This window comes from Dryocola boscaweniae (genome assembly GCF_025215095.1).
Classification (GTDB): Bacteria; Pseudomonadota; Gammaproteobacteria; order Enterobacterales; family Enterobacteriaceae; genus Dryocola; species Dryocola boscaweniae.
This window is the reverse complement of sequence record NZ_JALHAP010000077.1, coordinates 1-230686: the sequence shown is the minus strand read 5'-3', so window position 1 is coordinate 230686 and position 230686 is coordinate 1. Positions and strand designations below refer to the sequence as shown.

Below are 230686 nucleotides of genomic sequence, written 5' to 3'. Positions count from 1 at the left end.
GCGCGGACATACCTGAAAGGATCGCCAGCGCCAGTTTAGGGCCAACGCCGTTGACTTTGATAAGCTCGCGGAACAGGGTGCGCTCCTGTTTATTATTAAAACCGTACAACAGTTGGGCGTCTTCGCGCACCACAAACTGGGTAAAGACTACCGCTTCTTTGCCGGTTTCCGGCAGTTCGTAGAAACAGGTCATCGGCATATGGACTTCATACCCTACGCCACCCACTTCCATTAATACCAGCGGCGGCTGTTTTTCCAGGATGATGCCTCTGAGTCGACCAATCACGTTGTGCTCCTGCGTTTAGCGGTTGTGCCAAAAATTGCGCTTATCATATAAAAAAGGCTGGATACATATCCAGCCTTATCTTCCTGTTCAGCCAGGGTTATTTTAGTCGGCCCCTCGCCAGATTGAGTCTTGAGTCGCTCATCTGCATTGAGTTTTGCGTGACGTGGCAGTGCGTGATGGCGATCGCCAGCGCATCCGCCGCATCCGCCTGCGGGTTGGCTGAGAGTTTCAGCAGCGTGCGCACCATGTGCTGCACCTGGCTTTTCTCAGCGCTCCCGATTCCGACCACCGTCTGTTTAACCTGACGGGCAGCATATTCAAACACCGGCAGCTCGTGGTTGACCGCCGCAACGATCGCAGCACCTCGCGCCTGGCCGAGCTTGAGTGCAGAGTCGGCATTCTTCGCCATAAATACGGATTCGATGGCGAAAAAATCCGGCTGAAACTGGGTAATGATTTCGCTCACCCCCGCGTAGATAAGCTTCAGACGCGAGGGTAAGTCGGTCACCTGAGTACGGATGCAGCCGCTACCGAGGTAGCTTAACTGACGCCCCGTCTGACGGATGACGCCATAACCTGTGACACGTGATCCCGGGTCGATACCGAGAATAATCGCCATTACAGGGTAGCCGCCACCTCGTCGGAGATCTCACCGTTGTGATAAACCTCCTGCACGTCATCGCAATCTTCCAACATGTCGATAAGGCGCATCAGTTTTGGCGCGGTTTCCGCATCCATATCCGCTTTGGTGGATGGGATCATAGAAACTTCCGCTTCATCGGCTTTCAGACCGGCGGCTTCCAGCGCGTCGCGCACGGCGCCCATCTCTTCCCAGGCGGTGAACACGTCGATTGCGCCGTCTTCGTATGCAACAACGTCATCGGCGCCCGCTTCCAGGGCCGCTTCCATCACGGTGTCTTCATCCTTGCCCGGCGCATAGGAGATAACGCCTTTTTTGGTGAACAGATAGGCTACGGAGCCGTCGGTTCCCAGGTTGCCGCCGCATTTATTGAACGCGTGGCGCACTTCCGCCACGGTACGGTTACGGTTATCACTCAGGCATTCAACCATCACGGCTGAACCGCCAGGACCGTAACCTTCATAAATGATGGTTTCCATGTTCGCGTCTTCATCGCCGCCCACGCCGCGCGCAATCGCACGGTTTAAGGTGTCGCGCGTCATGTTGTTGGATAACGCTTTATCGATAGCGGCACGCAGACGCGGGTTAGAGCCCGGATCGCCGCCGCCCAGACGGGCAGCCGTGACCAGCTCACGGATGATTTTAGTGAAAATTTTACCGCGCTTGGCATCCTGTGCCGCTTTGCGGTGTTTCGTGTTGGCCCACTTACTATGACCTGCCATAACAATCTCCAAAAGCGCCTTTTTCAGGCGGCATCAATTACAAACTCTTCAATCGCCTGCCGATTGCTCCATGATTTAGTCATGGCCGCCGCCTCTTTGGCGTCGGCCCAAACCCAGGCCAGATGTTCGGTAATGGTTATCTGGCGTTCATGAGGCAGCGCAAGGCAGAACCAATATTCTGTATTGCGCGTAATGCCCGGCGCGTAGCGATGACGCAAATGTGCAAAAATCTCAAACTCAACACAACGCTGACAGTCGACTAAGGCCAGTTGCTCGTAAGCAGCATCAATAGCGACCTCTTCCTTTACTTCGCGAAGTGCAGCATGCAGCGCGCTTTCACCTTCTTCCACACTGCCGGTAACCGACTGCCAGAAATCCGGATCGTCGCGCCGCTGTAACATCAGCACCCGTCCGGTATCCTGCGCGAAAATCACTACCAGTACCGAGACGGGACGCTTAAAGGCCATCTTATTCTTTCTCAGCCTTTTTAATCACCGCCACGCCCAGTTCAGCCAGGGCCTGCGGGTTCGCGAAGCTTGGCGCCTCGGTCATCAGACAAGCTGCCGCGGTGGTTTTCGGGAAGGCGATAACATCACGGATGTTATCGGTTCCGGTCAGCAGCATGGTCAGGCGATCCAGACCAAACGCCAGGCCCGCGTGCGGAGGCGTGCCGTACTTCAGGGCGTCCAACAGGAAGCCGAACTTCTCACGCTGGTCTTCTTCATTAATGCCCAGAATGCCGAACACGATCTGCTGCATCTGTCCGTTGTGAATACGAACGGAACCGCCGCCCACTTCATAACCGTTAATAACCATATCGTAGGCGTTGGCCACGGCTGCTTCCGGGTCCGCTGCCAGTTGCTCAGGCGTCATATCTTTTGGCGCGGTGAACGGGTGGTGCATCGCGGTCAGGCCGCCTTCGCCGTCGTCTTCAAACATTGGGAAGTCGACAACCCACAGCGGCGCCCAGGCGCTTTCGTTGGTGATTTTTAGATCCTTGCCAATTTTCAGACGCAGCGCGCCGAGCGCATCAGCAACAACTTTCTTGTTGTCTGCGCCGAAGAAGATCATGTCGCCATCTTGCGCGCCGGTGCGGGCAAGAATTTCTTCCACGATTTCGGCATTCAGGAACTTAGCCACCGGGCTTGTAATGCCTTCGATGCCCGCAGCGCGTTCGTTCACTTTGATGTACGCCAGCCCTTTCGCGCCGTAAATCTCAATGAACTTGCCGTACTCGTCAATCTGTTTGCGGCTGATCTGTGCGCCACCTGGCACACGCAGCGCAGCCACGCGACCTTTGGCATCGTTAGCCGGGCCGGAGAAAACTTTAAACTCTACGTCTTTTACCAGATCGGCCACGTCCACCAGCTCCATCGGGTTACGCAGGTCTGGCTTATCGGAACCGTAGCGACGCTCGGCTTCTGCAAAAGTCATTACCGGGAAATCGCCAAGGTCGATGTTTTGCACATTCAGCCACAAATCGCGAACCAGCTTTTCCATCACTTCGCGCACCTGAGGGGCGGTCATGAAGGAGGTTTCTACGTCGATCTGGGTAAATTCAGGCTGACGGTCAGCACGCAGGTCTTCGTCACGGAAGCATTTAACAATTTGATAGTAGCGATCGAAACCGGACATCATCAGCAACTGTTTGAACAACTGCGGGGACTGCGGCAGCGCGTAAAATTTGCCTTTATGCACGCGCGAAGGCACCAGGTAATCACGCGCGCCTTCCGGCGTTGCTTTGGTCAGCATTGGGGTTTCGATATCGAGGAAACCGTGGTCATCCATAAAGCGACGCACGAAGCTTGTGATTTTGGCGCGGGTTTTCAGGCGATTCGCCATTTCCGGACGACGCAGATCCAGGTAGCGGTACTTCAGACGCGCTTCTTCGGTGTTAACGTGATTTGAGTCGAGCGGCAGTGATTCTGAACGGTTGATGATGGTCAAATCGGTAGCGAACACTTCCACTTCACCGGTAGCCATATCTTTGTTGACGTTTTTCTCGTCACGGGCACGCACGATACCGGTGATTTGAATGCAGAACTCATTACGCAGTTCAGAGGCAAGCTGGAACGCGTCCTGACGGTCCGGGTCGAAAAACACCTGCACGATGCCTTCGCGATCGCGCATATCAATAAAGATAAGGCTACCGAGGTCACGACGACGATTGACCCAACCACACAGCGTTACTTGTTGTCCCACATGGGATTGATTGAGCTGCCCGCAATATACTGTACGCATGAGATATCCCTTAAATTAGCCGCGCGCTGTTTGTTACCCGCAACTCAGGCAACACATTGGCCGCTATTTTTTGTCTGTCATACTGGATGAAAAAAGGGGGCTATTATACTGGAAATAATGCCCGGCGATAAGCCCGATGCGACTGACTGACGCGTTTCAAAGCGCCTTGTTTCGTCAAAACTCACAAAAATTAACAAAAAGAGTAAACTGTGCAACCCCTGTTCCGTCGTAAGGTATTCGCCGCTAACCTATTTTGAACCGGAGTCACCTATGTTTGAACTGAACGCTTCTCGCACCGCGCTGGTCGTTATCGATCTGCAAGAAGGTATCCTGCCGTTTGCCGGCGGGCCTCATTCCGCGCCGGATGTCGTGGCACGCGCAGCTAAGCTTGCAGAAAAATTCCGCGCCAAGGGCTCACCTGTGGCGATGGTTCGCGTGGGCTGGTCAAAAGATTTTGCTGAAGCGCTAAAACAGCCTGTCGATGCGCAAACCGCGGCTCACGCGCTGCCTGAAAACTGGTGGCAGTATCCGGCAGCGCTTGGCAAACAAGACGGCGACATCGAAGTCACTAAACGTCAGTGGGGCGCGTTTTACGGCACCGACCTTGAGCTACAGCTTCGCCGCCGCGGCATTGATACCATCGTGCTGTGCGGAATCTCTACAAACATCGGCGTGGAATCCACGGCCCGCAACGCCTGGGAAATGGGTTTCAATCTGGTGATTGCCGAAGATGCCTGCAGCGCGGCAAGCAGCGAACAGCATCAGGGCAGCATGACGCATATTTTCCCGCGTATTGCTCGCGTGCGCAGCACCGAGGAGATTCTCTCCGCATTATGATTTACCTAGGCCTTCCACAATGGTCGCATCCTAAATGGGTGCGCCTGGGCATCACCTCTCTTGAGGATTACGCTCGCCACTTTAACTGCGTGGAAGGCAATACAACGCTGTACGCTGTTCCCGGCGCTGAAACGGTGCTGCGCTGGCGCGAAATGACCGACGATGATTTTCGTTTCTGCTTTAAATTCCCGGCGACGATTTCTCACAACGCAGCGCTGCGTCAGTGCGACGATCTTACCGCTGATTTTTTGTCCCGCATGTCGCCGCTCGCCAACCGCATTGGGCAATACTGGCTGCAGCTTCCCGCCTCGTTCGGGCCAGAAAACTTGCCGGCTCTGTGGAATTTTCTCGATACGTTACCGAAGGATTTTACCTACGGCGTTGAAGTGCGACACCCGTCCTTTTTCAATAAAAGCGCTGATGAACAGGCGTTCAACCGCGGCCTACATGAACGCGGCGTGAATCGCGCGATCCTTGACAGCCGTCCGGTTCACAGTGCGATACCGGACAGCGAAGCCATCCGCAAGGCGCAGAGTAAAAAGCCTAAATTGCCCGTTCACGCATTGGTTACCGCAGAAAATCCGCTGGTGCGGTTTATCGGCAGTAATGACATGCAGCAAAACCTGACCATGTTCGACGTGTGGCTGAAAACGCTGGTGAAATGGGAAGAAAAAAGCACGCCTTACCTCTTTTTGCATACGCCCGATATTGGCCAGGCGCCCGAAATTGTTCATACGCTGTGGCCTGGCCTGCAACAGGCTTTCCCTGATTTGGGCGATGAACCCGCCATCCCGCAGCAAAATTCTCTTTTTTAGGGATAGCGACAGCCCGGCGTTTGCACTGCTATCATAGCGCCCGTGCTGTAACTGTCTCTAAGGAAGTGGGTATGGTAAGCGCGCTCTACGCCGTGCTGGGTGCAATACTGCTGATTAAATTTTCTTTCGATGTTGTTCGTATGCGTCTGCAATACCGCGTCTCTTATGGCGACGGTGGTTTTACCGAACTTCAGAGCGCTATTCGTATTCACGGCAACGCGGTGGAATACATTCCCATCGCCCTGCTGCTGCTATTGCTGATGGAGATGAACGGCGCTGAAACCTGGATGGTGCATGTCTGCGGCATTTTGCTGATTGCCGGCCGCCTGATGCATTATTACGGTTTCCATCACCGCTTGATCCGCTGGCGCCGCTCCGGCATGAGCGCCACCTGGTGCTCGCTGTTGCTAATGGTGCTGGCTAATCTTTGGTATATGCCGTGGGAGTTGGTTTTCTCGCTGCATTAACGCAAAATACGCCCCTTTCGAATTTCCGGATTTAACGTTATGTCTGACCGCGATACGCTGTTTTCCGCCCCTATCGACAAACTGGGCGACTGGACCTTTGATGAACGCGTGGCTGAAGTGTTCCCCGATATGATCCAGCGCTCGGTGCCAGGTTACTCCAATATCATCTCGATGATTGGCATGCTGGCCGAGCGCTTTGTGATGCCGGGCAGTCAGGTTTATGACCTGGGCTGCTCGCTGGGCGCGGCAACGCTTTCGGTGCGTCGTAACATCCAGCATGACGGCTGCAAAATCATCGCCGTCGATAACTCGCCAGCCATGGTTGAGCGCTGCCGCCGCCATATCAATGCGTTTAAAGCCCAGACCCCGGTCGAGGTGATTGAAGGCGATATCCGCGATATCGTCATCGAAAATGCGTCTATGGTGGTGTTGAACTTCACGCTGCAATTTCTTGAGCCGGACGACCGCAAGCTGCTGCTGGAGAAAATCTACAAAGGACTAAATCCTGGCGGCGCGCTGGTGTTGTCAGAGAAGTTCAGTTTTGAAGATACTGAAGTGGGCGAGCTGTTATTCAACATGCACCATGACTTCAAACGCGCTAACGGTTACAGCGAACTGGAAATCAGCCAGAAGCGCAGCATGCTTGAAAACGTCATGCTCACCGACTCCGTTGAAACCCATAAAAAACGCCTGAAACAAGCCGGTTTTGACCATGCAGAACTGTGGTTCCAGTGTTTTAACTTCGGCTCATTAGTCGCCCTGAAATCAGGAACCCCTGCATGATCGACTTTGGTAATTTTTATCAGCTAATCGCCAAAAGCCCTCTCGCTCCGTGGCTGGAAACGCTGCCTGCGCAAATCGCCACCTGGCAGCGCGAAAATCTGCACGGGCAGTTCAAGCACTGGTACAACACCGTGGAGTACCTTCCAGAGCTCACGCCGTATCGTCTTGATCTGCTGCACAGCGTTACCGCCGAATCGCAGGCGCCGCTAAGCGAAGGCCAACGCCTTGGCATTGAAAAGCTTCTGCGCAACCTGATGCCGTGGCGCAAAGGGCCCTATTCGCTTTACGGCGTGAATATCGATACGGAATGGCGTTCCGACCTGAAATGGGATCGCGTACTGCCGCATATTTCTCCGCTTGCCGGGCGCACCATCCTGGACGTGGGCTGCGGCAGTGGCTATCACCTGTGGCGCATGATTGGCGCAGGTGCGCATCTGGCGGTAGGTATCGACCCGATGCAGTTATTCGTCTGCCAGTTTGAAGCCGTGCGCAAACTGCTTGGCAACGATCGGCGCGCTCACGTGCTGCCATTGGGCATTGAGCAACTCCCGGAGCTGAACGTATTTGATACCGTTTTCTCGATGGGCGTGCTTTATCACCGCCGCTCGCCGCTTGACCATCTTTATCAGTTAAAAAGCCAGTTGGCTAAAGAAGGTGAGCTGGTGCTGGAAACGCTGGTTGTGGAAGGCGATGAAAATACCGTTCTGGTTCCGGGGGAACGTTACGCGCAGATGCGCAATGTGTATTACATTCCGTCCGCGTTGGCGCTGAAGAACTGGCTGGAGAAATGTGGTTTTGTGGACGTGCGTATCGTCGACCACTGCTACACCACAAGTGAAGAGCAACGCCGCACCAGTTGGCTGACAACAGAATCGCTGGCTGATTTCCTCGACCCGAACGACAGTACGAAAACTATCGAAGGCTACCCTGCCCCTCTGCGCGCCGTATTGGTGGCTCGCAAACCCTGAATATCAATGCCAGCTATAAAGGCCGCAATCGCGCTGAGAGATCCCCACAAAATCAGCGCTAATAAACCAGCACCATACTTCGGTAGGTTCTGGCGAGGTGGCTGAGAACGGTATCCAGTACCGTTCGTGTGAAAATTAGCGGAGAGTGTCGCAGGATATTCTCCGCTAACGTCAGATACGAGATAACCCGTCGTGACTTAACAGTGTTGGCCTGATATCTCAGATGTAATGCTTTATTTTCAGCGTGATAACCCATCAGCCACAGCACTATTGTACTCAGTGTTGCCAGCAGGCTCAGTACCAGCATACGTCCCGCTGAGCGACTGTAACTGGCGCGAAGTCCGAACCCAAAACGTTCACTTTTTTCGTCCCTGAAGTTCTGCTCTGTTTGCATTCGCCGGCTGTATAACTCCATGATTTCTCGTGGCTTATCGTTTGTACTACTGAAGAGCAGCTACGGCCCTTTTGCTGCTGACCGCGCGTCTTTTATTTGTGAGGGTCTGATAATACCTGTCGTCTGAAACCAGTGTTCACCTTTTCTGTCGAGACGCAGATGAATATTTCCCCTGACCCGGCCGACAAAATCCCAGCCGAGTGATTTGATATGCCGGAACCACGCATTCTGGAAGCCTGTATCCGTAACAATGATGACTCTGGACTTCGGATTGACATCTTTGGCCAGTTCATCAAGGAATACCTTTTGTATCATCGTGTTATGTTGCTTTCCTGACGAAACAACCTTACTTAATAATGGAATGGAACGACCATCACAAAGCAGACTGGCACGGAGCATGTGGTTCTCCTGTGAAGGGTAGCCGCTTCAGTCAACAACAATGACACACAGTGATAACTGTCGCGTCAGCATTGAAATAATATTTTTAAATCATGGGGATATTGTTTTGAAGCGATTTATTCCCCAGAAGGCGATCAACGCGTTTGATCTTATTTTTAACCTGAGCACGCCCCGGCAAAAAACGTCCGATACTGGTCAGCGTCAGTGATGCACCATTGAGCAATGCTGCTATTGCATCAAGCAGAGCATTCTGTCGGTATTTGTGAAACGGCGCTAAGGCATTCTGGAAGAAGTTCTGACATATTTTACGAGCAGGCATAGAGGTGATCTCGTTGAATTGGTTGCACAATCAGTAGATCGCAAAACTCTATGCCTGTCTTTTTTCACCCGTTCATTACTGGGGATTCCTCAGCGCAATCGCGGCCTTTTGTTTTTATGCTCCAGCCTAACCCGGAGACCTGCTTAAGGGCATCAAGAACTTTACTAATCCATAGCCAGCGGAGTTATTGATCATAAAATGTAAATTTCCGCCTTTAGGCCAATTAGGATTATTCTTAAAACCATCAGAATAACCCGTTGTTAAAGCAAGGAGGTTTCTTATTTAAAAGCACTGATTATTTAAATAACGTTAAGCAAGTAAAGATATTGTTAGCCACATGTTCACAAGAAAGTTCCTAAAGCGCCCTCTGGCGAATAAAAATAACATCCCCTTGTTAATTTTTAATAATTTTACTTAACGGATATTTTATTCATTTATGCTTCACTAAAATGAATTGTTGCATATTATCTATTTTTGCTTAATATTGAACACGCATTTCATATGCAAATTAAAGATACCGTTAGAATAAACATACTTTATCGCGAAATTAATTTAGCGTTATAAAATAGATTAGAAATCAAACATCCCACGACGGAACGAAATCTCGTTAACAAGGAAGAGCTGCCGGTAGACATGTTTTGTCTCAATATAGCGTCACGTCTGTCCAGCAGGGGATACAAGTTAATGAAGAGATTATAAATGAAATCACAGTTTCGTATTATGGCATTAATGTTATCCACATTAGCATCTGGCGCAGCTATTTCTGGAGCATCGGGCGTTAACGTCAATCCCGGTTCTGATGCCGGTACGCAAAGCACTGGCGGCCAGGTCCAGTTCACCGGTTCAATCACCGATACCTCCTGCAACATTGATACGGAAAGTGCCAACCAGACGGTCGACTTAGGTAAATGGTCAAGCAGCTATTTTGGCGCCGCCGGCACCGAAACAACGAAAACCCCTTTCCATATTAAAGTTCAGGACTGCCCTGACTCCGTCACTAGCGTTGCCGTACTCTTCGACGGTAATCACGACGCAACGGATAAAAATATGCTGGCTATCGACTCGGGCGCAAATGCCGCGACCGGCGTAGCGATCGAGCTTTATGAAGCCAGCCGCAATCAAAAAATCAATCTTGGATCGGTCACTGAAGAATATCCAATTAACGCCGGCAGTACCGGCAACGACGGAACAGCTGACCTCACCTTCTATGCTGATTATCGCTCCACGGCTGATGACGTAACCGTGGGTGACGCTAATGGCGTAGCAAACTTCAATATGGTTTACAACTAAGTCGTTAATGAGCAGGGGTTCACCTGCTCACTTCTCCTGTAATATTTATCCAGCGGCCAGGTATTTATGAATCGTTTTATCGCGAGCATTGCTATTCTATTTTCTTGCTTATCCTGCATGGCGCATGCAGGAATAATAATGGGTGGCACAAGAGTTATTTATCATGCAAGCGATCGGGAAGCATCACTCTCGGTGACTAACGCTGATACCCATACTCCTTATTTAGTGCAGTCATGGGTGGAGAATGATGCGGCAAGCAAAGGAGAACGCGCCCCGTTTGTGGTAACGCCACCGCTGTTTCGCCTCGATCCCGAGCAAAAAAACCTTTTGCGAATTAATTTCACCGGTGCGCAGCTGCCGTACGATCGAGAGTCAGTGTTTTGGTTGAATGTGAAAAGTATTTCGCCATCACAAAAAGGTAACAGCAATAAGCTGCAGGTTAATATTAAATCAAAGTTTAAGATTTTTTATCGCCCTACTGGACTGGCGGGCGATCCGGCGACGGCCTGGCAAAATCTGCAGTTCCATATCAGCGGCAAGCGCTTAATTGCCAGCAATCCAACGGCCTATTTTATTTCCTTCTATTCAATAAGCGTTGCGGGTAAGGAGATTGATGAGCCCGGAATGATTGCTCCGCTGGCCAGTAAAGAGTGGCCGATCGAGAGCTCAGGCCAGGTGAAATGGCGCGCTATTAATGACTTCGGCGGCATCACCGACTACGCGCAGCGTTGAGCTACTTTGAACCTAACTCGTCCGGCGATGCACCTGTGAAAAAACAGACGTTAATAAACTCACACGGGTATTCACTGCTGCATACCCCTTCTCCAGGCACCGCTCTCCTGCTGGCCACTATGCCAACCGCTCTTATGCTGATGAGCCACAGCAGGCTGGCGCTGGCCGATGATTACTTTGACCCCGCGGCGCTGGAGTTTTCCGACCGTCAGCAAAAAACGGCGGACCTACACTATTTCTCAAAAGCGGGCGGACAACAGCCCGGTGCCTACCAGGTTAGCGTAGTGGTTAACGATCAACAGGTCAGCCAACAAACCGTTGAGTTTACGGAGGATGACGGGATATTAAAACCCGTATTGACGCCCGCTCAACTGGCTGAATTCGGCGTAAACGTCAGCGCGTTTTCATCTTTTAACCAGCTCCATGAAGGCGAGTCCTTTACCCGCATCGAGCGCTATATTCCTGATGCGAGCAGTAAATTCGATTTTATCGGGCAGCGCCTTGTCCTGAGCATTCCGCAGGCGGCAATGAACGTACAAAGCCGCGGGTATGTCGATCCAGCCCGCTGGGATGATGGTATTGCGGCCGCGTTTGTTAACTACAGCCTCACGGGGTCGCAAACTCATCAGCAGGAAGGCGTGATAAATTCGAACTATTTAAATTTACGCAGCGGCATCAACCTCGGCGGCTGGCGTTTACGCAATATTTCCTCGCTGATGTACGATAAGCATAGCCGCTGGCAATCGCAAAGCACCTATCTGCAGCACGATATTAAAAGCCTGCGCAGCCTGTTTCGCGCTGGCGATACCTATACTACCGGCGACGTATTCGACAGCATCCAGTTTCGCGGCGTCCAGCTGATGTCCGAAGATGAGATGCTTCCGGACAGCCAGCGCGGCTTTGCTCCCGTGATCCGCGGCATGGCGCACAGCAATGCTAAAGTCACGGTTTCTCAGCACGGCTATGTCATCTATGAAACCTACGTGGCCCCCGGCGCATTTGCGTTAAAAGATCTCTATCCTACGGCTCAAAGTGGCGATCTGGAGGTGAAAATCACCGAGAGTAACGGCTCGGTAAGGACCTTTACCCAACCCTTCTCCGCCGTTCCTTTCATGCTGCGTGAGGGACGCAGCAAATTCAGCGTCAGCGCCGGCCGCTATCGTTCAGGCCTCAACCAGTCGCGCACGCCGCAGTTCGTGCAGTCAACGCTGTTTTACGGCCTTCCCGCATCGTTTACCGCCTCCGGCGGCGCACAGCTCGCCCAGCAGTATCAGGCTTACGCCCTCGGTATTAGCCGCGGATTTGGAGAGCTGGGTTCACTTGGTTCGGACGTCACGTTTTCAACGACAAGCTCACCTTCCGGTAAACGCTATATCGGGCGCTCAGTACGCGCGCAGTACCAAAAAGATTTTAATCTGACGGGCACCTCTATAAGCCTTGCCAGCTACCGCTACTCCTCCAGCGGTTATTATGACTTTAGTGAGGCGGTCGCGCTGGAGGGCGATAATAGCTTGGTAGACAACAAGAGAAGCCGGGAAGAGTTTTCAGTCAGCCAGTCGCTCGGCGGCTGGGGCAGCCTTTCCGCCTCGATTTATTCGCAGGAATACTGGCATTCACAGGGACATGACGAAACTCTACATATTGGCCTCTATAGCGGCTGGAAAGGAATATCCTGCGGTCTTGGCTACTACTACACGAAATCGTCGACAAAAAATGAAGCGGATCGCTCCCTGTCTCTTAACGTCAACATCCCGCTGGGTCAATGGCTGTCTGAAAACTCCGTCAGCTATAACATGACTTCCGACAATACCGGCCATACTTCCCAGCAGGTATCGCTTTATGGCTCGCTGCTGGAGAACCATAACCTTTATTATAACGTGCAGCAGGGCTATGGAAATAAAGGCCAGGGTGCAAACAGCGGCGTGGGCTTTGATTATCATGGCGGCTACGGCACCACCCAGCTCGGTTATCGATACGATAACCGCAACAAACAGCTGACCTGGGGTGCTTCGGGGTCGATTGTCGCTCATGCACACGGCGTCACGTTCGGACAGACTACCAGCGACAGCTTTGCCATCGTGCGTGCGCCCGGCGCGTCGCATGTCGCTATTCAAAACGGCAGCAACATCCATACCGATTCGCGCGGTTACGCCGTGGTTCCGGCACTGACGAACTGGCGCAAAAATGACATCACTCTGGATACCAGCACCATGGATGGAGAAACGGATGTTGAACTGGAAAGCCAAACGGTAATTCCCGGCGGCGGGGCGGTGGTATTAGCAAATTATCAAACGCATATTGGTTACCGGGTGCTGTTTGCTCTGCGTGACAACAACGGCCCGCTACCCTTCGGTGCCAGCGCGCATCTTATTGCACAAAGTGAGGATGACGGAAAGCCCGCCAGCGGCATGGTAGCCGACCGGGGTGAAGTCTATCTGAGCGGGATCCCTGACGAAGGCACTATCGAAGCAAGCTGGGACGAGCAGAACGTCACACGCAGGTGCGTTACGCATTTCAGCATTCCTCCTGCGCAGCAGCATAACCAGATCAAAACCGTCGACGGCATTTGCCTCTAAAGGATAAGCATGAAAAGTCTCATTCGTCTCGGATGCATTTTGCTTCTGGCGGGGTGTTACAGCCAAAGCAGCCTTGCGGAAAATTGTAACGCCAGCGCAGGGCAAACGACCATTAATACGCAAAACATAACCTACCTGCCCACGCTGCCGGTTAATAGCCAAATGACAAGCCAGATGCCGGATAACGGCGGCGGGGTGCACTTTAGCTGTGATTTACAGATGCCCACAGCAGGCTGGAAACGGATTGTCTATCAGCAGATGGACACCTCTGGTGCGGGCACAGTCATCAACGGACACCATGTTTATGCGACGAAGCTTGAAGGGATCGGTTATTCACTTGGGTTTCAGTGCAACGGTGGAAGTATTCGATACATAGATGGCTCCAGCGCTCCCGCCGGAAACGAGTCCACCACCGTTTGCGACAGCTCGCAGCTGCCCGGTATGCTTACGCAGCGCGAACTTACCGTGAAAATGTATATCACCTTTTTTAAAACGGCTGATGTAACGCTGGCAGGCGGAAACCATGAAAACGTCGACGCGCAGCCGCAGGTTGGCAAACTTTTTATCGAGCAGCAGGCGGCCGGAACGGAAGGAACGATAGTCAGCTCGCCGACAATCATCGATCTTGCAGCGCTCAACGTCGACATTGGTTCCAGCGGCAGCTGTCAGGTCACCACATCCAGCATTAACGTCGGCCTTGGCACGGTAAATAAAGCCGAATTTAAGGGGGTAAACACTGTTGCCGGCAGCCTTCAGTCCTTCGCCATACCCATCTTTTGCTCTATCCCTACGGACGTGAAAATTGGCTTCTTCGGCGTCAGCGCTGACCCGGCCCTCTCTGATACGCTAGCCCTGAACCAGGATGCGCAGGCGGCTAAAGGCGTGGGCATCAGGCTTAGCTATGGCAATAACGCCGCGCCTGCGCCCGCTGCCGGTACCGCCGTAAAGCTAAACGAAGCCAGTAACCTTCCCGTGCTGAAGCACATCACTGCCAGCAGCGCAGGCAGTGCCGAAAAGATTAATTTTGCAGCCCAGTACGTGCAAACCGGCGAGACGATATCCCCGGGCAAGGCCAACGGCATAGCGACATTTACGCTGATTTATAATTAGCGGCGATGCACAGGCTGCCGGGGAGGTTTGCAGAAGCATTTAGCTCGGAGCCTTACGCAGCAGTCTCATTCATCCCTGCTGTCGCAGGCCCCCCAAAATACATAAAAAAAGCCCCGGTAAAGCACCGGGGCCTGGTACGAGCAAACATCACATTGGGCGACATGATGCGCGGTTAAAAACTTTTAGCGGTCAGGCTGCCGTTTTTGCGGCAACCAACACGGCTTTCATTGCCGCCACCACGTCGCCATCAACGCAGTAGCGATTAAACTCATCAGCTTCGGCATCCGCACTCATCGAAACCCCCGCCTTGCGGTAACGCATCACCGAAGCAACGTTCTGGCCTGCGGAGCTGTGCACCTCATCAATCCCTTGTTCCACGAACTTTTGCAGGTTGCTCAAACGCACCCCAGAGCCTGCCATAATGATTGGAGCACGGGAATGCTGTTTTAGTTCCCTAAGCAGTGAAAGTCCTGATTCAGCGCTCTGCTGCTGGCCGGACGTAAGGATGCGCGCAACGCCCAAATCCGTTAGCTGTTCCAGCGCCTGAGTCGGGTTGTGGCACATATCGAAAGCGCGATGGAAGGTAACGGCCATGCCGCGGCTTGCATCCATCACTTGCTTCATACGTTCAACATCAACATGCCCTTCTTCATCCAGCATGCCGATAACCAGGCCCGGATAGCCCAGCTCACGCACGAAGGCGATATCTTCGAGCATGGCGGCGAACTCACGCTCGGTGTAGCAAAAATCGCCGCCGCGAGGGCGAATAATGGGGTGTACGGGAATCGAAACTAGCTGTTTTACCTTTCGCAGCACGCCTGCTGAAGGCGTTAACCCGCCTTCTTTAGGCGCCGCGCATAACTCAATGCGGTCCGCTCCGGCCTGTTCAGCCGTCAGGGCACAATCGATGCCATAACAGCATATTTCCAGCTTAGCCATTGATTACTCCTTAAAAAAACTTCTGCTATGCGGTTGTCTCATTGGGTCAGAATGATAACCTGAAACGATGTTCACAAAAGGGTAACTTATCATGGCATTCAATTTCGACGAAGGGATCGACCGGCGTCACAGCGACAGCGTGAAGTGGAATAAATATGGTAACGACGTGCTACCGATGTGGGTGGCCGATATGGATTTCCGTTCGCCGCCCTGCATTCTGGATGCCATCCATAAGCGCGTGGAACACGGCGTTTTCGGCTACGGCGACAGGCCCCATGCGTTAATCGACGTGGTGGTCGAGCGCATGGCCAGCCGCTATCAGTGGCAAATAAAACCAGAATGGATTGTTATCCTTCCCGGTATTGTCGCCGGGCTGAACCTCACCGTTCGGGCCTTTACCGAAACAGCCGAGACGACTATCGCGCCAACGCCGGTCTACCCGCCCTTTAAAAAATCCTCCGCCTTCGCACAACGTTCGCAGATTAACGCCCCGCTTCGGCTCGATAAGGGCCGCTGGATAATGGATTTACCGTCGCTTGCGCCTTCACTCACCGGCAAAGAGAAATTGCTGATGCTGTGCAATCCGCAAAACCCCGGCGGCACGGTTTATCGCCGCGAAGAACTTGAGCAGCAGTTGGCCTTCGCTCAGCGCCATGATTTGATCGTCTGCTCCGATGAAATTCATTGTGATCTGGTGCTTGAACCCGGCGTAAAACATATTCCGTTTGCCACGTTAAGCGCGGACGCTGAGCAGCGTTCCATCACGCTGATTTCACCGTCCAAAACGTTCAATATTGCAGGCCTTGGCGCTTCAGTCGCTATTATTCCCAACCCGGAATTGCGCAAGCGCTTTAACCGAACGCGCGACGGCATTGTACCGAACGTGGACGTGCTGGCATTAACCGCAGCAACCGCCGCCTGGCGTGATGGCGAGCCGTGGTTACAGGAACTGCTGGCGTATTTACGTCGCAACCGCGACAGGCTGGTCAGCGCCGTCAATCACATTGAGGGACTGAAAATGACCTCTCCGGAAGCGACCTATCTGGGATGGGTAGACGCAAGCCGGTTGGCGGTTGATAACCCAACGTTATTCTTCCAGAAAGCCGGACTGGGCTTCTCGCCCGGGGCTGATTTTGGCGAAGCAAAATTCGTGCGGATAAACTTTGGTTGCACGACGGCAACGCTTGAAGAAGCAATCAAAAGAATGTCGGCGGCGGTTAACGCTCTGTAAGCGCGTCCCGCCGCGCGAAATTATTCCTGCTCGCTGGCAACGATCTCTTCAATACTCCACGGATGGAATTTGACAGTAACTTTCCCGTCGGTAACCGCAAGCGTTGGATTCGGCAAACGCTCGCGCTCCCCTTTCGGCGAGCTGGTCTTGACGGAAATTCCCGTCTGCCGCAAACCGGCATCGGACATTAAATCCAGCGCGCGGGCATTCAGCGTTTGCGGGTCGCCCGGCAGCACAATTTCAACATGCTCCCAGCCTTCGTGCGGATAGCGTTTCTCGCCCGGCCACGGCAGCTCGACAATGGTAAATTTCCAGTGCTCAACGCAGACAGGTTCGTCGAGGCGGAACAGGCAAATAGGCCGATCGTTGATGATATTTTCCGACAGCAGCGTCCCACATTTTTCAAAGCCGTTACGCCAGCGCTCCGCCGTAGCATTCTGATGACAGCGCAATGAAATGTGATCGGCGTCAAGGGACGCAAACTCCAGATCCAGGCGCGTGGCAAGTTCCGTTAACGCTTTTGTAAATCGCGGAAGATCCGCTGAAATATCATTCAGTTCTTCAATTGTCTGCCAGTTAGCCATGACGTCGTCCTTTAAGGTAGCGAAGGGGGGCTAATCTACCTTTTTCCGGCAGCCTCACCAACACCCCTTATGCGCTGAAATGGATGAATGGTTATTCACTATACCGTTGATAATAGTTCAGGGCGCGCAGGGCAAGGCTTTTGCTGACGAAGGCGGATAAATAAAGTTATACTTACGCCCTTATTTTATCCCCCACGATACGGCTGCGGTAACGACACGGCAGCCCTTAGCAAAATGTAAGGTATCCCGGTGAATATTCAGGCTCTTCTCTCAGATAAAGTCCGTCAGGCCATGGTTGCCGCAGGTGCGCCTGCGGATTGCGAACCGCAGGTTCGTCAGTCAGCCAAAGTCCAGTTCGGCGACTATCAGGCCAATGGCGTGATGTCCGTTGCCAGGTCCCTGGGCAAGCCGCCGCGACAAGTCGCAGAGTCCGTTATCGCTAATCTGGATCTGACCGGGATCGCAAGCAAAGTTGAAATCGCAGGCCCAGGCTTTATCAATATCTTCCTTGACCCGCAATTCCTCGCTAACAGCGTCGATGCGGCCGTCGCCTCCGACCGCGTCGGCGTGAATGCCGTTGCGCCACAAACCATTGTCGTCGATTACTCCGCGCCAAACGTGGCAAAAGAGATGCACGTCGGCCACATCCGCTCGACGATTATTGGCGATGCGGCGGTGCGTACCCTGGAATTCCTCGGCCATAAAGTTATTCGCGCAAACCACGTGGGCGACTGGGGCACGCAGTTCGGCATGCTGATTGCGTATCTTGAAAAACAGCAGCAGGAAAACGCCGGTGAAATGGCGCTGGCCGACCTGGAAGAATTCTATCGCGCGGCGAAGAAACACTACGACGAAGACGAAGCCTTTGCGGAACGCGCGCGCGGTTACGTGGTGAAGCTGCAGGGCGGCGATGAATACTGCCGTGAAATGTGGCGCAAGCTTGTCGACATCACCATGGCTCAGAACCAAAAAACCTATGACCGACTCAACGTTACGCTGACCCGTGACGACGTGATGGGTGAAAGCCTTTATAACCCAATGCTGCCGGGCATCGTGGCGGATCTGAAAGAAAAAGGTCTGGCGGTGGAAAGCGAAGGCGCAACCGTGGTCTTCCTGGACGAGTTCAAGAATAAAGATGGCGACCCGATGGGCGTTATCATCCAGAAAAAAGACGGCGGCTACCTTTACACCACCACCGACATCGCCTGCGCAAAATACCGTTATGAAACGCTGCATGCGGACCGCGTGCTCTACTTCATCGATTCCCGTCAGCACCAGCACCTGATGCAGGCGTGGACCATCGTGCGTAAGGCTGGCTACGTGCCGGATTCCGTTCCGCTGGAACACCAGATGTTCGGCATGATGTTAGGTAAAGACGGCAAGCCGTTTAAAACCCGCTCTGGCGGTACCGTAAAACTGACCGATCTGCTGGATGAGGCAATGGAGCGCGCGCGCAACCTGGTCGCGGCGAAAAATCCGGATATGCCTGCCGCCGAGCTGGAAGCTCTGGCAAACGCGGTCGGCATTGGCGCCGTGAAATACGCCGATCTGTCTAAAAGCCGTACTACGGATTACATCTTCGACTGGGACAACATGCTGGCCTTCGAAGGCAACACCGCGCCGTACATGCAGTACGCCTATACCCGCGTGCTTTCCGTGTTCCGTAAAGCCAATGTGAATGAAGCCGAACTGCTGAAAGCGCCGGTCGTTATTACCGAAGACCGTGAAGCGCAGCTTGCCGCGCGCCTGCTGCAGTTCGAAGAAACGCTGAACGTTGTCGCCCGCGACGGCACGCCGCACGTGATGTGCTCTTACCTGTACGATCTGGCGGGCCTGTTCTCCAGCTTCTACGAACACTGCCCTATTCTTACCGCAGATTCTGAGCAAGCCCGCGACAGCCGTCTGAAGTTGGCCCTGCTGACGGCGAAAACCCTGAAGCTGGGTCTGGATACGCTGGGTATCGAAACTGTAGAACGTATGTAACAGCAAAAGACCCGCCGTCCTTAACGAACGCGCGGGTCTTTTTATTTCTGGCGAATAATTCCACGCGCCGAACGCGTCCAGAAACTGTCAAAAAGTCCCATCACCGGATAATCGCTTTCCATTATTTTCAAAGCCTGTTTCACTTCTTCTAATGCCAGCGACTGGTGATAAAGCATATCGTAAAAGGTATGAATCAAATCCTGCTGGTATTTTTCCAGGGCGAGAAAAGTTTTCGACGTCGCGTTGATGCCCGCAGGCACCGCACGATTCCCCTTTGCTATCACAAAAGGCGGAACATCCTGTACTACGGCGGACCGATCGACGATGCGGGCCCCGACGCCCAGCACGCAAAACTGATGAATGGCGCACATAAAACCAATCCGGGCTTCGTCATCCAGCTCAACGTGTCCCGCCAGCCCGCTATTATCGCCTATCTGCGTGCCATTCCCGACAACGCAGTCATGGCCGATGTGAACGCTGTCAAGGAAAAGGTTGTCGTTACCGATAAGGGTGGCGCTACGTCCCTGAACCGTACCGCGATGAAAAGTAGCATTTTTCCCGATCTGATTTCGATCGCCAATCACCAGGGTGGTCGGTTCGTTTGCGTACTTAAGATCCTGATTCACTTCGCCAATGGAAGAGTACTGGCCGAAAGTATTGTCACGGCCAATGGTTGTCAGACCGTTGATAACTGAATGGGAGCCGATAGCGGTTCCCTCACCGATAACAACGCCCGCCGCAATCACGCAGAAAGGGCCAATGGTGACATGCGCGCCAATAATGGCACCGGCTTCCACCAGGCTGCTGGCGGCTATCCGGGCTAAGGAAGAAATGGACATCGGGTGATCCTGAAAAGGTACAAAAAGAAGAGGTAATAACCAGGAAGGGGCTTATCGAATCGAACAAGCATATTGAAATACCGGCACGATTACGCCTTATATATTTTCTTTATTTTTTGAACTTAACCGGGAAGGCCGGATGTCGGGTGGCGCTCACGCTTACCCGACCTACGGGCTGGTATCGTTGGATAATTTATGTCGGGTGACGCTTCGCTTACCCGACCTACGGGATCGTGATGGGATGAGCGTTTTGTAGGGTGGATAAGCGAAAGCGCCATCCACCGCTACGTTTACAGATAAATACGCAGATATTCGCCCAGACAAAGAATCGCCATCGCCTGGCCGTAAGGCATGGAAGTCAACGGGATCTGGCGATAGAAATCCAGGTTGCCGCCCATCCCGGTACCGAAGGAAACCTGTAACAGCTCGCCTTGTGGCGAGATATTTTTCACAATGCCCTTCATCGCCTTTTCAGCCACGTCTTTATAATCCTGGCTGATATAGCGCTTACGAATGCCTTTCAGAATGCCATACGCAAAGCCTGCGGTTGCCGAGGCTTCCAGATAAGAATGCGGATCGTCTAGCAACGTATGCCACAGACCGCTGTCATCCTGGCAGCGGGCAAGCGCCGCCACCTGATTTTCCAGCACCTGAACCAAATAACGGCGCACCGCGTTGTTTTCCGGCAAATCCACCAGCTCCAGAAAATCAGGGATCACAATGGTCAGCCAACTGTTGCCGCGGGCCCAGCGGGCGTTAGCAAAGTTATGATTGCCTTCATAACTCCAGCCGTGAAACCACAGCCCGGTTTCTCTGTCCATTAGGTTTTGTACGTGCAGCAGGAACTGGTAGGTCGCCTCTTCCACGTATTCCGGGCGATTGAGCAGCTTGCCAATTTTTGCCAGCGGCAGCACCGTCATCATCAGCGTGTCATCCCACATTTGCTGATGGTTTTCTTCCGCCAGGGTAATGTGCTGCATGCCGCCGTGCCGGGTTCGCGGCATTTCATACATCGCCCACTCGGCCCAACTCTCCAGCCACGGCAGATAAGCAGGATCGCGCGTTTCTTCGTAGCGATAAGCAAGCGTCAGGAACGGCGCCATAGTGTTAACGTTTTTGGTGGTCGCCCCTTCTGCGAAACGATCGGCAAACCAGCCGTCGATAATCTCGCGCATCTTCCCATCGCCCGTCTGGCGATAATACTGATACATGCCGTACAGCCCGACGCCGTGAGTCCACTCCCAGCCCGCCCAGCCTTTGGTATCTATGACGCGGCCATCGTCCAGGCGCAGCAGGAACTGGCCGGTCTCATCTTTAATATTGATAAGGTTATCCGTCACCTTATGGATCAGGTTCTTCAGTTCATCCCGGGCGATGAAGCGCTCCGGCTGGCGCAGTTTTGGGCTGTGCCTGACGGGGTAAATAATCATTAGCTTAACCTCTGAGTAGCGTTCGAATTTGAGTTCATGGCTGCGGCCTGTTTCAGGGTCGGCGCGGCGGGTTTGTGGTGGTTGAGGTAACCAATATTGTTGTTACCCCAGAGATTTTCATACGGCATCCCCGCCAGCATTTCGACGGTTGCGCGGGCTTGCGGGGTGATGTCTTCCGGCACCGCGCGATTGGCGACGCGCATTTTCGCCGTCTCTTCACGCAGCACGCTGTGCGTTTGCAGATTGAGTTTAAAGCGCAGGGAAATCAGGAACCCGCAGGCCAGCACGCCAACCGTGCCGAAGCTCAGAATCATTAAAATGGTATGGCTGACCGCCGCAGGCTGGGTCGCCTGGCCGGACACAAAACCGGAAAGCTGCATTACGATGCCCACCAGCATGACCGCGCCGGCCTGAGAAGCTTTACGCGTCAGCGTCATAATGCCCGCAAAGATCCCTTCCCGACGTTGCCCGGTAATCACTTCATCCACGTCAGCGATATAGGTATAAGTATTCCACGGCACATAGTTAATGCCGCCACGGCCCAGGCCCGCAATTGCGGAAACCAGCAGCAACAGCGAGAACACATCGCTTAAGCCTGCGTAATACAGCAGGGCGTAAGAGATGGAGCTCAGGCCGAACAGCACGACGACCATGCGATACGACGGCGCCGGGCCATATTTGATGCACAGCGGGATCATGCCGATAACGGCGATAAACTGCAGAATGGCCATGGTGCCCAGCAGGTTAGAGGCAACAGACGCGCTCTGCATCAGCACGAACACCACGTAATAGGTAAAGACGGCGTTGAAGACGTCCTGCGCGATATAACCGCCCAGATACATGCCCAGATGCTGGCGGAAGATTTTAATACGCAGCGTGGAGGTCAGCTCAACGTTCAGGCGCTTCATGCTCTGGGCGAAAGTCAGCGTTTTCTTCTCTTCCTCAGCGCGCAGCGCGGCTTCCGTCCACTCAGCGCGCGGACGCTCCCAGGTGAAGAACCACACCATTGTCAACACGATGGCGCACAGGGTCGCAAACACCAGGCTTGCGTAGAAGAAAGAAACCGCGTTGTCTTTCCCGAAGTGATTCAGCAGGATGCCCGGCAGGAAAGCCGCCAGAATAGCCGAAAGCTGCGCCATCGAAATTCGCGCGCCTGAGAATTTGGTTTTCTTTTTGAAATCATCGGTCATCTCCGGCACCAACGTTTCGTAAGGCACCAGAATCATGGTGTAAACCACATCAAAAATCAGGTAGGTCACCAGGTAATACCAGTAGCTCATCTCCCCAACCCACATAAAGCTGTAGCTGAAGACCAAAGGTATACCGAGCAGAATAAAGAACTTACGGCGACCAAAGCGTTTACCCGCCCAGGTGGAGCCGAAGTTATCGGTTAAATAGCCCATCAGCGGGCTGACCACGGCGTCAAGCACCCTCGCCATCGCGAAGATGAAGGTTGCCTCGATAGGCGTAAGCCCGCAGAAGGTAGTATAAAAATAGAGCAGCCAGGCCGCGGTCAAGGCTGTCGTCCCGGCCCCCAGGAAGTCGCCTGCTCCGTAGGAGAGATAATTTACAAGACCAATTTTACGTTTTTTCATTGCCGTCCACCCCGTTGCTTTTGTTATGGGAGATTGCAAGTCACGGCCCCAGGCGGGCCTGCGAGAAATCTTTCACGGCTAAAGTAAAAGTAAGGGGCGCGAGAAACCTTTTCGTTTTTGCCACCTCTTTGCAGATGCTGGCAAAATTACAAAGAGTGTCGGCATCCGCGTCCCGTTTATAAAACATGGGTTTATTTTTATCAAAAGAGAGGACTGAAAATGAGATGTGAAGACAAAAATGCCGCAACGAATGTGCGGCATTAATGATGAATAGCGAGCGGCGCTTTAACGGTAGTTCACAATCACCTGATTGCTCTGCACGCGCAGCGGGGGAAAAAGTTTCCCGCCGCCGGGGACTTCCCAGACAAACCGCAGCGGCTCCCCGGCTGCCACATTGGTTAAGCCACGCGTGGTTCCGCTCTGCCCTTCGATGGGCACGCAGCGCGTGACCGAACAAAGCCTGACAAGCAGGCCGCCCGGCGTCGGGCCGTTCAATTCATAACGCCAGGCGACAAGCGTCATCGTCCCGCTAACGGGTTGTGAGGGTGCCAGCGCCCGCGAGGAAGCAGCGACGCCGCGGTTGCTGAGCGTAGCCCCCATGCCGCTTGCCTGCCAACTGCCTTCGCCGGCGGCCTGGGCGAATACGGGCAACAGCAAAAGCGCCAACAGCGAACGCATTATTTCGCTCCTATGGTCGCGGTCATGCGGATGTTGCGGTTGTCGGAAAGCTCAAGGCTTGAAAGCACAACCAGTTGCGGCAGGCTGCGGCGCAGGAAGCGAGCCAGCAGCGGGCGCAGCGCATGGTTAACCAGCAGCACCGGCGGCGCGCCCAGCATCTCCTGACGGTGTAAAGCCTCCTGGCTTTGCTCCAGCAACCGGTCCGCAAGGCCAGGCTCCAGCCCGCTGCCGCCTTGTAGAGCTTGCAGCAACAGACGTTCCAGCGCGGTATCCAGGCCGATAACCTGCACTTCGCCAGTGCCGGGGAACCAAAGCTGGGTGATGGCGCGGCCTAAGGCTACGCGCACCACGGCGGTTAATTCATGAGGATCGCTTTGTATCGGCGCATGTTCGGCCAGCGTTTCCAGAATCGTTCGCATATCGCGAATCGGGACTTTCTCGGCGAGCAGATTCTGCAGCACCTTATGCAGCGTGGTCAGCGTGACGACGGCTGGCACCAGATCTTCCGTCAGTTTCGGCATCTCCTGGCTTACGCGGTCAAGTAGCTGCTGCGCTTCCTGACGGCCAAAGAGTTCAGGCGCGAACTGCCCAATCAGGTGGTTCAGGTGGGTCGCGACAACCGTACTTGCCTCAACGACGGTAAAGCCCTGGATCTGCGCCTGCTCTTTGAGCGCGCTTTCAATCCAGGTCGCCGCCAGACCAAAGGCCGGGTCAATCGTCGACTCGCCAGGCAAAGTTCCCGCCGCAGTGCCCGGATTAATCGCCAGCCAGCGCCCCGGATAAGCGTCACCGGCGCCGATTTCCACGCCCTTCATCAGAATGCGGTAGCGCGCCGGCGGCAGGTCCATATTGTCGCGAATATGCACCACCGGGGGCAGGAAGCCCATATCCTGCGCGAACTTCTTACGAATACTGCGGATACGTCCGAGCAGCTCGCCGTCCTGCTGGAAATCCACCATCGGGATCAGGCGATAGCCCACTTCCATCCCCAGCGAATCTTCAAGCTGGACATCGTTCCAGGTTGCTTCCACGGCCTGCGGATTTTCCTGCATTTTTACCGGGGGCGGCGCTACTGGAGCGGTCATCTGACGTCCGCGCATCCACCAGGCCAGGCCCAGAAGCGCTGCGGTAAACAGCAGGAACACAAAGTTTGGCATGCCCGGCACCATGCCGAGCAAACCCAGCACGGCTGCGCTTAACAGCATTACGCGTGGGTTGTTAAACAGTTGGGTAACCATCTGCTCGCCGACGTCCTGATCGGTCGCCACGCGGGTCACGATAACGCCCGCCGCGGTGGAGATAACCAGCGCCGGGATCTGTGCGACCAGGCCATCGCCGATAGTCAACAGCGTGTAGCTTTCCGCCGCAGCGCCCACGGCCATATCATGCTGCAGCACGCCGACCAGCAGGCCGCCTACTACGTTAATCGCCATGATCATAAGCCCCGCCACGGCATCGCCGCGCACGAACTTACTCGCCCCGTCCATCGAACCGTAGAAATCCGCCTCCTGGGTGACTTCGGAACGGCGCTTTTTCGCTTCGTCTTCGCCAATCAATCCGGCGTTCAGATCCGCGTCAATCGCCATCTGTTTGCCCGGCATCCCGTCAAGCACAAAGCGCGCGCCAACTTCTGCGATACGCCCTGCACCTTTGGTGATAACCATAAAGTTGATGATCACGAGGATGATAAACACCACGATACCGATGGCGAAGTTGCCGCCCACAAGGAAGTGACCGAAGGCTTCAACCACGCGCCCCGCAGCGCCCGCACCGGTATGGCCTTCCATCAGGATGATACGCGTTGACGCCACGTTCAGCGCAAGGCGCAGAAGCGTGGTAAACAGCAGAATGGTCGGGAATGCGGCGAACTCCAGCGTTTTCTGGGTGAACATCGCCACCAGCAGCACCATGATCGACAGCGCGATGTTAAAGGTGAACAGCAAATCCAGCACAAACGCGGGCAGCGGAAGCACCATCATCGACAGGATCAGCAGGATAAGTATCGGCCCGGCAAGAATTTGCCATTGCCCGGATTTCATACTGGCAGGCAGACGCAATATAGCGAGCAGATTAGCCATCGGTGTCCTTCTCATTCGCAAAGTCCAGTGCTTCTGGCACCGGTAGATTTTCAGGTTTTTTCGGGATTAAGCCGCCCGCCACGCGCCAGCGACGCAGTTGCCAGACCCACGCCAGCACTTCCGCAACCGCAGAGTAAAGCTGCCCCGGGATTTGCTGGCCTATTTCGGCGTGCCGATAAAGCGCACGGGCAAGGGGCGGTGCTTCAAGCACCGGAATACGGTTTTCATTGCCAATTTCACGAATGCGCAACGCGACAAGGCCGGCGCCTTTAGCCAGCACCCTCGGCGCACTCATTTTTTTCTCGTCATACTGCAGCGCCACCGAATAGTGCGTCGGGTTGGTGACGATAACGTCCGCTTTCGGCACATCGGCCATCATGCGGCGGCGCGCAATCGCACGTTGCTGCTGGCGGATACGCCCCTTCACATGCGGGTCGCCCTCCTGCTGCTTATATTCGTCGCGGATATCCTGGCGACTCATACGTAACTTTTTAATATTGCTAAAAATCTGGAAGAACACGTCGAATCCCACCATCGGGATCAGGCCCATCACAATCAGCAAACCGCAGGCCGCCACCATATCCAGCGCATGGCGCAGCGCGGCAACGGGAGGTTCACTCATCAGCCGCATCATATCCGGCCAGTTGTGCCACAAATACCAGGCGGTTACCGACCCTACAAGCGTGGCTTTCAGGAAAGCCTTCAAAAGCTCAGCGCCCGCCTGCGCTGAGAATAATCGCGCGAGACCCGGAATAGGATTTAGCTTACTGAATTTAAAAGAGATGGATTTACCGCTAAACAGCAGCCCGCCCAGTAACATTGGCGCGGCAATCGCCACAATCACCAGCCCGCCCATCAGCGGCAACAGCGCCCAGACGGCTTGCTTAATGAGCAAACTTATCTGATTCACAATCAGACGCGGGTCGTTAATGATGTTGTGATCGAAATGCAAACCGGCGGACAGCATAGCGGCAAGCTGGCGCGCCAGCGGTTCGCCGCCCATCCAGATGATGCTCAGGCCAGCCAGCACCATCAGCAAAGAGGTTAATTCGCGGGAACGAGGGATCTGCCCGTCCTCACGCGCTTTTTCAAGTCGGTGGGGCGTGGGGGCTTCTGTTTTTTCCTGGTCGCTCTCTTCAGACACCGCATCAGTCTCGTGGCCGCAATTTCTACGACAGCATGCCAGAGCCGTGAACGGCTAATGGGGGGAAAATAAGGGGATTTGTATGTTTGTTTTGACGTTAAAACAAAGGCACCCTCTTTTGCAATGCAAAAGAGGGTGATGAGGATTCGCAGGGCGGATAACGCAAGCGTCTTCCACCGCCCAATTAAAACCCTAAGCTGTCCAACAGATCGTCAACCTGATCCTGGCTTGCGACCACGCCTGCGGCGGTAGCGTCCATTTGCGGACCGTTGAGCAGACCTTCGTTAACTCGCTTAGCGCGCGCGTCCGGCTCCGGCATGTTCTCCAGCAGCACCATTAACAACTGGCGCTCAATCTCCTGGATGACATCCATCATGCGCTTGATAACCTGACCGGTCAGATCCTGGAAGTCCTGAGCCATCATGATTTCCAGCAGTTGCGCGTTGGTGAAGCTGGTGTGTTCCGGCACGCCCGAAAGATAATTACGGGTATCGGTCACCAGCTCTTTCGCATCACTTAACTCAATAGGATTTTCGAACCAGGCGTCCCAGCGTCCGGTTAGCGCTTTCGCGCCGGACTCCAGTTTGTTCTGGTGCGGCTGAGAAAGCTCGACGCAGTTCAGCGCGCGTTCGGCGGCCTGCGCGGTCATCTGCACTACGTAGTCCAGACGATCGCGGGCGTCAGGAATCGCTTCCGCCGCTTCGGCAATCGCCTGATCCAGACCGAGCTCGCGCAGGCTGTCGCGCAGCATACGGGTCAGGCTGCCAATGCGCGCAATGATATCGGTTGGCGACTGATGTAACTCCATCGCCGGGTTTGTCGATGAGTGCATATGCCCCTCCTTACATGCCAAGCTTTTCGAAGATTTTGCCCAGCTTCTCTTCAAGTGTCGCGGCGGTAAACGGCTTCACAACGTAACCGCTGGCCCCTGCCTGTGCTGCTGCGATGATGTTCTCTTTTTTCGCTTCCGCAGTAACCATCAGTACCGGCATGGCGGCCATTGCGCCATTTGCACGAATGGTTTTCAGCAGCTCAAGACCGTCCATGTTAGGCATGTTCCAGTCGGAGATAACAAAACCAAAACCGCCAGCCTGCAGCTTGTTCAGCGCATCCACGCCATCTTCCGCTTCTTCTACGTTGTTAAAACCCAGCTCTTTAAGCAGGTTACGTACGATGCGACGCATGGTAGAAAAATCGTCCACCACCAAAAACTTAAGCTCTTTGTCTGCCATAAAATTCGGGCTCCTTTATTAAATGCGTATTGCCTGTCCGGCACTAATTTTCGCCAGCATTTGCTGGCTTATCTGGCTTAAATCGACCACTTCGCTGACGCCACCGCTATTGATGGCCTCACGCGGCATGCCGAACACCACACAACTTGCTTCATTTTGGGCCAGAGTCCAGGCTCCGGCCTGGTGCATCGCCAGCATTCCGGCGGCACCGTCATTACCCATTCCGGTGAGGATCACGCCCACGGCATTACGCCCGGCAAATTTCGCCACCGAATGGAACAGCACATCCACGGCCGGGCGATGCCGGTTCACGGGCGGGCCGTCATGTAATTTGATTTGATAGTTTGCGCCGCTGCGCGACAGCTCCATGTGTTTATCACCGGGCGCAATATAGGCGTGTCCGGGCAATACACGCTCGCCGTCTTCTGCTTCTTTCACCGCAATCTGGCACAGCTTATTCAGACGCTCGGCAAAAGAGCGCGTAAAACCTGGCGGCATATGCTGCGTTATCAACAACGCCGGGCTTGAAAGCGGCAGCGGCTGCAGCACGTGACGAATCGCTTCCGTACCGCCGGTAGACGCTCCGATGGCAATCAGCTTTTCGGAGCTCAGCAACGGGCCTGCTTTTAGCTGAGCGGGAGCCGCCGTGGGGGCGCGCGCTGCCAGTTTCGCTTTCGCCGCGGTACGGACTTTTTCGGCGATCGTTTCGCTGTAAGCGAACATGCCTTCACGAATGCCCAACTGCGGTTTGGTGACGAAATCTATCGCCCCCAGTTCCAGCGCGCGTAACGTTACCTCCGAGCCTTTCCCCGTAAGGGATGACACCATCACTACCGGCATCGGACGCAGACGCATCAGTTTTTCGAGGAAGTCGAGGCCGTCCATGCGCGGCATCTCCACATCAAGCGTAAGGACGTCCGGATTAAACTTTTTAATCAGATCGCGGGCGACCAGCGGGTCCGGCGCTGTGGCAACCATTTCCATGTCGCTGTGACTGTTAATAATTTCTGTCATGATCTGGCGCATCAGGGCGGAGTCATCAACGGACAGCACTCTTATTTTTGTCATGATCTTTCCTTACTCAGCCCATAGACCGTCTGACCACGCAGCCAGAACTCACGACTGAGGTTACTGAAATTCTCTGAATGTCCGGCAAACAGCAATCCGCCAGGTTTTAACAAAGGCACAAAGCGGCCTAAAATGTCCTGCTGTGTCGTCTTGTCGAAATAAATCATGACGTTGCGACAAAAAATAGCGTCAAAAGGACCCGGCACCGGCGCCTGTTTATCCAGCAGGTTAATGGTCGCGAATTCAATGTGGCTAGCCAGTTCGTTTCTGACCCGCACCAGCCCTTCGTGCGGGCCGGTTCCACGCATGAAATAGCGCTGCATTTGCTGGGGAGAGAGCGTTTTCAGCTCTTCCTGGCGATAAACGCCGCTTTGCGCCTTCTCTAACACCTGGGTGTCGATGTCGCTTGCAAACACTTTCCAGCGACCCGGCGCCATCCCTAACACATCGGCGAGCGTGATAGCGATGGAGTACGGCTCTTCGCCTGTGGAAGCCGCGGCGCTCCAGATGCGATATTCGCCGTTGCGCTTGCGAGCATGATCGGCAAGCACCGGGAAGTGATGCCCTTCGCGGAAAAATGCCGTCAGGTTAGTGGTCAGCGAGTTCACGAACGCCTGCCACTCCGCGCTGTTGGCATTCGACTCCAGCATGCCCAGATAACGCCCAAAATCATCCAGGCCTAAAGTGCGCAGGCGGCGAACCAGGCGGTTGTAAACCATGTCCCGCTTGTGGTCTGCCAGCACAATCCCGGCGCGTTGGTAGATCAATTGACATATCCGACGAAAATGCGTGTCGGACAGCGGTAGACGCTGTGTCATCTGTAACATTAATGACGTTTGTCCTAAGGACTGGGGTGATGTCATAGCGCCTTCTCAGTCACAATCAGGGGGTGGCCAGCACCCCGGAGGTTTCGATTTCCCCGGTTTCACGTTGGTTATCAACGTTTGCCAGATTAAACACAGAGACTACACCGGTTAAGTGTTCAGCCTGGTTGGCCAGCGCTTCGGTTGCGGCTGCCGCTTCTTCTACTAAGGCGGCGTTTTGCTGCGTAACCTGATCCATCTGGCTTACTGCCTGAGCGACCTGCTCAATTCCCCGGCGCTGTTCGTCCGACGCCGAAGCAATTTCTCCCATAATGTCGTTCACCTGCGTCACCGAGCGCACGATTTCAGCCATGGTAGTGGCTGAGGTATCCACAAGCAGCGAACCCTGCTGTACGCGTTCAACCGACTCTTCGATCAGCACTTTGATCTCTTTTGCCGCCTGAGCGCTGCGTTGCGCCAGATTACGTACTTCGCCCGCTACCACCGCAAATCCGCGGCCCTGCTCGCCTGCGCGTGCGGCCTCAACGGCGGCGTTCAGCGCCAGGATATTCGTCTGGAAGGCAATGCCGTCGATTACGCTTGTGATATCGCCGATCTTCTGCGAACTTCCGGCGATGTCATGCATGGTGCGAGCCACGTTTGCGGCCTGCTGCCCCCCCTGCTTCGCCGTATCTGCGGCGCTGCGAGAAAGCTGTGCCGCCTGGCGAGCATTATCGGCGTTCTGCCCGACGGTAGCCGTCAACTGCTCCATGCTGGCGGCGGTTTCAGCAAGCGAAGCCGCCTGCTGTTCGGTACGCGCAGACAGGTCGTTATTGCCCGCCGCAATTTCGGCAATGCCGGTATGCATGGCGCTGCTGCCGGCCCGCACTTCGCTCACCGTTCCTTTCAGCGAGTCCTGCATATTCTTCAGGCTGTGGAAAATCTCAGAGATTTCGTTACGCCCGTAAACCGCAATCGGCTTCGCCAGATCGCCTGCGGCAATGCGGTCAAAGTGATTACGCACAATCGCCAGCGGCCGCACGATCATCTTGCGCGACCAGGCGAGCGAGCCCAGCAGCATCAGGATGGCGATCACCGTCACGCTGCCGAAAATCACCGCGGAAATATGGTAGTTTTTCTGACTGTCGCCGCTGGCCTCGGCCACGATATCGTTGATGCTTTGCTGCCAGGCGTTAAAGTTAGCGTCAAAAATATCCTGCGATTTTTGCACCGGCGCGCTCAGGAAATCGGAAAGCTGATTGCTCTCAAGCCAGGTGGACTGGTGCTGCAAATCATCGCGATAGGTGGCGTAACTTTGCTTAGTCGACGCCATCATCTCCTCGCCTTCTTTACTGGTCGGCGGGATTTCCAGAAACTGGTTGAACAGCATGTCGGCCTGCTTCAGGCTGCCACGCGCGTTCGCCATCAGACGCTTAATATCTTCCGGCGGGTAGCTCAACGCGGTTAGCGTACCGGCACGGCTTAAGGCGGTGCTGGCCTGCAACAGGGCCGCACGGCTTTGGGTTAACGTATCGCGCTGTTGATTACTAACCTCGACCATCCTGAGATTTTGAAAATCGTCACGAAAAGCCCAGAAGGACAAACCATTACTGCCAATCTGCAGCAGGCCGCAGAGGATCAAAATTAAAAACAGACTGGTCGAAATTCGGATACGGTTTAACATCAAAGCTTCCCTCGACCGGCACGTCTGCCGGCATTTATTAGTGGTCAGAAATGGTGATTAGAATGTTTCCCAGTTATCGTCCCCGCCAGCGACTGCCGGTTTACGCGGGGATAAAGTCGTAGCGCTGGCTGTCGCGGCAACAGGTGCGGCGGTAATACGTTGAACCCCTTCGGCTTTTAGTCGGAAAGCCGCAACGGACTGAGTAAGCAGGCTGGCCTGCTCTTCGAGCGCCGCCGCGGCAGAAGCGGATTCCTCAACCAACGAGGCGTTCTGCTGGGTAACGCGATCCATTTCTGAAACGGCGAGCGCAACCTGGTCGATACCGCGGCTTTGCTCGTCGGAGGCAGAAGCGATTTCGCCCATGATGTCGGTTACGCGGGTTACGGCGTTGACGATATCGCTCATGGTTTCCCCGGCGCTTTCTACCAGCACGGAACCGGTATCTACGCGGGAAACGGAATCTTCAATGAGGGATTTGATTTCTTTGGCGGCCTGCGCGCTGCGTTGCGCAAGGTTGCGCACCTCGCCTGCCACGACGGCAAACCCGCGCCCTTGTTCCCCGGCGCGCGCGGCTTCTACCGCAGCGTTAAGGGCGAGGATGTTCGTCTGGAAGGCGATGCCGTCGATAACGCTTGTGATATCAGCGATTTTCTTCGAAGAACCGGCGATTTCATGCATGGTCTTCACCACGCCATCAACAACTTTTCCGCCGCGTGATGCCGTTTCGGAGGCGCTTAATGCCAGTTGCGAAGCCTGACGAGCATTTTCGGCATTCTGCTTAACGGTGGCGGTAAGCTGCTCCATGCTGGCTGCGGTTTCTTCAAGCGAAGCGGCCTGCTGTTCGGTGCGCGATGAGAGATCGTTATTGCCCGCCGCAATTTCGGTGGCCCCGCTGTAAATCGCATCTGAACCTTCGCGCACGCTGCCTACGGTCACGATTAGCTCCTGCTGCATATGCTGGACGCTGGCCGTCAGCTCGCTGATTTCGTTACGCCCTTGCGAAAGGATGGTCTGCGTCAGGTTGCCGTTGGCAATTTCACGGATATGGCCGATAACGACGGCAAGAGGTTTCAGGAGAATATTGCGGATCCCGAACCACACCAGCACGATGACCGCAGCAAGGGCTAAAGCAAGGCCGCCCATCTGCCATTTGGCAAAGCTGTAATCGTCATTGCTGGTCAGATAAGACTGTTCGTAGATATGTTCGTTAAGCGCAAGGTAGCGCTGAAAAGCTTTCTCAAGCGCGTTTTGTAAGCCCTGCGTGGGCTGTGCGAAATAGGCATCCAGGTTGCCGTTTTCCAGAAAGCCGATGAGCTCGCTCAGCGCCTGATGATAATTCTGGTAGTCATTATCAACGCTTTTCACTACCCCTTCCATTTCCGCAGAGATAGCCGGCACCTGCCTGAAGGCTGCGTAATGTTTGACTGACTGGGCAAGCGTCGCTTTGGCGCTGTTGAGTAAATCAGCTTTGGCCGCGCTCTGACCGTTGCTGGCGTCGAGTAACGAACGGGCTGAAGAGCGGCTGAGGTTGATGCGCGTTTGCAGCATCAGATCCCAGGCATAATGCAGCTCGGATTGTTGAACGCGCAACTCACGGGTAACCCTGGAGTTGTCGTTATTATCTTTTAAAGCGTTAAAAAACATTCCGCCCGACGTGAGCTGCAGCAGCGCAAACACTACCAGCACCATCATCAGCATGGTGACAACGCGAATACGGTTCAACATATAACACCCTATGAATGACTTGTTATCGATGTTATCGGCATCCACCTGGGGAACTTTACGTGAAATTAGGATGCGTCTTATGCCGCTCTCCCCTCGCCTTCTTAACAAAAACAATAAAAAGTAAAAAAATGTTGTAACCGCTGGCGCTTTGCTTCAGTTTATTGCCGGTGCATTTGTTGGACAATTATAAAAATTACATATCCATCAATAAGTTAAAAAATTGTTAACCATAATCATGATGAGGGTTATTACGTAAGTGGCAAGTTCAAATAAACTCACGCTGTTCATTATCTTATTTATGATCGCGGGGATTCTAAGCGGGGCGGCAATTCACGAATATGCCGCCGCCGACACCATCAAAAGCTACGCCGACAACATCACGCTGTTCACCGATATCTTTCTTCGCTTGATCAAAATGGTTATCGCCCCGCTGGTGTTCAGCACGCTGACCGTCGGCATTATGAAAATGGGCGAAACCTCCACCATCGGCCGCATCGGCGGGAAAGCGATGGTGTGGTTTGTTTCATCCTCGGTGCTGTCCATTCTGGTGGGGTTGTTTATCGTCACCCTGCAACATCCGGGCGCCGGCATGAACCTGGAAGCGCCGGTCGGTGACGTGCAGACCGGGCTTGCGGTTAGCGGCATGTCGCTGAAAGGCTTTATTTCCCACACCATTCCGACCAGCATTGCCGGAGCGATGTCCGATAACGAAATTCTGCAAATCGTGGTGTTTTCGATGTTCTTCGGCATTGCCGGCGCGTCCCTTGGCGAGAAGTTTAATGCCCCGCTGGTTGCAGCACTTGATGTGGTTTCGCACATTATGCTGAAGGTCACGGGCTATGTGATGTATGTCGCGCCGCTGGCCATTTTCGCCGCCATCTCCTCGGTGATCGCTACGCAGGGTCTGGGTATTCTGCTCAACTACGCGTCGTTTATCGGCGGGTATTATTTAGCCATCGTCCTGACCTGTATGGTGCTGATTAGCGTCGGCTATATGGTGCTCAAGCGCGATATCTTCCGCCTGCTGGCAATGTTAAAAGATCCGGTGCTCGTAGCCTTTACCACCAGTTCCTCCGAAGCCGCCTACCCTAAAACACTCGATCAGCTCACCCGCTTTGGCTGCTCACGCAACATCGCCTCGTTTGTGCTGCCGATTGGCTATTCGTTCAACCTGGTCGGGTCGATGGTGTACTGCTCGTTTGCCTCGATGTTTATCGCCCAGGCATACAATATTCACCTCTCCTTCCCGGAAATCGTGGTGCTGATGCTCACCCTGATGCTGGCTTCCAAAGGCATCGCCGGGGTGCCGCGTTCAGCGTTAGTGGTGCTTGCGGCGACCATTCCGAGCTTCAATATTCCTGTGGCGGGGATTTTATTGCTGATGGGCATCGACCATTTCCTGGATATGGGACGTTCTGCCATTAACGTGCTGGGCAACGGCGTGGCAACAGCCATGCTGTCGAAAAACGAAGGCTTGCTGGAGGAAACTACTGCGGTTGGGGATGAGATCGAGGCTTGATAGCTAAAGTTAAAGGCGGATGGCGCAAGCTTATCCGCCCTACGAAAATTTGTAGCGTGGGTAAACGATCAAGCGATCGGCAATTTGTCGGGTGGATGAACGAAGCCATCCACCGCATAAAGAGTGCTTAAGCCACGCGGCTGGTCGCCACATCCACCAGCGCCATTTCTTCGCTGTTCAGCAGCTTCTCGATATTCACCAGAATCAGCATACGTTCGCCAAGCGCGCCGAGGCCGGTCAGGTATTCGGTAGAGAGCGTGACGGCGAATTCCGGCGCCGGGCGAATCTGCTCGGCGGTGAGCGACAGCACGTCAGAAACGCCGTCCACCACAATACCTACCACGCGCTGCCCCAGATTCAGTACGATAACCACGGTGTTTTCGTTGTACTCAACGTCGCTCTGATCGAACTTCACGCGCAGATCGAGGATCGGCACAATCACGCCGCGCAGGTTGGTTACGCCTTTGATAAACGGCGGCGTGTTGGCAATACGAGTGACCTGGTCGTAGCCACGGATTTCCTGCACTTTCAGGATGTCGATGCCGTACTCTTCGTCACCGAGAGTAAACACCAGGAACTCCTGTCCTGATGGCTCCCCGGTCAATTTTGTCACATTGGTTAATCCGGTCATTTTGGTACCTATTTTTAATCTTCAGGAAAGGGCGGCAGTGCCGGCCAGACGTTGTTCACGGTTTAAATTTTGCAGCGCGGAAACATCCACGATCAGCGCAACGCTACCGTCCCCAAGAATGGTGGCGGCAGAAATTCCCGGCACTTTGCGATAGTTACTTTCGAGATTTTTCACTACCACCTGGTGCTGGCCAATTAATTGATCGACCAGCAGCGCATAGCGGCGTCCCGCGCTTTGCAGGATAACGACGATGCCCTGAGTCGCTTCGGTTTTCGCCCCGTCCACATCAAAGAGTTTCCACAGTTCGACCAGCGGCAGATATTCCCCGCGCACTTCAAGCACGCGCTCGCCGCCCGCCAGCGGATGCAGATCGTCATCCTTCGGCTGCAGGGATTCCATCACCGCGTTGAGCGGCAGGATGAACACTTCATCTGCGACTTTAACGGACATGCCGTCAAGAATGGCAAGCGTCAGCGGCAGCAAAATACGAATGGTGGTGCCGGTGCCAGCTTTGGACTGGATCTCAACGTGGCCGCCCATCTCCTGGATATTTCGTTTCACCACGTCCATGCCAACGCCGCGGCCTGAAACATCGGTGACCTGCTCAGCGGTAGAGAAGCCCGGCGCAAAGATCAGCATACCGACTTCATCGTCAGACATGTTTTCGTTGACCGCCATTCCCTGCGAAAGCGCTTTCGCAAGAATTCGTTCACGGTTAAGACCGGCGCCGTCGTCAATCACTTCGATGCAGATGTTGCCGCCCTGGTGTTCAGCCGATAGCGTCAGATTGCCCACTTCGGATTTACCGGCAGCGCGACGTTTTTCCGGCGACTCAATGCCGTGATCGAGGCTGTTACGCACCAGGTGCGTTAGCGGATCGATAATGCGTTCGATAAGACTTTTGTCCAGTTCGGTGGAGCTGCCCAGCAGCGTCAGTTCCACCTGCTTGTTCAGCTTACCGGCCAGATCGCGCACCAGGCGTGGGAAACGACTGAATACATACTCCATCGGCATCATGCGAATCGACATCACCGATTCCTGCAAATCACGTGCGTTACGTTGCAGTTGTCCCATGCTGGTGATCAGCTCGCCGTGGTTCACCGGGTCCAGTTCGTTAGAGCGCTGGGCCAGCATCGACTGGGTGATAACCAGCTCACCCACCAGGTTTATCAACTGGTCGACTTTTTCTACCGCCACGCGAATGCTTGTGGATTCGGCTACGCGCGCCGCTGGTTTCTCAGCGCGAGCAACAGGCTTCGCCGCCGCAGTTGCCACTTCGGCCACTGCGTCAGGTTTTGCTGCGACCACCGCCGGAACCGTTTCTTCCACGACTTCCACAACGGCAGCGCTTGCTGCCAGCGGCAGGAATTCAATCTGCTCCGGCTCGATCACAAAGCACAGCACGGCGGTGATGTCATCGGCGCTGACGCTGGTTTCAAGCGTGGCGGTAACCGAACCCTCGCCCTTTTCGATATCGCTGAGCGTGCCGAGATTCGCCAGCTCTTCGAGAAGCAGATCGCGTTCGCTCTCTTTAAGCCCGCTGATGGCGACGCGCAGTTTGCCGTCGTTTGCGGCGGCCCCGGCTTTAGCCGGCGCCTGTGTTTCAACGACGGTCAGTTTAGCGGGCCCGGCTGGCGCTTCGCCTTTGGCTTCAAGCGCCAACTGGCGCAGCGCTTTACAGATATAGTCGAAGCTCTGCGCGTCAGGTTCCGTTGAGCTTTTATAGGCATCCAGCTGTTCTTGCATAATATCTTTGGTTTCCAAAAACAGGTTGATAATGTCGGTGTTAAGTTGCATTTCGCCGCGCCGGGCCTCGTCGAGCAGGTTCTCCATTAAATGGGTGGTTTCCTGCAATACGGAGAAGCCGAACGTGCCGGCGCCCCCTTTTATCGAGTGGGCTGCGCGAAATATGGCGTTCAGTTGCTCTGAATCTGGCGCTTCGGGAACCAGGTCCAGCAGGTGTTGTTCCATATCGGCCAATAGCTCGTCGGCCTCGTCAAAAAATGTCTGGTAAAAATCGCTGATATCCATACTCACGCTATCACCTCGTACCTGGTTGTGGCGGTAAAGTGGACTGCGCCGGAGCCACGGCGGCAGGTTCTTTCAGAGTGCTTAACGGCTGATTGTCGCTCTCTGCGTTTTCATGCACGATGGCTTGTTCGGCTTGTTTATTCAGCACCAGCAAGCTGATGCGTCGGTTTATTGCGTCTTCCGGCCCGCGGTCGGTCAGGCGCATCGTGGAGGCCATGCCCACCACGCGCAGCACTTTTCCGTCAGTCAATCCGCCGTACATCAGCTCGCGACGTGAAGCGTTCGCGCGGTCAGCGGAAAGCTCCCAGTTGCTGTAGCCGCGTTCGCCCATGGCATACGGCAGGTCATCGGTGTGGCCGGAGAGGCTAATTTTGTTTGGAATATCATTGAGCAGCGGCGCGATGCTGCGCAGGATATCGCGCATGTAAGGTTCGACTTCCGCGCTGCCGTTTTTAAACATCGGGCGGTTCTGGCTGTCGATAATCTGAATGCGCAACCCTTCCTGAACCAGGTCAATCTGCAAATGAGGACGCAGCGCCCGCAGTTTCGGGTCCGCTTCGATTAGCTGATCGAGCTGGTCGCGCAGGCGTTTGAGGCGGCTGGTTTCCATGCGTTTTTTCAGCTCGTCAATGTCCGGATTTTTTTTCACTTCGCCCTGCTGCTGGGTCACGTCGTCGCCGCCGCCGGGAATCGGGCTTGAGCTGTCGGCGATACGTTGCCCGCCGGTTATCGCGGCGCTAAGCGGGGTTTTAAAGTAATCGGCAATCTGCGCCAGCTCTTTGGGGCTGGAGATGGAAATCAGCCACATCACCAGGAAGAAAGCCATCATGGCGGTCATAAAATCCGCGTAGGCAATTTTCCAGGATCCACCGTGGTGTCCGCCACCGTGGCCTTTGTGCTTGCGTCGTCTTACGACAACAATGGGATGGGCCTGATTCTTCATACTTCTTCTTCCGTAGCGCGCGCCTGTGCATTTGGCGAGCGGACGGCACGAACGTGTTCTTCAAGCTCGACAAAAGACGGACGCTCGCTGGAGTAAAGCGTTTTACGACCAAACTCTACGGCGATTGGCGGCGCGTAGCCGTTGAGGCTTGAAAGCAGCGTCACCTTGACGCACTGCATCATCTTGGTCGTTTCAGCGCTTTTTTGGCGCAGCACGGTCGCCAGCGGCGAAATAAAACCGTAGGCCAGCAGGATGCCGAGGAACGTTCCCACCATCGCATGCGCGATCAATCCACCGAGCTCAGCCGCCGGTCTGTCGGCCGATGCCAGGGCATGTACAACCCCCATTACCGCAGCGACAATACCGAATGCCGGCAGCGAGTCGCCCATTAATGCGAGGCTATTTGCCGGTATTTCCGTTTCGCTTTCATGGGTTTCAATTTCTTCATCCATCAGCGCTTCAATTTCGAAAGTATTCATATTTCCGCTGATGATCAGGCGCAAATAATCAACGATAAAATCAAGCATTACGGCGTCGGCTAAAATACGCGGATAGCTGGCAAATATTTCACTTTCTTTAGGATTTTCAATATCGCGTTCAAGCGAAAACATCCCCTGCTGGCGAGACTTCGCCATCAAACGATAAAGCAACGCCATGAGATCCATATACATGCTTTTGGTGTATTTCGAGCGGCGAAATAGCAGCGGCAGAGCTTTAAGCGTGCTCTTAATGGCCTTGCCATTGTTACCCACGATAAATGCACCGATACCCGCGCCACCGATGATGACAAATTCTGCAGGTTGATAGAGCGCGCCCAGGTGGCCGCCGGTCATCATATAGCCGCCGAATACTGTCCCGAGTACGACCAGGTAACCTATTAATATCAGCACGAGTCAGTCCTTCTGCTGTAGTGTGTGGCGAGGACTTACAGGAGAGCGGCTTTGGCTCCCGGTACAGGGCAAAAAAAAGCAGCGGTAATTGCTTACCGCTGCTGGAGTGCTCGTACACACAGGGCCTTGTTACATGGCCTGTTCTACCTGTTCATCCAGCAGTTGTGGAATAATATCGGCAGTATTTGTAGAAAGTTTACGTCTTTTTACCGCTCGTGATGGCGGCTGGCACAAACTGCAGGCGAAGCTGCCCACAGGCTGATGAGCATGGGTAATAAAATTGCCGCCGCAGCAGTTGCAGCGGCTTAACTGGAGCATCCCGCTTTCGACAAATCGCACCAGCGTCCAGGCGCGAGTCAGCGCCAGAAGCGGGCCTTCAGGCTGTGAAGGACATTGTTCCAGATACAAACGGTAAGCTTTGATCACGGCGTCGACACCGCGGCATTGTCCGCTACGCAGGAGGAATTGCCATGCGTTGCAGAACATCGATGCGTGGATGTTTTGCTCCCAGGTCATAAACCAATCCGTGGAAAAAGGCAGCATTCCTTTTGGCGGTGGACTGCCGCGAAGCTCTTTATAAAGCTTTATCAAACGACCGCGGCTGAGCTGCGTTTCGCTTTCGAGCATCTGTAGTCTGGCGCCAAGAGTAATAAGCTCCATCGCTAACTGAATGTCGCGTGCTTCCTGGACAATGCTTTTCTCGCTCATTTTGTTACGCCCTTTTTTTCTTCGGTGCCTCGTCGCTGACTGACACCTCATTTAATAAGCGGGTGGATAACAAAATACCCGTATGAATTTGCTGTAAATCATCCACACGCGAGTCTTGCGTTAAACGGTTAATAGTCTGGTTGTCATTAAAACGGAACTGACAAATCAACTGATTGGTCTCCGCTAATTTCACCATTTGCGGCAGCGTTAATTCTCTTAAGGTGTTCGCCATATCTTCGGCAACCCCTAAACGAAACATAGCCGAAGCTTTATCCTGACTAATAAGTCTTTGCGCAAGCAATAAATAGGACAAATTAATGTCGTAAATATGTTTTAGCAACTCGGATGTATGCATTTTTCCCATCCCGAATAACCAACTATTATTGTATGCGGTTGAACCCGCACCCCGTGATGTCGCCGGGCAAACCCGGTAAAAAAAGTGAAACAATCGTTACGGCCAAAAATGCATTAGTTGATGTTGCGTTCCGCCAGCGGCACCGTTATGTAAGGTCACAGCCGCTTCTTTGTCAGATCGCTTAACGTCTTTCTCAATTTTCTTACAAAAAACTAAGATTTTTCCTAATTCGTGCGAACTCTACTCGTAGCACATAGCACATACAATGCAGCCAACTGCGATTTTAGAATTTATGTGACGCAGATCACAAAAATTCATCATTTGTAACGAGCAAAACCATCAGCCAGGCTTTTCAATTGAGTGTTTTTTAGTCAAATCAGGAATTTCCTGTTACCCGAGCGGGGAATAGCTTCACTTTTGAACAACAAGCCTATGACTTTTCAAACATTTCGCTGCGCTTTATAAATCGCAAACTGTTAGGTGGATCACACCCCAGGTTTACATAACAGCGTAACCTTTTATTAATCATGCAGTTACATTAAGTGAATTTTGAATTTTAACCTTTAATGACCATTGCATATGCGCTAGTTTCGTCGCGAAACTATCCCATTTTGGCATTAAAAATAATTCTAAAGTTTGATGGCTTATTCGCCCTTTTCTGCTACGGATTTGTGTTGCAAATTCATTACATAAGAATAACTGAACTATTTTCATGAGCAGTCTCACATTTCTTATGGTTACCATCGTTGCGTAAATGTTAAAACTAGAGTAAGAGGTTTGTTAGCAGTGCGCCCATTGCGTTACAGGAGGAAGGCATGAGTTACACCCATGTATTGGTTGCTGTCGCCGTAACACCGGAAAGCCATCGATTAGTACAAAAGGCCGTTTCCATCGTTAAACCCGTAAATGGGCGTATCACATTGATAACACTGGCTTCCGATCCGGAAATTTATAATCAGCTCGCCGCGCCGATGATGGAAAACCTGCGCGAACTGATGTTAGAAGAGACGCATCTTTTCCTGGAGGAACTGGCAAATAAGGCGGGTTATCCCATTGCAAATACGGTGATCGCAACGGGTGAGCTCAGCGAACATATTCTTTCGGTGTGTGAGAAACAGGATGTGGATTTGGTGGTCTGCGGTAACCACAATCAGAGCTTTTTCAGCAAAGCGATTTGTTCTGCAAAAGCGGTGGTTGCGTCGAGCAAAATTGATGTGCTGCTGGTGCCGCTTGTCTGAGAAAAAACGGGGACGATTGCACTCGCCCCACGGAATGCACAACTAAAAGGCGGACAGCTTGAGCGCCGTCCGCTTTTTATATCATCATGCTAATTTTGGGAAAGTCGCCACTTTCTGCTGTAAATGAGACGCATCGCTACGCGGCGTTACCTGCTTTAGATCGTCCACAAACCTCTCCTGCCAGCGGTTAATGTCGTTACGACAAATCACTTCCATCATTTCGCTATGGCGTGAAATTCGCTCCGCTAACGGCATGGTTAATGCCCTGTCGAGCGCGCTCGCAACGTCATCTCTATCATAAGGATTAACAATTAGTGCGGAGGTCAATTCATTAGCCGCACCGGCGAATTTTGACAAAACCAGCACCCCTGGGTTTGCCGGGTCCTGGGCTGCAACGTATTCTTTTGCCACCAGATTCATGCCGTCGCGCAGCGGTGTAACCAGACCGACTTCGGCATAGCGAAAGACCTTCATCAGCAGTTTGCGGTCAAAATGCTGGTTGAGGTAATAGAGCGGCGTCCAGCCCAGTTGGCCGTATTTGCCGTTGATGCGCCCGGCTTCAGTCTCAAGCTGGTGGCGGATATCCTGATAGGCCTGCACGTCTCCCCTTGAGGTTGGCGCAATCTGGGTGTAACGAATTTTGCCGTGATGCTGCGGGTAGTTTTCCAGCAGCGCTTCAAAGGCCAGGAATCGCTCCGGCAGGCCTTTGGAATAATCGAGACGCTCAACTGAGAATATGTTCTTTATATTGCCCAGTTCCGCCTTGAGCTGCACCAGTTTCGGCGGCAACGGTCCTTTGGCGTTCTGCGCAATCTCTTCAGGCTCAATACCAATCGGGTAGACTTCTGTCCGGAACGATTTGCCGAAGGCCTGGTGCTGGTGCTTACCTTTGCTTTCAAGGCGCGTCAGGCTCGCCACGCAGTCGAGGAACGCCAGGCGATCGTTTTCAGTCTGGAACCCCAGCAGGTCGTAATCGCACAGCGCTTCAATCAGCTCTTCGTGCGGCGGCAGCGCGTTAAACACTTCCGGCGTCGGGAAAGGGATGTGTAAGAAAAAGCCGATGCGATTATGCAGCCCCTGCTTGCGGCATTCGGAAGCAAAAGGCAGCAGATGGTAATCGTGTATCCACAGAATATCGTCTTTCTCTACCAGCGGTTTGAGCTTATTTGCCAGCAGCTCGTTTACCCGCGCGTACCCTTCCCAGGACTCACGCTGGAAATCGACCAAATCAAGGCGATAGTGGAAAGCGGGCCACAGGACCGCGTTAGAAAACTGCAGGTAATATTGTTCGTAATCTTCCTCACACAGATTAAAGGAAGCCCATGTAATGTTGCCGCGTTTGACCTTTTTTAGCGGCGCATCGGCATTGCCGATCTCCCCGCTCCAGCCAAACCATAATCCGCCCGCTGCTTTCAGCGCGCCCAGAATGCCAACGGCCAACCCGCCAGCTCCCGCTTTCTTATCATCTGGTGGTGCGATGCGATTAGAGACTACCACTAAGCGACTCATAATCTTCTCCCCGTAAAGTTTCTGTCTTTTGTTGTTCTTCTATATGGTGTGTAAGTTTGCCCAGCCAGTGGTAAACCATCCTGACATTGGCAAGGCGATATGTTGCAAGGGTTTCTCCCGCGCCGACTTTGACCGTTACTCCTCCCAGAGCATTGACCTGCTTAAAACCGGCTTCATCGGTAAGATCGTCACCGATAAAGACCGGCGTACGGCCCAGAAACGGCGCTTCCTGCATAAAGGCGCGAATAGCGGCACCTTTGTTGATGCCCAGCGGTTTGAGCTCGACGACACACTTCCCTGGCTGCAAAGCCAGTTCCGGATAGCGTTCGGTCAGCGTTTGCGCCAACAGCATGATTGCCTCTTCTGCTTCCGGCGCCTGCCGGTAGTGAAGCGCAAAGGCCATGCCTTTGGCTTCAAGTTCGGTACCCGGCAAAGCCGCCAGAGCCACAGAGAGTTCCTCATGCAGCGTTTTAACCAAGGGTGCCGGCAGCGTCACGATATGGGTTTTATCATTGATATCGCGGCGCTCCGCCCCATGAACCCCGGCAAGAGGAAAATGGAATGGCGTGGCCAGCTTATCGAGCTCGGCCATGGAACGCCCTGAGATCAACGCCAGTGCCCCATCACTCATCACGGACATTTTTTGCAACAGCGTACGTACCGCTGCCGGTATATAGACCTGGTCCGGGTGCGGTTTGATTTCTGCCAGAGTACCATCGAGGTCAAAGAAAAAGGCAAGATTGCCGGAAAGTAAAGGCGGTACAGATACGACTTCAGCCACCTGTGGCTCCTCCTTAAAGGGATAAAAATTGTCACCGATCCGGTAACTTAAAATTAAAATTAGCCATGTAAGTATAGACAGGGTGACAGGTGTCGCAATTTTATAAGAGAAATCGCCAGCCCTTGTGGGGGCTGGCGTTGCGATTAGGAATCATCTGAAGTTGCGATGCGGAAAGATTAAACCGTACGTTTGGCCTTCTGTTTGTAGCGGTCGAATATCACCGCCGCCAGCAGGATCATACCGCGCACTACGTACTGCGAGAACGGAGAAATATTTAGCAGGTTCATGGCGTTTTCCACCGTCCCCAGAATCAGAATACCCGCCACCACGTAAGAGATTTTGCCAATCCCGCCTTTGAGCGAAACGCCGCCCAGTACGCAGGCTGAAATGACAATCAGCTCATAGCCGATCGAGGTCATCGGCTGTCCGCTGGTCATGCGCGAAGCGAGGATAATGCCCGCCGCTGCGGAGACCAGGCCCGACAGCACAAAGATAATGATTTTGGTCCGCACTACGGGCACGCCCGCAAGCCGCGCCGCCTCTTCATTCCCGCCAATCGCCAGCGTGTTTCGCCCAAAAGTCGTTTTATTGAGCAGGAAACCAAAAATTATCAGACAGCCCACCGTCAGCCAGATCGGCGCAGGCAGGCCGAGCCAGTTGGCGTAGCCAAGCGTAAAGAAACGCTCGTCTTCGATGCCCACCGCTTTACCGTCAGAGATGATATAAGCCAGGCCGCGCACAATTTGCATGGTGGCGAGGGTGGTTATCAGCGCGTTAATTTTCAGCCGGGCGATAACAAAACCGTTTATCAGACCGCTTAGCACCCCAAGCAGCAACCCTGCCGCAACGCCAATCCACAGGCTTTCGGTCATGTTAATGACCACCGCCGTCGTCACGCCCGCGCAGGCGATAACCGACGCCACGGAGAGATCGAAATCACCGGAAGCCAGGCAGAACAGCATGCCGCAGGCCACCATGCCGGACATCGAAATCGCAAGTCCCAGCCCCTTCATATTGATAAAGGAAGAGAAGTTCGGCACGAAAATGGCGCAGCCGATAAACAGCACCGCAAATACCACCAGCATGCCGTAGTTATCCCAGATGCGCCCAAGGCTTACAGATGACTTGCTTGCGCCGCCGGATGCCGTGCCCGTACCGTCGGATTTAGTTAATGAAGACATTTTGTTCCCCTTACTCATGCTGCACTCGCACTGGTTTTAGGCATCGCCAGACTCAGCGCCTGCTGCTCGCTGGCCTCGCCATGCAACAACTCGCCGGCAATTTCACCTTCGCGCATAACAATGATGCGGTCCGCAAGGCCCAGGACTTCGGGCAAATCGCTCGACGCAAATAGCACCGCCACGCCCTGAGCGGCCAGGGCGTAAATTACGTTGTAGATTTCATGCTTCGCGCCCACGTCGATGCCGCGCGTAGGTTCATCAAGCAGGCAAACCTTCATCTCTTCGGACAACCAGCGGCCCAGAATGGCCTTTTGCTGATTGCCGCCTGAGAGATTCATAATTAGCTGCCCGGCAGACGGCGTTTTGATATTCAGCGAACGGATATGGGAGGCGGCGTTTTCGCTTTCCCACAGGTTATTAATCAGGCAGCCCGCGCTGATATGCTTACGGCGCGCGCTGATGTTGATGTTGTCCCGTACCGAATGCACAGGGATGATGCCGTCGGCCTTGCGGTCTTCCGGGCAAAGCATCATCCCGGCGCGAATGGCATCGCCGGGTTTCTTGATGGCGATGGCTTCGCCGTCAATCCACACCTGTCCGCCCGTAATGCGCGTTCCGCCGAATAACCCTTTCATGAGTTCGCTACGCCCGGCGCCCACCAGACCAAACAGCCCAACGATTTCGCCGCGGCGCACGTTAAGGGAAACTGGCGTGCGCACGCCTGGCGCTTTCACCTCATCCAGCCGTAGCCGTTCCGGGCCATGCTCGCGAGGCTGCCAGCCATAAATATCGCCCAAATCGCGACCGACCATCGCCTGCACCAGCGAATCGTGATTCACCTGCTGCATGTCATCAAACGTGCGCACGTAGCGTCCGTCTTTGAACACGGTAATCGCATCGCTCAGCGCAAAGATTTCCTCCATGCGGTGCGAAACATAAATAATCACCCGCCCTTCCGCGCGCAGTTCGCGAATAACGCGGAAAAGGTTGTCAATTTCACGGCGTGAAAGAGAGCTGGTTGGCTCATCAAAGGCGATAACTTTGGCGTTACGCGCAAGCGCCTTGGCAATTTCCACCATCTGCCACTGGCCGATAGAAAGATATTTAAGCGGCGTCTGAGGATCGATATCCAGACCCAGGTGTTCAAGCTGGAGCCGCGCTTCGTAATTGAGCAGTGAGCGGTTCACGATACCGGCCTTATGCGGGATCTGGCCGAGATAAATATTCTCGGCAACCGACATTTCCGGCACCAGATGCAGTTCCTGATAGATTATCGCCACGCCTGCGTTGAGCGCCGCAGTGGTATCGCTAAAAACCACCTCTTCGCCGCGCAGAATGATACTGCCCTGGCTTGGGGCATAGTTTCCGCTGAGGATCTTCAGCAGCGTGGATTTACCGGCGCCGTTTTCTCCCATCAACGCGTGTACCTGCCCGGCATAACAGTCAAAGCTGATATCCTGAAGCGCTTTCACGCCGGGGAAGGTTTTGCCTATGCCACGAAAGGAAAGATACGGTGTTTGTTGTTGCATGATTGACCCTTTACCTGATGTCGGATGGCGCTATGCTTATCCGACCTGCATCCCGACCTGCGTAATGCGGATATTTTGTAGGGTGGATAAGCGTAGCGCCATCCACCGCCACCTCCGGCCATCCGCCCTTACTTACCGCCCAAACCTTTTTTAGCCAGCTCTTCTTTGAAGTTATCGCGGGTGATCAGCACCACGTCGGTTACTTCGGTGAATTTCGGCGGCTCGGCATCTTTAGTTACCCAGTTGTAGAGCATTTCGCTGCTCTTATAACCGTGTACGTCCGGGCTTGGCAGCAGGGAACCGTAGAAACCGGTGGCCTGCGCTTTTGACAGCTCGCTCACCGCGTCCACGCCGTTAATGCCCACGCCAATCACGTCCGGCGCTTTAAAGCCCTGGCCTTCGGTGGCGCGCACGCCGCCCAGCACGGTGTTGTCATTCATGCCGACAATCAGCCAGTGTTTCACTTCAGGATGCTGAACCAGCATGGAGTTGGCGGCGTCAAACGCGCCGGGGATATCGTTAGATTTGGTTGGCACTTTGTAGATCTGTTTTTCCGGGAAGCCCACGGCTTTCAGCGCTTCCATCGAACCAGAAGTACGGCGACGCGCCGTATCAAGTTCATCGGCGGTTATCGCCATGACGGCCGAGTCTTTTACATCCCAGCCGCGTTTTTGCATCTCTTTATACAGCTCCTGTCCCTGACGCTCGCCGATTTTGGTCGCGGCCATCATCACCAGCGGCACGGTTTCCATCGGCTTGCCTTTCGCGGTGACAAACTGGTCATCTACCGCAATGACTTTCATGTCGTAGCTTTTTGCTTTGGCGATAATCGCTGAACCCAGTTTTGGGTCCGGGGTGCAAATCACGAAACCTTTAGCGCCGCTGGCGGCCAGGCTGTCAATGGCGTTAAGGGTCTTTTCGCCGTCCGGCACGGCAATTTTAATCACTTCAAAGCCAAGATCTTTCCCGGCTTTATCAGCAAATTTCCATTCAGTCTGGAACCAGGGTTCTTCGGGCTGTTTTACCAGGAAACCTAATTTCATGGTCTCAGCGATAGCGGATTGTGACATAACCGCTGCGAAGCCGATGGCTGCCAGCGTTTTAGTAAATTTGTGCATGCGTACTCCAGATCGATTTTTTTATTCGTAAGGTAAGGTCGATTTAAAACAAGCTTTTAGCATCGGCGGTTTTTGCAACCTGAGCTGGAGATAGTTTTAGCGGGAAATTAATAATCCATAGGAGAGCAAAATCACACGGCAGAATTACAGTAAGGTCGTGCATAGATTCAGCAATTTAAGCCATAAAAAGGGAGGGTTATGTATGATGAATTAATTACAGATAAGCAGAATCGTCCATAAGGTTAGCCAGCGCGTCCCTGCGGCCTGGCTGCAGCTACCACAGCGTATTTATGCCTTCGCGGCTTCCCGTTACCGGGTCCTTGCCAGGCCGAGGAACTTTGGCGATATTTTCTTTCACTTCAGCAAGCTGCCCCGGCTGGTCAAGGTATTTATCCGGTGAAAATCCGTCGGGATAGGCCCCCACGCACATGAAATCTTCCGAAGCCTCAATTTGTTTGTGCCCTACGCCTGCGGGAATCAGCACCGCATCGCCGCGAGAAATATCGACGACTGGCCCGGCTTCGCCGCCAAACTGAATCTTCGCGCTGCCAGCGAAAACGCCCAGCGCTTCGTGCGTATTAGAGTGAAAGTGCGTGTAGGTAAAAACGGGATAGCGCCAGCGCGGCGGCCAGCCATTGCGGGCAAAAAGATGTTCAAAAGCTTCGGCGAGGTTTTCTTCGTGGGAGACATGATGATAAAGCACAAGCGGCAGCGCACTGTTTGGCACGCCGCCGCTCGCCTGGTTTAGAGCCAGAGTTTCCAGTTCAGTCGCCATTTCTTTCTCCTCGGTAAATGAGTAAGTATAGAAACGACTGACATAAACAGCCTATTCATCACCAGGGATAATAAATATGCTCTGCGTGATCGCGTGCCGAGGCTTCATCTCCTTCAAGGCGGGCCGCAACGGTCAGGGCAAAATCAAAAACTTTCCCTAAGCCTTTGCCGCTGATTAAATTTCCGTCCTCAACCACATCAGCATCGACATACTCGCCGTCCGTGACCTGCCGCCACAAATCGCCGGAGCAAACATAGCGGCGGCCTTTTAGCAGCCCGTTGCCGCCCAGCACCCGCGCCGCGGCGGAGCATATCGGGCAGATAAACTTACCCAGTTCGTCATGGCGGCGAACAAACTCGACGACGCTGGCGCTTTGGGCGAGAAACACGCTGCCTTCGGGCCCGCCGGGCAACACAACGGCGTCGAAAGTGGCGTCAAAGCTCTCACTCAGCATGGCATCAGCCACCATCGGGATAGCGTGATAGCTCACTACCGCGCGGGTATCCACGCAGGACAGGGTTTGAACGTTAATCTTCAGCCGACGCAAAATATCAATGGTAACAATGGCTTCCGCTTCTTCAAAACCGGGCGCCAGTAACACGGCAACGCTTGACATGGCCGCTCTCCTTTGCTCAAAAAATTACCAGTAGGGATACCAGACCTGGCGTAAACGCGCCAGCGCTTCGAGGTAGAAATAGTCGCCCCAGCTACAGCACTGATCGACCCCTTTACCGCTCGCCATATGGTAAACCGAGTGTTTGAGCAGCCCTTCGGTTGGCTCGTCGTCGCCTGCCAGATAATTTTCGGTGAGCGATGACACAATGCGCAGCGCCATCTCTTCATAGTGGGCGCGATGTTCGTCCAGAGTCGGCAGCGCTTTTACCAGCTCCAGCAGGCCGCAGGCCGCGATGGCTGCCGCTGAGCTATCACGAACCGCATCGGTTCCCAGCAGCGCCAGATCCCAGTGGCAGACATCGTCTTCCGGCAGGCGATTGATAAAATAATGCGCGAGGCTGCGCGACAGCTCCACCATGTTTTTATCGCCGGTATGTAAATAGCTGAGCAGGAAGCCGTAAATTCCCCACGCCTGCCCGCGCGACCAGCACGACGTGTCGCTGTACCCCTGATGCGTATTGCCAAAGCGCGGCTCGCCGGTTTTCACATCCATATAAAAGGTGTGATAAGTCGAAGCATCCTCACGGACGATATAGTTCGCCGCCTGTTCCGCATGCGCGGTTGCCGCTTGCGCATAGCGCTGGTCGCCCGTTTGCTCGCTTGCCCAGTACAGCAGCGGCAGGTTCATATTGCAGTCGATGATCATCCTGCCCTGCTGTTCCGGGTCGTTCAAATCGCCCCAGGCCTGGATAATTTTCGCCACCGGGTTAAAGCGTTCCATCAGTGTTTCTGCCGCCAGTAGCGCAGATTTGCGCGCGGCTTCGTTTCCTGTCAGCCGCCATGCGCTCACGCAGGAGAGCGAGTACAGGAAACCGAGATCGTGCGTCGCGGTATCAATACGTTTTTCGATGCGCTCCGCAAACGACGGCAAGTAGCGTTCGGCTGCGGCGCGGTATTTCCCATCGCCCGTCATTTCCCATGCCAGCCATAGCTGGCCCGGCCAGAAGCTGGTTGTCCACTCCACGTTTTCGGTGCGCGGCCAGATACCGTTTTCACAGGCTTCGCCGGGGAATCTGTCGCCAAAGGCGACGATGTTTTTATCAAGCTTGCGCGTGACGCGAGCCAGCGCTTCATCAAGCCTGCGGCGAAGCTGTAGCCTGTCGATCTGATGCAGTTCAATGGGGCGCAGGGCTTCGGTAATTACTGTTCTGGTCATAACAACTCCTGAATTAGTGTTTGGCCGGTTCAACCGGGGCGGCGCCCAGCGTTGGGGAAAAGTTTCGGGACTCGTCGCGTTTCGACTGGCAGCGCGAGAGAGTGAAAGCGGAAATTAAGGTAAACAGCAGCGCGCAACAGCCCATCATCAGGTAGGTATGCTCAAAGCCGATTTTGTCGTAGAGGTAGCCTGCCGGAGGGGCTACCACCACTGAGCCGACATAAATCATCGCCTGGTAGCCCAGCAGGTACATAGTGGCGTTGATTTTCTTGTGGAAATGTTCGGCGATGTATTTGAAGACGGAGATCAGCAGCAGCGAGATTTCGATGCCGTAAAGCGGCTTAATAATCGAAATAATGACCGGGTCGGTGGTAAGGCCGGAGGCAATCAGGCGAGCCCCTACCACACAGCCGCACAGCAGCAGCCCCCGTTTTGCGCCGTAGTGGTTAACCAGCAGCGGGATAAACATCATCATGACGAACTCGGTGCCGGACTGCACGGTGCTGAGGTAGCCATACCAGGCGTTGCCCTGCTCTTTGGTATCAAAGAATGAGACGAAGTAGCGCGGGAACTGCTGCTCGGCGACAAACATCATCCAGGCCACGCCCGCGACATACAGGCTGAACATCCAGAATTTGCGGTTTTTCAGCAGCATCAGCACGTCGGCAAAGACGATTTTGTTTGCTGAAATAACGTTGTTATTACGTAGCCGATCGTCGCCAATCTTCAGGCTAATCAGCACCAGCAGCATCAACACGGAGGTCGCGCTGCTGACGAGGAAGTTCGCCAGCGGGGTGAAGTTAAACAGCAGTCCGGAAACCGAGGCGGCCATGGCCCAGCCGAGCGATCCCCACATCCGGATGCGGCCAAACTCCAGCCCGTATAAGCGGCTGAAACGGTCGGCGTAGGATTCGGATGCGGCAACGCCTGCATACCAGCCAAGGCTGAGATAAAGCGCCCCGATGATAATGCCCACCGTGGTATGGCTTAACAGCAGCGGTTGATAAACGGTGACGAAGAACGGCGCCATCAGGGCCGATACGGCGCAGACAAAATAGAGCAGCCATTTGCTCATGCCGATTTTGTCCATGATGTAGCCGTAAACCGGTTTTAAGATAACGGCGAACACGCCGTTAATGGCAAATACGCTGCCGATGGTGATGCTGTCGAGGCCAACCTTTTGGCTGAGCCACAGGGCGTAAAGTCCGAAGCTCGACGACCAGGTAAAGAAGTAAAGGAAGATAAAACTGCTCATTTTTATCTGCGCGGTGCGCACGGGCGTTGAAGTCGTCATACGGATATCTCCGGCAAATCAGTCAGGGTCAGGCGTTTTTCATGGTTAGCCGTCACGAGGCGTACAACGTCATCGCGGATGATGGCCTGCGGGCAAAGCTGCGCGTTGAAGTCTGCCGACTCTCCCGCCCAGACGGCGCTTATCAGCAGATCTTTTCCTGCCGTTAGTTCTCCGCGCAGCAGCGGAACAGCCGCACGTTCGGCAAACAAAACATTGCTGTTTGGCGGCGTTAAGAGCTCTTCGCCGCGACGAGAGTGGGGACTGAGACAGAAAATGGCGCTGATATCTGAAGCTGTGGTGAGCTGGCAACTGCCCGGCCCGGTTTCGACCAGGGGGTGCGGACGATTAGGCTGGCTAAAGCCGCCCTCTGCCGTATCAAGATTTCGCGCTGAATGAATGTGATGCACGCGCACCTGCCAGTCGCCGAGCGGCAGCAGCCAGGTATCAATAGTCACGTCATGCCAGGGCTGCCAGCGACTGTAAATCATGCCGTCCGCCGTCTTAACACAGGCGCAGTCGCGTCGCCCGCGCCAGTAATTATCCTTTTCGGACAGCAGTAACATTGAATCCGCAGCGGCGTGCGAAAGCCCGTAGCGGCCGCGCTCGACGGTAAATCCAAAGCGGGTTGAATAGGCAAACTTGCAGTATTTGGCTTCGGTATTGACGAAGTTATTCAGCTCAAGCTGGCCGGAAGTGAGCATCCATAAATGACCGGGTTGGCGCACCAGAATCTGATCGGCCTGCGGAATGCTGTGCTCTGCGTTAAGCGCCGGCAGCGATAATTCCTGCGCCTGCCAGAACGGATCGCTATCGTTAAGCGCCAGCACCAGCATGGTTTTCAGTCCCCAGTAGGGGGAACCCGGCGCGTTGTAATCTTCCGCCATGATCAGGTTCGGGTAGCTATACCCCACGCTTAACACGCCGTCCCTGTCGAACAGCGGCTGCTTCATCCACCAGCGTAAATGCCGCAGCACGATCCCTTTGACGACCCCTGGCGAATACACCTCTAAACCTGCGAAAGCAGCCGCGCTCCAGAATGCCGCCTGGGCAAAGCGGTAAGTCAGGCTGCGGCCAAAGGGAACGGCAGCGCCGTCCTCAGCGAAGAAGTGGATAAAGTCAGCGGCGAAAAGCGTTGCCCGGCGGCGTAGTTCAGCGCAGCGTCCCGGGTCTGCTTTCTCCATCAGCTTCGCGTAAATCAGCCCGTAGAAGTGAAAGCCCATGGAAATATAGTAATCACGCGGACGACCCGGCCCGTCGGAATACCAGCCTTCGCCAAGATAATAGTGTTCCATGGCGGCAAAATGCTTTTCCAGCGCCTGCGGATGGGTGGCCATACCGGCCTTGTGGAAACCAACCTGCACCAGGATCGGGAAGAAATGCCAGTTATTGTCCGGAATCGCCTGGCTTTCGCTCTGTTTTAGCCAGCGCCAGAGATGAGTTTTTTCCTGCTCGTTGAAATGCGCCAGCACCGTTTCATGAGCCAGCGCCAGCAGTAAACCATAGGCGGCCATTTCCACAATGCGCTGATCGTACGGGTCGACTTCTCCCCAGTAATCCGCATGCTGGGGGTTGGTGCCGTTTTTTATCGCCTGAATATAAAAAGAAAACTGTTCCGGCTCACTTCCACCGGCAAGTAAAGGCGTGACGCCCCACAGCAGCCGCGAGAAAGTTTCCATATTCGCCACCCGCTGCCCGTAATGCGCCGTGAAGTTGGCGAGATCCACCCGGCTGGCGTCTTTTTTAAAAAATGGCGTTACGGCATTCAATAATTCATTAATCAGTTGCCGGATATCATTTCGGGACCGCAAAGGATTGGCCAGCGTAATATTTTCAGGTTGCAAGATGTCCTCCCGTCAATAACGAGAATCAGATAAGTTATTGTTATTGGGCTCTTCTACAGAGATGTCGGTGACGTCGGGGCAAAGAGTAGCCGCTTTTAAATCCTGCACCGAGTGAGCAGGCTCACATTTTTAAACCGCCATTTCATTTTTACTGGATTTTTTGTTGCGCGGCGGTAATAAATTGCAAACCGTGGCGTAAAAATTTAAATCTATTGTCTTGAGGAAAAATGAGCGAACCCCAATTGCTTGAGCGAATCACCCTCGACAGCCGGGTTATTTCCTTCAACCGCATGTGGTCGACTAGCGCGGCTTACTATCACTGGCATCAATGTGTGGAGCTGCTCTATATCTCGAAAGGCTACGGTATTGTGGTGGTGGATAATCAGCCTTACACCGCCCGCCCCGGACGTTTGTTCATCTTTCCGCCGTTTCGTCTGCATAAAGTACACGTAGATGACAGTGAGAAAAATCAGTACCACCGCACCACCATGCATATTGAACAATCCGTGGTAGAAAGCGCGCTGAATGGCTTTCCTCGCCAGCAGGGCCAGTTTGCTGCGCTTGCGGCAAGCAACGTTCCCGCGCAGGTTTATGATTTAAGCGAGCGGGCGGAATTTATGGAAACGATCCTGGTCCAGTTTGATAGCCTTGATGCCAGCAGTCAGATGTCCGCCAGCGAAGTCGCCTTTCTGGTGATGCAAATCATGGCCTTTTTACCCGCCCAGCCGCAGCCTTTCGTACCTAAACCGCAGACGGTTGCCTCGCGTATTATGAACTGGGTGGAAAATCACTATTCCGAGAAATTCTCGCTGGACGAGCTGGCCTGCGCCATAGGACTTTCGCGCAGCTATACCTCAAGAGTGTTCCGCCAGCAGACAGGGGGCAGCATTCATGAATATCTGCTTACGCGACGAATAAAACGCAGTTGCGATCTGCTGCGCACCACCGCAAACAGCATCGATGAGATTGCACTGGCGGTAGGCTTCAGCGAAGTGACGTATTTTATTACCTGTTTTAAAAAGATGATGCACCAGACGCCGCTGCAGTACAGAAAGGCGAGCCGTCAGCGTTTCCCTGTTTAGTGTCTGAATCATTTCTTCTTAAAGCGGCGAAAGCTTAAATTTATTTAAAATTGATGCAGAGCAAATAATCTCTATTTCAGCGAATGTCGAGAATAAGAGAAATATATCCCTGCGTTAACTTCCTGCAAGAATACCCTTGCGAAATTCACCGCGACGTCGATTAATAAATTATTCCGAAACCTGAAAAGATGTAAGAAAGGGTAAAACGGTAAATTTAAGAGTTTGCTGCATACCTTAAAAGAGGTATTCTTTTTACAAGCTCCGATTTACCTTAAATTCTGGGTATTGTTCAGGAAGAACAGCGGCTTACTACTCTGTCGTTATTCATATAACACGCGTTTTATTTCGCACGTGTATGTTTATTCAGTCGAACAGATAAGGAGATTATTATGGCGGTCCCGGGAATGGTTCAGAAACTTAACGAACAAATGAACGGTGGATTTTATACATCAAATCTTTATCTCCAGCTTAGCGCATGGTGCGTTGAAAAAAATTTAATCGGCACGGCGGCATTTTTGCGTCACCAGGCACAAAGTAACGTCACACAAATGATGCGCGTATTTAATTTTATGAAACAGGCTGGCGGCAATCCCATTGTTGGTGAAATAGAAACGCCGCAAAGCAAATGCGACTCGCTTGAAGCCTTGTTCCAGCAAACTCTTGCCGATCATCAGCAGCGTAGCAAAACCCTGACTCAGCTTACGGATGAAGCTAAGGCCCTGAACGATTACAGAACGCTGTTCTTTTTGCAGTCCGTACAAAGCGAGCAGCAGCAGGACGGCTTGCTGCTCAATACTCTCCTTGATGAAGTACGTAACGCGCGCAAAGCCGGCCTGTGCATGGCGCAGACCGACCAGCACCTGACTAACCTGGTCTGCCACCAGCAGCACTGAGCAATGTATTTTCCGGGTAGTGCTTACCCGGCTCGCGCCGGGTTTTTTATTGTTGGATGTTTGACGTTAAAGACGGAACTGATTTACCGCAACGGCCAGATCGCTTGCCTGGCCGGTAAGCGCTGCGGAAGCCGAGGTGGACTCCTCCACCAGCGCCGCATTCTGCTGCACCATTGTATCAAGCTGCACCACCGCTATATTTATTTCGGCGATGCCTTTCATTTGTTCGTCCGCCGCCTGGTTAATCTCAGCCATGATAGTGGTCACCGATGAAACGCTGCTGACGATTTCCTGCATCGTGTCGCCGGTTTGATGCACCTGTTTTGCCCCCGACGACACGCTAGCCACCGTGGTATTAATCAGCATTCTGATCTCTTTGGCCGCCTCTGCGCTGCGGCTTGCCAGGTTGCGGACTTCGTTTGCGACGACGGCAAAACCTCGACCCTGCTCACCTGCGCGAGCGGCCTCCACCGAGGCGTTAAGCGCAAGAATATTGGTCTGAAAAGCGATACCGTCGATGACGCCAATGATATTGCCAATTTTCTCCGACGCCGCTTCAATGGCATTCATGGTCTGAATCACATCACGTACCGATGCACCGCCGCGTTGCGCAACCTGGGCGGCTGACAGCACCGCCGAATTCGCCTCGCGAGAGGCGCTGGCAGAGAGCGCCACGGTAGAGGAGATTTGCTCAAGCGCTGCGGAGGTTTGCTGCAAACTTGCGGCAGCGGACTCCGTGCGGGATGAAAGGTCGATATTCCCGGCGGCAATCTCTTGCGAGGCAATGCGCACTGATTCGCTGCTGCTGCGAATGGATTTCATCACTACCGCGAGCTTGTCCACAAAACGGTTAAACGCACTGGCAATTTGCGCCACCTCGTCTTTGCCGTCCACTTTAAGGCGCCGGGTTAAATCCTCCGTGCCATCGGCGATAGAATCCATGGCTTCGCGCACGCGAATCAGCGGGCCGATGCTGCGTCTTGTAATCAGCGTGACGATAAGAGCAGCAAGCGCAATCAGCACAAACAGCGATGCCGTTGACGTCCACAGTAACGAACGCATGCTTGCGGTGGCTTCCGCTTTATCCATAGCCACGACGATAAACCACGAGGTGCCCTTTACCGGCATAGCGATCATAAAGGTCGCGCGTCCCGCGATATCAGCCTGAACAGGTATTCTGGACTGCAGCAATTGCGCAAGGTTAAGGCCTGGCGCGATTTCAGAAAGCGGTTTTAGCGTCAGCGATTCGTCTGCATGCGCGATAATTGTGCCGTCAGCGTCCATCAGCATGCCGAAACTGTCTTCAGTAGGATGAATGGCGCGCACATTGGCAATCACCGCGTCCATATTAATGTCCCCTTCCACTACGCCCAGCAACTGGCCGTTATCAATGCGCGGCGCCGCTACGGTGACAATCAGTTTACGCGTCGTGACATCAAGATAAGGATTGGTCACCACCGCTTTTTTAGCTTCCACGGCCTGGATATACCACGGGCGCGAAGTGGGATCGTAACCCGGTGGGATCCCTGACGGATCGGACGAGATATCCCTTTTATCCGGATAACCTATATCCACATTCATAAAATTGCCGGAGGCGGCAATCTGCGTTAATAGCGGCACAGGATCGGCATCGGTAACGTGCGGCACAAGAGAGGCGATTTGCGACACTTTAGTTTCAATCCACTGATCCACCGTCGCGGTGTGGCTTGCGGCAAGCGAAGTGAGCGTGTTGTTGATGGATTTCGTGTTAGCTGAGTTGCTAATCAAATAATTAATAAAGGTATTTACGGATAATGCACATACCACAATTAAGACAGTGGCGATCAAAATTCTGCTGCGAATGGAGTTAAACATGCTTTGCCTTCCGGGTTAATTACTCATTCACGGTAATTAACGGCCAGCCCCAAAATAACTTTAATTATTTACGCCAGAAAAACAGAAAATAAAACATTATAGATCATATATTTAGACGAGATAATTATATAGAAACCCTTGTGGAAATAATCAGCGCCAGAATATTTTTAAGGTGCTGTTTTATAAAGTTCTGATGTTATTCCCTGCTCTATTTCGGGAATGTATCGGGAAGATTTCAGGATTGGCTATTCAGGACAGGTGAATAATTAAAATCCGCCAACGCGCAGGCGCCTGCACAATGGCAAGCGCAGCGCCAGCCTGCACATTGTTAACAAAATGTTATATCCATCTGTTTTTATTATGTTTTAACAAATCAGATCTGTGTCTCAATGAGTAACCTTACAATTTGCAATGCTTTGCGCATTAGAAAATTTTAAGGAATTACCATGATAGCCTTTGAATTCATCGTCATCATTTTATGTCTGCTGGTTGGTACCCGCTTTGGCGGGATGGGGCTGGGGTTAATCAGCGGTATCGGACTGTTTATTTTAACCTTTATCTTTGGTCTCGAACCGGGCAAGCCACCGGTTGACGTGATGCTTACCATCCTCGCCGTTATCGGCTGCGCCGCCACGCTGCAAACGGCGGGCGGCCTGAACGTAATGATGCAGTTTGCCGAGCGCCTGCTGCGTAAACATCCTCAACACATCACCCTGCTCGCCCCCTTCACCACATGGACGCTCACTTTTCTGTGCGGTACCGGGCATGTGGTCTACACCATGTTCCCGATTATTAGCGATATCGCGCTGAAAAAAGGCATCCGCCCGGAACGCCCGATGGCCGTGGCTTCTATCGCTTCGCAGATGGCGATCACCGCGTCTCCTGTTTCCGTCGCCGTGGTTTCGCTGGTCTCTATTCTGGCGGCGGGCCATGGGATTGGACGAGCGTGGGGCATCCTTGAAATTCTTTCAGTCTCCGTTCCCGCGTCGCTCTTTGGCGTGCTGATTGCCGCGCTCTGGAGTCTGCGTCGCGGTAAAGATCTGGCAGACGACCCGGAGTTTCAGGCAAAAATTGCCGACCCAAAACAGCGCGAATATATCTATGGCAGCAGCGAAACGTTGATGAACCAGACCTTTCCAAAACAGGCTTATTGGTCAACGTGGATTTTCTTCGCCGGGATTCTGGTGGTGGTTTTGCTGGGCGCGATGCCGCAGATGCGTCCCGCCTTTGAGGTGAAAGGCGCCATGGCACCGCTGTCAATGAATCTGGTTATCCAGATGATGATGCTGATTGCCGGCGCGGTAATGCTTGTCGTGTGTAAGGTGAACGCGACGGCTATCTCAAATGGCGCGGTATTTAAAGCCGGGATGGTGGCGATTTTCTCTGTCTTCGGCGTGGCGTGGATGAGCGATACGTTTTTCCAGGCGCACCTTGAAGAGCTGAAAATGGCGTTGCAGGGCGTGGTGCAAAGCCATCCGTGGACTTATGCCATCGTACTGTTCCTGGTATCAAAACTGGTTAACAGCCAGGCTGCAGCCCTGACGGCGGTCGCCCCGATGGGCCTGATGCTGGGCGTAGAGCCCAAAATGCTGATTGCTTTCTTCCCCGCATCCTACGGGTACTTTGTGCTGCCGACCTACCCAAGCGACCTGGCCTGTATTGGGTTCGACCGCTCCGGCACTACGCGTATCGGCAAGTTCATTATCAACCACAGCTTTATCCTGCCGGGTTTAATCGGCGTGAGCTGCGCCTGCGTGGCGAGTTACCTGCTGGTAATGACGTTATTTTAATGGCCGATAACGGCGGGTGGCGCAAGCGCCATCCGCCATACCGCTACTGAATTAATGCGCGTCTTTTTGCGGCGTGAACTTCAGTTCGATCAGCGCAATGGCTTTCTGAATCGCACGGCGTGTCACCGGGTCAGCCGCGGCAGGATGAGTTGCGAAATCAATCGTCTTTAGCTGGTTAGCCATTTTTTCACGCACCTCAACCGGGGCGATAACATCAATCACATCCAGAATTTGCTTAATCACCAGTTGGCAGGCGACCACGTCGGAAACCAGTTCCCGATCGGCAGATAATTGTTCAGACATTTTTCTCTCCTGTTTCATATTGCGCGCCATAGTACATGCGCCATGAATCACGAGGCAACAATCCATTCCGGAAGCCATCTCGTAAATCATTCAACGGGAAAAACCTGCCAACAGGCGATACGGGCATCAACGAGCAAAGTGAAGCGTGAACGCATTTTTGCCCAGGCTGGTAATGTTCGATTCACCTCGCAGAATCTTATTCCCGTAGCGGCATCAAGAATATCCATTCATTAAATGAATGGAATAAGAAAATGGAACCGCGATCTCATTAAAGACATTGCTTTACGTCAGATTACAAAATCGGTGACCGCCATCACAATCATTCATCCTGTATCACTTTATAAGAACTCATCTTCTAAAAAATATAAAACATGGGTTCAAAAATATGGCAATAAAAAGCGGAATACCCGGACACGAACGGCCGGTGCTGTTGCGACATCAATTAGCTTACGGGGGCGGCAACCTGCTGGGAAGCGGCGCGCTGGCCATCAGCGGCGCATGGTTACTCTATTTTTACACCACATTTTGCGGGCTGACGCTTCTTGAAGCGTCGTTTATCTTCTCCGTCGCCAGCATCATTGATGCCATCAGCAATCCGCTGATGGGGTATTTAACCGATAACTTTGGCAATACCAAACTTGGGCAGCGCTTTGGCCGTCGCCGTTTCTTCCTGATGATCGGTATTCCGTTGATGATGTTCTACCCGCTGCTGTGGGTGGAAGGTTTTGGCTTTTGGTATTACCTGTGCACCTACGCCATTTTTGAGATTATCTATACCTCGGTGATGGTGCCTTACGAAACGCTGGCGACAGAAATGACCAGCGATTTCACCCTGCGTTCTAAGCTAACGGGCTATAAAGCCATTTTCGGCAAGCTGGCCAACTTCCTCGCAGCTTTTATTCCGGGGCAATTTATCCTGCTTTACGGCAAAGATTCCGCCCAGCCATTCTTCCTGACGGGCATTACCTATGGCGTTATTCTGTGTGTCGCCATCGCCTGTCTTTATTTCTCCTCCTGGGAGCATGCCCGTCCGAAGGAAATGGTGCATAAAGCGAAAACAACGCTTCTCAAAACCCTGACAGGCCTTGCCGCCGATATGCGCTCCACTTTCCATTTACGCGTATTCCGTAAACATTTAGGCATGTACCTGTGTGGCTTCGGCGCCGAATGGCTGTTCGCTTCCATCTTCACCTACTTCGTGATTTTCGTGCTGCAACACGATCCGGCGATGGTTGCGGGGCTTAATAGCCTGAATTCGATTCTGCAGTTAATTTCGACCGCGGTGTTTATCGGCATCTGCGTGAAAAAGGGCTTTAGCAAACCGTACATTATGGCGCTGGGCATCGTTATTTTCTCGGTGGTTTGCTACACCTCGCTGTACTTCTTCCACCTGCCGGTGCACATCGCCACTGTTCTTATGTTCGGCATCACTATTCTGTTTGGTCTGGGAACAGGCGGCGTTTATTACATTCCGTGGACGGTTTACACCTTCCTTGCGGATGTGGATGAAGTCTTTACCGGCCGTCGTCGCGAGGGAATTTATGCGGGCGCGATGACTTTCTCAGGCAAAATTCTGCGCTCAATTATCGTCTTCACTATGGGCTCTATCCTCAGCTTCTACGGCTTCCAGTCCAGGGCGCACGTGCAGTCGGAAAGCGCGGTTAATGCGATTGCGATTGTCTTCTGCGTGGGCGTGGTGATTCTGGCGCTGGCGGCGGTAGTATTCAGCACACAAATGAAGCTGGATCGCAAAGCGCATATGATTGTGCTTGAAGAAGTTGCGCGTATCAAAGCAGGCGGCAGGCTTGAAGATATCAAACCGGAAGTGCGGGTGGTTATCGAAAATCTGGTCGGTCACCGCTACGAAGAGTGCTGGGGAAACAGCAAGCTGTTTAAAGACTCGAACGAGGAAACCGTGGTTCGTGAAGCTGTTTCGCATTCATGATGCTGAATTGCAGATACAAAAAACCTGCCTCGGCAGGTTTTTTTATCGTCAAACTTTCTTAGAACATCGCGCCTGGCGGTACGTCTTTGAATGTTTTGCAGTAGTTTTCGAACATACTTTTCAGGATCTTGCGCAGTTTCATAATGTACTCCGATTTTTATTTGTACAGGTGTTGCTCGTTATGCGACCTATAATATGACTTCCATCACATAAATCAATCATTTTGTGATGCATATCACATATATCAGGTGTGGTTTTTACAAGCTGTTCACATAAAACCAATTGCAAATCCAGCACTTAACTGATTATCTGTTTCGGTAATTTTTTAAAACATTATTTTAATTTCGAGCGGCAACCATGTCTGACAACCTCTCTTTTGCACAAAAACGTGGTATTTCACTTACCGCGCTGCTGGTCGCTGGCGCATTTTTTATGGAATTTCTCGACGGAACGGTTATCGCCACCGCTCTGCCGGAAATGGCGCGCACTTTTGGCGTGGACGCCGTGGACCTGAATATAGGCATGAGCGCCTATCTGCTTACGCTTGCGGTGCTTATTCCCGCCAGCGGCTGGATAGCCGACCGTTTTGGCGCGCGTAAGGTCTTTACCCTGGCGCTGGGTATTTTCACCGTCGCCTCCGTGCTTTGCGGCCTCGCCAACAGCCTTGAACAATTTGTTGCGATGCGTGTTTTACAGGGCATTGGCGGCGCGTTGATGGTGCCGGTAGGTCGCCTTGCGGTATTAAGGACGACGCCGAAACACCAGTTGATTACCGCCATAGCGACATTGACCTGGCCTGCCCTGGTCGCCCCTATCATCGGGCCGCCGCTGGGCGGCTTTATCACCAGCTATGCTTCATGGCGCTGGATTTTTTACATTAATCTTCCGCTCGGTCTGGCGGCGATGGCGCTGGCCTGGCGGCTAATTCCGGATGTTCATGATGACGAGCGCCGCCCGTTTGACGGCATCGGGTTCGTCAGTACCGCAATCGCCATGATTTGCCTTGTCTACGGACTGGAGATGCTGGGCGAAACCAGCATCAACGCAGCCGCCACGGCAGCTTTACTGACGGCGGGAGCGGCGGCGCTGTGGTTTTCACTCCGGCATTTCAAACGCGCAGCCCATCCGATGATTCGACTGGATGCTTTGAAGGTGCAAACTTTCGGCGTCACAATGTATGGCGGCTCTCTTTTTCGCACCTCAATCAGCGCCGTGCCGTTTTTGCTGCCGCTGTTGTTTCAGGTGGGATTCGGCATGGATGCGTTTCACTCCGGGCTACTGGTGCTCGCGGTATTTGCAGGCAACCTGACGATGAAACCCGGTACTACGCCGCTTATCCGCGCGCTTGGTTTTAAAAAACTACTGATCATTAACGGACTGCTGAACGTGGCCGCCCTGCTCGCCTGCGCCTTCCTTACGCCGCATACGGCGATGTGGCTGACCGTTGTTATTCTGTTTCTTGGCGGCCTGTTCCGTTCGATGCAGTTCACCGGCATCAGCACGCTGGCTTTTGCGGATATTCCCGCCGGGCAAATGAGCTATGCCAATACGCTGTTCAGCACGGCGACGCAGCTTTCCGTTGGGCTGGGCATTACGCTTGGCGCTATTGGCATCAGGCTGGGAGAGAAAATCAGCGGGTGGCTGGGTCTGAGTACGGTGCCCGGTATCAGCATTAAAATCTCGTTTGTGCTGATTACGCTTATCTGTCTGATCGGGCTGTTTGATTTACTGCGTCTGCCGCGCACGGCGGGCAGTTCAGTTTCGAATAAGAAGTGATGCAAAGAAGGGAATAACACAAAAACGGCCAGCAAATGCTGGCCGTTTTATTGCTAATTAAGCAAGGATTTCGCGAACGAACGCTTCAATCTCTTTGTTCTGGCAGTTTTCGAAGAAACACTTCTGGAAACGCTCGCCGGAAACGGCTGTTTGCACCAGTTCGCGATCGATTGCGCGCAGCGTATCAAGGTAGTTCTCTTTCACCACGGCCGCTTTGACCTGGTTCAGGATGCCTGCGTTACGAACCTGCGGCTCTTTACGCTCAACCGGGTAGCCTTCGCCTTTACGGCCGGTGAAAGCTTTTTCGAAGATGTAACGTACGTTCAGCTCAGCGCCCCAGCCAAAGCCTTTGGCGAAAGGCAGCGACAGCGCGTTGCCGTTGTTAATCTGCGAGAAAAGAAACGCGTCAGCAGGATCGATGCAGTAGCCGCAAACAACGCCCGGGTGAATGTTCAGGGACATCAGCGCGCCCTGGCCCGTACCGCAACCCGTCACCACAAAATCAACCGCTTTTGCGTTCAGCAAAATGCTGGCCATAATGCCCAGGTGGATGTAGGTCAGATGGTGATCCTGCTCATCGCTCATGCCAACGTTATAAACCGGATACTCTTTTTCAGCCGCAACCGCCTGCAACTCTTTAAGGATGATGGCGTTTTTGCCTGCCTGACTGTTTTCCATCATCAGTGCAATTTTCATTCTTTCGTCTCCTGATTGGGTCACGGACATTTTCAGGGTGAAAAGCCGTGATAAGTAGTCGTGGTGAACTGCCTGTATGCGCTAACCATACTATCTGGCAAACATACTTTCAAATTTAATGAAAAATTGTTTTAAAAAATTAAGATGCGCTCACATTTCTACGCTTCTTCGCCGGAGTGAGTAGAAGGGTTTGTGGCTAAACAGGCGATACGCGAGCGTCACAAGTTGTCTGGCAGAAAGACAAAGGCGAATGTCCCCTTCTCTTAAAGGCTAAAATTTGTCTTAGGGATTCGTTTTGGCGTGATTTTAAATGAAATTTTTTGGCTTTATGCTGCGGAAGATTTTCAGCATTTAAGACGTGCTACCATGCAAAAAAGTGCCAGCCGAGGCTTACTATCATGCAGCGTTCATCTCTATTTATTGCCGTCCTTTTATTGAGTGGTTGCACCTTCAATAAAACCCCTGAACCCGTTAAAAGCAGCGAAGTCGCAGGCGTAGTGCGTCTTGGATTCGATCTCGCTCCGCTGCAAAAAGCGAAGGTCGATACTTTTATCGCGCAGTCCACCGCCAGCCATCAATGCCAGCAGTGGGGCTATATCGCCGCCTTCCCGTATGGCGAACCGATAAAAACCTGCAGCCTGAGCAGCGGCGCTTTGTGTTTAAATCAGAAAGTGACTCTCGAATACCAGTGCCGCGGTATCGGCATGGAAAAATATCTTCGGGATCAACTGGTGGTGCAGTAATTTTTTAAAGGATGCTAACAGGTGAATAATGACATTTTATAAAGCCGCGACAGCAGGCCTGATCGCCCTTGCGCTTGCGGGTTGCGTACAGCCGGCGTCTGTAAAGAACGCGGCTACGGGCATTTGCCCGACAGAAAATACGATGACGCAAACCACGCTTTATTTTGGCCTGAGCCGTCCGGCAGGCGCGGATATTACGGCGAAAGAGTGGCAAATTTTTATCGATAATGACGTCACGCCGCGTTTTCGCGATGGGTTAACGACATTTGATGCCAAAGGACAATGGCTCGGTAACGACGGGAAGCTGGCGCGGGAGCAAAGCAAAGCGCTGATGCTGATTCACTCTAGCGGCAAAGAGAGCGAGTCAAAAATCGAAGCGCTGCGCGACATTTATAAATCACGCTTCGCTCAGGATTCTGTGATGCGTGTCGACCAACCTGTTTGCGTTCAGTTCTAAAAAAGGCGGGAAAACCCGCCGTTTTTTACTTCAGAGAACCAGCCCGGCAAAGGCCGCCGAGAGTAAGCTCACCAGCGTGGCCCCGTAAACCAGACGCAGACCAAAGCGCGAAACCGCATTTCCCTGCTGTTCGTTCAGGCCCTTAATCGCCCCCGCCACAATACCGATAGATGCAAAGTTAGCAAAAGAAACCAGGAAAACGGAAAGGATACCCAGACCGCGCGGCGTCAGCCCCGACATAACCTTTTGCAGCTCAATCATGGCGACAAATTCGTTCGCCACAAGCTTGGTCGCCATAATCCCCGCCGCCTGCAGGGCGTCCTGCTGTGGAATACCCACCAGCCACGCAAACGGATAGAAGACATAGCCAAGCAACTGCTGGAAGCTTAACCCGAAAATAACGGAGAACAGCGCGTTCAGGGCGCTGATAAGCGCGATAAAACCAATCAGCATCGCCAGAATAATCATCGCGACTTTAAAACCCGCAAGAATGTACTCGCCCAGCATTTCAAAGAAGCTTTGCGCTTCGTGCAGCTTTTCAAGCTTCACTTCCGGTTCATCTTCCTGTCCGCGCGGATTAATCACCGACAAAATGATAAAGGTGCTGAATACGTTTAGCACTAAAGCCGCAACGACATATTTCGGCTCAAGCATTGTCATGTAAGCCCCGACGATGGAGAGCGAAACCGTGGACATTGCGGTGGCGGCCATTGTAAACATGCGGCGCGAGCTGAGATCGCCCAGGATCTGTTTGTAGGCGATAAAGTTTTCCGACTGCCCAAGGATAAGCGAGCTTATCGCATTAAAGGACTCCAGCTTGCCCATGCCATTCACCTTCGACAGCAGCGTGCCGACAATGCGAATGACCCAGGGAAGAATGCGCAAATGCTGCAAAATGCCGATAAGCGCGGAGATAAATATTATCGGACACAGCACGCCAAGGAAGATAAAAGCCAGACCCTGTTTGCTCATGCCGCCAAAGACAAAGTCGCTGCCCTGAGCGGCAAACGTCAGTAAATGGCCGAAGAATCCGGACACGCCATTAATAACGAACAGGCCGCTGTCGGAGTGCAGAAAGAAGAACGCCAGGGCCGCCTCAATGACGATGAGCTGAATCAAATAACGCAGACGAATGGTTTTGCGATCGAAACTGACCAGCCAGGCAAGGGCCAGAATCACGATGAGTGCGAGAAGAAAGTGAAGAATATTCATGAGACTTATAATTTTGAAAAAACGTATTTAGCCACAGCGCCGACGGCAGGTAAATGCCACCGTTAAGATTATTTATGCATATGATTTTCCAATCTCTTCATAGGCTTAGTACGAGCAAGGGCAAGTTTATGTGCTTTTTACATTCGCATAAGAAAAACCGCGCCGCTAAAAATATTATTTTTTAGCTAAAAGAGAATGAATGTTAATAGCATTATTCAGGCTTGCTGATAAAAAAGAATAATATTAGCAACCATTCTCATTACAATAAATTAATTAACAATCTATTTGCATTATCGAAATTAAAAAAATAGAGTAGCGCCTCTGTCGGATCGCAATTAAATGGAGCGCGCTATGTTGAAAACAGAAATGGTCGAAAAACTTAACGAACAAATGAACCTTGAGCTGTATTCTTCTTTGCTTTATCAGCAGATGAGCGCATGGTGCAGCTACCATAGCTTTGAAGGCGCGGCCGCCTTCCTGCGCCGCCACGCTCAGGAAGAGATGGAGCATATGCAACGCCTGTTTGCCTATCTGGCCGACACCGGAAATATGCCGCGCATTAACGCCGTACCAACGCCATTTAACGAATATTCATCACTGGACGCTTTATTTAAAGCGACTTATGAACACGAGCAGTTAATTACCAGCAAGATTAACGAACTGGCTCACGCGGCGATGACTTCACAGGATTATCCAACCTTTAATTTCCTGCAGTGGTATGTTGCCGAGCAGCATGAAGAAGAGAAACTGTTTAAATCCGTGCTGGATAAACTTAGCCTGGTCGGTAAAAGCGGTGAAGGCCTCTATTTCGTGGACAAAGAGCTTTCCACGCTGGATACCCAGGCCTGATTTGCAGCGATAAAGATTAAATCAAGCCGAAGCGCTTTTGCGCTTCGGCCTGTTTTTACTGCTAATGCAGATTTGAGTGCTGCTTGTTCTGCCAGTAAGCAAACACGCTCAGTGCGGCAGGTTTTATCTCTTCAATGCTGTCGATGAACACTTCATGCGACAAAGCATCAAGCTCATCAAACTTCTCTTCCAGCCCGTGCAGGGCAATAGGCTTAAGCATCGCAAGCAGTTCTTCAGGCAGCGGCTCGACATCCCACAGCATCACGCCACGCATATAACCAAAGCACCACTCTTCCACGATGGTGAACTCCTGCTCTTCAACAATGCTGGTGCCGAATAAAGGTTCGTACTGTTCCGGATAGCCGCTCAGGCGTTCCGCAATATCGTTTACATGTTTGAAAGTAAGCTCAACGAATTTTTTTAGCTCGTCCTCAGACTCCCACAGGGGCTGGTCTCCCTCCCCGCCCCAGAATGCCGCAAACGTCGCTTCCGGCCCCACCTCTTTTGGCCCGGAGAGAATGGCGGTCAGCATGCCGTCCATTTCTGCGACATCCATAATAGAACGCTCGGTGGCGTGCCTGAGCAGCACCTCATCAAGCCATTCAATCTCTTCTTCTGTTAATGGTCCCTGGTTCATCATCTGGACTCCTGTAGTGAAGGGTTTTCACGCGAGCTTGTCGGTGAGTATTAGAAATAGTAGGAAAGATCGCTGGAAAGGGATATTACAGGCAATAAAAAACCACCCGAAGGTGGTTTACACGACACTGCTTATCATTGATTTTATTCTTATTTTCCCATGGTGCCCGGGGCGGGACTTGAACCCGCACAGCCATAAGCCGAGGGATTTTAAATCCCTTGTGTCTACCGATTTCACCACCCGGGCTCGGGAAGAAAGTGGAGGCGCGTTCCGGAGTCGAACCGGACTAGACGGATTTGCAATCCGCTACATAACCGCTTTGCTAACGCGCCAAAACTTTTTGCCTTTGCAGGCTATAACAGATGAACTCTGCTACATAAATCTGGAGCGGGAAACGAGACTCGAACTCGCGACCCCGACCTTGGCAAGGTCGTGCTCTACCAACTGAGCTATTCCCGCAAATATGTACAAGTGAAGTTGGTTGCTAATCACTTGATTTTATTATCATCCGACAAGCCATGCTGCCGTTCGATGCGTTGCATTCTACTTAGATGACGCAATGAGTCAATGAAATTTTCCTGCACCGCGTTTCGTTTGCTGAATTTTGCGCCGCTTAGATCACGGTTCGAGCAAATCACCGCGTGCGGCGGCTAAATATTGGAACATGGACCAGAAAGTTAATACCGCGGCAATAAAGAACAGACCGATGCCGGTGTACTCAATCCACATGTTCGGACGCCACAGCATGCCAATTAAAGCCAGCATCTGCGCCATGGTCTTGGTTTTACCGATCCACGACACCGCAACGCTGCTGCGCTTGCCGATTTCCGCCATCCATTCGCGCAGCGCAGAGATAATAATTTCGCGGGCAATCATGGTCGCGGCCGGAAGGGTGACCCACCAGGCGTGATAGTGTTCGACCACCAGCACCAGCGCTACGACGACCATCACTTTATCCGCTACGGGATCGAGGAACGCCCCAAATCGGGTGCTTTGATTCCAGCGGCGGGCGAGAAAACCATCAAACCAGTCTGTAATGGCTGCCAGCCAGAAGATAAAAGCACAAAGGAACGGCGCCCAGATGAACGGCAGATAAAAAGCCAGCACAAAGAATGGGATAAGGAAGACACGAAACAGAGTAAGCAACGTTGGGATATTAAATTGCATAGTGCCGGATAACTGTCTGTCGTAAGTGGGAATTGTCCCTATGTTGCTACAGCGGCCTCAATGTTTCAACGAGTAGTAGATCTTTTCTGCCAGCTGCTGCGAGATACCTGGCACTTTTGCGATTTCTTCCGCGGTTGCGTTCATTAACGGTTGCAATCCGCCCATATACTTCAACAACATCTGACGACGTTTTGGCCCGATGCCTGCAATGGTTTCCAGCGAGCTGGTGTTTTTCACTTTGGCGCGTTTTTTCCGGTGGCCGCTGATGGCGTGATCGTGCGAATCATCGCGGATATGCTGAATAACATGCAGCGCCGGAGAATCCGGCGGCAAAGAGAAGCCTTCCCCTTCCGGTTCAAAGAAAAGTGTCTCAAGGCCCGCCTTGCGGTCCGTGCCTTTGGCCACGCCCAACAACAGCGGATGATTTTTATCCCAGGGCACGTCCAGTTCAGCAAACACCGTTTTGGCCTGGCTGAGTTGCCCTTTTCCGCCATCGATCAAAATGACGTCCGGAATTTTACTTTCTTCAATGGCTTTACCATAGCGGCGGCGCAGGACCTGATTCATCGCCGCATAATCATCCCCAGGCGTGATACCAGCGATATTATAGCGCCGGTATTCCGCACGCACCGGACCGTTTGCATCAAACACAACGCATGAGGCCACGGTCTGCTCGCCCATGGTGTGGCTGATGTCGAAACACTCCATGCGTTTAATTTCCGGCAGCTTCAGCACCTCCGCCAGCGCCCTGAGACGTTGATGGATGGTGGATTGCTGAGAAAGACGGGTGACCAGCGCCGTGGCGGCATTGGTGCGCGCAAGCTTGAGATAGCGAGCGCGATCGCCGCGTGGTTTGCTCTGGACGTTAATACGCCGTCCGGCCATCTCGGAAAGCGAATCGGCCAGCAGCGTTTTGTCCGGTAACGTGAAGTCGAGCAGAATTTCTCCCGGCAGGGTTCGCATCTGGCTGCCCTGCAGGTAAAACTGACCGACAAACGTCTCGACCACTTCCGCAAGTTCGGTGCCGCCGGGCACTTTCGGGAAATAGCTGCGGCTGCCAAGCACTTTGCCCTGGCGGATAAACAGCACGTGCACGCATGCCATACCGCTGTCGAATGCTACCCCGATAACGTCCAGATCGTCGCCGGTATTGGAAACAAACTGCTTTTCTGTAATGCGTCGCACGGCCTGAATCTGATCGCGGATACGCGCTGCGGCTTCAAACTCAAGGTTTTTACTCGCCTGCTCCATGCGTTCGATAAGCTGCGTCAGCACCTGGTCGTCTTTGCCCGAGAGGAAAAGACGGACATATTCAACCTGCTGCGCATAATCCTCTTCACTAACTAACCCAGCCACGCACGGCCCGAGGCAGCGCCCAATCTGATATTGCAGACACGGACGGGAACGATTGCGATAAACGTTGTTTTCGCACTGGCGGATGGGGAAAACTTTTTGCAGCAGCGCGAGGGTTTCTCTTACGGCATAACCGTTAGGAAACGGCCCAAAGTATTCGCCTTTGGCATGTTTGGCGCCACGGTGCAGGGCAAGACGCGGATGGGTATCGCCGCTGAGAAAGATAAACGGGTAGGACTTATCATCGCGCAGCAGGACGTTGTAGCGCGGCTGATACAGTTTAATGTAGTTGTGTTCGAGCAGCAGCGCTTCGGTTTCAGTGTGGGTGACGGTGACATCAATATGATGAATAAGCGCTACCAGCGCTTGGGTTTTTCGGCTCGACAGATTGCTTCTGAAATAGCTTGCCAGCCGCTTTTTTAAATCTTTGGCTTTGCCGACATAAATAACCGTACTGCTGGCGTCGTACATACGATAAACGCCAGGTTTGCTGGTAACGGTTTTGAGGAAGGCCTGAGGATCGAAGGTTTCACTCACTACTGATTAACGTCTCCGCGTTGAAGAGCCCATGACGAATTGCCAGATGCGTCAGCTCAACATCGCCGCTGATATTAAGTTTACTAAACATGCGATAGCGGTAACTGTTGACCGTTTTCGGGCTCAGATTAAGCTGCTCAGAGATCTCATTGACCTTCTGGCCTTTGGTGATCATCAGCATAATCTGTAATTCGCGCTCAGACAAACTGGCAAACGGCGTTTCCGTTTTTTCCGGTTCAATCTGGCTTAGCGCCATCTGCTGGGCGATATCTGAAGCGATATATCGCTGGCCGGCATTCACTGAACGAATAGCGTTAACCACATCCTGGGGAGCAGCGCCTTTGCTCAGATAGCCAGAAGCGCCCGCCTGCATAACTTTCGCCGGCAGCGGGTTTTCCGTATGGATGGTGAGCATGATGACTTTAATGTCTGAAGAGTAACGTACGATTTTACGTGTGGCTTCAAGACCGCCGATGCCGGGCATATTCATGTCCATTAAAACCACATCGACCGGGTGAGCACGGCACCATTTCACGGCATCCTCACCGCAATTTGCTTCACCAGATATCTTGATCCCTTTGATATCTTCAAGAATGCGACGTATCCCTGCGCGCACCAGTTCGTGGTCATCAACAAGAAGAACGTTGATCAAAGGATAACTCTCCAGAAAAGGGATAACGCTGCTAAAAATTCAGGTGCTTATATTAACGGTTTTTTCAGGAACTTTAAAATGCAAAGAATGGAGAAAGCGGGATTACTCGCAATTTTCGGAAATATAATTTTACAGTGTTCAGCGCAAAGAACGCCGCCGGAAAAGCGGTTTACAAAGTGAAGCAAAATGCGGCGAGTGGTTAAAAAATCCAATAAATAGCAGATATAAAAGGATTACCGTCGCCCGCAATCTTACTTTTTATTAACCTTTAATAAACGAATCATAAACATCCCCACGATAAGCCACGGAATTATGCTTATTATTGCTTTACAGACGGCCGGTAAAAGAAAGCACAAACGCGCGTAAAATCTGAAGATGTACGTAACCACTAATAAAATGGTCAACCCGTATGCTATACTCCGCCGCCTTACAAAACCGTTGCGCCGAATGACGGTGTACTAACCGAGACTTGAGGAAAATAAATGAGCACTCCTGATTTTTCCACCGCTGACAACAGTAGCGAACTGGCTATTGAAGTCACCTGCCTGAAAGCGATGTTAACCCAGATGCTCAAAGCGATGGGCCAGGTTGACGCAGGTAAGGCTATTATGAAAATGGAAAAGCAAGTCGCTCAGATGGATGACGCGGCGCACGCTGAAGTGTTTAGCAATACCGTTAAGCAAATTAAACAAGCTTACTGTCAGTAACCGGCAGGCAACGGCGGAATGAATTTGTTTTCATCCGCCGTTTTATCGTCTGGCACGCAGAACGGCAACTCGCTCAGATTATCCCCATCGCTGCCGCATAACAGGCAATCTGCGTTTTATTGGGCGCGTTAAATTTCTTCTGCATATTTTTCTGATGAAAATTAACGGTATTTTCAGATATCGATAAAATGATGGCGATTTCCGCCGACGTTTTCCCCTCCCCCGTCCACTGCAAAATTTCCAGTTCGCGTTTGCTGAGCTTCATCGTCATAGCGTCAACGGAAGGATCTTCCAGCCGTGCAAGCGTCATCAGGCTCAGTTCGGCAAGATATTGCAGACGAGCGTTCAGCTCATCATCAGGCAATAATTTTCCTTTTAGCGATGAACGCGACACCGACAGCAGCCCCGCAGCTCTTGAAGGTGACATAACGCATTGCGTGATGCCCCGCCGCAGGCCGTGATCCCGCGCCGCATCCCAGAACTCTGGCGTACCGGCAAAAAGTTCGTCATTCCACGGCAGGTAGCCACGCATGAAATTTATCGGCTTTAGCACCGGGTCGATCGCAAAATAATTCTCGGCCTGGTAATGGTCAAGCCAGGCCTGTGGATAGGACGAAATCACCGTGGTTTTGGGGCGGGTAAAAGGCACGGGGTGGCGAACGCAGAACGCAAAATAGTCAAATTCTAACGACTGAGTATGTTGGTGAATCGTTGTGGTTATTTCACAGGCTTCGGTAATAGACTGGAAAGTATTAAGCGTTTCCCGTCGCCAGCTAAAAAAGTCGCAATCCGGCATTGTGTCTGGCGTATCTCCTGAAACCTAATCATTCAAAAATTGAATGTGCAACGCTAACACATTTAATAAACATATTTATAAGAGTTATCGACCGACGGGTTTGTTTCTTTAAGTAAAGATTAAAATTACTCTTTTTGTGCGCAGAAAGTTATCGATACAGCATTTTGTGCCTGGGTTATGCAGCGCATTAATATCGCTATTTGTGTGGGTGTTTGAATTTTATCCCTGGTTTTCTCCTTGCGAAGAAAACCAGGTTCGGACGTTACTGCGTCAGAAATTTCTCCAGAAACTGCTTAGTACGCGGTTGCTGAGGATTTGCAAACAGCTCGCGGGCCGGGCCTTGCTCCACGATACGCCCCTGATCCATAAAGATCGCCCTGTCCGCCACATCGCGCGCAAAGCTCATTTCATGGGTAACAATAACCATCGTGCGCTTTTCCTGCGCCAACTGGCGAATGGTGCTTAGCACTTCGCCCACCAGCTCGGGATCCAGCGCCGAGGTGGGTTCATCAAACAGAATAACCTCCGGGCGCATCGCCAGCGCGCGCGCAATGGCCACGCGCTGCTGTTGTCCGCCGGAAAGGCGCCGCGGATAGCTGGTTTCTTTGCCGGTCAGCCCGACTTTTGCCAGCAGCTCACGTGCGCGCTCCGTCGCCTCTTCCTTTGGCTCACCTTTTACGATGACCGGACCTTCAATAATATTTTCCAGCACCGTGCGATGCGGAAACAGATTAAAGCTCTGGAAGACAAAACCTACATGCTGGCGCAGTTCGCGCACGCGGTTTTTCTGTTTACTCAGGGAAACCGCGGCATCAATAGTGATATCGCCAACCTGAATAGTTCCGGACTCAGGCTGTTCCAGCAAATTAATGCAGCGCAGCAGCGTGGTTTTACCGGAACCGCTTGGCCCGATGATCGCCACTACTTCACCGGGTTTCACTTCCAGATCGATACCGTGCAGCACCGTCTGACCGTGGAATTTTTTCACCAGTTGTTTTACGTCGATGGCACTCATTTTGGCTCCCTGTCCTGGCGGTTTAGCTGATTTTCGAAGTAGTTTTGCAGGGCAGAAAGCACCGTTGCCATTACCCAGTAAATCAACGAAGCGGCGAGATACATGGTGAACACTTCAAGCGTGCGCGAGGTGATGAGCTGCGCCTGGCGGAACAGTTCGGGCACCTGAATGGTCGCCGCAAGGGAAGTGTCTTTTACCAGACTAATGAAACTGTTGCTAAGCGGAGGCAAAGCCACGCGAGCTGCCTGAGGCAGGATGGCGCGACGCAGAGTTTGCCAGGGCGTCATACCAATGCTTGCCGCCGCTTCCCACTGCCCTTTCTCGATAGAAGAGATGGCCGCACGCAGCGTTTCAGAAGCATAGGCCGCGGTATTGAGCGACAGCCCAATCATGGCCGCCGGAATCGGGTCCAGCTCGATGCCGAACTGTGGCAGACCGTAATAAATCATAAAGAGCTGTGCTATCAGCGGCGTACCACGAAAGATCGACACGTAAAAACGCGACAGCAGAGAAAAAGGCAAAAACGGCGACAGGCGCATCAGCGCCAGCAAAAATCCGAGGATTAAACCGAAGAACATGCCGCCAATACTAAGCTGCAGCGTGAACACGGCGCCCTTGAGCAGATACGGCGCCGAATCCAGCACCAGTTGTAGGCTTTCTTGCATACTTAAATTACACCCTGTCTGTTTCTTATTATGAGTTACACATGCGGATGGTAAGCGAACAGCGCGGGCGCCCCACCGGTATGCACAAAGATTATCGGCCCTTCGTCTTTAAAGCGTTTTTGCGCCACGCCGTCAATCAATCCCGCCATCGCTTTGCCGGTGTAAACCGGGTCAAGCAAAATTCCTTCAAGCCGCGCCAGCAGTTTAATGGCCTCCAGCCCCTCTTCGTTCGGCGTGCCGTAGCCTGGAGCAAAATAGTCATCCCAAAGGTGGATGGGGGCGGATGCGGTCAAATCTAACGAATGCGCCACGGCCTTTTGCAAAGCTTCCACTTTTGGCAACTGTTGAGCGATGGTGCGGGAAACCGTGACGCCGATAAGGTCAACATCCGGCATAACCTGCTCAAGCCCGACGGCCAGCCCCGCGTGCGTTCCCGCACTGCCGGAAGCCACAACAACGGATGAAACGTTCACCGCCCCTTCGCACTGCTGGGCAATTTCCAGCGCGCTTTCAACATAACCAAGCGCGCCAAGGGCATTCGAACCGCCAACCGGGATCACATAAGGCCGAAACCCCTGCGCTTCAAGCCGCGTGGCGATATCCTCAAGCTGCTGGTCGGGCGCGTGCAGCGCATCGCACATTTCGATTTCAGCATCAAAGAGATCGAGCAGCAGTCGGTTGCCGTTAGTAAGGTAGTTGTCTGCACGGGTCGCAATAGGATTTTCAAGCAGGGCCACGCATTTAAGGCCGAGCTTTGCCGCAACGGCTGCGGTCTGGCGAACGTGGTTTGACTGAATTGCACCGGCCGTCACTAGCATGTCGGCCCCTTCGCGCAACGCGTCGGCCGCCAGAAATTCCAGTTTGCGCAGCTTATTGCCGCCCATCGCCAAAGGCGTTGTGTCGTCACGTTTGATGTAAATTTCGCGACCAAGGTAATCAGAAAAACGCGGCAGATACTCAAGCGGCGTAGGGCCGCCGATAAATTCCAGACGCGGAAAACGTGTCAGGTTATGCAGTGACATGAGCTACTCCATTAAAACCGGTATGAAAATTTCACATCCCTTCATTATGTACCAGCACGGATAATTCCCGACCATTACACATAAAAAAAGGTGCTGTTATAAGCACCTTTCAGAGATATCCATCGGTTATTTGGTTACGTCAGCGCCAAACCATTTTTCGGACAGTTTTGCCAGCGAGCCGTCTTTTTGCATGTCAGCAATGGCTTTGTTCACCGCATCAACCAAATCTTCGTTGCCTTTACGAATCGCAACGCCCGCTTCCTGACGGGAGAACGGTTCGCCCGCTACGGCCAGGGTATCTTTGGTTTTCTTCACCAGGTCGAGAGCGGCAAGTCGGTCAACCAGAATGGCGTCGATACGGCCAACGCGCAGATCCTGATATTTCGTTGGGTCATCGTCATAAGTACGAATGTCTACGCCCTGCACGTTTTCACGCAGCCACTGTTCGTAATTGGTGCCCAGACCCACGCCGACTTTTTTCCCTTTCAGGGAATCCGGCCCGGTAATGCTGCCTTCGTTGCCTTTTTTCACCAGCGCCTGGATACCGGAAACGGTATACGGCGTTGAGAAGTCATATTTCTTCTTACGCTCGTCCGAGATGGTGACCTGATTAATCACCACATCAATACGTTTGGAATCCAGCGAAGCCAGCATGCCGTCCCATTTGGTCGGTTTCAGCGCCGCTTTGACGCCGAGGTGCTGCGAGAGCTGCTCGGCGAACTCAACCTCAAAACCGGTTAATTTGCCGTCGTCGCCCTGGAAACTGAACGGAGGATATGTTCCTTCCAGACCCACCAACAAGGTGCCGCGCTCTTTGACTTTATTGAGTAAATTTTCCGCAGCGAAGGTTTTTACGCTTGCTCCGGCAACCAGTGCCACCGCCAGTACGCCCATCAGCGCCTGACGTCCCACTATTGCTAATTTCATAGTTACCCCAGCTATCAATAATTTGTTGTAGTGTAGCGACTTAGCTTTGAGCGTCAAAACCAGTCCGCTACAACTTATTCCATATTAATATATATCGGAAGTGATATGACTTTCCTGGTATGAGGCGGACGCCTCCAGGAGCTGTACCTGAAACTGCCAGTATTTACGCAGCGCGATACGGTAGTTATTGGTGCTGGTTTGTGGAAGCCAGGCATCCAGCGTGTCGTCAAGAAGGCTTTGCAAGGAAGAAGGCGCAGGAATGTTCTGCTCAGAAAGATGATTGCCCAGGCGACGCAGGCGAACAACATACTCACGAATGGTGCCATGGCTCATCTCGGTTTGCTCGAACAAATACTGCTTAAAACCGATAATATCAAAATAATTGCCCTGTTCTTTGCAGTGCAGGTCGCCGCAAAAACGGCACAGCGCCATCCACTCCTGCTTTTCCACCTGCCAGGCGGCATCATCAATGAGCGTATCAAGTTGCGCGATGGTCGTTTTATTCACGATTTCACCACGGCAGGTAAGCGTAATGCGATCTAAAAGCTTGCCGCAATGCGCGCAGTGGGTCTGTGTGTGCTTGAAATCTTTAAGGTAGCGGCTTAGAGGCCGTCTTTTTGGTTGCTGCACCGTCATGATAATTTCCAGGTGGTGAGATAATCGTGCGGCACTCCCTACAACTTACCCAGCTTGGTGCGTAAGCGTTTTATCGCCTGGCTATGCAACTGACTCACCCGAGACTCCCCCACTTCCAGAACGGCGCCAATCTCCTTGAGATTCAGCTCTTCCTGATAGTACAGCGTCAACACCAGTTGCTCGCGTTCCGGTAGCGCTTCAATCGCATCCATCACGCGGCTACGCAAATTACTCTCCAGCAAATGCTGCAGAGGATTCGCCTGCTGGTGCTCCTCGGTGACCAGTTCGATACTGTCGCCATGCTCTTCACGCCACTCGTCATAAGAGAAAAGTTGGCTGTTGTTGGTGTCGAGCAACATCTGGCGGTATTCGTCGAGCGGGATATCCAGTCTTGCGGCCACCTCAGTTTCGGTGGCGTTGCGTCCCAGCTCTTGCTCCAGTTGACCAATCGCTTGCGCGACACCGCGTGCGTTACGCCTGACGCTGCGCGGCACCCAGTCACGGCTGCGCAACTCATCAAGCATCGCCCCACGAATGCGCTGCACCGCGTAGGTAGTAAATGCCGTTCCTTGCAGGGCATCATAGCGATCGACTGCATTCAATAATCCGATGCCACCCGCCTGTAGCAGATCGTCAAGCTCCACACTCGCCGGCAGACGAACCTGCAGGCGCAACGCTTCGTGACGCACCAGCGGAACATAACGCTGCCACAGCGAGTGTTTATCCATCACACCTTCAGAGGTATACAGTGAATTCACGATAAACAGCCCTGCGTTAGTTGAGTTATCGGCATGATTATCCGATTCTGGAGGGGTTTTAATCGTCAGAATAGTGGACTAAATGGGGGGTTATTTGAGGGTTATGGGTAACAATAATAAGAAAAAACCCCGCCGGGCGGGGTTGGTCAGGTAATCAGGCAAAAAGCGATTAGCCCTGCAGCAGAGACAGAATTTGCTGTGGAACCTGGTTAGCTTTGGACAGCACGGAGTTACCGGCCTGCTGGATGATCTGCGCTTTAGACATGTTGGACACTTCGGTCGCATAGTCGGCGTCCTGAATACGGGACTGCGCTTCAGACAGGTTGGTAGTGGTGTTGTTCAGGTTAGTTACTGCGGAATCCAAGCGGTTCTGCACAGCACCCAGGGAAGAACGGAATTTGTCAACCTGAGCAATGGCTTTATCCAGCAGAGCCAATGGATCGTTGGTGGATGCACCAGCAAACTCGTCTGTGACACCAACTTCTACATTAGTGGTTCCCGCAACAGTAGCCGCATAGTTTTTACCTTCAACGGTGACGAATCCTGCCGCTGCTCCAGTATCAGAGGCATAAGCCATTTTAACTGCAACACCACTCTGAGTCGCTTCTGCTCCACTTGCAGTTTTGTACTCTACATCAGTTGTATCCAGTGTAACTTCACCATCCGCATCCATTTGAGCTGAATAGTAATCATCACCAGATTTAACTACATACTGGCCAGTCGCATCACCATTTGCGTTCAGAACGTTATGGAAGGTCAGACCAGAAGTGTCAGTGATACCCAAGGTTGTTGCAGTATCAGTTGCGAAAGTAATAGCTTTCGGTGCATCTGTACCAGCCTGAGCAACTGTCGTGATAGCATCGCTTACATTCAGAGCACTACCATTTACAGAGAAACCTTTCAGGCCCAGAGCGGAAGAATCGATTTTCTGTAAGTCAATAGAGATAGTCTGACCATCATTTGCGCCAACCTGGATAGACATTTTACCGTCTTTAGCCAGCACGTTCACGCCGTTAAACTGGGTCTGGCCGGATACGCGGTCAATTTCTTCCAGACGGGATTTGATTTCGTCCTGGATTGAAGACAGGTCAGATTCGGAGTTAGTACCGGTGGAAGCCTGAACGGTCAGTTCACGAACACGCTGTAAGTTGTTGTTGATTTCAGACAGCGCGCCTTCAGTGGTCTGCGCCAGAGAGATACCGTCGTTAGCGTTACGTGCAGCCTGAGTCAGGCCTTTAATGTTAGAAGTGAAACGGTTAGCAATCGCCTGGCCCGCAGCGTCATCTTTCGCGCTGTTGATACGCAAGCCTGAAGACAGACGCTCAATTGAAGTAGACAGAGCAGACTGGTTCTTGTTGATATTGTTCTGAGTGATCAGCGAGAGGCTGTTGGTATTAATGACTTGTGCCATGATTTATTTTCCTGTGTTCAAATCTACGGGTTACGTGATTGGGCTTCCACCCTTCGGCTCTGCGCCGTTAAACCTGTTATCGTCTGGTCATTCACAACCTTTAGAATTATTTTCACCCTCGCCAATATTTTTTAGCGTCAGAAATACTCTTTTCCCAAGCCGCTATTCCCGCCATTAAAAAAAAGTAATTAATCGTAAACTTTACGCCGTTCAGGTCGATAATCCCGGTATTCATTCTACGCATCGATATATTAAGGAATTTATATGGCAAGTATTTCAACGCTGGGAGTCGGATCGGGCCTGGATTTAAGTAACATTCTGGACAGCCTGGAGGCAGCGGAAAAAGCCACGCTAAAGCCGATAACGACTCAACAGACTTCCTATACCGCCAAACTGAGCGCTTACGGCACGCTGAAAAGCGCGCTGGAAACCTTCCAGACCGCCAATGCCGCGCTGAATAAAGCAGATTTATTTACCGCTACGTCAACAACCAGCAGCAGTACGGCGTTCAGCGCCACCACTACCGGCAGCGCGATTGCCGGGAAATATACGATTAACGTGACCCAGCTTGCGCAAGCGCAGACGCTGACCACTAAAAATACCCAGAGCGACAACAAAACGGCTATCGCCACCAGCGACAGCGTGCTGACCATCCAACAGGGCGGCGGCAAAGACCCGATAACCATTGATATCAGCGCGGCCAACTCGTCGCTGACCGGCATTCGCGACGCCATCAATAATGCCGATGCAGGCGTCAGCGCCAGTATTATCAACGTCGGCAACGGTCAATACCGTCTGTCTATTTCCTCTGATGATACCGGCAGCGATAACGCGATGTCCCTGAGCTTTAGCGACGGTAGCGATAGCGCTCTGCAAGCCTTTATGGGCTACAACGGCACCGGCACCGATGCCAGTAACGGTATGGAAGAGAGCGTTACCGCACAAAATGCCGAGCTGATGGTTAACAACGTCAAAATCGTCAACAGCAGCAACACCATCAGCGATGCGCTGGAAGATATCACTCTTAATCTGAACGATGTCACCACCGGCAACCAGACGCTGACCATTACCAAAGATACATCCAAAGCTGAAAAAGCCGTCAGCGCTTGGGTCGATGCCTATAATTCGCTGCAGGACACCTTCAGCAGCTTAACTAAATACACCTCCGTGGATGCCGGAACAGACAGCCAGGACTCCAGCAACGGCGCACTGCTTGGCGACTCTACCCTGCGCACTATCCAGACTCAGCTAAAAGGTCTGCTTAGCAATACTTCGGGCAGTTCAACGTTCAAGACGCTGGCACAGATTGGTATCACCTCAGATCCGAGCACCGGCAAGTTAGAACTGGATAACGACAAACTGGAAGCGGCGCTGAAAAAAGATGCTTCCGGGGTCAAAGATATGATCGTGGGCGACGGAAAAACCACCGGCATCACCACTTCCATCGGCAGCAATCTGACCAGTTGGCTCTCAAGCACCGGCATTATCCAGGCGGCAAAAGACGGCGTGAGCAAGACGCTGAACAACCTGACCAAGCAATACAACGCTGCCAGCGATCGTATCGATACATTAGTGGCGCGTTATAAAGCGCAATTTACCCAACTGGACGTGCTGATGAACTCGCTGAACTCCACCAGCAGCTATCTGACTCAACAGTTCGAATCTACCAGCAGCTCCAGCAGCAACAGCTAATTAATTCAGGAGAAGACATGTACGGCGCAAAAGGCACGCAGGCCTATGCAAAAATCGACGTTGAAAGTGCAGTCATGAGCGCCAGCCAGCAACAGTTGCTTACCATGCTGTTTGATGGCGCGCTCAGCGCGTTAGTACGCGCGCGTCTTTTTTTGCAGGACGGCAACCTGGAAGGGAAAGGCCTTTCCCTTTCCAAAGCCATTAATATTATCGAAAACGGTCTTAAAATCGGGATCGATGAAACAAGCAGCGATGAGCTGACGCAGAATCTGTTTGCACTCTATGCTTATATGGTGCGACGCCTCCTCCAGGCAAATTTACGTAATGATGTCAGCGCGATCGAAGAGGTCGAGAATCTGCTGCGAAACATTGCCGATGCCTGGAAAGATGTTGCTCAAACGCCTAACCGGATTCAGGACGCAGTCTAATGAACCACGCACCGCAACTGTATACCCTCTATCAGCAATTACTGGAGCAAAGTAAGGTGATGCTGCGCAACGCCCGCGAAGGACTGTGGGATGAATTAATCGCCAGTGAAATGGATTACGTTAATGCGGTGCATGAACTGACTCAACTCATGCGCGACATCAAGCCTTCAACGCAGTTACAGGAACAACTCCGCCCGATGCTCCGTACCATTCTGAGCAACGAAAGCGAAGTTAAACGTTTACTGCAGGCGCGCATGGACGAACTTGCAAAACTGGTGGGGCAATCTTCCATACAGCAGTCTGTGCTGAGCGCCTACGGCAAACAGGGAGGGCAAATCCTGGCGCCGCGGGACAATCTGGACGTAACCCCCTGACCCCCCTGATTCCCTGAGGTGCGGCGAAGAGGGAACTTTTTCGCACCAGGCATTTTTAAACATTTCATCCATAATTGAGATCCCTGTGTCATGGAGCTCGACTATGCGTAACCCGACTTTGTTGCAATGCTTTCACTGGTACTATCCCGGCGGCGGTGAGCTGTGGCCTGAGGTTGAAGCACTGGCCCCTAACCTCAATGAAATCGGCATTAATATGGTTTGGCTGCCTCCGGCTTATAAAGGCAGCTCCGGCGGATACTCTGTCGGCTACGACGTTTACGATCTGTTCGATTTAGGCGAGTTTGATCAAAAGGGCAGCGTCGCGACCAAATACGGCGACAAAGCGCAGCTTCTGGCCGCCATCAAAGCGCTCAAAGACAACAACATTGCGGTATTGCTCGACGTTGTGGTGAACCACAAAATGGGCGCGGATGAGAAAGAACAAATTCGCGTTAACCGCGTCAATGAAGAAAATCGCAATGAAATCGACGACGAAGTCATCGAGTGTGAAGCCTGGACGCGCTACACCTTCCCTGCCCGCGAAGGCAAATACTCCCAGTTCATCTGGGATTACAAATGCTTTAGCGGCATAGACCATATCGAAAATCCCACCGAAGACGGCATATTTAAAATCATCAACGATTACACCGGCGAAGGCTGGAACGAACAGGTGGATGACGAACTGGGTAATTTCGATTACCTGATGGGTGAAAATATCGACTTTCGCAACCGCGCCGTGACGGAAGAGATTAAATACTGGGCGCGCTGGGTGATGGAAGAAACCGGCTGCGACGGGTTTCGTCTGGACGCCGTCAAACACATCCCTGCCTGGTTCTATAAGGAGTGGATAGAACATGTGCAGGAAGTGGCTGAAACGCCGTTGTTTATCGTCGCCGAATACTGGTCGCACGAAGTCGACAAGCTGCAGGAATATATTGCGCAGGTTGACGGAAAAACGCTGCTGTTCGATGCGCCGCTGCAGATGAAGTTTCACCAGGCTTCCCGACAAGGAAGCGAATACGATATGAGCCAGATCTTCACCGGCACGCTGGTGGAGGCGGACCCGTTCCATGCTATGACGCTTGTAGCCAATCACGATACCCAGCCGCTGCAATCCCTTGAGGCTCCCGTCGAGTCGTGGTTTAAGCCCCTCGCCTACGCTTTAATTCTGTTGCGTGAGAACGGCGTTCCCTCCGTGTTTTATCCCGATCTGTTCGGCGCAAGTTACGACGATGAAGGCGGAGATGGCGAAACCTATCATATTGATATGCCGATAGTTGAGCACCTCGATGATTTGATTCACGCTCGCGAGCGCTTCGCCCACGGCGTGCAAACGCTCTATTTCGATCATCCGAACTGCATTGCGTTCAGCCGCAGCGGCACCGATGAAGACCCGGGCTGCGTGGTAGTGCTATCGAATGGCGATGAAGGCGAAAAAACCCTCGATCTTGGCGAAAATTACGGCAATAAAAACTGGCGGGACTATCTGGGCAACCGGGAAGAGACCATCACAACCGATGAAAAGGGTAGCGCAACGTTTACCTGCAACGGCGGCAGCGTGAGCGTGTGGGTAATGGAGGACGTACTGTAAGGTGATTTGTTGTCCTCCCTTCACGGCTAAGGGAGGACAATTCCTTTGACCGCGACGAAGCCGCAAAATTTACCCTAAGCTTAAATTCACGGATAAGCCTTTTGGCTATCAGCATGAATTTAACGAGAAGGCTGTAGATGAATTTTATAACCTGGACCGCCGCGTCTGGCGCTTTGTTGCTGTTGATGTCGCTAAGCTATGGCTGGATAAGCCGCAGCGTCGTTCCTCTTTTTGGTCTTTATCTGCTGGTCGGCATTGTTTGCGGTCCCTGGGTTCTGAACCTGCTCAACATTGATATTTTCAAATACTCCACCATCATCGCCCACGTTTCCGAAGTGGCGATGGCGGCTTCGCTGTTTATGACCGGGCTTAAAATCCGCATGCCGTTCCGATCGGCGGGCTGGAAAATGGGCGTACTGCTGGCTGGCCCCGCCATGTTATTAACCGTGGGCAGCATTATGCTTGCCGCGCATTATCTGCTGGGAATGAACTGGCCCATATCTTTGGCCTTTGCGGCGATCATCGCCCCCACCGACCCGGTTCTCGCCAGCCTGATTGCCATTAACGATGCGCGCGATGACGACAGCCTGCGCCTGTCGCTTTCCACCGAAGCGGGGATGAATGACGGCACCGCTTTACCTCTTCTTGCGCTGGCGCTGATGTTCGCTAACAGCGGCGGTGAGATAACCTCCTCTGAAATTGCTCACTGGTTCACGATTGAAGTGGTATGGGCGCTGGTGGCGGGCGTCGTTATCGGCTACCTGCTGGGGCACGCGGTCGGGCTGATGGCCACTCATTTCCGCTATACCCAGCGCGAGTTTGCTTCTAGTGATTTTATTGCGCTGTCGTTGATAGCGCTTAGCTACGCCATTGCCCTGGCGCTTGGCGCCTCGGGCTTTCTCGCCGCCTTTGCCGCAGGGGTTGGGCTAAGACGCGCGGAAATTAAAGTTCAGCGGCATTTCCCGGAAGAAAGAGAGGAAGAAAACGGTACGGCGCTGCCGGCTGAAACCATGGTCAATCCCCACCAAAGACACGCGTTTTCTGAAACCACGCGGGTAAAATCGATGGGTCTGGTCATTGGCGATGCCCTCTCTTTTGGCGACACCGTCGAGCGTCTTTTTGCCGCCGCGCTTATCATCATTCTTGGTATCACCCTTGCCCAACACTGGCAGCCCGACGGCCTTCTTATGGCGGCGCTGCTCTTTGTGGTCATTCGTCCGCTGGCGGTTTACGCGGTGACCTGGGGGGTTTCAACGCCCGCTTATCAGCGCATGGCTATTAGCTGGCTCGGAATACGCGGCATAGGCAGCCTGAACTATATCGCTTATGCCTGGATGCACGGTATGCGCGGCGACGAGGCGAATTATATGATGGACTGCGCGCTGACGCTGGTGGTGGCAAGCGTTATCGTGCACGGTATTTCCGTCAATCCGTTGATGGCGTTACGGCGCAAGAAAATGCAGTAGATCGCGGGGAAGCAAAGGGATATTTCCCCTGAGCGATGCATCCGGCTCAGGGGAAATGGAACGCTAGCGAAGCGGTGTGGGGAGCGGATTTTTTTCCAGGTAATCAGCACATTCCTGGGTTGGGCGATCCACGCGTTTGAGCGTCATGCCCGCATATTCCAGCGTTTCCCCCTCGCGCTCAATATCATAAACCTCACGCTTTGCGGTGACGTTATACAGGGAATCTGAACGCAGCATCAGTTTGCCCGGCAGAGCAATCACGCGTTGCCACTGGCGGCAATCAAGCGTATCGCCTTGCGGCGTAACAACCAGGGTGGCAATGGCTTCCGGGCTAACCATCTCGCTTTGCGGCCCTTGCGTCTGCCAGTAACCCGCAAGCCCGGCCGGGGCCGGCGCTTTCACCACTTCACGATAATCATCGACCTGCACACAACCACTCAGGGCCAACAACACCGCTAAAACAACAATCTTCTTCATCGTCTATCCTGACTGCGGAGAAAAAATAATTTTGGCATTAAAGCACTTAGCCTGCCAGTGTTGCAAAGGAAACATCACGGCTGCCTGACGGACGCCTTAATGACTAAACCCGGAGGCGGCGCGTTTGATAAAGATCATAAAAGAATGAAGTTTTTATAATGTGCTGGCACAGTCGTTTGGGAGGGCAAGAAAAAATGATTTAATACGCGCCTCCTTTCACCACCTTCTGAGTTCAGAGGCGGCACATGTCCTGGCAACAATTCAAACAGCAATATCTGATCAAATTCTGGGCGCCGATGCCTGCGGTTATCGCAGCCGGTATCCTTTCTACCTACTATTTCGGCATTACCGGCACCTTTTGGGCCGTGACGGGGGAGTTTACCCGCTGGGGCGGACAGCTTTTGCAGCTTATGGGCGTGCATGCCGAAGAGTGGGGCTATTTTCGGCTTATTCATCTGGAGGGCAGCCCGCTGACGCGCATCGACGGCATGATGATTATCGGCATGTTCGGCGGCTGCTTTGCCGCAGCGCTTTGGGCCAATAACGTTAAGCTGCGCATGCCGCAGCACCGCATCCGTATTATTCAGGCGGTTGCCGGCGGAATTATCGCCGGATTCGGCGCACGTCTGGCGATGGGCTGCAACCTGGCGGCATTCTTTACCGGCATCCCTCAGTTCTCGCTCCATGCCTGGTTCTTCGCCCTGGCGACAGCGTTGGGTTCATGGTTCGGCGCACGTTTCACGCTGCTGCCGATGTTCCGCATTCCCGTTAAGCTGCAAAAAGTCTCTGCCGCCTCGCCATTAACGCAAAAACCCGCGCAGGCAAAACGCCGTTTCCGCATCGGCATGCTGGTGTTTATCGGCATGGTGGGCTGGGGCGCATTAACCGCCATGAACCAACCGAAGCTGGGGCTGGCGATGCTATTTGGCGTTGGCTTTGGCCTGTTGATTGAACGCGCGCAAATCTGCTTTACCTCGGCGTTTCGCGATATGTGGATAACCGGCCGCACGCACATGGCAAAGGCAATCATCCTTGGCATGGCGGTGAGCGCCATCGGCATCTTCAGTTACGTGCAGCTCGGCGTTGAGGCAAAAATCATGTGGGCGGGCCCGAATGCGGTGCTGGGCGGCCTGCTGTTCGGCTTTGGCATTGTATTAGCGGGCGGCTGCGAAACCGGCTGGATGTACCGCGCCGTTGAAGGCCAGGTGCACTACTGGTGGGTTGGGCTGGGCAACGTTATCGGCTCCACCCTTCTTGCTTATTACTGGGACGACCTCTCCCCTGCTCTCGCCACCAGTTGGGATAAAGTTAACCTGTTAACTACCTTCGGTCCGCTGGGAGGATTGCTGGTCACTTATTTGATGCTGTTTGCCGCCTTCGCGCTGATAGTCGGCTGGGAGAAGCACTTCTTCAGACGCAAGAATATCGCCGCCAGTCAGGCCATTGAGGAAAATGTATGAGTCAGAATATCGTGCCGGATTTCCGTCTGGATATGGTCGGCGAGCCCTGCCCTTATCCGGCGGTTGCAACACTTGAAGCCATGCCGCAATTAAAGAAGGGGCAGATTCTTGAAGTCGTCAGCGACTGCCCGCAGTCAATTAACAACATTCCGCTGGATGCCAAAAACCACGGTTATACCGTGCTGGACATTCAGCAGGATGGCCCGACGATTCGCTATTTAATTCAGCGCTAAACGGTGAGGGGGAAACCCCTCATCTTTTTTCTGCAGCTAAAACCTGCGGGCCTACACCTGCATATTCATCACTTCGGAATACGCGGAAACCAGCTTGTTACGCACCTGAATTCCCATCTGCAATGAAACAGATGATTTTTGCAGATCGACCATCACATCATTTAGCGCCACGCCCGGCGTGCCGAGCGCAAATTTTTCCGCCTGCGTACGCGCTGCGGTTTGCGTATCGCTGATGCGCCCTAACGCCGCCTGCAGTTCGCCCGCAAAGCTCACTTTTGGGTCGCTGTTTTGCACCTGGTTACCCGCAGACAGCGCGGTAGCCTGTAGCTGCTGAATAACCCCTTCAATCCCCTGAATTGCCATTTTACTGCCCCAGTTTTATTGAACGCGGCAAGATTATCACCTTGTCAATAGGATAAAGGCGTTAAATAGGTGCAAAAAATAGAGCTAATTCAGCCATCGAAAATTCTCGAAAAGAAAATAATGACTGCGCCATCTATCTGGAACTTTTGTCGTGTTTGTCGACCCGGGAGCTCGTTTTGTTCACTGTTTATACGAATTATTCTCTCCATGCTAAGCCGCGAGGTGCGCAATGACTGCAGCCGCGGCCCAGGCACAAACATCGCCAAACAAAGCTCAGGAATGGCTCTCCCGCCTTCGCGCAAACCCTAAAATTCCTTTAATCGTCGCGGGCGCTGCGGCTATAGCCATTATTGTGGCCTTAGCTTTATGGGCTAAACAGCCTGACTATAAAGTGTTGTACAGCAACCTGGCCGATCAGGACGGGGGCGCTATCGTCACCCAACTGACCCAAATGAACATTCCCTATCGCTATTCCGATAACGGCAGCGCGATAGAAGTCCCCGCCGATAAAGTTTATGACCTGCGTCTGCGCCTGGCTCAACAGGGGCTGCCTAAAGGCGGCGCCGTGGGCTTTGAGCTGCTGGATAAAGAGAAGTTTGGTATCAGCCAGTTTAGCGAGCAGGTTAACTATCAGCGCGCGCTGGAAGGCGAGCTTGCCCGCACCATCGAAACGCTCGGCCCGGTAAAAAGCGCGCGTGTGCACCTCGCGATGCCTAAACCTTCTTTGTTTGTCCGCGAGCAAAAATCCCCTTCTGCCTCCGTCACGCTGAACCTGCAGCCTGGTCGTGCGATTGACGAAGGACAGGTAAGCGCCATCGTGCACATGGTTTCCAGCGCCGTAGCGGGTCTGCCGCCGGGCAACGTGACGCTTGTGGATCAGGGCGGACATTTACTGACGCAGTCCAATACCGCCGGACGCGATTTGAATGACGCCCAGCTTAAATACTCTGCGGACGTGGAAAGCCGTTACCAGCGCCGTATCGAATCCATCCTTGGCCCTATCGTTGGCACCGGCAACGTTCACGCCCAGGTTACCGCGCAGATCGATTTCGCTAATAAAGAACAAACCGAAGAGCAGTATCGCCCGAATGCCGATCCGTCGCAGACCGCGATTCGTTCACGCCAGTTAAATCAGAGCGAGCAGGTCAATGGCCGCAACCCAGGCGGCGTGCCGGGCGCGCTGTCTAACCAACCTGCGCCGCCAAACAACGCGCCGATTACCACCCCTGCGCAGCCTAACCAGGCTAACGCCGGACAGGCCCAGTCTGCTTCGACCTCCGCGCAGACAGGCTCCAGCAACACCCAGCGCGACGAGACGACCAACTACGAAGTAGACCGCACCATTCGTCATACCAAACTCAACGTGGGCGACGTCCAGCGTCTGTCCGTTGCCGTGGTGGTGAATTACCGTCAGCTTGCCGACGGCAAGCCATTGCCGTTGACCAACGATCAGCTCAAGCAAATCGAAGACCTGACGCGCGAAGCGATGGGTTACTCAGAGAAGCGTGGCGATACGCTCAACGTGGTGAACTCGCCGTTTACCGCAAGCGAAGAAACCAGCGGCGAGCTGCCGTTCTGGCAACAGCAATCGTTCTTCGATCTATTGCTCTCCGCGGGCCGTTGGTTACTGGTGCTGCTTGTTGCCTGGCTGCTGTGGCGCAAAGCCATCCGTCCACAATTGCAGCGCAAAGCTGAAGTTCAGAAAGCGCAAACTGAAGCGCTGAAACAGCGCGAAGAAGAAGATGAAGCCGTCTCCGTTCGCCTGAGCAAAGACGAACAGCAGCAGCAGCGTAAAGCTAACCAGCGCCTGAGCGCCGAAGTGATGAGCCAGCGTATCCGCGATATGTCTGATAACGATCCGCGCGTCGTTGCGCTGGTTATTCGCCAATGGATGAGTACCGAAATATGAGTATTACCGGAACAGAAAAGAGCGCCATTCTGTTAATGACTATTGGCGAAGACCGCGCGGCTGAAGTATTCAAGCACCTCAGCCCACGGGAAGTGCAGCACGTGAGCGCGGCGATGGCGAACATCCGCCAGATTTCCAACAAACAGTTGACCGACGTGCTGGCCGAGTTTGAACAGGAAGCGGAACAGTTCGCAGCCCTTAGCATCAACGCCAACGATTACCTGCGTTCGGTGCTGGTCAAAGCGCTGGGCGAAGAGCGTGCTTCAAGCCTGCTGGAAGACATTCTCGAAACGCGCGAAACCACATCGGGTATGGAAACGCTCAACTTTATGGAACCGCAGAGCGCGGCGGACCTTATTCGCGACGAGCACCCGCAGATCATCGCCACTATTCTTGTGCACCTCAAACGCGCGCAGGCAGCCGACATTCTGGCGCTGTTCGACGAGCGTCTGCGCCACGACGTCATGCTGCGTATCGCAACGTTTGGCGGCGTACAGCCAGCGGCGCTTGCAGAGCTGACCGAAGTGCTCAACAACCTGCTCGACGGCCAGAACCTCAAGCGCAGCAAAATGGGCGGCGTAAGAACGGCTGCGGAAATCATCAACCTGATGAAAACGCAGCAGGAAGAAGCGGTTATTACCGCGGTTCGCGACTTCGACGGCGAGCTGGCGCAGAAAATTATCGACGAGATGTTCCTGTTCGAAAACCTGGTCGAAGTGGACGATCGCAGCATTCAGCGCCTGCTGCAGGAAGTGGAATCCGAATCGCTGCTGGTCGCCCTCAAAGGCGCCGAACAGCCGCTGCGCGAGAAGTTCCTGCGCAATATGTCGCAGCGTGCAGCGGACATCCTGCGCGACGACCTCTCCAACCGTGGCCCGGTTCGTCTGTCTCAGGTGGAGAACGAACAGAAAGCCATCCTGCTTATCGTTCGTCGTCTGGCCGAAACCGGCGAGATGGTAATTGGCACCAGCGAGGACACCTATGTCTAATTCGCTGCCCTGGAAAATCTGGACGCCGGACGATCTGATGCCCGCGTCCAGCCCGGTGTTTGAAAGCCTGATGCCGCAGGAGATTTCATCAGAAGAGCCGCGGGCGGAACGCGAGCCGGATTTGCAGCAAACCCTGGCGATGATGCAGATGCAGGCGCATGAGCAGGGTCATAAAGACGGTTACGCCGCAGGCCACACAGCAGGGCTTGAAGAAGGCCGCAAAGCCGGTTTCCAGCAAGGGATTGAGCAGGGCATCAATGAGGCCAAACAGCAGCAGGCTCCCGTTCACGCCCGTATGCAGCAGTTGGTCAGCGAGTTTCAGCACACCCTTGATGCGCTCGACAGCGTTATCGCCTCGCGCCTGATGCAAATGGCGCTTGAGGCCGCACGCCAGGTTATCGGCCATACGCAGGGCATTGATAACTCAGCGTTGATTAAACAAATTCAGGGGTTGCTGCAGCAGGAGCCTTTATTTAGCGGCAAGCCGCAACTGCGCGTCCATCCTGACGATTTGCAGCGCGTGGAAGAGATGCTGGGCGCGACGTTAAGCCTGCATGGCTGGCGTTTGCGCGGCGATCCGAGCCTGCATCAGGGCGGCTGTAAAGTCTCCGCCGATGAGGGCGACCTTGACGCAAGCGTCGCAACGCGCTGGCAGGAACTTTGCCGCCTCGCCGCACCTGGAGTTCTGTGATGACCGCCCGGCTAACGCGTTGGCTTAACTCGTTGGACAGTTTTGAAGAGCGCATGGCGAAACTGCCTGCCGTGCGCCGCTACGGCCGCCTGACTCGCGCAACGGGCCTGGTGCTGGAAGCGACAGGTTTACAGCTTCCCCTCGGCGCAACCTGCATCATCGAGCAGCACAGCCGTGAAGTGGAAGCCGAAGTCGTCGGCTTTAACGGCCAGAAACTGTTTCTGATGCCGCTTGAAGAAGTGGAAGGTATTTTGCCTGGCGCACGCGTTTACGCGCGTTCCTCAAGCGAGGATGGATTGCACAGCGGTAAACAGTTGCCGCTCGGCCCGGCCCTGCTTGGCCGCGTGCTGGATGGCAGCGGTCGCCCTCTGGACAGCCTGCCCGCTCCGGAAACCACCACCTACGGCGCGCTGGGCGCGGCTCCCTTTAACCCGTTACAGCGTACCGCCATCGAAAATGTGCTGGACGTTGGCGTGCGACCAATCAACGCGCTGCTGACCGTTGGACGCGGACAGCGTATGGGGCTGTTCGCCGGTTCCGGCGTCGGTAAAAGCGTACTGTTGGGCATGATGGCCCGTTACACCCAGGCCGACGTCATTGTCGTCGGCCTGATTGGCGAGCGTGGCCGCGAAGTAAAAGATTTTATCGAGAACATTCTCGGCGCCGAAGGCCGCGCACGTTCGGTGGTGATTGCGGCACCTGCGGATGTTTCTCCGCTGCTGCGTATGCAGGGCGCGGCTTACGCCACGCGCATCGCCGAGGACTTCCGGGATCGTGGTCAGCATGTATTGCTGATTATGGACTCCCTCACCCGCTACGCCATGGCGCAGCGTGAAATCGCTCTGGCGATCGGTGAGCCGCCGGCAACCAAAGGCTATCCGCCTTCCGTCTTCGCCAAGCTTCCGGCGCTGGTGGAACGTGCCGGTAACGGCATTCACGGCGGGGGGTCGATCACCGCATTTTATACCGTACTGACCGAAGGGGATGACCAGCAGGATCCTATCGCGGATTCCGCGCGCGCCATTCTTGACGGGCACATTGTTCTTTCGCGTCGTCTCGCCGAGGCGGGGCATTATCCGGCAATTGATATTGAAGCTTCGATTAGCCGTGCCATGACCTCGCTGATAACCGATGGGCACTATGCGCGAGTGCGCAATTTCAAACAGTTGTTATCCAGTTTCCAGCGTAACCGCGATCTGGTAAGCGTGGGCGCCTATGCCAAAGGCAGCGACCCGATGCTCGACAAAGCCATCGTGCTCTGGCCGCATCTGGAAGCCTTTTTGCAACAAGGCATTTTTGAACGCAGCGGCTGGGAAGATGCCTGCGCGGCACTGGAGCTTATCTTCCCGACGGCTTAATGAGAGGTAACCATGAGCCAAAGCACAGCACTGGACACTTTGCACGATCTCGCCGAGAAAGAGGTGGAAAACGCGGCGGTACGTTTGGGTGAAATGCGTAAAGGATTTCAACAGGCGGAAGAGCAGCTCAACATGCTGATTAACTATCAGTTTGAGTACAGCACTAACCTGAACGACAGCATGAGCCAGGGCATTGCGAGCACGCGCTGGCAAAACTATCAGCAGTTTATCCAGACGCTCGAAAAAGCCATAGATCAGCACCGCCAGCAGCTCAACGCCTGGACCAACAAAGTCAATCAGGCGCTGAATTTCTGGCAGGAGAAGCAGAAAAGGTTACAGGCCTGGCAAACCCTGCGCGAGCGCAAAGCCGCCGAGACGTTGCTTGCTGAAAACCGACTCGATCAGAAACAGATGGATGAATACGCCCAGCGGGCGACACTGAGGAAAGGCGAATGATCACATTGCCCCTGGTAAACACCACTTCCGATATCGATAGCGGCCTGAGCGCCGCCGCATCCGGCGTGGGCGAAAAAGGACTGAGTGACGATTTTCTGAATTTGTTCAGCAAGGCGTTACCGGGCCAGGTCACGCTTGCGGACGGCAAAACGCTTTCGCTCAGCGCCGCGCTGAACAAAGTCGCAGGCAAGAATATCAGCGCGCAGGACGAAGCGGCTGGCAAAACACCTCTCGCAGCCCTGCTCAACGAGCTGAATCTGGACAAGCCGGAAGCGCTTTCGGCCCTGCTGGCAAACGTGGGTAAAGCCACAGAACAGGATAAGACGGCGCAAACAGACACGGGAAAAGAGGCCGCGCACGATCTGAGTAGCGCAGATATGCAGGCGCTAAGCGCGCTCTTCGCCATGCTGCCGCAGCCCAATACCGCAACGCCTGCTGCAACATTGACCACGGCGACCAGCCCGGAGACTGACGAAACCGCATCTTTGAGCGCACTGCTGACGGGCAGCGGCATGCAGCAAAAAACCACGCAGGGCCGCGCCGATGACCGCCTGAACGCTGCGGGCAAAACCCAGCCGGCCGACACAACCTTTGCCGCGAAATCCGTTGGGCAGGCAGCCGGTCAGACTCAACTGGCGGCTAATGACAATGCGTTGCCGGTCGTCGCCGTTGATAAAGACAGCCGCGATAACGCTATCAGCAATAACACTACGCCGACGCTTAGCATGCCGACCATCAGCAGCGCAACGGTCAGCACGCCGGTAAGCACGCATATCGCAACGCCGGTTGCGCCGCAGATCAGCGCCCAACTGGGAAGCCAGGAATGGCAACAGGCGGTAAGCCAGCACGTGACCTTGTTCACCCGCCAGGGTCAGCAAAGCGCTGAGCTGCGCCTGCATCCGGAAGACTTAGGTCAAATCCAGATAAGCCTCAAGCTTGACGATAATCAGGCCCAACTGCAGATGACCTCTCCGCACAGCCACGTGCGCGCCGCGCTGGAAGCGACGCTGCCCGCGTTACGCACGGCCCTTGCGGAAAGCGGGATTCAGCTCGGCCAGAGCAATATCAGCAGCGAAAGTTTTGCTCAGCAACAGCAGCAGTCCGGCCAGCAGCAACAGCAATCACAACGCTCCGCGGGCGCCTTCCCTTCTCTGGGCGGCGAGGCTGAATCTCTCGCCGTTCCTGCAAGCGTGCAGCGTCTTGCCTCGGGTAATAACGCCGTGGACATTTTCGCCTGATAATTGCAACAAGGTGTAAACGGCAGAGGTAACAACAAATATCCCGTGTTTTCCAGGCTTTGATGGCCGGGCGACACGGGATAATCGCACCATAAAGCAGTACCGATACAGGAATAAAGCGTGATATGACTGACTTCGCTCAGACCAAAGGCCGCAAGCGCTCCATCTGGATGCCGTTACTGGTCCTGATTACACTCGCCGCGTGCGCTACCGCCGGTTATAGCTACTGGCGGATGCAGCAGCAACCGGCCACAGCTCAAGCTGACAAACCAGAGCCGCCGCCCGCCCCGGTCTTTTTTGCGCTTGATACCTTTACCGTTAATCTCGGCGATGCGGATCGCGTGCTGTATGTCGGCGTGACGCTGCGCCTGAAGGACGATGCGACTCGCCAGCGCCTGAGCGAGTTCCTGCCGGAAGTACGCAGCCGTTTGCTGCTGCTGTTTTCCCGCCAGGATGCCACAGCCCTTGCCACCGATGAAGGCAAGCAGAAACTGGTAGAAGCGATTAAAAATACGCTGGCGCCGCCGTTGGTTGCCGGTCAACCCCAACAGGTAGTCAGCGACGTGCTGTATACCGCCTTTATTTTGCGGTAGATCATGGGCGACAGTATTCTTTCACAGGCCGAAATCGACGCGCTGTTAAACGGCGACGCCGATAGCAGCGAAGAGCCGAAAGCCGGGGCGGCGAGTGAAACCGACATTCGTCCCTACGATCCTAATACCCAGCGCCGCGTGGTGCGTGAACGCCTGCAGGCGCTGGAAATTATTAACGAACGTTTTGCTCGTCAGTTCCGTATGGGGCTGTTTAACCTGCTGCGTCGTAGCCCGGATATCACCGTCGGCGCGATCCGTATTCAGCCCTATCATGAGTTTGCGCGTAACCTTCCGGTGCCGACCAACCTCAACCTGATGCACCTTAAACCGCTGCGCGGCACCGGCCTGTTCGTCTTTTCGCCAAGCCTTGTGTTTATTGCGGTAGATAACCTGTTTGGCGGCGACGGCCGTTTCCCGACGAAAGTTGAAGGCCGTGAGTTTACCCACACTGAGCAGCGCGTGATTAACCGCATGCTTAAACTGGCGCTGGAAGGCTACAGCGATGCATGGAAAGCCATTTATCCGCTTGATGTGGAATATGTGCGTTCCGAAATGCAGGTCAAATTCACCAATATCACGACGTCGCCTAACGACATCGTCGTGAATACGCCGTTCCACGTGGAAATCGGCAACCTGACCGGCGAATTTAATATTTGCCTGCCGTTCAGCATGATTGAGCCGCTGCGCGAGCTGCTGGTGAACCCGCCGCTGGAAAACTCCCGTCAGGAAGACCAAAGCTGGCGCGATACTCTGGTGCGCCAGGTGCAACATTCTGAGCTGGAACTGGTGGCGAACTTCGCCGATATCCCGCTCAGGCTTTCACAAATACTAAAACTAAAACCTGGCGACGTGCTGCCTGTCGACAAGCCGGATCGCATTCTCGCGCATGTCGACGGTGTACCGGTGCTGACCAGTCAATACGGCACGCTAAACGGCCAGTACGCCTTGCGCGTCGAACACTTGATCAACCCGATACTGAATTCGCTGAATGAGGAACAGCCCAAATGAGTGATACTAATCAACCGTCCGACGACAATGCAGGCTCCGTGGACGATCTGTGGGCTGATGCGTTAAACGAACAGAAAGTCTCCAGCAAAAGCACCGCAGACAGCGTGTTCCGCGCGCTGGAAAGCGGCGATGTGGCAGGTTCAATGCAGGATATTGACCTGATTATGGATATCCCGGTCAAACTGACCGTGGAGCTGGGCCGTACCCGCATGACCATCAAAGAGCTGCTGCGCCTGTCGCAGGGGTCCGTGGTGGCGCTCGAAGGCCTGGCCGGCGAGCCGCTGGACATCCTGATCAATGGTTATCTGATTGCACAGGGTGAAGTCGTGGTCGTGGCCGATAAATACGGCGTGCGTATCACCGATATCATTACGCCGTCGGAACGTATGCGTCGCCTGAGCCGTTAAGCATGAAAACCCAGACCACCGTCCAGCAACAACCTGCCGTCAATTCCAGCTCGCCTTTAGTTCAGGTGAGCGGAGCATTAACGGTCATCATTTTGTTTATTTTGCTGGCGGCCTGGCTTGCTAAACGGTTCGGCCTGACCGGCAGAACCGGCGCCGCAAAAGGGCTTAAGATCAGCGCCGGTTGCAGCCTTGGCCCGCGCGAACGCGTCGTGGTTGTGGATGTGGAAGACGCCCGCCTCGTGCTGGGCGTTACCGCCACGCAAATCACCCATTTACATACTCTTCCACCCGCGCCGGCAAGCGTTGATCCCAAACCTGTCGAGCCGGTGGATTTCCAGAGCCTGATGAAAAATTTGCTTAAACGTAACGGGAAAGCCTGATGAAACGTTTTCTCTCCTTCTCGTTAATGGGTTTTCTGGTCAGCCTGCTGTTTGTTACGCCGCAGGCGCTGGCGCAGCTACCGGGCCTGGTAAGCCAGCCGATGCCAAACGGCGGCCAGAGCTGGTCGCTGCCGGTTCAGACGCTGGTGTTTATCACCTCGCTGACTTTCCTGCCTGCTATTTTGCTGATGATGACAAGCTTCACGCGCATCATTATTGTGTTCGGCCTGCTGCGAAACGCGCTCGGCACGCCTTCCGCTCCGCCGAATCAGGTACTGCTGGGCTTAGCGTTATTTCTGACCTTCTTTATTATGTCGCCGGTGTTCGACAAGATTTATACCGACGCTTATCAGCCGTTCAGTGAAAACAAAATTGAGATGCCGGAAGCGATTGAAAAAGGCGCTCAGCCGCTGCGCGAGTTTATGCTGCGGCAAACGCGCGAGGCGGATCTGGCCCTTTTTGCCCGTCTGGCTAATACGCCTGCGATGGAAGGCCCGGAAGTAGTGCCGATGCGCATTCTGCTGCCGGCGTATGTGACCAGCGAGCTGAAAACGGCCTTCCAGATTGGCTTCACCGTATTTATTCCCTTCCTGATTATCGACCTGGTTGTCGCAAGCATACTGATGGCGCTGGGAATGATGATGGTACCGCCTGCAACCATTGCCCTGCCCTTTAAGCTCATGCTCTTCGTACTGGTTGACGGCTGGCAACTGCTGGTCGGCTCGCTTGCGCAAAGCTTCTACAGTTAAGGTAAAAAGATGACGCCTGAATCGGTCATGATGATGGGCACCGAGGCGATGAAAGTTGCCCTGGCGCTCGCGGCACCGCTGTTGCTGGTAGCACTGGTGACCGGCCTGATTATCTCTATGCTGCAGGCGGCGACGCAGATTAACGAGATGACCTTATCGTTCATTCCAAAAATCCTTGCCGTCTTTGTGACAATGATTGCGGCCGGCCCGTGGATGCTCAATCTGCTGCTTGATTATATGCGCACGCTGCTTACCAATTTGCCGACGATAATTGGATGATTCACGTTGATAGCGACCAGTGGCTGAATTTGCTGAGCATGGGCTTCTGGCCCTTGCTGCGCATCCTGGCGCTTATCAGTACCGCTCCTATTCTCAGCGAGCGGGCTATTTCGAAAAAGGTAAAAATTGGCCTTGCGCTGATGATCACCTGGATTGTCGCCCCTTCGCTTCCCATGAGCAACGTGACGATTTTCTCCGCGGCTGGCTTCTGGCTTGCGGCGCAGCAAATCTTAATCGGCATCATGCTGGGCTTCACCATGCAGTTTGCTTTTGCCGCGATTCGTACCGCAGGCGAGATTATCGGCCTGCAAATGGGCCTTTCTTTCGCTACCTTCTTCGACCCCGGAAGCCGCCTGAATATGCCGGTGCTGGCGCGCTTTATGGACATGCTGGCCATGCTGCTGTTCCTGACTTTTAACGGACATTTGTGGTTGATTTCGATGCTGGTCGATACCTTCCATACGCTGCCGATTGGCGGCGATCCTATTAACAGCAATGTGTTTATGGCGCTAACCCGCGCAGGCGGGCTGATTTTCCTTAATGGTCTGATGCTTGCGCTGCCGTTAATTACGCTTCTGCTGACGCTTAATATCGCGCTGGGTTTGTTAAACCGTATGGCGCCGCAGCTTTCCGTATTTGTGATTGGTTTTCCGGTCACCCTTTCGATTGGCATGTTGGTTATGGCCGCATTGATGCCGCTTATCGCGCCTTTCGCTGAACATTTATTTAGTGAAATATTTGATTTACTGGCGGATATAGTGAGTGAAATACCGGCTAATTAACCCTGTTCTTTGCGCAGTCTCTCTGAGGTTATTCCTAAAAAGTTTTTCTAATAACATCCACCAGGATATATCCGCTGCGGGATATTAGATTTTACTTATCTCACAGTTCACAATATTTACTTTACTTTGAGAACATTCCTGGCAAATTATACATAACTTTACGGGATAGTAATCCCGCCTGAAAATACTTCCATAACGTCATTTAACTGCAACTCAAGCCAATGGCTGGAAAGCATTTTCCCTGCCATTTTACTTGAATGGGAGGAAATGTGCGGAAGTGCTGGCAGGGGGAGTTTCGTAATGGGGGACGCTCGACAGAGTGGCCAAAGGATATCGAAGCTGTTCGGATGATACACTTAGTGAGGGTTTGCTATGTCAACGATTATTATGGACTTATGCAGTTATACCCGACTGGGGTTGACCGGCTATCTGGCTAGCCGCGGGATAAGAAAACGACAAATTACCGATGTTGAAAGCGTAGAAGAACTGGCCCAGGCATGTCAGACCCAGGCACCCAGCGTGGTGTTTATTAATGAAGACTGCTTTATTCACGACCCGCAAAGCAGTCAGCGCATTAAACAGATCATTAATCAGCATCCCGGCACGCTGTTTCTGGTTTTCATGGCCATAGCGAATATTCATTTCGATGAGTATTTGCTGGTAAGAAATAATCTTCTTATCAGTTCTAAATCCATTAAACCTGAATCGCTAGACGAAATTCTCGAAGAGTATTTAGCAAAAAATGCGCAATGCATTGGACATATTAATCTACCCACCCTTTCATTGAGTCGCACCGAATCGAGCATGCTGAAAATGTGGATGTCGGGACAAGGTACCATTCAGATATCCGATCAAATGAACATCAAGGCCAAAACCGTGTCGTCTCATAAAGGAAATATTAAGCGGAAAATAAAAACGCATAATAAGCAGGTGATATATCATGTGGTGCGCCTCACCGATAATGTCACTAACGGTATTTTTGTTAATCTGCGTTAATTTTTAGCTTACTTCTGCCCTACAACTAACAATAATTTCAGAAATCAAAGACGCCCTCGGTGTTCTCCAGCAGTAGCGGAGAAGGCCGGGATGAGGGCGAAAACCTGGCCTTAAGTCATCCTTTAGCGTTCAAGCTGCTCAACAAAAATCCCGTCAGGATGCCCCGTCTCGTTAAAGAACCAGATCCCCAGCGGGTAATCCTCAAGCGAGACCAGATACATGGTGCCCTCGCTGAACTCCTCCACGGCCAACACTACGCCAGGTCGGCGAGGGCCGCCGTCGGTCTTTACGGTAACACGATCGTTGATATTCATAACAAAAGCCTCCAGATTCTTTGTGCCCAGTGTAGATCAAAAAGGACTCATTCGCATTGCGCTCAGCCCCTTTGGGAAGCATTTAGTTAAGCCGTCTATACTTAAGATTGTTGTCCTGCAGGAGGATAAGGCATGAAGAGCGCAAAAGAGTTCAGCGAAACGGCGCATCGCGACGTCGACGTCGATGCCCTGCTGGCGGCGATCAACGAAATCAGTGAAAGTGAAGTAAGGCGTGCAGATAGCGAGGAAGATCCGCACCGGGTCAGCGTCGATGGGCGGACATGGCATACCTATACTGAGCTTGCGGAAGCGTTTGAACTGGATATTCACGATTTCAGCGTCAGTGAAGTGAACAGATAAAAAAGCATCCCGGCCGGGGAGCCGGGATGTAAAAGCATTATTCATGCAAGAAGCATTTGAAATTCGCTACATCAGGAAATCTGATGTCGCAGTCCACCTTACTGCAAAATTTTTGTAAGACAAGGATAGATTTTTGAAATGAATATTTACCACACAACATATTCACCACACTTTTTCTTCATAATTCCCCGGCGTCGCTAGCTTTCCGGAAACGATCCCGATTTAGCGAAGAGATCGCTCCGGTATTTATTTGAGATTAATCCTAACGAGGGTCCCCGATGCCATATCTGCACGACTCGCTCCTTATCGTCTCCGATCTTGACGGCACCCTGCTGGATCATAATACCTACCGCTGGGAAGCCGCAAGCGGCTGGCTGGGGGTGTTTAAGCAACGCCATATCCCCCTGGTCCTGTGCAGCAGCAAAAGCGCCGCTGAGATAATGGAATGGCAAAAAGAGCTGGGCATCCCCGGGCAGCCGTTTATTGCTGAAAATGGCGCGGTGGTGCAACTTGATGAACGCTGGTCCAGTAGCGATTATTTTCCCCGGCGCATAGCCGGCATTCGTCACGATGAGCTAATGAATTGGCTAAACGATCTCCGCAGCCAATATGGGTTTAAATTCACCTGCTTTGCGGATGTGGATGAAAACACGCTGAGCGGATGGACGGGACTAACGCATAAACAGGCGACGCTTGCGCGTTTTAGAGAAGCGTCGGAATCCTTTATCTGGCGGGATACCCCGGAGATGTTCAACGCTTTTGCGGAACGGATAGCCGACCTGGGTCTGATGCTGGTTCAGGGCGGGCGCTTCTGGCACATCATGCATGCACAAAGCGATAAGGGCCAGGCGCTGCGCTGGCTTTATGAGCAATACCGGCAAAACGACGGAAAAACCTATATCACGATAGGCCTGGGCGACGGCCCGAACGACGCCCAGCTACTGGATAACGTTGATTACGCCGTGGTGGTAAAAGGCTACAGCCGTAAGCCCGTGATTTTACGCAACGATAATCCTGAGCGCGTCTATCACAGCCTTAGCTATGGGCCGGAAGGCTGGAAAGAAGGGCTGGATCATTTTATTCCTGCTGAGTAGCCCCGCCTTAATTGCCCGCGCAAACCTGTTTTTGTGGAGAAAATAAAGACAATGATAAAGCAGAAGTTAACCACCCTCTGAGGTCTTTTGAAGCGGTTAATGACACGCTGCATCGCATTTCCCGTCACTCACAACGCTCCCTGGCGACAACTTAATTTGATCGCTGATTTTTCCACAAATGCCCTGATATTTTATCCCCGGACACAAGGCGGGTATTATGCATAAATTCACAGGCCAGCACCCAGGATGGTCATAAGGGTAATTTTAAATCGAGGATTTCGCCATGACGGTACTGAATTCGCACCAGGCGTTAGTCATTTCACTGTGCGAATGGATAGAGGATCATTTGGGTTGCGGCATCGCGTTGCCTGAACTGGCGTTAATCTCCGGGTTTTCAGTGTGGTATATGCAAAGCGTTTTTCGTGCAACCACGGGGATTGCGATCGGTCGGTATATCCGCGAGCGGAAGCTCACTGAGGCGGTATATCGGCTGCGTGAAACAGATCTTCGCGTGCTGGATATAGCCGTTGAGTTTGGCTTTAACTCCCAGTCGCAGTTCACGACGCTGTTTAAGAAGTATTACGGCATAACGCCGCAGGCCTGCCGTCAGAATCCGCACTTAAAGCTTCGTCTTACCCCACCGCTTCTCCTTGCAGCCGCAAACGTGGCATAAAAAATACCCGGTGATCACCGGGTATTTCTGCGTTTATCCTTGCTGCTGCGCCCTCGTAGCCGTGGGTGCCAGGTCATCCTCGCGGAAGGCCTCGCGTTTCACGCCATAACCGTCATACCAACGACACTCCACCATGCCACTGGAAAACCCGGTAACAATCATCCTTGGGCCACCATTCTTAGGCTGGACTTCATCGCTGACCACATAGACCATAACTGCCTCCTGTATCAGGGGTGAAAACTTTTACAGTTATAGTCAAAAAGCAGCATTTTTGCCCAGTCAGAAGCGCAAATTTATGCAAACGGTTAATGCGAAGCTTTGCCGCGCAGGTGGTTTATGCCGTTTACAACCAGTAAAACTATCGCGCCGACGATAAAACCAAGCACCAGATTAACCAGCGTCGGCGCGAGCAGATGAATTACCCCGCCCGCTTTTTCGGCCCAATGTTCAATCGCGTGGTGTAAAGCAGGAATGCCGTGAACCAGAATTCCGCCGCCGACAAGGAACATCGCCAGCGTGCCGACAATCGACAGGAACTTCATCAGCCACGGGGCCAGCGCAAGCAGCGCTTTACCGATGCCCTGCGCCAGTTGCGAACGCTTTTCCGCAAGCCAGTAGCCCAGGTCATCAAGCTTGACTATCATCCCAACCAGCCCGTATACCCCCACCGTCACCAGAATCGCAATGCCGGATAACACCAGCACCTGATTTAGCAACGGCGCATCGGCTACGATGCCGAGCGTAATGGCGACAATTTCAGCCGAGAGAATAAAGTCGGTGCGTATAGCGCCTTTAACCTTATCTTTTTCATAAACCATCGGGTCCTGTGCGGCCACAGCATCAAGCCGCGCTTTTTTTTCTTCAGGCGTCTCCTTGTGTTTACGAGCCTGAAAGCTGTGAACGACTTTCTCTACGCCCTCGAAACACAGGAACGCACCGCCAATCATTAATAACGGCGTTATTGCCCAGGGCGCAAAAGCGCTGATCACCAGCGCAAGGGGCACCAGAATAAGTTTATTGAGAAAGGAGCCCTTCGCAACCCCCCACACCACCGGCAGTTCGCGGTTGGCGCGGACCCCAGAAACCTGTTGAGCATTGAGCGATAAATCATCACCTAATACGCCAGCGGTTTTCTTCGCCGCAAGCTTCCCCATCATTGAGATATCGTCCAGCAGCGTGGCGATATCATCAAGAAGCGTTAATAAGCTACTTCCAGCCAAAATCATCATCCTTTTTTGTTGGTTTGCTTCTCAGTATGGAGCAAAACTCAGCACACGAAAACAAAGTCATATGTCAACGAAAATTAACAAGATAATAACAAGTAAAATACTCGCCAGGCTGATAGTTTTGACGTTAACTATTAGCTCGTCAAAGCAATGTCGTGAGGGAGTATGCGCGTTCGTTCAGGTCAATTATTACCGCTGATCGCAGCGCTTTTTGCGCTGTATATCATTTGGGGCTCAACCTATTTTGCTATCGCCATTGGGGTCAAAAGCTGGCCACCGTTTATGATGGCTGGCGTGCGTTTTATGAGCGCAGGCGTGCTGCTGCTGAGCGTGTTGTTATTGCGGGGCCATAAGCTGCCGGCAATAAAGCCGATGTTAAATGCCGCGTTGATTGGCGTGCTGCTGCTCGCCGTGGGCAACGGATTTGTCACAGTTGCGGAACATCAGCACGTTCCCTCCGGTATTGCGGCGGTGATGGTGGCTACCGTGCCGCTGTTTACCCTGTGTTTTAGCCGCCTGTTTGGCATCCCGACGCGCAAGCTCGAATGGCTGGGTATAGCCATTGGTTTAGCAGGCATCGTCCTTCTTAACAGCGGCGGAAATCTGAGCGGCAATCCCTGGGGCGCAATTCTTATTCTGATTGGCTCGCTGAGCTGGGCGTTTGGTTCTGTCTATGGCTCACGCATTGAGTTGCCAGACGGCTTAATGGCCGGTGCAATTGAAATGCTCGCCGCAGGCTTTGTACTGCTTTGCGCCGCAGCGCTGACCGGCGAACGTCTGACGACTATGCCAACAACCGCGGGCTTCCTGGCCGTAGGCTATCTGGCGCTGTTCGGATCGATTATCGCCATCAGCGCTTATATGTATCTGATTCGCAACGTCGCCCCTGCGGTGGCAACCAGCTACGCCTACGTTAACCCTGTGGTGGCAGTGCTGCTCGGAACCGGATTCGCTGGAGAAAGCCTTTCGGCCGTCGAATGGCTGGCGCTGGGCGTGATTATTTTCGCCGTTGTTCTGGTGACCCTGGGGAAATATCTGCTGCCCCCAAAGCCGGTAGTGCGAGTGTGTGAAACAGAGGAATAATCAGGATCCGGGTGGCGCCTGCCACCCGTCGTCATCGAGCGCATGAATGCCGAGCGTATCAATCTGGGCATGATGGCCGCCGCTGAAAACCCACTCTTCCAGCCTTTCCGTCAGGGCGTTATCGCTTAGCTTTTTACGTCCTCGCAGCGCGCATTCCCAGACCAGCAGCACGCGCCAGCCTTCACCCAGCAAACGCCGAATATCACGTTTATCGCGCTCAACGTTTTTGCCTATTTTCTCAAGCCAGAATTCCGTGCGCGTGGCGGGCACTTTAAACAGATAACAGTTGTGATGATGCCAGAAACAGCCGTGGGTAAAGATAATGCAGCGGTGGCTATCAATAATAAAATCGGGGCGACCGGCAAGCTGCTCATCCTGTACGCGAAAATCAAATCCGCATTCGATAAGCAATCCTGCCAGACGTTTTTCGATGGCCGTGTCGCGTGTGGCAATGGCGCGCATATTTTTGCTGCGCACTGCTTTGCTGTGAACATCAGCCATTTCTCCTCCGTTTAGCGTTTTTTCACGGCCTGTTTGATTTTATCTTCCAGCAGTTTCGCCACGGCGGCAAAGGCAGGAACCACAACCGAGTTACCGAACTGGCGGTAAGCCTGGGTATCCGAAACCGGAATACGGAAAGCTTTTCCCTGCGGCGCTTCAAAGCCCATCAGCCGCGCACATTCACGCGGCGTTAAACGACGCGGGCGACGGACCTGATTTTCCGCATCGTTAAAATCCTGTTCGCCAAGCGCTTTGTCCCATCCCCGGTCAATAAGAATTTCGGCGCCGTCTTTGTAATAGCGCGCCGAAAGCGTTCTTGCCACGCTCGCCGGATTGGTGGGGTCTACCAGGCCATAGCCAAACCCGTTGCCTTTTGCCTGATGCTTTTTAGCGTAATTGTAGAGATATTTCCAAAGCGTAGGCGTGAGGATGTATTTCGCATCCACCGTCGGCTCAAGAAGCTCGCCAAAGGTTGGGCGGCGCGGCGGGTATAAAGCATCCAGCGCACGCAGCGTGAAATCCTGATGCAGGTTGAGATCGCGGCGAAAACCCACCAGCACAATGCGTTCACGGTGCTGCGGTAAAAAGTGCTTCCCGTCGATAATTTTAGGGTCGTTCGCGCCTGTAACGGCCGCATCGGCGACTTCATAACCCAGGCTGTCGAGCGTTTCCATAATGATACGGAAGGTGTTGCCCTTATCGTGGCTTTTGAGGTTCTTGACGTTTTCCAGCACAAAAATCGCCGGACGTTTGGCATCAATAATGCGGGCAACGTCGAAAAACAGCGTGCCCTGCGTTTCGCAGGCAAAACCGTGGGCGCGGCCCAGCGCATTCTTTTTAGATACGCCGGCAAGGGAAAACGGCTGGCACGGGAATCCCGCCAGCAAAACGTCGTGATCCGGCAGCGTCGCCCGGATATGCGCCGCGGCTTCCTCGTCGCTAAGATCGGTACGGTCGCTTTGGGTAATATCGCGTATATCTTCGTTGAACTGATGCTGCCCGGGGTCGCAGTACCAGTTGGCTTTGTAGGTCCTCACCGCGTGTTTATTCCACTCGCTGGTAAACACGCACTGCCCGCCAATAGCTTCAAATCCGCTGCGGATACCGCCGATACCGGCAAACAGGTCGATAAAACGAAACGCGTATTTCCCGTGATGCTTCGGCGGAGAAGGCAGCATGCTTTGCAGCATCGTGACTTCTACAGACGTTAAGGCGCGCGGGACAGACTTACGGTTATACCAGCGATTAAGTGATTCGCGCGTCCAGTCGCCGCTGACCTGGCGCAGGCGGTGCGCGACGGTTTTCTGATCGTAAATCTCAAGGATTCGGCTGACCAAAGCATGGTCTTCTTCCTGCTGATGCTGTTGCTGGCGTAAAGCCTGTTCTGAGAGTTGTTCTGCAATCGCGTCAAGGTCGTTCATCAAGAGCCTTCAAAGGGAAAATAAAGTGCAACTCTATCACTGATTTGACCCAGAAAGAATGAAAAGGCCCGCGCGGAGCGGGCAGGCGGTTAACGCAGCGGGGAGAATCGCTCAATCACATCGTTGTCGAGTTGATGATATTCGCCTTTCAATTCGGCACACAGCTTCGCCATGTAATGCACAAGAAAATCAGCGTTATGGCGCGCAAGCCTCCTGCCCGCTTCGGTTTGCATCGTCTCTGGCAGTTTCAGCAGCTTTTTCTGGAAGTGATCGAGCGCATAAGTGGCGTCGTCCAGCTCGCGCTGGCCTGCGAGCGGATCTTCGCTGTCAAACAACGGCCGCCCCAGCGCGCCGGAGGTGTAAAACACGCGAGCAAGCCCAATGGCGCCTAACGATTCAAGCCTGTCGGCGTCCTGAACAATTTTTGCTTCCAGCGTTTGCGGTTCCACGCCCGCGCTAAAACTATGGGCGTGAACGGCATGGGCCACGGCATCATACATTTCATGAGGAAAGTCAGGAAAATGAGCGTCGAGGATACGTAATGTTTCAAGCGCGGCCTGCGTTGAGGCCAGGTGCCGCTCCGGGTGGTTTTTAGGCAAATTTACGATGTCATGAAAATAACAGGCGGTAAGCACCACTAAACGATCGGCTTCCGTACCTTCCATAATTCGCTGCGCGGTTTTCCAGACGCGATGGAAATGCGCTACATCGTGGGCCTTATCATCCTGCAGCCAGTTGCCGTGCAGGTACTGCTCAAAACGCGCTTGCCAGTGGGCTATCGGCATACGTACTCCTCGTTTCGTTGCTAAACCCTGTACCTAATATGAGTACAGGATCACAAAATTAGCAAGAGACCGGCAGTTTGTCAGAACCTTTATTCCCGGTGAAAATCACTACGCGGGCGCGTATACCAGGCGACCCAGCCAAGCACGGCGGCCACCGAACCGAGCACGAGCAGCCCCATCAACGCCCCCAGCAATTTTCCACCTAACGAGCCCATTTCGCCGCCCGTCACGCTGCTGACAACCCAAAAATACCGCGCCATTGCCCAGACGATATACAAACAAAAGCCATAAAACAGCCACAGCGCTATTTTTCCACCCGGCGTACGGGTTGGTTTCGCATCCTTAACGTTCGACATAGCCATCTCAATTTAAAAACAGGGGAATGACGGTAGAACCACCGCTCTCAATGTGATTTTTATCACATTTTTATTGCAAATCAACAGGCGAAAACCTCATTTTATAATCTGAGTAAATCTTTTAGCGCCAGGCGATTAATTATTAATCACTGATAAAACAACAGCTTTAAGCTTAATGACTTACTCACAAGGCATGAACAAGGAACAGCGACGCGCCAAAACATATAAAATCTCAATGAGTTTGGGTAAAAAGCAGGCATAGTAAATAATTGTGCGGGCTCAGCTCACTTGTGACCCCTGTCGTTGAAGTGATTTTCATTAAGTGCTTGAATATTCGCTTCGAGAGGAAACTCCCCGTTATTTTCATTTCTGTTCAAACGATGACTTTGCGAGCAAGAAACATGATTAGGTGGCCCTGGAAAGTAAGTGATTCATCCACTGTCTCAGCTTTGCCGTGGGAGCAGGCTTTCGCTATTCCCGTACTGGCAGCGCTCACCCCTGTCGAACAACAAAAGCTTATCCGCCTTGCCGATCGTTTTTTACAGCAAAAACGCCTGGTTCCGCTGCAGGGTTTCGAGCTGGACGAGTTGAAAAGCGCCCGTATCGCGCTGCTGTTCTGTCTTCCTGTGATGGAGCTTGGCCTGGAATGGCTGGATGGCTTTCATGAAATACTCCTCTACCCTGCCCCTTTTGTGGTGGATGATGAATGGCAGGACGACATTGGCCTGGTGCATAACCAGCGCATGGTTCAGTCCGGGCAAAGCTGGCAGCAAGGGCCTATCGTGCTGAACTGGCTGGACGTTCAGGACTCCTTCGACGCCTCGGGCTTCAATCTGATTATTCATGAAGTCGCCCATAAGCTGGATATGCGCAATGGCGACCGCGCAAGCGGCGTGCCGCTGATTGCGCTGCGCGATGTTGCAGCCTGGGAGCACGATCTTCACGCCGCGATGAATAATATTCAGGACGAAATCGATCTGGTAGGGGAAAACGCCGCCAGCATTGACGCTTACGCCGCCACCGAACCGGCAGAATGTTTCGCGGTGCTTTCGGAGTATTTTTTCAGCGCGCCAGAGCTGTTTGCGCCGCGCTTCCCGTCACTTTATCAACGCTTTCGCATGTTCTATGGCCAGGACCCGCTACAACGCCTGCGCAGAAGCGAAAACCCCCATGAGCCTGACGGTAAAACGGTGCATTAATTCAACAAGTTGATTTTAATTTGCTCATTTGAATCAACGCGTTATTTTATCCATTGACTCTTTTTAAGCGCGAGGCTACTATTCGCCTCGTTCACACGATTCCTCTGTAGTTCAGTCGGTAGAACGGCGGACTGTTAATCCGTATGTCACTGGTTCGAGTCCAGTCAGAGGAGCCAAATTTGAGAAGCCCGCTTAAGGAAACTTAAGCGGGCTTCTTGCATGGTTTTTGCCTGGAAGTAACTGAACGAATAGTATGTACAGCGCCGACAGGGATCGGGACCTGCGTTAATCAACGCTGACCACACCAACCGTAAGCAGGATATTGGCATATCGCCGGGTTTCCCCGGTGGCAATCACCAGCAAAGTATCTGATGATTTCGCCTGCGTATAAAAATCCTCTCGGCTTAGTCGGGAAAAAGCCGTATCGGACGGCAGAATACGCTGATACTCCTGCTCAATCGTATTGTTAAAATCGGCTGGTGACGACATTAATGCCGCCTCTTCGACATTAATATAGCTGAGTAATTTCTGAAGAATAAAAGGACTTTCTATCATACCCGGTGCAAAATTCAGATAGACAACGGTTGCTCCCGGCGATGAGTTAGTAACAAATGAATAGTTGCTGTCGGCGATTAAAATTTTGGCTTTATGGCCGCATTTGGCCAGGGTACTTAATAATTGCGGATGAAGGATTGCAGATTTAATCATATCAACTCCATTAGAATTTACTTTGCCCTTGTTAGCCGATGAAAAAATCAAGGGCGTATTCCTTATTGACTACATCCGATAAACGCCGCCATTAATATCAATTGTGGCGCCTGAAATAAAGCCATCATATTCCGATGCCAGGAATTTAATTAACCGCGCAACGTCTTCCGCATTACCCGCTCTGCCCAACGGGATTGATCGCACCGTCTCGTCGGCGGAAACCTTCGTAGTATGCACATTATGGAACTTAGTGCCCAGAATCAATCCCGGCGCAACAGCATTAACCCGAATGCCGTACTGGCCAAGCTCAGCGGCCAGGGAACGCGTCCAGGTCAGGATAGCCCCTTTGGTGGTGGAATAGACCAGCGAGCCGGAATGTCCACCGGCGCGACCAGCCAGCGAAGCGAGATTGATAATGCTGGCACCTTCGCGGGCCTGTTTCAGATACGGTAGCGCGCTTTGTGTGACGTTAAACATGGTCGTCATGTTAACGTCAATAACCGTCTGCCAGAACTGCCGATCGATTTCACCAAGCCATTTTCTGCCCACCAGCCCGCCGGCATTATTTACCAGGATGTCGATCCCTCCCAGAAACTCTGCGGCGGCAACCGTACACTTTTCGGCCTCTTCATTATCGGTGAGATCGGCCTGTCCATATGCCGCTTTTTGTCCCAGCGAGACGGCCAGGGCAGCCAGCTCTTTCGCCCCGGAATCATCGCTGAAATAATGCATATAAATATCGCAGCCTGCTTCAATCAGCGCTTTTGCCGTTGCATTGCCAATTCCCTGCCCTGCGGCTGTAATAAACACACGTTTCCCGGAAAGATTGCCCATACTTAACCTCACGAAGTATTTTACGTTTATAACGAAATCGTTAGCTGAATGATGACGAATATTATCCGTCCTGCATTCAGGCAACAGAAACCTCTGTCCATTGTCTGGTTATTAAAACCTGCGCTTTTCGGCAATATTCTTCCGCCGTTAATAATATTTACCGAATATGCTGTTTCTCGCCTTCGATAACGGATTGGCGGCTGATTAACTTCGGCGCAAAAAGAAACGCCTCAGGTGCCAGGGACGGATTTTCAATACGCATAAGTAAACGTTTCATCATCATATTGACCATCTCCGTTAACGGCGGAATAACCGAACTCATCGGCGGCTGAACTAAATCCGCCAACGGAATATTATCGATACCGATAACCGAAATATCCTCTGGTATACGTATCCTGGCATCGCGTAGCCCTGCCATTAAACCAATCCCCAACGCATCATTGATGGCCACGATGCCATCCGGCACCGGACATGCCTGCAAAATCTTTGCCGCCAGCGCCCGGCCCAGCTCCGTCATTTCCGCATCGCCGTAAGCGAACTTTGCGGTTCCCTCAATGACACGCGCGCTTTGCTGAAGGCCATGCTCCTTCGCGGCGACAAAAAAACCTTCAATCTTATGCGAGCGGCTTATCGTCAACGAACTTTCCGTCACAAACACCAGCTGACGGCACCCGCGCTGGATTAAATGTTCCGTTGCCAGACGGCCAGCCTCGACGTTATCCATTGAGACGCTATCAAACGGCGGATTGCCGTTCAACGTATCACGGGACATCAGGCTATCGTAGTTGACCATCACGAGACCCTGACGGGCAGCCTCGACAAAATGGGGACGGTCCATCGCGGTGGCGACTACAATCACCCCCTTCACGCCATGCGCAAACATATCTTCCAGGAAGGCGCGTTCTTCATCTGCCTGACGGTATGTGTTTCCTAATAACACACGATACTGGCTGGCTTTTGCAGCCCGATCGATTTCCCGCGTCAACATCGCAAAACTGGGGTTAACAATAGAGGGCACCAGCAGGCCAATCATTCTGGTCTGGCCGGTTTTAAGCTGCTGAGCAATGCGGTTCGGCTGATAATTAAGTTCAAGCATAGCCTGGCGAATACGCGCAAGTGTCTCAGGACGCATCTGGTCAGTTCGATTGTTCAGTACGTTAGAAACGCTGCTGACTGAAACCTCCGCGTGGTTAGCGACATCCCGAATATTAGCCATATGCTCCTCATTCTCCATTATTTGTATGCTGGCAGATCAAACGCCGCCCATCCTGACAATCACCGACCGGGCATTAATAACCCGCCAGACCCGGCAACCATGTGGATATCGTAGGGATCAGGGCGATCAATATGATTCCGAACAAGGAAACCAACAGATACTTTACCATCGGGCGAATCACATTTTTCATTTCAACGCCGCAGATAGCGCAGGTTGTATACAATCCAAGCCCAATCGGCGGCGAAAATAAACCAAATCCCATCGCCAGAATCATCACGATACCGAAATGCAAAGGATTAAAGCCCAACTGTACCGCAATCGGCACCAGGATGGGGGCAAAGATAATCAATGCTGGCGCACCTTCCAGTACCGCACCGAATACAATCAGAATGACGATAGTCAATAAAAGAAATATCCAGCTTCCCTGCGACTGGCCGATGCTGACCAGCAGTTCAGCAATCTGCTGCGGGATCATCTGGATGGTCAGCACATAAGAAAGGCTTGTCGCACAGGCAACGATAAACAACAGCACGCCAGACATTGCAGCAATATCGATGAACATTTTCACAGTGGTTCGCAAGGTCAGTTCGCGAAATGCCAGCCGGCCAACCACAACTGCATATACCACGGCAAATGCGGAGATTTCCGTTGAAGTCGCGATCCCCATCATCACGCCGCGGCCAATCATGAAAATCATCGCCAACCCCACCAGCGCGCCTAACCAGAGCTGTAGCCGTGGACGCATCTGTGGATAGGCGTCTTTGATGTTGATCTTGCCGCCGAAACGATTAGCCGCAATCAGCATCAGTACCAGCAGACAGGCGGCAGGTATCAGCCCGGCGATAAACAGCGCGCCAATTGATATATTTGCCACAAACCCCAGCACAATCAGATTGACACAGGGCGGAATGGTTTCTGACACTACCGCTGAAGCGGCGAAAACCGCGGCTGCCTCGTTACTGTCCTCTTTAGCCCGGCGCACGGCAGGCATCAGCACGCCACCGACCGCAGCAATATCCGCCAACTTCGAACCGGAGATTCCCGAAAAGAACGCCATTGACAGCACGGTGGTCATATTCAGGCCGCCGCGAAAGCGCCCCATGCCGCGCACCACCAGCTCAACCAGGCGCGTCGACATGCCATTGTGCTCCATTGCTGCTCCCGCCAGCAGGAAAAACGGGATTGCCAACAGAACAAAATGATCCACCCCGGCCACCACCTGCTGTGAGAAGAACACAAATGGCAAAGTAGGATCGCAGATAAAAAATACCATCGCCGACATACCCAGCGTAAAGGCAATCGGCACGCCGGCAATAATCCCCAGCAGGAAACAGATAAACATTAATCCGGCAGCCGCAGTAGCCGGATCGGCCATCAGCGACAGTTTCAGCCAGCCCAGCACAACCAGCAGCGCAATGCCGGCACCGCTTAGCAGCACCACTTTCATGCGCTCCTTCAGCGCATGCTCCAGCGCCCCCAGCATCATCACCACCGAACCGATAAGCACCGGCGCGATCGAGATGATCATCGGCAGACCCGTTTCCGTAGTCTGGTAACGCGACACCTGTAACAGGCTGTAGCTGGACATGGTCAGGCCAACGGCAACAAGGAACAGCACCCAGCGGCTGGCATGGACAACGTATGGACGGACAGACCCAGGAATAAAGCGCAGGAACAGATCCACGCCAATATGTCCGCCGCGCCCGGTTGAAGTCGCGACGCCAAAGAACACCAGCGCAATCATCATTGCGCGCGCCGCTTCTTCAGCCCATTCAAGCGGAGAATGCAGCACATAGCGCCAGATGACGGAAGCGGAAACAACCAGAACGTTAACCAGCAAAACGAGACCGCCTGCCCAGGCGGTCAGCGTCGTCAGCAATTTATTCAGCCGGGAAAGGTAATCCAGCAACCCGGCCTGTTGTTTAATCAACATAGATCTTTCTGCCATTTTCAACCTCGTTATCGCTTTCCCGTCCATCGATTCTTAAATTGCCGCTGGCAATAAAGGAATAATCCGTCACTCATTTCCTGCCGCAGTCACGTCAGCAATCACGCTTTTCATCAGCGGATATTTAGCCAGGAAGGCTTCCCAAACCGGCTTAACGTCATTTCGCAGAATATTACGATCGATATCGTGGAAGACCATTCCAAGCGACTCCAGCTGCTTGACCGCCTTTTTTTCAATCAGAGAGGACTGCTGGCGCTCATACTCGGTCGCTTCTTTTGCTGCGGCCAGGAATTCCGGGCGTAGCTTCTCCGGGATTTGCTGGAAGCTATTTTTATTCATGGCGATCATAAGCGGGTTATAGCTATGCTGTGTGAGGCTGGCGTTTTTGGCGATTTCATAAAACTTATTCGCCAGGACGGTAGTTGAGTCATGTTCCAGACCGTCAATTACCCCCATTTGCAGGCTGGAGTAAACCTCTCCGCCGGGCATCGGAATTGCGACAGCCCCCATATGATTAATGGTGGCGATAAAATTCGGCACTGGTAAAACTCGGATCTTCAGGTTTTTCAGATCTTCCGGTTTTTCAACAACTTTTTTGGTATAGACGTTGCGTGCGCCCAGGTTGAAGGGATAGCCGATTACCACCACATTCGCTTTTTTAAGCATCAGGTCGGAAAGGGTTTTGCCCGCCTGACCATCCAGCGCTTTGCCTACCTGATCCCAGTCTTTAAACAAATAGCCTAAATCAAGTACGCCGATCTCTGGCACCATTGTTGACCAGATAGAAGTGCCGGAGATCATCATATTGATAGCACCGATACGTACCTGCTGCGCGGCATCAGCTTCCTTGCCCAGCATGGCATTGGGGAAATAGTTGAGCTTAATTTCGTCTTTCAAAAGCGGATTTTTTGCGATATTCGCCTGCAGGCGCTTAAACCAGATGTAGTGAGCAGAGTTGTCGTCTGCTGTCAGTGATGAATAGACGCGCAGGCTAACAGCCGCCTGCGCCATATTGTTGATACCGCCAGCCGCAAGCAGCATAGAAGCCGTCAGCGTGCCGATAAGGGTTTTACGTAAGCCGGATCGTTGAATATTCATTAAGCCATCCTTATAAATACTTGATTTATAATTTCTTTATGATTTAAAAAACATCTTTTCGAACAAGGACTGGTGCTTTTTTCTTTCTTCTGTAACGTTACACTAAAACGTTACAGAAGAACGTATAGGGGAAAACAGCTTTAGGCAACCCTGCCTGATAACGGGAAGTAAAATATGTGAGCGGGGATAAAAAATGAATGTAAAAGGCGGTGAAATTGAGTTCGCCGTTGCGACTTTATGCGCCCGGCGAGGAAGGCCCGCAGGCCTTCCCTGCGGCTTTACTTCAGCGCAATGCGCGCCACGCTATCCGCTCCTTTAGTCGAACTGTCTTCGTTAAAGGCCTGTTTAAGAGAAACATACAGCGCTTCGCCGTCGGCTGAAACCAGCAGGCTGTTCGGGCTGGTGTCGAACGACCAGCTATTTTTCACCGCATAGCTGGTGGCATCCAGTTGCAGCACTTTTTTCGACTCACGCTGGCTGATGTAGATCTCATTGCGTCTGGCGTTAAACTTGATCCCCAGCGCATCGCCCTCAATACGCTTAATAACTTTGCCGCTGTGTATATCAAATACCAGCGTGGTTTTCGCTTTGGAATCGTCGGTGACGAACAGGCGACCAGTGGCCGGATCTTCCGCCATGTTCAGGAGCAGGTACTCTTTGCCATCGCCCGGCGTCCAGCGCTGCTCAATTTTGTGGCTGCGTGGATTGATGACCAGAATCTCTCCCCCGCCATTAGCGGCATAAATGCGTTCGGTCAGCGGTGAATAGATCAGGCCCGTCACCCATTTCCCGGCGTTTTTAATGGTGGTTTTGACTTTAAACGTTTTGGTATCGATAACGTTAATGAAGCCGGGATCGGCCACACGGCCGACGTACAGCTCGTTGCCGTGCAGCAGCATTTCACGTGCGCCAATCGCATCGCCGTCTTTATCTTTTCCACCGCCCAACGCCAGGCGTTGCAGCACCTTGCCGCTGTGCGCGTCCACTTTGGACACGCTGCCGTCCAGCGAATTGGTGGTATAGAACGTGTCGCCTTTTTCATCAATCGCCATGCCGAAGTTTTTCAGATCGGTATGGGTCTCGCCTTTGGTCGCAAGAGTAGTCGGGTCAAGGCGATACAATATGCCGCCGTTCACCTCTTTAAAGCTCTGGGCGCTGGCAACATACAATGCACTGGCGGCCGAAGAATACGCCAGTTCATACAGCCCATCGCCTAATACACGCAGCGTTACCGCCTGAGCGACCGGCTTTGCCGCAGCGGCAGCTACCGGAGTTTCAGCTTTTTTGGCGGGCGTCTGACAGGCCGTCAGACTCAATGCGGCAACGACCGCTGCCGCAACCGCGGCTTTACGCGAACTGAAAAACGATTTCATTCTGAACTCCATTAGGGAAGAACGGTTTCCGTAAGGCGCAGCCCTATGGAAAGGCCGAATAAAGAATGAGAATCATACTCATTAAAGAAAACTAAGCAAATCAACGCCGACGGCCGTCGGTCAAAGGCGCATCCGTCGGCTGCAGAAAAACTAAATTACTCCGCCGTATCCCCTGTTTTTATCCAACAAAGACGCGAAATAAGTGAAAACGTTAGCAACTAACGGGTCGATATTTCAATCAACTCTTTGATTCATATTATCTTTACAAATACTTACACATTTAAATGAAACCTTTTTCGATTTATTAAAGCAAATGATTATCATTAGCCTTCTCAATTTATACGCTTCTCTATTTTATGTGCCTCGCAATGGCGGATTTTCTCCCGCTATTTCGGCGTCACAACCCATAACAACAGAAGCGACACAACAGCAGCTCACGCTTATTTTGACGGGAAATATTATGTCTTTGAATCGCAGGGAAACTCGCGCCGAAGCGCGCGCCTGTGGCATCCGTAAAATATTTACGGTGTCATTGCTGGCAATGGCGGTACATGCTCTTTTGAACCCGATGCTGGCGCATGCAGCCGAAACCAGTACTGCTACCGCCCCCGGCGATGACCAGCAGGATATGGTGGTGTACGCCAACGATAACGACACGGCGGCAGACGAAAAACAGGACTATCAGGTAAAAACGACGCGTGCCGGCACCAAACTGCTGCTGACGCCACGCGATGTGCCGCAATCGGTAAGCGTAGTGACCCAGCAGCGTATGCAGGATCAGCAGTTGCAAACCGTTACCGATGTGCTGAATAACACCACCGGCATCACCAGCAACCTGGTCGACAGCGAACGTTCAGAGTATTATTCCCGCGGCTTCAAAATCACTAATTTCACCTTTGACGGCATTCCTACTTCGGTTGGCGACGCGTGGAACTACGGCGATGCCGCTTCGGACACGGCAATTTATGAGCGTATCGAAGTGGTACGCGGCGCCACCGGCCTGATGACCGGCGCAGGCAGCCCATCGGCTTCCGTTAACATGGTACGCAAGCATGCGGACAGCAAATCTTTTACCGGCAGCGTAAGCGCCAGCTATGGCAGTTGGGACAAACAACGCTATGTCGCCGATGTTTCTGCTCCGCTGAATGACACCGGCTCGGTACGCGGGCGCGTGGTGACCGGCTATCAGGATGGAGATAGCTGGCTGGACCGCTACCATAAAAGCAAAAAATTTATTTACGGCGTGGTGGATGCGGATATCACCGAGCGCACTACCCTGTCGCTTGGCTACGATTATGAAGACGCCGACACCGGAAACCCTACCTGGGGCGGCCTGCCGGTGTTTTACAGCAATGGTTCACTGACTCATTACGACCGCAGCCTGAACTCCTCCGCCGACTGGGCCAATTACCACACCAACGCGCGCAAAGCGTACGCCGACCTGGTACATAATTTTGATAACGGCTGGAGCTTCCACGTTAATGGCACCCACGCGGAAAACACCTTTAGCGATAAGCTACTGTATGTGATGGATTATCCGGATCAAAGCACAGGTGAAGGCGTGACCGGTTACGGCAGTATGGACCGCGGCAAGCGTGAGCTTACCTCGGTCGATAGCTATGCCAGCGGTCCGTTCAGTTTGCTGGGCCGCCAGCATCAGTTGATGGCTGGTATCAGCTACAACCGCCAGCACAACGCCACCTCCAGCCAGGACGGCATTACCGACCCCGATAACTACAACATCGCCGCAAGCGACATGGGCGCGTTTAACAATAGCTGGAATGGCAATATTGCCGAACCGCAATGGCAGGGCTGGTATACAAACGCGGATGATGTGATTCGCCAGAAATCCGCTTATACCGCCGCGCGTTTCTCGCTGGCCGATCCGCTATCGCTGATTGTCGGGGCTCGTTATACCCAATGGAGCACCAACGGCAGCAGCGGCGATATGGAAAAAAATAACATCACGCCGTACGCGGGCCTGGTGTACGACATTAACGATACCTGGTCGGCCTATGCCAGCTATACCTCAATCTTCCAGCCGCAAACCTATCGCGACAGCGCCGGCAGCTACCTGTCGCCGGTGACCGGAAAAAGCTATGAAACCGGCCTGAAATCCGCCTGGCTTGACGGCCGGCTGACCGCCACCGTCGCGGTGTTCCGTATTGAACAGGACAATGTCGGCACCGAAGAGAATGGCGTTTATGTTAATAACAGCAGCGAGCAGGCCTATTACGCGACCAAGGGCGCGCGGAGTAAAGGAGCGGAGTTTGAGCTCAACGGCGCGCTCACCGACAATCTGCAGTTGACCTTTGGCGCGACACGCTATGTCGCGCGCGATAAAGATGGCCGCTATAACCCGGACCAGCCGCAAACCGACCTCAAGCTGTTTACCCGCTATCAGTTGCCCGGGTTGCCGGATCTGGTCATCGGCGGCGGCATCAACTGGCAGAATCGCGTGTTTGAGGATGTCAGCGCACCGGATGGCAGCACCCAGCGCGTTTATCAGGGCAGCTACCCGCTGGCTAACCTGTTCGCACGCTACCAGGTCACCAGGCAGGTGGCGGTACAGGCAAACGTCAATAATCTCTTTGACCGTACCTACTACACCTATATGAATAACTATGTTTACGGCGAGCCGCGTAATTACTCGGTTAGCATGTCTTATCAATTCTGACGGATAGCCGCCGCGCCCTGAATTAACAGGATACGGCGGCTTTGCTTACGTTCTTTTAAATTGAAGCCCGGTACGCTTTGAGTCGGGGGCCACGCCCCCGCTCCCCCGCCTGACTAATTAAGCGTATGGGGAGGAAACCGTTTGTTCTAAGCGGAACACTTTCACCATTTCACGCAAATGCCGCGCCTGTTCGTTGAGCGAGGCCGCCGCCGCTACAGACTCTTCCACAAGACAAGAGTTCTGCTGCGTGGTGGTATCAATCATGCCGATAGCGGTATTGATCTGCGAAATGCCTTCCGTTTGCTCCTGGCTTGCCTGTTTGATTTCACTGAGAATACCGTCCATCTCCTCAACGTTGCTGACCATGCCGGTAATCTGCTGGTTTGCCGTCTGGACCAGATCCATCCCTTCGCGCGTTTGCGAAGTTGAATTCTCAATCAGGGTACGGATCTCACTGGCGGAAGAAGCGCTTTTTTGCGCGAGCTGCCGTACTTCGCCTGCAACAACGGCAAATCCACGCCCGTGTTCGCCAGCACGCGCCGCTTCAACCGCAGCATTGAGCGCCAGAATATTGGTCTGGAAAGCGATGGAATCAATCAGGTTGATAATGTCAGACATGCGGTTAGACGTGTCGTTAATCAGGCGCATTTTATTGGTCACCTGGGTCATCATCTGCCCGTTTTTCTTCACTACGCTTGCGGTATCGGCAGAAAGACGTGTGGCGACATTGGTATGGTCGTAGGTATTTTTTACCGTCGAGGTAATTTGTTCCATAGACGCCGCGGTTTCTTCAACGGAGCTGGCCTGCTCTTCGGTACGTGCCGCCAGATCCTGATTACCGGCTACAATTTGCGCCGCCGCTGAAGAAATGCTCTCGGAGCCTTTTTGCACCTCGCGCACAATCTCCTGCAGACGAACTTTCATTGCCATCAGCGCGTGAAGTAAAACGCCCGTTTCATCGCGATGGTGCGTATCGATACTGCGGGATAAATCGCCTTCGGCAATGGCCTGAGCGAATTCAACCGCCTGGCCTAAAGGACGTGTAATCGAGCGGACAATAAACCAGCCGGTCAGCGTCGCAAGGACGATACTCAATAGCGTAATCAAAATCAGCAGCGCGCGGTTAGTGTGATAATCCTTCTCCACTTCCGAACCTGCGGCGCGCATTTGCTCATTCTGAATGGCGATGAGCGCCTGAACCTTCGCTTTGTATTTTTCCTGCACCTGAACGGTGGTTGTCATCATCTCCTCAAGCGCAGCCGCCCGGTCGTTGAGCTGCACGGCCTGTAAAATTCGGAAGCGGGAGTCCAGATACTCTTTGCGCACCTCGGTAATTTCACTGAGCGCCTGGCGCGATCTTTCATCTTGTCGCGCTTTGCTCAGGTTATCGAGCAAGCCGGTGATACGCGCGCTGAGTTCGGTCAGGCGCTTTTCGGAGGCTTCGCGAAACGTTCCTTTATCATCAAGCAGCATTAGCTGTTGGACGTTAATAAAATCCTGGAAATTTTCAATAAGCTGATTGGCTTTTACGGTGGTTGGATAATCATCCGTAATGATGGACTGCATCCCGTTATTTGCCTTATTCAGGCTAAGCAGAGAGAGGCTGGAGCTGAAAATCATCAGCACAATAAAGAAGGTGAAAGCCAGGGTTAATTTGGTGCGAATTTTTACGTCATGTAAAGACATATCTACTCCCTTTGGGTGAATTTTCCTTATCAATGGAGGTCATCACCCGCTGTGTTATCGATGAGGTGAACAAGAAAAAAACGAATACGGTAAACCGCTGAAGGAGATATCGGACAAAGGGAGAGTAACTTTATGAATTTGATCGGTTTTTCTTTACAAAAAACAACATTCGATAGTTAATAACTATTAATTTACGTTAATCGATCAGTGATTGGAAATATTGAACACTTTTGCAACCTTAATCTTTCCCGTAAATAAAAACGCCCGGTCTCTATTCCCGAAGCGAAAAATCGTTCAGCAATATAAGCCGGGCGCCACTCGTTTATTTATTAATAAACAATTAACATTGTCTGTTAATTTTTATTACATAAAGCAAATCAAATCTGGAAATCGATAACCACTTCGTCGGACTCCAGCGCCAGCCGCTTAATTTCCTCCACCGACAGCTCCGGGTTGCACAATTCAATAAAGCGCCAGACGTAATTTCGCTGTAGCTGCCCGCGCTTTAGCCCAAGCCACACGGTGTTGGCATCAAACAGGTGTCGCGTATCAAGACGCACGAGGCTTCCCTCTTCACCGCTTGCCTGATCGGCCACCAGGCCGATACCCAACCCCAGCTCAACGTAGGTTTTCACCACGTCCGAATCCTGCGCGCTGAGCACCACGTCCGGCGTTAAGCCACGGCGAGAAAACGCTTCATCAATGCGCGAGCGGCCCGTTATTCCCTGCCGATAGGTGATGAGCGGCCAACGGCTGATGTCGTCAAGCGTAAGGGGACTCGCATGGATTAGCGGATGCCCGGCGGGCACCAGCAGACTGTGATACCAGCGGAACCAGGGATAAGCGACAAGCGTAGGATCGGTGCTGAGACGCTCGCTGGCGATACCAATATCCGCCGTGCCGCTGTGCAGAAGAGCTTCTATTTCTTGAGGCGTGCCCTGAATAAGTTCGAGACGAACTTCCGGGAAAAGCGCGCGAAAAGCTTTGATCACCGTCGGCAGGCTGTAGCGCGCCTGAGTGTGCGTGGTGGCGATAGTCAACACGCCGCTTGTGTCGTTGGTAAACAGATCGGCAAGGCGACGAACGTTGCTTGCCTCGTTGAGAATGCGTTCGGCGATAACCAGCAGCGCTTTGCCCGGTTCGGTCATACCTAATAACCGTTTACCCCGGCGGATGAAAATCTCGATGCCGAGCTCTTCTTCCAGCTCGCGGATATGACGGCTGACGCCGGATTGCGAGGTAAAAAGCATGTTGGCGACTTCGGTGAGATTGTAATCTCGCCGCGCCGCCTCACGGATAATCTTAAGTTGCTGGAAATTCACTTTACCCCCAGGGCATCGCTGTTCTTTACACCATTGTTAAAGTCACAGCGCCTGTGGAACAAATAATAAAAACCAGCAACTTATTCCTTTTAGCAATAAGCCGTCATTAACTGACCAGCATCAGTTCTGGATTTTCCAGCGCCGGCTGCGTTACCAGCGACATAAGAATATCTTTTACCGCCTGGGCCTGCGGGGTAAGCGATAAACGCGCCGACAGATTGATGGACAACGGCAAATTGAGCGAAGGACTGGTGATGCGAGCCATCCAGCCGTTCGCGGAACCTGACAGCGAACGCGCGGCAGATTCAGGCAGCACCGTCACGCCCATTCCGCTTGCGATTGCAGCGGTCAGGGTAGAAATGGACTCGATCTCACCGATAATTTTCGCCGTCAGGCGACGCAGAGAAAACGCTTCGTCCACGCGCTTACGCACGGCGCTGTAGTCACGCGGCAGGAATAGGTTCATTTCGGCTACCGCCGCGAGATCGACTGTCTGACCTGGACAGTCGCGGGTGCCGACCAGAAACAACTCCTCTTTAAGTAACGGCTGGCTGATGATGCCCGCCGTCGGAGAACGGTCATACAAGACCGCCATGTCAAGCTGGCCGCTTAACAGCTTGTCATTCAGGGAAGAACCGCTGTTTTCATGCAGATAGACCAGGACGTCCGGCAATTCCGCACGCACAGCCTGAAGCAAAGGCATAATAATTGACGAGGCCGCCGTTCCCGGCGCAAGGCCGATTGAGACCTGCCCGCTCAGCGTCTGGCCGACGTTGCCAACCGCCAGTTGCGCCTGCTCACACTGACGCAAAATCGCCCGCGCATGGGTATAAAGAATCTTCCCCGCTTCCGTCGGGGTCACACCGCGCTTGGTGCGAATTAATAATTGTTGGCTCAGTTCCCCTTCAAGGGTAGCGACCTGCTGGCTCAGCGCCGGCTGCGCAATATGCAGCACTTCAGCGGCCTGGGTCAGGCTACCAATATCGACGATTTTTACGAAGTATTTCAGTCGTCTTAAATTCATTTTGCCTCCTTCACGGAATGCCAGTGCCAGTCTCGGCTGTGATGTCGTGAAGGGAATTGCAAGATACTTGCCACTTTTTCACAACGTCGGGCCAGATGGTCTAACCGGCTGGATTATAAGAGGAACTGATGAAAACGCTCGACTCCATTACTGAAACAGCGGTTTGCTTATGCCCCAAAAGGGGTATGCGCGCACCAGCGTGGTGCAGGTAAATGCGAAAAGCTTATTACCATCCCGCTCGTCGTTTGGCAGAAGATACGTCGTTCGTAGGCAAGCATCTGTACGTTTAGCTCCGTTTGACTGTTTTATCAGCAAACGAACCGCAACCGTTATTTCAGGCTTTGACAAGCCAAACTCGTGCCGTTAATATGCGCCCCGTTCACACGATTCCTCTGTAGTTCAGTCGGTAGAACGGCGGACTGTTAATCCGTATGTCACTGGTTCGAGTCCAGTCAGAGGAGCCAAATTTAAGAAGCCCGCTTAAGGAAACTTAAGCGGGCTTCTTGCTTTCTGTCGACGGGCTTTCCTTCCCATAGCTCTGCCACTTTCAGGAAGGAACACGAAACCGCATGATTAAATGCACGGCAGCTAACTTTTAACGTCAAGCCGGTTGCCGCTGCATCTCTCCGTCAACTATGATCGTATCAGCCATTTCAGCCCCTCCTTTTTTCTGCTACTTCCTGTAAGGTCCTTTGATGTCCGACAATAAAATGTCCTCGCTGCGCCAGAAAGTATGGAGAAAGCACCTTCCCCGACTCGTCCACCGGAATACGCGCCCGGAAAATCCCTATAACTACTACAGTGTGCATCTGGTTGATGTCGCTAACCATCGCTATCTGCTGGAAGATTATCAGGAAGGTTTCGCTCTGCTTACCCGATGGGATTATAAATCGCACGGCTACACCGAACGGCATTCAGTATCCATTGCAGAGCTTGATGAAATGCAGGTGGAAATCATCCACCATCGCCGCTACGGACCGGTAAGCTTTGCTGGCATTATTGCTTTTACCTTTAATTATTACACCCGCTTTGCGTATGCCAAATCTCTGGCGAGCCGCGGGAAAGGTAAACTCGTTTCGGCATTTTTCGGCAATAAAGAGCTTAAAAGCCGCGATCGCATCGCGCTGCTGAACCTGCTGGTAAATGAATATATTCAGCAGCCGCCTTCGCAGCTAAACAGCGGCGTTACGGTCAATGAAGTGATTGAGATGCTGTATGGCAGGCTGTGGTATAAGCACATCCGCAATGAAGAGTTTCGCCGCAAAGTTACGCTGCTGCTGAAGTCGCTGGTAATAACGGACGATCTGCTGCTGCGGGATGAGCGCTATTTTGTGCAGCCAAAATCCGTGGCCACCATTGCGGAGCATGAAAAAGAAGAGCGGCGTAATAAGCAGCAGATCAAAATCCAGAAAAATATTGTTCGCCTGATGCTGGTAATTACCGCCGCCACGCTGCTGATAACGCTGGTGTTGCTGGCAATGGCGGGCGTGGTTGATTTACATAAAATCTGGGTTTACATCACCAACTTAAAGCCTTTTCGCATCCTGTTTAAACTCATATAACGGCCGCTTCAAAGATGCGTTCCTGACGGCGCTTCGCACTCCCCCCTTCCGTTCTCCCACGGCCATGACATACTAGATTTACCCGCGTCACCGCCGGTACGTCCGGAAGAAGGAGAACTAATGAATAATGACGCTACAAACCAGGGGCTAACGCCCGAGCAAGCGCTTGATAAACTCGAATCCCTTTTTGATAAAGCAGTGAACGCGCTGCGCGATGCCATCGGCACCTATACGCGAGAAGGCACGTTGCCCGACACGCTCGCGCGAGCGGCAGGCTTATTTGTCTATCCGGAACTGCGAGTTAGCTGGGACGGTACGACCACCAGGCCTAATAAAACCAGAGCCTACGCACGTTTTACCCATTCCGGCAGTTACACCACAACCATTACCCGCCCCGCACTCTTTCGCGCTTACCTCACTGAACAACTTACTCTGCTGCACGAAGATTACGGCGCACAGATTGAAGTGGGACCATCGCTGCATGAAATTCCTTATCCCTACGTGATTGATGGTTCCAGCCTGTCGCTGGACAGGTCGATGAGCGCGGATTTAACCCGTCATTTCCCAACCACCGAGCTTGCGCAAATTGGCGACGAGACGGCAGACGGCCTGTTCCATCCAACCGAGTTTTACCCGCTTTCCCATTTTGATGCGCGCCGCGTGGATTTCTCGCTGGCTCGCCTGCGGCACTATACCGGCACGCCGGTCGAACACTTTCAGTCGTTCGTGCTGTTCACCAACTACACCCGCTATGTGGATGAGTTTGTCCGCTGGGGTTGCCAGCAAATACTTGATCCGGAAAGCCCGTATGTGGCGCTCTCCTGCGCCGGCGGCGCCTGGCTGACTGCCGACACCGAAGCTCCCGAAGAAGCGATTTCAGACCTGGCGTGGAAGAAGCATCAGATGCCCGCCTGGCATTTAATTGATGCAAAAGGCAGCGGCATTACCCTGATTAACATCGGCGTTGGGCCATCGAACGCTAAAACTATCTGCGATCATCTGGCCGTGCTGCGCCCGGATGCCTGGCTGATGATCGGACACTGCGGCGGGCTGCGCGAAAGCCAGTCGATTGGCGATTATGTTCTGGCGCATGCGTATCTGCGCGACGATCACGTTCTGAACGCCGTGCTGCCGCCGGATATCCCCATTCCAAGCATTGCAGAAGTGCAGCGCGCGCTTTACGACGCCACCAAGCTGGTGAGCGGCATGCCGGGCGAAGAGGTTAAACAGCGCCTGCGTACCGGAACCGTGGTCACCACGGACGACAGAAACTGGGAGCTACGCTATTCCGCATCGGCGCTACGCTTTAACCTGAGCCGGGCGGTCGCTATCGATATGGAAAGCGCAACAATCGCCGCTCAGGGTTATCGTTTCCGCGTTCCGTACGGCACGCTGTTATGCGTTTCTGATAAACCTCTTCACGGTGAAATTAAGCTGCCGGGCCAGGCCAACCGCTTCTATGAAGGAGCGATATCCGAGCACCTGCAAATTGGTATTTGCGCCATTGATTTATTACGTGCCGAAGGCGAGCGCCTGCATTCACGTAAGCTGCGCACCTTTAATGAGCCACCTTTCCGTTGATAAGAAAAGGAACTGCAATGCAATCAACTTGCCCGCTGTCTGCGTTACGCAACCTTCTGAAAGCACGCGAGCTTGACGGTATGCTAATCCCTCGTGCCGATGCACATCAAAGCGAAGACTGCGCGCCGCATGACAATAAGCTGGAATTTATAAGCGGTTTCACCGGTTCGGCGGGACTGGCGCTGATCCTGGCCGATCGCGCCCTGCTTTTTGTTGATGGACGCTACCAGGTACAGGCTCGCCATCAGGTGGACCTCGAAGCCTTTGAAATCCATCATCTTCACGAAGAGCCGATTCATCTGTGGCTGCGTGATAACCTGCCCGCAGGCAAACGCATCGCTTTTGAGCCGCTGTTGATGGTTAACAGCCAGTACGAAAACCTGCGCGCCAGCGGTTGTGATTTAGTGGCGGTCAATGACGATCCGCTTAACGATATCTGGCCTGCTCGCCCGGCGGCGCCCTGTGGGCTAATTAAGTCCATGCCAGATGAAATCAGCGGCGAATCCTCGGCTAACAAACGCCAGCGGGTTGCGGCCGCGCTTACCGCGGCTGGCGCAGATTATCTTGCGCTCACTTTGCCGGATAATATCGCCTGGCTACTGAACGTGCGCGGTTCGGATATCGCCATGAACCCGGTGCCCCACTCTTTTGCGCTGGTGAAGAACAATGGCGACATTGAATGGTTCGTTGCCCGCGAAAAGCTCCATCAGTTAAGCGATGAAACGTTGTCCCAGGTGACGCTCGCCAGCCCTGAAGATTTCCTGAGCCGCTGCGAAGCAATCGCCGCAGATAAGCGCATCTGGCTGGACGGGGATTACGCGCCGGTTGCGGTGCGCTTTGCGGTTGAAGCGGGTCATGGCCGTGTTATCTGGCAGCCGGACCCGATAACGCTGATGAAAGCCAATAAAAATGAGGTCGAGCTGGCTGGCTATCGCGCAAGCCATATCGACGATGGCGCAGCCTGGGTGAACTTCCTTGCCTGGCTGAGTCACGAAGTTCCCCTGCGCGAAGCGGCGGGTAATCCGATTACCGAGCTTGAAGCGCAGGAAAAGCAGCTTGAGTTTCGCAAACTTTGCGATAATTTCCAGCAGCAGAGTTTTAGCACTATTTCCGCTGCGGGCAGCAATGCCGCAATGTGCCACTACCACTCCTCGCCTGAAACCAACCACGCTATTACCGGCCACGAGTTTTATCTTAATGATTCCGGCGGCCAGTACACGAACGGCACTACCGATGCCACGCGCACGTTAAGCTTCGGGCAGGTAGATGCGCAGCGTCGTCTGCACTATACGGCGGTGCTAAAAGGCTTTCTGGCGCTGATTACCCTGCAATTTCCGCAGGGCGCTCAGGGTCATCAGCTTGATGCGTTCGCCCGCCGTCCGCTCTGGGAGCTGGGGCTGGATTACGATCACGGCACCGGACACGGTGTCGGCCACAACCTGCTGATTCATGAAAACCCGCATCGCATGGCGAAGAAGGTGAACCCGTGGCCGCTGCTGCCGGGCAATATTCTCACCATCGAGCCGGGCTATTATCTGGACGGAAGCCACGGCATTCGCATTGAAAATCAGGTGGAAGTGGTGGCCTCACAGCCGGGATTCTGCAAATTCGCATCCCTCACGCTGATCCCTGTCGATCTCAGCGCTGTTGATCTGTCGCTGCTTAACGAGCAGGAAATCGCCTGGCTGGATGAATATCATCTGTGGGTACGCGAAACGCTTTCGCCGCGAGTGAGCAGCGAAGCACGTCCCTGGTTGTTTGAAGCAACCGCTCCCGTGCGCGCCCGCCTGGCCGGTTAAAGCTTTAAGGGCCGTAAAAAACGGCCCTTTTTATTGATTTGCTGTAAAAATCCGCAATCAAACGCAATTAGCCAAAACAGCCTTTGACAACCCGGGTACACCTCGTTACTATGCGCCCCGTTCACACGATTCCTCTGTAGTTCAGTCGGTAGAACGGCGGACTGTTAATCCGTATGTCACTGGTTCGAGTCCAGTCAGAGGAGCCATATTTAGAGAAGCCCGCTTAAGGAAACTTAAGCGGGCTTTTTGCTTGCTGTTGTCCCGTTTTCCGCTTTAGTTACTCCCCTAATCCTTAGTTTCTTGTCTGACAAGCTTTGCGATACCCCTCCCTGCGGGTATATTAAAAATCCCCAATTAAATTCATGGTTGATATTTATGGTTTCGGTGTACATGGATGGTAAAGAGAAAACTTCGCAGCTCAAAGACTGGAAATTATGGTATGACGACAGGAAAGGTGGGCTGGTTCTCTCCTGTATTTACCACTCCGGCAAAAAATATAACCGTCCATTAGAAGATTGCGAGATTATTCCGACTAAGCCCGAGATCGGTTCCCGGCTGATTAAGAAAGGAAACGCAGAGGTTCAGACCATCGAAAGCGCAATAACCTACGGTGGGAAATATACCGTTGTTTATTATCCCGGTAACGCCAGACCCTACTGCATGAAGACTTCAGAGATTGACAAAATCACCGAAGCGCCAGCAAACGAAAAAATAATTTTTGATTATTTTAACCGTGTGGCTCAGGCCCGCGTGGCGTATTCGTCAGAAGACAAAAAACACATTGCTGAAAGCGTGGTGCGCCAGTTGAATAAAGTTCTGCCCTGCCATCCGAACTCTGTGTTGCATGCTTATTGCACCGGGAAAAACCAGCATCGAGACCCTCTACAAAAACTGATCTATCCCTTTGGAATTAATGAAAGCCAGTTGCAAGCGGTTGAGCAGGCGTTTTCCTCACAGATAAGTCTGATTGAAGGCCCACCAGGCACCGGAAAGACGCAAACCATTTTAAATATCATTGCCAATATTCTGCTGAATAATAAATCGGTTGCCGTACTCTCCAATAACAATTCGGCGGTTGATAATGTCTATGAAAAATTAGAAAAAGCGGGATTAAATTATCTCTTTGCCAGATTAGGCAGTTCGGATAACCGAAAACAGTTTTTCTCCAGCGTTCCACTTGGGCTACCGGAGGCGCCTGCCAGTCAGCCAAAACTTGAAGATATAGAAGCTAACGGGCAAAAATTAAAAAACCAGCTCATTGCAAGAAATAAAGTGGCACAGTTGCAGGCGGATATAGAAGAGTTACTGATTGAACAAAAATATCTGCATGAATGGCAGCGCGAGCAAACTTTTCCTGCCTCTCAACTCATCAAGAATCAGCGTTTAACAGCCGATAAAGCTACCGATTTAATGGCATGGTTGCACTATCTGGCTGAGCATCCTGTTACGCTCCGGGATCGCCTTGAATTGCTGTTCCGATTCAGAATCTGGCGTATCAAAGCCATCAACTCCCCCGCAAAGCGACAGCGACTCATTCGCGAACTCCAGCTTTATTTCTATAAAAAGACGCTTGAAAGCAAAAAAGCCGAGCTGGATGCGCAACAAAAAATATTGCAGGAAGGCCAGTTCGAGACGCTGCTTAACAGCCTGACCAGCGCTTCAATGGACTACCTGAAAAACCATCTTCATCAGCATATTACGGATCGGCAACCGTTTGACGAAGCGCGCTATCTTCAGGAGTTTGATGCCTTCCTGGCGCGCTACCCAATAATCGGTAGCAGCACACATTCTATTATCAACTCCCTGCCCACCCGAAAACTTATTGATTTTGTTATTATCGATGAAGCATCCCAGCAGGATATATTACCCGGCATTCTTGCGCTCGGCTGCGCACGAAACGTTATTATCGTTGGCGACAGAAAACAACTGCCCCACGTTCCAGTGAAAATTGATATTCCGGCTCCGGCTGAGTATTACGACTGCGTCAGGTATAGCCTTCTTGGCTCGATTGTGGGCATCTTTGAACACGGGCTTCCCACGTCGTTGCTCAAAGAGCATTATCGCTGCCATCCAAAAATCATTCAGTTCTGTAATAAACAGTTTTACGACAACCAGTTGATTCCCATGACCCAGGACAAAGGCGAGCAATCCATGTCGCTGATTATTACCGCTAAAGGTAATCACACCCGAAAATTCACGAACCTGAGAGAGCTGGAGTCGTTAGGACCACTGGAGTGGGACGAAAAACACAATCGCGGCTTTATCGCCCCCTATAATGCGCAGATTAACCTTTCGAAAAAGGTGCTTCCTGAAGATTTTATTAAAGCTACGGTGCATAAGTTTCAGGGACGGGAATGTGACGAAATTATCTTCTCTACCGTACTGGACAAAAAAACCGCCCACGGAGATAAAATCGATTTTGTGGACGATCCACACCTGGTAAATGTCGCCGTATCACGAGCTAAAAATAATTTCACTCTTGTCACCGGAGACGAGGTCTTTACTATGAAGAATCGCCATATTGCCGCACTCGTCCGCTACATTGAATACTACGCGGATGAGAGTCAAATTCAGCGCGCACCGGTTGTTTCAGCCTTTGACCTGCTCTATAGCGAATACGATCGTTCCCTGCAAAAGCTGCAGGCACGGCTAAATCCTGGCGATTCTAAATTTAAATCAGAACAAATAATTGCAGCATTGCTACGGGATTTACTGACGAAACCAGACTATCAGCTCATCAAATTCCACACCCAGATTCCACTCGCTCAGTTAATTTCTTTAGCCAACAATGTGCTTACAGCCCGGGAAGTTGAATTTGTTAACCAGCAGGCAAGCTGCGATTTCGTTCTTTACTTTAAAGTGGGAAAAACACCGCTGGGGGTTATCGAGGTTGATGGCGGCTACCATGAGACGCCTGAACAAGCCGAACGCGATCGCGTCAAAGACAGTGTGCTTGGTAAAAGTGGCGTTCCACTGCTGCGCTTAAGCACCGTAGAGAGCAGCATTGAAGACAAACTTGCAGCCTTCGTAGACGATTGTCTTAACCACTTCACCGAGAAACACATCACTGACACAGCCGTTTGATAAAGCCCTGGCGGCGCTAAAAAAGTACCCGCTATTTATTTTCCCCCTGATTCTGAACAGGATCAGGGGAAGGGAGCTTTTAGCACTCGGTCAAAATCTCGCTGAAATCGAGGCGTGATTTTGGCAGCGCGGCGTTAAAGTCTTCCACGCTGCGATAACCAATCGGTACAATCACAAGGCTTGTAAAGCCCTTCTCACGCAGCCCAAACTCTTCATCCAGAATACGCGCGTCAAAACCTTCAATCGGTACGGCGTCAATATTCAATGCGGACACGCCCAGCAGGAAGTTACCAACGTTCAGATAGACTTGTTTTTCCATCCAGTGCTGCGCGTCTTTCAGATCAAAACGGTGCATATTCACAAAATAAGAGCGGCCTTTTTGCTGCCCTTCCATCGCCTGCTGGCTTGCAAAACGTCCATCGGCATTCTCTTTTTCCAGCAGCGTAAACAGGTGCTTTTCATCAATAGCCGTTTTGGCGCAGAACACCACTACGTGGGATGCATCAAGCACTTTGCGTTCGTTAAAGACATAAAAACCGGAGGTGGCTTTTGCGATACGCGCTTTAGCTTCGTCCGTACTCGCCAGAATAAAATGCCACGGCTGCGAGTTGGTGCTCGACGGGCTCAGGCGCAGCAGATTTTTCACTTTTTCGATATCTTCAGCGCTTATTTTTTTAGCACAATCAAAAGCTTTGGTTGAATAGCGTGAAGACGCTGCATCAATAATATTCATGATTATTCCCTGAATTAGTTAACATGAGCCGCAAGAGACTCTTCGCGGTTGGAACCTTTCGAGCATGTTACAAGGAGAGGAACCATCGGGAAACAGCCCATAAAAAACAACACTTATACTCGGGGAGTGAAAATGCTCAGGCTGGAAGACCTAACTTTGTTTGTCAGGGCAAGCGCGCTAAACAGCTTTAGCGATACGGCGCGTGAGGCGGGTTTGCAGCCAGCCCAGGTGAGCACCGCCATAAAACGGCTGGAAAAAACCCTCAACGTCCGCCTGTTTGCCCGCTCCACGCGCAGCCTGAGGCTGACGCCGGAAGGGGAAAACTGGCTGCCCTATGCCATTCAGGCGTTACAGGCGCTTGAAGCGGGTTATGAGCAGCTTCAACCGGCCAGCGATGAAGTGCGCGGCGTGCTGCAAATTGCCGTGCCTTCCGATTTGGGGCGCAACCTGCTGCTTTCGGTTTTTCAGGATTTCAGGCGTCAGCACCCTGCCCTGCAGCTAAAAATCCTCTTCTCCGACAGGATTGCCGATGTGTTTAAAGATCCGGTTGATGTCGCTTTTCGCTACGGCATTAACGAGGATGCATCCTACGTCGCCCTGCCCCTCGCCCCCAATAATCGCCGGGTTTTAGTTGCTGCGCCTTCTTATATTGAACGCCACGGTGAACCCAAAACGCTAACCGATCTCGCCCACCACAACGCGCTGACTTATATTCTGCGCGGACGAGTTTTTGATAAATGGACGCTCGTTCAGGACGGCAATATGCATCATATCGCCGTAAAAGGCAGCATGATGAGCGACGATGCGGAAGTCATTCGCCGTTTAGCGATCGAGGGGGAAGGTATTGCGTTTAAGTCCTGGCTGGATGTGAGCGAAGACGTCAGTGCCGGTCGCCTGAAAGTATTACTGCCGCAGACGCAGGGAGACGTGGTGCCGCTCAATCTGATTTGTCCTCACCGCAAACAGTTATCCGCCACGGTGCGTTTGCTGCACAAAGCGGTGAAACAGCGCTGTGACGCGCTGCTTCAGTCACCCTGAGCGCACAAAATGAGCTAGCTACTCAACGTTCAGCCCGGGAGCTGCTCCGCTGATATTTACCGGCATCCCTGAACGGCGTTCCAGTTCATTGGTAACGCGGAGCATATCAACGCCTTGTTCCTTCATCGCCGCGCTAAGCGAGGATGTTAAAGAGAGCGGCACTTTGTTGGTGGATTCAAATTCGCTACGGTTTCGGGATAACGGTTCATGAACTTCAAGCCAGCGGCTGCCATCCGGCTCGGTAGTCACCTTCACGGGCTGGTCAATAAGCTGAACGCGCGTGCCTTCCGGAACGTTATCAAACAGATATTTGATATCGTTATTGCGCAGTCGAATACAGCCCTGGCTAACCCGCAAACCAATGCCAAAGTTGGCATTGGTGCCGTGTATCGCATAAAACCTGCCAATATAAATGGCGTAAAGCCCCATAGGATTATCCGGCCCGGCTGGCACGTAGGCCGGGAGGCTTCTTCCCTCTTTTGCATACGCGCGTCGTGTGTTCGCGGTAGGCACCCAGGTTGGCCCCTCCTGTTTGCGCTCAATCCGGGTAACCCAGTTGCGCGGCGTTTCTCGTCCCGCCTGGCCGATGCCTATCGGGAACACCTCAACCGTGCCGCCTTCCGGCGGATAATAGTAGAGCCGCATTTCCGCAACGTTAACGACAATGCCTTCGCGCACGGTATCCGGCAATATTAGCTGCCCGGGGATAACCAGCTCCGAACCCGCATGAGGTAAAAATACATCCACATCGGGATTGGCTTCTATAAGGTTGCTCAGCCCCTGACCGTGCTGCTGCGCAAACGCCTCAAGCGGCAGTTTGTTTCCCTCGGGAACGGTAATTGTCAGCGGGCTGCCCACCAGACGACTGCCTTCCGGCGGTAACGGATAGCTAACGGCCAGCACGTTCTGGCTGGCAAGCAGAAGCAGTAAACTGCAAAACGATTTCAGGTGCATGTTTTTACTTCCCGGACATAAGCGTTTCGCTAAGCGTAGACTTTTAGCTGCTGTTTTGCCCGGTTGCCGGCACAACCGTTACAGGCTGTTTTTCCGGTCGCGGGTATTTTTTCAGCCAGCGTCCGCTTACCATGCGCCAGTAGAAGAATACGCCGCGAACCGTCCAGTCGAGGAACATCCCCAGCCAGACGCCCACAACGCCCATCCCCAGCACAATCCCCAGCGTATAACCTGCCACAACGCGGCAACCCCACATGCCAAGCATCGAAACCCACATGGCGAAACGTGCGTCGCGCGCGCCTTTCAGCCCGGCCGGTAAGACCCAGGAAGCCGCCCAGATTGGCATAAACGCGGCGTTAAGCCAGATGAGCACTTTGACCACTTCTTTTACGTCATCCTCACGCGTATAGAACGAGGCGAACAGCCCGGCGAAAGGCGCGGTTCCCCAGGCGATAATCGTCAGAAAAATGGTCGATAACCAGAAGACATGGCGCAGTTGCCGCTCCGCCTGGCCAATCTGCCCTTTGCCTAAACGCCTGCCAACGATAATGGTTGAGGCTGAGCCCAGGGCGTTTCCCGGCAGGTTAATCAGCGCCGCAATCGAGAAAGCGATAAAGTTACCGGCGATGACGTTGGTGCCCATACCGGCCACGAACATCTGCGTTAACAGCTTGCCGCCGTTGAACAAAACGGATTCGATACTGGCGGGAATGCCGATGCCGAGCACTTCCCAAAGGATATTGAGCTTAAGCGGAGTAAAGTAACTTTTGAGCGAAATACGCAGCGCCGGGTTAAAGCCGATCATCAGCACGTAGATAATGCCTATCGCGCCGATGTAGCGAGAGATAGTCAGCCCCAGCCCGGCACCGACAAATCCCATTCCTTGCCAGTCGAAAAGGCCGTAGATCAGCACGCTACTGATCATAATATTGAGGATATTCATCCCGCCGTTAATCAGCAGAGGAATTTTCGTGTTCCCCGCCCCGCGAAGCGCGCCGCTGCCGATTAGCGCGATGGCCGCCGCCGGATAACTCCAGACCGTGGTTTGCAGATAAGAAAGCGCCAGCGCCTTCACTTCCGGCGTTGCGTCGCCAGCAATGATATTCACGATGTGCTCACCGGCCAGGTGAATGCCAATCGCCAGGAACAGCGCCACAATCGTCATCAGCACCAGAGACTGGCGCGCTGCCGCTCGCGCTCGTTTTGGATCGAGCTTGCCGAGACTGAAGGCGACAACCACCGTGGTACCAAGATCGATTGCGGCAAAAAATGCAATGATCACCATGTTAAAACTATCGGCCAGCCCCACGCCCGCCATCGCCTCTTTACCCAGCCAGCTCACGAGGAAAGTGCTCAGCACTCCCATCATTAACACACAGGTATTTTCCAGAAAGATAGGCACGGCAAGGGGAGTAATTTCGCGCCAGAAAAGCGTCCGATAGCTTTTTCTGTTGGTATACCAGCGAGTTTTCTCAACGCGCTGACGTAGTACGGCATGTAAGTTCAAGGGTGACCTGTGAGAGATGTGAAACCACATTTCAAATAATGATTTACAATCGCTTATCCTGCAAAGTATTTTTTGCTTCATCCCGGCTAAAAAGACGACAAAACGCTGAGAGAAACCGCAAACAGCGCCAACAGGCTGATTCAGGATTTGACAAACCAGGCGCACTCGCTAAGATATGCCGCACTACGATTCCTCTGTAGTTCAGTCGGTAGAACGGCGGACTGTTAATCCGTATGTCACTGGTTCGAGTCCAGTCAGAGGAGCCATTTACTTGTTTTCATGCATCCTTGCGAATCCCTATTTGTACGTTGATTCAACAGGTTAGCGTGAAAAACCTTCCCGATGCGTTTCTAGTTTTCCCTCCGCATCGGGAAAAAATGGTGGTCAGATTTGGGGTCAGGTTGGTTCGATAATGGAGTGACCCCCAAATGTCTCTTAACGACTCAAAAATCCGCAACTTAAAATCATCCGCTAATCCCTTCAAAGTTTCCGATTCACACGGTCTGTACCTTTTGGTTAATCCAGGCGGTTCACGTCTCTGGTATCTCAAATATCGTATCAATGGCAAAGAGTCTCGCCTCAGTTTAGGCACTTATCCCGATGTATCGCTGACCGATGCCCGGCAACAGCGCGACGGCATCCGCAAACTGCTGGCTCTAAATATCAACCCGGCGCAGCGACGTGCCGCTGAAAAGGCGGCTCGTTCACCGGCAAAGAGTTTTAAGACTGTGGCGCTGAGCTGGCATCAAAGCAACAGAACCTGGTCGGAGAACCATGCTACCCGCCTGCTTGCCAGCCTGAACAATCATGTTTTTCCGGCGATCGGTAATCTGCCGATAACGGAACTGAAAACCCGACACTTCACTGCCCTTCTGAAAGGTATTGAGGAAAAAGGTTTGCTGGAGGTGGCGTCCCGCGCGCGGCAGCATCTGTGCAATATTATGCGTTACGCTGTTCAGCAAGGATGGGTTGAAAACAACCCGGCGCTGAATTTAGTTGGCGTAACGGCTCCGCCGGTCAGGCGCCATTATCCGGCTCTGCCGCTGGAGCGCCTGCCTGAACTGCTGGAACTAATTGAAAGCTATCGGCAAGGCCGGGAACTGACCCGACTAGCGGTACTGCTCACCCTGCACCTGTTTATCCGGTCCAGCGAACTGCGTTTCGCAAGGCCGGGAACTGACCCGACTAGCGGTACTGCTCACCCTGCACCTGTTTATCCGGTCCAGCGAACTGCGTTTCGCAAGGTGGAGTGAAATTGATTTCAGAAACAAGATCTGGACCATTCCCGCCACCCGCGACGCGATTGCCGGCGTCCGCTACTCCGGGCGTGGCGCGAAAATGCGCACGCCGCATATCGTGCCGCTGTCCCGGCAAGCCATCGACGTTCTGAAGCAAATTCAAGCGATTTCAGGCCATCTGGAACTGGTGTTCCCCGGCGACCATAATCCGTATAAACCAGTGTGTGAAAACACGGTCAACAAAGCGCTGCGGCTGATGGGTTATGACACCAAAACGGATGTCTGCGGTCACGGCTTCCGGACGATGGCCTGTAGCGCCCTGATGGAGTCCGGCCAGTGGTCGCAGGATGCGGTTGAACGCCAGATGAGCCACCAGGAGCGCAACAGCGTGCGGGCGGCCTATATCCATAAAGCCGCACATCTTGAAGCCCGCAAAGCGATGATGCAGTGGTGGTCGGATTATCTGGATGCATGCCGGGATAGATTTATCCCCCCCTATGTCTGGCGCTGATGGGACAAAGCGTAAGGTTGTCTTATCATTAAATCCTGCAATTGACGCGTAAATTAAAAGCAGATCTGGCCAGTTAATGATCTGCTTTTCTTCTGCTCCAATAATCAGAAAAAATCACTGCAGACGAACCCATACCTTTAAACACATCTCTACCTCATAGCAAATCAGCAGTCTCAGGATCTGATCGGGAACTCACGCGGATTAAATTCTTACCTGCCAGAAGCGCTACGCGTTCCCTGGACATGGGTTCAACCTGGCTCGTCAGATGCATCCTGTATTTTAATCCCTGCCTGTAAAGCCCCCCTTCCGCATGACAAGGCACAGCAAATACCTGGTAAGTCTGTCAGCTATTTCTGCTATCTCCTTCCTCTCTTGCGTTATGCCCGGAGTACAGCTAATTCGGCTCCATAATCCTCGCAAGGTAATTTATTCCTGAGAAAACTTTAGCGGACACAACCCGCTTACCCGGCTCCCAGTCCTTTACGCTTTGCCATATCAATAAACGCACGCAGCTTGGGCTGAGCCTGTGTTCTGGCCGGGAAATAAAGATATACGCCGGTGGTCGGCTGGATAAAATCTCTCAATACTGACTCAAGACGTCCCTCAGCCAGATCGTCAGCGGCCTCAATGTCAGCCACATAAGCAAGGCCTAAGCCCTGCCGGGCGAACGACAATAACGACGCACGGTCATTGACGACGATACGGCCTGGCATATCCACGAAGAAATCACGGCCGCTGCGATTGAATTCCCACCGATGCCGTTGTCCCGACGAGACAAAGCGGTAAATGAGGCCTTCATGCTGCGTCAGTTCTTCAGGATTTCGGGGCCGCCCGGCCCTCGCCAAATAAGCTGGTGAGCCAACCACGGACCAACGGAGGTCCGGTGTGAGTCTCACGGCCACCATATCTTTCTCAACCGTTTCTCCTAACCGGATACCGGCGTCATAAAGCCCGCTCGCCAGATCAACCGTTCCCTCATCAATCGACAGCTCCAGCGTGACCTCCGGATAAGCGCGGCAATAATCCGGTACAAATGGCTCAACGAGCAACATCATTGCAATACGTGTCATGGTCAGGCGTAAGGTGCCCGTCGGATGCGTCTGGTAGTTTGACAGATACGCCAGTGCATCGCCGATTTCAGCGGTGGCGGGCTGGAGACGCTCAAACAGCGCGAGGCCGGGCTCCGTCAGGACTACGCTACGGGTTGTTCGCTGGAACAGCACGACACCATGTCGCTGCTCGAACTGCTGGACAGCCTTGCTGACCGCCGTCGAAGAAATGTTCAGCACCTGCGCGGCCCGGGTAAAACTCAGGTATTTAGCAACGGTGAGGAACGGAATGATACCGTCGAGTTGATCTTTTTGCATTGCTAATTATAAACCCTGAGTTGATAGCCCATCCCGCTTTACGCAGTTTATCAACCTAATCCCATAAAGTAACCTCGTCTTTCATCGCACGGCAATTGTTGCTCCAACCGCAGGGAGGATAGTGCTATGACCGTTCGTACCTGGATTATCACCGGCGTCAACAGAAGCTTTGGCCGACGACGGATGAAGGAACAGCTTCTAAAACGTGGTGAACGCGTTGCCGGAACCACCCGTAACAGGAATTCATAAATCAGTCTGGATAAAAAAATGAGGATATCACTATGAAAATAATCGATACCGGGCGACGCGCCATCCTGTCCATTAGCTTCGCCGCAACACTATTTGCGCTGTTCTTCGCACCGCTGGCATTAGCACAAAACGCGACGGATACAACCGCGTTGAACAAACAGAAAGTCGAGGCGGCGCTGACCGCCTGGAGCCGTGGCACAGGCAGCGTCCTGAGCGTTCTGTCGGAAGATATCAAGTGGACGATTCCCGGCCACTCACTCATTGCTGGAACGACCGTTGGCAAGGACGAACTGAATGCGAAAATCAATGTTCCCTTCGGAGCCCGCTTTGCCCGGTCAAATGACAAATTCCGCCCGGTCACTATCAAAGGCATCTATGGCGACGGAGACATGGTGATCGCGTACTTCCAGGGGCGTGGGATTGCCAACGATGGCAAGCCTTATGTCAACAATTACGCGTGGTTTCTCAAAATGAAAGACGGCCTGGCCGTCGAGGGAACCGCGTTTTTCGATAGCGTTGCGTTCAATGATCTCTGGACGCGCGTGCCTGTCAGTAATTAAAGGACGCGAATAATGGTATCCCCCGCCATAGCTCAGGTAAGCCGTCCGGGAGGGACTACATGGCTGCACGCCGCACCGGGCCCTATCAAGACGAGGCCACTGCAATATGCGCGCCGCTGTACAAGTAGTCTGAATATGCTGGATGACAGCGCGATACTTTCAACTGTTAGGAGAAATATATGACTCAACGTACCTGGTTCATCACCGGCGTGAACAGCGGCTTTGGCCGACTGATGACGGAACAACTTCTGGAGCGTGGCGATCGTGTTGCCGGCACCGCCCGCAAGATGGATGCATTAAGCGACCTGCAGGAAAAATATGGCGATCGGCTCTGGCTTGAACAGCTTGATCTGACCGATACTCCGGAAATTTGTCGCGTCGTCGATGCGGCTTTCGCCCACTTTGGCCACATCGATGTGGTGGTCAATAATGCCGGATATGGCCTGGTTGGCGCGGCCGAAGAATTGCTGGATGAGCAGATAATCCATCAACTCAATACCAATGTGGTGGGCTCAATACAGGTGGTACGCGCAGCATTGCCACATCTGCGTGCCCAGGGAGGCGGCAGGATCCTGCAGCTATCCAGTATGGGCGGACAGTGGGCCATGCCGGGTCTTTCGCTGTACCACGCATCAAAATGGGCGGTGGAAGGCTTCTTCGAATCCACGATGCAGGACATTGCACCATTCAATATCCAGGTAACCCTTATCGAACCGGGCAGCGCGCGCACTGAATTCGCCGCGAACAGCGCGGCCATTTCCCCAGCCATGGACGTCTATGCGCAAACCCCCGCCGGTGCGGTGCGGCGCGTCATTGAGCCGGGCTTCAGAGGCCAGCCGGGGGATGCGGCGAAGATGGCGCAAGCAATGATCGTCTCGGTCGATCAAGTCCCCGCGCCGAAACGCCTTGCACTTGGCTCAGATGCCTACAACAACATAAAAGCAGCCCTCACCGAACGGCTTGCCGCACTGGAAGCGCAGAAGGATATTGCCTTTTCCACCGACTTCCCGGCCTGATTAACCTTTAAAGGATTGGATATATGACACAGCGAAACGGATTATCACCGGTATAAGCAGCGGCTTCGGTCGCCATTTGACCGAAGCGTCGCAGGAACCTTCCGCCAGTTGAACAGGGTGGATGATTTGAAGTCCCGTTACGGCGATCGCTTGTGCTTGACTACCCTGGACATTACCTACACCCCGGACATTCACCATATCATTGAGCAGGCCTTTTGCGAATTTTCATCAAAAACGCTTTGTGTCTTCACAAAGCGTACCCCATTAGCCCACACAGGCTCCTGCGAAGCCAGGAGACATGTATGTTATTTCCTCGCCATAACCGCAGAGCACCGCTCACCTGCCGGGAATAGACATAGAACATGCCTCCCATTAATACTACAAACTTAACACGCGATTTGGCTGGTGAGTTCAATGGCATTACACACAAATAAAAGAGAGTCTCTACAACAAAAATGAAAAAGCTCTATCACAAGTGATATATCCGAAACGACAAGCGAATACCTCATCTCCTCCATTCATATTAATTTACCTTTAAAACAACAAGTTAAAAAATCACACCTGCCCTTATAAATTGGCATGAGTCATGCGTTATACGTTTGGCGGCAAATAATTTTATTTGCCAATATCACTCCAGATACAGCAAAGGAAAAGATATGACTGGCATGGGTAGTAAGCTAAAACAGAGGCTCTCACAGAAAGACATCCTGATTGCTCCTGGTGCGCATGATGTACTCACCGCAAAGATAATTGAAGACACAGGTTTCGAAGCTGTTTATATGACCGGTTATGGTTCAGCCGCCAGTATTCTGGGACAGCCCGATGTCGGCCTGCTGACACAGGTTGAAATGGCGACACGCGCCAGGAATATTGTTGAACGCGTTAATATTCCCGTGATCGCTGATGCTGATACCGGTTTTGGTAATGCCATTAATGTCATCCGCACGACGCGTTTGTATGAGGATGCCGGGGTGGCCATGATGCAGCTTGAAGACCAGATTGCGCCGAAAAAATGCGGCCATATGCTGGGCCGTGAAGTTGTCCCGCCTGAAGAAATGGTGGGAAAAATACAGGCAGCCTGCGATGCCCGCCGGGGCGATATGTTAATTATGGCCCGGACCGATGCTCGGACAAACTATGGCCTGGACGAAGCCATTCGTCGTGGCAAGGCTTATGAACAGGCTGGCGCGGATGTACTTTTTATAGAGTCTGTGGAATCGGAAGAAGAGATGCGGATCGTGACCCGAAGTTTCAACGTCCCGGTGCTGGCGAATATGCTTGAACATGGACGGACGCCTTTGTTGCCGGCGCCAAAGCTGCAGGAAATCGGTTACCGGCTGGTCATCTTTTGTGTCGCCTCAGTGTATGCCGAAGCCTATGCCGTAACGGAATTGATGAAAACATTAAAACAACACGGCACCACCGAAAGTTTCCTGCCCAAAATGATCCCTTTCGAAGAGTTTAACCGATTAACAGGATTGCCGGAAATTCGTCTCGCAGAAGAAAAATATAAAACCGGGCGAAAAGCCAGTTACTGATAATTGAAAAACAAGAAATGACAGATGGGAAGGGGTAGCTCCTCTATCTGTCATTCTTATCAGAGAAATAATAACACTCTCTGGTTATCCTACTTATTGAGGTTGAAATGAGCACGTTAAGAAATTTAAAAGTACCCCATTTTCATTGGTGGGTAATGGCGCTTATTTTTATTGTTTATACGGTAGAATATGCCGACCGGGCAAATATTGGTTTTGCTTTACCCCTTATGCAACAAGAATTTAATCTGGATAATACTCAGGGTGGTTTACTGGTCAGTTTATTCTTTGCCGGATATGCCATAATGCAAATCCCGGTTGGTTTTTTAATAAAAAAATTCGGCGTCAGACAAATTTACACCCTCGGTATTCTTACGACTGCTATATGTACCGGCCTGATGGGTCTGGCTGATTCAATTATCCACCTGAATATCCTGCGCTTTCTGGTAGGTGTTAGTGAAGCGGCTGTGGTTATCGGTTCTACCGTTACCATCAACAATTGGTTCCCTGAGAGGGAAAAAGGAACGGCAACCGGTATTTTCCTGGCCAGTTCCAACATGGGACCATTGGTCGTCCCATTAATAAGTGCCTGGATATTGATGAACTTCGACTGGCGCTATATTTTTATCTTTTTTAGTGTTCCGGGAATTGTACTCGCTTTACTTTGGATTGTGATGGTCAATAATAGTCCCGAGAAAAGCCGCTTTGTTTCCCGTCAGGAACTTGATTATATTCGCAGCGGCGTTTCAGCAAAAAAAGTCAAAAAGGTCAGAGAGTACAAAGCAGTATGGCTGGATAAAATCATCAGAACACGGCATTCCGAAATCCTTACCAGTACGCGCCAGTGCTTCGGATGCTGGGATATTTATGGTGCCGCTCTGGGTTATTTTTTCATGGTTGGAACCGTCGGCGTATTGATGTCATGGTTACCTAAATATCTTCTCCAGGAGCAAGGGTTTTCAATGATGAATTCCGCTTACCTGGCAGCAGCACCCTTTGTTGGTACGCTGTGCGGTAATCTGCTAGGTGGATGGATATCGGATAACCTGTTGGGGAAACGCCGCAAGCCCATGATGATGGTCAGTGCAATTACTACTATTGCGTCCATGCTGCTTATTGTGAATGCTCCTGCCACCCAACTTATCCTGACCGTGCTATTTTTTATCACCGGATTATTCCTGGGCCTGGGTTATTCGGCGTTTTCAGTTTACGCAATGGGAAGAGTGGATAAAAAGACGTATCCCATCGCCTACGGCATAATCAATATGGGTGGACAGCTGGGGGGTATGTGTATGCCTTTTATCGTTGGTATGATCCTGGATCATTATAACTGGAGCATGGTTTTTTTCACTCTGTCGGTGGGCGCCATGTTATGTCTGCTTTTTGTCTGCACAATTACAGAGCCACTGCCTGACGGTCAGCAAAAGGAAACAGACCAGACGTTTGTCACAGGTCATAAAATCGCTCATTGACATACCGTTTTATTCACAAGGTAATGGGGCACAGCATCGCCCCATTTAGCTTCCTTTTACCGGGATGCTGGAAATATCAGGATATCCACTTTACAGAAAAGCCCCCCTAAAACAGGAACGGCAAAAGCTTTATCCCTCTTTTTCCCTTAATTTACGCCACATACTCATTTTACTGATGCCCAGTTTAGTCGCTACTTTTTCTTGATCATTATTGTAAAGTTTCAAATAAAAAGAAATTATCTGCCGCTCAACATCTCTCACGATACCTTTTAAATGTTTTATTTTAAGATCTACAGTTATAGTTCTGCTCGCTTCAGGCGCATTATTCAGATCCTTTATTTTGAAACCTGTTAGCTCAAGTATTTCAAACCATGAAGCCCCGGGAAATCCTTTTGATAATAAAGACAGCCGCTCCAGGATAAACCTGAGTTCACGGACATTCCCTGGCCAAGGATATGAAGAAAACACCTCCAGAAAATTCTGTACCTGCTGCTCTGAATCAGGTTCTTTCAAAAATTTTTTTACCAGATATTCCACATCACCATCACGCTCACGCAGAGGCGGGACGGTTAATGGTAATACATTTAAACGATAGTAGAGATCGCTTCTGAAGGTGCCTGCACTTGCCATATCATCAAGCGATCGATTAGTTGCGCCAATAATTCTGACATTAACCGGGATGAGGTCTTTCCCGCCAATACGCATGATCTCATATTCCTGAAGCACCCGTAATAAACGGCTTTGAATGGAAAGGGGAAGCTCACCAATTTCATCTAAAAATAAGGTTCCTTCATGTGCTAATTCAATTAACCCTTCTTTCCCCTCTCGTTTAGCTCCCGTAAAGGAGCCACCTTCATAACCAAATAATTCACTTTCAAGTAGATTTTCGGGTATCGCGGCACAGTTTATTGCTACAAAAGGGTCGTTTTTCCTCAAGCTGTGATTATGAATACTCTGGGCAAACAGCTCTTTTCCCGTACCCGACTCGCCATGAATCATCACCGGAGAATGAGTTTTAGAATAAATTTCAGCCAACTTTATAACATCACGCATATTATCACTGTTTGTAATAATATCAGCAAACTTATATTTCGCAGTAAACCCTTTCTTTATTATTTTTCCGCGAATTTTACGTTCAACGCGCTGTATTTGAGGAGTATCAGTAAACGAACAAACAACACCGATACATTTATTACCCATAAGAATAGGAACCCGGCTCGTAATAATAGACGTATTACCAATTTCCTGTAACTCCCTGATCTCTGGAGACTTTGACAGCAAAACCTGATTAATTCGTGTATTCTGGATAACAGTATCAACCTGCTTACCAATAATCTGACTTTCTTCTATACCAAATATTTTCTGCGCAGCTTTGTTAAAATATTGCACAGCATTATTTTCATTGGTGACGATGATCCCTTCCGTAATAGAAGATAATATCATTTCAAGCCGTGCCATATGCATATGCTTACGTTTTGTCGTTTCAACGATTGCCAGTGCTTCCCTTAAAGAACTGTTTACCGATTCAACACCATTTTCTATAAGAATGCATTCCATATTGTATTGCTGAGCAATTTTGGCTGCCGGGCTACCACCTATAATGGTTTGATAGTTTTCCTCATGGCATCTTTTAAGATTTTCGTTAATATCCTGTTCCGTTGAAAAAGTGAACTCATCAATAACCACATTTAATGCCTGAGCAACTAAATCCACCTCAGGCAAATAGTTTTCATAATTAAAAAATGCAATTTTTTCCCGGTTATTTTTAAGAGGAATAAGTGATTTCAGTAGATCTGCTGCCGAAATGACGATGCGAACAACAGGGATTGTGGTGGATTTTTCAATATAATCCGCCGTTCCACCACGACTCATGATGACATCGTAAAATTCCGGATCAAGGTTTTTAGCAATGTTAGACGCCTTTCCCAGACTGCCATGATAAACATGACAATTAAACAACCCGACGCATTGTTCAGTAACGATTGTACCCAAACTCGGATATGGCGTTATGAGCGCTAAATTAGGCAGAGTTTTAGAAGGCATAAAAAATCCTCACGCTGTTTAATATTAATCATTCATATCATATGTGATATGAATTTCACAAATGATACAAACAAAAATATTGATACCCCTCTCGATATAAAATATAAAACTTTATATATCAATACGTTAAATAACTACCGTCATTTTTTATTTTTTGGCATGGAATTTGTAACCATTTAAGCGCAACAACGGTAATCACTTACCAAATATCCATATTGTCAATGTAACTGTAGAAGGAATTAAAGATGGAAAAGCAGGCAGGAGTAATGAGCGGCGTACGCATTCTGGATTTAACCCGAGTATTAGCAGGACCTTATTGCGGCATGATGTTAGCGGATTTTGGCGCTGACGTAATCAAAATTGAAATGCCAGGAAAAGGTGATGATTCTCGTGCTAATGCCCCACAAGTGAATGGGGAAAGCGCTTATTTTATGAATCTCAATCGAAATAAGCGCGGTATTACTCTTAATTTAAAAACTGACGAAGGTCGAAAAATTTTTCTGGACATGGTTAAAGAAAGCGACATTGTCTTAGAAAATTATCGCCCCGGTGTGATGGAGAAACTGGGACTGGGATATGAAAATCTCAGGAAAGTCAATCCGGCCATTATTTATGGCGCTGTCTCGGGGTTTGGGCATACAGGCCCATATTCTAAACGTGCCGGTTATGACATTATTGGCCAGGCGATGAGTGGTCTCATGAGCACAACGGGCTGGCCTGATACCCCCCCTACGCGCACCGGTACTGCGATTGCAGATGTTGTTGGAGGTATGAGCTGCGCTATTGGAGTACTGGCTGCATACGTAAACCGACTGAAGACGGGGATTGGCGAAAAAGTTGATGTCTCGTTGGTCGATTCAATGGTTTCCTCATTAGAAATCATCAACATTATTTATTTATGTTCAGGAAGGATACCAACCCGTATCGGAAACCGTTATGAATCAATCTATCCTTATGATTCATTTCAGGCAAATGACGGCTATGTCATCATTGCCTGCGGCAATGATAAACTTTTTGGACTCTTAAAAGACACAGTACAAATCCATCAACTGGACAACGAAAAATTCAGTTCCAATATTAAGCGTGTCGAAAATCATGCTGAACTCAAGTCTATTATAGAATCCTGGACACGAGACCTGTCTATTGATCATATAGTGGAACTCTTACTGGCTGCAGGCATACCGTCAGCCCCGATCAATACCATCGATCGTGTTACTAAAGATCCTCATATTGCTGTTGCCAGGGAAATGTTTGTTGATATTGAACACCCGGTAGCGGGTAAAACAACATTAACAGGTAATCAGGTAAAATTTACTAATAAAAAAGCGACAATAAGAACTCCGGCACCTACGCTGGGGCAGCATAATTATGAAATATTGAAAGAGTTGTTTAATTACTCTGATGAAAAAATTGATGAATTAATCAATAACGGAATACTGTAAGGATTATATAAAATGTCAAAATTTATCCAGATTACTGAAGTAGGTCCCCGGGATGGGTTTCAGAACATAAAAAAACCCATCCCTACAGACTTAAAAATAAATATCATTGATCAATTAATTAAAACCGGAATTAACAAAATAGAAATAACTTCTATGGTGAGTCCTAAAGCTATTCCTCAGCTGGCTGACTCTAAAGAAGTCATCGCCTATGTTTTAGAACATCATAAAAATATTACTCCATTCGTTTTAGTTCCTAATGTGCGCGGAGCTCAGTTAGTTTATGACGCGGGTATCAGGAATATAAATTATGTCGTCTCCGTCAGTCCTGAACATAACAGAGCCAATATTAACAGAACGCATCAGGAATCTTTAGATGACCTGTATAAAATCAGGCATGAATATCCTGAACTGAATATCACACTTTCTTTGGCCACTGTTTTTGGTTGCCCGTTTATCGGTGAAACAAGTATAGACAGCTTGCTGGATATTATTAAATTTTCTGACGACCATGAGATCAAATCATTGACTTTATGCGATACCATCGGTGTAGCGAATCCGTTTCAGACGTCACATATTTTGCAAGCCATTAGCCAAAAATTCCCCTTAATGGATGTTGGATTACATATGCATAATACGCATGGTATGGCTTTGGCAAATATGATGGCAGGCCTGCAAGCAGGCGTCACGCGATTTGAAACGGCCGTCGGCGGCCTTGGCGGATGTCCTTTTGCTCCCGGGGCGGCGGGCAACGCAGGCACTGAAGACGCAGTCAATTTATTTAACCGAATGGGCCTCCAAACCGGCATTTCACTTGAACGATTGCTTGAGGTAGTAAAAATAGTTCGTGATCATATCGAACCTAATTTACTGAGTAGTCTGTCCCGTGCAAGAACCTATAGCGAGTTCGACTTTTGCAGTGCAAAAATATAAATAACTCACCGGGATTAATATTATGAATATTTCCTCTGACACTACAAAAATGTCTCATTACAGATGGTGGGTAATGAGCTTTATCTTCATTATCTATACTATTGCAAATGCAGACCGTGCTAATATTGGCTTTGCCATTCCATTTATTCAGGAAGAATTCCAGATGTCAAATACAATGGCTGGTCTCTTGATTAGCCTTTTCTTCGCTGGATATTCCTTTTTTCAAATTCCAGCAGGATTTTTGATTAAAAAAATTGGAATGCGAAACGCTTTTACCCTTGGCATGCTGCTGACCTCGTTTTTTACTGGCATGATGGGTATCGTTAATAATATATTTATATTGAAGATACTCAGATTTCTAGTCGGCGTAAGTGAATCTCCGGTGGTAATCGGCTCCACCGTGACGATTAATCAATGGTTTCCCGCCAAAGAAAAAGGGACTGCGACAGGTTTATTCCTTGCGGGTTCAAAAGTTGGTCCTTTGATTGTACCTCCTATTTGCGCATGGATTATTATGACATTAGGATGGCGATATATTTTTGTTTTTTTCGCCATACCGGGTATTTTGCTTTCTATCTTCTGGTATTTTATGGTCAGGAACAAACCCGAAGAAAGCAAATATGTTAATGAAAAAGAAGTTGCCTATATTCGTGACAACTACCCTGAAAAGAGTGCAGATACATCGACTGGACATAAAACTACTGAGTTTAAATATTGTTGGCTTGATAAGCTTATCCGGACTAAACAGGTTGTTGAACTTTCAACATCGAGAGAAGTTTTTCGGTGCTGGGATATCTACGGTGTTGCCTTAGGTTATTTTTCAATGGTAGGTATTGTCAGCGTTCTTATGTCATGGTTGCCAAAATATTTAATAACAGAGAGAGGTTTCGATCTTACCAGTTCCGCCCTGTTAGCGGCATCTCCTTTTCTGGGAAGCGTCTTAGGAAACTTTTTCGGAGGATGGCTATCCGATAGATTGTTGAATAAGAGGCGTAAGCCACTAATGCTACTCAGCGCCGGCGCGACTATCTTCACAATGTACTCATTGGTCTATGCACCGGAAAGCAAGTATTTATTAGCATTCATGCTGTTCATCCTGGGTCTGATGCTCGCTCTTGGTTATTCAGCCTATTCCGTATATGCAATGGAACGTGCGGATAAAGAGACTTACCCCGTTGCTTATAGCGTAATCAACATGGGAGGACAGCTCGGTGGAATGTGTATGCCTCTTATCGTAGGCGCTACTCTGGATGCTTATAACTGGAACACTGTTTTCATGGTGATGACAGGATTCTGTGTTCTGTGTTTCCTGTTGGTATCAAGTGTGGTCGAGCCTTTAGCTAAAAATGTGAAAGTCGTTTACGGTTAATCTTTCATAGGGGGTCATTCAGGCCCCCTTTTTGTCGATTCCCCTAATCTTCAGGGTTAACCTGACACTTATGAGTATCCTATCCACAGAAAGACGAGGGAAGTCATCTATTGTATAGACAAATACGCCCACGGTTTTGCAGCAGTCCAATTCGGAATATTGGCTCATTCTCAAAAGGTGGTCATTCTTTTTTTTCAATAAAATAATTAGCTTATAAAAGGAGGTAAATCATGTCCAAAAAAAAACTCCATCATCCATGTCAAGAATAGAGTATCTGACTGGGTTACCATTCGAGAGGCTGTTAAGTTAATAAATAAAACAACTGGTGAAAAATTGAAAGACAGTGATATTTACCGTCATGCTTTACATGGGAGGATTTATATTTCAATATATTTCCCATCCCCTGTTATTTTAAGAAAAATTAAAACCATCAACCAGAAATTAAAACTAGCGCCAGTAGAAAACTCTTTTATATCAAGACTGTTTTTTCTCGACAAGAAAGGCTTTATTACAGGGGGAAATTTAACTTTTAGTACTGAGGGAAGATACATCTATCCTATACAGCGTGTCATTGACACAACATTATCCGGTTTTGAATTCGTTTTGATACAGAGATTACTTGCCAGCTCTCTTAAGATTCCATTACCTTTAACAGGAGCGAATGTGAGCAATTATGGTATTACAGTTACCTTAGGTGGGGATACATTTCAAATATTCGAAAAAATGACATGGCAGGAAAAAATAAATCAGGGAATTATGCAACTACCTGAGAATTGCTTATCTGAGTTTTTTGCACAGAGCTCATCCCAGGTAATGTATCGAAAAGAACGTAGAGGATATTTCCCAATTCATAATTTGCCAGAAGATGCCTGTTTTGTCATTCGACATGCCGAACTTGAAAAACTAATCAATATGTCATTCACAAATAAAACAACATCCCCTTCCGCAACGCGAATATCCACACCACTATCCCGTCTGTTCTGGCTCGCCTGTAAACATAATAAGGAGATCAGCCCCCTAATGAGACAGCCTTATAAGCTTCTGTCCATCTTTGAGCAATGGGCTTCAGATGATGGCATCACAGACCGGCTCAGCGGAGACACGCTGAAAACTGCACTGGAGCGAGGTTCTCCGTCATCCTCTTCATCATCAAAATAATATGATAGTTATCTGTCAGCACAAAAGTCCGTATTAAGGACAACGACATCCGTAATACGGGCTTAACCACTTCCCTGCCTCTCCCTTCCTGTGTTTTTTTGTCCTCTCCGGACCTGCCCCGTTTATTTCCGACACAGGAGAAACTCATGACTTCACATCAGTTATTGCGTCTGAGACAGGTTGAAGAAAAAACCGGTCTGAAACGCTCACAGATTTATCTTTATATGAAAAGTGGAGCCTTTCCCCGCTCAATCAAAATTGGCCCCGCCAGCGTGGCCTGGCTCGAATCTGAAATCGATGAATGGATAAACCTTAAATTAATCCGCCGTTGAAAACGTTTAAACGTGAGGAACCCTATTATGATCCCGTCACTGAATTACTCCATATTAACAGACGTTCTGCACGCACTGAAAGAAGGCAACATTCGTCGCTGCGAAACCTTGGGATTCACGTTCGACGAAATGAACGCTCTCAATCAATTGTCTCTGGACGAACTCTTTACCCTGAGTCGAACATCAGCGCCGCTCATGGATATCTCTGTACGCCATGACGTATTACGTCAGTTGCTGATACTGTCCCATCAGGAGGCACTGCGTCAGCAACTGATTAATCGGGCTATTCGTCTGGGTGGCTCTATTGCGTTGCTGAATCAGTATTTTGGCCTCACCTCCAATGAAATCTGCGTGCGTCGCCGCTTGCTGGGCGTCGCTATTCCGCAAGGCAGGACGCCCATTCCGGATGAACAAACCGATGCCGAGATCTGGCGGCAATGGCAAAAACACCGCGTGGAGAACCTCGAATCACCCGAAGCATTGACGGCGATGATGCAGGTCACCGAGGCGCTGTCCACGCCGACGGCAGGGCCTTCACTTACCAGCGTCTGGAACCGCATCACGCTTTGCGAACGGGAAGCTTCGGACAGGAGGGCGTCGCATGCCGGATGAGATCGATCGCGACCAGGAATTTAACGAGCAGCGGCTGGAAGAGATGATCGAACAGAACCGTTTCAAACCTGCGCCCACGCCATCACTGTTGCATTGTCGTTTCTGCGGCAAGCCCATTCCCGAGAAACGGCGGCAGACGTTGCCGGGCGTGACGACCTGCACGCAATGCCAGGCAAAACTTGAACGCCGTCAGCGCTGAAAGCAATATCGATTACGTGCGGAGAACAAGGCGTTTCCGCACGTATTTTATTTCTCCTCAGCAAGAACATCCTGATTTTTAATATTGGGAAGCGTGTCGAAAAACAAAAACCGAACAGATTTTCATAAAAAATTTACCCGCCAGATAAAACTCAAAATCATATCAAGATAATTTCGCGTCCTTTTTCTTTTATTTTCCGATTTGATTTTCTTGTTACCCGCCGGAATCAGAGAGCGCACCCTGACCACGCCGATATTTGCTGGCGATGTTCAGGACGTTTATTTCACCGGGCCGGGATTGCCTGAATACGCTCTTTAACAACCGGGTTCGGGCTGTCACACAACCACAATTCAGGGTGCCGCTGAATATTCTCGCTGACCCGTTAAAACCGGAATGCAGGATCGGGATGTGACCAATGTTTCATGCGCTTTTTATCAGAGGAAAAATCATGCGAAAACCCATTTATCACGTCTTTGTCACGCAGGAAAGTCAGCCCGATGCGCAGGGCGAAAAAAGCACCTACTGGACAAAAGTCGGCGTTGCCTTCGCCCATCACGGCAAATCCGGCCTGAATGTGGTGTTCACACCCGGCATCGCCGTCTCCGGCAAGCTGGTGTTGCTTGAACCCAGAGAGGACAACACTGCGCCGCAAAATATTGCCGCCGATTAATACGCTTCCCGTTCCTTTCTGTCGCAACCATCCTACATTTTACCCTTCTGAGGCCGCCATGCTTTCCACCACCGCCTTTCTGGCGGCGGCCATGCAGTGCGCCGCCAGCGTTCACCCGACCACCGCGCTCGACATAGCGAGGGTGGAATCCGGTTTTCACCCTTACGCCATCGCGGAGATAGTGCCGAAGCATGAGCGCGCGCCCGGCGACCATGGGGTGATTTCTCATTATCCCGCCGACAAGGCGGACGCCGTCGGCATCGCCAGGCGGTTGGCCGCGCAAGGTCGCCGCTATTCGGTCGGGCTGATGCAAATCACCAGCACCAATTTCCGTCACTATGGCGTTACCGCACATGAGCTGTTTGATCCCTGCATCAATCTGTCGGTCTTCGAGCGCATCCTCACCGACTGCTACCGACGCGGCGGCTCCCTGAAACGCGCGCTCAGTTGCTACTACTCTGGTGACTTTGATACCGGCCAGCGGCCGGAAGCCGCCTTTGACGACACTAGCTATGTCCAACGTATCGGCTATGCCGTCCCGTCGACGCGGGAAGAGAAACAACGCCCCCCAACCGAAAATGCCATCCCGACAATCCATTATCCCACCGTCGTCCTGCGCGGCGACATGGCCGATAACGCCACACCAGCGCCACCGTCCGTGCGCTACCCGAACGCCGTTATGCGCGGCGCGTTACCCGTCCCTGAGATTCATGAGGAAAAATGACGATGAGAAAAGTCAAATTCTGGTCTGCTGTTACCGCCGTATTACTTTCCTCGCGCGTGCTGGCAGCCGACGGTGGATTCAATAAAGCCAATGAGACGCTGAGCAACACCTCCACCGGCCTGCTGGGGCTAGCCGCCGTCACCATCACGCTGGCGACCATGTGGATCGGCTACAAGGTGCTGTTCGACGGCAAGAGCCTGCATGACATGCGCAACGTCATTATCGGCGCCATCCTGATTGTCGGCGCGTCGGGCTTCGGCGCCTACTGGGCCGCGTAGGGGGAGCCGATGACCACGCTGAACAAGGCGTTGACGCGGCCCGCCGCCATCATGGGCATTCCCCTCGTGCCGTTCGTGATCGTCAGCGGGGCTATCGTCCTGCTGGCGGTTTACCTCAGCTATTACCTGGCATTGCTGCTGCTCCCTGCCTGGATGGAAATGAAGGCCAGGGCCCGTAAAGATATCCACTATTTCGGGCTGCTCTGGCTGGCGTTTAAAACGCGCGGCCAGTGGGCCGCCAACCGCTATTTTGGCGCCAACGCCATCCTGGCTAACCGCTATGACGCCGTCGATATTGCGGAGTTTACCGACAAGATGAAATTAAACGCGCGCATCACGCTGGATAAATACATTCCGTATTCCTCCCATATTCACCCTCACATCATCAGCAACCGGCACCGGGATTTGGTAGCGACCTGGGAGCTGGGCGGCACCGTTTTCGAATGCGAGGATGAACATCATCTCACTTTTCTGGCGACCCACCTGAATAACCTGATCCGGTCGTATGAAGGGCAGCCGGTCACTTTCTATATTCACCGTATCCGGGAACCCTACCAGGATGCCTTTGCGGCGCAATCGGGCATTCCCTTTGCCGATGAGGTGACGGAACTGTACTACCGGCCCCTCAAAGACAAACCGCTTTGGCGACACCGGTTATTCTTTACCGTCTGTTTCGCGCCATTCTCGTCGCTGGAGAAAAAGGTGCTGAGCCGACAGCCGGTCGGCAAAAGGCAGGCGGCGCAGGATAACGCCCTGAAGGTCATGCTTGAGCACTGGGCGTCATTGAACGCCGCCTTATCCCGCTATACCGCGACGCCGCTGGGCGTTTATGAAGCAAACGGGCGGGTGTACTCCTCGCAGCTTTCTTTCTATCACCGGCTGCTCACTGGTAAATGGCAGAAGGTAGCGGTCACGCGCGCGCCGTTTTACCACCAGCTCGGCACGGCAGACGTGTTTTTCACCACCGATACCGCCGAATGCCAGACGGTAGACGGCTCCCGCTACTTCCGCAGTCTCGAAATCAAGGACTATTCGCCCGAAACCACCACGGGTTTACTGGATGCGCTGCTGTACGCCGAAAGCGAGTATGTGCTGACGCAGTCCTTTACCTGCTTGGCGCGCGATGAAGCGCAGAACCATATCCGGCTGGCGGAAAAACGGCTGAACTCGGCCGATGACGATGCTCTGTCGCAGCGCGAAGAGCTGATTGTGCTGCGCGATCTGCTCCAGTCCGGGCATGTGTCATGCGGCAAATACCACTTCTCCCTGCTGGTTTCATCCGCGAGCGCCGACCGGGTGGTGAAGGATGCCACGACGCTGGCGCAGCCCTTCGCCGACCTCGGCATTATGACGACGCTCTCCACGCTGTCGTTACCCGCCGCCTATCTGGCGCAACTACCGGGGGTCTATACCCTGCGGCCCCGGCTGGTGGCCGTCAGCAGCCAGAACTATGCCGATATGGCGAGTCTGCACAACTTTCATCCCCACAAGCGCGACGGCAATCCCTGGGGCGAGGCCATCGCTATCCTCACATCGCCAGGCGGCGGCGGTTATTACCTCAATCTGCACGACAGCCAGGCCGGACGGGATGACTTTAACGAGAAAACGCCGGGCAATACGGCGATTATCGGGAAAACCGGCTCGGGGAAAACGATGCTGATGACCGTGATGCAACAACTGATGCAGAAATACCGCAACCCGGCGACGTTTGCCGCTTCGGCCACCATCAAGCGGCTGACCACCGTTTATTTCGACAAAGACCGGGCGGCGGAGATGGCGATACGCCAGATGGGCGGGCGTTATTTTCGACTCCGTACCGGCGAGACCACCGGGTTCAACCCGTTTTCGCTGGTGCCGACCCGACGGAACATCAACTTTATCAAGCAACTGGTACGAATGCTGTGCCGCCGCAACGGCAAGCCGCTCGATCCGCGCGACGAAGCGCGTATCAGCGCCGCCGTGAACACCATCATGCTGGACTACCCGCCGGAATACCGCCGTTGCGGCATCACACGACTGCTGGAAGTGCTGCCGGAGCCGCCGACCCAGGCGGCCCGAGTCAATGGGCTGCGCATCCGGCTGAAACAGTGGGCGCAGGGCGGCGAGTTCGGCTGGGTATTTGATAACGAGGCGGATACGTTCGATATCAGCGATATCGATAACTTCGGCATCGACGGCACGGAGTTTCTGGATGACGACGATATCCGAGGGCCGATTACCTTTTACCTGCTGTATCGCGTCACCAGCCTGCTGGACGGCCGTCGGCTGGTAATGTGTATGGACGAGTTCTGGAAGTGGCTGGCTGATGTGGAATTCTCCCGGTTCTCGCTCAACATGCTCAAGGTTATTCGCAAGCTGAACGGCATCTTTGTCCCCGCCACCCAGTCACCCGACGAGATCGTCAAGCATCCCATCGCCCCGGCGATCATCGAACAGTGCGGCACACAGATTTTTCTCGCCAACCCAAAGGCCAGCCATGCGGACTACGTGGAGAAAATGAAAGTACCGGAAAGCGTGTATGACATCGTCAAAAATCTGGATCCGGGCGAGCGCTATATGGTGATCCTGAAAACGCCGTTGCGTGCCGGCGAAACCCGGCCATTCGTGACGATGGCGAAAATGGATCTGTCGGGCCTGGGGAAAGTCACCAAACTGCTGAGTGGGAGCGAAGACAACCTGAAAATCTTCGATGCCCTTTATCAGGAAGGCATGAAGCCTGAAGCATGGAAAGCGCAGTTTCTTGAAATGGCTATCTGAGAGGTGATAACAATGCGTACCCGAAACACCGTGCTGGCGTTAGCACTCTTTCTCTCCACTCCGGCGTTCAGCGCCGGGATCCCGGTTTTCGACGGCGTGCAGAATACCGAATCCATTAACCAGTGGGTGCAAAAACTCCAGCAGTGGCAGGAAACCGTCACCCACTATAAAAGCGAGCTTGACGCCTACAAGCGGCAATTAGCCACGGCGACGGGCGTGCGGGATATTCAGGGGTTTCTTAACGAGGCGAGAAACCTCAAAAGCGATATTGATAACCTCCGCAAAAACGGCGTTTCACTGGATGATCTGCTGACCAATCAGGGCGGCGCCTATTCTTCCGAGCTTCAGCGCTTGTATGGAAAATATCAATCTTTCGATACCTGTAATCAGTCCAGTTCCTCGCCGCGTTATCTGGATAGTTGCAAACAGATCATCCTGAATCAGGCGGTGGCGATAGAAAATACGTCCGACGTTGAAAACAAGATCGCCGGCACGCTCAACGATATCGCCGCATTATCCGACCGCATATCGAATGCGCAGGATTCTAAAGAGTCACAGGACCTGACTAACGCCGTGGCGGCCAGAAGCGTACAATTGAATGCGTTGACCAGCCAGTGGGAAATATCCGTCAAACAGGCTGAGCAACGCTCCAACCTGTTGGCCCAACAGCGGCAAAAAGCATTTGATGAACAGCAGCTCGCCGCGCCCGTTCCTGACTTTAATGATTGAGAGGGCAAAAATGAAAACGTCACTTTACCTATTCCCGATTATTTCAGGCGCCTTGCTTCTGACGGGGTGTGATAATCCTAAATCAAAGCAATGGTATAAAGAACATCAAGATGAGATGAACACCCGATATACGGCCTGCGAAGCGTCTGGTGAAGATTCCCAGGATTGCAGAAATGCCCGTGAAGCGCGATTTGAACTCCGTCAGGAAAATGCCAAGGTTCCCGATTTGAATTAAAGGGGTAATCTATGTCAGGTGGTATGTTTGTTGGCATGAACAACACGATCACTGACGGTTTACATGCCGTACTGCGGGGACAAACTTCCGTGTACGGCGATATGATAAGCGTTATCGCCGTCAGCTCCTTCACGTTATTTGTCACATATCGGGGTTATCAAACCCTGGCCGGAAAACTTCAAACGCCTCTAGAAGATGTCATTTGGGATGTCGGGCGCATGTTACTCATCATGACATTCGTTTTAAATTTGGGGGGGTGGCTGGATCTCACTATTTCGGCCATTAACGGATTAAAAGATGGCGTCAGCGGTGATGAAAATGTCTGGGTGTTGCTGGATACCGTCTGGATTAAAGCGCAAACCATCGGGCAAAAACTCTATCAACAGGATGACGCCGCCTATGTGAAACTCAATGGGGGGCTTGCCGAACTTCTGGTCTGGGGCGGCGCTATTGTTACCTTGCTATTCGGTTCTGCCGTTAACCTTTTAGCTGAACTCACGATAGTGTTAATGACTACCACCGCCCCACTTTTTATCTTCTGCCTGCTGTATGGTTTTTTGATTCCCATGTTTAATAACTGGCTGAAAATCATATTCACCGTCATCCTGACGATTCTATTTTCGGCGTTGTCGATCCGGATCGTTATTAACTATCTCAATGGCATATTGGATAAGGCGGTTAATTTCGCTGATAACGCCAATATTATTACGCTTGGCGTTCAATGCTGTGTTGCCGGTATTATCTCCGGCATCATCATTTTCTTCTCGGCAAAAATCGCCAGCGCACTCGGCGGCATCGCCGTTCAGGCCGTGTTACAGGGCGCGGCCATGAGCGGTATAAGCGGGCTGGTAAAAAGATCCCCAGGCGCGGCCAAACCGACGCTGAAGGCCGGTGCTGCCGGCGCCCGACTAGCGGCCAAAGGCGGCGTTATGGCGGGCCAGCTTATTGGTACCGGCGTGAACAACACCGTCACAGCCTGGCAAAAACGCACCGCCGCAATAGAGAGCATGAAGCGTTTCAACCAGCAGCGTAACCGCTGATCCTTCCCTAATCCACATATCCACATTGCGCCGTAGCGATCGCTGCCGGTGCGACATCCCTGTATCCGTCAAACAGAGGAATCGATATGAAATCCAGCCTCTTCCTGCTGATGCTATGCGCACTCACGGGCTGCGCGCAGCATAACGACAGCCTGCCGCCGGTATCCGGCGACGTTCAGCCAATGAACTCCCCGGCCATTATTCAGGAGCTGACAAACCATGTCCGAGGTTAACAACATCATTGATGCATCCAGAAGCTTTGAATCGGCCATTCTGGAAAAAGACATTCGCGAGAAAAAAGTGGCCTGGCTGATGGCGGCGGTCGGATTTGTTCTGGCCGCAATGGCGATTGCAGCCATTATTATTCTGCTGCCGCTGAAAACCACCGAAATCGAACTTTGGTCGGTGGATAAACAAACCGGGCGTTATGACTATATGACCCGCATTAAAGAGCGGGATATTGCCACCGAAGCATCGCTGGCGCACGCATTGGCCGCAAATTATGTCAAACGCCGCGAAGGCTATAACTATTTTTCCCTTCAGCGCGATTATGACGACGTGCAGTTATTCAACAGCGACGACGTGAATAAGGATTATCTGGACGGATTTAACGGCGACATGGCGCCGGACGTTATTTTCAACAAAGCGGAATATGTCGTCGCTATCGACATTATTTCCAACGTTCATGCGCCCGCCACCGCCCCCGACCGTCTGGCGACGTTACGCATCAAGCGAACCATTCGCCGCGTTGCGGATAATTCGGTGAAAACCGATGTCTGGAATATCCGCCTGACCTACCGCTACCTTCCTCGTAAACAACTGACGGACAGCCAGCGTGAAGTGAACCCGCTGGGGTTCATCGTCACCAGCTACCAACGCGATAAAGAGTTAAGGAGCGAATGATGCTGAAAACAATGCTGACCGGTGTTTTTTTCCTGACGGCATTCGCAGCCTGGGGTGCGGCGACGCCGCGCGGAAGCGCATATGACAGCCGGATGCAGAACGTGTCATATAACAGCCAGAACGCCACCGTTGTGAACACCCGCCCCGGCTACGTCACTACGCTGCTATTTGACGACGATGAAACCGTTATCGACGCGCAGGCGGGTTTTCCCAAAGGCTGGACAGTAACCAAGAGCGATAACCGGGTGGGCGTCAGCCCCAGCCCCATCACCCAGCCGGTGACCGATGCCAACGGCAATAACGTCAGTCAGGTGTTCCTGCCGACCGCGAGGGACTGGAAAACCAACCTTTTCGTCGTGACGTCAAAACGCGATTACAGCCTGGAGCTGAACGTGCTGGAGCACGACTCGCCCGCGCAGGCCTTCGTTATCCGCTATCGCTATCCGGCTGAAGCCCGCCGGCAATCCGTCGCAGCCAGCGCCGCCCGCCTGAAACAGCTTCAGGAAATACAGGAAAAGCAACAGATAGCGGCGGCATTTCGGCAGGCCGCCACGCCGCGCAACTGGTATTACACCAAACGGGTGGCGGAAGATTCGGCGTCCATTGCGCCGGACTTCACTTACGATGACGGCCGCTTTACCTACCTCGGCTTTTCGCCCGCCAAAATCCTGCCCTCCGCCTTTACGGTCGTTAACGGCCGGGAGCAGGCGGTGACGCCCCTAGTTGTCAGCCAGGGCAACTACACCGTAATGGTGGTGCGTTCTCTGTCGCCGCGCCTGGTGCTACGCTACGGCAATGCGGTAGTCGGGATTGAAAACACGGCATTCGGCGACGCGACCGTGGCTAACGGTGACACCGTCTCCCCCGGCGTCACGCTGGAGGCCAAATGACCGATAAATCTACCCCGGAAGACGCGCAAAAAACCACGGCCGAGCTCGAAGCCGAGGCCCGCAAACGCGCCCGCGCGGCAATGGCCAGCCAGACGCCGGAGCAGAAAACGCCCCCCGGCCAGCCCGAAGTCACGCGTTTTCGCAAAAAAACCGGCCGACGGACGCTGCTGGTCAGCCTGCTGAGCCTGACCTTACTGATGGCGCTGGCGCTCGGCGGCGACCATTTTCTTGGCATGCTGAAGAAGGATGAGAATAAAACGGCGGAGACCGCACCGCCGTCCTCATCCGGCGCGGCACGCAATGAGCGCAAAAACCTCGGGCTGGACAGCAATCCATTCGGCCTGTTCGAACAGGGGAAATCGGAAACGCCCGCCGACAGCCGTCAGGCTCAGGACGAAGTGTCGCCGTTACCACCTGAGCCGCCCGCTTTAAACAAGGCCGCCGCACTGGCGAACGGGATGAACAACGCTCCGGCGACGACTCAGCGCAGCAATACAAGCCCGAGTCAAAATGGATCGCCCGGCGATGCAGGCACGCCCAGCCATCCGGCAACGTCAGACGCCTATACGCCGTGTCAATCGGTGATGGTCAAAGGCAGCGACGGCCGGCTACGCTGCCAAGACGCCGACACACCGGCAACCGGAGACGACAATCCGGGCGTGGCGAAAATCACTGGCGTTCAACGACTGCCCCTCGATCCGGACCTCTATATCCCGGTTGACCGCTATATTCCCTGCTCAATGATGCGGCGCTTCGTGTCCGACGTGGGCGGCACACTTTCCTGCCTTATCAGCGAGGACGTTTACAGCGCCAGCAACCATGTGAAGCTGATCCCGGCGGGCACCATCGCCAGGGGCATTTATCGCACCGGCGCGCTGCAACACGGCCGCAGCCGGATGTTTGTCATCTGGACGGAATTGCGCACGCCCGGCCAGCTACAAATTCCCTTGATCGATACGCAGGCTAGCGGCCAATTAGGTGAAGCCGGTATTGCCGGCTGGATCGATACCCATTTCTGGGAACGGTTCGGCAATGCCCTGATGCTGAGTACCGTACAAGACGTGGCCGCTGCGGCGTCGGATTCGGCACCGGGCAAAGACCGCAATACCGACTACACCGAAAACACCCGCGCGGCCACGGCGGAAATGGCGAAAACGACGCTGGAAAACAGCATCAATATCCCGCCCACGATGTACCTGAACCAGGGCGATGTGATCGGCATCATGACCGGTACGGATATCGATTTCTCTTCTGTCTATCAACTGCGGCTGAAAACGAGGTGGTATGCGCGCTGACAACCTGTCTCTTGAGTTCATGAAAAACCGGCTGTTCGGCGATTTTCTGCCGCTGGCAGGCCTGACCGAAATCGCCATTAACCGTCCCGGCGAGATCCACACCAAAATACGCGGAAAATGGCAAAGGCACGACGCCCCGGTTACGCTGCGTCAGTGCTACGCTTTCGCCAAAGCACTGGCCTCCTGGAATGAGGACAACGTGGATGATACCTCGCCGATCCTGTCCGCCACGCTGGCATCGGGCGAGCGTATCCAGACCATTATTCCCCCGGCCTGCGAGCGCGACACCGTTTCCATCACGCTGCGCAAGCCCTCATTCGAGCAAAAAACGCATCAGTCCTGGATAAACGCCGGTTTTTATCACCGGGTGACCGGCAAGGAGCAAACGGAAAGTAAAGAGGATGAACTGGCCGGTTACTATAATCGCGGGGAGATCCCCCGCTTTATCGAAAAGGCGGTTGAATACGGTAAGACGCTATTTATCGTCGGCGAAACCGGGTCGGGTAAAACCACCTATATGAAAACGTTGCTGCACTATATTCCGCCGCATCTCAGACTGACCACCATCGAAGACAACCCCGAAATCCGCTTTTACCGCCACGCCAATTATGTCCATCTGTTTTACCCGGCGGACGCCGGGGAGGATGCCATCGTCAGCCCCGGCAGGCTGATCCGGGCCAATTACCGCATGAATCCGGATCGCATTTTGCTGGCGGAAATTCGCGGAAAAGAGGCCTGGGACGCGCTGAAAATCGTCGGCTCCGGCCATGAGGGACTTATCACCTCGATGCACGCGGGCAGCCCTGAAGCCTGTATTGAAGGGATCATCGACCGCTGCTATGAACATCCTGACTGCCAAAATATCCCGTTTTCGGTACTGCTGCGCAAGGTGCTTAACAGCGTGGACGTTATCGTCAGCGTCGATATTCACGGCGATATTCGCCGGATGGGCGCGATTTATTTTAAACATCTTCATCTGAACAGCATGAAGGAGGTCTTTAATGAGGCGAACCGTTGAAACTCTGTATGCCGGTGCGGCGCTGGTGATGCTCTCCGGCTGCGCGTCGCCGCCAGAGCCCGTTCAGCCCGCATGGGATAAACCCGATGCTGCCGTTAACGCCACGCTCCCGCAGTGGTCGGAAAACCGCATTGTCATACCGTCTCCCGACGTCGATAGCCGCTGGTCAACGTCTATCGTTTTCAGCCCTGAAGCCATATATTCGCCCGGCGTCTGGTATGCCGTCGCGCATTCAGAAAAAATTGTCGTCAATACGCCCGATGGGACGAGTTATTTCAGGGCAAAGTCCTGGCTGAGAAAATACGGTTATCGCGCCGTCGTAACTTACCAGCCTAAAGCAACTGACCGCCTCGCCAGTCATTCCACCGCGATTTATTTTTACCGCTGAACTCGACGGTCATCCACGTTCGCAATTCACCCGACCTTTATCTTCTGCAATAAAAGGATACCACAATGAAAAATACCGTTATCGCGGCGACGCTCCTGTGCCTTGCCGTCGGCTTTTCCGCTCCGTCATTTGCGGCCGATCCCTGCGAAGTTGTGTTGCGTCTGTATGGCAAAGCCACCGGCAACAGCGGCGGCAGCCGTGATTGTGGCGTGAAGTCTGGATTACTATTCGTCATGCATCTCAGGCAGAATCATGAGACGGCCTGTCAGGAAAACGGGGGCACATTGGAGAGGTCCGTACTCGCCGCACCGAATGTCATTCCCGTCAGTTCTTCGGAGACATCCCAAAGCCGAGCGGCCACATTGATGTCCAGCGCTCGCTCAGGAATCTTTGCGATCGCAGGTGAACCTCGCGTTTCGCCGAGTTTGTCAGGACCGTAATAGGTCCCGCCTTTCGCCTCCGGTGAAGTGGCGGCGAAAAGTGTAGGCAGTGCGCCCTGGGCTGCGGGCTGAAACATGAACCAAAGGTACTTTCGCCAAAGCCCCAGTACGCTATTCGGGCCCGCTCCGTTCGGCAGCAGGTCTGTGCGGGAAATACCCGGATGAGCTGACATGCTGGAGATACCCCAACCAGCCGCATCGCTTCTGCGTTGCAATTCCAGGGCAAACATCAGGCAGGCCAGTTTCGACTGCCCATAAACAGTCATCGGCTTGTATTCGCGTTCCGCTTGCAGGTCGTCAAAGTTGATCGAGGCATCGCGGTTGCGACTGGCGATGCTGGAAAGGGTAACGACGCGAGGATTGTGGCCGTTGCGCAATAGGGGAAGCAGTTGGGCGGTCAGAGCGAAATGACCAAGGTAATTCGTGCCGAGCTGCAACTCAAAGCCATCGTCTGTGACCTTGCGTTGCGGAGGCATCATCACAGCAGCGTTGTTGATGAGAAGATCAAGGCTTTGCCGCTTTGCCCGCAGGCGTGATCCGAAGGCCGTGATGGATTCGATGTTGGCAAGATCGAGCACTTCGAAGCACACGGACGAGTCGGGCGCGGCCTGGCGAACTTTCGCAACGGCCTCTTTCCCCTTGGCCAGGTTGCGGCCCGCAATGATTACCTCCGCTCCGGCAGCGGCGAGAGCAATGGCGTCCTCAAGCCCGAGGCCGCCAGTACCCGTGACGACGGCCGTGCGGCCGCTTTGAGACGGTATGTCCGATGTCTTCCACGTTGTCATGATCTTGCCCTTCAAAGGTTGTGAGTGTTACACTAGGTGCACACATTAATGCACTCAGTGCATTTTCGCAAGAGGAAAATTACGTGACGTCGGAATTCATTGGCCGTCCCCCTAAGGAAGGCCGGCGCGAACGAAAGCAGCGCGAAACGCGGCTGCGCATCATCGAAACCGGATTGAAGCTTTTTTTGGCTAACGGGTATGACGGCACAACGCTCGACGCCATCGCTGAGGAAGCCGGGATCTCCCGGCGTACCTTCTTTTCCTACTTCAAATCCAAGGAAGACATCGTCATTGCCTGGCAGGCAGGGGTATGGGATGCAATGAGAGCGGAGCTACTCAAAGTGTCACCAGATGAAGCCCCATTGGATGCGGTGCGCAAGACGATGGTCAATCACGTATCCCAGTACGAATCCAGCAAAATGATTGCCATCGACCGGGTGATGCGTGCGAGCGAAGCACTCATGGCACGAAAACAGGCCGCTTATGCAATGCAGGAAGAATCGCTTTACGACACCTTGTGCGAAGTGTGGCGGCAACCAGAACGTCGTTCCTCCCTACGCATCGTTGCGATGGTTTCCATTGGCGCCATGCGCCTTGCCCTTGAAGCCTGGGGTAAGCAAAGTGGCAAGCGACCGGTAGCTAAATTACTGGAAGAGACTTTCGCAAATTTGAAAGCCGAGATATGAACTAGCAAGATTGAGTCGCCGGCCTTTTGCACGCCCGTTCCATGGCGAGGCCGGTACCGCGGCAGGGCTGGTTCTTTGGCTACCGCTATAACGCAGCGAAGTTTCCGAATTTTCATATCTCTTGCTCGCCATTCGGATTCGTTCTGCACTTAGAACGGAGATGCGGCTTACGGCGTGAGGACGATGCGGCCATTGAGCGAACGGCTTTCCATCCGTTCGTGCGCAGTAGCGGCCTTTTCGAACGGAAGCACGTCGATCGCTGTCTCGCCCAGCCCCGAAACAACCATCTTCAACGCGGCTTCAAGCGCGGGACGGATCACATCTGGATGCGTGGGTAGGTAGGCACCTGCATTGAATCCGGACACGGTCGAACTGGCCAGCCAGAGGTCGTTGGTCTTTACATGGTGTTCCCAATCACCGCTGGCATTCCCAACGACGATGAGCCGACTACCTGGCTTCATCAACGCGAAGCTGTGGCTGCGGACTGCGCCACCGACAGGGTCGATGATGATGTCGAACTTCTCGTCACCGAGAATTCCTGGCAATTCGTTGGAATCGACGATCCGGTCATAGGGTAGCTTCGTGTCCGCTGCGGCATCCAGCTTGCTTGGGCGTACCGTACCCACCACACGAGACGCACCGAGCTGCCTGGCAATCCCCGGGAACGCAGCGGAAAGGCCACCGAGCGCGCCATGAATGAGCACGCTCTCGCCTTTGGATAGATGCGCAACTTGAGTCAGGGCGACATGCGCCATTGCCGCGTTGGGTATGACCGCGACAGCGAGAGCCGGATCTATGCCGGCGCCTTCGATCGACACGACGCCGCGCACCGGGGCGATGTATACGGAGGCATAGCCGCCGATGCCAGTACCCGCTGACATCGAAACGACCTGCTCGCCGACCGTGAAGCCGGTGACGCCCTCGCCAAGCGCACGCACCCTACCTGCCACTTCAAGACCCGGAATGAAGGGTGGCTGAGCCATTCCCGGTACGTCTTTGAAATGCCCCTGACGGAAGAAGACATCGACAAGCCCAACCGCAGCATGGGTGACGTCGATGGCGATTTCACCTGGACCGGGTGTCGGATCGGGCAACTGCGTAACGACGAGGACGGTTGGGTTTCCAAACTGGGTGGCTTGAACGGCCTTCATAGGACTTTCCTTTGCGAGACGGTTTGTGGGAACGTGCGCCAACTTTTAACGCACTCCTTGATGCGTTAAGTGGACGGTAGCATGATTCCTCGTGTAACGCACGTTAAGATGCGTTAACATCGAGGCATGAGAGAGAGAGCCCGTTCAGTCGAAGATAAGCAGCAGCGTTCCGAGGATTTGCTCGACGCAGCCGAGTCCCTTGCCCAAGAACTGGGAGGCGTGCGCTTCGTGACGGTCGCGGCGGTTACCGAGCATGCGGGCTTGCACCGAACGGGCGTGCGGCGCTATTACGCCAACAAGGAGGAACTGTTCCTCGAACTGGCGGAGCGTGGCTGGTACCAGTGGCGCGATGCGATCAGAGCCGGGTTGTGTAATCAGACGGGCCTGGAGTCGAAAGATGTTGCAGAAGTCGTTGCCGATACCATCACTTCTCTCCCGGTCTTCTGCGACCTCTTAACCCATGTGACGCTGAGTCTGGAAGGTAGTGTGGACATGGAGCGCGCTCGCCGCTACAAGACTAACGCGTTCGCCGCCCATGACGACATCGTGGCCGCGCTGGTTCAGGCCAGCAGTATGACCACCGAACAGATACAGAATTTGCTGGCGACGACGATCATGCTGGCTGCCGGTTTCTGGCAGGTATCACATCCGACGCCGACGCTCGCTCGGCTATACGAACAAGTACCGGAATGGGGGCACGTTGCACTCGACTTCGGCCCTCGTCTCCGTCATCTGCTTCAGGCCACCGCTGTAGGGCTTGCGGGAATGGCCGCCCCGCGCTCGGGGAACGTTTCAAAAAAGCGAGGGAAGCGGGAATGATCCGGTTGGCATCAGCTTGCTATCGCTGGATACATATGTAGTAACAGAGGGGTAAACGGTCAGGAAATGGTTATGCCTTGTGGCCGCCCGATTTCCCACGCCCCCCACGGACGCGCACCATGGCGGCGAGCTGTTGGCCCAGCAGCTGTTCGATCACCGGCTTCCACGGCACTAGCGAGAAGGCCATGCCGCCATCGAGCGTAGCGTCGCCAGCAGGTTTTCCGCGAAGCTGACGGTACGGGCCGAAGCGTCGGGCACCAGCAGGCAAGGCACCTCAAAGTCGGCGGCGATGCGCTTCTTCTTCGCCAACAGCTTCAACCCGGACAAGGTGTTTACTATGCGCCGGGATTTTTTTCACACAGTGCGCCAGCGCAGATCCGGCCGCCGTCAGTCAAATATTATCGCGCTTGGGTCGTATAAGCGGCTGACCAAATCCCACGAACGGATAAAAGGAGCGATCGCAATGAAAGCCTCTCAATTCCTGCCGGATATGTTCTGATTACTCGTCAGTCCTGCCGGTGAAATTCAATCCATAAGATTGTTAATTCCACCGGTTCACAAACATCAACCGCTAAAAATAATAACAATGCACGCAGACAACGATTTTCGGCGTTTAATTCCATGCTCAGTCATGGAATTAAACGTGGCATGAGGCGAGTAAATTCAATTTCGCAGAAATGGCTAATTTGCGTCGCCGAACCCACCGGCGAGCGTTCACCCCCAGGTGAACCGAGCTGGCCGGGGGGAGCCGAATAAATTTCGCCGCCCCAGCGAGCGAAAAGCTATCGCCCACGATAGCGGTTTATTTGGGGGGCGCAGCCCCGCACACCGTCGCGGCTAAGTCTCCGGCAAAAAGCCGGTAGCGTGACGCGACCACCCTCTTTGAAGGCGTTTTCCCATTTTTTCGCTTGGCCGGAACGGACAAAAGAAAAAATAGGCGAAAAACGGCGTCTCAAAGGGGGTGGTCGCGCGTAGCGGGCGACGGTGTGCCGCCGTTGACGTTGGGGGTTTTGCCGCGGCGTCCAGCCGCGACATTACCCCCATGTGACATATCATAAGGGCGTCCAGCCCGCATGAACTGGCGCACGCCGTTTGGTGCAGGGGAGCATGCTTTCCTGCACATGGCCGCATCGCGGCCACCTTCTCCGTCCCTGACGTTCGCCCCGCCTTTTCGCCCAACACCGTGGGGCGAATTAATGGGGCGACGTCATGGGGCCAACTGCTGATGAAGGAGGCATCGTGATTTTGAATAAGCTGGCCGTTTCACTGTCGCCGATAGTGAATGGCGCGCTGAACTTCATGGCTTTTATGCAACAGCATCAGCTGATGCTGGCGCTGTTATCGGGGCTGACGATGCCGTTTTTCGCCTCGATGAAAAGCGATGAACGGCAAAAAGCCCCGCTGTGGCAAAAGCTGATTATTGCTTTTTCCCTGCTGTGTTTTCTTTCCGGTACCATGGGGCCGGTACTTATCTGGATTTTCCAGTGGCTTTATCAAGGGCGGGTAGTCGCCAGCATTCCCGTTCTGGCATGGCCGGTGCTGATTATCTTTACTGTATCGGGTTTTATTTTGCATATTCTGCTGCGAAGGGTATTAACCCCTGAATTAGACAAAATAAAGAAACACCTCGTGAGGAAAACCACGCTTGAACGGGAATTGCGCACCGATGTCCGCACGGTAAAATCCCTGCTGCCGGAAACGCTGCATTATGACCCGCTGGATTATATCGACCTGAACAAAGGGTTATTTATCGGCATTGACCGAGATATTCAGCCGATGTATTTGCCGTTAAAAGACTGGCAAAAACAACACGCGGATATTATCGGCACCACCGGTGCCGGTAAGGGCGTTGCCACCGGGATATTACTTTATCAAAGTATTCTGGCCGGTGAAGGCGTATTTGTGATGGACCCCAAGGATGATGAATGGGCTCCGCACCTTTACCGCAAAGCCTGCGAGGATGCCGGTAAACCTTTTGCCCTGATTGACCTGCGAAAACCCCAATACCAGTTAAACCTGATTGAAGAGATCACCGCCGATGAACTGGAAGAGCTTTTTGTTGCCGGTTTCAGTCTGGCGGAAAAAGGCCAGGAGTCGGACTTTTACCGGATTGACGACCGGAAAGCGGCACGAATAGCCGCGCAGTTTGTCACCCGTAATACTGCCTCAACCATTCGGGATGTGTATAACGGAGACTACGTTCAGGGCATTGCAGATAAAATAAAAGCCTTTTTCGGGAAAATTGAAGAGCTGGCTTTACTCAATGCCATTAATGCCCCCACCGGATTTTCGCTTAATAGGATATTTGAAGAAGGCGGTTGCTGTTATGTGATTGGCTCAATGCGCAACAGCAAAATCATTACCGCTCAGCGCATGTTGCTGGTTCGCCTGTACCAGTTGGCAGAAAGGCGCGAGCGAGTGAAAGACGTTCCCCGCCCTATTGCTATTTATCTTTCCGAGCTGAAATACCATTTATCCAGACCCGCGCTGGAAGGCTTAGGCGCGGCACGCGATAAAGGCGTGCATATTATTATGGACCATCAGTCGATTGACGATTTAAAAGACTGCCCGGCAGATTTGAAAGGGGACGCTGTTGTCGGCGCTGTCGTTGAGAACGCCAAATTCAAACTGGTTTACCGTGTCATGGACCCGGATACCGCTGAATGGGTGGCAAGGATGTCCGGCACCATATTAGTCGATGATGAGGTCCGCAAAGCGAAAACCGACGCCGTGCTGACAGAGACTATCGACGATGAACGCACCATCAGGCAGGCCGAGCGTTTTTTTACCGACAGCAATATGATCCTGAACCTACCCGATTTTGTCAGCTTCATCTTCACGACAAAAACACTCCCGTCGGCCTCTCTGATTTCGCCCATCAGGGTGAGAAAACGCGAACTGGAGATCTGCACCGTGTCGCCCGCCATTGCCGCCACCGCCGCAACGGTAAACATCGCCCTGGATTTTAACGAGGAGGAAACATCCTCCGTATCCGTATCAATGCCGGATATCACCACAACGTGGCCCGATCTTTTTTTTGATGAGGTGGGCGAAAAAGACACGACAACACCGAATACCAACAAAGAAGAAAACCCGTCATTGCTGGATTTTTAAAGGGGAAATGATGCTCATCACCGCATACAGCGAACGCCAGACGCGGCACCGCGAAAAAATACAACGACTTCTGAATTTTCTGAAAGAAGAGACGTACAGTGACTTTAAAACGCTGATGCTGCTATTTGGCTTCAGAGACCATAAATCGCTATATTCCCTGCTTTCAAAAGTCGAGGGCATGGGGTTAATACAAAAGCACGTCCTGGTATCGCGCACCATGAAAATTTCATTGTGGGGCATAACCAGTGACGGACTGGCCGTTGTGTTAACTCCCGACGATGTGCTTTTCCCGGCGCGGTTTGAGCCTTCAAAAATTACCGGCTGGACGCTGGAGCATCACCTTGATAATCAGGCAGCCCGCATCACCCTTGAGAAAAAAGGCGCGTCAGGGTGGATCAATGGCGATCGCACAACCTTCCTCAGCCGGTATCAGGTCGGTCATCGCCCGGACGGGTTGATCACCCTGCCCGGCGGCACCGTGATCGCTATTGAGACCGAGCGTCGCCTGAAAACCAGAGCCCGTTATCAGTCGATCATCGCCAGCCATTTACTGGCCCGGACCCGTAAAGACTGGATTTACGTTTTTTATATCGTGCCCGACCCGCAGAAAAAGCGCGGTCTTGAACGGCTGTTTGACAGTATCCGGCACGTCATCGTTAACCATCAGCACATCCCGCTTGAAACCCGCCACCGAAATGTCTTCCGCATCTACACGCTCGACGAGTTGCAACGGCTGGATTTAGGCAACTGCATATAGTTGTTCTGTATCACCAACTGCCCCAATCAGCCCACCAGCAGCGCAACGACCGGAAGTAATGCCCTACCGAAATACTCCCCAACATCAGAACAGACAGGAGTCCAGAATGAACAGAAAAACTGACCGACTTTCGGACGTACTAACCGAAATGAGCGCAAAAGCGCTGGTGACATGGATGACGCATTCCGCATTGCAGGACATACCGCGCGAAGCATTACTGGTTCGCGGCCACGATTTTGTGTACGCCCTGCACGCAAATTTTGTGCTGCTACGTGATGTGCTGTCAGAAACACTGGAAGATATTGAGCAGCAGAGCCATGAACTCGAAGAAAGACTGGATAGCCTGGAACAGCGGCTGCAGACGCTTCAGAAAGATACTGATAATTTGTATTAACTCAGACTTGACCTGACACAACTACGACACAGGGCCAAGCCTAATTTGACAGGCAGCTCTGTGCCAAAAGCGGACCTTTCCAAGTAGAACTTAGATTACGCCCCTATCAGAAAAAGTCGTGTCAGTGGTCTTACTTACACCGCGTGTTTAATTCTCGGCATTATTAGGTATAGGGGTAATTATGTTCAGTTCTGCTAGCAATGAAGGATTTGTGGTTATGCTGAAAATTATTTCACCGTAGAATGTTTTGAATCGCTACGGCATACCTCATGACTATTTGAAGTAATCTATAGAAGTGTTAACTTATTGTATGTTAAATTTACTATTTTTAATATAAAGCAACTGGATGCGAAGATGAATACTGCCTTACCAAGATATCTGTCGATTATTAGCACATTACTATTCCTAAGTGCCTGCTCTGCGGTGCGAGACACTTCTGACAGGGCATACGTATATGATCAAGAGCATAGTATCGCCTGGAATATCATCAATTCTTCCGGCATGGATACTTACAGAGATGCACAAGTCACCCCATCTCAAAAATTAATGTACAGCCGTACTGACTACGATTTTTCTTTCCCTGAACTGAGAGATGATAACTTAAATGAAAGCTCTCTATCGTTAACTCCACTACTTCAATATATCCCCACTGGTATGGGGGCAGAAGACTGGCAAAGTGACGGGATCCTTGCATGGATTCCTACCGAGCTAGCGTCCTCTCCAGAGGTCGCATCTCAGATACTGTCTGATACGCTCGAACATGCCGTTTTAGAAACCTTAAAAGAATCTAAAAAAGTACATGGGGATTTTCGTAAAGGGGAAGGATATAATGATTATCTAGGGAAATACGTTTTTCAGGTTAATGCGTCCCGTTATCTGGCAATCCAATTCGCAGATGAGTATGCCGGGTGCGAAGTTCATAATAATAAATATTTTGACGCTGCAATAGCAAAACTTCCAGATTGTACCTTGTATATTAATTTCCACGATCCAGAGAAAATTGTTCGCACACCTGATTTCATAAGTAAAAATATTACAGGTAAAAGTTATCTCATAAGACATGATGGAGTGAATGCAAGTTTCATTAGTCCGATCTATAGACAAATTACCAGTCGCGCCAAAACAAATGCTGTTCGTCTTAATTATGCTTTTGCTCAACAACTCAGCCGTCATCTTCCTGCTTGGGTAATAATTTATATTTCTCCTCATGAGGACAGTGGTATGCCTGCGGTGGCATTACAGGCAGGGAAAGTACATTTTTTTATTCGGAGTGAATAGTTTCAAGATAAAGAGAGCAGGAGTTATCAATAGATACAGACCTGCTCTCCGTTGATTCACACGTAGCAACTTAAGTAATTCCATCATCTAAAACAGTTACCTAATTCCGCTCCTCGCTCTCAGCAGACCTTCAGCGTCACGTGTTTGCCTGCTGTGTGCCAGAAGCGGATGTAGCTAACAACAGTCTTATATGTATTTCATGACCAGTCTGCAGAGTATACATTTCGTTGATAGCCCTTAACCCTGAATATTAATATCAATCCGTAATGGATGCGATAAAACAGAGTCTGAGCGGGTATCAGGCGAAAAGATTAATAATTATGACCTCCCATGTATAATGCCATCTGAGTCGTCATATCTTGGTCCCTGTCAATATTGACCTTGTCATCAAAAAAATCCAGCACAAAGAAATGATCAGTTTGCGGTGGTACAACCTTAGAGTAAAAGCAGAAGTACTCATTGTTCATTTCATATTGTAAATTTACAGAAATTTTTTTAATTTTTTTGTTTTTCACTAAATCCATAAACATTTTATTTAAATCTGACCTTTTGCTTTCCTTGTCATCATCTTGAAGTTTGGGGTCAAAGTAGCGTATGAAGCAGTTTTCAATAATCCTACCTTCATTATCAACTTCAATCTCATCCAATTGAGAATTTGAAATATTAAACATCATATTGTAGTTATTATTCAGAGATATAACTCTTGGGTTAAACAAACTAAAATAAACAAAAAAATCATTATCGTCATTTGAAACACTATACAGCATCTTCGATAAGCCACGGTGAATGAAATCAACAGGACGCCTATGCGGATGACGTGTATATCCTACGTAATGCACTTCAGTATGGATGCCTAAATCAATGTGATTTTCTTTCACGAAGTCATGGACTGAAATCACAAGTGAATTGCCATCTTCATGTTCAATGTAGAGAAACTTTTCAGTTACTCTAACATTTGGCGTTATTTTTATTTCCCCATCCTGAGTAAGCTTGCGAAAGAAATATTTCACCCGAAACTTTCGCTCCTCTTTGCCAATCAACAGAGTGAATATTATATTTTTTGTGAAAGGGTTATACCTAGGCTTCCTCTTGGTTGAAAACCTCACTTTCTTTCTTGAACCTAAGAAATAAATAAATCTCTTTTCACAGTTTTCCCTCACATGTTTCTCGATGGCGCTGAGATAGTTTTTTATTATCTTATTTGTTCTGATATCATAGGGAGGATTAATCATCATATCATACCAGATGCAATCGGTGTTTATGAGATCTATCCACCATGACTTATCGGATTGTGAGTAGGCCACGTTAGAGTTTATAAAATCATAGTTTCCGCGAGTCATAAAACGCCTTATCACGTAAAAAAATCACCTAACCATAGATTGAGTAGCAGACGGTTCGCAAACCATTGCTTCCGTTTGTGCCCTGATATTTTCATAATTCATTAGTTGGCATCCCTACATCTTTAGGCTCACATGTCGGCCACTAAGCCATCAGGCCCCTGCCGAAAGGCCGAAAGGAGCATACCGGAGCTGCCGGTTAGCGCAGTCGTGCTAAAAACCTGGTCCACAGGATGTCCGCAGATCGCTCTTAACTGACTGCCATATATGGTTGTGTGCTGTACGAGAAAGCCGTACGGCGATATGAGCTAATGCAGTTAACCACATGGAGTTACTACACATCAATCCCTCCTTGGGGTTGTCTTAATTCCACTGCAGGAACATGACTGTTCGGTGCTCGCCCTGTCTGCGCTCCGCCTCACTCATGTCCCTACAGCGTTACTGTTTTAAACGGACCCTACACGCAAATCCGCATTCCTTTGCAGTGCATTCCCGATCAAAGCTTATCCATCAAATAACGATGAGCTTTTGATGCCGCGCTGGCGGCCTTGAAAATATAGCGTTTGTCGTTCTTCAGTGCTTTCAGCCAGGAAGCAATATAACTTTCATGCTGAACCTCTCCAGCGATACCCAGATTCGCCATCAGGAACGCGCTTCCCAGCTCGGCGATCAACTCCTCAAAAGCATAATCCTCACTGCCAAACCTCCCTTTCATTTCACGGTTCAGCCGACTTGATGCCCCGCTCCAGTGAATCAGCTCATGCAGGCCGGTGGCGCAGAAATTGGCGGCATCAGAAAAAAGGTACCGTTCCGGCAGCCAGATTTCATCGGTAGAGGGTTGGAAAAAGGCATTTTGACCTTTCTCAATGATGGTTGCACCACTGTTACGGAAAAGCGCTTCCGCACGCGGTAAGGGCTCAAAGGTCTCTGCCGGGCAAACTACTTCGTAACTCAGAGGCAAACCATCAATTTGCTCAACATTGAACACGGTGAACGTCTTCAGCATCGGGATATAGTCAGTTTCTCCGTCGTCATTTTCCTTTTCCAGCGTGGTATAGAAAATGGCGGTAGTGCCGTGTTCTCCCTTGCGTACCTGAGCGCCTTCCGCTTTTGCCTGTTTGTAGGTCATCCAGCGTGAATCACTGAATCCCTGTTTTGAGGCGCTGCACCATAGCAACATGATATTCATTCCACTGTAAGCAGCACCAGTCGCGTAGTTTGAAGGTAATCCTGACATGCCCGGTACGCGCTGCCACGGGCAGGACCACGGCTTAACGCCTGTTTCAAGGGCAGAAATGATGCTGTCAGTGACTGTCTGATAAATATCAGTTTTGGTTTTGGAAAATTTCGTTTTTGAGGAGCCTGACGGATCCAGCGGGGATACGCTGGTCGCCGCTGCGGTGTTAGGGGCGCTAACCTGGGTATGCAGGGAAATAGTCATGATTTTTTCTCCGTCAGTGGTGTGATTTTCGTCTTCGTATCGCCTGACGGTTCGCTTTCCCGACATCGTTCCGTCCCGCAAGGGCGCAGCATGCGTGCTATTTACCCTTGCGGGACGGGTTGTGTTGGGAAAAGATTGGCCGGAAGCTGATACGGGAACGGAAAGCACACGGGAGAAAAAACTGACCCTGCATAGCCGGGCGTAGCGCCCCTTACTCCGCTGAGGTGAAAAGGGCTGAGTGCTGATGTTTAGAACTCGAATTTAGCTGTGTCAGTTCAGACATCAGTTGGCTGTAATCGAGGTAATACACGCCAAGTCTGACATTCTTATTTAGCGCAAGCGAACGTCAGAAATTACAGGCTGGGTGTAAAGCAGGCCCAAAAGGCTATGTCTCCTGTAGAATGGTGAATTCTGCCCATAAAACAGATAGTTTTGTCTGTCAGCACATAGGTTCTGTCCGCCCTGTAACTATTTAGATAATGGCTTTATGGATAAAAAGAAATGGGTAAATTTGGCCATGTTTTAGTTTTAACCCTCACAATATAGAAGTATTATTTTAAGATTAATCTACTTCCCCTCCTTTTCCTCGCCATTCTTTCGGCGTATGCGAAAAATCATGTTTAAGGTTATTGCCCATGGAGTTATGGATATTTATAGCGGCGATTTACGTAATTTACTTATTGTTTTTCAAAAAGAAAAAGAATAAATCCGCAGGAACTTATGCCTCCAAAACCGTGAAAGCGCCACCTAAAGAATGGCTTGCTGATATCAAGAAAAAAGAGGCTGTTGTGAGAAACGATGACAGTGAAGATGATGTTCTGGCGAGCTTTACGTTGAGCGGCGATCGGAGTGTCGATTACAGAGCAGCAACGATTCAACGTCAGAGCCCTTCAAAAACGACGGGTACTTTGGCTCGATGGGTGCTACCTGGTGAGGTGACCATTGTAGGTGGTGTGGAGATCACCGGTGGTTACTTCTATTTAGGTCAGCGGATGAAGCCCACCGGGCAGAGCTTCAGCGAGTATTATGATGATAGCACTGAGGCATCATTAATTGACGACACGCTCAACATTTACCCAAAACATTATCTTTACGAAGATAGTTCATTGGGATATTGGCCCAGTTATTCCTCGCTTTCACCTGATGCGCGCGGTGCGTATCTCAGTTGGCTGTCCAGCGACAGGCGTGACGCCTCATGCCCAGTAGGTTACGTTTTTATCTATCTGTATGGCCTGGAGAGAAAAGCACTGGTTGACAGCCGGGATGGTAATACACCTGACGCTGAGTTCCGCAATCTGTTTAATGAAGTCTACCGGTTAAGATCGGTATTCATTGAGAACCGCTCCTTCCGGAATTACTCGTCCCAGTTACTTGAAGCAATGTCTATTCTGCGCCCGGACATTGGTCTGGTCGCAGATCTTGGCCAAGGTTCGAGTTTCAGCAATCTTATGCTGTTTAAGTTAGCTTTGGCAAAGGCTGTGGACGCTGGAGTTCCTGTATCAGCCGATCTGGCGCTGAGGTGGATAATAAATCATACAGAGTATGCGTTACGAACTCCCGCCCGCCGCTGCGCGAATGAATTTGCTGCGCTTTTCAAACGGCGCTATACCCTCAAATACGGTGAGGGGATGGTTGTCAAACCTAATAAAACACGACTACGAATGGATTACACACCAGCAAGCCCCAGTCTGCGCGGCTTTCGTCTTCCTGTTCCAGACTTGCCTGACCCTAGTGCATTGAAGGGCCCAGTCCAGAAAATCATGACACTTGCAGAGATCTGTACAGATGAACTGGATGCTTACAGCCGCTACCTTGGCAGAAAAGGTACGTCAGAAAATGACACTGCTGCAATTATGTTGCTGCCTGTGGAAATCATTAACGAAAGCGCTGGAAAAGTTTTAAATACATTCAAACGCTGGGCTGATGAAGTGATCGCGAGTCGCAAGGGGTTAACCACCGCTGCTGACTTCTGGGTACACATGGGAGCCAATTGCCCGGCAAAAATTAATAAAAAAGAGGCCGACCTGATGCAAGCCTTTGCCCTGAAAATGGGCTATTGCCTGGCACCGGATCCGTTTTACCACCATGTGAAAGCAGAAGCTGACGGCGCGCTGGTTTTATTTGCCGCTAGTGAGGGTGCGCGCTTCTCACCATCTCCGGCATTTCTCTCAGCGGTAATGACACTAAGACTTGGGTCAATAGTAGCCTTAACCGACAATAGCCTTGATCAGGCCGAGCAGAAAGTGCTGGAAAATGCGATCGACCATAATTCTGGCTTTAGCGAAAATGAAAAACGCTCCTTACATGCGTATTTGACGTGGCAGCTTCATACCCCGGCCAATATGACGGGAATGAAAAATAGAATAGCGCCGCTGAGTACGATGGAAAAATTAGCAGTAGGTAAGGTTATCGTCGGAGTAGCCTGCTCTGATGGGAGAATTGAGCCTGCCGAAATTAAACAGTTGGAAAAGATTTATTTGAGCCTGGGACTGGATCCATCAACTATTTCCGGCAACATCCATCAGCATTCGACGACAGAGGTAATCCCGCAATCGTCCGCATCAGCAAGTCTTGGGGCCACTGAATTCACGCTGGACGCCAACGTACTGGCCCACCATGAGTCGGCAACAAACGATGTTCGTAAATTACTTAGCGCAATTTTTACCGAGGACGAGCCGGAATTTCGTGAGAGCGCTCCCGTAACCGGGGCGCAAGAGGGTGGCCTTGACAGTGCACATAAACAACTCTACCACAGCCTTCTGGAGAAGAAGCAATGGCCCCGGAAAGAGGCGACAGAACTTTGCGAAAATCTTAATTTGATGCTCAGCGGTGCGCTTGAGGTTATCAATGACTGGTCCTATGCAGTGGTTGATGCACCAGTAATGGACGATGCCGATGATGAGATCTGGGTAGACCTGGAAATTGCCAAAGAACTAGAGGGATAGTTGATGTCTGTGACACGCATAAGAGTTAAAGAACGGGATGCTATTATCCAATCACTGAAGTCTGGTGTAACGCCAAGAATAGGCATTCAGCACATCCAGGTGGGCCGGATGAATGAGATAACGGCCCTCCACAAGGATATTGAGCGGATAGCGGACGGCGGCGCAAGCTTCAGACTTATCATCGGTGAATACGGATCGGGCAAAACGTTCTTTCTGAGCGTGGTACGTTCTATTGCACTTGAAAAAAGGCTGGTAACAGTCAGTGCAGACCTTTCCCCCGACAGGCGCATTCACTCATCGGGAGGTCAGGCGCGCAATCTCTACTCAGAGCTTATGAAAAACATGTCCACCCGCAACAAACCTGATGGTAATGCGTTACTCAGTGTTGTGGAGCGGTTCGTCACGGAGGCGAGGAAGGAGGCTGATGCGGATGGCGCTCCAGTCTCGTCGGTTATTCACCAACGCCTGGCTGCTCTGTCAGACATGGTGGGGGGATATGACTTTGCTAAAGTCATCGATGCCTTCTGGCGCGGACATGAACAGGATAACGAGACGTTAAAATCCAATGCCATTCGCTGGTTGCGGGGCGAATACACCACAAAAACCGATGCCCGCAACGATCTCGACGTCCGGACGATTATCTCAGATGCCTCGTTCTACGATTCATTGAAGCTGGTAAGCCTGTTTGTTCGTCAGGCAGGCTATGCCGGATTACTGGTCAACCTCGACGAGATGGTAAACCTTTACAAGCTGAACAACACTCAGGCGAGGACGGCGAACTATGAACAGATCCTGCGGATCCTGAATGACTGTCTGCAGGGCTCTGCCGAAAATATTGGTTTTGTTCTTGGAGGCACGCCCGAATTCCTGTTTGACCCGCGTAAAGGACTCTACAGTTATGAGGCGCTGCAATCGCGTCTGGCGGAAAATCGGTTCGCTCAGAAAGCAGGAGTGATTGACTACTCGTCACCCACGCTACATCTTGCCAGCCTCACCCCAGAGGAATTGTATATTTTACTGAAAAATCTTCGCCATGTTTATGCAGGCGGAGAGCCCGAGAAGTATCTGGTATCGGATGATGCACTTACCGGTTTTCTGCACCACTGCAGTAAAACCATAGGGGATGCTTACTTCCGTACCCCCCGAAATACCATCAAAGGTTTTCTGGACATGCTGGCCGTGCTTGAACAAAACAGCTCGATAAACTGGCAGACGCTAATCTCGGGTGTGGCAATTGAAGATGACAGGCCCAGCGATATGGATGACAACATTGCACAGGATGAAGATGATGATGACAGCCTGGCCAACTTCAAATTATGAGCAGCGCTTACGATAGTCTCGATCCCCGCGTTCGTAAGTGGGTTTATAAGCAGGGCTGGTCTGCATTAAGGCCCCTGCAAGAGAGCGCTATCCCGGCCGTTTTAGCCCGTGACCGGGACGTGCTAATTAGTGCAAGCACTGCAGCGGGTAAAACAGAGGCTTTCTTTCTGCCTGCCTGTTCAGCAATTGCAGGTATCACTAACGGGTTTGGTATTGTTTATATCAGCCCACTTAAGGCGCTGATTAATGACCAGTACCGTCGTCTTGAGAGCCTGGGCGAGGCGTTGGATATGCCGGTGACTCCATGGCACGGTGATGTACCACAAAGCAAAAAGAAGAAAATCCGCACTAACCCGTCTGGCATCTTGCTTATTACACCGGAATCACTTGAGTCTTTGCTCATAAACTCATCGGGCTGGCTCAAACAGGCGTTCTCGCCATTGGCCTACATTGTTATTGATGAGTTTCACGCTTTTATTGGTTCTGAGCGCAGCATGCAACTACTCTCGCTGCTCAACAGAATTGATCATGTGCTGGGACGTCATGCGAATCCGGTTCCCCGCGTTGCATTGAGTGCTACGTTAGGAGAACTGGATAAGGTGCCTGAACTGTTGCGTCCGGATAAGCGATTGTCCTGCGAAACTGTGACAGACAATAATAGCTCGTCCACACTGCAGGTGCAGGTCAAAGGCTATCTCGAGCCAGTGACTAAAAAGGGAGAAGAACCTCAACGCTCAGCAGAAGAACAGGTCTGCGCTGACATCTTCAGACTCTGCCGTGGCGACTCCCATTTAGTCTTTGCAAACAGTCGAAAGCGCACTGAAAGCATTGCGGCGACGCTGAGCGACATGTGTGAGGAAAATGTTGTTCCGAATGAATTCTTTCCCCATCACGGATCCTTGTCCAGGGAATTACGCGAAACGCTTGAAGCCCGCCTACAGCAGGGGAATTTGCCCACAACAGCAATCTGTACCATGACGCTTGAGCTGGGTATTGATATAGGTAAGGTGCAGTCAGTTATACAGGTCACTCCTCCGCATTCTGTCTCCAGCTTGCGTCAGCGTATGGGCCGGTCAGGGCGACGCGATTCTCCATCAGTTCTGAGAATGCTGATCTCTGAACAAGAACTTACCGCAACCAGCAGCATTGTAGATCACTTGCGGTTGCAGCTTGTCCAGTCGATGGCGATGATCAGATTGATGATCTCTAAGCGATGGTTCGAACCGGCAGATACTCGCCAGATGCACTACTCCACACTGCTGCACCAGATTCTTGCGATCACCGCGCAATGGGGCGGAGTTCGAGCCGATCAACTTTGGACGCAATTATGTCATACAGGTCCGTTCCGAAACATTGACGTAAATGATTTCAAAAATCTGCTCAAGCATATGGGGACAAACAGCCTGCTGACACAACTTGCTAGCGGAGAAATGGTTATCGGGGCTGAGGGGGAAAAACTGACTAACCATTATACGTTTTACGCTGTGTTCAATACTCCAGAAGAATTCCGCATTGTCACAGGAAATCGAACCCTTGGCACAGTGCCCGTGGACTCCCCTCTTCTGCCTGACCAGCATATAATCTTCGGTGGACGACGCTGGAAAGTGATTGAGATTGAGGTGGAAAAAAAAGTTATCTATGTTGAAGCGACCAAAGGAGGCCAGCCGCCACAGTTTAGTGGTGGGGGTATGTCTGTACATGATGTTGTTCGCCAGGAGATGCTCACTATCTACAAGGAAAATGATTACCGCATCACCATAGGTAGTAAGAGAGTCGACTATGCAGATGCCACCGCCAGAAGCCTCTTTGCAGAAGGCTGTAACAACTTTAAGCGTTACAATCTACAAAATTCCCATTTTATTTCCGACGGCCAGCGTAGTTACATTCTCCCCTGGATGGGGGATAAAGTCGTTAATACAATAACGGCCTTGCTCATGCGTAGCCGCTTCAAAGCCAGTTCATTTGCAGGTGTTATAGAGATAGAGCATGCAAGTTTATCATCGGTTCAACATGCGCTAAAAGAAATGCAGTTGACTGGCTTGCCTTCAGAGTCTGAGCTCGCTGCAGATGTTCCAGAAAAATATCTGGATAAATATGACGATTATTTGCCGGAGTCCTTGCTTACGAAAGGATATGGAGCAAAGGCGTATGACATAGAAGGCACGCAGATCTGGCTACAGAAAAACATGCTGTAATCTATTCTCATAATAATGGGCGTAAAGAAATTATTTACACCCTTATTATTTGCTCGCTGATGTTTTATTTCCCTGTAGATTTACTCGGTTTTAGCCCCGGTGTGTTACCGGGAGTATCCTTATTATCACGCCGACGTTTATCTGGTTTGCCTGTCGATTTAGCAATTGGTTTAGGACCAGGTTTAAGAGCCATGATAGTTATCCTTTAACGGTTTAAGAGGGAAGCCCTCTACATCGATATGTGGGATGTAATAACAGTTTTCAATCGAGGTGAACTGCCTTCCAGCGATTAACTCGCTATTTTGTGAGCTATGTTCAATATTGGCACAAAACTGCCCATGGCAAGAACGTGGTGCATGACCCTCGCCAAAAATCTTGCCCCATTCAGAAACAGAATTCCGGCATGATAAATGCTCCCCGAAACGGATGTAGGACCGGTGAAAAAGTCACGATCTATCGAAGAACAGATTGTCTTTGCTCTGAAGCAGGTCGAGCTGGATATGGCGGTGCGGGAGTTCTGCCATAAGCTGTGGCAGGTCACTTTTTTAACATGGGTTCTTCATGCTGATTTTTTTCATTGGCTAGCTAAATATTAATATTTAGAAAAGGCTGCTCAATTAGCAGCCCGTGGCATTACAGTTTGAAAAACTTATCATCTTGAGATAGCTCCAAAATGATGTAACGTTTATACTTTTGGTAATCTTCTTGAGCTAACTTATCAGACAGCATAGATACAATATGTTGCCCTGATAGTTTAATCGACTCGTCAAACATTTTGCGAACGTGTTGAATATCGATTTCATCAATGGAATCGTGCATTACAAAGTTAGGCCTTAAAGCTTGTTTATCACAAACGGTCTTAATGTATGCCAAGTCAAACGTAACAACTTCAAGTCTCTTTAGCCCGCCTTCGTTGTTTGACTCTACATCGTCTACATGCGGGGTGCATTCACCTTTTTCTTGATCTAAATGGAGACTGAAGTTGTACTCAACACCATAAAAATCAAGAGTGTAATTTTTGAAGTTTTCGATGTATTTCTCTTCAAATGAGGTTACGTTGCTAAGCTCAGTTTCCAGTTCCCCTGACAACTCAGTTAAGCTTTGCCTTTCAAGTACCAGTTTTGAATCGATATCATTTTTCTTGTCAATGATGGCTGTAAGCTTAGCTAACTCTTTGTCTAGCTTACCAATCTCCTTCATTGTGTCAGAAATCTCTTCTATTTTCTTTTTTGACTTAAGTTCGTCGAAAAGGCTCTGCTTCTTATTATTTAACTTACCGAATTTTACAGTTACTTCTTCATGTTTCTCTTGAAGCTCATCTAACCCATCAGAAACAAATTCACGCTTAGTAATTAGAAGATGCTCATGGAACGTAAGTGCTTGTCGATAGTCCTCAAGCGTGGATTCTATCTTAACCGATGCGTATTCATAAATTGTCTGTAACTCATTTAGCAAATAATGCTGTGCGTTAGCCTTGAGTATTTCATTAGTTTTGAAGATGTTTTTTATCTTTAAATCTAACGATAGTATTTCTTCAGATAAGGAGTTTTGCTCATCATCAATCGCGTTGATTTTAGATACGATCTCTAGCTTATCGATCCCTTTTTCAGACGACAAGAGAGACCTTTCCAACTTAGTAAGTTCTCGTTTTATTTTGGATATCGAACCGACAATCTTGTCTTGAGAAATAACGCTATTGAATGCTTTCAGGTTTCTTTCATAACTTTTGATAGTGGTTTTTAACTTATGGACTTTAGTGAGTATCTCTGTGTCATTAAAGTTAAACAAATATAAAAAAACAGTGTTTACATCCGACTTGGAAACATTTCTACCGTTATCGAAGTTAACTGTCTTTGTCATACGATGTTGAGTTGTTCGAAAGAATTTCGGAGCAAGCTTTCTGATTGTTGGTTTAGTGGAATAAACGTTGAATATACTACCCATGATATGATAAATGTATTCTTTGCTTGTTACTTCGCTCCCATTCAAAATGTAGTTTTGTAGTTCTGCATCAGTAGAAAGTCTACGTTTGATGACGCTGCATTGATTATCTAAACCTATATATTCTAGTGATACATACACTTCACTATCAGTAAAAAGTTGTTCAATCTCTTGTTTTGGTGTTTGAAACTCATCGTCAATATAGATAGGATTAATTGACCCATCAAACAAATAGTCTAGAATTCTTCCTAAGGTAGATTTACCTACGCTATTGCCAGGTGCATCAGATTCTTTTTTGCTTGTAATGATGTTTAAGTTGTCGAAAAATGGTATCTCTCGTCTTACTTCACCGTCTATCTCTAAGATAAATCTAAGCAACTTCATTGATAAAAACCTCTTTGCCATCGTAGCCAATAGCAGAAATAATGTACAGCCAGTCCAGCGCTAAAATTATGTGGTCTACAGAAACAGAAAGTTCTTGGGTCCCAACTTTCATTAGTTGAGTGATCGTAATACGTTCTCTTTTACACCCATGAAGTTTTTTAAGAATAAAGCCACCGATGTAAAGCACGTTCATCTCTGGATGAGAGCCTTTAATTGGTAGCATTATTAGGATTCTCCAAGACACAGCATTCAACAAATGCATGTGCAACAACAACGCTTAGGCCAATTTCTACTTGTTCTTTGTATTGAGTAACATTAGCTGAATTGTAAACGAACTTTCTCAGTTGTTTAATTACATCGCTGATGATTTCGTCAGCATGCTGTCGTACTTGTGCTATGTCTGGCTCAAAAGAATCGATTTCATACTTCTCAAGTGAATTGCAGTACATTTCATTCAGCAACTCCATAGCTGACTGTTTTCCGTTGATTATGTTTTGTTCTGCAAGAAAATAGGCTCTTTCAATATGAGATGAGTATGATTTGTATCGTAAGACTATACGACGTTTGGTATTAAGCATATTGTGTTCTATTTTTATAGCAACACTAGCAGGAAAAGACCGATCACTGCGGTCAATCTTCACTTTAGCTGACGCAATATCACCAATGATAACGTTGATAATAGAGTCGACATTGTTTTCTGGAGCCCCCACATTGTAGAAGTCCCCTTCGATCTTTTGAATGTCAAATCTTGTTTCACACATAGACAAACCCAAGAGTATTATTTGTTGTAAATAAAATCGCCTTTTATTACACCTTGGTTAAAGTTATTTTTACCATGTTGATGCACTTCTTGATAGTTATCGTGAATATCATTTTGTTCGAATTTAATTATTTTTTGTTCAAGACTTGTATTCTGGATCTTTAACTCGTTATTAGATATTTCTAGGGAAGCGTTATTTTGCTGAAGAGTATTGTTTTGGACCTTTAGATCGTTATGCGTGATGTTTAGATCATTAAATTTATGTTTAATATTGGTCACATTATTTTTTTGGACAAAGGCATAGATGCAACTGACGACTGTACATGCCCAAGCGATAGCCACAAAATGTGCACTGCCAAAGATTTCCCAAAATTCTTGCATTTGTTATCTCGACTTATAGCCATATGAACATACATTGTACAATTCATAAGTGTAGTGTTCCACTAAAAGGTGCATAACTCGCTAATAAATATAAAAGTGTTCATCTAGTCACCAATCTGTTTCACATTAAAGCCAGAGCATCAAAGAACTTTGGTTGTTCTGGCCTTCCCCCCAAAAACAGTCCCAGCATGAACTGAGGTATTCGGTCTTTTGACCCGCTGATTCGCTACGGGTTCAACAGACGCCTCAGAGTCATTTAAAACGACTTAAAAAGAGTCGTTCATGAGAGGTAATCAAAGTGATAGTGACCTTATCAGAACCTACGGCGAACAAATAAAATCCTTATTCGATACGCTTCCGGATGCAGACCTGTTCAAATCACTTCCAGGCATGGGGCCGTGTATGAGCCCCAGAATGCTTGCAGCATTTGGTGATAACCGCAACCGCTTCAACAGTGCCGAAGAAATTCAAAACTACGCAGGCATCGCGCCAGTAACCGAATGAAGCGGTCAAAAATCCGGGGTACGCTGGTGTTGACAGTGTGCGAGATTCGTCCGACAGACATTCGTGGAATGGACTGCGAAGACTGTTAACGCATCATACTGGGCAAAACTTTATTACCAGGGCCAGCGAGAAAAAGGGAAATCGTATCAATCAGCTACCCAGGCTCTGGCGTTCAAATGGATGAGGATCATTTACCGCTGCTGGAAGACCAAAAATCTGTACGACGAAGCTACATATTTGCTGGCACTGGAAGCGCGAAAGTCGCCCTTACTGAAGCCGTAAAAAGCTTGTTGAATGTCTCAGGACATGAAGCGGACATTAAACCAATAAATAATCTGTTCCCTTTTCCGCTCTGGTGAAAATTACTACTTGCTCACTAACCAATAGGCTCTTGTTGCACCACCTTGCATGGCGTAAGAGATTCCGAATGACATTAGATCTGCGAGGTGAGCATCGATTGCAGCGTTGCTTATTCCTGGTTGCACGCCCACGACAGTGAATCCAAGTTGAGTTGCCCGAGTGGCTTCAAGTCTATCCTTGAGTGTCTGCAGATCCCCCACTACAAACCTTGACGGCGACTTAAAACGTTGACCCATTCGATCCGCCATATGCGCAAGAAGCACAGATACATCGCAATAGAAAACGGATTTCACTAACTGGCCAGCGACTTCGTACACATCATCCACTCGCCCCCCGCTGGGAGCGCCTCCTGCTCCTTTACAGTGGTACAATGCGATGTCCACGTCACCATTGGTTTCCATGGTTACCGCTATATAGTCGGCTGCCTCTCCAGAACGGTGGTCGTAAAACAATGCGACTACGTTAGGGAGGGCAAGCAGGTACTGTTCGAGGTGTTCCTGTACAGTCCTTTTACCCTGTAGCTCTGCGCGCTGTTCCCGTGCTTTTTCAGTGTCGTTGTCGATTACAAACTCGACCCTGATTTCGCATTCTTCCCAACCAATGACCTGCGTATCGTCCTTTGTAAGCGAAACTGCCTGTAACTGTGGTGCAAGCATTAAATTCAGCCCTTCAAAGGTAGATTTATCGGAGGTATAGAACATCGGCGGGTGTTCACTCAACCAGTCAGCTAACGGCATCCATAGATCGTTAGCTGATTCGATCTCCAAACCCATATTCTGATCGAGCAGTGCCACCATTCTCCCCTGAGGAGAAAATCGCATATTGGCACTCGCTTCCTCTGAGTGAAGGCTGAAGAGCAATTGGGCTTCTAAGGGTCTGCAGTCAAAGTCTGCCAGGTCCCATTCAGTGAGGCGGCTATAGAGCGGGCGTTGATCCTCAGGGCGACGAATCCTAATCCTCGGATTTGTCTTGAATCCTGCTCTGGGCCAGGTCCCTGCTATCACTAGGTCTGGTAGCCTCTGCAACGTCGTAGCCGAACGAATAACATCGAGGCGTGTTTCAGAGAAGGGAGCATTGCCAGCGAGTCGACCATCTAATCGAGCGACCCACTGATAAAATTCTGCTATAGAGAGGCGCTGATTACTCCAAATACGCGAGCTACTGCTAGCTCCGATGGTTTCTTTTTCTCCGCCACTCGATCCGCTTCCAAAGAAGTGCCCTTGAGCATATGCCCGGCTATCACCAGCCGTTACCGCACGTTCCGCTGCCGGCCCTGTTAACGTTCGGTATGTTTCGCTTTGTGAGTTGAATGTCGTATTTTTTAGTCCGACATTGAAGAATCGGACACCCTCCAAACCAGCTCTCGCACGGCTGGTTTCCTCGTAGCTCAATGACCGATAACTCTGAGGGCAAACCATGTCCATCAGTCCCAAGTAGATCTTTTCTGTTCTTCGGGTAGAGCCGATATAGCAAAGTTGGGAGTCCGCAAAGTATAAGAGCAGAAAAGCATCATGCCGAATGTTCACAAGCACATCGGATGTGGCGAAATTTGGTGGATTTTCGTCGGAGGTCAGGATTAGTGTCAGGTCTCCATCATCTGACGCCCATTGCTTCACTACTCGCAGGTCACGCCCCAGGGTTTCTTTTATCTGAGTGAAGATTGGAGGTGTGGAGCAACGGAACACGCAGACGTGCGCATAGAGCTCGATTGCTAAAGGGGACACTGCATCGTAGTTTGATTCGGCAACTCGCCGCAGCCTGAGCCGCTCAACCATTTCTAACTCAGCAGCATCGCCTGCCATCTCTGCTTGAGCTGCAGCATCTATCATACTCGCAAGATCTACCCCCTCCTTAAGAAGAGCGCTAGGCGCCTCCAGAACTCTTGGGAGCGGCGCAATTAATGTCGCCTGGCCGGTTGCCTTATCCACCCTAGCGAAACGCCCAATGAACTGAATTGTCGGTACCAATGAACGATGTGGAGTGTGTAATGCGGCCACCTTCAGTTTCGGAAAGTCGTACCCCTCCCCGAACATATCTACACACACGATCCCCTGCAGCTCCCCACTGACCAAACGCTGCTCGCAGCGATCCTGGGTACGCTTCGTGATCTTACTATCCACCGCTTCAACGTTGACCCCTAGCGCTTGATAGATTGGAACCAAAGCCCTGGCTGCATTGATCGTTGCTGCTCTCACAAAAAGGCGATGATCATGCCCTGCAGCTAAGTCCTGATGCAGTTGGTTTACAGCAGTCTCTGCAATGACCTGGTCAATATGATGATCATCAACCGTGTTTTGAATAGGCGCAGCTCGGAAGGCGACGGGATGAAACGCCCCTTCATCTACGGCCTTCATTACCGGGTAGCGGTAGACCAGCTTCCCTGGAATTACTTGGCCATCGCGGCGAAAGGGCGTTGCGGTCAGAAATACGAACCGGGCTTTCGTGTAGTGCTTTAAGTACGCAGCCCATGTATTCGCAGGAGCGTGATGGGCTTCATCAAATACGATCAAATCGAACAAGTCTGGCGAGGCGCCAGGTGCAACCGCTGGTGAAGAACTACTTGGGGTCGAAACCACAACATCGTGGCTCTCTAAGACCTGCCAATCTTCCTCCGATTGAGGTCTCCCTTCATGTCGGAGCACCGATGGGTTAGCAAGATCCGCCGGGATAGCACCAATACGCTTTAGTGTAGAAAGCTCCGCAAAGTGCGATGATACCTGCTTGCGTAGCGCATTAGATGGCTCAACAACGAGCACTCGTTTTGACTGAACCAGAAACGGCAGGGCCATCATTACAGATGTCTTACCGTACCCAGTGGGAAGGCAGATTATCGCCGGGTCAGCATAGACCGAGTAATGCGCCATTGCAGCATGCAGGGAACCAAGTTGACCTGCGCGAAAGCCTTGGTTGGGCAGCAACTTTTGTGCGGCTAGATTCAGAGCACCATTCGAATCCCTGAAAAAGTTAGGCATCTTACCCTCGCTTGCTGACGAAGTTTTAACGTAAAACGGCTTTTTAATAGAGTTTCGGAAGCGTCGTCATATCCAGTTTCGCAATCTATTACTCCTTACACTAACGCATAGCATGGCATTGCGCCACTTCCTAGCATTCTACAGTTTTGTATACAAGGTTGGCTGCAGGGTTAAGTCTGAGCCAGAGAACCTAGAAAATCTGCTGAGCGTCTGCTTTTGGCACAGAGTAGGCTGTTCGAGGTCTTTGGACAGAATTTCGCTTCGAGCCAACTTTTTGATGCTCGTTCTAGCTATCCTTCCTTTGCAGAGAACATCGTAGAACCATCAACACATGAAGCGAAGTGTTTAAACCTGCTTTAAATAACCAATAACTATTGGTGGTCAGTTTGGTGGTCTTGACAGAAAAGGAATTCAGGTTTAGCTTACTTATTAGCCAGTTATAGGCAAAGGCGATCCCAGTCAGAGGAGCCATATTTGAAAAAGCAGACGTCCACGGGCGTCTGCTTTTTTCGTTTTAAATCCCTTCCCCTGCCTATTGCCCCCCATCTGAACCGCTCGCCGCGTTCTGATACCAATAGAAATTTGAGGGCCTCCCTAAAGATACGTCTAGCCCGTTCGTGAAGCGCTTGAAACCGTTTTTTTGTAGCAGGCCGCTGTCATCCTGGACTTTGATAACACGTTAACAAAATGTGATCCATGATCAAAAGTAACTAACAAGTTTGTTACTTTATATAATACATGAACTAGGGTACTGCGACTCGTTACTCAGATAACAGGCGTATATCATGGCAAGAAAAATTACGTTAAGACACTATCTCACCTACGGTTCAGGCGACTTTTTTGGTATGGGAACGACGGCGCTAACCGGCGCATGGCTACTGTTTTTTTATACTAATTTTTGTCATTTAAGCGCGGTTGAAGCCGCATCGATCTTCGCCATCGCGCGCGTTTTTGACGCCATCGCCAGCCCGTTAATGGGCTACCTTACCGACAACTTCGGTCATACCCTGATGGGGAAAAAGTTTGGCCGCCGGAAGTTCTTTATTTTATTAGGTATTCCAGCAGTATTTTCCTACTGCTTTATCTGGGTCAGCGATATGGGCTATCTCTATTATTTGCTGACCTATCTGGTTTTCGAGCTGGTCTACAGCATGGTGCTGGTGCCTTACGAGACGCTGGTTCCGGAAATGACCGACGATTTCAAAAAGAAGACGCGTTTCTCGGGCGCAAGAATTTCCTTCGCCCAGCTATCTTACATCATCACGGCGTACCTGCCCGCCATGTTCTTTGGCTGGTACGGAAAAGATAATCCCGATGCGTTTTTCTATGCCGGACTGGTGATTGCCGTCATCTGCGCGGTCGCGCTCACTGTGGTTTATTGCAATACCTGGGAAAGAGAACGCCCATCCGAAGAGCAGGAACCGGCTGCCGCGTCAGGTTCTTTACTGAAGAGATTTTTCAGCGATGCGCTGTCAACGCTGAAGGTTAAAGCATTCCGCACCCATCTGGGCATGTATCTCGGCGGGTTTATCGCCCAGGATGTATTTAACGCCGTTTTTACCTATTACGTTATTTATGTCCTCTTCCAGACCGCCACCGTCTCCTCGGAACTGCTGGGCATAATGTCCATCATGCAACTGATTGCCGTGCTGTCCATGATCCCGCTTTGTATTCACTGGGGTCCTGCGCCCGCCTATCGTCTTGCGGTTGGTTTTTTTGCGCTAGCCTGTCTTACCTACGGTTTTTTATGGCTGGGCGATTTCACTCATATTGCCGTGTTGATGCTGGTGTCCGCGGTAGCGGGCTTCGGGCGAGGCGGAATCAACTACATTCCATGGAACACCTACACCTATATGGCCGATGTCGATGAAGCTATTACCGGTTTGCGGCGTGAAGGGATTTTCGCAGGCGTAATGACCATGACGCGCAAAGCTTCACAGGCGGTTGCGGTCATGATCGTTGGCGTTCTGCTGCAGCTGGCGCATTTTAACCCCGGTCAGCCTCATCAACCGGAATCAGTGCATTATGTTATCCTGGCGGTGCTTAGCCTTGGCACCACGCTGCTGTTAGCGGCCGGTTATCTGGTTTCGCGCAGCTTCACGCTTAATATCAAAACGCACGCGGTTTTGCGCCAGGAGTGCGACAGAATGCGTCTGGTTGGTGGACCAATAGCGCCGGTCAGCAAAGAAAACCAGCGCATCCTTGAGGATATTACCGGTTTCGCTTATCAGGATCTGTGGGGAAATAATAAGGTTTCACGCCTTGGCCGTCAGACAACGAAAGGTATAATAAATTTATCTAAGTAAAAAAAACCGGAGAAGAGACGGTTATCCTCTTCTCCGGTACGCTGTGAAAGCTTGCTGGTTTATTAAAAATAGATTACAGCGCGACCACGCGATAATTGGCGCTTTTTAATTCGCTAATCTGCTGCATATCAATATGGGACAGATTGAAATCGAGAATAGCAAAGTTATCCTTAATGCGTTCCGGATTAGACGACATGGTGTTTGACTGTATGCCCGACTGCAAAATCCAGCGCAGAATAATCTGCGCTGGCGTTTTAGCATAGCGTTTAGCCAGCGTCTGAATAAGCGGATATTGCAGCGCTTCTCCACGGGCTATCGAACAATAGGATGAAAGGGGAATGTTCGTTTCGACCGCGGCCTTCAGCAACTCGCTTTGATCCAGTAAAGGATGAAGCTCCACCTGATTTACGATTAACGGCGTGGCGATCGCTCCTCGCGCCTGCGCCATCTGTACAGGCGAGAAATTACTCAAGCCGATGTGCTTTGTCAGGCCATACTTCTGCGCCTGTTCAAGCAAACGCAGCGTTGCGTCAAAATCTTTTTTGGGCGGGCTATGGAGCAGCAAAACATCAACCTGCTCAAGGTTAAGCGCCTGCAGGCTTTGCTCGACCGAAGCCATAAAGAGGCTGTTATGGTAATTCGCAGACAGCACTTTCGTCGTGATGCAAAGCTCGCCGCGCGCGACAGGATAACGGCTTAGCACCCGGCCAATTTCCCGTTCGTTATTATACATCTGCGCCGTATCAATCGCCCTGTAGCCAATCTCCAGCGCATATTCTAATGCAGATGTTAACGCTTCGTTCCGCAGCTTATAGGTGCCAAAGCCACGGATAAACTCTGCCCGATAAAGGATATTCATTTTTATTTCCGCAAAGGATTCGGTTTAACGACGAACAGGCTGACTCGCGGCCAGACGCCAGAGCGAAGCAATATTAAATGCAGCCGACTCCAGCAGCGTTGCGGCTTCACGCAGCGCGCGTTCATAAGAGATAACGCCGGGAACCAGCGAAAACGCCGAGTTTAAACCAAGCTCATGCAATGATTCATAACCGCTGCCGAGCGAACCGGCGAGCGCGATACTCGGACAGCCCTGCGCATGAGCGCGGCTGATAACCCCGGCAGGTCCTTTACCGCTGCTGGTCTGGGCATCAAGACGCCCTTCGCCAGTGATTACCAGGTCAGCCTCCCGCACTAACGCATCGAAATGCAGGGTATCGAGTACGATATCAATACCGCTGTACATTTCGGCCTTCAGCACGCCCTGCAGCGTGGCGCCCATCCCGCCAGCCGCGCCGCCGCCTTGCAAACCGGCGATATCATTCCCGGACTGCTTTTTGAGAATGCTGGCGACCCGGGCCAGGTTGCTTTCAATCCGTGCCGCCGTCTGCCCGGTTACGCCCTTTTGTGGGCCAAAAATCGCGGTGGCGCCCTGTTCGCCGAGCAAAGGATTGTTCACATCACAGGCCAGTAGCAGCGAAACCTGCGCTAATCTCGGATCGAGGTCGGAAATATCAATAGCAGCCAGATAGTCAAGGCCACCCGCGCCCCAGGGCACTTCTTCGCCCACGGCTGTCGTACAGCGGCAGCCAAGCGCCTGCAGCATGCCGATGCCGCAGTCATTAACAGCGCTGCCGCCAAGCCCGATAATGATTTTGTTGACGCCGCGATCCAGCGCGGCCCTGATAAGCTCCCCAACTCCATAGCTGGTAGCGAGCAGCGGATCGCGATCTGCTGGCGCCACCCACTGTAGTCCACAGGCGGCGGCGACCTCAATAACGGCCGTGTTTCCATCGCCCAGCAGACCATAAAACCCGTTAACCGGGGCTCCCATTGGACCGGTCACCGGTACGGAAACGAGCTTTCCGGCAGTAGCGTTAACCAGAGCGTCGACCGTCCCTTCTCCGCCGTCGGCTATCGGTAATTTCAGGCACTCCGCGTCGGGTATGGCCCGAAGGAGTCCCCGCTCGATAGCGTCAGCCACGGCGCTGGCTGACAGACTCTCTTTAAATGAGTCCGGGGCAATAATGATTTTCATGATTTATTCACCTGCCTAAATTCAGAAACGGGGGATCAACATGCCGCCATCGGCGCTAATCACCTGACCGGTTAAGTAGGGCATGCCGCCGCTGGCAAGGGTGGTGACTATCGTGCCAATCTGGCCTGGCGTACCAAGCTTCGGCAGCAGGGTTAACCCTTCATCCACGCGTTTTTGGTACATTTCCAGCGAAGGCTGCGTCATTTCCGTCACGATAAGCCCCGGCTGGATATCAAAAACCTGCGCCCCTGCTTCGGCGAGACGCGCTGCGAATAGTTTCGCCACCATGGCGGCCGCGGCTTTGGACACGCAGTACTCGCCGCGATTGATCGAAGCCGCCGAGGCGTTTGATGAAGAGACCACGATAAGGCTGTAATGTAGGTCAGGATCGCAGGTGCGGGAGAGCAGGCGTCTGGCAAAGGCCTGGCACAGGAAGAACGTAGCGCGGGCGTTAACCGCCTGACAGCGGTCGTAGCTTTCCGGCGTGACATCAAGTAAATCACCGCGGCTGGTCACCGACACCCCGGCGTTATTAACGAAAGTCGTCAACGAACCCAGCGCTTCTTCAGCCTGCGCCAGCATCCTGTCGTGCTGGCTGATATCCGCAACGTCTCCTGGCACGGCAACCGCTTTGACGCCCCAGCCGGTAAGCCGCTCTACGGACGCGCGTAACGCCGCGGAATCCTGATAATCATTCAAAGCAATATGAAAGCCAGCCTGCGCCAGCTTCGCGGCGATTTCAAAACCAATACCGCGAGCCCCGCCGGTGATAAACGCAACCTGTCGTGTATTAACCGTCATTTTTTCGTTCCACTGCTGATTGAGAATGTGAAGAAATCATAGCGACACCGATCGACGATTGTAAATAAATAGTTACTTACAAACTCCAAATATGGGATCTGCGTATTGCCATATGGCCAGCCACGCGATCGGCGGCAAGATCTTTGTGACTGATATCCCAAACGTAAGCAAAACAGGCGGGCGATAAAAACTAAGCTTAAATACATTTAAATCATAAAGTTAAAATAAAAAAATGCTAAAACCGCATACGAGCAACCTTTTATAAAACCGCACTGAGAGCCCCTTAAAATAATAAATAAAAACAACCTGTTAACCGGATTTCGGGATAAAAAAACGACCGGTAAAAAACCCTTAATTCGTTCAATTGCCAACGGTTAACCTGGGTGATATATCATCAATTTGTAAGTAATTAGTTATTTACATGTTAAGCGCAATTTACCCGATCCCTTACCCCCGAAACCCTAAAAGACAGGAAATATCGCTATGTCATTTATTAAAAAATTCGTTGAACAAAGCGTGATTAGCCGACGTGAATTCCTGCTGAAAAGCGCCCTTGGCATCGGCAGCATGGCGGCGATGCCACTTATCAGCCCTTTCTCTAAAGCGATGGCGGCTGAAGGGGGCAATTTTACCCTGGCCTGGGGATATCGTGACCCTGACAACTCTTACTGGAACGCCATCGCAGCGGGCGGACAATCCTATGCGAAGACGCAAAACTCACCGATGGTGAGCCTGATTAACGGCGGCAATAACGAGAAAGTTCTCTCGGATATTAAGGCGCTGCTGTCCAAAACCGAGGGGCGGCTGGCCATCGGCTGCGATCCTAACGACGCCCCTAACGCGCGGGCAGTGGTCACCGCCTGCCAACAGCGCGGCGCTTTTATTACCACTATCTGGAATAAAACCGACGATCTGCATCCCTGGGACTTTGGCGACAATTACGTCGCCCACATCAGCTGGTCCGATTTCGAACCGGCGCAGCAATGCGCGCAGTTGCTGTTTGACGCGATGGGTAAAAAAGGCGGCATCGTCGGATTAGGTGGAATTGCATCAAACGTGCCGGCGATTGAACGTAAGGCAGCGCTGATGCATAAGCTGAAAGAAAACCCGGATATCAAACTGCTGGACTGGCAGGACGCGGACTGGAGCACCTCGAAAGCCAACGACATGATGTCTACGATGCTCACCCGCTTCGGGGATGATATCAAAGGCATCTTCTCATCTAACGACAGCATGACGCTTGGCATTATCGAAGCCCTGCGCGCAGAAGGTCTGGCGGGACAAATCCCAATAGTTTCCTACGATGGCACGCCGGACGCGGTCAAGCTGTGCATCAGCGGGGAAATTCTGTGCACCGTCAGCACCGACCCGTACTGGGCTGGCGGCATTGCGCTTTCGCTGGCGCACCACGCGGCTATTGGCAGCTTCAAGCCTTCCGCTGAACCCCATGAGCATCGCGAGTTTTATGGTCCGACGATCATGATTACCAAAGACGATGCGCAGAAGTGGTATCAGGAAAATATTGTTAATACCCCCACGGTCGACTGGAATAATTTCTGGCAAGAATCAAAGGGCCCTGTCCAGTATCGCAAATTATAGTTTTGCCCTTAACCGAATATTTTCCGTGAAGGCGTTATAAATACAATTCGTGAAGGTCGAATATGTCATCACAATCAAGCTATAAAGAGCTTTTGCGTAAATGGGCGCCGTTAATAGTATTGCTGCTGCTTTGCGCCATTATCAGCATTATTTATCCCGGGTTTTTATCCGTACGAAATTTCTCGCGTTTACTGACCGCCAGCGCCGCCCCGTTGATGATTGCCATCGGGGTGACGTTTATCATTATTATGGGCTCGATCGACCTTTCCATTGAAGGCATTATGGCTTTTTGCGGCTCCATGCTGGCAATCATTATGGTGAAGCTGGGCGGCTTTAGCGAATTAGGTTATTTTGCTATTCCGGCCGCCATTATTATTTCAGCCGCCTGCGGGCTAATAAATGGTCTTATCCACGTTAAGCTTAAAATCCCTTCGTTTCTGGTCAGCCTCGGGGTTGGCTTTAGCTTAATTGGCGTCACTATGGTCATCACTAAAGGGGAACGTATTCCCCTTCCCGACCCGGTATTCAGACTGCTGTTGACGGAGCGTATTTTCGACTTCCCGCTTATGGTCTATCTCGCCGCCGCGGCCCTACTGTTTGCCTGGTTTATTCAAAGCTATACCGCGCTGGGGCGTAATTTTTATGCGGTCGGCGGCGGTGAACATCTGGCCTATGCCTCAGGTTTATCAGTGAAACGCATTCGCGTACTCGGCTTTGCCCTTGCCGGCGTGTTCTACGGGCTGGGCGCGGTATTTGCGGTCGCCCGTTTAGGGTCTGTCGCCAGCAATCTGGGCGACGGTTATACCTTTATCGCCATCACTTCCGTGGTGGTCGGCGGCACCTCTCTAATGGGCGGCAACGGCGGTGTATGGCAAAGCCTGATTGGCGTACTCATCATCAACGTTATCAACAACGGCATGGTGCTGGTCGGCTTCCCGACCTATATCCAACAGGGCGTTTTAGGCGCGTTAGTTATTATCTCGGTGGCGCTGGTCACCAATCGTAAACGTCTGCAAATAGTGAAGTGACGATTATGCTTGAATTCAAAAATGTTGGTAAATCGTTTCCGGGTGTCCTGGCTTTACAGGATATCAACCTGACTATTAAGCCGGGAGAAATAGTCGGATTAGTGGGCGAAAACGGCGCCGGAAAATCCACCCTGATGAAAATTATTTACGGCGCCTATCAGCACGATAAAGGTGAAGTGCTGATCAACGGCAAACCGGTGGTATTCCGCTCGCCGCGCGATGCGATGATGAACGGCATTGGGATGGTATTTCAGGAGCAGTCGCTTATTTCCAATCTTAGCGTGATGGAAAATATATTCCTCGGATTCGAAAAGCCGTTTAAAAAACTTGGCGTCATCAACTGGAAAAAAATGGCCGCCGCCGCCAAAAAGCAGCTGGCGAAGGTCAAGCTTGATATCGACCCGAAAACTATCACCTCCGAGCTTTCGTTTACCCAGCGCCAGCTGGTTGAGCTGGCGAAAGTATTGACGCTTGAGGAAAGAAGCAGCGGTCATTTAATTATTTTACTCGATGAGCCGACGTCAGTATTGCCCGCCCAAGAGATAGAGCTGCTGTTTGAGTTGGTCAGGGAATTAAAAAACCGCGCCTCTTTTATTTTCGTCTCGCACCGCATGGATGAAGTGATGGCGCTTTCCGATCGGATCTACGTAATGAAGGATGGACAAATAATGGATATGGTCGCCCGCGACCAGTTTGATGTGAACAGCATTCAGCGTCAGATGGTCGGTCGCGACATAGATGAACGCTATTATCGGGAGCATCGTAAGCACGGTATTAATAAAGAAATCGCGCTGGTCGAGTTAAAAAATATTTCGCTGTCGGGGCATTATCAGAATGTCTCGCTCGCCTTACATGCAGGCGAAGTGCTGGCGCTGGTCGGCACCGAAGGGGCTGGCACCGAGGAGATTATCCGCTCTGTTTTTGGTCTGATGCAGCCGGATCAGGGGAAAGTCATCCTCAACGGAAGGCCGGTAAATAAATTTAATCCAACCTACAGCATCGCTGAGGGCGTGGGCTATATCCCCCGCGAGCGCAAAATCGAAGGCATTGTTGAAGGCATGTCGGTGGTGGAGAACATTACCCTGGCAAACCTGCAGGACTACTCCTCCTCCGGTCTGTTGCAGGTGCACAACGAGCGCAGGCTGGCCAACGAGTGGGTTAAAAAGCTGTCGATCAAAACCGCCAATATCGATACGCAGTGCAGCAAGCTTTCCGGCGGCAACCAGCAAAAAGTGGTGCTGGCTAAATGGAGAACCGCCGGAGCAAAAATCATTTTGCTAGACCACCCGACCCGCGGCCTTGATATCGGCGCTAAAGAGGATGTCTATGACCTGGTACGCGATTTCACCGATGAGCAATGCGGCGTGATCCTGATAGCCGACTCGCTGGAAGAGGCCATTGGTCTTGCCCATACCATCGCTATTTTTAAAGATGGGCGGCTGATGCATCAGTTTACCGGCTGTGAACAAAAGCGTCCGGAGCAATATGAATTATTACAGCATTTCGTCTAGGTTATTGAGGCATATTTCCATGAAAATCACCCGAACTGATTCATTAGCGCTGTCTGCGATAAATAATCCCGGCAGCCCGAAACGACCTCAATTAACGGCGCGTGAAAAAATCACACGTTATTTACCCATACTGACCCTGGTAGTGTTGGTGGCCTTAGTCAGCCTCTATAACCCGGACTTCCTTAAACCTGGTAATCTCTTCCAGCTGCTGCAGGACGCCTCTACACTATTTATTATGGCGCTGGGGATGACCTTTGTTATTTATATTGGCGGTATCGACCTCTCCGCGCAGTCTATTGCCAGCATGTCAACGGTAGTGCTGGTTATTTTGCTTTCGCAAATTGGCGTGCTGGCTATTCCGCTCACGCTGGCCATCGGCGCGCTGTTCGGCGCGATCTCCGGCTGGGTTCATACCCGTTTTAAAATATCCTCCTTTATTACCACCTTAGCCGTCGGGGGGATTGCCTATGCTACCGGACAGGTTATTTCCGGGCAGCGCGCGTTTTATATTCCCGGAGATATCCACAGCAAAACGGTGGGTTGGATGACGACCACCGTCTTTACCCTGCCTGCAGAAATCATTATTGCCGCCGCGCTGCTGCTGGTGGCATTGCTGATGGAAAGAAGAACCGCGCTGGGACGCCATATGAAAGCGGTTGGCTCTGGCGAATCCGCCGCGCTCGCCAGCGGCGTAAAGGTAGTGAAAGTAAAGATTGTCACTTTCGCTATTGCTGGTGCCTTTTCCGCCGCCGCCGGGGTACTGCTGGCGACCCGCCTTTCCGGCGCGTCGCCGACTATGGCCGACCAGTTCCTGTTACCGGCGATTGTCGCAGTGCTGCTGGGCGGAACGCCTCTGACCGGCGGCGTAGGCGGCGTAGTGAGCACGCTTATCGGCACGCTGATCGTGGCCGTTATTCGCACCAGCATGACCTACCTGAACGTTGAAGCGCAGGCGCAGCAAATTTTCTTCGGCGCGCTGATGATTGCGGCTATCGCCATGACCATCGATCGCTCAAAAATTTCCACCGTTAAATAACCGAGAGCTGGCCATGATTCCTGAGTTAATGAAAGCAGCGGTGCTGACGGCGCCCAAAAAATTCGAGATACAGCAGGTTCCCGTTCCCGCCTATGGCGACGATGAGGTGCTAATTCGCGTCACCCAATGTTCCATCTGCGGTACGGATGTTCATATTTATAACGGCCATTATTCCCGGGATAAGCTGCCGTTAATTCCCGGCCATGAGTTTACCGGAGAAATCCTTGCCGTTGGCCGCAATGTCTCTACCCTGACGCCGGGGCAGCGCGTTATCGCCGATATCAATATCGGCTGCGGACACTGCTTTTACTGTCGCCGAAACGAGCTGCTGAACTGCCCGGAGATCAGGCAGCTTGGTATTCATACCAACGGCGCCTTTGCGGAGTATGTTGCCGTCCCGGCCCGCCTGGTGATTCCGTTTGGCGACGCTATCCCGGATAACATTGCCTGTCTGACGGAACCCTTCTCCTGCGTGGTTCGCGCCAGTAAAAAAATTGGCCTTAAGATCGCCGAGTCGGTGGTGGTGATTGGCGCAGGACCGGTCGGCAATATGCATATTCAAATGGCGCGTTTGCTGGGCGCCGCACCCGTTATCGCCGTTGAACTGAATCCCCAGCGGGCTGAACTGGCCAGACGGTGCGGCGCCGATAAAGTCATCACTGAACCGGAGCGCGCGCTGGAGCAGATAAAACAGTTCACCGAAGGCCGCGGCGCCGACGTGGTTATTGAAAGCGTCGGGCATCCTGAGCTGTATAAACAAGCGCTGACTTTTATGCGCCCCGGGGGACGACTGCTGGCCTTTGGTCTGACGGATGCCGAAACTGAAATCGCCATTAAACCGCTGGAGATTATTTTGCAGGAGCAAATGATTCAGGGCAGCGTGGCCGGGATGGGGGAAGATATGCACCAGGCGCTGCATTTACTGACGCACCAGCGCTTTATCACCTCCCCCTTCTGCGAAGCAGTCCACCAGCTGGAAGATATTCAGCAGGTCTTTTCCTCCCTGTTCGCTAATCCGCAGCATCTAAAAATTCAGCTACGAATCGCGCAGCAGTGAAGCCTTAGCTGACGTTTAAGCTGCTGCAGAAGCAAAAAGGTGCTCTTTAAGAGCACCTTTTTTATATGGCATCTTTCCTCAGGCTTGCCGGTCCGCCGGCGTCGGTGCGCCCTCATCAAGCAGCCCCTGCTTTTGTAGCGATCGCCAGAAATCATCCGGGATCGGCGCGGCAATCCACTCCAGGCAGTTTTCCAGCTGCGCAACGTTACGGGTGCCGGGAACGATGGTCGGCACAGCCGGATGGGCCAGAACGAACTGCAGCGCCGCCGCCGGCAGGCTTACATGATAATCACGACAGACGTTTTCAATTTTTCTGACCTTTTCCAGAATCGCTTTACTGGCCGGGCCATAGTTATATTTGGCGTTCTCAACGGCGCCGGTGGCAAGGATGCCGCTGTTAAACCCACCGCCGATAACCACCGCCGCATTGCGCTCTTCACACAGCGGCAGGAACGCTTTTAATGCCTCCTGCTCCAGCAATGTATAGCGTCCGGCCAGCAGGAAGCAGTCAAAATCGGCTTCCTTCAGCGCCGCATGGCACACTTCCCATTCGTTGACGCCCATTCCTACGGCTTTAATAACGCCTTCAGCCCGCAGCTGCGCCAGCGCACGCCATGCGCCTTCCATTGCCTGACGAAAATAGTGCGGCTGCTTATCGCCGTGGGTATAAAAATCGCAGTCGTGAATAAAGGCGATATCGATATGCTCCAGCGCCATGCGCTGCAGGCTGTCTTCAATGGAGCGCATAGTTCCTGAATAAGAGTAATCAAAAATCGCCTCAAACGGCAGCGGGTTGACCCATACCCCGGAGTCGATCTCGCTGCGTTTTTTAGGTTTTAACAGGCGACCCACTTTGGTGGACAAAACATATTCATCACGCGGATACCAGCGCAGCCCGTGCCCCACCCTTGCTTCGCTCAGGCCATGGCCATACATCGGCGCAGTATCAAAATAGCGCAGGCCGCTGTCCCAGGCCTGATGGATCATGTTTTCTGATTCCTGCTCGCTGATGGGGCGAAAAATATTGCCAATCGGCGCGGCGCCGTAGCCCATTGCGGTGACCTGAATATCTGTACGACCAAAAGCATTTTTCTGTGATGGAACCATCTGTTTGCTCCCGCGTTAAGATGACGTTAATTAACTAACAAGATAGTTATAACAGAGACAATGTTGTGAAAATGTTATCTGGGTAACAAAGCGCCATTAATTACGTTGATCCTTTATTTCTTTTCTGCGATTGTAACTAAATAGTTACTTTATTGCGTAGTGTATGACAAAGAGGATAGCGAGAATGCATGGCAAACTGAAAAGCGTCGATCAAGCCGTTGCTTTGATTAAAGATAACTCAACCGTTGCCTTCACCGGATCGGGAGGTGGTCTGCTGGAGTCGGACTATGTCATGGCGGCCATCGCGACGCGCTATCGTGAAACCGGACACCCCCGCAATCTCACTCTTATTCATGCCTTAGGCATCGGCAACGGTAAGGGATCGGGCCTGGGGCGTCTGGCTATCCCGGGGCTGGTAAAAAGGGTCATCGGCGGGCACTGGTCCTGGTCATCCGAGCTACAAAAAATGGCGCGTGATAACAAAATCGAAGCCTATTGTTTACCCACCGGGATAATCATGACGCTGTATCGCGAAAGCGGCGCCGGTCGTCCGGGCGTCATTTCAAGCGTGGGCCTGGGGACTTTTGTCGATCCGCTTATCAGCGGCGGAAAGTGCAACGATATCACCTGCGAAGATATCGTTTCGCGCATCGAACTCGACGGTAAAACCTGGCTGCATTACAAGCCGTTCAAGGTAGATGTGGCGGTGATTCACGGTTCACAGGCGGATGTAGTCGCCAATATTTCCACCAGCGAAGAGCCGGCCGAGCTGGATACCTACGCGGTGGCGTTAGCTGCGCACAATAATAACGGCATGGTGATAGCTCAGGTGAAATCGACCGCCAGCGAACACTTTGTGCCAGCCCGTAAAGTGACGGTACCCGGTGTGATGATTGACCATATCGTGGAATGCCCTGCGCAGTGGCAGAGCTATCTTGCCGAATACGATCCGGCTATTTCCGGTCAGGTCGCGCCGCCGGATGAATATCCGCTCGAAGAACCTGTGGAAGGCATTCGCCGCCTGATTTCAGGGCTGGCGGTGCGTGAACTGCAACCCAATATGCGCGTCAATTACGGGTTCGGTATTCCCGGCGGCATCTCGGCGATGGCGGAAAAATCCCTGGTAAGCTCCTGCTGGCAGATGGTGGAGCAAGGCATTCATAACGGCCAGCTTCTCGATGGCGCGCTGTTCGGCGCGGCAAAATATCCGCACGCCATCGTCAGCTCTCTCGATCAGTTCGATCTGTTTTGCGGTGGCGGTCTGGACATTACCTTTTTGGGAATGGGCGAAATGGACGCCGAAGGCAACGTGAACGTCTCGCAGCTTGGCGATACCATCGTCGGGCCAGGGGGCTTTATTGATATTACCTGCGGAGCCAAAAAAGTGGTCTTCTGCGGCACCTTCGAAGCAAAAGGTTTGCAGGTTTGCCAGCAGGGCGACCGTTTACAAATCGAATCTCACGGCCAGATCCCCAAGCTGGTGCAGAAAGTTCGACATATCACTTTCAGCGGGCCTGAGGCCATAAAACGCGGGCAGGAAGTGCTGTATATTACGGAACGCGCCATTTTCAAACTGACGGAAGAAGGCGTGGAGCTGATTGCGGTGGTCAGCGGGGTTAATCTTGAAGAAGACATTTTGCAGCGTATGCAATTTAGTCCAAAAGTCATTCACCCCGCCACTGTATCTCTCTGAATTGTTAAGATAATGCGGGTATCAGGGCTGTAATATCCGCATTATCGTTTCGACGTTGAAATCAAGGCGCTGTTGCAGGGAATCCGCATCCATGAAATTGCGGTCAAACAAAATGGCGCCGGTATATTTGTTATTAAAGTAATAATAATTTACCGCCGCTATGGTAATCACCAGTTGCTCAGGATCGACACCCGCTCTGAAAACTCCCTGCTCAACGCCGCGCTCAAGAATACCCTGCATTAACGTCACCATGGATTTCTGCGCGGACTTAATCGCCACCGATTTTTTCAGGTGCACGGCGCGATGAAGATTCTCGCTGTTTACTAGCGTCAGAAACTCCGGGTTTTTCAGGTAGTAATTCCAGGTAAATCTGACCAGCGTTTCGACCGCTTCCTGCGGCTCCAGGCTTTCGAGATTTAATTTTTTTTCAGCGGCGCGAATATCAAGATAGGAGTCTTCAACGACCTTCTGAAAAAGCTGCTCCTTGCTACCAAAATAGTGATAAATCATTCGTTTATTTGACTTCGACTTTTCAGCAACAACGTCAATACGTGCGCCGCCGAGCCCTTTTTGCGCGAACTCTCGTTTAGCTGCTTTCAGGATCCGGTTTTGTGTCGCAATAGGGTCGCGGACCTGTGGTGTTTTTTCAGAAGCTGATTTAATCATTACATCATTTTGGTTGCGGATCTGGCTGATGATTAACCCTTACTCATTGGCGGAAATCAAGAAAAATTTTTGCGTAATATTCTTTCTGCAAGCCGCTTAACAATTTCATTACAAGGGACGGCGATTCCTTATCCAAGGCAAAAACACCGTGCTAACATATGTAACTATATAGTTATATAAATTTATTTTTATGGTTTTAAAACAGTAGGATAAAAGTAACTAACATTCTTTTTATCTTGCCAGCCTTCAGCACAAACCGCGCAGAATGACCATTAACACGCACAGGCTCTTACCGACCGGTAAGGAATGCTATGAACTATGGGAAAGAGGATTATGAGCAATACATTTCATCATGTAGACGTTAACCACCCTTTGCTGCCTGAAAAAGCACGTGAATTTCAGATGTTCATCAACGGCAAATGGACCAAGGGTCATAGCAGCGAGAATTTTGTCCGTAAAAGCCCGGCGCACGATATTGTGGTTAGCACCTATCCGGCCGGAACCGCCGAAGACGTTGATGACGCGGTAAAAGCCGCCCGCGAAGCCTTTGACTCCGGCAAATGGTCACGTATCAGCGGCGGCGCACGGGCAACGGTTATGCTGAAAACCGCGCAGCTCATTCGTGAGAACCTGGCCGAGCTGGCGCTGCTCGAAACGCTGGAAACCGGTAAGCCCCTTACCCAGTCCCGCGGCGAGATCCAGGGCGCGGCGGATATCTGGGAATATGCGGCCGGGCTGGCGCGCAGCGTTAACGGCGACAGCTTTAATAACCTCGGCGACAATATGCTGGGTCTGGTTACGCGCGAACCCATCGGCGTAGTCGGCGTTATTACGCCGTGGAACTTCCCTTTCTTTATCGGCGCGGAGCGTTACCCCTATATTCTGGCGGCGGGCTGTACGCTGGTGGCGAAAGCCGCCGAAATTACCTCCGGCACCACGCTGCTGCTGGCGGGTATTCTTAAAGAAGCGGGCCTGCCCGACGGCGTGTTTAACGTCGTTACCGGCAGCGGTTCGGTAGTGGGTCAACGCATCACCGAGCATAGCGACATCGATATGGTGTCCTTTACCGGCTCCACCGCCGTCGGCCAGATGGCCCTGCAGGCTTCGGCAAAAAACATTAAGCGCCTGGGGCTGGAGCTTGGTGGCAAAAACCCGCAGGTCGTTTTCGCTGATGCCGATATGGACGCGGCCCTCGACGGCACGTTATTTGGCTTCCTGTTCAACACCGGACAGTGCTGCGTAAGCGGCAGCCGTTTGCTGGTTGAACGTTCAATCCATGCGGAATTCTGCCGGAAGCTGGTTGAACGCGCGAAGAAAGTGCAAAGCGGCGACCCGCTAAACGAAAGCACGCAGATTGGCGCGATTATCACCGAGAAACACTACCAGACCGTGCTGGGCTATATCGAGCAGGGAAAAAAAGAGGGAGCCCAGCTGCTTACCGGCGGCAGCGCGGTTAAGACAGACAAAGGCCTGTTTATCGAACCCACCATTTTTGATGATGTTACCCCGGTGATGACCGTTTTCCGCGAAGAGATCTTCGGTCCGGTGCTTTGCGTAACGCCTTTTGACAGCTATGAAGAGGCCATCAGGATCGCCAATGATACCTGCTACGGGCTGGCGGCCAGCGTCTGGACCTCCAATCTGGATAAAGCGGTACAGGGATTCCGCGATCTGAAAGCGGGCAGACTGTGGGTGAATACCACTATCGCCGGCGGCCCTGAACTGCCTTCCGGCGGCTTTAAGCAATCGGGCATCGGACGTGAAAGCGGCAGCTACGGCCTTGATGAATATACCGAAATTAAATCCGTGCATATCCAGTTAGGCAAGCGCGCCAAATGGCTCGCTGAATGATTTTTGGGCAGGGGATTAAACATGTACGACTTCATTATTATTGGCGGCGGTTCGGCGGGTAGCGTTCTCGCGTCACGCTTAAGCGAAAACGCCGACTGTAAGGTATTGCTGGTTGAGGCAGGCCCGAAAGACAGCAACCCTTATATCCATTTGCCCGTCGGCTTTAGCAAACTTACCGCCGGGCCGCTGACCTGGGGTTATAAAACCGTATCCCAGCCTCAGCTTGGCAACCGGGAACTGCTGTTTGCTCAGGGGCGCGTGCTGGGAGGCGGCAGCTCAATCAACGCCGAAGTGTTCACCCGCGGCACGCCCGCGGATTACGATCGCTGGGCCGCGGAAGAAGGCTGCGAAGGCTGGTCGTTTGCCGATATTCAGCGCTATTTCATTAAATCCGAAGATAACGATACTTTTTCAGATGCCTGGCACGGCTCGGGCGGACCTCTGGGCGTTTCCAGCCCGGTCAGCGCCAATCTGATGAGCAAAACCTTCAGCAAAGCCTGTCAGCAGGCGGGTCTGCCGTATAACCCTGACTTCAACGGCGCCACGCAGGCTGGCTGTGGCCTGTATCAAACCACAACCCGCAACGCCCGCCGCTGTTCTGCAGCGGTGGGTTACCTTAAAGACGCGGGCCGGCGCGGTAACCTCACCATTAAAACCGGCTGCCATATTTCACGTCTGATAATTGATAACAATCGCGCCGTTGGCGTGGAGATTTATCAGGATGGTAAGCGCCAGCTGCTGCACGCCAGCCGCGAAGTTATCGTTAGCGCTGGCGCTATTGGTTCGCCTAAGCTGCTGCAACTTTCGGGCATTGGCGCGGCGGATGAGCTGACGAAAAAAGGGATTTCGGTGGCGGTGGATCTGCCCGGCGTTGGGGAGAACCTGCAGGACCATCTTGGCGTCGACCTGATCTTCGAACTTAGCAACGCCCTTAGCTACGACAAGTACAAAAAGACGCACTGGATGCTGTGGGCCGGGCTGGAATATATGCTGTTCCGCAAAGGGCCGGTGTGTTCGAATATTGTTGAAGGCGGTGCGTTCTGGTATGCCGATAAGCAGTCCGTTAATCCGGATACGCAAATCCATTTCCTGGCGGGCGCGGGCGTAGAAGCCGGTATCGAACCGGTGCCTTCCGGTTCGGGCGTCACTATCAACAGCTATTTTCTGCGTCCGCGCAGCCGTGGCCGGGTGATTTTGCGAACCGCAGACTCCAGCGATGCCCCGCTTATTGACCCCAATTATCTCAGCGATCCCTACGATCTGAAAATGACCATTGAGGGATGCAAGCTGATGCGCAATATCATGCAGCAAAGCGCGTTCTCGCCCTATATTCGCCGTGAGCATATGCCCGGCAGCGAGGCGCAAAGCGACAAGGATCTGGAAAACTACATCCGCAATTTTGCGCGCACCTGCTATCACCCGGTGGGAACCTGCAAAATGGGAATCGACGAGATGGCGGTCGTCGATACGCAGTTGCGCGTCCGGGGTATCGAGGGGCTGCGCGTGGTGGACTCCTCGGTGATGCCAAGCCTGGTCAGCTCCAATACCAATGCGCCGACGATTATGATTGCAGAGAAAGCAAGCGATCTGATTATCGCGTCGAACTGATCACAAATTGCTGCCCATGTGCTTATCCATGGGCAAAAATCGGTTGATTAAATAACTAAATAGTTATTTACTTAAATTGAACAGAACATGTGAAAACATCCCGAGAGGTAGCGATGAAAATTCTCGTCCCCGTTAAACGCGTTGTCGATCATAACGTAAAAATCAGGGTTAAAAGCGATGGCAGCCAGCTCGATCTGGCCAACGCGAAAATGGCGCTCAACCCTTTCTGCGAGATTGCGGTTGAAGAAGCCATTCGCCTGAAAGAGAAAGGGCTGGCCAGTGAGATTGTGGTGGTGACTATCGGCCCGGACATCGCCCAGGAACAGCTGCGCAGCGCGTTAGCCATGGGCGCCGATCGTGGATTGTTAATCTCCACCGAGCAGGCCCTTGAGCCCATTAACCTGGCGAAGCTGCTGGCGAAAGTCGTCGAGCAGGAACAGCCGTCGTTAATCCTGATGGGGAAACAGTCTATAGACGGCGACAACAACCAAACCGGGCAGATGCTCGCCGCGCTTTGCGGCTATCCGCAGGGAACCTTCGCCGCAGAAGTTGGCATTGATAATAACCGGGCTATCGTTACGCGTGAGATTGACGGCGGCCTGCAAACCCTGTCCCTGTCGCTCCCGGCCATCATCACTACCGACCTGCGTCTTAACCAACCACGCTATACCTCCCTGCCCAACATGATGAAGGCCAAGAAGAAGCCGCTCAGCATCAGGCCGGTTGAGGAATATAACCTTGAACTACGTCCGCACACGACGCTGTTAAAAGTAGAAGCCCCGCCGGCGCGCGAGGCAGGCGTACGCGTCGATAGCGTGGATGAACTGTTGAACAAGCTGAAAAACGAAGCGAAGGTGATTTGATATGGCTACTCTACTTCTCGTCGAACATGACAATAACCAGCTCAACGCGGTGACTTTTAACGCCGTCAGCGCCGCCCGGGAGCTTGGCGGCGACATTACCCTGCTGGTGGCGGGCGAAAATTGCCGCGCGGTAGCGGAAAAAGCGGCGCGCATTGAGGGCGTGTCAAAAGTATTGCTGGCGGACAACGCCGCCTGTAAAAATCAGCTGGCTGAAAACGTTGCCGCACTGATTTTCTCACTGCGTGAGGGTTACAGCCATATCCTCGCCGTCGCCAACTCAAATGGTAAAAATATCCTGCCTCGCGTAGCGGTCCTGGCCGATGTCGCACAAATTTCCGACGTTATCTCGGTCATCAGCCCCAGCGTCTTCAAACGCCCAATTTATGCAGGCAGCGCCATCGCCACCGTCGAGAGCCACGACAAGCTGATGGTGCTGACCGTGCGTGCCTCCAGTTTCCCGGCGGCTCAAAACGGTGAATCCTCAGCGCCGATTGAAGAGGTAAGCGATGTCGTTAACCAGCCGGGTGCTGACTTCATTAGCGAAGAGCTGGCGCAGTCAGACCGTCCTCAGCTAGCTACCGCGCGCGTGGTGGTTTCCGGCGGTCGCGCGCTGGGCAGCCGCGAAAACTTTGCGTTGATCGAACAACTTGCCGACAAACTGCACGGCGCGGTCGGCGCATCGCGCGCGGCCGTTGACGCGGGCATGGTCGCCAACGACCTGCAGGTTGGACAGACCGGTAAGATTGTTGCGCCGGATCTCTATATCGCGGTGGGTATCTCTGGGGCGATTCAACACCTGGCGGGGATGAGTAATGCCAAAGTCATCGTTGCCATTAACAGTGACGAAGAAGCGCCGATTTTCAAAATCGCGGATTACAGCCTGGTGGGCGATCTGTTCGAGATTGTCCCGCAGCTGGTAGCAAAGCTCTGATTACCAAGGGGCAGGTAACGAAAGATGGAGGTTATGGTGGAACGTGAAACGATGGAATTCGACGTCCTCATCGTCGGGGGCGGCCCTGCCGGGCTGTCGGCAGCCTGCCGACTGATGCAGATGGCGCAGCGCGAAGAGCGCCAGTTGAGCGTTTGCGTTATTGAAAAAGGCGCCGAGATAGGCGCGCATATTCTTTCCGGGGCGCTGTTTGAGCCTCGGGCGCTCAACGAACTCTTTCCTGACTGGCAACAGCTCGGCGCGCCGCTGAACACTCCCGTCACTGAAGACGAACTGTTACTGTTACGCGATGGCGAAAAAGCCAGGAAGATCCCCGCCGCCTTTATACCTGCTCCGATGCACAACGAAGGTAACTATGTCATCAGCCTGGCGGATTTTTGCCGCTGGCTTGCCCGGCAGGCCGAGTCGCTGGGGGTGGATATTTTTCCGGGCTTTGCCGCCGCCAGTATTCTCTATGATGATGCGGGCGCGGTAGCTGGCGTCACGACCGGCGATATGGGCCTTAATGCCAAAGGGGAAGAAAAACCCGGTTTTACGCCGGGTATGAACCTGCAGGCGAAATATACGCTCTTCGCCGAAGGCTGCCGGGGCCATCTTGGCAAGCAGCTAATCGCCAATTATCAGCTTGATGCCGGTTCCGATCCGCAGCATTACGCGCTTGGTATTAAGGAACTGTGGGATATCCCGCCGGAAAAAAGCCGTCCCGGACATGTTATACATGCCTCCGGCTGGCCGCTTAATGACGAAACCTCGGGCGGCAGCTTTCTCTACCATACGGAAAACAACCAGGTCGTGGTTGGGCTGATTGTCGATCTCAACTACCGCAACCCCTGGCTAAGCCCGTTCGACGAGTTCCAGCGCATGAAGCACCACCCGGCCTTTAGCGAAACCCTAAGCGGCGGGAAACGTATATCTTACGGAGCGCGCGCCATTACTAAAGGGGGCATCAACGCGCTGCCGAAAATGCATTTTCCTGGCGGGTTGCTGATTGGCTGCGACGCGGGAACGCTAAACTTCGCCAAGATCAAAGGCAGCCATACGGCAATGAAAAGCGGGATGCTGGCGGCAGAAGCGGTGTATCAGGCCTTAGCGGCTACGCCCGATGAGAAAAGAGATCTTAGCGATTTCGCGCAGGCGTTTAGCGACTCATGGCTTGGAGAAGAGCTGCGCCAGTCGCGTAATTTTGGGCCGCTCTTGCATCGTTTCGGTACGGTGCTGGGCGGCGCATTCAACTATATCGAGCAAAACTGGTTTAAAGGAAAGCTGCCGTTCACTTTGCACGACAGGAAAGCGGACAATCTGCAGCTGCGTAGCGCTAAACAAAGCACGCCAATCAGCTATCCGAAGCCGGATAACCAACTTAGCTTTGACAAGCTCTCTTCCGTATATCTGGCTAATACGTCGCATGATGAGGATCAGCCGTGTCATCTTAAACTGAAAGATGCCGGGCTGTCCGTGCGGGAAACGCTGCCGCTTTTTGCCGAGCCGGCGCAGCGCTATTGCCCGGCGGGCGTTTATGAAATCATCACTCTTGAAGGCAAACCTAAATTGCAGATAAACGCGCAAAACTGCGTGCACTGTAAAACCTGCGACATTAAAGATCCATTCCAGAATATCGTCTGGACGGCGCCGGAAGGGGGAAGCGGCCCCAACTATCCTAATATGTGATGTTGCAACTTTCAGCCCCGGCAAGCGCCGGGGTTTTCTTTGCGTGCGATATCCACCCTTCCCTCTGCCCGCCCCGCATTACACGTAAAAAAAGCACCCCGTCAGGGGTGCTCAACCTTCTTTATCCGGCGCTACGCCAGTAGATTACGGCCGATAATCATGCGTTGGATCTGGTTAGTACCTTCATAGATTTGGGTGATCTTAGCATCACGATACAGACGCTCCACCTCAACGCCGCGAATATAACCGCCGCCGCCAAAGATTTGCACCGCATTACCGCTGTGAAGCACCGCGACATCGCCAGCAAAGCATTTAGCCATCGAGCAGGCAATTGACGTATCCGGCGCGTCGGTGTCAATTTTATACGCCGCGCTGTGCACCAGCAGACGCGCGGCTTCGGTGTCTTTGGCGATATCCGCCAGCATAAACTGCACGCCCTGGAAATCAGCGATCGGTTTACCGAACTGTTCGCGCTGTTTCGCATACTCAATGGCCGCTTCAAGCCCGGCGCGCGCAATGCCTACCGCCAGCGCGCCGATGCCCACGCGGCCTTTATTCAGTACGCTCATCATAATATGGAAGCCGCGGTTTTCAGGCCCCAGCAGCGCCTGGGCCGGCAGTTTTACCTGGTTGAAGTGTAACTCGCCGACCTGCGAGGAGCGCTGCCCCATTTTGTGTTCTTTTGCGCCACGGGAAACCCCTTCGCGGGAGCAGTCGACAATAAAGATGCTCATACCGCGGTGGCCGGCGTCTTTATCCGTACGCGCAAGTACAAAGGCGACATCGGCTACCGGCGCATTATGAATCCACAGCTTGCTGCCGCTCAGCACCCAGCCGTCTTCGGTACGCGTAGCGGTGGTTTTAATGCCCGATACGTCAGAACCGGCGCCGGCTTCGGTGATGCAATAAGCGCCTTTAATCGACGCGCTTAACAACCCCGGCAGCCACTGCTCGCGCTGTTCAGCATTCCCATATTTTGACAGCAGCGTTCCCAACAGCTCCACCAGTCCACACTGATCGGCGATGGAGGCATAGCCACGGGACAGCTCTTCCATTACCACGGCATAGGCTACCGCGTCCAGGCCCACGCCGCCGTACTCTTCCGGAACGGTGATGCCAAAAAGCCCCAGCTCGCCCATTTGCTGATATATCTCACCGGCAAAGCGTTCTTCACGATCCAGCTCTTCCGCCTGAGGGCGAATCACTTCGTCGGCAAACTTGCGGGTCATTTCGCGGATCTGTTGATGGGTTTCAGTCAAATACATGGTCGTCCTCCTGCCAGCTATTGGTCACATCGCTGCCCCGCAGCGATGCCTGAATATAATAAATAACTAGATAGTTACTACAATGGATGGATATTGATGTCAATCCTGTTAAATAATTGTTGTTAACTCTCCGACAATTATTCACATCAAAAGCGGTAACCCGGCTACGGGAAGCAGCCCGGGTTATCACTCTAGCCTTTTGTAACTTGACTTTTCATGGGTCGGAAAGTAAAGATAACAAGTAACTAAATAGATACTTAATGAAGGGAAAAAACATGCTGAATATTCATCTGCCAACGCCTGAGGGCATCATCGCTGATTATCGTCTGGTGACTACAGAAGAACGCGCTATCGCTATCTCACCTGCTTTTAATCGTATCGCCTATGCCGCCGCACACGTGGTCATAGATCCTCAGCACCAGGGAGCGGACTGGCTAAAAAACCCGCGCGTCGACTGGGATTCAACGCTGGCCTATCGGCATCATCTCTGGCGCCTGGGATTCAATATTGCCGAGGCGATGGACACCGCCCAGCGCGGCATGGGAATAAGCTGGGACATCGCCAGGGAGCTGATTGTCCGTACGCTACAGGAAGCGAAAACGGTGCCGGGCGCCGACCTTGCCGCCGGCGTGGGAACCGATCAGCTGGAGGCGGCCGAGGCTACGACGCTTGCACAGGTGATTGCAGCTTATGAAGAACAGATGGAGCTGGTGGAAAAACACAACGGGAAAATTATTCTGATGGCCAGCCGGGCGCTGGCGAAAGCGGCAAAAACGCCGCAGGATTATCTCGCCGTGTATAACCGCCTGCTTGAACAAAGCAAAGATAAAATTATCCTGCACTGGCTGGGCGATATGTTTGATCCGGCGCTGACCGGCTATTGGGGTTCGACGGAGTTTGAAACCGCAGCCGATACTGTGCTTGAGATCATCTCAAATAACATTGATAAAGTTGAGGGCATTAAGATTTCGCTGCTGAGTAAGGAAAAAGAGATCGATTTCCGTAAGCGCCTGCCATCACAGGTAAAAATGTTTACCGGCGACGATTTTAATTATCCGGAGCTGATCGAGGGAGAAGATGGCTATTACTCGCATGCTCTATTAGGCATTTTTGACGCCATTGCCCCGGTTGCCGCGGCCGCGCTCAACGAACTGGCGCAGGGCAATAAGAGCGAATACTACCGTCTGATGAACCCAACCGTTCCCCTATCGCGGGAAATCTTTAAGGCGCCGACGCAATATTACAAAGCGGGTATTGTGTTTCTTGCCTGGCTCAACGGTCATCAGCAACATTTCACAATGGCGGGGGGAATGCAGGCCGCGCGTGAAATTAGCCATTATGCCGAGATTTTCCGCCTGGCAGACCAGGCCGGTCTGCTGCAGAATCCTCAGTTGGCCACCCAGCGCATGCAAAGTCTGCTTAAGCTTTATGGCCTGTAAGCGCTGAAACTGCCGAGGTTAGTTTTCCCAGGGTTCAATACTCTGGGAAAATACAGGCGCTAACCAAATTCAAGGTGGCGCTGTTTACAAATGGCGAGCACCTCATCCGGATCCCGCTGCCACCAGTTGTTCTGTGAAAAAATTTCCACTTCATGCAGACCTGTATAGCCCATCGCCTCTACCGCCTGACGAAAGCCCCTGATATCTATCACGCCATCGCCCATCATCCCGCGATCCAGCAGCATATCTGTCGTCGGGGCCAGCCAGTCGCAAATATGAAAGGCCAACAGCCGACGCAGCCCCGCCCGTTCAATCTGCTGCTGAAACTGCGGGTCCCACCAGGTGTGATATAAATCAACCGCGATACCCAGTCCCGCATCCCCTAGTTCGTCGCACAGATCGTTAGCCTGCGCCAGCGTGTTTACGCATGCGCGCTCGGCGGCATACATGGGATGCAAAGGTTCAATCGCCAGCGGCATTCCCAGCGGGCGCGCATAGTCCAGCAGTTCGCTTAAGCCATCGCGCACCTGCTGCCTGGCGCCGGGCAAATCTTTGGAGCCGGCAGGTAGCCCGCCCACCACTAGCACCAGACAAGGCGCGCCAAGTTCAAGCGCTTCATCCACCGCCCGGCGATTATCCAGCGCTTTCTCACGACGTTCCTCGGGCGTGCTGCCGGGGAACATACCGCCACGACAGTAGCCGCTAAGAATCAGGTCGTGGTGGCGGATAAGACGCGCGGACGCTTTTAATCCCAGCGCCTGTACCTGGTCGCGCCATGGCGCTATACCGCGGATCTCATGCCGGGCGCACCCTTCAATGATCTGATCGAGTTTCCATCGCTGCCGCACCGTTGCGGTATTGAGGGACAGTTTATGGCTGTCGGGTTGAGTCATCTCTGTTACCTCGCTGTTTTCTTTGCCGTCAAATCGCAAAGTCCTGCCGACGGAAGAATTATTTTTGTTAACAAGGCATTGTAGAAATTAAGAGAGTAGATAAACACGATCAATATCACATAACTAACCAGTTAGTTATAAACAATCATAAGATTTTCGAAAAAAGGAGTAATTTTAAAACGCGTATGGCAAGAAAGGGTTTCGAATATGTAGTCACTTTTGAGTAATTTTTAGCTGTTTCGCCGCAGGATTCTGAATCGCCATGGATAGTCTAGATACTTCCGAGCCGTTGATAATATTGGTTTTCATATTCTGTCGGTGACATCTGATCGCTCGAACCATGCCGACGCTTACTGTTATAAAATATTTCGATGTAATCAAAAATATCGCTGCGCGCTTCTTCCCGCGTTCCGTAGATCTTGTGTACTGACTGCCCTGGTCCGAGTGTGTAGTGGATCGGTAATTAAGGACACCTCGAAATCCTGTTAATGTTAAAACAGTGAACATGAGGTGATGCATGATCAAAACTCGTCGGACTAAACGCATATTTTCTCCAGAGTTCAAACTCAAAGCTATCGAACAGGTTGTTAAATATCAGCGAGATGTTCGGGAAGTCGCGCAGGCGCTCGAACTCAATCTTCACCATTTGCGCAAATGGATACGGCGTTATAAGCAGGAACTTCAGGGTATTGAGCCCACCGGCAATGCTATTACACCAGAACACACAACAGATGATCGTCGATGCCCCCTTTCCCTTCACACTGCTCTCCCCGATTGATAGAGTGCGCGTAGGATACACCTGCCCAAGTATGATGCATGTAACGTTTTAAAATATGTGAATCTTCATTATTGCCGTCACCCGATTAACACATTCAGCAAAGACAGCTCAAACTATCTATATGTAACCTACAACTATTGGTGATCAGTCTGGTGGTCTTGGCAGAAAGGGAATTGAGGTTTAGTCTATTTATCAGCCAGTTACTGGCAAAGGCGATCCCAGTCAGAGGAGCCATATTTGAAAAAGCAGACGTCCACGGGCGCCTGCTTTTTTCGTTTTAAATCCCTTCCCCTGCCTGTTGCCCCCCATCTGAACCGCTCGCCGCGTTCTTAACCATCAGGTGACGGATATTAGAGAAAATATTTTATTGGTTTAGGTTTTGTTCAAACAGGCTGTGGAATGATTGCCCCTTTTCTTCTTGCAGGCTAAGCGATCATCATGCCAACTAACGCACCGTACACAGGCGAGTATCCGCTCTGGAACCCCTTCTTGCGTACCGACATTCTCGCCGGGCCTGGCGCCGCTGGTTTTATGCGCCACCGGTGCGTTCTGTCCTGCAAACCCTATGAAAAAAAATATCTTACAGGCAAAACAGAAACGGTAATTAAAACTGATGCAAACTAAACGTAATCATTTTTTTGATATTCTGCGCATCGTGTCAGTGCTTTTTGTGATCGCCTCACATTACGGCTATATGTTTGACAATAGTCCGACAATGACTTTTCCCCGAGAATATCTTACCTCCGGCATTGGACGTCTGGGTGTGTCATTTTTCTTTATGATATCTGGTGCGCTGGCCTGTTTGTCATTACAAAAATATGCCACGCGTGAGTATTATGTGCGCCGTATATACTCGGTACTGGTTCCTTATAATATCGTTTATTTCGCTATGGCAGTATTATTCCTGGTGCTGGGCGCCTACTTTTCTTATCCCGGAGATCCTCTGCGGGAGATTTTTATATTTAATAATCGCTCATTAACCGAATTGTTACCTTCTTTGTTTGGTTTTGATCACTACCTGCACGGCGTATATGGCCTGAATACACTCTATTTTACCGGTGAATGGTTTATTGGCTGTATTATCGTATTGTATGCCCTGTCACCATTAATTTATTACGCCATGACTCGCCATCCGCTACTGACCATGGCCGCCAGTATAATTATCACTCTTTTGGCTTATAACAAAAGCATCCCAAATCCCTACTGGTCAGCCCAGGTACGCATCAGTGATTTTACCTTTGGCATGCTGTTTATTCACCTGCAATCCCAAATCATACGGTATATCCGTATACTTGCGCCCTTGAGTGTACTTACCGTGGGTGCGGGTATCCTCATGGCTTACATCAGTCACCAACCGATACGTCAGATACTATTCCCTCTCGCTCCGGTAAGCCTGTTATTTGCTGCGGCATTCTTTTTTATTGTTCTGGCAATATATCTATTAATCTCTCCTTTAATTAATAAATTTAACGCTGGACAGATATTACTTAATATAGCATCACGAGCTTATCTTATTATGCTGCTACAGCATGTGATGATTATTTTTGCCAGTACTAATGTGGATATGTCCATACTGAATGGAAAGCAAGCTGTTCTTTTATTCCTTGCGATTCTATTTTGTATCGAACTAGTGTCTCGCCTGCTTAAGCCGCTGACAGTAAAAAGTGAACGTCTGCTTCTGAACTGGACATACGCCAGGCGTACAGTTTAGTTTCGCGTTAAACACACTGCCGTATGCTTTTTAACATGGCGTCTGCTAAATGCGACCATCTGTCCTACACTTTTAGCGACAAGCCCCATCAGGCAACACAGTGCAGAGGACATTATGGTATCACTACCTTTTACTCGCTCACTGCGGTTTACAACAGGCACCGAACTGGAGCTTCAGTTGATAAACAGGCACGATGCCCGGCTGGTAGATAAAGCTGATGCGGTGCTGGCGGACATGGAAAACAGTCAGCAAATAAAGCATGAGCTAACCAAGTCGATGATCGAATTAAACAGCTCGGTACACACTTCGGTGCTGGAACTGCATAAAGAATTATCTTTTTTAGCCCGTAACGTCAGGGAGGTCGCCTGGCAACACGGTTGCGATGTGACGGGAGGCGGCCGTCACCTGGACGGCGACTGGCGGGAACAGGTGATAAGCGATCTGCAGCGCCATCAAAACCTCGCCGTACGCTATGGCTATATCACTAAAATGGCCTGCGTGTTTGGCCAGCATATTCATATTGGCGTTCAGGATGGCGATGAAGCTATTTATCTCTGCCATGCGTTAATTCCGTATCTTCCTCATTTGGTCGCGTTAAGCGCCTCATCGCCGTGGCTTGACGGCGTGGATACTTCTTTTTCAAGCTCCCGCTTTACCGGACAGAACGCCTTTCTGAACAGCGAGCTGATTGAGAATCTTTATAACTGGGAAGAATTTACCGCCTTTTATAATGAGATGGTCGATATCGGGATAATTAAAAGCATCAAAGATATCTACTGGTACGTCAGGCCGCAGCCGGCTTTAGGCACCATTGAGATCAGAATATGCGACATGCCGTTGACGATTTTTCACGCTGCGATGTTAACAGGCTATAGCAAAATACTGGCTCAGTCTCTGTTGGCGAACCGGGTAAACATCGTCAAAAAACATCATGCCATTGAGAAATATAATATATTTAACGCCCGCCGCGATGGTTTGCAGGCCAGTTATGTCAGCACGCTGAATAATCAACGCCAACCGCTGGCCAGCCATATGCTGCACACCGTGGAAAACCTCTCATTGTTTACCCACAATGATGAGGATAATTACGTCCTGCAATACATCGCGAAATACGTAAAGAAAGGCGCCAATGACTCGGACAGAATACGCAGCATGATTAAGCGGGCGATGGATTTAAATACCGTGATGGAAAGAATGCGAAAAATGCTCTTATCCGCGCCAAAGAGTTATAAAAAGTAATATTTATAAGGGCCGAAATAAAATGATTCGGCCCTTTTCGCTTTAACGCAATATATGAACAATTGCGCTCTAAAAATAACTACTTGCTACGGCTGGCAATAATACCCTCCGCCACATTACGCGGGGCTTCGGCATAATGATGGAACTCCATATTGTAAGTTGCGCGCCCCTGGGACATGGAACGCAAAATGGTTGAGTAGCCAAACATTTCTGAAAGCGGCACATCAGCGCGAATGATATGGCTGCCGAGCCTTTCATCCATGCCCTGTACCATACCGCGCCTTGAGGAGAGATCGCCCATCACGTTACCGGCGTACTCCTCCGGCGTTTCCACCTCTACGTGCATGACGGGTTCCAGAATGACCGGGTCGGCCCGGCGCGCGCCCTCCTTGAAGCCAAAAATGGCCGCCATTCTGAAGGCCATTTCCGAGGAGTCCACGTCGTGATACGAGCCGAAAGTCAGCGTCACTTTGACGTCCACCACCGGATAACCCGCCAGCACGCCGCTGTTCAGCGCTTCACGAATGCCTTTTTCCACCGAAGGTATAAATTCACGCGGCACGACTCCGCCTTTGGTGGCATCTTCAAAGGAGAAGCCTTTGCCCGCCTCAAGCGGCTCAATGGTTAGCACGACGTGGCCATACTGACCTTTACCGCCCGACTGCCGGACAAACTTCCCTTCCACCTCTTTCACCGTTTTGCGCAGGGTTTCACGGTAGGTAACCTGTGGACGCCCGATATTCGCCTCCACGCCAAACTCGCGCTTCATTCGATCGACGATAATTTCCAGATGCAGCTCGCCCATGCCGGAAATAATAGTCTGCCCGGATTCTTCATCGGTATGTAACCGGAACGACGGATCTTCCGCAGCCAGCCGCTGTAGGGCAATGCCCATTCTTTCCTGATCCGCCTTGGTTTTTGGCTCAATCGCCAGCGAAATTACCGGCTCCGGAAATTCCATACGTTCCAGTGAAACGACGGCATTTGGATCGCAAAGCGTGTCCCCCGTGGTGACATCTTTCAGCCCCACGCAGGCGGCGATATCCCCGGCACGCAGCTCATCCACCTCGTGCCGGTCGTTGGCATGCATTTGCACGATGCGCCCGATACGCTCTTTCTTCCCTTTTACCGGGTTGTACACCGAGTCGCCTTTTTTAAGCACGCCGGAGTAAACGCGAATAAACGTCAGTTGCCCCACGTAGGGGTCGGTCATCAGTTTGAATGCCAGCGCGGAGAAGGGTTCGCGGTCATCCGGATGGCGCTCCACCGTCTGTCCTTTCTCATCGATGCCCTGAATAGAGGGAACATCCAATGGAGAAGGCATCAGTTCCACAATAGCGTCGAGCATGCGCTGCACGCCCTTGTTTTTAAAGGCGCTGCCGCAGAGCACAGGCTGAATTTCACCGGCAACGGTGCGCGCGCGCAGGCCCACAATAATCTCTTCTTCGTTCAGTTCGCCCGTTTCCAGATATTTATCCATCAGCGTTTCGTTGGCCTCTGCCGCAGCCGAAACCATTTTCTCACGCCATTTTTGCGCGGTTGAAAGCAGCTCTTCGGGTACGTGGGCATAGTTAAACGTCATGCCCTGCGTTGCGTCATCCCACAAAATAGCGCGCATTTTGATGAGATCTACCACGCCGGTGAAATGGTCCTCCGCGCCGATGGGGATGACAATCGGCACCGGATTAGCTTTCAGCCGGTCAATCATCATCTGCACTACGCGGAAAAAGTCTGCGCCCTGACGGTCCATTTTGTTGACGAACGCCAGGCGCGGCACATGGTATTTGTTGGCCTGCCGCCATACTGTTTCGGACTGCGGCTGAACGCCGCCCACGGAGTCGTACACCATTACCGCGCCGTCGAGCACGCGCATGGAGCGTTCCACTTCAATGGTGAAATCGACGTGTCCGGGAGTGTCGATAATATTGATGCGATGCGGCTCGAAGCCTTTATCCATACCGGACCAGAAGCAGCTTACCGCCGCCGAGGTAATTGTTATCCCGCGTTCCTGCTCCTGCGCCATCCAGTCTGTCGTTGCTGCGCCATCGTGAACTTCGCCCAGTTTATGGCTCATGCCGGTATAAAACAGGATGCGCTCGGTAGTCGTCGTTTTACCGGCATCGATATGGGCGGAAATACCAATGTTGCGATAGCGTTCGAGGGGGATGGGTCGGGGCATGATGTGTCCTTAGTCTGTTTGACTATGAGCGGCAGGATTTGCCGCTGTGTGAATGTTGTCGACATCATAGTACAATTGTACGAGTATATTCGAACCATTTTATCTATAGGTAAATCTCACAGGGCTTAGGTATATTACCGGGCCGCAAAAGCTAAGCAGAAACAGGAAGAGTATGATCGCCAATCACCCCGAACGAGAACAAATCCGCCTGGAAAATGTGCTTTTTGCGCTGGGCAACCCTTTGCGGCTGGATATCGTCAGAACGCTGGCGGAACGGGGAGAACAGGCCTGCGGCACGCTGCGTAAGGACGTGGCGAAATCAACGATGACGCACCACTGGCGCGTGCTGCGCGACAGCGGCGTCATCTGGCAGCGCCCACAGGGGCGCGAAAATCTGATTTCCCTGCGGCAGGAAGATTTGAATGCACGTTTTCCAGGCCTGCTGGATACGCTTTTACGGGTGATGCAGGCCGAGTGAAAATCGGTGGATGGCGCTTCGCTTATCCACCCTACCTGAGTCTGGAATTTTGTAAGGCGGGTAAGCAAAGCGTCACCCGCCCTATAATTTTTTGCTGCTAAATATCTTCAACTTTTCGATACCGCGATGGCCAGATCTGCTCAGGGGCGATACCGAACTCAGCAGCAATCAACCTTTCGCCCTTCGGCCAATGCCGTTTCAAAGCATTCGCTAAGGTCGATGAAGCCAGTCCAGCCTTTCTTGAAACAGCCGCCAGTGAAGTACCCTTCTTCTTAATCTCTGCGATAACGTCAGCCGGATGCCAGTCATTACATTCCATGATCTTTTCTCCTTCACGTACATTTAAACCCCATTGTTCAGGAACTCTAAACAACTACGATGTTAAGTAATGCTAAACACTAAGTCAATACACATAATTAGTGGTGACTTATGGTTCCCTCCAGACTTAAAGCAGCTCGTTTACGTGCAAACCTAACTCAGGAAAAATTAGGTGTTTTAGCAGGCATAGAAGAAGCAACAGCACGTTCACGTATATCGCAATATGAAAGCGGTATACATCGCCCGACGTTCGAAATGATGTGCGCCTTCGCAAAAGTGCTGAATGTACCGGAAGGCTATTTCTATACTGTTGACAATGAATTTGCTAAACGGTTACTGACGGCTTATGAAGATTGGATTTTCAGCGAGAATAAAATTGAAAATTAAATAAACATGTATTCAAGCATATAAATTTGAATGAAGGGGATTTTGACGATTTTAACAACGGCAAGTTACCAAAAAGATTTGAATATCACTTTACAAGCTCAGTACATTATATTGGAGGAAAAGCGCCTAACCTTAATGCTATTCAAAAAGGGAGTGGGTTGAGAAATTCATTAATACATTCTTTTTCAGAGAAAGAAATTAGTGCGGCAATGTTAAACAAGCATTCAAAAGAAATAAAGAATGCTTAATATATCTTCAGGAAAAATTAACAGGTGTAGACACCTTTACTAAAAATCATATAACCTTCGGTTCACTTCTTCCTGGCGGTATTTATAGCAATCAGATCGAGATGACAGAGGAGCAAAAAATTCGCGTATTGAGTGGTAATTACAAGAGTAGCTTTAAAGTCTATATTGATAACAGTAATTATTGAGTAAATAACACAACCTTATTGTTATTTTGTAAGGCGGGTAAGCAAAGCGTCACCCGCTAAATTGGGCTAGCTCTGCGGCAGCACAATATTACTCTCGGCCAAAGACCCCATCTGGTTATGCATCGCGCAGGCGGCATCCACGAGATGCATCGCAAGCGCGGCTCCGCTACCTTCGCCTAAACGCATGCCCATATGCAGATACGGCTCCAGATCCAGATGCTTCAAAGCTAGCCGTGCGCCCTTTTCCGCCGACAGATGCGAGGGAATGAGGTAGTCGCGCACGCCGGGCGCAATACGGCAGGCGGCAAGCGCCGAGGCATAAGAAAGATAGCCATCCAGCACCACCGGCAGGCCAGCCGCTGCGGCGCCAAGCATAACGCCGGTCATGCCGACAAGGTCGAATCCACCGACTTTGGCCAGCACGTCAATGCCGTCTTTTGCGTTGGGTTGGTTAACCGCCAGCGCCCGGCGCACCACGTCAACTTTGTGAGCTATTCTGTCGCCCGGTAAATTTGCGCCCATGCCAACCGTGTTTAGCGGATCGCTGTCGGTAAATACGCTGACCATCGCTGCCGCGGGCGTGGTATTGGCCATACCCAGCTCGCCAACCCCAAACAGCCGCACGCCTTCCGCCGCTTTGGCGAGAGTGAGCTTTGCCGTTGCCAGAAGCAGATCTTCCGCCTGCTGGCGCGACATCGCCGGGCCTTTAGCAATATTGCCGCAGCCGCGCGCCACCTTCATGCTCAGCACCCCGGGAAGCGGTTCGCTGTCAACGCCGACGTCTACAACGGTCACATCCGCTCCGGCGAGCGCGCCCAGCACACATATTCCGGTATTGTGGCGCGTCATATTCATAGTCTGAATCGCAGTAACCTCCTGCGGCGCAGCCGCCACGCCTTCTGCGTAAACGCCATGGTCAGCGCACATGACCAGAATCGCTTTGCGACTCGTGTCCAGGCCATTTTTCAAGCCCGGCATTCCGGCGAGCTGTACGGCGAGCGCCTCCAGCCGTCCCAGGCTGCCCTGCGGTTTTAACAGGCCGTCAATATGCTGCTGCGCGTTTGCCATCGCGTGACTATCCAGGGGGGCAATTGCCGCCAGAAGCATAGCCAGTGTCTGCATTTATTTATTCTCTGAAGGGTTGGTCTGCCGCTACAAAAGCGCCAGCAGGAAAATCACTTCGCCAAGTTCGATGGCGGCCCCAAGCGTATCGCCTGTCTGCCCGCCAAGCGTCCGGCGCAGCATCCAGGCCAGTACCGACATGGCGGCAAGCGTAATAGCGAAGGCGAATAACCCCGTCGCCGGGACAAGCAGCAGGCTCAGCGCCGCTCCGCCCGCAAGCGTCAGCGCGGTTTGTTTACCGCTTACTTTGCCGATAAAAAGATTGCCTAAGCCCTTTTCTCTTGCGTATTTCTGGTTGTACATCAGCAGCACGGAAGCGCTGCGCCCGGCAACGGAGGCCGCGGCCAGCACCGCCAGCATATGGCTGCCGCGCAGGGAAAGCTCGCTGACGACTAACACCTTAGCGACAATGACGATAATCAGCGCCAGCCCGCCATGCGTGCCAAGACGGCTGTCGCGCATGATTTCCAGCATACGTTCGCGGCTGCGCGCGGAAAACACGCCGTCGCAGGTATCGGCCAGGCCGTCAAGATGAAAACCGCCGGTCAGCAGCGCCAGCGCCAGCACGTAGGCCAATGCAGCCAGCGGCAAACCGCACCACGGCTGCAATACAACGAAGACCAGGCCCGCAAGCGCGCCTAACAGCAATCCCACGAAGGGAAAAGTGATAATACCGCGCACGTATTGATCCACTTCCAGCCCTTGCGACCAGCGGCCAGGCACCGGCAAACGGCTCATAAATTGCAGCGTGGCGAAATACAAACGGAAGATCATTTAATTTTGACTCCAATTCCTGAGACAACCAGCCAGACTTCCTCCGCTGCGAGCGCCAGGCGTTGATTTACGCGCCCGGCTATATCGCGAAAGTGACGGGCCAGGCGATTTTCCGGCACGATGCCCATGCCGACTTCGTTGGTAACGAGATAAACCGGTGCCGGGCTTGCCGCACAGGCAGCCAGCAGCACATCGATTTGCTGGTTAACCTGCTGCTCGACAGACACAAAATCCCATTCGTCTTCAGGCGCGCCGCCCGCCGCATCGAACATAATATTGGTGATTAACGTGGTGATACATTCCAGCAGTATCGCCTCCTGCGGGTCGTTCTCAGCACCGATAACGCCGTTCAAATCGCGGTATCGTTCAACGGTGCGCCAGTGTGCCGGACGGGCGTCGCGGTGGTGCTGAATGCGGGCCGCCATTTCCTCATCGAAAACTTTCGAGGTGGCGATGTACAGCACGCGCTCGCTTGCGGCGGCCAGCCGCTCCGCATGGCTGCTTTTGCCGCTGCGTGCGCCGCCGGTAATCAGATACATGATTGCTCCTGATGCTCGTGCATGATTTTATAAATGCTTTCGATATCAATGTATTCACGCATGGCGTCGGCGAGAATATCGAACTGCCGCTGTTTGTGCTGCTGATAATCAAACGGCTCGCCGTCCCACGCCTTCAGCCCTTTTCGCTCGCGCAGAGCGTTGAGCAGCGCACGGGTAAATTCACCGTTATCAAACACGCCGTGCATATAAGTTCCCAGCACGTTGCCTTCGGCGTTTACCGCACCCTCTGCGCTGTCGTAAGGGAGAGCGTTGCATTCGTTCAGGTGGGCAAAGGATTCAACGCTCGGGCCGCGCTGCGTTTCACCCATATGAATTTCGTATCCCTCCAGCCTGAGCGCCGCGCAGGCGCTGAAGATGCCAGGCAATGCCGGAAGCGTTTTGCCTGCTACGCGAGTTGTGGTTTTCGAGCTTGCGAAACGGGTAACCACATCGAGCAGGCCGATCCCCGGCATTTCCTCCAGCCCGGACTCCACCGCATCGAAGATATGCTTGCCAAGCATCTGGTAGCCGCCGCAAATGCCCAGCACCGCGCCGTTCGCTTGATGATGCGCCAGCAAGGCTTGCTCAAAACCGTTCTCACGCACCCAGCGCAGGTCGCTTAACGTATTTTTGCTGCCGGGAAGAATAACAAGGTCGCAGCCCTGAAGTTCATGCGGCTGGCTGACATAGCGCAGGCGCGCGTCCGGCTGGGCCGCCAGCGCGTTAAAGTCGGTGAAGTTGGACATATACGGCAGTTGAATGACCGCGATATCCAAATCCTTTGGCGTCCGGGCATCGTATTTACCGCGTTCCAGAACCACGCTGTCTTCATCTTCCAGGTCCACTTTCAGCCACGGCATTACGCCCAGCACCGGCACGCCGGTCAGCGCTTCGATCTGTTCGATGCCGGAATAAAGCAGCGCTTTATCGCCGCGAAACTTGTTGATGATAACGCCTTTTACGCGCCGCTTTTCATGTTCGGGCAAAAGCGCGAGCGTGCCGTAAATCGCGGCAAATACGCCGCCGCGGTCAATATCCGCCACCAGAATTACCGGACATTCGGCCAGTTCAGCCATCCCCATATTGACGATATCGCGGTCGCGTAAGTTAATTTCCGCCGGGCTGCCAGCCCCTTCGAGCACCATTACTTCGTATTCGGATGCAAGGCTGCGGTAAACCTGCTGAATCCGGCTGCGCAACCGGGGCTTGTAATTGTGATAAGTGACCGCGTCCATGTTGGTCGCGACTTTGCCCATCAACACCACCTGCGCTTTGCAGTCGCTGGTGGGTTTTAACAGCACGGGATTCATGCGCACATCCGGCGCAATGCCGGCGGCTTCCGCCTGGAATATCTGCGCGCGGCCCATCTCTTTGCCGTCTGGCGTGATGCCTGAATTAAGGGCCATATTCTGCGATTTAAACGGCGCGACCCGCAGTCCGTCCTGAACGAAAATGCGGCACAGCCCTGCCACCAGCACGCTTTTTCCTACGTCCGAAGCGGTGCCCTGGATCATTACGGCATTGCCCATCATGCCTCCTGTTTAGTTTTAAGCCGCGCCAAAGGTAAACCAGCGCAGCAAGGCAAAAAACGATAACGCCAGCACGCAGCCAGCTTCATTAACCCATGTATGAAGGTTATCAGGTTGCCGATCCAGCGCACCGGATGGGGCCAGGTTTGCGCATCGCCAAGCCAGTAATCCAGCAGGTTGCTGTCGCCCAGCCAGTAACGTCAACGCTCACTCTTTGTCAGGATTACGAATAATTCAACCGCGTACAGTGTAAAACTTCAGGACGAGAAAAGTATTGCACTATAACAAGCCGTTACGTGTTTTCGCATCCTTGCCGCGGACACAAAAAAACCGCCGGGTAGGCGGTTTTCAGGATTCTGTTCACTAAAGCTTATTCAGGCTTCAGTTCACCCATCGCTTTAAGTTTTTTAGAAATTTCGCGACGCTCTTTGGAAAGCTCGGCGTTTTTGATGATGTAGTCATCAACGCGGTCTTCATAGTCGGTCTTCATGCTGGCGATGATGCCCTGAATAGCTTCGATGCTCATGCCCGGCTTGATGTAGTCGCTCAGGTTATCGAGGAGCAGAACACGTTTTGAGTTGTCACGGATCTTTTTCTCAACGTCCTGGATTTCACGTTGCAGTTTGTTCTTACGACGGAACAGACGCACAAATTCCAGAACATCCTGGAAAGAAGGCTTAGTATTTTCCATTTTTACACCCCTGCTAAATTCATACTCGGATTCGTTAAGACAACTGCCCTAACCATAATGGTAGAGGTTGCCGTTGACAATGATTTATCGGTCGCTTGCTCTATCTTAACCTCAAATACGGCTGAATCGAAACCAGCATTGTAAAAGCTGGGCGCTCACGCGCTACTTACGCAGCGCGCGGCAGATAAGCTGCGACAGCAATTCCAACTGGCGGGCCAGTTCCAGGCTTAACCACACATAGCCATGAATCGGCGTTTCCTGCAGCGCGCTGCCCTGGCCTTCCTGCATCAGTTGACGCAGTTCGCTAACAATTTCGTTGAGCTTTTCGGTATTGGCGGAGATAGGCGACGGATTGCCCTCCTGCAAAGCAAGCGCAATAGCGCTGAGGGTTTTTTGCGTCATCTGCTGCGTGTCGCGCAGCGTGCGCGCGTTAATCATCAAAAAGTGGCTGGCTCGTGAAGACCAGTACGCGTTAATTTGCAGCTCAAGCGTACATACCATGTTGCGGCTCACTTTCTGAATCGCTTCAAAAATCGATTTCTGAATGTGCGTTTCTTTGCTGCTGGGGCCAATCAACGCGCGCATTTTCACCACGTCATTGAGGATGGTTTGCAGCGGTTTTTCCAGACGCGGGCGCTCCAGCAGGTTAGGCGAGAAGCCCGCGTTATAAATGCGTCCAAACGCAGTGACAAAGTTCGCCATCTGGATGCGCCAGTGGATAAACGCCCGTTGAGGATAGATGCTGGTGAACAGCATCGCCAGCAGCGATCCGAAAATGACATCGCCGCTGCGCCACAGCGCGATTTCCAGGTCGCCCGCAGGCGCGCCCACCACCACAGAAAGAGTGATGCCGATCAGTAAGGCCTGATAGGGACGCTTGCCGAGCGCCAGAAAGCCGCATAAAAACATGGCGATGGCGCACCAGAGCAGCATTAATGGCAGGGAATAAAGCTCTAATTTGAGTGCGACAAGCCCGAGCGCCGCACCAAAAATAGTGCCGCCGATGCGTTCAAAGGCCCGGGGAACCACGTTGCCCCAGAATGAGATTGGGCCCATGACCACCACGAGGGTAATCAGCGGCCAGGTGCCTTCCGGCACGTTGAGTACGCGAACGAGAATAAACGTGAGAATAAACGCCAGCGCGATGCGAATTCCGTGTACCGTTCGGTAGTGGCTGTAAACACGGATTTCAAACGGGCTAAGTGATTTGTCGGGGCGCACACCCGTCTCCTGAAACCAAAAGCGCGATTGTATCAGACTAATCGCAAACACCCGAAAAACGAGCCTCCGGGTGTTTGGTTTAGATCAATACAGATAACGATATAGTTATTGCAATTTTTAAGGTGGTTATTAACGCTTATCGGCAACAGGAACATACATGTCGATGTCCCAGACGCCGCTTTCCGAGCCGTCGTTAAGATAGTGTTCAAAGCAGGGCTTGCCGGTTAACTGATAGCTTTCATCAGCCGCCAGGCTGTTAAAGAATTGATTCCAGGGTTTGGCAAAGTCGTTGTCATCGACGCGCGCCCTCGCAACAGCGTACAGCCCCGCCTCAATGCGCGTGGTGATAACGCCTTCGCTGTTTTCCGGCACAACAAAATCTTCCGGCACGCTGAGAACCGTATCGCAGCGCAGTTTCTCTGCAGGCACCTCATCGGGGTTGTCGTAATAAACCGCCAGCCATTCGCTGCCGGTTATTTTTTGTGATTTTACCCACAGGGCTAGCTGCTCAAATCCCTGATGCACCGTTTTCTCCCACGGGCCAACCATATGAAAACCGGCGACTTTACGTTCTGGCACCTGTTGTATTTTGAATTCCATGCATCCTCCCGATCGGGTTAATATACTGTATATTTATACACCCAAATATCAATATGCCATAGCGCCCGCGAGGTCAGGATGGTGGTTTTGCGAGCAGGATCGCCTTTCAGTTTAGGCAAAAAAACGGCAGGGGATCGCTCCCCTCCCGCTATTCCTTCTCAGGGGAATTCAGAATTTGCGGTGCAGGTAATCGCTAAAGCGCGACCACATTCCACCTTTCTTGACTTCGCTGAGCGAGACCAGCGGCCAGTGCGCGATAAGTTTGTCGCGATCAAAGAGTTCGATTTCACCAACGCGCTGATTTACCGCCAAAGGCGCTTCTATATCCTGCCGATCAAGCAAGTATTTAGCTTTGATATTGGGGACCTCGGATTTTGGCAGCGCCATATAAACATCCTGATTAGTCCCCACCTCAAAGGCATCAGCGTCGCCATACCAGATATGTTCCGTACCGATTTTTTTGCCTTTATGCAGGATTTGCACGGTGTCGAAGTTATCCTGGCCCCAGTGCAGCAGTTTACGGGCCTGCTCTTCACGCCCTTTCGGGCTATCGGCTCCCATTATCACGGCAATCAGGCGGCGCTGCCCTTCCACGCTTGAAGCGATCAGATTAAATCCTGCCCCCGACGTGTGGCCCGTTTTCAGCCCGTCGACGTTAAGGTTTTTGTCCCACAGCAGGCCGTTACGGTTTTGCTGGGTGATGCCGTTCCACGTCAGGCTACGCTCGCTATACATGTGGTAGAACTCGGGCTCGCCGTGAATTATTGCACGCGAAAGCACGGCCAAATCATAAGCAGAGCTGTGCTGGCCGGACGCATCAAGACCGTGAACGGTTTCGAAATGGGTATCTCGCAGGCCAAGCTGCGTAACGTATTTATTCATCATCGCCACGAACTGCGGTTCGCCGCCTGCAACATAATCCGCCAGCGCCACGCAGGCATCGTTGCCGGAATCGATAATCAGGCCGCGGCTTAGATCGCGCACCGTAAGCCTGTCGCCGGGTTTCAGGAACATCAGCGATGAACCGTTAAATACGGGGTTTCCCTGAGCCCAGGCGTCTTTTCCTACGGTAACAATATCGTCAGCGCTTATGCGCCTGCTGTCGATAGCGCGGTCCACAACATAGCCGGTCATCAGTTTTGTGAGGCTCGCCGGGTTGCGTTGCATATGTTCATTTTGCGCGGTTAAAACCTGCCCGGTGGTGTAATCCATCAGAACCCACGATCCTGCCTGTATTTGCGGTGGCTGCGGTCCGGTAACAAAGTTGTCAGCAAAGGCGGAATGAACAGACACAGTGAGAAGACTCAGTGCAAGTAACAGGCGGTTTTTCAAAATATATCCTCGGAAACTTATTTTAAGCGGCTCTTTTTACGGGAATTTGTCTTTTTTTGCGCGGAAAAATTGCAATAAAATATGACATCTTTCATTTAAATGACTTTATTTTGATTATTTTCCAGGCCGAGCCTGCATATTATCTGATATTCATTCTTCTCTTTATTGATTTATTGCCAGGCTCCGTATTCGTTTATATTTTGCGCTTTTGCATAATATTTATTCTAAAGGTACCAGCATGGTGCAAGGTAAGAACTGGGCGCCAGAACTTGAAGGCCTGCGGGGATTCGTACTGCTCGGGCATATCTGCCTGCTCACCCACTGCAATATTCCCCTGCTTTACGATCCCGGCATGGGTGTCGATCTCTTTATCTTATTGTCCGGCTATTTGATGGCGAAAAATTATCAGGACCGGCAGGAAAAAGAGCCATAGAATAGCGTTAATACATGGCGAATATTTTGGTTAAGACGTTTTTTCAGAATTGCTCCGCTTTATTATTTACTGCTGGTCTTCGCGCTGATTTTTGGCGTCTGGTTTGGAGAAACGGGTATCTGCCTGCCGATTATCTGGCTTATCGCCTTCGCCCTTTACCATAAAGTCGAGAAACCCGGCATTGCGTCAGGCAAACGCATTATCGGCAGCCAGCCGATACAGCCGTAGCGGCAGCCGCTTTAACCGCTGCTTTTCTTCTGATGCCTTAACAAATGAGTTACCATTGAGCCAGACTTTCATCAGCTTAATGGTAACTTCCGTGTCTGAAACCGTATCGCTGCCGACCTTTCTCTTCCACGATTATGAAACCTTCGGTAAGAGCCCGTCGCTCGACCGCCCGGCGCAGTTTGCCGCTATTCGTACCGACGAGCAGTTCAACGTTATCGGCGAGCCTGAAGTGTTTTACTGCAAGCCTGCGGACGACTATTTGCCTCAGCCGGAAGCGATAATGATTACCGGTATTACGCCTCAGCAGGCGCTGGCGCGCGGCGAGAACGAAGCCGCATTTGCAAAACGCATTCACGATATTTTCACCGTGCCGAAAACCTGCGTGGTGGGCTATAACAACGTGCGCTTTGACGATGAAGTGACGCGTAATATTTTCTATCGCAATTTTTACGATCCATACGCATGGAGCTGGCAGAATGACAATTCGCGCTGGGACCTGCTGGATGTGATGCGTGCCTGCTATGCGCTGCGCCCGGAAGGAATTGTCTGGCCGGAAAACGAAGACGGCCTGCCGAGTTTCCGCCTTGAGCATCTCACTAAAGCCAACGGCATAGAGCATGCTAATGCGCACGACGCGATGTCGGACGTTTACGCCACCATCGCGATGGCGCAACTGGTGAAAACCCGGCAGCCGCGTTTGTTTGATTATCTGTATAGCTACCGTTCTAAGCAGAAGCTGATGACGCTGATTGATATTCCGCAGATGAAACCGCTGGTTCACGTCTCGGGTATGTTTGGCGCCTGGCGCGGCAACACAAGCTGGATTGCCCCCCTTGCCTGGCATCCGGAAAACCGCAACGCGGTGATTATGGTCGACCTTGCCGGTGATATTACGCCTTTGCTTGAACTGGACGCCGATACGCTTCGCGAGCGTTTATATACGCCGAAAGCTGCCCTCGGCGATGCGGCAGCCGTGCCGGTTAAACTTGTTCATCTCAATAAATGTCCCGTGCTGGCCGTTGCCAATACGTTGCGCCCGGAAGATGCGGAACGTCTGGGCATTAATCGCCAGCAATGCCTGGAGAATTTAAAAGTCCTGCGTGAACATCCTGACGTGCGGGAAAAAGCGGTGGCGATTTTTGCCGAGGCAGAACCTTTTGTGCCGTCGGATAACGTCGATGCGCAGATTTATAACGGTTTCTTCAGCGATGCCGACCGGGCGGCGATGCGTATTGTGCTGCAAACCGAGCCGCAGAATCTTCCGGCGCTGGATATTTCGTTCGTGGATAAGCGTATTGAGAAGCTGCTGTTTAATTACCGGGCGCGTAACTTCCCCGGCTCGCTGGATGAAGTCGAGCAACAGCGCTGGTTAGCACATCGTCAGGAAGTGCTGTCACAAGAAGCATTGCAGGCCTACGCGCTGGAGCTGGAAGCGCTGTATAACCAGCACGAAGGGGATAAAGAGAAGACGGCGCTGCTTAAAGCGCTGTTCGAATATGCGCAGTTTTTGGTGAATTAAAGGTAAAAAAATGGCTCCCGCAGGAGTAATGCCAGTCAGTTAAGCAACTGACTGGCTGTTTTCTTCTGAGGTTTTGGGTATTTCCAGGGCCTCTCTTTCACCACTCTCGGGAACGCTCTTTCCCTTCTTATCGGTAGCTTCACCATCTGCGC

212 protein-coding genes, 7 tRNA genes and 6 pseudogenes (1 of these 225 cut by a window edge) are annotated in these 230686 nt (G+C 52.0%); 116 read left to right on the top strand and 109 right to left on the bottom strand.

The window, feature by feature from the left end; genetic code table 11:
• The 5 genes from ruvA to aspS form a co-directional block, all read right to left on the bottom strand.
• Positions 1-286, bottom strand: the beginning of a protein-coding gene (gene ruvA / locus MUA00_RS10715; RefSeq protein ID WP_271122920.1) for a Holliday junction branch migration protein RuvA. It extends 326 nt beyond the left edge of the window; the window shows 286 of its 612 coding nt (coding positions 1-286); its start codon is at positions 284-286; its stop codon lies beyond the left edge, outside the window.
• Between the two features lie 97 nt (positions 287-383).
• Entirely contained in the window at positions 384-905 is a 522-nt protein-coding gene (gene ruvC, locus MUA00_RS10710) for a crossover junction endodeoxyribonuclease RuvC (protein WP_271122921.1), read from the bottom strand.
• Positions 905-1648, bottom strand: a complete 744-nt coding sequence (locus MUA00_RS10705) for a YebC/PmpR family DNA-binding transcriptional regulator (protein WP_271122922.1) — start codon at positions 1646-1648, stop codon at positions 905-907. Before MUA00_RS10705 ends, ruvC begins: the two co-directional genes overlap by 1 nt.
• A gap of 23 nt (positions 1649-1671) precedes the next feature.
• Positions 1672-2115, bottom strand: coding sequence for a dihydroneopterin triphosphate diphosphatase (gene nudB / locus MUA00_RS10700; protein ID WP_271122923.1), 444 nt, complete (start codon positions 2113-2115; stop codon positions 1672-1674).
• A gap of 1 nt (position 2116) precedes the next feature.
• Positions 2117-3889, bottom strand: a complete 1773-nt coding sequence (gene aspS, locus MUA00_RS10695) for an aspartate--tRNA ligase (RefSeq protein WP_271122924.1) — start codon at positions 3887-3889, stop codon at positions 2117-2119.
• A 270-nt stretch (positions 3890-4159) separates the two neighbouring features.
• Between aspS and MUA00_RS10690 the strand changes: the two genes are divergently transcribed.
• From MUA00_RS10690 to cmoB, 5 genes are all read left to right on the top strand, one after another.
• On the top strand, positions 4160-4726 hold the full coding sequence (locus MUA00_RS10690; protein ID WP_271122925.1) for a hydrolase: 567 nt from the start codon (positions 4160-4162) through the stop codon (positions 4724-4726).
• Positions 4723-5541 (top strand): DUF72 domain-containing protein, encoded by an 819-nt coding sequence (locus MUA00_RS10685; protein ID WP_271122926.1) that lies wholly within the window; start codon positions 4723-4725, stop codon positions 5539-5541. Before MUA00_RS10690 ends, MUA00_RS10685 begins: the two co-directional genes overlap by 4 nt.
• Positions 5542-5612: 71 nt before the next feature.
• Positions 5613-6008, top strand: coding sequence for an MAPEG family protein (locus MUA00_RS10680; protein WP_271122927.1), 396 nt, complete (start codon positions 5613-5615; stop codon positions 6006-6008).
• 39 nt (positions 6009-6047) lie between these two features.
• The gene (cmoA, locus tag MUA00_RS10675) at positions 6048-6791 is read left to right on the top strand and encodes a carboxy-S-adenosyl-L-methionine synthase CmoA (RefSeq protein ID WP_271122928.1); all 744 of its coding nucleotides are present in this window, start codon (positions 6048-6050) and stop codon (positions 6789-6791) included.
• The gene (gene cmoB, locus MUA00_RS10670) at positions 6788-7759 is read left to right on the top strand and encodes a tRNA 5-methoxyuridine(34)/uridine 5-oxyacetic acid(34) synthase CmoB (protein WP_271122929.1); all 972 of its coding nucleotides are present in this window, start codon (positions 6788-6790) and stop codon (positions 7757-7759) included. Before cmoA ends, cmoB begins: the two co-directional genes overlap by 4 nt.
• Before the next feature lie 58 nt (positions 7760-7817).
• On the opposite strand, the pseudogene MUA00_RS10665 reads toward cmoB, so the two are convergent.
• Positions 7818-8871 (bottom strand): annotated as a pseudogene (locus tag MUA00_RS10665) (transposase).
• A 699-nt stretch (positions 8872-9570) separates the two neighbouring features.
• Here MUA00_RS10665 and MUA00_RS10660 point away from each other — a divergent pair.
• From MUA00_RS10660 to MUA00_RS10645, 4 genes are all read left to right on the top strand, one after another.
• Positions 9571-10161, top strand: a complete 591-nt coding sequence (locus tag MUA00_RS10660) for a fimbrial protein (protein WP_271122930.1) — start codon at positions 9571-9573, stop codon at positions 10159-10161.
• 66 nt (positions 10162-10227) lie between these two features.
• Positions 10228-10893 carry a fimbrial biogenesis chaperone gene (locus tag MUA00_RS10655; protein ID WP_271122931.1) on the top strand — a complete coding sequence of 222 codons (666 nt, stop codon included), beginning with the start codon at positions 10228-10230 and terminating at the stop codon, positions 10891-10893.
• 35 nt (positions 10894-10928) lie between these two features.
• Complete coding sequence (locus tag MUA00_RS10650; protein ID WP_408639700.1) at positions 10929-13469, top strand: fimbria/pilus outer membrane usher protein; 2541 nt, start codon at positions 10929-10931, stop codon at positions 13467-13469.
• Between the two features lie 9 nt (positions 13470-13478).
• On the top strand, positions 13479-14579 hold the full coding sequence (locus tag MUA00_RS10645) for a fimbrial protein (RefSeq protein WP_271122933.1): 1101 nt from the start codon (positions 13479-13481) through the stop codon (positions 14577-14579).
• A gap of 189 nt (positions 14580-14768) precedes the next feature.
• On the opposite strand, the gene cutC is transcribed toward MUA00_RS10645, so the two are convergent.
• A complete protein-coding gene (cutC, locus tag MUA00_RS10640) occupies positions 14769-15518 on the bottom strand; it encodes a copper homeostasis protein CutC (RefSeq protein ID WP_271122934.1) in 750 nt (249 codons plus the stop codon).
• 91 nt (positions 15519-15609) lie between these two features.
• On the opposite strand from cutC, the gene MUA00_RS10635 reads away from it, so the two are divergent.
• Complete coding sequence (locus MUA00_RS10635; RefSeq protein ID WP_271122935.1) at positions 15610-16749, top strand: MalY/PatB family protein; 1140 nt, start codon at positions 15610-15612, stop codon at positions 16747-16749.
• Positions 16750-16769: 20 nt separating this feature from the next.
• On the opposite strand, the gene MUA00_RS10630 is transcribed toward MUA00_RS10635, so the two are convergent.
• On the bottom strand, positions 16770-17333 hold the full coding sequence (locus MUA00_RS10630) for a VOC family protein (RefSeq protein ID WP_271122936.1): 564 nt from the start codon (positions 17331-17333) through the stop codon (positions 16770-16772).
• 249 nt (positions 17334-17582) lie between these two features.
• On the opposite strand from MUA00_RS10630, the gene argS reads away from it, so the two are divergent.
• Positions 17583-19316, top strand: coding sequence for an arginine--tRNA ligase (argS, locus tag MUA00_RS10625; RefSeq protein ID WP_271122937.1), 1734 nt, complete (start codon positions 17583-17585; stop codon positions 19314-19316).
• A gap of 41 nt (positions 19317-19357) precedes the next feature.
• On the opposite strand, the gene lpxA is transcribed toward argS, so the two are convergent.
• From lpxA to tar, 12 genes are all read right to left on the bottom strand, one after another.
• The gene (gene lpxA, locus MUA00_RS10620; RefSeq protein ID WP_271122938.1) at positions 19358-20155 is read right to left on the bottom strand and encodes an acyl-ACP--UDP-N-acetylglucosamine O-acyltransferase; all 798 of its coding nucleotides are present in this window, start codon (positions 20153-20155) and stop codon (positions 19358-19360) included.
• Positions 20156-20445: 290 nt separating this feature from the next.
• Positions 20446-21585, bottom strand: coding sequence for a beta-galactosidase BglB (bglB, locus tag MUA00_RS10615; protein WP_271122939.1), 1140 nt, complete (start codon positions 21583-21585; stop codon positions 20446-20448).
• Entirely contained in the window at positions 21585-23180 is a 1596-nt protein-coding gene (locus tag MUA00_RS10610) for an MFS transporter (RefSeq protein ID WP_271122940.1), read from the bottom strand. Before MUA00_RS10610 ends, bglB begins: the two co-directional genes overlap by 1 nt.
• Positions 23181-23465: 285 nt before the next feature.
• A complete protein-coding gene (flhE, locus tag MUA00_RS10605; protein ID WP_271122941.1) occupies positions 23466-23858 on the bottom strand; it encodes a flagellar protein FlhE in 393 nt (130 codons plus the stop codon).
• Positions 23858-25936: a flagellar biosynthesis protein FlhA gene (gene flhA, locus MUA00_RS10600; protein WP_271122942.1), complete on the bottom strand. Its 2079-nt coding sequence runs from the start codon at positions 25934-25936 to the stop codon at positions 23858-23860. Before flhA ends, flhE begins: the two co-directional genes overlap by 1 nt.
• Positions 25929-27080: a flagellar biosynthesis protein FlhB gene (flhB, locus tag MUA00_RS10595; RefSeq protein ID WP_271122943.1), complete on the bottom strand. Its 1152-nt coding sequence runs from the start codon at positions 27078-27080 to the stop codon at positions 25929-25931. Before flhB ends, flhA begins: the two co-directional genes overlap by 8 nt.
• Before the next feature lie 184 nt (positions 27081-27264).
• On the bottom strand, positions 27265-27912 hold the full coding sequence (cheZ, locus tag MUA00_RS10590) for a protein phosphatase CheZ (RefSeq protein ID WP_408639699.1): 648 nt from the start codon (positions 27910-27912) through the stop codon (positions 27265-27267).
• A gap of 10 nt (positions 27913-27922) precedes the next feature.
• Positions 27923-28312: a chemotaxis response regulator CheY gene (gene cheY / locus MUA00_RS10585; protein ID WP_271122944.1), complete on the bottom strand. Its 390-nt coding sequence runs from the start codon at positions 28310-28312 to the stop codon at positions 27923-27925.
• A gap of 18 nt (positions 28313-28330) precedes the next feature.
• Positions 28331-29380, bottom strand: coding sequence for a protein-glutamate methylesterase/protein-glutamine glutaminase (locus MUA00_RS10580; RefSeq protein WP_271122945.1), 1050 nt, complete (start codon positions 29378-29380; stop codon positions 28331-28333).
• A complete protein-coding gene (cheR, locus tag MUA00_RS10575) occupies positions 29377-30243 on the bottom strand; it encodes a protein-glutamate O-methyltransferase CheR (RefSeq protein ID WP_271122946.1) in 867 nt (288 codons plus the stop codon). Before cheR ends, MUA00_RS10580 begins: the two co-directional genes overlap by 4 nt.
• A 19-nt stretch (positions 30244-30262) precedes the next feature.
• Complete coding sequence (locus MUA00_RS10570; protein ID WP_271122947.1) at positions 30263-31867, bottom strand: methyl-accepting chemotaxis protein; 1605 nt, start codon at positions 31865-31867, stop codon at positions 30263-30265.
• A 57-nt stretch (positions 31868-31924) separates the two neighbouring features.
• Positions 31925-33592 carry a methyl-accepting chemotaxis protein II gene (gene tar, locus MUA00_RS10565; RefSeq protein WP_271122948.1) on the bottom strand — a complete coding sequence of 556 codons (1668 nt, stop codon included), beginning with the start codon at positions 33590-33592 and terminating at the stop codon, positions 31925-31927.
• 256 nt (positions 33593-33848) lie between these two features.
• Here tar and MUA00_RS10560 point away from each other — a divergent pair, with 256 nt between their 5' ends.
• Complete coding sequence (locus MUA00_RS10560; protein ID WP_271122949.1) at positions 33849-35111, top strand: dicarboxylate/amino acid:cation symporter; 1263 nt, start codon at positions 33849-33851, stop codon at positions 35109-35111.
• A gap of 127 nt (positions 35112-35238) precedes the next feature.
• On the opposite strand, the gene cheW is transcribed toward MUA00_RS10560, so the two are convergent.
• The 6 genes from cheW to flhD all read right to left on the bottom strand — a co-directional run bounded on the left by cheW (position 35239) and on the right by flhD (position 40669).
• The gene (cheW, locus tag MUA00_RS10555) at positions 35239-35742 is read right to left on the bottom strand and encodes a chemotaxis protein CheW (protein WP_271122950.1); all 504 of its coding nucleotides are present in this window, start codon (positions 35740-35742) and stop codon (positions 35239-35241) included.
• A 21-nt stretch (positions 35743-35763) separates the two neighbouring features.
• Positions 35764-37773: a chemotaxis protein CheA gene (gene cheA, locus MUA00_RS10550; RefSeq protein ID WP_271123100.1), complete on the bottom strand. Its 2010-nt coding sequence runs from the start codon at positions 37771-37773 to the stop codon at positions 35764-35766.
• 10 nt (positions 37774-37783) lie between these two features.
• A complete protein-coding gene (gene motB / locus MUA00_RS10545) occupies positions 37784-38716 on the bottom strand; it encodes a flagellar motor protein MotB (protein ID WP_271122951.1) in 933 nt (310 codons plus the stop codon).
• Positions 38713-39606, bottom strand: coding sequence for a flagellar motor stator protein MotA (motA, locus tag MUA00_RS10540; protein ID WP_271122952.1), 894 nt, complete (start codon positions 39604-39606; stop codon positions 38713-38715). The genes motB and motA overlap by 4 nt, the downstream gene beginning before the upstream one ends.
• A 129-nt stretch (positions 39607-39735) precedes the next feature.
• Positions 39736-40314 (bottom strand): flagellar transcriptional regulator FlhC, encoded by a 579-nt coding sequence (gene flhC / locus MUA00_RS10535; protein ID WP_271122953.1) that lies wholly within the window; start codon positions 40312-40314, stop codon positions 39736-39738.
• Positions 40315-40318: 4 nt separating this feature from the next.
• On the bottom strand, positions 40319-40669 hold the full coding sequence (gene flhD / locus MUA00_RS10530; RefSeq protein WP_271122954.1) for a flagellar transcriptional regulator FlhD: 351 nt from the start codon (positions 40667-40669) through the stop codon (positions 40319-40321).
• Between the two features lie 815 nt (positions 40670-41484).
• Here flhD and uspC point away from each other — a divergent pair.
• The gene (gene uspC / locus MUA00_RS10525; RefSeq protein WP_271122955.1) at positions 41485-41907 is read left to right on the top strand and encodes a universal stress protein UspC; all 423 of its coding nucleotides are present in this window, start codon (positions 41485-41487) and stop codon (positions 41905-41907) included.
• An 84-nt stretch (positions 41908-41991) separates the two neighbouring features.
• Here uspC and otsA read toward each other — a convergent pair whose 3' ends face one another.
• From otsA to MUA00_RS10475, 10 genes are all read right to left on the bottom strand, one after another.
• Complete coding sequence (otsA, locus tag MUA00_RS10520) at positions 41992-43416, bottom strand: alpha,alpha-trehalose-phosphate synthase (RefSeq protein WP_271122956.1); 1425 nt, start codon at positions 43414-43416, stop codon at positions 41992-41994.
• Entirely contained in the window at positions 43391-44197 is an 807-nt protein-coding gene (gene otsB, locus MUA00_RS10515; protein WP_271122957.1) for a trehalose-phosphatase, read from the bottom strand. Before otsB ends, otsA begins: the two co-directional genes overlap by 26 nt.
• Positions 44198-44373: 176 nt before the next feature.
• Positions 44374-45378 carry an L-arabinose ABC transporter permease AraH gene (gene araH, locus MUA00_RS10510; RefSeq protein ID WP_271122958.1) on the bottom strand — a complete coding sequence of 335 codons (1005 nt, stop codon included), beginning with the start codon at positions 45376-45378 and terminating at the stop codon, positions 44374-44376.
• A gap of 14 nt (positions 45379-45392) precedes the next feature.
• Positions 45393-46907: an L-arabinose ABC transporter ATP-binding protein AraG gene (gene araG, locus MUA00_RS10505; protein ID WP_271122959.1), complete on the bottom strand. Its 1515-nt coding sequence runs from the start codon at positions 46905-46907 to the stop codon at positions 45393-45395.
• 128 nt (positions 46908-47035) lie between these two features.
• Positions 47036-48025: an arabinose ABC transporter substrate-binding protein gene (locus MUA00_RS10500; RefSeq protein ID WP_271122960.1), complete on the bottom strand. Its 990-nt coding sequence runs from the start codon at positions 48023-48025 to the stop codon at positions 47036-47038.
• A 274-nt stretch (positions 48026-48299) separates the two neighbouring features.
• Positions 48300-48800 carry a cupin gene (locus tag MUA00_RS10495; protein WP_271122961.1) on the bottom strand — a complete coding sequence of 167 codons (501 nt, stop codon included), beginning with the start codon at positions 48798-48800 and terminating at the stop codon, positions 48300-48302.
• Positions 48801-48858: 58 nt separating this feature from the next.
• Positions 48859-49416 (bottom strand): DJ-1 family glyoxalase III, encoded by a 558-nt coding sequence (locus tag MUA00_RS10490; RefSeq protein WP_271122962.1) that lies wholly within the window; start codon positions 49414-49416, stop codon positions 48859-48861.
• A 24-nt stretch (positions 49417-49440) separates the two neighbouring features.
• Positions 49441-50631, bottom strand: coding sequence for a glycoside hydrolase family 88 protein (locus tag MUA00_RS10485; RefSeq protein WP_271122963.1), 1191 nt, complete (start codon positions 50629-50631; stop codon positions 49441-49443).
• Positions 50632-50644: 13 nt separating this feature from the next.
• Positions 50645-51925 carry an oligosaccharide MFS transporter gene (locus tag MUA00_RS10480; RefSeq protein ID WP_271122964.1) on the bottom strand — a complete coding sequence of 427 codons (1281 nt, stop codon included), beginning with the start codon at positions 51923-51925 and terminating at the stop codon, positions 50645-50647.
• Positions 51922-53766: a DUF2264 domain-containing protein gene (locus MUA00_RS10475; protein ID WP_271122965.1), complete on the bottom strand. Its 1845-nt coding sequence runs from the start codon at positions 53764-53766 to the stop codon at positions 51922-51924. Before MUA00_RS10475 ends, MUA00_RS10480 begins: the two co-directional genes overlap by 4 nt.
• Before the next feature lie 227 nt (positions 53767-53993).
• On the opposite strand from MUA00_RS10475, the gene MUA00_RS10470 reads away from it, so the two are divergent.
• Complete coding sequence (locus MUA00_RS10470; protein ID WP_271122966.1) at positions 53994-54848, top strand: AraC family transcriptional regulator; 855 nt, start codon at positions 53994-53996, stop codon at positions 54846-54848.
• Between the two features lie 389 nt (positions 54849-55237).
• Positions 55238-55741: a non-heme ferritin-like protein gene (locus MUA00_RS10465; protein ID WP_271122967.1), complete on the top strand. Its 504-nt coding sequence runs from the start codon at positions 55238-55240 to the stop codon at positions 55739-55741.
• Positions 55742-55807: 66 nt separating this feature from the next.
• Here the strand turns inward: MUA00_RS10465 and MUA00_RS10460 are convergent, their stop codons facing one another.
• The gene (locus tag MUA00_RS10460; RefSeq protein ID WP_271122968.1) at positions 55808-57595 is read right to left on the bottom strand and encodes a methyl-accepting chemotaxis protein; all 1788 of its coding nucleotides are present in this window, start codon (positions 57593-57595) and stop codon (positions 55808-55810) included.
• Positions 57596-58041: 446 nt separating this feature from the next.
• Between MUA00_RS10460 and MUA00_RS10455 the strand changes: the two genes are divergently transcribed.
• Positions 58042-59385, top strand: coding sequence for an anaerobic C4-dicarboxylate transporter (locus MUA00_RS10455; protein ID WP_271122969.1), 1344 nt, complete (start codon positions 58042-58044; stop codon positions 59383-59385).
• 51 nt (positions 59386-59436) lie between these two features.
• On the opposite strand, the gene MUA00_RS10450 is transcribed toward MUA00_RS10455, so the two are convergent.
• A complete protein-coding gene (locus MUA00_RS10450) occupies positions 59437-59688 on the bottom strand; it encodes a DUF2766 family protein (protein ID WP_271122970.1) in 252 nt (83 codons plus the stop codon).
• 427 nt (positions 59689-60115) lie between these two features.
• Here MUA00_RS10450 and MUA00_RS10445 point away from each other — a divergent pair, with 427 nt between their 5' ends.
• Positions 60116-61633: an MFS transporter gene (locus MUA00_RS10445; RefSeq protein ID WP_271123101.1), complete on the top strand. Its 1518-nt coding sequence runs from the start codon at positions 60116-60118 to the stop codon at positions 61631-61633.
• A 58-nt stretch (positions 61634-61691) separates the two neighbouring features.
• Here the strand turns inward: MUA00_RS10445 and azuC are convergent, their stop codons facing one another.
• On the bottom strand, positions 61692-61775 hold the full coding sequence (gene azuC / locus MUA00_RS10440; RefSeq protein ID WP_014229869.1) for a stress response protein AzuC: 84 nt from the start codon (positions 61773-61775) through the stop codon (positions 61692-61694).
• A gap of 215 nt (positions 61776-61990) precedes the next feature.
• On the opposite strand from azuC, the gene MUA00_RS10435 reads away from it, so the two are divergent.
• Entirely contained in the window at positions 61991-63409 is a 1419-nt protein-coding gene (locus tag MUA00_RS10435; protein ID WP_271122971.1) for an MFS transporter, read from the top strand.
• A gap of 57 nt (positions 63410-63466) precedes the next feature.
• Here the strand turns inward: MUA00_RS10435 and MUA00_RS10430 are convergent, their stop codons facing one another.
• On the bottom strand, positions 63467-64105 hold the full coding sequence (locus MUA00_RS10430) for an RpiB/LacA/LacB family sugar-phosphate isomerase (RefSeq protein WP_271122972.1): 639 nt from the start codon (positions 64103-64105) through the stop codon (positions 63467-63469).
• A gap of 398 nt (positions 64106-64503) precedes the next feature.
• On the opposite strand from MUA00_RS10430, the gene yecR reads away from it, so the two are divergent.
• Both yecR and MUA00_RS10420 read left to right on the top strand, forming a co-directional pair.
• Positions 64504-64848 (top strand): YecR family lipoprotein, encoded by a 345-nt coding sequence (gene yecR, locus MUA00_RS10425; protein ID WP_271122973.1) that lies wholly within the window; start codon positions 64504-64506, stop codon positions 64846-64848.
• A 28-nt stretch (positions 64849-64876) separates the two neighbouring features.
• Positions 64877-65305 carry a DUF3574 domain-containing protein gene (locus MUA00_RS10420; RefSeq protein ID WP_271122974.1) on the top strand — a complete coding sequence of 143 codons (429 nt, stop codon included), beginning with the start codon at positions 64877-64879 and terminating at the stop codon, positions 65303-65305.
• 30 nt (positions 65306-65335) lie between these two features.
• Here the strand turns inward: MUA00_RS10420 and MUA00_RS10415 are convergent, their stop codons facing one another.
• A complete protein-coding gene (locus MUA00_RS10415) occupies positions 65336-66517 on the bottom strand; it encodes a NupC/NupG family nucleoside CNT transporter (protein WP_271122975.1) in 1182 nt (393 codons plus the stop codon).
• Between the two features lie 351 nt (positions 66518-66868).
• On the opposite strand from MUA00_RS10415, the gene ftnA reads away from it, so the two are divergent.
• Positions 66869-67366 carry a non-heme ferritin gene (gene ftnA / locus MUA00_RS10410; RefSeq protein WP_271122976.1) on the top strand — a complete coding sequence of 166 codons (498 nt, stop codon included), beginning with the start codon at positions 66869-66871 and terminating at the stop codon, positions 67364-67366.
• A 61-nt stretch (positions 67367-67427) separates the two neighbouring features.
• Here ftnA and MUA00_RS10405 read toward each other — a convergent pair whose 3' ends face one another.
• The 7 genes from MUA00_RS10405 to uvrY form a co-directional block, all read right to left on the bottom strand.
• Positions 67428-68006, bottom strand: a complete 579-nt coding sequence (locus tag MUA00_RS10405; protein ID WP_271122977.1) for a UPF0149 family protein — start codon at positions 68004-68006, stop codon at positions 67428-67430.
• 157 nt (positions 68007-68163) lie between these two features.
• A tRNA-Leu gene (locus tag MUA00_RS10400) sits at positions 68164-68249 on the bottom strand.
• Between the two features lie 12 nt (positions 68250-68261).
• Positions 68262-68335: transfer RNA gene (locus MUA00_RS10395), tRNA-Cys, on the bottom strand.
• Positions 68336-68386: 51 nt separating this feature from the next.
• A tRNA-Gly gene (locus tag MUA00_RS10390) sits at positions 68387-68462 on the bottom strand.
• Between the two features lie 159 nt (positions 68463-68621).
• The gene (gene pgsA, locus MUA00_RS10385) at positions 68622-69170 is read right to left on the bottom strand and encodes a CDP-diacylglycerol--glycerol-3-phosphate 3-phosphatidyltransferase (protein ID WP_271122978.1); all 549 of its coding nucleotides are present in this window, start codon (positions 69168-69170) and stop codon (positions 68622-68624) included.
• 57 nt (positions 69171-69227) lie between these two features.
• Positions 69228-71060, bottom strand: coding sequence for an excinuclease ABC subunit UvrC (uvrC, locus tag MUA00_RS10380; protein WP_271122979.1), 1833 nt, complete (start codon positions 71058-71060; stop codon positions 69228-69230).
• The gene (uvrY, locus tag MUA00_RS10375; RefSeq protein WP_121269079.1) at positions 71053-71712 is read right to left on the bottom strand and encodes a UvrY/SirA/GacA family response regulator transcription factor; all 660 of its coding nucleotides are present in this window, start codon (positions 71710-71712) and stop codon (positions 71053-71055) included. Before uvrY ends, uvrC begins: the two co-directional genes overlap by 8 nt.
• 482 nt (positions 71713-72194) lie before the next feature.
• On the opposite strand from uvrY, the gene MUA00_RS10370 reads away from it, so the two are divergent.
• Entirely contained in the window at positions 72195-72419 is a 225-nt protein-coding gene (locus MUA00_RS10370; protein WP_271122980.1) for a DUF2594 family protein, read from the top strand.
• Positions 72420-72492: 73 nt separating this feature from the next.
• Here MUA00_RS10370 and sdiA read toward each other — a convergent pair whose 3' ends face one another.
• The 8 genes from sdiA to MUA00_RS10330 all read right to left on the bottom strand — a co-directional run bounded on the left by sdiA (position 72493) and on the right by MUA00_RS10330 (position 79649).
• Positions 72493-73215, bottom strand: a complete 723-nt coding sequence (gene sdiA, locus MUA00_RS10365; protein ID WP_271122981.1) for a transcriptional regulator SdiA — start codon at positions 73213-73215, stop codon at positions 72493-72495.
• Between the two features lie 262 nt (positions 73216-73477).
• Positions 73478-74230, bottom strand: a complete 753-nt coding sequence (gene tcyN / locus MUA00_RS10360; RefSeq protein WP_271122982.1) for an L-cystine ABC transporter ATP-binding protein TcyN — start codon at positions 74228-74230, stop codon at positions 73478-73480.
• Complete coding sequence (gene tcyL, locus MUA00_RS10355; protein WP_271122983.1) at positions 74227-74895, bottom strand: cystine ABC transporter permease; 669 nt, start codon at positions 74893-74895, stop codon at positions 74227-74229. Before tcyL ends, tcyN begins: the two co-directional genes overlap by 4 nt.
• Positions 74896-74930: 35 nt before the next feature.
• Positions 74931-75917 carry a D-cysteine desulfhydrase gene (gene dcyD / locus MUA00_RS10350; RefSeq protein ID WP_271122984.1) on the bottom strand — a complete coding sequence of 329 codons (987 nt, stop codon included), beginning with the start codon at positions 75915-75917 and terminating at the stop codon, positions 74931-74933.
• Between the two features lie 126 nt (positions 75918-76043).
• Entirely contained in the window at positions 76044-76844 is an 801-nt protein-coding gene (tcyJ, locus tag MUA00_RS10345) for a cystine ABC transporter substrate-binding protein (protein ID WP_271122985.1), read from the bottom strand.
• 84 nt (positions 76845-76928) lie between these two features.
• Complete coding sequence (gene fliZ / locus MUA00_RS10340; RefSeq protein ID WP_271122986.1) at positions 76929-77480, bottom strand: flagella biosynthesis regulatory protein FliZ; 552 nt, start codon at positions 77478-77480, stop codon at positions 76929-76931.
• A gap of 38 nt (positions 77481-77518) precedes the next feature.
• Positions 77519-78238, bottom strand: coding sequence for an RNA polymerase sigma factor FliA (locus MUA00_RS10335; protein WP_271122987.1), 720 nt, complete (start codon positions 78236-78238; stop codon positions 77519-77521).
• Between the two features lie 169 nt (positions 78239-78407).
• Complete coding sequence (locus MUA00_RS10330; protein WP_271122988.1) at positions 78408-79649, bottom strand: FliC/FljB family flagellin; 1242 nt, start codon at positions 79647-79649, stop codon at positions 78408-78410.
• Positions 79650-79913: 264 nt separating this feature from the next.
• Between MUA00_RS10330 and fliD the strand changes: the two genes are divergently transcribed.
• The 5 genes from fliD (at position 79914) to MUA00_RS10305 (ending at position 85200) form a co-directional block, all read left to right on the top strand.
• Positions 79914-81341 carry a flagellar filament capping protein FliD gene (gene fliD / locus MUA00_RS10325; protein ID WP_271122989.1) on the top strand — a complete coding sequence of 476 codons (1428 nt, stop codon included), beginning with the start codon at positions 79914-79916 and terminating at the stop codon, positions 81339-81341.
• A gap of 17 nt (positions 81342-81358) precedes the next feature.
• On the top strand, positions 81359-81769 hold the full coding sequence (gene fliS, locus MUA00_RS10320; protein WP_271122990.1) for a flagellar export chaperone FliS: 411 nt from the start codon (positions 81359-81361) through the stop codon (positions 81767-81769).
• Complete coding sequence (gene fliT / locus MUA00_RS10315; protein WP_271122991.1) at positions 81769-82143, top strand: flagella biosynthesis regulatory protein FliT; 375 nt, start codon at positions 81769-81771, stop codon at positions 82141-82143. Before fliS ends, fliT begins: the two co-directional genes overlap by 1 nt.
• A gap of 103 nt (positions 82144-82246) precedes the next feature.
• Positions 82247-83734 carry an alpha-amylase gene (gene amyA, locus MUA00_RS10310; RefSeq protein WP_271122992.1) on the top strand — a complete coding sequence of 496 codons (1488 nt, stop codon included), beginning with the start codon at positions 82247-82249 and terminating at the stop codon, positions 83732-83734.
• A gap of 137 nt (positions 83735-83871) precedes the next feature.
• On the top strand, positions 83872-85200 hold the full coding sequence (locus tag MUA00_RS10305; RefSeq protein ID WP_271122993.1) for a cation:proton antiporter: 1329 nt from the start codon (positions 83872-83874) through the stop codon (positions 85198-85200).
• Positions 85201-85263: 63 nt separating this feature from the next.
• Here the strand turns inward: MUA00_RS10305 and yedD are convergent, their stop codons facing one another.
• A complete protein-coding gene (gene yedD / locus MUA00_RS10300; protein ID WP_271122994.1) occupies positions 85264-85677 on the bottom strand; it encodes a lipoprotein YedD in 414 nt (137 codons plus the stop codon).
• A 245-nt stretch (positions 85678-85922) separates the two neighbouring features.
• Here yedD and yedE point away from each other — a divergent pair, with 245 nt between their 5' ends.
• The gene (gene yedE / locus MUA00_RS10295) at positions 85923-87137 is read left to right on the top strand and encodes a selenium metabolism membrane protein YedE/FdhT (RefSeq protein WP_271122995.1); all 1215 of its coding nucleotides are present in this window, start codon (positions 85923-85925) and stop codon (positions 87135-87137) included.
• The gene (yedF, locus tag MUA00_RS10290) at positions 87134-87370 is read left to right on the top strand and encodes a sulfurtransferase-like selenium metabolism protein YedF (RefSeq protein WP_271122996.1); all 237 of its coding nucleotides are present in this window, start codon (positions 87134-87136) and stop codon (positions 87368-87370) included. The genes yedE and yedF overlap by 4 nt, the downstream gene beginning before the upstream one ends.
• A 51-nt stretch (positions 87371-87421) precedes the next feature.
• Here the strand turns inward: yedF and fliE are convergent, their stop codons facing one another.
• Positions 87422-87733: a flagellar hook-basal body complex protein FliE gene (fliE, locus tag MUA00_RS10285; RefSeq protein WP_271122997.1), complete on the bottom strand. Its 312-nt coding sequence runs from the start codon at positions 87731-87733 to the stop codon at positions 87422-87424.
• Between the two features lie 229 nt (positions 87734-87962).
• On the opposite strand from fliE, the gene fliF reads away from it, so the two are divergent.
• From fliF to rcsA, 14 genes are all read left to right on the top strand, one after another.
• Positions 87963-89642, top strand: a complete 1680-nt coding sequence (fliF, locus tag MUA00_RS10280; protein WP_271122998.1) for a flagellar basal-body MS-ring/collar protein FliF — start codon at positions 87963-87965, stop codon at positions 89640-89642.
• Entirely contained in the window at positions 89639-90631 is a 993-nt protein-coding gene (gene fliG, locus MUA00_RS10275) for a flagellar motor switch protein FliG (RefSeq protein WP_271122999.1), read from the top strand. Before fliF ends, fliG begins: the two co-directional genes overlap by 4 nt.
• On the top strand, positions 90624-91322 hold the full coding sequence (gene fliH, locus MUA00_RS10270) for a flagellar assembly protein FliH (protein ID WP_271123000.1): 699 nt from the start codon (positions 90624-90626) through the stop codon (positions 91320-91322). Before fliG ends, fliH begins: the two co-directional genes overlap by 8 nt.
• On the top strand, positions 91322-92680 hold the full coding sequence (gene fliI, locus MUA00_RS10265) for a flagellar protein export ATPase FliI (protein ID WP_271123001.1): 1359 nt from the start codon (positions 91322-91324) through the stop codon (positions 92678-92680). Before fliH ends, fliI begins: the two co-directional genes overlap by 1 nt.
• A gap of 12 nt (positions 92681-92692) precedes the next feature.
• Positions 92693-93136: a flagellar export protein FliJ gene (gene fliJ, locus MUA00_RS10260; protein ID WP_271123002.1), complete on the top strand. Its 444-nt coding sequence runs from the start codon at positions 92693-92695 to the stop codon at positions 93134-93136.
• Positions 93133-94374 (top strand): flagellar hook-length control protein FliK, encoded by a 1242-nt coding sequence (locus tag MUA00_RS10255; protein ID WP_271123003.1) that lies wholly within the window; start codon positions 93133-93135, stop codon positions 94372-94374. The genes fliJ and MUA00_RS10255 overlap by 4 nt, the downstream gene beginning before the upstream one ends.
• A gap of 125 nt (positions 94375-94499) precedes the next feature.
• A complete protein-coding gene (fliL, locus tag MUA00_RS10250) occupies positions 94500-94967 on the top strand; it encodes a flagellar basal body-associated protein FliL (RefSeq protein ID WP_271123004.1) in 468 nt (155 codons plus the stop codon).
• A 3-nt stretch (positions 94968-94970) separates the two neighbouring features.
• The gene (fliM, locus tag MUA00_RS10245) at positions 94971-95975 is read left to right on the top strand and encodes a flagellar motor switch protein FliM (protein ID WP_271123005.1); all 1005 of its coding nucleotides are present in this window, start codon (positions 94971-94973) and stop codon (positions 95973-95975) included.
• Positions 95972-96382 carry a flagellar motor switch protein FliN gene (gene fliN, locus MUA00_RS10240; protein ID WP_271123006.1) on the top strand — a complete coding sequence of 137 codons (411 nt, stop codon included), beginning with the start codon at positions 95972-95974 and terminating at the stop codon, positions 96380-96382. The genes fliM and fliN overlap by 4 nt, the downstream gene beginning before the upstream one ends.
• A 2-nt stretch (positions 96383-96384) precedes the next feature.
• A complete protein-coding gene (gene fliO / locus MUA00_RS10235; protein WP_271123007.1) occupies positions 96385-96762 on the top strand; it encodes a flagellar biosynthetic protein FliO in 378 nt (125 codons plus the stop codon).
• Complete coding sequence (gene fliP, locus MUA00_RS10230) at positions 96762-97511, top strand: flagellar type III secretion system pore protein FliP (protein ID WP_271123008.1); 750 nt, start codon at positions 96762-96764, stop codon at positions 97509-97511. The genes fliO and fliP overlap by 1 nt, the downstream gene beginning before the upstream one ends.
• Positions 97512-97520: 9 nt before the next feature.
• The gene (gene fliQ / locus MUA00_RS10225; protein WP_271123009.1) at positions 97521-97790 is read left to right on the top strand and encodes a flagellar biosynthesis protein FliQ; all 270 of its coding nucleotides are present in this window, start codon (positions 97521-97523) and stop codon (positions 97788-97790) included.
• Positions 97787-98572 (top strand): flagellar biosynthetic protein FliR, encoded by a 786-nt coding sequence (gene fliR, locus MUA00_RS10220; protein WP_271123010.1) that lies wholly within the window; start codon positions 97787-97789, stop codon positions 98570-98572. The genes fliQ and fliR overlap by 4 nt, the downstream gene beginning before the upstream one ends.
• Positions 98573-98944: 372 nt before the next feature.
• Complete coding sequence (gene rcsA / locus MUA00_RS10215) at positions 98945-99568, top strand: transcriptional regulator RcsA (protein ID WP_271123011.1); 624 nt, start codon at positions 98945-98947, stop codon at positions 99566-99568.
• 122 nt (positions 99569-99690) lie between these two features.
• On the opposite strand, the gene dsrB is transcribed toward rcsA, so the two are convergent.
• On the bottom strand, positions 99691-99882 hold the full coding sequence (dsrB, locus tag MUA00_RS10210; RefSeq protein ID WP_271123012.1) for a protein DsrB: 192 nt from the start codon (positions 99880-99882) through the stop codon (positions 99691-99693).
• 132 nt (positions 99883-100014) lie between these two features.
• Here dsrB and yodD point away from each other — a divergent pair, with 132 nt between their 5' ends.
• The 3 genes from yodD (at position 100015) to MUA00_RS10195 (ending at position 102009) form a co-directional block, all read left to right on the top strand.
• Positions 100015-100242, top strand: a complete 228-nt coding sequence (gene yodD, locus MUA00_RS10205; protein WP_271123013.1) for a YodD family peroxide/acid resistance protein — start codon at positions 100015-100017, stop codon at positions 100240-100242.
• A gap of 278 nt (positions 100243-100520) precedes the next feature.
• Positions 100521-101336, top strand: coding sequence for a mannosyl-3-phosphoglycerate phosphatase-related protein (locus MUA00_RS10200; protein WP_271123014.1), 816 nt, complete (start codon positions 100521-100523; stop codon positions 101334-101336).
• A gap of 283 nt (positions 101337-101619) precedes the next feature.
• A complete protein-coding gene (locus MUA00_RS10195; RefSeq protein WP_271123015.1) occupies positions 101620-102009 on the top strand; it encodes a helix-turn-helix domain-containing protein in 390 nt (129 codons plus the stop codon).
• 33 nt (positions 102010-102042) lie between these two features.
• Here MUA00_RS10195 and MUA00_RS10190 read toward each other — a convergent pair whose 3' ends face one another.
• Together MUA00_RS10190 and MUA00_RS10185 are read right to left on the bottom strand one after the other, a co-directional pair.
• Positions 102043-102222 carry a YodC family protein gene (locus tag MUA00_RS10190; RefSeq protein ID WP_271123016.1) on the bottom strand — a complete coding sequence of 60 codons (180 nt, stop codon included), beginning with the start codon at positions 102220-102222 and terminating at the stop codon, positions 102043-102045.
• Between the two features lie 92 nt (positions 102223-102314).
• Positions 102315-103229, bottom strand: coding sequence for a DUF808 domain-containing protein (locus MUA00_RS10185; protein ID WP_271123017.1), 915 nt, complete (start codon positions 103227-103229; stop codon positions 102315-102317).
• A gap of 171 nt (positions 103230-103400) precedes the next feature.
• Here MUA00_RS10185 and yedA point away from each other — a divergent pair, with 171 nt between their 5' ends.
• Positions 103401-104318 (top strand): drug/metabolite exporter YedA, encoded by a 918-nt coding sequence (gene yedA, locus MUA00_RS10180; RefSeq protein WP_271123018.1) that lies wholly within the window; start codon positions 103401-103403, stop codon positions 104316-104318.
• On the opposite strand, the gene MUA00_RS10175 is transcribed toward yedA, so the two are convergent.
• The 4 genes from MUA00_RS10175 to drpB form a co-directional block, all read right to left on the bottom strand.
• Complete coding sequence (locus tag MUA00_RS10175; RefSeq protein ID WP_271123019.1) at positions 104319-104819, bottom strand: very short patch repair endonuclease; 501 nt, start codon at positions 104817-104819, stop codon at positions 104319-104321.
• 11 nt (positions 104820-104830) lie between these two features.
• Positions 104831-106240, bottom strand: a complete 1410-nt coding sequence (locus MUA00_RS10170; RefSeq protein ID WP_271123020.1) for a DNA cytosine methyltransferase — start codon at positions 106238-106240, stop codon at positions 104831-104833.
• An 89-nt stretch (positions 106241-106329) separates the two neighbouring features.
• The gene (locus MUA00_RS10165) at positions 106330-107025 is read right to left on the bottom strand and encodes a phosphohydrolase (protein ID WP_271123021.1); all 696 of its coding nucleotides are present in this window, start codon (positions 107023-107025) and stop codon (positions 106330-106332) included.
• An 89-nt stretch (positions 107026-107114) separates the two neighbouring features.
• Positions 107115-107381: a cell division protein DrpB gene (drpB, locus tag MUA00_RS10160; protein WP_271123022.1), complete on the bottom strand. Its 267-nt coding sequence runs from the start codon at positions 107379-107381 to the stop codon at positions 107115-107117.
• A 401-nt stretch (positions 107382-107782) separates the two neighbouring features.
• Between drpB and mtfA the strand changes: the two genes are divergently transcribed.
• Positions 107783-108580, top strand: a complete 798-nt coding sequence (gene mtfA / locus MUA00_RS10155) for a DgsA anti-repressor MtfA (RefSeq protein WP_271123023.1) — start codon at positions 107783-107785, stop codon at positions 108578-108580.
• A gap of 100 nt (positions 108581-108680) precedes the next feature.
• Positions 108681-108756: transfer RNA gene (locus tag MUA00_RS10150), tRNA-Asn, on the top strand.
• 109 nt (positions 108757-108865) lie between these two features.
• Here MUA00_RS10150 and MUA00_RS10145 read toward each other — a convergent pair.
• The 6 genes from MUA00_RS10145 to MUA00_RS10120 form a co-directional block, all read right to left on the bottom strand.
• A complete protein-coding gene (locus MUA00_RS10145) occupies positions 108866-109288 on the bottom strand; it encodes an RbsD/FucU family protein (protein WP_271123024.1) in 423 nt (140 codons plus the stop codon).
• Between the two features lie 69 nt (positions 109289-109357).
• The gene (locus tag MUA00_RS10140) at positions 109358-110122 is read right to left on the bottom strand and encodes an SDR family NAD(P)-dependent oxidoreductase (RefSeq protein ID WP_271123025.1); all 765 of its coding nucleotides are present in this window, start codon (positions 110120-110122) and stop codon (positions 109358-109360) included.
• Between the two features lie 157 nt (positions 110123-110279).
• Positions 110280-111338 carry a LacI family DNA-binding transcriptional regulator gene (locus MUA00_RS10135; protein WP_271123026.1) on the bottom strand — a complete coding sequence of 353 codons (1059 nt, stop codon included), beginning with the start codon at positions 111336-111338 and terminating at the stop codon, positions 110280-110282.
• Between the two features lie 73 nt (positions 111339-111411).
• Positions 111412-113271 carry a TRAP transporter large permease gene (locus MUA00_RS10130; protein WP_271123027.1) on the bottom strand — a complete coding sequence of 620 codons (1860 nt, stop codon included), beginning with the start codon at positions 113269-113271 and terminating at the stop codon, positions 111412-111414.
• Between the two features lie 84 nt (positions 113272-113355).
• Positions 113356-114384, bottom strand: coding sequence for a TRAP transporter substrate-binding protein (locus MUA00_RS10125; protein WP_271123028.1), 1029 nt, complete (start codon positions 114382-114384; stop codon positions 113356-113358).
• Positions 114385-114662: 278 nt separating this feature from the next.
• Positions 114663-115757, bottom strand: coding sequence for a YncE family protein (locus MUA00_RS10120; protein ID WP_271123029.1), 1095 nt, complete (start codon positions 115755-115757; stop codon positions 114663-114665).
• 460 nt (positions 115758-116217) lie between these two features.
• Here MUA00_RS10120 and fhuE point away from each other — a divergent pair, with 460 nt between their 5' ends.
• Positions 116218-118434, top strand: coding sequence for a ferric-rhodotorulic acid/ferric-coprogen receptor FhuE (gene fhuE / locus MUA00_RS10115; RefSeq protein WP_271123030.1), 2217 nt, complete (start codon positions 116218-116220; stop codon positions 118432-118434).
• A gap of 117 nt (positions 118435-118551) precedes the next feature.
• On the opposite strand, the gene MUA00_RS10110 is transcribed toward fhuE, so the two are convergent.
• The 3 genes from MUA00_RS10110 to nac form a co-directional block, all read right to left on the bottom strand.
• Positions 118552-120120 (bottom strand): methyl-accepting chemotaxis protein, encoded by a 1569-nt coding sequence (locus tag MUA00_RS10110; protein ID WP_271123031.1) that lies wholly within the window; start codon positions 120118-120120, stop codon positions 118552-118554.
• Between the two features lie 377 nt (positions 120121-120497).
• A complete protein-coding gene (cbl, locus tag MUA00_RS10105; protein WP_271123032.1) occupies positions 120498-121442 on the bottom strand; it encodes an HTH-type transcriptional regulator Cbl in 945 nt (314 codons plus the stop codon).
• A gap of 106 nt (positions 121443-121548) precedes the next feature.
• The gene (gene nac, locus MUA00_RS10100; RefSeq protein ID WP_271123033.1) at positions 121549-122466 is read right to left on the bottom strand and encodes a nitrogen assimilation transcriptional regulator NAC; all 918 of its coding nucleotides are present in this window, start codon (positions 122464-122466) and stop codon (positions 121549-121551) included.
• Positions 122467-122854: 388 nt separating this feature from the next.
• Here nac and MUA00_RS10095 point away from each other — a divergent pair.
• The 6 genes from MUA00_RS10095 (at position 122855) to MUA00_RS10070 (ending at position 130492) form a co-directional block, all read left to right on the top strand.
• A tRNA-Asn gene (locus tag MUA00_RS10095) sits at positions 122855-122930 on the top strand.
• Positions 122931-123161: 231 nt separating this feature from the next.
• A complete protein-coding gene (locus MUA00_RS10090; protein ID WP_271123034.1) occupies positions 123162-124028 on the top strand; it encodes a hypothetical protein in 867 nt (288 codons plus the stop codon).
• Positions 124029-124148: 120 nt separating this feature from the next.
• The gene (locus MUA00_RS10085; RefSeq protein ID WP_271123035.1) at positions 124149-125609 is read left to right on the top strand and encodes an AMP nucleosidase; all 1461 of its coding nucleotides are present in this window, start codon (positions 124149-124151) and stop codon (positions 125607-125609) included.
• Positions 125610-125626: 17 nt separating this feature from the next.
• Positions 125627-127408, top strand: coding sequence for an aminopeptidase P family protein (locus tag MUA00_RS10080; protein ID WP_271123036.1), 1782 nt, complete (start codon positions 125627-125629; stop codon positions 127406-127408).
• A gap of 130 nt (positions 127409-127538) precedes the next feature.
• Positions 127539-127614: transfer RNA gene (locus MUA00_RS10075), tRNA-Asn, on the top strand.
• A gap of 169 nt (positions 127615-127783) precedes the next feature.
• Entirely contained in the window at positions 127784-130492 is a 2709-nt protein-coding gene (locus MUA00_RS10070) for an AAA domain-containing protein (RefSeq protein ID WP_271123102.1), read from the top strand.
• 79 nt (positions 130493-130571) lie between these two features.
• On the opposite strand, the gene nfsB is transcribed toward MUA00_RS10070, so the two are convergent.
• Positions 130572-131225, bottom strand: a complete 654-nt coding sequence (nfsB, locus tag MUA00_RS10065; protein WP_271123037.1) for an oxygen-insensitive NAD(P)H nitroreductase — start codon at positions 131223-131225, stop codon at positions 130572-130574.
• A gap of 132 nt (positions 131226-131357) precedes the next feature.
• Here nfsB and MUA00_RS10060 point away from each other — a divergent pair, with 132 nt between their 5' ends.
• The gene (locus MUA00_RS10060; protein WP_271123038.1) at positions 131358-132263 is read left to right on the top strand and encodes a LysR family transcriptional regulator; all 906 of its coding nucleotides are present in this window, start codon (positions 131358-131360) and stop codon (positions 132261-132263) included.
• A gap of 18 nt (positions 132264-132281) precedes the next feature.
• Here MUA00_RS10060 and ldtA read toward each other — a convergent pair whose 3' ends face one another.
• Both ldtA and MUA00_RS10050 read right to left on the bottom strand, forming a co-directional pair.
• A complete protein-coding gene (gene ldtA, locus MUA00_RS10055) occupies positions 132282-133217 on the bottom strand; it encodes a L,D-transpeptidase (protein ID WP_271123039.1) in 936 nt (311 codons plus the stop codon).
• 43 nt (positions 133218-133260) lie between these two features.
• Positions 133261-134724, bottom strand: coding sequence for an EmmdR/YeeO family multidrug/toxin efflux MATE transporter (locus MUA00_RS10050; RefSeq protein ID WP_333780873.1), 1464 nt, complete (start codon positions 134722-134724; stop codon positions 133261-133263).
• A 190-nt stretch (positions 134725-134914) separates the two neighbouring features.
• Between MUA00_RS10050 and MUA00_RS10045 the strand changes: the two genes are divergently transcribed.
• Together MUA00_RS10045 and MUA00_RS10040 are read left to right on the top strand one after the other, a co-directional pair.
• Positions 134915-134990: transfer RNA gene (locus MUA00_RS10045), tRNA-Asn, on the top strand.
• Between the two features lie 162 nt (positions 134991-135152).
• Positions 135153-136473, top strand: a pseudogene (locus MUA00_RS10040) (tyrosine-type recombinase/integrase).
• 461 nt (positions 136474-136934) lie between these two features.
• Here MUA00_RS10040 and MUA00_RS10035 read toward each other — a convergent pair.
• Positions 136935-137840, bottom strand: a complete 906-nt coding sequence (locus MUA00_RS10035) for a LysR family transcriptional regulator (protein WP_121525774.1) — start codon at positions 137838-137840, stop codon at positions 136935-136937.
• 126 nt (positions 137841-137966) lie between these two features.
• Between MUA00_RS10035 and MUA00_RS10030 the strand changes: the two genes are divergently transcribed.
• The 5 genes from MUA00_RS10030 (at position 137967) to MUA00_RS10010 (ending at position 142672) form a co-directional block, all read left to right on the top strand.
• Positions 137967-138089 carry a hypothetical protein gene (locus MUA00_RS10030; protein WP_259464426.1) on the top strand — a complete coding sequence of 41 codons (123 nt, stop codon included), beginning with the start codon at positions 137967-137969 and terminating at the stop codon, positions 138087-138089.
• Positions 138090-138121: 32 nt separating this feature from the next.
• Positions 138122-138649 (top strand): nuclear transport factor 2 family protein, encoded by a 528-nt coding sequence (locus tag MUA00_RS10025; RefSeq protein ID WP_271123040.1) that lies wholly within the window; start codon positions 138122-138124, stop codon positions 138647-138649.
• 179 nt (positions 138650-138828) lie between these two features.
• Positions 138829-139665 (top strand): SDR family oxidoreductase, encoded by an 837-nt coding sequence (locus MUA00_RS10020; RefSeq protein ID WP_048638379.1) that lies wholly within the window; start codon positions 138829-138831, stop codon positions 139663-139665.
• Positions 139666-140321: 656 nt separating this feature from the next.
• Entirely contained in the window at positions 140322-141203 is an 882-nt protein-coding gene (locus MUA00_RS10015; protein WP_271123041.1) for an isocitrate lyase/PEP mutase family protein, read from the top strand.
• Positions 141204-141310: 107 nt separating this feature from the next.
• Positions 141311-142672: an MFS transporter gene (locus MUA00_RS10010; RefSeq protein ID WP_230469529.1), complete on the top strand. Its 1362-nt coding sequence runs from the start codon at positions 141311-141313 to the stop codon at positions 142670-142672.
• Between the two features lie 129 nt (positions 142673-142801).
• Here the strand turns inward: MUA00_RS10010 and MUA00_RS10005 are convergent, their stop codons facing one another.
• Entirely contained in the window at positions 142802-144715 is a 1914-nt protein-coding gene (locus MUA00_RS10005) for a sigma-54-dependent Fis family transcriptional regulator (protein ID WP_095844736.1), read from the bottom strand.
• Positions 144716-144960: 245 nt separating this feature from the next.
• Between MUA00_RS10005 and MUA00_RS10000 the strand changes: the two genes are divergently transcribed.
• The 20 genes from MUA00_RS10000 to MUA00_RS09905 all read left to right on the top strand — a co-directional run bounded on the left by MUA00_RS10000 (position 144961) and on the right by MUA00_RS09905 (position 161684).
• Entirely contained in the window at positions 144961-146157 is a 1197-nt protein-coding gene (locus MUA00_RS10000) for a CaiB/BaiF CoA transferase family protein (protein ID WP_095844737.1), read from the top strand.
• A 12-nt stretch (positions 146158-146169) separates the two neighbouring features.
• Positions 146170-147087: a hydroxymethylglutaryl-CoA lyase gene (locus MUA00_RS09995; RefSeq protein ID WP_095844738.1), complete on the top strand. Its 918-nt coding sequence runs from the start codon at positions 146170-146172 to the stop codon at positions 147085-147087.
• A 22-nt stretch (positions 147088-147109) separates the two neighbouring features.
• Positions 147110-148456, top strand: a complete 1347-nt coding sequence (locus MUA00_RS09990; RefSeq protein ID WP_048638372.1) for an MFS transporter — start codon at positions 147110-147112, stop codon at positions 148454-148456.
• 213 nt (positions 148457-148669) lie between these two features.
• Positions 148670-149614 (top strand): hypothetical protein, encoded by a 945-nt coding sequence (locus MUA00_RS09985; protein WP_408639703.1) that lies wholly within the window; start codon positions 148670-148672, stop codon positions 149612-149614.
• Positions 149615-149760: 146 nt separating this feature from the next.
• Entirely contained in the window at positions 149761-149946 is a 186-nt protein-coding gene (locus tag MUA00_RS09980) for an AlpA family transcriptional regulator (protein ID WP_048638370.1), read from the top strand.
• Between the two features lie 27 nt (positions 149947-149973).
• Complete coding sequence (locus MUA00_RS09975) at positions 149974-150558, top strand: DUF2857 domain-containing protein (protein ID WP_271123104.1); 585 nt, start codon at positions 149974-149976, stop codon at positions 150556-150558.
• Positions 150548-150757, top strand: a complete 210-nt coding sequence (locus MUA00_RS09970; protein WP_048638369.1) for a TraR/DksA family transcriptional regulator — start codon at positions 150548-150550, stop codon at positions 150755-150757. Before MUA00_RS09975 ends, MUA00_RS09970 begins: the two co-directional genes overlap by 11 nt.
• Positions 150758-151205: 448 nt before the next feature.
• The gene (locus MUA00_RS09965; protein ID WP_048639890.1) at positions 151206-151427 is read left to right on the top strand and encodes a hypothetical protein; all 222 of its coding nucleotides are present in this window, start codon (positions 151206-151208) and stop codon (positions 151425-151427) included.
• A 58-nt stretch (positions 151428-151485) separates the two neighbouring features.
• Positions 151486-152151: a lytic transglycosylase domain-containing protein gene (locus MUA00_RS09960; protein WP_121525778.1), complete on the top strand. Its 666-nt coding sequence runs from the start codon at positions 151486-151488 to the stop codon at positions 152149-152151.
• Positions 152148-152429 (top strand): TrbC/VirB2 family protein, encoded by a 282-nt coding sequence (locus tag MUA00_RS09955; RefSeq protein WP_095844742.1) that lies wholly within the window; start codon positions 152148-152150, stop codon positions 152427-152429. The genes MUA00_RS09960 and MUA00_RS09955 overlap by 4 nt, the downstream gene beginning before the upstream one ends.
• A gap of 9 nt (positions 152430-152438) precedes the next feature.
• The gene (locus MUA00_RS09950) at positions 152439-155186 is read left to right on the top strand and encodes a VirB4 family type IV secretion/conjugal transfer ATPase (protein WP_271123042.1); all 2748 of its coding nucleotides are present in this window, start codon (positions 152439-152441) and stop codon (positions 155184-155186) included.
• Between the two features lie 12 nt (positions 155187-155198).
• Positions 155199-155915 carry a type IV secretion system protein gene (locus tag MUA00_RS09945; protein ID WP_048638365.1) on the top strand — a complete coding sequence of 239 codons (717 nt, stop codon included), beginning with the start codon at positions 155199-155201 and terminating at the stop codon, positions 155913-155915.
• A 10-nt stretch (positions 155916-155925) separates the two neighbouring features.
• Positions 155926-156150 (top strand): EexN family lipoprotein, encoded by a 225-nt coding sequence (locus MUA00_RS09940; RefSeq protein ID WP_048639889.1) that lies wholly within the window; start codon positions 155926-155928, stop codon positions 156148-156150.
• Positions 156151-156161: 11 nt separating this feature from the next.
• Positions 156162-157190, top strand: coding sequence for a type IV secretion system protein (locus MUA00_RS09935; RefSeq protein WP_095844744.1), 1029 nt, complete (start codon positions 156162-156164; stop codon positions 157188-157190).
• An 86-nt stretch (positions 157191-157276) separates the two neighbouring features.
• Positions 157277-157423, top strand: a complete 147-nt coding sequence (locus tag MUA00_RS09930) for a hypothetical protein (protein WP_048638363.1) — start codon at positions 157277-157279, stop codon at positions 157421-157423.
• A complete protein-coding gene (locus MUA00_RS09925) occupies positions 157410-158093 on the top strand; it encodes a virB8 family protein (RefSeq protein WP_048638362.1) in 684 nt (227 codons plus the stop codon). The genes MUA00_RS09930 and MUA00_RS09925 overlap by 14 nt, the downstream gene beginning before the upstream one ends.
• Positions 158093-158983: a P-type conjugative transfer protein VirB9 gene (virB9, locus tag MUA00_RS09920; protein ID WP_408639702.1), complete on the top strand. Its 891-nt coding sequence runs from the start codon at positions 158093-158095 to the stop codon at positions 158981-158983. The genes MUA00_RS09925 and virB9 overlap by 1 nt, the downstream gene beginning before the upstream one ends.
• Positions 158980-160278 (top strand): VirB10/TraB/TrbI family type IV secretion system protein, encoded by a 1299-nt coding sequence (gene virB10, locus MUA00_RS09915; protein ID WP_271123044.1) that lies wholly within the window; start codon positions 158980-158982, stop codon positions 160276-160278. Before virB9 ends, virB10 begins: the two co-directional genes overlap by 4 nt.
• Complete coding sequence (virB11, locus tag MUA00_RS09910) at positions 160268-161296, top strand: P-type DNA transfer ATPase VirB11 (RefSeq protein WP_271123045.1); 1029 nt, start codon at positions 160268-160270, stop codon at positions 161294-161296. Before virB10 ends, virB11 begins: the two co-directional genes overlap by 11 nt.
• On the top strand, positions 161280-161684 hold the full coding sequence (locus MUA00_RS09905; RefSeq protein WP_271123046.1) for a cag pathogenicity island Cag12 family protein: 405 nt from the start codon (positions 161280-161282) through the stop codon (positions 161682-161684). Before virB11 ends, MUA00_RS09905 begins: the two co-directional genes overlap by 17 nt.
• Before the next feature lie 265 nt (positions 161685-161949).
• Here MUA00_RS09905 and MUA00_RS09895 read toward each other — a convergent pair whose 3' ends face one another.
• Positions 161950-162909, bottom strand: a complete 960-nt coding sequence (locus MUA00_RS09895) for an SDR family oxidoreductase (RefSeq protein ID WP_271123047.1) — start codon at positions 162907-162909, stop codon at positions 161950-161952.
• Between the two features lie 83 nt (positions 162910-162992).
• On the opposite strand from MUA00_RS09895, the gene MUA00_RS09890 reads away from it, so the two are divergent.
• Positions 162993-163595 carry a TetR/AcrR family transcriptional regulator gene (locus MUA00_RS09890; protein ID WP_095844750.1) on the top strand — a complete coding sequence of 201 codons (603 nt, stop codon included), beginning with the start codon at positions 162993-162995 and terminating at the stop codon, positions 163593-163595.
• A gap of 167 nt (positions 163596-163762) precedes the next feature.
• Here MUA00_RS09890 and MUA00_RS09885 read toward each other — a convergent pair whose 3' ends face one another.
• The gene (locus tag MUA00_RS09885) at positions 163763-164746 is read right to left on the bottom strand and encodes a quinone oxidoreductase family protein (protein ID WP_271123048.1); all 984 of its coding nucleotides are present in this window, start codon (positions 164744-164746) and stop codon (positions 163763-163765) included.
• A 177-nt stretch (positions 164747-164923) separates the two neighbouring features.
• On the opposite strand from MUA00_RS09885, the gene MUA00_RS09880 reads away from it, so the two are divergent.
• Positions 164924-165565, top strand: a complete 642-nt coding sequence (locus MUA00_RS09880; RefSeq protein WP_271123049.1) for a TetR family transcriptional regulator — start codon at positions 164924-164926, stop codon at positions 165563-165565.
• Between the two features lie 70 nt (positions 165566-165635).
• Here the strand turns inward: MUA00_RS09880 and MUA00_RS09875 are convergent, their stop codons facing one another.
• Positions 165636-165752, bottom strand: coding sequence for a hypothetical protein (locus MUA00_RS09875; protein WP_408639698.1), 117 nt, complete (start codon positions 165750-165752; stop codon positions 165636-165638).
• On the bottom strand, positions 165737-165874 hold the full coding sequence (locus tag MUA00_RS09870; RefSeq protein ID WP_271123109.1) for a ParB N-terminal domain-containing protein: 138 nt from the start codon (positions 165872-165874) through the stop codon (positions 165737-165739). Before MUA00_RS09870 ends, MUA00_RS09875 begins: the two co-directional genes overlap by 16 nt.
• Before the next feature lie 930 nt (positions 165875-166804).
• Between MUA00_RS09870 and MUA00_RS09865 the strand changes: the two genes are divergently transcribed.
• The 4 genes from MUA00_RS09865 (at position 166805) to MUA00_RS09850 (ending at position 171108) form a co-directional block, all read left to right on the top strand.
• The gene (locus MUA00_RS09865; RefSeq protein ID WP_271123050.1) at positions 166805-168679 is read left to right on the top strand and encodes a type IV secretory system conjugative DNA transfer family protein; all 1875 of its coding nucleotides are present in this window, start codon (positions 166805-166807) and stop codon (positions 168677-168679) included.
• 10 nt (positions 168680-168689) lie between these two features.
• The gene (mobC, locus tag MUA00_RS09860) at positions 168690-169436 is read left to right on the top strand and encodes a MobC family replication-relaxation protein (protein WP_095844754.1); all 747 of its coding nucleotides are present in this window, start codon (positions 168690-168692) and stop codon (positions 169434-169436) included.
• A gap of 106 nt (positions 169437-169542) precedes the next feature.
• Entirely contained in the window at positions 169543-169830 is a 288-nt protein-coding gene (locus MUA00_RS09855) for a hypothetical protein (RefSeq protein ID WP_048762572.1), read from the top strand.
• A 354-nt stretch (positions 169831-170184) separates the two neighbouring features.
• On the top strand, positions 170185-171108 hold the full coding sequence (locus MUA00_RS09850) for a hypothetical protein (protein WP_271123051.1): 924 nt from the start codon (positions 170185-170187) through the stop codon (positions 171106-171108).
• A gap of 311 nt (positions 171109-171419) precedes the next feature.
• On the opposite strand, the gene MUA00_RS09845 is transcribed toward MUA00_RS09850, so the two are convergent.
• Positions 171420-172448, bottom strand: coding sequence for a hypothetical protein (locus MUA00_RS09845; protein WP_271123052.1), 1029 nt, complete (start codon positions 172446-172448; stop codon positions 171420-171422).
• Between the two features lie 493 nt (positions 172449-172941).
• The gene (locus tag MUA00_RS09840) at positions 172942-173886 is read right to left on the bottom strand and encodes an ArdC family protein (protein WP_271123105.1); all 945 of its coding nucleotides are present in this window, start codon (positions 173884-173886) and stop codon (positions 172942-172944) included.
• A gap of 635 nt (positions 173887-174521) precedes the next feature.
• On the opposite strand from MUA00_RS09840, the gene MUA00_RS09835 reads away from it, so the two are divergent.
• The 4 genes from MUA00_RS09835 (at position 174522) to MUA00_RS09820 (ending at position 180942) form a co-directional block, all read left to right on the top strand.
• Complete coding sequence (locus MUA00_RS09835; protein ID WP_271123053.1) at positions 174522-176831, top strand: tellurite resistance TerB family protein; 2310 nt, start codon at positions 174522-174524, stop codon at positions 176829-176831.
• 3 nt (positions 176832-176834) lie between these two features.
• Positions 176835-178151: an ATP-binding protein gene (locus tag MUA00_RS09830; RefSeq protein ID WP_181523140.1), complete on the top strand. Its 1317-nt coding sequence runs from the start codon at positions 176835-176837 to the stop codon at positions 178149-178151.
• Positions 178148-180346, top strand: a complete 2199-nt coding sequence (locus MUA00_RS09825; protein WP_271123054.1) for a DEAD/DEAH box helicase — start codon at positions 178148-178150, stop codon at positions 180344-180346. Before MUA00_RS09830 ends, MUA00_RS09825 begins: the two co-directional genes overlap by 4 nt.
• A gap of 410 nt (positions 180347-180756) precedes the next feature.
• Positions 180757-180942 carry a hypothetical protein gene (locus MUA00_RS09820; protein WP_271123055.1) on the top strand — a complete coding sequence of 62 codons (186 nt, stop codon included), beginning with the start codon at positions 180757-180759 and terminating at the stop codon, positions 180940-180942.
• A 37-nt stretch (positions 180943-180979) separates the two neighbouring features.
• Here MUA00_RS09820 and MUA00_RS09815 read toward each other — a convergent pair whose 3' ends face one another.
• The 4 genes from MUA00_RS09815 to MUA00_RS09800 are packed head-to-tail and all read right to left on the bottom strand — an operon-like array spanning position 180980 to position 183812.
• Positions 180980-182671: a DUF2326 domain-containing protein gene (locus tag MUA00_RS09815; RefSeq protein ID WP_271123056.1), complete on the bottom strand. Its 1692-nt coding sequence runs from the start codon at positions 182669-182671 to the stop codon at positions 180980-180982.
• Complete coding sequence (locus MUA00_RS09810; RefSeq protein ID WP_271123057.1) at positions 182658-182894, bottom strand: ABC-three component system middle component 6; 237 nt, start codon at positions 182892-182894, stop codon at positions 182658-182660. The genes MUA00_RS09815 and MUA00_RS09810 overlap by 14 nt, the downstream gene beginning before the upstream one ends.
• Complete coding sequence (locus MUA00_RS09805) at positions 182881-183432, bottom strand: ABC-three component system protein (RefSeq protein WP_180850490.1); 552 nt, start codon at positions 183430-183432, stop codon at positions 182881-182883. The genes MUA00_RS09810 and MUA00_RS09805 overlap by 14 nt, the downstream gene beginning before the upstream one ends.
• Before the next feature lie 17 nt (positions 183433-183449).
• The gene (locus MUA00_RS09800) at positions 183450-183812 is read right to left on the bottom strand and encodes a hypothetical protein (RefSeq protein ID WP_271123058.1); all 363 of its coding nucleotides are present in this window, start codon (positions 183810-183812) and stop codon (positions 183450-183452) included.
• Positions 183813-184145: 333 nt separating this feature from the next.
• On the opposite strand from MUA00_RS09800, the pseudogene MUA00_RS09795 reads away from it, so the two are divergent.
• Positions 184146-184598 (top strand): annotated as a pseudogene (locus MUA00_RS09795) (IS110 family transposase); the annotation flags it as partial.
• A gap of 83 nt (positions 184599-184681) precedes the next feature.
• Here the strand turns inward: MUA00_RS09795 and MUA00_RS09790 are convergent.
• Positions 184682-187648, bottom strand: coding sequence for a DEAD/DEAH box helicase (locus MUA00_RS09790; RefSeq protein WP_271123059.1), 2967 nt, complete (start codon positions 187646-187648; stop codon positions 184682-184684).
• 785 nt (positions 187649-188433) lie between these two features.
• On the opposite strand from MUA00_RS09790, the gene MUA00_RS09785 reads away from it, so the two are divergent.
• Positions 188434-189954 (top strand): MFS transporter, encoded by a 1521-nt coding sequence (locus MUA00_RS09785; protein ID WP_271123060.1) that lies wholly within the window; start codon positions 188434-188436, stop codon positions 189952-189954.
• Between the two features lie 73 nt (positions 189955-190027).
• Here MUA00_RS09785 and MUA00_RS09780 read toward each other — a convergent pair whose 3' ends face one another.
• The 3 genes from MUA00_RS09780 to MUA00_RS09770 are packed head-to-tail and all read right to left on the bottom strand — an operon-like array spanning position 190028 to position 192790.
• The gene (locus tag MUA00_RS09780; RefSeq protein ID WP_271123061.1) at positions 190028-190813 is read right to left on the bottom strand and encodes an aldo/keto reductase; all 786 of its coding nucleotides are present in this window, start codon (positions 190811-190813) and stop codon (positions 190028-190030) included.
• Positions 190814-190837: 24 nt separating this feature from the next.
• A complete protein-coding gene (locus MUA00_RS09775) occupies positions 190838-191989 on the bottom strand; it encodes a glycerate kinase (RefSeq protein WP_271123062.1) in 1152 nt (383 codons plus the stop codon).
• A gap of 21 nt (positions 191990-192010) precedes the next feature.
• Positions 192011-192790, bottom strand: a complete 780-nt coding sequence (locus MUA00_RS09770) for a 3-ketoacyl-ACP reductase (RefSeq protein ID WP_271123063.1) — start codon at positions 192788-192790, stop codon at positions 192011-192013.
• A 483-nt stretch (positions 192791-193273) separates the two neighbouring features.
• Here MUA00_RS09770 and MUA00_RS09765 point away from each other — a divergent pair, with 483 nt between their 5' ends.
• The 5 genes from MUA00_RS09765 to MUA00_RS09745 all read left to right on the top strand — a co-directional run bounded on the left by MUA00_RS09765 (position 193274) and on the right by MUA00_RS09745 (position 199021).
• Positions 193274-194389 (top strand): sugar ABC transporter substrate-binding protein, encoded by a 1116-nt coding sequence (locus MUA00_RS09765; RefSeq protein WP_271123064.1) that lies wholly within the window; start codon positions 193274-193276, stop codon positions 194387-194389.
• A 62-nt stretch (positions 194390-194451) separates the two neighbouring features.
• The gene (locus MUA00_RS09760) at positions 194452-195417 is read left to right on the top strand and encodes an ABC transporter permease (RefSeq protein WP_271123065.1); all 966 of its coding nucleotides are present in this window, start codon (positions 194452-194454) and stop codon (positions 195415-195417) included.
• Between the two features lie 5 nt (positions 195418-195422).
• Positions 195423-196928: a sugar ABC transporter ATP-binding protein gene (locus MUA00_RS09755; RefSeq protein ID WP_271123066.1), complete on the top strand. Its 1506-nt coding sequence runs from the start codon at positions 195423-195425 to the stop codon at positions 196926-196928.
• A gap of 19 nt (positions 196929-196947) precedes the next feature.
• Positions 196948-197964 (top strand): ABC transporter permease, encoded by a 1017-nt coding sequence (locus MUA00_RS09750; protein WP_271123067.1) that lies wholly within the window; start codon positions 196948-196950, stop codon positions 197962-197964.
• A gap of 13 nt (positions 197965-197977) precedes the next feature.
• On the top strand, positions 197978-199021 hold the full coding sequence (locus tag MUA00_RS09745; protein WP_271123068.1) for a zinc-dependent alcohol dehydrogenase: 1044 nt from the start codon (positions 197978-197980) through the stop codon (positions 199019-199021).
• A gap of 78 nt (positions 199022-199099) precedes the next feature.
• Here MUA00_RS09745 and MUA00_RS09740 read toward each other — a convergent pair whose 3' ends face one another.
• On the bottom strand, positions 199100-200128 hold the full coding sequence (locus tag MUA00_RS09740) for an aldo/keto reductase (protein WP_271123069.1): 1029 nt from the start codon (positions 200126-200128) through the stop codon (positions 199100-199102).
• A 184-nt stretch (positions 200129-200312) separates the two neighbouring features.
• Here MUA00_RS09740 and MUA00_RS09735 point away from each other — a divergent pair, with 184 nt between their 5' ends.
• Positions 200313-201821, top strand: a complete 1509-nt coding sequence (locus MUA00_RS09735; protein ID WP_271123070.1) for an acyl CoA:acetate/3-ketoacid CoA transferase — start codon at positions 200313-200315, stop codon at positions 201819-201821.
• 21 nt (positions 201822-201842) lie between these two features.
• On the opposite strand, the gene MUA00_RS09730 is transcribed toward MUA00_RS09735, so the two are convergent.
• Positions 201843-202487: a TetR/AcrR family transcriptional regulator gene (locus MUA00_RS09730; protein WP_271123071.1), complete on the bottom strand. Its 645-nt coding sequence runs from the start codon at positions 202485-202487 to the stop codon at positions 201843-201845.
• A 333-nt stretch (positions 202488-202820) separates the two neighbouring features.
• On the opposite strand from MUA00_RS09730, the gene MUA00_RS09725 reads away from it, so the two are divergent.
• The 5 genes from MUA00_RS09725 (at position 202821) to MUA00_RS09705 (ending at position 209426) form a co-directional block, all read left to right on the top strand.
• Positions 202821-204338 carry an aldehyde dehydrogenase family protein gene (locus MUA00_RS09725; protein ID WP_271123072.1) on the top strand — a complete coding sequence of 506 codons (1518 nt, stop codon included), beginning with the start codon at positions 202821-202823 and terminating at the stop codon, positions 204336-204338.
• Positions 204339-204359: 21 nt separating this feature from the next.
• Positions 204360-205946 (top strand): GMC family oxidoreductase, encoded by a 1587-nt coding sequence (locus MUA00_RS09720; protein WP_271123073.1) that lies wholly within the window; start codon positions 204360-204362, stop codon positions 205944-205946.
• Positions 205947-206059: 113 nt separating this feature from the next.
• On the top strand, positions 206060-206809 hold the full coding sequence (locus MUA00_RS09715; protein ID WP_271123074.1) for an electron transfer flavoprotein subunit beta/FixA family protein: 750 nt from the start codon (positions 206060-206062) through the stop codon (positions 206807-206809).
• A 1-nt stretch (position 206810) separates the two neighbouring features.
• Positions 206811-207740: an electron transfer flavoprotein subunit alpha/FixB family protein gene (locus MUA00_RS09710; protein WP_271123075.1), complete on the top strand. Its 930-nt coding sequence runs from the start codon at positions 206811-206813 to the stop codon at positions 207738-207740.
• Between the two features lie 24 nt (positions 207741-207764).
• On the top strand, positions 207765-209426 hold the full coding sequence (locus tag MUA00_RS09705) for an electron transfer flavoprotein-ubiquinone oxidoreductase (RefSeq protein ID WP_271123076.1): 1662 nt from the start codon (positions 207765-207767) through the stop codon (positions 209424-209426).
• Positions 209427-209557: 131 nt separating this feature from the next.
• On the opposite strand, the gene MUA00_RS09700 is transcribed toward MUA00_RS09705, so the two are convergent.
• Complete coding sequence (locus tag MUA00_RS09700; RefSeq protein WP_271123077.1) at positions 209558-210691, bottom strand: acyl-CoA dehydrogenase family protein; 1134 nt, start codon at positions 210689-210691, stop codon at positions 209558-209560.
• A gap of 275 nt (positions 210692-210966) precedes the next feature.
• On the opposite strand from MUA00_RS09700, the gene MUA00_RS09695 reads away from it, so the two are divergent.
• Entirely contained in the window at positions 210967-212130 is a 1164-nt protein-coding gene (locus MUA00_RS09695; RefSeq protein ID WP_271123078.1) for a dihydrodipicolinate synthase family protein, read from the top strand.
• Between the two features lie 59 nt (positions 212131-212189).
• On the opposite strand, the gene MUA00_RS09690 is transcribed toward MUA00_RS09695, so the two are convergent.
• Positions 212190-213023, bottom strand: coding sequence for a sugar phosphate isomerase/epimerase family protein (locus MUA00_RS09690; RefSeq protein WP_271123079.1), 834 nt, complete (start codon positions 213021-213023; stop codon positions 212190-212192).
• Between the two features lie 271 nt (positions 213024-213294).
• Positions 213295-213444 (bottom strand): annotated as a pseudogene (locus tag MUA00_RS09685) (IS3 family transposase); the annotation flags it as partial.
• A gap of 96 nt (positions 213445-213540) precedes the next feature.
• Between MUA00_RS09685 and MUA00_RS09680 the strand changes: the two are divergent.
• The 3 genes and pseudogenes from MUA00_RS09680 to MUA00_RS09670 form a co-directional block, all read left to right on the top strand.
• Positions 213541-213744: pseudogene (locus tag MUA00_RS09680) on the top strand (transposase); the annotation flags it as partial.
• A 670-nt stretch (positions 213745-214414) separates the two neighbouring features.
• Positions 214415-215512 (top strand): acyltransferase family protein, encoded by a 1098-nt coding sequence (locus MUA00_RS09675; protein WP_271123080.1) that lies wholly within the window; start codon positions 214415-214417, stop codon positions 215510-215512.
• A gap of 114 nt (positions 215513-215626) precedes the next feature.
• Positions 215627-216751, top strand: coding sequence for a YbdK family carboxylate-amine ligase (locus tag MUA00_RS09670; RefSeq protein ID WP_271123081.1), 1125 nt, complete (start codon positions 215627-215629; stop codon positions 216749-216751).
• A 79-nt stretch (positions 216752-216830) separates the two neighbouring features.
• Here MUA00_RS09670 and fusA read toward each other — a convergent pair whose 3' ends face one another.
• The gene (gene fusA / locus MUA00_RS09665) at positions 216831-218930 is read right to left on the bottom strand and encodes an elongation factor G (RefSeq protein ID WP_271123082.1); all 2100 of its coding nucleotides are present in this window, start codon (positions 218928-218930) and stop codon (positions 216831-216833) included.
• A gap of 172 nt (positions 218931-219102) precedes the next feature.
• Between fusA and MUA00_RS09660 the strand changes: the two genes are divergently transcribed.
• Positions 219103-219408 carry an ArsR/SmtB family transcription factor gene (locus MUA00_RS09660; RefSeq protein WP_271123083.1) on the top strand — a complete coding sequence of 102 codons (306 nt, stop codon included), beginning with the start codon at positions 219103-219105 and terminating at the stop codon, positions 219406-219408.
• Positions 219409-219505: 97 nt separating this feature from the next.
• Here the strand turns inward: MUA00_RS09660 and MUA00_RS09655 are convergent, their stop codons facing one another.
• Positions 219506-219727 (bottom strand): helix-turn-helix domain-containing protein, encoded by a 222-nt coding sequence (locus tag MUA00_RS09655; protein ID WP_271123084.1) that lies wholly within the window; start codon positions 219725-219727, stop codon positions 219506-219508.
• Between the two features lie 110 nt (positions 219728-219837).
• On the opposite strand from MUA00_RS09655, the gene MUA00_RS09650 reads away from it, so the two are divergent.
• Both MUA00_RS09650 and MUA00_RS09645 read left to right on the top strand, forming a co-directional pair.
• Entirely contained in the window at positions 219838-220113 is a 276-nt protein-coding gene (locus MUA00_RS09650; protein ID WP_271123085.1) for a helix-turn-helix domain-containing protein, read from the top strand.
• A 26-nt stretch (positions 220114-220139) separates the two neighbouring features.
• Positions 220140-220361: a hypothetical protein gene (locus tag MUA00_RS09645; protein ID WP_271123086.1), complete on the top strand. Its 222-nt coding sequence runs from the start codon at positions 220140-220142 to the stop codon at positions 220359-220361.
• Positions 220362-220612: 251 nt separating this feature from the next.
• On the opposite strand, the gene cobT is transcribed toward MUA00_RS09645, so the two are convergent.
• The 8 genes from cobT to dacD form a co-directional block, all read right to left on the bottom strand.
• Positions 220613-221668 (bottom strand): nicotinate-nucleotide--dimethylbenzimidazole phosphoribosyltransferase, encoded by a 1056-nt coding sequence (gene cobT, locus MUA00_RS09640; protein WP_271123087.1) that lies wholly within the window; start codon positions 221666-221668, stop codon positions 220613-220615.
• A 30-nt stretch (positions 221669-221698) separates the two neighbouring features.
• On the bottom strand, positions 221699-222439 hold the full coding sequence (gene cobS / locus MUA00_RS09635) for an adenosylcobinamide-GDP ribazoletransferase (protein WP_271123106.1): 741 nt from the start codon (positions 222437-222439) through the stop codon (positions 221699-221701).
• On the bottom strand, positions 222439-222984 hold the full coding sequence (cobU, locus tag MUA00_RS09630) for a bifunctional adenosylcobinamide kinase/adenosylcobinamide-phosphate guanylyltransferase (protein WP_271123107.1): 546 nt from the start codon (positions 222982-222984) through the stop codon (positions 222439-222441). Before cobU ends, cobS begins: the two co-directional genes overlap by 1 nt.
• Positions 222972-224510, bottom strand: a complete 1539-nt coding sequence (locus MUA00_RS09625; protein WP_271123108.1) for a cobyric acid synthase — start codon at positions 224508-224510, stop codon at positions 222972-222974. The genes cobU and MUA00_RS09625 overlap by 13 nt, the downstream gene beginning before the upstream one ends.
• Before the next feature lie 370 nt (positions 224511-224880).
• Positions 224881-225201, bottom strand: coding sequence for a DUF496 family protein (locus MUA00_RS09620; RefSeq protein ID WP_147402970.1), 321 nt, complete (start codon positions 225199-225201; stop codon positions 224881-224883).
• A gap of 162 nt (positions 225202-225363) precedes the next feature.
• Positions 225364-226422, bottom strand: coding sequence for an FUSC family protein (locus tag MUA00_RS09615; protein ID WP_271123088.1), 1059 nt, complete (start codon positions 226420-226422; stop codon positions 225364-225366).
• A 129-nt stretch (positions 226423-226551) separates the two neighbouring features.
• Positions 226552-227022, bottom strand: a complete 471-nt coding sequence (gene sbmC, locus MUA00_RS09610) for a DNA gyrase inhibitor SbmC (protein ID WP_271123089.1) — start codon at positions 227020-227022, stop codon at positions 226552-226554.
• Positions 227023-227190: 168 nt separating this feature from the next.
• Positions 227191-228354, bottom strand: a complete 1164-nt coding sequence (gene dacD / locus MUA00_RS09605) for a serine-type D-Ala-D-Ala carboxypeptidase DacD (RefSeq protein WP_271123090.1) — start codon at positions 228352-228354, stop codon at positions 227191-227193.
• A 238-nt stretch (positions 228355-228592) separates the two neighbouring features.
• Here dacD and MUA00_RS09600 point away from each other — a divergent pair.
• Together MUA00_RS09600 and sbcB are read left to right on the top strand one after the other, a co-directional pair.
• A pseudogene (locus MUA00_RS09600) lies at positions 228593-228898 on the top strand (acyltransferase family protein); the annotation flags it as partial.
• Positions 228899-229094: 196 nt separating this feature from the next.
• A complete protein-coding gene (sbcB, locus tag MUA00_RS09595) occupies positions 229095-230534 on the top strand; it encodes an exodeoxyribonuclease I (RefSeq protein ID WP_408639701.1) in 1440 nt (479 codons plus the stop codon).
• Positions 230535-230569: 35 nt separating this feature from the next.
• Here the strand turns inward: sbcB and MUA00_RS09590 are convergent.
• Positions 230570-230686: hypothetical protein (locus tag MUA00_RS09590; RefSeq protein WP_271122610.1), on the bottom strand; the 117-nt coding region annotated here is incomplete at its 5' end.

Bases quoted from the DNA above. Each gene is read 5' to 3' on its own strand.
- ruvC (WP_271122921.1), bottom strand. From the start codon at position 905: ATGGCGATTATTCTCGGTATCGACCCGGGATCACGTGTCACAGGTTAT.
- MUA00_RS10705 (WP_271122922.1), bottom strand. From the start codon at position 1,648: ATGGCAGGTCATAGTAAGTGGGCCAACACGAAACACCGCAAAGCGGCA.
- nudB (WP_271122923.1), bottom strand. From the start codon at position 2,115: ATGGCCTTTAAGCGTCCCGTCTCGGTACTGGTAGTGATTTTCGCGCAG.
- aspS (WP_271122924.1), bottom strand. From the start codon at position 3,889: ATGCGTACAGTATATTGCGGGCAGCTCAATCAATCCCATGTGGGACAA.
- MUA00_RS10690 (WP_271122925.1), top strand. From the start codon at position 4,160: ATGTTTGAACTGAACGCTTCTCGCACCGCGCTGGTCGTTATCGATCTG.
- MUA00_RS10685 (WP_271122926.1), top strand. From the start codon at position 4,723: ATGATTTACCTAGGCCTTCCACAATGGTCGCATCCTAAATGGGTGCGC.
- MUA00_RS10680 (WP_271122927.1), top strand. From the start codon at position 5,613: ATGGTAAGCGCGCTCTACGCCGTGCTGGGTGCAATACTGCTGATTAAA.
- cmoA (WP_271122928.1), top strand. From the start codon at position 6,048: ATGTCTGACCGCGATACGCTGTTTTCCGCCCCTATCGACAAACTGGGC.
- cmoB (WP_271122929.1), top strand. From the start codon at position 6,788: ATGATCGACTTTGGTAATTTTTATCAGCTAATCGCCAAAAGCCCTCTC.
- MUA00_RS10660 (WP_271122930.1), top strand. From the start codon at position 9,571: ATGAAATCACAGTTTCGTATTATGGCATTAATGTTATCCACATTAGCA.
- MUA00_RS10655 (WP_271122931.1), top strand. From the start codon at position 10,228: ATGAATCGTTTTATCGCGAGCATTGCTATTCTATTTTCTTGCTTATCC.
- MUA00_RS10645 (WP_271122933.1), top strand. From the start codon at position 13,479: ATGAAAAGTCTCATTCGTCTCGGATGCATTTTGCTTCTGGCGGGGTGT.
- cutC (WP_271122934.1), bottom strand. From the start codon at position 15,518: ATGGCTAAGCTGGAAATATGCTGTTATGGCATCGATTGTGCCCTGACG.
- MUA00_RS10635 (WP_271122935.1), top strand. From the start codon at position 15,610: ATGGCATTCAATTTCGACGAAGGGATCGACCGGCGTCACAGCGACAGC.
- MUA00_RS10630 (WP_271122936.1), bottom strand. From the start codon at position 17,333: ATGGCTAACTGGCAGACAATTGAAGAACTGAATGATATTTCAGCGGAT.
- lpxA (WP_271122938.1), bottom strand. From the start codon at position 20,155: ATGTCCATTTCTTCCTTAGCCCGGATAGCCGCCAGCAGCCTGGTGGAA.
- bglB (WP_271122939.1), bottom strand. From the start codon at position 21,585: ATGATTATTTACCCCGTCAGGCACAGCCCAAAACTGCGCCAGCCGGAG.
- MUA00_RS10610 (WP_271122940.1), bottom strand. From the start codon at position 23,180: ATGAAAAAACGTAAAATTGGTCTTGTAAATTATCTCTCCTACGGAGCA.
- flhE (WP_271122941.1), bottom strand. From the start codon at position 23,858: ATGCGTTCGCTGTTGGCGCTTTTGCTGTTGCCCGTATTCGCCCAGGCC.
- flhA (WP_271122942.1), bottom strand. From the start codon at position 25,936: ATGGCTAATCTGCTCGCTATATTGCGTCTGCCTGCCAGTATGAAATCC.
- cheZ (WP_408639699.1), bottom strand. From the start codon at position 27,912: ATGCACTCATCGACAAACCCGGCGATGGAGTTACATCAGTCGCCAACC.
- cheY (WP_271122944.1), bottom strand. From the start codon at position 28,312: ATGGCAGACAAAGAGCTTAAGTTTTTGGTGGTGGACGATTTTTCTACC.
- MUA00_RS10580 (WP_271122945.1), bottom strand. From the start codon at position 29,380: ATGACAAAAATAAGAGTGCTGTCCGTTGATGACTCCGCCCTGATGCGC.
- cheR (WP_271122946.1), bottom strand. From the start codon at position 30,243: ATGACATCACCCCAGTCCTTAGGACAAACGTCATTAATGTTACAGATG.
- MUA00_RS10570 (WP_271122947.1), bottom strand. From the start codon at position 31,867: ATGTTAAACCGTATCCGAATTTCGACCAGTCTGTTTTTAATTTTGATC.
- tar (WP_271122948.1), bottom strand. From the start codon at position 33,592: ATGTTGAACCGTATTCGCGTTGTCACCATGCTGATGATGGTGCTGGTA.
- cheW (WP_271122950.1), bottom strand. From the start codon at position 35,742: ATGACCGGATTAACCAATGTGACAAAATTGACCGGGGAGCCATCAGGA.
- cheA (WP_271123100.1), bottom strand. From the start codon at position 37,773: ATGGATATCAGCGATTTTTACCAGACATTTTTTGACGAGGCCGACGAG.
- motB (WP_271122951.1), bottom strand. From the start codon at position 38,716: ATGAAGAATCAGGCCCATCCCATTGTTGTCGTAAGACGACGCAAGCAC.
- flhC (WP_271122953.1), bottom strand. From the start codon at position 40,314: ATGAGCGAGAAAAGCATTGTCCAGGAAGCACGCGACATTCAGTTAGCG.
- flhD (WP_271122954.1), bottom strand. From the start codon at position 40,669: ATGCATACATCCGAGTTGCTAAAACATATTTACGACATTAATTTGTCC.
- uspC (WP_271122955.1), top strand. From the start codon at position 41,485: ATGAGTTACACCCATGTATTGGTTGCTGTCGCCGTAACACCGGAAAGC.
- otsA (WP_271122956.1), bottom strand. From the start codon at position 43,416: ATGAGTCGCTTAGTGGTAGTCTCTAATCGCATCGCACCACCAGATGAT.
- araH (WP_271122958.1), bottom strand. From the start codon at position 45,378: ATGTCTTCATTAACTAAATCCGACGGTACGGGCACGGCATCCGGCGGC.
- araG (WP_271122959.1), bottom strand. From the start codon at position 46,907: ATGCAACAACAAACACCGTATCTTTCCTTTCGTGGCATAGGCAAAACC.
- MUA00_RS10500 (WP_271122960.1), bottom strand. From the start codon at position 48,025: ATGCACAAATTTACTAAAACGCTGGCAGCCATCGGCTTCGCAGCGGTT.
- MUA00_RS10495 (WP_271122961.1), bottom strand. From the start codon at position 48,800: ATGGCGACTGAACTGGAAACTCTGGCTCTAAACCAGGCGAGCGGCGGC.
- MUA00_RS10490 (WP_271122962.1), bottom strand. From the start codon at position 49,416: ATGTCAAGCGTTGCCGTGTTACTGGCGCCCGGTTTTGAAGAAGCGGAA.
- MUA00_RS10485 (WP_271122963.1), bottom strand. From the start codon at position 50,631: ATGACCAGAACAGTAATTACCGAAGCCCTGCGCCCCATTGAACTGCAT.
- MUA00_RS10480 (WP_271122964.1), bottom strand. From the start codon at position 51,925: ATGACGACTTCAACGCCCGTGCGCACCGCGCAGATAAAAATGAGCAGT.
- MUA00_RS10470 (WP_271122966.1), top strand. From the start codon at position 53,994: ATGAGCGAACCCCAATTGCTTGAGCGAATCACCCTCGACAGCCGGGTT.
- MUA00_RS10465 (WP_271122967.1), top strand. From the start codon at position 55,238: ATGGCGGTCCCGGGAATGGTTCAGAAACTTAACGAACAAATGAACGGT.
- MUA00_RS10460 (WP_271122968.1), bottom strand. From the start codon at position 57,595: ATGTTTAACTCCATTCGCAGCAGAATTTTGATCGCCACTGTCTTAATT.
- MUA00_RS10455 (WP_271122969.1), top strand. From the start codon at position 58,042: ATGATAGCCTTTGAATTCATCGTCATCATTTTATGTCTGCTGGTTGGT.
- MUA00_RS10450 (WP_271122970.1), bottom strand. From the start codon at position 59,688: ATGTCTGAACAATTATCTGCCGATCGGGAACTGGTTTCCGACGTGGTC.
- azuC (WP_014229869.1), bottom strand. From the start codon at position 61,775: ATGAAACTGCGCAAGATCCTGAAAAGTATGTTCGAAAACTACTGCAAA.
- MUA00_RS10435 (WP_271122971.1), top strand. From the start codon at position 61,991: ATGTCTGACAACCTCTCTTTTGCACAAAAACGTGGTATTTCACTTACC.
- MUA00_RS10430 (WP_271122972.1), bottom strand. From the start codon at position 64,105: ATGAAAATTGCACTGATGATGGAAAACAGTCAGGCAGGCAAAAACGCC.
- yecR (WP_271122973.1), top strand. From the start codon at position 64,504: ATGCAGCGTTCATCTCTATTTATTGCCGTCCTTTTATTGAGTGGTTGC.
- MUA00_RS10420 (WP_271122974.1), top strand. From the start codon at position 64,877: ATGACATTTTATAAAGCCGCGACAGCAGGCCTGATCGCCCTTGCGCTT.
- MUA00_RS10415 (WP_271122975.1), bottom strand. From the start codon at position 66,517: ATGAATATTCTTCACTTTCTTCTCGCACTCATCGTGATTCTGGCCCTT.
- ftnA (WP_271122976.1), top strand. From the start codon at position 66,869: ATGTTGAAAACAGAAATGGTCGAAAAACTTAACGAACAAATGAACCTT.
- MUA00_RS10405 (WP_271122977.1), bottom strand. From the start codon at position 68,006: ATGATGAACCAGGGACCATTAACAGAAGAAGAGATTGAATGGCTTGAT.
- pgsA (WP_271122978.1), bottom strand. From the start codon at position 69,170: ATGCAATTTAATATCCCAACGTTGCTTACTCTGTTTCGTGTCTTCCTT.
- MUA00_RS10370 (WP_271122980.1), top strand. From the start codon at position 72,195: ATGAGCACTCCTGATTTTTCCACCGCTGACAACAGTAGCGAACTGGCT.
- sdiA (WP_271122981.1), bottom strand. From the start codon at position 73,215: ATGCCGGATTGCGACTTTTTTAGCTGGCGACGGGAAACGCTTAATACT.
- tcyN (WP_271122982.1), bottom strand. From the start codon at position 74,230: ATGAGTGCCATCGACGTAAAACAACTGGTGAAAAAATTCCACGGTCAG.
- tcyL (WP_271122983.1), bottom strand. From the start codon at position 74,895: ATGCAAGAAAGCCTACAACTGGTGCTGGATTCGGCGCCGTATCTGCTC.
- dcyD (WP_271122984.1), bottom strand. From the start codon at position 75,917: ATGTCACTGCATAACCTGACACGTTTTCCGCGTCTGGAATTTATCGGC.
- tcyJ (WP_271122985.1), bottom strand. From the start codon at position 76,844: ATGAAATTAGCAATAGTGGGACGTCAGGCGCTGATGGGCGTACTGGCG.
- fliZ (WP_271122986.1), bottom strand. From the start codon at position 77,480: ATGACGGTGCAGCAACCAAAAAGACGGCCTCTAAGCCGCTACCTTAAA.
- MUA00_RS10330 (WP_271122988.1), bottom strand. From the start codon at position 79,649: ATGGCACAAGTCATTAATACCAACAGCCTCTCGCTGATCACTCAGAAC.
- fliD (WP_271122989.1), top strand. From the start codon at position 79,914: ATGGCAAGTATTTCAACGCTGGGAGTCGGATCGGGCCTGGATTTAAGT.
- fliS (WP_271122990.1), top strand. From the start codon at position 81,359: ATGTACGGCGCAAAAGGCACGCAGGCCTATGCAAAAATCGACGTTGAA.
- fliT (WP_271122991.1), top strand. From the start codon at position 81,769: ATGAACCACGCACCGCAACTGTATACCCTCTATCAGCAATTACTGGAG.
- amyA (WP_271122992.1), top strand. From the start codon at position 82,247: ATGCGTAACCCGACTTTGTTGCAATGCTTTCACTGGTACTATCCCGGC.
- MUA00_RS10305 (WP_271122993.1), top strand. From the start codon at position 83,872: ATGAATTTTATAACCTGGACCGCCGCGTCTGGCGCTTTGTTGCTGTTG.
- yedD (WP_271122994.1), bottom strand. From the start codon at position 85,677: ATGAAGAAGATTGTTGTTTTAGCGGTGTTGTTGGCCCTGAGTGGTTGT.
- yedE (WP_271122995.1), top strand. From the start codon at position 85,923: ATGTCCTGGCAACAATTCAAACAGCAATATCTGATCAAATTCTGGGCG.
- yedF (WP_271122996.1), top strand. From the start codon at position 87,134: ATGAGTCAGAATATCGTGCCGGATTTCCGTCTGGATATGGTCGGCGAG.
- fliE (WP_271122997.1), bottom strand. From the start codon at position 87,733: ATGGCAATTCAGGGGATTGAAGGGGTTATTCAGCAGCTACAGGCTACC.
- fliF (WP_271122998.1), top strand. From the start codon at position 87,963: ATGACTGCAGCCGCGGCCCAGGCACAAACATCGCCAAACAAAGCTCAG.
- fliG (WP_271122999.1), top strand. From the start codon at position 89,639: ATGAGTATTACCGGAACAGAAAAGAGCGCCATTCTGTTAATGACTATT.
- fliH (WP_271123000.1), top strand. From the start codon at position 90,624: ATGTCTAATTCGCTGCCCTGGAAAATCTGGACGCCGGACGATCTGATG.
- fliI (WP_271123001.1), top strand. From the start codon at position 91,322: ATGACCGCCCGGCTAACGCGTTGGCTTAACTCGTTGGACAGTTTTGAA.
- fliJ (WP_271123002.1), top strand. From the start codon at position 92,693: ATGAGCCAAAGCACAGCACTGGACACTTTGCACGATCTCGCCGAGAAA.
- MUA00_RS10255 (WP_271123003.1), top strand. From the start codon at position 93,133: ATGATCACATTGCCCCTGGTAAACACCACTTCCGATATCGATAGCGGC.
- fliL (WP_271123004.1), top strand. From the start codon at position 94,500: ATGACTGACTTCGCTCAGACCAAAGGCCGCAAGCGCTCCATCTGGATG.
- fliM (WP_271123005.1), top strand. From the start codon at position 94,971: ATGGGCGACAGTATTCTTTCACAGGCCGAAATCGACGCGCTGTTAAAC.
- fliN (WP_271123006.1), top strand. From the start codon at position 95,972: ATGAGTGATACTAATCAACCGTCCGACGACAATGCAGGCTCCGTGGAC.
- fliO (WP_271123007.1), top strand. From the start codon at position 96,385: ATGAAAACCCAGACCACCGTCCAGCAACAACCTGCCGTCAATTCCAGC.
- fliP (WP_271123008.1), top strand. From the start codon at position 96,762: ATGAAACGTTTTCTCTCCTTCTCGTTAATGGGTTTTCTGGTCAGCCTG.
- fliQ (WP_271123009.1), top strand. From the start codon at position 97,521: ATGACGCCTGAATCGGTCATGATGATGGGCACCGAGGCGATGAAAGTT.
- fliR (WP_271123010.1), top strand. From the start codon at position 97,787: ATGATTCACGTTGATAGCGACCAGTGGCTGAATTTGCTGAGCATGGGC.
- rcsA (WP_271123011.1), top strand. From the start codon at position 98,945: ATGTCAACGATTATTATGGACTTATGCAGTTATACCCGACTGGGGTTG.
- dsrB (WP_271123012.1), bottom strand. From the start codon at position 99,882: ATGAATATCAACGATCGTGTTACCGTAAAGACCGACGGCGGCCCTCGC.
- yodD (WP_271123013.1), top strand. From the start codon at position 100,015: ATGAAGAGCGCAAAAGAGTTCAGCGAAACGGCGCATCGCGACGTCGAC.
- MUA00_RS10200 (WP_271123014.1), top strand. From the start codon at position 100,521: ATGCCATATCTGCACGACTCGCTCCTTATCGTCTCCGATCTTGACGGC.
- MUA00_RS10195 (WP_271123015.1), top strand. From the start codon at position 101,620: ATGACGGTACTGAATTCGCACCAGGCGTTAGTCATTTCACTGTGCGAA.
- MUA00_RS10190 (WP_271123016.1), bottom strand. From the start codon at position 102,222: ATGGTCTATGTGGTCAGCGATGAAGTCCAGCCTAAGAATGGTGGCCCA.
- yedA (WP_271123018.1), top strand. From the start codon at position 103,401: ATGCGCGTTCGTTCAGGTCAATTATTACCGCTGATCGCAGCGCTTTTT.
- MUA00_RS10175 (WP_271123019.1), bottom strand. From the start codon at position 104,819: ATGGCTGATGTTCACAGCAAAGCAGTGCGCAGCAAAAATATGCGCGCC.
- MUA00_RS10170 (WP_271123020.1), bottom strand. From the start codon at position 106,240: ATGAACGACCTTGACGCGATTGCAGAACAACTCTCAGAACAGGCTTTA.
- MUA00_RS10165 (WP_271123021.1), bottom strand. From the start codon at position 107,025: ATGCCGATAGCCCACTGGCAAGCGCGTTTTGAGCAGTACCTGCACGGC.
- drpB (WP_271123022.1), bottom strand. From the start codon at position 107,381: ATGTCGAACGTTAAGGATGCGAAACCAACCCGTACGCCGGGTGGAAAA.
- mtfA (WP_271123023.1), top strand. From the start codon at position 107,783: ATGATTAGGTGGCCCTGGAAAGTAAGTGATTCATCCACTGTCTCAGCT.
- MUA00_RS10145 (WP_271123024.1), bottom strand. From the start codon at position 109,288: ATGATTAAATCTGCAATCCTTCATCCGCAATTATTAAGTACCCTGGCC.
- MUA00_RS10140 (WP_271123025.1), bottom strand. From the start codon at position 110,122: ATGGGCAATCTTTCCGGGAAACGTGTGTTTATTACAGCCGCAGGGCAG.
- MUA00_RS10135 (WP_271123026.1), bottom strand. From the start codon at position 111,338: ATGGCTAATATTCGGGATGTCGCTAACCACGCGGAGGTTTCAGTCAGC.
- MUA00_RS10130 (WP_271123027.1), bottom strand. From the start codon at position 113,271: ATGTTGATTAAACAACAGGCCGGGTTGCTGGATTACCTTTCCCGGCTG.
- MUA00_RS10125 (WP_271123028.1), bottom strand. From the start codon at position 114,384: ATGAATATTCAACGATCCGGCTTACGTAAAACCCTTATCGGCACGCTG.
- MUA00_RS10120 (WP_271123029.1), bottom strand. From the start codon at position 115,757: ATGAAATCGTTTTTCAGTTCGCGTAAAGCCGCGGTTGCGGCAGCGGTC.
- fhuE (WP_271123030.1), top strand. From the start codon at position 116,218: ATGTCTTTGAATCGCAGGGAAACTCGCGCCGAAGCGCGCGCCTGTGGC.
- MUA00_RS10110 (WP_271123031.1), bottom strand. From the start codon at position 120,120: ATGTCTTTACATGACGTAAAAATTCGCACCAAATTAACCCTGGCTTTC.
- nac (WP_271123033.1), bottom strand. From the start codon at position 122,466: ATGAATTTAAGACGACTGAAATACTTCGTAAAAATCGTCGATATTGGT.
- MUA00_RS10090 (WP_271123034.1), top strand. From the start codon at position 123,162: ATGTCCGACAATAAAATGTCCTCGCTGCGCCAGAAAGTATGGAGAAAG.
- MUA00_RS10085 (WP_271123035.1), top strand. From the start codon at position 124,149: ATGAATAATGACGCTACAAACCAGGGGCTAACGCCCGAGCAAGCGCTT.
- MUA00_RS10080 (WP_271123036.1), top strand. From the start codon at position 125,627: ATGCAATCAACTTGCCCGCTGTCTGCGTTACGCAACCTTCTGAAAGCA.
- MUA00_RS10070 (WP_271123102.1), top strand. From the start codon at position 127,784: ATGGTTTCGGTGTACATGGATGGTAAAGAGAAAACTTCGCAGCTCAAA.
- nfsB (WP_271123037.1), bottom strand. From the start codon at position 131,225: ATGAATATTATTGATGCAGCGTCTTCACGCTATTCAACCAAAGCTTTT.
- MUA00_RS10060 (WP_271123038.1), top strand. From the start codon at position 131,358: ATGCTCAGGCTGGAAGACCTAACTTTGTTTGTCAGGGCAAGCGCGCTA.
- ldtA (WP_271123039.1), bottom strand. From the start codon at position 133,217: ATGCACCTGAAATCGTTTTGCAGTTTACTGCTTCTGCTTGCCAGCCAG.
- MUA00_RS10035 (WP_121525774.1), bottom strand. From the start codon at position 137,840: ATGCAAAAAGATCAACTCGACGGTATCATTCCGTTCCTCACCGTTGCT.
- MUA00_RS10030 (WP_259464426.1), top strand. From the start codon at position 137,967: ATGACCGTTCGTACCTGGATTATCACCGGCGTCAACAGAAGCTTTGGC.
- MUA00_RS10025 (WP_271123040.1), top strand. From the start codon at position 138,122: ATGAAAATAATCGATACCGGGCGACGCGCCATCCTGTCCATTAGCTTC.
- MUA00_RS10020 (WP_048638379.1), top strand. From the start codon at position 138,829: ATGACTCAACGTACCTGGTTCATCACCGGCGTGAACAGCGGCTTTGGC.
- MUA00_RS10015 (WP_271123041.1), top strand. From the start codon at position 140,322: ATGACTGGCATGGGTAGTAAGCTAAAACAGAGGCTCTCACAGAAAGAC.
- MUA00_RS10010 (WP_230469529.1), top strand. From the start codon at position 141,311: ATGAGCACGTTAAGAAATTTAAAAGTACCCCATTTTCATTGGTGGGTA.
- MUA00_RS10005 (WP_095844736.1), bottom strand. From the start codon at position 144,715: ATGCCTTCTAAAACTCTGCCTAATTTAGCGCTCATAACGCCATATCCG.
- MUA00_RS10000 (WP_095844737.1), top strand. From the start codon at position 144,961: ATGGAAAAGCAGGCAGGAGTAATGAGCGGCGTACGCATTCTGGATTTA.
- MUA00_RS09995 (WP_095844738.1), top strand. From the start codon at position 146,170: ATGTCAAAATTTATCCAGATTACTGAAGTAGGTCCCCGGGATGGGTTT.
- MUA00_RS09990 (WP_048638372.1), top strand. From the start codon at position 147,110: ATGAATATTTCCTCTGACACTACAAAAATGTCTCATTACAGATGGTGG.
- MUA00_RS09980 (WP_048638370.1), top strand. From the start codon at position 149,761: ATGACTTCACATCAGTTATTGCGTCTGAGACAGGTTGAAGAAAAAACC.
- MUA00_RS09975 (WP_271123104.1), top strand. From the start codon at position 149,974: ATGATCCCGTCACTGAATTACTCCATATTAACAGACGTTCTGCACGCA.
- MUA00_RS09970 (WP_048638369.1), top strand. From the start codon at position 150,548: ATGCCGGATGAGATCGATCGCGACCAGGAATTTAACGAGCAGCGGCTG.
- MUA00_RS09965 (WP_048639890.1), top strand. From the start codon at position 151,206: ATGCGAAAACCCATTTATCACGTCTTTGTCACGCAGGAAAGTCAGCCC.
- MUA00_RS09960 (WP_121525778.1), top strand. From the start codon at position 151,486: ATGCTTTCCACCACCGCCTTTCTGGCGGCGGCCATGCAGTGCGCCGCC.
- MUA00_RS09955 (WP_095844742.1), top strand. From the start codon at position 152,148: ATGACGATGAGAAAAGTCAAATTCTGGTCTGCTGTTACCGCCGTATTA.
- MUA00_RS09950 (WP_271123042.1), top strand. From the start codon at position 152,439: ATGACCACGCTGAACAAGGCGTTGACGCGGCCCGCCGCCATCATGGGC.
- MUA00_RS09945 (WP_048638365.1), top strand. From the start codon at position 155,199: ATGCGTACCCGAAACACCGTGCTGGCGTTAGCACTCTTTCTCTCCACT.
- MUA00_RS09940 (WP_048639889.1), top strand. From the start codon at position 155,926: ATGAAAACGTCACTTTACCTATTCCCGATTATTTCAGGCGCCTTGCTT.
- MUA00_RS09935 (WP_095844744.1), top strand. From the start codon at position 156,162: ATGTCAGGTGGTATGTTTGTTGGCATGAACAACACGATCACTGACGGT.
- MUA00_RS09930 (WP_048638363.1), top strand. From the start codon at position 157,277: ATGAAATCCAGCCTCTTCCTGCTGATGCTATGCGCACTCACGGGCTGC.
- MUA00_RS09925 (WP_048638362.1), top strand. From the start codon at position 157,410: ATGTCCGAGGTTAACAACATCATTGATGCATCCAGAAGCTTTGAATCG.
- virB9 (WP_408639702.1), top strand. From the start codon at position 158,093: ATGCTGAAAACAATGCTGACCGGTGTTTTTTTCCTGACGGCATTCGCA.
- virB10 (WP_271123044.1), top strand. From the start codon at position 158,980: ATGACCGATAAATCTACCCCGGAAGACGCGCAAAAAACCACGGCCGAG.
- virB11 (WP_271123045.1), top strand. From the start codon at position 160,268: ATGCGCGCTGACAACCTGTCTCTTGAGTTCATGAAAAACCGGCTGTTC.
- MUA00_RS09905 (WP_271123046.1), top strand. From the start codon at position 161,280: ATGAGGCGAACCGTTGAAACTCTGTATGCCGGTGCGGCGCTGGTGATG.
- MUA00_RS09895 (WP_271123047.1), bottom strand. From the start codon at position 162,909: ATGACAACGTGGAAGACATCGGACATACCGTCTCAAAGCGGCCGCACG.
- MUA00_RS09885 (WP_271123048.1), bottom strand. From the start codon at position 164,746: ATGAAGGCCGTTCAAGCCACCCAGTTTGGAAACCCAACCGTCCTCGTC.
- MUA00_RS09875 (WP_408639698.1), bottom strand. From the start codon at position 165,752: ATGGCCTTCTCGCTAGTGCCGTGGAAGCCGGTGATCGAACAGCTGCTG.
- mobC (WP_095844754.1), top strand. From the start codon at position 168,690: ATGCTCATCACCGCATACAGCGAACGCCAGACGCGGCACCGCGAAAAA.
- MUA00_RS09855 (WP_048762572.1), top strand. From the start codon at position 169,543: ATGAACAGAAAAACTGACCGACTTTCGGACGTACTAACCGAAATGAGC.
- MUA00_RS09850 (WP_271123051.1), top strand. From the start codon at position 170,185: ATGAATACTGCCTTACCAAGATATCTGTCGATTATTAGCACATTACTA.
- MUA00_RS09845 (WP_271123052.1), bottom strand. From the start codon at position 172,448: ATGACTCGCGGAAACTATGATTTTATAAACTCTAACGTGGCCTACTCA.
- MUA00_RS09840 (WP_271123105.1), bottom strand. From the start codon at position 173,886: ATGACTATTTCCCTGCATACCCAGGTTAGCGCCCCTAACACCGCAGCG.
- MUA00_RS09835 (WP_271123053.1), top strand. From the start codon at position 174,522: ATGGAGTTATGGATATTTATAGCGGCGATTTACGTAATTTACTTATTG.
- MUA00_RS09830 (WP_181523140.1), top strand. From the start codon at position 176,835: ATGTCTGTGACACGCATAAGAGTTAAAGAACGGGATGCTATTATCCAA.
- MUA00_RS09825 (WP_271123054.1), top strand. From the start codon at position 178,148: ATGAGCAGCGCTTACGATAGTCTCGATCCCCGCGTTCGTAAGTGGGTT.
- MUA00_RS09820 (WP_271123055.1), top strand. From the start codon at position 180,757: ATGCTCCCCGAAACGGATGTAGGACCGGTGAAAAAGTCACGATCTATC.
- MUA00_RS09815 (WP_271123056.1), bottom strand. From the start codon at position 182,671: ATGAAGTTGCTTAGATTTATCTTAGAGATAGACGGTGAAGTAAGACGA.
- MUA00_RS09810 (WP_271123057.1), bottom strand. From the start codon at position 182,894: ATGCTACCAATTAAAGGCTCTCATCCAGAGATGAACGTGCTTTACATC.
- MUA00_RS09805 (WP_180850490.1), bottom strand. From the start codon at position 183,432: ATGTGTGAAACAAGATTTGACATTCAAAAGATCGAAGGGGACTTCTAC.
- MUA00_RS09800 (WP_271123058.1), bottom strand. From the start codon at position 183,812: ATGCAAGAATTTTGGGAAATCTTTGGCAGTGCACATTTTGTGGCTATC.
- MUA00_RS09790 (WP_271123059.1), bottom strand. From the start codon at position 187,648: ATGCCTAACTTTTTCAGGGATTCGAATGGTGCTCTGAATCTAGCCGCA.
- MUA00_RS09785 (WP_271123060.1), top strand. From the start codon at position 188,434: ATGGCAAGAAAAATTACGTTAAGACACTATCTCACCTACGGTTCAGGC.
- MUA00_RS09780 (WP_271123061.1), bottom strand. From the start codon at position 190,813: ATGAATATCCTTTATCGGGCAGAGTTTATCCGTGGCTTTGGCACCTAT.
- MUA00_RS09775 (WP_271123062.1), bottom strand. From the start codon at position 191,989: ATGAAAATCATTATTGCCCCGGACTCATTTAAAGAGAGTCTGTCAGCC.
- MUA00_RS09770 (WP_271123063.1), bottom strand. From the start codon at position 192,790: ATGACGGTTAATACACGACAGGTTGCGTTTATCACCGGCGGGGCTCGC.
- MUA00_RS09765 (WP_271123064.1), top strand. From the start codon at position 193,274: ATGTCATTTATTAAAAAATTCGTTGAACAAAGCGTGATTAGCCGACGT.
- MUA00_RS09760 (WP_271123065.1), top strand. From the start codon at position 194,452: ATGTCATCACAATCAAGCTATAAAGAGCTTTTGCGTAAATGGGCGCCG.
- MUA00_RS09755 (WP_271123066.1), top strand. From the start codon at position 195,423: ATGCTTGAATTCAAAAATGTTGGTAAATCGTTTCCGGGTGTCCTGGCT.
- MUA00_RS09750 (WP_271123067.1), top strand. From the start codon at position 196,948: ATGAAAATCACCCGAACTGATTCATTAGCGCTGTCTGCGATAAATAAT.
- MUA00_RS09745 (WP_271123068.1), top strand. From the start codon at position 197,978: ATGATTCCTGAGTTAATGAAAGCAGCGGTGCTGACGGCGCCCAAAAAA.
- MUA00_RS09740 (WP_271123069.1), bottom strand. From the start codon at position 200,128: ATGGTTCCATCACAGAAAAATGCTTTTGGTCGTACAGATATTCAGGTC.
- MUA00_RS09735 (WP_271123070.1), top strand. From the start codon at position 200,313: ATGCATGGCAAACTGAAAAGCGTCGATCAAGCCGTTGCTTTGATTAAA.
- MUA00_RS09730 (WP_271123071.1), bottom strand. From the start codon at position 202,487: ATGATTAAATCAGCTTCTGAAAAAACACCACAGGTCCGCGACCCTATT.
- MUA00_RS09725 (WP_271123072.1), top strand. From the start codon at position 202,821: ATGAGCAATACATTTCATCATGTAGACGTTAACCACCCTTTGCTGCCT.
- MUA00_RS09720 (WP_271123073.1), top strand. From the start codon at position 204,360: ATGTACGACTTCATTATTATTGGCGGCGGTTCGGCGGGTAGCGTTCTC.
- MUA00_RS09715 (WP_271123074.1), top strand. From the start codon at position 206,060: ATGAAAATTCTCGTCCCCGTTAAACGCGTTGTCGATCATAACGTAAAA.
- MUA00_RS09710 (WP_271123075.1), top strand. From the start codon at position 206,811: ATGGCTACTCTACTTCTCGTCGAACATGACAATAACCAGCTCAACGCG.
- MUA00_RS09705 (WP_271123076.1), top strand. From the start codon at position 207,765: ATGGAGGTTATGGTGGAACGTGAAACGATGGAATTCGACGTCCTCATC.
- MUA00_RS09700 (WP_271123077.1), bottom strand. From the start codon at position 210,691: ATGTATTTGACTGAAACCCATCAACAGATCCGCGAAATGACCCGCAAG.
- MUA00_RS09695 (WP_271123078.1), top strand. From the start codon at position 210,967: ATGCTGAATATTCATCTGCCAACGCCTGAGGGCATCATCGCTGATTAT.
- MUA00_RS09690 (WP_271123079.1), bottom strand. From the start codon at position 213,023: ATGACTCAACCCGACAGCCATAAACTGTCCCTCAATACCGCAACGGTG.
- MUA00_RS09675 (WP_271123080.1), top strand. From the start codon at position 214,415: ATGCAAACTAAACGTAATCATTTTTTTGATATTCTGCGCATCGTGTCA.
- MUA00_RS09670 (WP_271123081.1), top strand. From the start codon at position 215,627: ATGGTATCACTACCTTTTACTCGCTCACTGCGGTTTACAACAGGCACC.
- fusA (WP_271123082.1), bottom strand. From the start codon at position 218,930: ATGCCCCGACCCATCCCCCTCGAACGCTATCGCAACATTGGTATTTCC.
- MUA00_RS09660 (WP_271123083.1), top strand. From the start codon at position 219,103: ATGATCGCCAATCACCCCGAACGAGAACAAATCCGCCTGGAAAATGTG.
- MUA00_RS09655 (WP_271123084.1), bottom strand. From the start codon at position 219,727: ATGGAATGTAATGACTGGCATCCGGCTGACGTTATCGCAGAGATTAAG.
- MUA00_RS09650 (WP_271123085.1), top strand. From the start codon at position 219,838: ATGGTTCCCTCCAGACTTAAAGCAGCTCGTTTACGTGCAAACCTAACT.
- cobT (WP_271123087.1), bottom strand. From the start codon at position 221,668: ATGCAGACACTGGCTATGCTTCTGGCGGCAATTGCCCCCCTGGATAGT.
- MUA00_RS09625 (WP_271123108.1), bottom strand. From the start codon at position 224,510: ATGGGCAATGCCGTAATGATCCAGGGCACCGCTTCGGACGTAGGAAAA.
- MUA00_RS09620 (WP_147402970.1), bottom strand. From the start codon at position 225,201: ATGGAAAATACTAAGCCTTCTTTCCAGGATGTTCTGGAATTTGTGCGT.
- sbmC (WP_271123089.1), bottom strand. From the start codon at position 227,022: ATGGAATTCAAAATACAACAGGTGCCAGAACGTAAAGTCGCCGGTTTT.
- sbcB (WP_408639701.1), top strand. From the start codon at position 229,095: ATGGTAACTTCCGTGTCTGAAACCGTATCGCTGCCGACCTTTCTCTTC.